Here is a 230,686-nt window from a genome sequence, read left to right as displayed (position 1 = left end):
CTCCGGCCGCCTCGCCTACGCGCTCGGCCTGGAGGGCCCGGCCCTGTCCGTGGACACCGCCTGCTCCTCCTCCCTGGTGTCGCTGCACCTGGCCGCCCAGGCGCTGCGCGCGGGGGAGTGCACCATGGCCCTGGCCGGCGGCGTCACCGTCATGACCACCGCCGCCAACTTCACCGGCTTCTCCCGGATGGGCGGCCTCGCCCAGGACGGCCGCTGCAAGGCGTTCTCCGACTCCGCCGACGGCACCGGCTGGTCCGAGGGCGCCGCCGTCCTGGTCCTGGAACGCCTCTCCGACGCCCGGCGCGCCGGCCACCGCGTACTGGCCGTGGTGCGCGGCTCGGCGGTCAACCAGGACGGTGCGTCCAACGGTCTGACGGCGCCCAACGGTCCCGCCCAGCAGCGCGTCATCCGGCAGGCCCTGGCCAACGCGGGCCTGACCCCCGTCGACGTGGACGCCGTCGAGGCGCACGGCACCGGCACCCCGCTCGGCGACCCCATCGAGGCCCAGGCCCTGATCGCCGCCTACGGCACCGACCGCGACCCCGAACACCCGCTGCTGCTCGGCTCGGTGAAGTCCAACATCGGCCACACCCAGTCCGCGGCCGGCGCGGCCGGGCTGGTCAAGATGGTCATGGCCATGCGCCACGGCATCCTGCCGCAGACCCTGCACCTCACCGAACCGTCCTCGCACGTGGACTGGTCGGCGGGCACGGTGCGGCTGCTCACCGAGCGGACCGCCTGGCCGCGGACGGATCGTCCGCGTCGGGCCGGGGTCTCCTCGTTCGGCATCAGCGGCACCAACGCCCACGTCATCCTGGAACAGCCGCCCGCCGAGCCCACCCCCGCCGCCGACCCGGGCCGGCCCGCACCCACCGTGGTGGCCTGGCCCGTCTCCGCGCAGACCCCGGCCGCCCTCGACGCCCAACTGGACCGGTTGCGCACCGCCGCCGCCCTGGCGCCGCTCGACACCGCCCACACCCTCGCCACCGGCCGCTCGCTCTTCGAACACCGCGCCGTCCTGCTCGCCACCGTCGGCGACCCGGCGACCGGCGCCCCCGACCTGCCCGAGGTCGCCAGGGGAGCGGCGACGCCGCACCGCACCGCGTTCCTCTTCTCGGGGCAGGGTGCTCAGCGGTCGGGGATGGGGCGTGAACTGCATGCTGCTTTCCCGGTGTTCGCGGCGGCGTTCGACGAGGTGGTGGCTGTGTTGGATGCGGAGCTGGGTTCTGATGCTGATGGGGGTGTGTCGCTGCGGGAGGTGATGTGGGGCGGGGGGTCGGAGTTGTTGGATCGAACGCGTTTCACGCAGCCGGCGTTGTTCGCGGTGGAGGTGGCGTTGTTCCGTTTGGTGGCCTCGTGGGGGGTGGGGCCTGAGTTCGTGGCGGGGCATTCGGTGGGTGAGATTGCGGCGGCGCATGTGGCCGGGGTGTTCTCGTTGGTGGATGCGTGTCGTTTGGTGGTGGCGCGGGCTTCGTTGATGGATGCGTTGCCGGTGGGTGGCGTGATGGTTGCGGTGGAGGCGGCCGAGGCGGAGGTGGTGCCGCTGTTGGTCGATGGGGTGGCGATCGCCGCGGTCAACGGGCCGGTCTCGGTGGTGGTCTCCGGTGTGGAGGCGGCCGTTGGGCAGGTCGTGGATCAGTTGGTGGAGCGGGGCCGGCGGGTCCGTCGGTTGGCGGTCAGTCATGCTTTCCACTCGCCGTTGATGGATCCGATGTTGGATGCCTTCCGGGCCGTCGCCGAGGGCCTGGAGTACCACCAGCCGCGCATCCCCGTGGTGTCCAACGTGACGGGCGAGGTGGCCGCGGCGGAGGAGCTGTGCGCGGCCGACTACTGGGTGCGGCACGTCCGGGCGACCGTGCGGTTCGCCGACGGCGTCCGCACCCTGGCCGAGCGCGGCGCCACCGCCTTCCTGGAGATCGGCCCCGACGGCGTACTGTCCGCGCTCGCCCGCGGCGTCCTGCCCGCCGAGGCGCTCGTGACGCCCACCCTCCGCAAGGACCGCGACGAGGAGAGCGCCCTGCTCGCCGGACTGGCCCGGCTGCACGTCGCCGGCGTGACCGTCGACTGGAGCGCCGCCCTGACCGGCACCGGCGCGCGCGGCACCGACCTGCCGACCTACGCCTTCCAACGCGAGCGGTACTGGCCGGAGTTGGCCGCCGAACCCGCGGGCGGCGGCGCGGATGCCGCGGACGCGGAGTTCTGGGCCGCGGTGGAGCGCGCGGACGCCACCGCGCTCGCCGCCCACCTGGACATCGACGGCGACCAGCTCGGCGCCGTGCTGCCCGCACTGTCCGCCTGGCGCACCCGGCGCCGCACCACATCGGCCACCAACGCCCTGCGGCACCGGGAGAGTTGGGAACCGCTGTCGCTCGCCGGCACGCCGCACACCGGCGGCGTCCTGGTGCTGGTGCCCGCCGCCGCGACCACCGACCCCTGGGTCGCCGACGTCGTCGCCGCCCTCGGCCCGGACGCCCGCCGGGTGGACGTCCCGGCCGACGGCACCGACCGGGCCGCGCTCGCCGCCCTGCTCACCGAAGCGGCCGACGACACCGCCCCGACCGCCGTGGTCTCCCTGCTCGCGCTCGACGAGACCAGCGGCGACGACGCGGTACCGGCCGGCACCACCGCCACCGCCGCGCTCGTCCAGGCCCTCGCCGACACCGGCGCCCCGGCCCCGCTGTGGGCCCTGACCCGGGGCGCGGTCGCCGCGCTCCCCGACGAGCAGCCGACCGCCCCCGCCCAGGCCGCCGTCTGGGGCCTCGGCCGGATCGCCGCCCTCGAACTCCCGCGCCACTGGGGCGGACTGGTCGACCTGCCCGCCGACCTCGACGAGCGCACCGCACGCCGACTGCCCGCCGCACTGGCCGACGCCGGCGACGAGGACCAGCTCGCGCTGCGGGCCACCGGCGCCTACGGCCGCCGGATCACCCCGGCGCCCGCCCCCGACGACGCCCCCGGCACCGGGTGGCAGCCGACCGGCACCGTCCTGATCACCGGCGGCACCGGCGCGCTCGGCCGGCACACCGCCCGCTGGCTCGCCGCCCACGGCGCCGAGCACCTGCTGCTGCTCAGCCGCAGCGGCCCCGACGCGCCCGGCGCGGCCGAACTCACCACCGAACTCACCGCCCTCGGCGCCCGCGTCACCCTCGTGGCCTGCGACGCCGCCGACCGGGAGCAGCTGACCAGGGTCCTCGCCGAGGTACCGCGGGACTGCCCGCTGACCGGCGTGGTGCACACCGCCGGAGTGCTCGACGACGGCGTGCTCACCGGCCTCACCCCGGACCGGTTCGCCACGGTCTTCCGCGCCAAGGTGGCCTCCGCCGTGCTCCTCGACGAGCTGACCCGGGACACCGACCTGGCCGTCTTCGCGCTGTTCTCGTCCGTCGCGGGCGCTGTCGGCAACCCCGGCCAGGCCGGCTACGCCGCCGCCAACGCGGTCCTCGACGCCCTCGCCGCCCGCCGCCGGGCCCAGGGCCTGGCCGGCACCTCGATCGCCTGGGGTGCCTGGGCCGGCGACGGCATGGCGGCCCGTCACACCCGCCCCGGCGCCGAACCCGTCGGCCTGCTCGACCCCGACCTCGCCGTACCGGCCCTGGCCCGCGCGGTGACGGAGCCCCAGCCCACCCTCGTCCTCGCCGACCTCCAGCAGCCGCGGCTGCTGGAATCCCTGCTGGCGCTGCGCCCCAGCCCGCTCCTGAGCCGGCTGCCCGCCGCCCGCACCGCGGCCCGCGCGGTCCAGGAAGCGGACCGCCGCCGAGCCGGCGCCGCGGCCGACCTGCGCGACCAACTCGCCGGCACCGCACCCGCCGACCGCCACGCCGTCCTCCTCCGCCTGGTGCGGACCACGGCCGCCGCGGTCCTCGGCCACACCGGTGCCGACGCCATCCGGGCCGACAAGCCCTTCCGCGACCTCGGCTTCGACTCGCTCACCGCGGTGGAACTGAGCAGCGCTCTCGCCGCCGCCACCGGCCTGGCCCTCCCGCCCAGCCTCGTCTTCGACCACCCCTCCCCGCGGGCGCTCGCCGACCACCTGCGCGCCGAACTCACCGGCGACCGGCCGGAATCCGCCCCCGCGGCCCCGCCGGCACCGGTCCCCGCCGCGGACGACGATCCGATCGTCGTCGTCGGCATGGCCTGCCGCTTCCCCGGCGGCGTCACCACCCCCGAGGAGTTCTGGCAGCTGCTCGCCGAGGGCCGGGACGGCATCGACGCGTTCCCCACCGACCGCGGCTGGGACCTCGACGTGCTCGCCGGCGACGGCCAGGGCCACAGCGCCACCGAGGTCGGCGGCTTCCTCTACGACGCGGCCGCCTTCGACCCCGGCTTCTTCGACATCTCCCCGCGCGAGGCGCTCGCCATGGACCCGCAGCAGCGGCTGCTGCTGGAGACCGCCTGGGAGGCCGTCGAACGCACCGGCACCGACCCGACCCGGCTGCGCGGCAGCCGCACCGGCGTGTTCGTCGGCACCAACGGCCAGGACTACGCCGGCCTCGTCCTGCGCGCCCAGGAGGACGTCGAGGGGCACGCCGGCACCGGACTGGCCGCCAGCGTGATCTCCGGCCGCCTCGCCTACGCCTTCGGCTTCGAGGGCCCCGCCGTCACCGTCGACACCGCCTGCTCCTCCTCGCTCGTCGCCCTGCACTGGGCCGTCCAGGCGCTGCGCGCGGGGGAGTGCTCCCTGGCCCTGGCCGGCGGCGTCACCGTCATGACGACCTCGACGAGCTTCGCCGGCTTCACCCGGCAGGGCGGCCTGGCGCCGGACGGGCACTGCAAGGCGTTCTCCGACTCCGCCGACGGCACCGGCTGGTCCGAGGGTGTGGGCGTCCTCGTCGTCGAACGCCGCTCCGACGCGCTCCGCAACGGCCATGAGATCCTGGCCGTGGTGCGCGGCTCGGCGGTCAACCAGGACGGTGCGTCCAACGGTCTGACGGCGCCCAACGGTCCCGCCCAGCAGCGCGTCATCCGGCAGGCCCTGGCCAACGCGGGCCTGGCCCCCGGCGACGTGGACGCGGTCGAGGCCCACGGCACCGGCACCGTCCTCGGCGACCCCATCGAGGCCCAGGCGCTGCTCGCCACCTACGGCCAGGACCGGCCCGCCGACCGGCCGTTGTGGCTCGGCTCGGTGAAGTCCAACATCGGCCACACCCAGGCCGCCGCCGGCGCCGCCGGCCTGATGAAGATGGTGCTGGCCCTCCAACACGGCACGCTGCCGCGCACCCTGCACGTCACCGAGCCCTCGACCCGGGTCGACTGGTCGGCCGGCGCGGTGCGGCTGCTCACCGAGCGGACCGTCTGGCCGCGGACGGATCGTCCGCGTCGGGCCGGGGTCTCCTCGTTCGGCATCAGCGGCACCAACGCCCACGTCATCCTGGAACAGCCGCCCGCCGAGCCCACCCCCACGGCCCCTGCCGACCGCCCCACCCGGACGCCCGCCGTCCTCCCATGGGTCGTCTCGGCCCGATCGGCCACCGCGCTCGACGCGCAGCTCGCGCGACTGCGGGCGTTCGCCGCCGAGCGCCCGGACCTGCCGCCCGCCGACGTCGCCCACTCGCTCGTCACCAGCCGCGCCACCTTCGAACACCGGGCGGTCCTGCTGGCCGCGCCCGACGGCATCACCGCGGCCGCCCGCGCCGAGGCCCGCGAACGCAGCACCGCGTTCCTCTTCTCGGGGCAGGGTGCTCAGCGGTCGGGGATGGGGCGTGAACTGCATGCTGCTTTCCCGGTGTTCGCGGCGGCGTTCGACGAGGTGGTGGCGGTGTTGGATGCGGAGTTGGCGACGGGTTCCGGTGGGGGTGTGTCGCTGCGGGAGGTGATGTGGGGCGGGGGGTCGGAGTTGTTGGATCGGACGCGTTTCACGCAGCCGGCGTTGTTCGCGGTGGAGGTGGCGTTGTTCCGTTTGGTGGCCTCGTGGGGGGTGGGGCCTGAGTTCGTGGCGGGGCATTCGGTGGGTGAGATTGCGGCGGCGTATGTGGCCGGGGTGTTCTCGTTGGTGGATGCGTGTCGTTTGGTGGTGGCGCGGGCTTCGTTGATGGATGCGTTGCCGGTGGGTGGCGTGATGGTTGCGGTGGAGGCGGCCGAGGCGGAGGTGGTGCCGCTGTTGGTCGATGGGGTGGCGATCGCCGCGGTCAACGGGCCGGTTTCGGTGGTGGTCTCCGGTGTGGAGGCGGCCGTTGGGCAGGTCGTGGATCAGTTGGTGGAGCGGGGCCGGCGGGTCCGTCGGTTGGCGGTCAGTCATGCTTTCCACTCGCCGTTGATGGATCCGATGTTGGATGCCTTCCGGGCCGTCGCCGAGGGCCTGGAGTACCACCAGCCGCGCATCCCCGTGGTGTCCAACGTGACGGGCGAGGTGGCCGCGGCGGAGGAGCTGTGCGCGGCCGACTACTGGGTGCGGCACGTCCGGGCGACCGTGCGGTTCGCCGACGGCGTCCGCACCCTGGCCGAGCGCGGCGCCACCGCCTTCCTGGAGATCGGCCCCGACGGCGTACTGTCCGCCCTGGCCGCGGCCTGCCTGTTCGACACGGACGCCGAAGTGGTGCCCGCGCTGCGCAAGGGGCGCCCCGAGGAGCACACCGCCCTCACCGCCGCCGCCCAACTCCACGTGGCCGGCGTGGACATCGACTGGACCGCGGTCCTGGCCGGCACCGGCGGGCGGCGGATCGCCCTGCCCACCTATGCCTTCCAGCGCGAGCGGTACTGGCCCTCGCTCGCCGCACAGGCCCCCGGCGACGCCGGCGGGCTCGGCCTGGAAGCCGGGCGGCACCCGCTGCTCGGGGCCGCGACCACCGTCGCCGGATCCGCGGAGATCCTGCTCACCGGCCGCCTGTCCACCACCGCCCAGCCGTGGCTCGCGGTCTACGAGGCGGACGGCCGCACCGTCCTGCCGGCCGCGGTCCTCGCCGAACTCGCCGTCCGCGCCGGCGACCAGGCCGACTGCCCGACCGTGGCGGAACTGACCGTCGCCGCACCGCTCGTCCTCACCGGCGCGGCGGCCCAGCGCCTCCAGGTCCGGGTGGCCGCCCCCGACGACACCGGCCGGCGCGCGCTGTCCGTGCACGCCCGACCCGACGACTCCCCCGACAGCCCCTGGACGCTGCACGCCACCGCGGTCCTCACCCACGACACCCCGCAGCCCCCGGCGCCGGACACCGGCTGGCCGCCGGAGCGCGCCGTGCCGCTCGACGCCCTGCCCACCGCCACCGGCCCGGCCCGGATCGCGGCGGCCTGGCAGTGGGGCGACGAACTCTGCGCCGAGATCGAACTCCCCGAACCCGGCCCGGCGGAGCGGGCATTCGCCCTGCACCCGGCGCTGCTGGACACCGCGGTCCGCGCCGGCGGCCTGCTGGACGGCGACGCCACCCTGGACGCCCTCGGCTGGCGGGGCCTCGCCCTGCACGCCGCGTCCGCCACCGCCCTGCGGGTCCGCCTCACCCCGGACGGCACGGACACCTGGGCTCTGGAGGCCACCGACCCGCAGGGCGCTCCGGTCGTCTCCGTCACCGGGCTCACCCTGGGCACGCCCACCGTCGACCGGTCGGGGGCCGGGGCGGCCGATGACGGCGCGACCCTGCTCGACCTGGAGTGGGTGCCCGCGCCGCAGGCCGCGCCCACCGGCGGCGACCACCTCCCGTACGCCGTGCTCGGCGATCAACTCGCGGAGCTGGACGGGCAGTTGAGGATCGCGGGCGACGGGCCCGGGCGCGTCGCATCGCTGGCCGCGCTGCTGGACGGCGGTGCGCCGCTGCCCCGGCTCGTCCTCGCGCCGGTGCTGGGCGTGCCGACCGGGGAAGGCGACCTGCCCGCCGCGGTGCGCGGCACCACCACGGCGGTGCTGGAGCTGCTGCAGCGCTGGACCGCCGACGCCCGCACCGCCGACAGCCACCTGGTGATCGTCACCCGCGGCGCCGTCGCCGCCGGGGCGGAGGACGTGCACGACCTGGCGGCGGCCCCGGTCTGGGGCCTGGTCCGCTCGGCACAGTCCGAACACCCCGGCAGCTTCCTGCTGCTCGACCTCGACCCCGCCGATCCCGCGGGAGCCTCCCGCGCCGCCGCGCCGGCCACCCTGGCGGCCCTGCTCGACGCGGGCGAGACCCAGGCCGCGGTGCGCGCCGACACGCTCACCGTCGCCCGGCTGACCCGGGCCGCCGACGGACCCGAGGCCACCGCCGGACACCCGGTGCGGGACTGGGACCGCGACGGCACCGTCCTGATCACCGGCGGCACCGGCGGCCTGGGCGGCCTCCTGGCCCGCCACCTGGTCACCGGACACGGCATCAAGCACCTGCTGCTCGCCGGGCGCCGCGGCCCGGACGCCCCCGGCGCGCGGGCCCTGCGCGACGAACTGGCCGCCCTCGGCGCCGAGGTGACCGTCGCCGCCTGCGACGTGGCCGACCGTGCCGCACTGGACCGACTCCTCGCGCAACTGCCGCCGGAGCACCCGCTGACCGCCGTCGTGCACACCGCCGGCGTCCTCGACGACGCCACCGTCGGCACCCTGACGCCCGAGCGGCTGGACACCGTCCTGCGCGCCAAGGCGGACGCCGCCTGGCACCTGCACGACGCCACCCGCGACCGCGACCTGGCAGGGTTCGTGCTGTACTCCTCGGTCGCCGGTGTCACCGGCGGCCCCGGCCAGGGCAACTACGCCGCCGGCAACACGTTCCTCGACGCGCTCGCCGCGCACCGCGCCGCCCAGGGCCTGCCCGGACTGTCGCTGGCCTGGGGACCGTGGGGGCAGGACGCCGGCATGACCGGCACCCTCGGCGCCGCCGACCTGGCCCGCCTGGAGCGCTCCGGCATGCCGCCGCTCACCCCGGAACAGGGCCTGGCCCTGTTCGACGCCGCCGGCGCCCGCGGCGACGGGTTCGCGGTGGCGGTGCGGCTCGCCCGTGGCGCCGCCGCACCGGGCGCCGACGAGGTCCCCGCGGTGCTGCGTGCCCTGGTGCGCGGCCGGCGCCGCACGGCGGCCGCGGCCGGGCACGCCGGTGTACTGGCCCGCCGGCTGGCCGCCCTGGACGCCGAGCAGCGGCATCAGGCGCTGCTCGACCTGGTCCGCACCGAGACGGCCGCGGTGCTCGGCCACTCCGGGGCGGACGCCGTCCCGGCCGAGCGGGACTTCAACCGGCTGGGCTTCGACTCGCTGATGGCGGTCGAACTGCGGACGCGGCTGGCCACCGCCACCGGAGCCCGGCTGCCGGCCACGCTCGTCTTCGACCACCCGACGCCGGACGCGGTCGCCCGGCACCTCGCGTCGACGCTGCCCGGTGGGACCGCGGCCGGTCCGGACCGTTCCCCGCTGGCCGAACTCGACCGGATCGCCGCCGAGTTGTCGCCGGAGGGCGCGGACGACGCCACCCGACAGGGCGTCGTCGGGCGGCTGCGGCACCTGCTGGCGCAGTGGGACGGCACCCGACAGGACGGCGGTGGGACGACCGTCGACGACCGCATCGAAGCGGCGAGCGCCGAAGAGGTCCTCGCCTTCATCGACCACGAGCTCGGCCGGCAGGCGGACTCCTGACCCGCCCCACTCCCGTCGCTCGCGCGCACCACATCTGAGGAAGGTTTCACGGACCATGCCGGACGAAAAGAAGCTCGTCGACTATCTGAAGTGGGTCACGAAGGACCTCCACCAGACCCGCCAGCGCCTTCAGGAGGTGGAGGCGGGGCGCCACGAACCCGTGGCGATCGTCGGCATGGCCTGCCGCTTCCCCGGCGGTGTGCGCTCCCCGGAGGACCTGTGGGAGCTGCTGTCCGCGGGCCGGGACGGCATCGGGCCGTTCCCCGCCGACCGCGGCTGGGACCTGGCGGCGCTGGCCGGCGACGGGCCCGGTCGCAGCGCCACCCAGGAAGGCGGGTTCCTGCCCGACGCGGCCGCCTTCGACCCGGGCTTCTTCGACATCTCCCCGCGCGAGGCGCTCGCCATGGACCCGCAGCAGCGGCTGCTGCTGGAGACCGCCTGGGAGGCCGTCGAACGCTCCGGCATCGACCCGGCCGGGCTGCGCGGCAGCCGCACCGGCGTTTTCGTCGGCACCAACGGCCAGGACTACGCGCACCTGGTCCTCGCCGCGCAGGACGACATGGGCGGCTACGCGGGCAACGGCCTGGCCGCCAGCGTGCTCTCCGGCCGACTGGCCTTCGCGCTCGGCCTGGAAGGCCCGGCCGTCACCCTCGACACCGCCTGCTCCTCGTCACTGGTGACCCTGCACCTGGCCGCACAGGCCGTGCGCGCCGGCGAATGCGGCCTCGCCCTGGCCGGTGGCGTCACGGTCATGACGACCTCGTCGAGCTTCGCCGGCTTCAGCCTCCAGGGCGGCCTGGCGCCGGACGGCCGCTGCAAGGCGTTCGCCGAGGCGGCCGACGGCACCGGCTGGTCCGAGGGCATCGGCCTGCTTCTCGTCGAGCGGCTCTCCGACGCGCAGCGCAACGGCCACCCGGTGCTCGCCGTGCTGCGCGGCTCCGCCGTCAACCAGGACGGCGCGTCCAACGGCCTCAGCGCGCCCAACGGTCCGTCCCAGCAGCGGGTCATCCGCCAGGCGCTGGCCGGCGCCGGACTCGTCCCCGGCGACGTGGACGCGGTCGAGGCGCACGGCACCGGCACCCGGCTCGGCGACCCCATCGAGGCCGGTGCGCTGCTCGCCACCTACGGCCAGGACCGGCCCGCCGACCGGCCGTTGTGGCTCGGCTCGGTGAAGTCCAACCTCGGCCACACCCAGGCCGCCGCGGGCGTCGCCGGCGTCATCAAGATGGTGCTGGCCCTGCGGCATGGCGTCCTCCCGCAGACCCTGCACGTGGACGCGCCCTCCTCGCACGTCGACTGGGAGAGCGGCGCGGTGCGGCTGCTCACCGCACCCGTCGCCTGGTCCGAGGGCGACGACCGGGTGCGCCGGGCCGGCGTCTCGTCGTTCGGCATCAGCGGCACCAACGCCCACGTCATCCTCGAACAAGCCCCCGATCAGCCGGAACCGACCGCGGAAGAGACGGCTGCCGCGGCGCCCGGCGGCACCGCCGAGGAGCGGGCCGCCGCTCCCGTCGCCCCGCGCGCCGTGCCGTGGCCGGTCGCGGCACGCACCGCCGGCGCCCTCGACGCCCAACTGGTCCGGGTCCGCGCGCTGACCACCGCGCCCGGCCGCACCGCCGCCGACGTCGGTCACGCGCTGGCCACCGCCCGTACCCCCTTCGAGCACCGGGCGCTGCTGGTCCACGAGGGCGGCGCCGTCACCGAGGTGGCGCGCGGCGCCGTCCCCACCGGTGACCGGGGCGGGCTGGCCGTGCTGTTCTCCGGACAGGGCTCCCAACGGCCGGGCATGGGGCGCGAACTCCACGCCCGCTACCCGGTCTTCGCCGCCGCCTTCGACGAGACCGTCGCCCTGCTCGACGCCCGGCTCGGCACGTCGCTGCGCGACATCGTCTGGGACCAGGACCGCACCCGGCTCGACGACACCCGCCACACCCAGCCCGCGCTGTTCGCCGTCGAGGTCGCGCTGTACCGCCTGCTGGCCTCCTGGGGCATCCGGCCCGACCACGTCACCGGACACTCCATCGGCGAGATCACCGCGGCGCACGTCGCCGGTGTGCTGACCCTCGCGGACGCCTGCACCCTGGTGGCCGCCCGCGCCACCGCCATGAGCGAACTGCCGCCCGGCGGCGCCATGGTGGCGCTGGAGGCCACCGAGGACGAGGTGCGTCCGCTGCTCACCGACGACCTCGCGATCGCCGCGGTCAACGCCCCCCGGTCCGTGGTCGTCGCCGGCGCCGAGGACGCCGCCCTCGCCGTCCGCCGGCACTTCGACGACCTGGGCCGCCGGACCACCCGGCTCCCGGTCAGCCACGCCTTCCACTCGCCGCTCATGGACCCGATGCTCGACGCCTTCCGGACGGCCCTCGCCCCGCTGACCTTCGCCGAGCCGGAGATCCCGGTCGTCTCCAACCTCACCGGCCTCCCGGCCACCGCCGAGGAACTCGCCACCCCGCACTACTGGGTGTGCCACGTCCGGCAGGCCGTCCGCTTCGGCGACGGCGTGCGCGCCCTCGCCGACCGCGGCGTGCGGACCTTCCTCGAACTCGGCCCGGACGGCGTGCTGTCCGCCCTGGTCCGGGAGAACCTCCCCGAGCCGGGCCTGGTCGCCGTGCCCGTGCTGCGCAAGGAGCGGCCCGAGGAGACCACCGTGCTGGCCGCCCTGGGAACCCTGTGGGCGCACGGCGCGGACGTGGACTGGGACGCGGTGTTCGCCGGCACCCGCACCCCGCAGGCCGACCCCGTCGAGCTGCCGACGTACGCCTTCCAACGCGCCCGCTACTGGCCCACCCTCGGCGCCCGCCACGGCGACCCGGCCGACCTCGGGCAGACCGCCGCCGCCCACCCGCTGCTGGGCGCCGCCGTCACCCTCGCCGACGCCGACGAGACCGTGCTCACCGGCCGCCTCGCGCTGCCCTCCCACCCCTGGCTCGGCGACCACCGCAGCGACGGCCGGATCACCGTCCCCGGCGTCGCCTTCGCCGAACTCGCCGTCCGCGCCGGCGACCTGAGCGGCACCCCGCACCTGGCGCGGCTCGACCTGCCGGCGCCGCTCACCCTCGGCGACGGCGACACCGTCACCCTCCAGGTCCGGGTCGGCGCCCCCGACCCCGCGGGCCACCGGCCGCTGACCGTCCACGCCCGCCTCGCAGCCACCGAGGACGCCCCCTGGACCACCTGCGCGACCGGTCTGCTCGCCCCGGACGCCCCCGAAGCGCCCGCGGATCCGATCGGCCCGGCCGACGCCGGGTGGCCGCCGCGGGACGCCCGCCCGGTGCCCGTCGCCGACCTCGACGCGGCCGCCACCGCCGCAGGCCGCCACTACGGCCCCCATTTCCAGGGCCTGACCGGGCTCTGGCGGCGCGACGGCGAGGTCTTCGCCGAGGTGGCCCTGCCCACCGCCACCGCCGCCGACCGCGCCTTCGGCATCCACCCCGCGCTGCTGGCCACCGCGCTCCGCGCCACCGCCGCACTGGACGACGACCACACCGCCGGCCACACCCCCGAACCGACCGGCATCACCGGACTCGCCCTGCACGCCACCGGGGCCACCGCACTGCGGGTCCGGCTCACCGCGACCGGGCCCGACACCGTGGCCCTCGCCGCCGCGGACGCCACGGGCGGCGCGGTCCTGACCGCCGACACCGTCACCCTCGGCTCCCCGCAGGACCGCCCGGCTCCCGCACCGGCCGGCCACACCGGGCAGGGCGGCCTGTTCCACCTCGACTGGGTGCCGGTCGACCCCGGCAGCCGAGCCACCGGCACCCGCTGGGCCGTCGTCGGCGACGACGAACTCGACCTCGGCTACGCCCTGCACCGCGCCGACGAGACGGTCAGTGCCTACGCGGCGTCGCTGGGCGGAGCCATCGGCGACAGCGGTCTGGCGCCCGACGTCTTCCTCGTCCCCGTCGTCGGCGGCCCGGACGCCGGGCCCGACGCGGTGCACGCCGTCACCGCCCGCGCCCTGGGGCTGCTCCAGGAGTGGCTGAACGAGCCGCGGTTGGCCGGCGCCCGCCTGGTCTTCGTCACCCGCGGCGCCGTCGCGGTGCCCGGCGAGACCGTCACCGACCCGGCCGGCGCCGCCGTCTGGGGCCTGCTGCGCTCCGCCCAGACCGAGAACCCGGGCAGTCTGCTGCTGGTCGACCTCGACGACGCGTTCCGGTCCGCCGGGATGCTGCCGCACGTCCTCACCCTCGACGAACAGCAGCTCGTCGTCCGCGACCACGCGGTCCGCGCCGCCCGCCTGGCCCGGCTGCCGGAGCCGGCCGCCGGCACCGCGCCGGCCCGCGCCTGGGACCCGGACGGCACCGTCCTGATCACCGGCGGCACCGGCGGCCTGGGCGCCGCGCTCGCCCGCCACCTGGTCACCGTCCGCGGCGCCCGCCACCTGCTGCTCGCCGGCCGCCGCGGCCCCGAGGCGCCGGGCGCCGGCGAACTGGTGGCGGAGCTGACCGCACAGGGCGCGGACGTGCGGGTGGCCGCCTGCGACGTCGGCGACCGCACCGCCCTCGACGCGCTCCTCGCCACGGTCCCCGCGGCGCACCCGCTGACCGCCGTCGTGCACACCGCCGGCGTCCTGGACGACGCCCTGATCGGCTCGCTCACCCCCGACCAACTGGCCACCGTGCTACGGCCCAAGGCCGACGCCGCCTGGCATCTGCACGACGCCACCCGCGGCCTCGACCTGGCCGGCTTCGTCCTGTACTCCTCGGTCTCCGGCGTCCTGGGCAGCCCCGGCCAGGGCAACTACGCCGCCGCCAACGCCTACCTCGACGCGCTCGCCCGGCACCGCGCCGACCAGGGCCTCCCGGCGCTCTCCCTCGCCTGGGGCCCCTGGGGTCGGGGCAGCGGCATGACCGCGTCGGTCAGCGACGCCGACCTGGAGCGGATGGCGCGCGGCGGCCTGCCGCCGCTGACCGTCGAGGACGGCCTGGCCCTGTTCGACGCCGCCGTCGGCCGCCCCGAGCCGGCCCTGGTGCCCAGCCGCATCAACGTCGCCGGCCTGCGGGACCAGCAGGCACTGCCGGCACTCTGGCGCGACCTGGTACCGCGGGCCCGCCGCACCGCGGCCACCGCCGACCGCTCCCCGGTCACGGTGCGCGAGCGCCTCCGCCACCTCGACGAGACCGGCCAGGAGCAGCTGCTCATCGACCTCGTCGTCGGCTACACCGCCGGCCTGCTCGGCCACCCCGACCCCACCGCCGTCGATCCCGAACGGGGCTTCCTGGAGCTGGGCTTCGACTCCCTGGTCTCGGTCGGCCTGCGCAACCAGCTCGCCGAGATCCTCGGCCTGCGCCTGCCCTCGTCCATCGTCTTCGACAGCAAGTCGCCGGTGAAGCTGGCGCGTTGGCTGCACCAGGAACTCGCCAACGGCCCCCAGCCGGGCGCCACCGGCCCCGCCGCCGCGGACGCCCGTCCCGCGGTGCGCTCCGACGACACCCTGGAGGGCCTGTTCTACAACGCGGTGCGCGGCGGCAAGCTCGTCGAGGCGATGCGGATGCTCAAGGCCGTCGCCAACACCCGGCCGATGTTCGACACCCCCGCCGAGCTGGAGGAGCTCTCCGAGCCGGTGACGCTCGCCGACGGCCCGGGCCGGCCCCGGCTGATCTTCGTCAGCGCCCCGGGCGCCACCGGCGGCGTCCACCAGTACGCGCGCATCGCCGCGCACTTCCGCGGCAGCCGCCATGTCTCCGCGCTGCCCCTGATGGGCTTCGCCCCCGGCGAGCTCCTCCCGGCCACCAGCGAGGCCGCGGCCCGTATCGTCGCCGAGAGCGTCCTGATGGCCAGCGAGGGCGAACCGTTCGTCATGGTCGGCCACTCCACCGGCGGCTCGCTGGCCTACCTCGCCGCCGGCGTCCTGGAGGACACCTGGGACGTCCGGCCCGAAGCGGTGGTCCTCCTCGACACCGCGTCCATCCGCTACAACCCCGGCGAGGGCAACGACCTGGACCGCACCACGAGGTTCTACCTGGCCGACATCGACTCGCCCTCGGTGACGCTCAACAGCGCCCGGATGTCCGCCATGGCCCACTGGTTCATGGCGATGACCGACATCCAGGCGCCCGCACCGACCGCCCCCACCCTCCTCGTGCGCGCCGCCCGGGCCCTCGACGGCTTCCGGCTCGACACCTCGTCCGTCCCCGCCGACGAGGTCCGGGACATCGACGCCGACCACCTCTCCCTCGCCAAGGAGCACTCGGCACTGACCGCGCAGGCCATCGAGGGATGGCTCGCGGAACTGCCGGACCCCGCGGCCTGATCTCCGGCCCGGCCGGCCCCCGACAGGCCGGGCCCATCCCCCCACCGGGGCGGCGCCACCCAGGTGCGCCCCGGCGCACCCGGCCCCGCGCAGGCAGCCGGAGCGCCCATCCCCCCGCATGGCACCACCCTCCAGAGGAGTCCTTCCATGAGCACACCGACCGCACCGCCCTCCCTGAAAGCGGAGGTGCCGCCCGTCCTGCGCCTGAGCCCGCTGCTGCGCGAACTCCAGTCCCGCGCCCCCGTCTGCAAGGTCCGCACCCCCGCCGGCGACGAGGGCTGGCTGGTGACCCGGCACACCGAACTCAAGCAGCTGCTGCACGACGACCGGCTGGCCCGCGCCCACGCCGACCCGGCCAACGCCCCGCGTTATGTGCACAACCCGTTCCTGGACCTGCTCGTCGTCGACGACTTCGACCTGGCCCGCACGCTGCACGCCGAGATGCGCTCCTTGTTCACCCCGCAGTTCTCGGCCCGCCGCGTCATGGACCTGACGCCGAGGGTGGAAGCCCTCGCCGAGGGGGTACTGGCCCACTTCGTCGCCCAGGGACCGCCCGCCGACCTGCACAACGACTTCTCGCTGCCGTTCTCCCTGTCGGTGCTGTGCGCGCTCATCGGCGTCCCGGCCGAGGAACAGGGGAAGCTGATCGCCGCCCTCACCAAACTGGGCGAACTCGACGACCCGGCACGCGTCCAGGAAGGCCAGGACGAGCTGTTCGGCCTGCTGTCCGGCCTGGCACGCCGCAAGCGCATCACACCCGAGGACGACGTCATCTCCCGGCTCTGCCTGAAGGTGCCCTCCGACGAGCGCATCGGCCCGATCGCCTCCGGTCTGCTCTTCGCCGGCCTGGACAGCGTCGCCAGCCACATCGACCTGGGCACGGTGCTGTTCATCCAGCACCCGGACCAGCTCGCCGCGGCCCTGGCCGACGAGAAGCTGATGCGCGGCGCCGTCGAGGAGATCCTGCGGTCCGCCAAGGCCGGCGGTTCGGTGCTCCCGCGGTACGCGACCGCCGATGTACCGATCGGCGACGTGACCATCAGGGCCGGCGACCTGGTGCTGCTGGACTTCACCCTGGTGAACTTCGACCGCACGGTCTTCGACGAGCCGGAGCTCTTCGACATCCGGCGCGCCCCCAACCCGCACCTGACGTTCGGCCACGGCATGTGGCACTGCATCGGCGCGCCGCTGGCCCGGGTCAATCTGCGCACCGCCTACACCCTGCTGTTCACCCGCCTGCCCGGCCTGCGGCTGGTGCGCCCGGTCGAGGAACTGCGGGTGCTGTCGGGGCAGTTGTCGGCCGGCCTGACGGAGCTGCCCGTCACCTGGTGACGTGATGTCGGACCCGCCCGGCCCGGTTCCGGGCAGGCGGAAGTGAGGGCCCCCGCCCCGCTCGGCCGGGGGCCCTCACGCACGGGGGAGCGGGCTCCTCAGTCCGCCGCGACGCTGATCGCCCCGGACGGGCAGAGCGCCGCCGCGTCGCGTACGTCGCCGGGATCCGCGGCGTCCGCCGCCCCGGCCAGGACGGTCACCAGACCGTCGTCGTCCTGGTCGAACAGGTCCGGTGCGGTCAGGACGCACTGGCCGGCCCCGACACAGCGGCCGGGGTCCACGGTGATGCGCACGATCGTTCCTCCGAGGGTCGGTTCGTCGCCGGGGTCGGGCCGCCGCCGGGCGGCCCGACCGGGCTCACTTCCAGGTGACGGGCAGTTCGTGCAGGCCGAACAGCACCCCGTCGTACTTCAACGGCAGTTCCTCCACCGGCACGGCGAGCGTGAGGGAGGGGATCCGGGCGAAGAGCGTGCGGTAGGCGATGTCCATCTCCTCCCGCACCAGGTTCTGGCCCAGGCACTGGTGGACACCGTAGCCGAACGCCACGTGCGAGCGCGCCGAGCGCTCGGGGTCGAACTCCGAGGGCGCCGCGAAGGCCGTGGCGTCGTGGTTGGCGGCGGCGATCAGCGGCACGATGCCCTCGCCGGCCCGGATCAGCTGACCGCCGATCTCCACGTCCTCGACGGCCACCCGGAATGCCACCAGATCGGCCACCGAGTAGTAGCGCAGCAGTTCCTCGACGATCCGGTCGTCGCCGATCCACCGCGGGTTGGTGAGCAACTGCACCACGCCCAGGCCGATGTTGTTCGCCGTCGTCTCGTGCCCGGCGATCAGCAGCAGCATCGCCACCCCGGACAGCTCCTGCCGGGACAGTGTGCCCGCGGCGATCAGCCGGCTGATCAGGTCGTCACCGGGTCGCCGCTGCTTGATCTGGATGAGTCGGCCCAGATAGCGCAGCAGCGCCTGGGTCGCCTTGTCGCGCTCCTCGTCGGTCGAACTGAGCCGGACCAGCACCCGGGTCCGGTCCTCGAAGAAGTCCCGGTCGACCTTGGGCACCCCGAGCAGACTGGAGATCACCAGGGACGGCACCGGCAGCGCGAAGGACTCGACGAGGTCCGCCGAGGTGCCCGCGGCCAGCATCGCGTCGATCCGCTCGTCCACGATCTGCTGGATCACCGGCCGCAGTTCCCGCACCTTGCGCACGGTGAACTCGGGGATCAAGGTCTTGCGGAACCGGCCGTGCTCCGGTGGGTCCATCGCCACGAACCACCCCGGCACCTCGTACTGCGACGGGGCCCCACCGGTCCGACCGGCCTTGGGGAAACCGGGTTTGGAGGGGTCGGCGCTGATCCGGGGGTCGGTCAGCACCGCCCGGACGTCCTCGTGCCGGGTCACCAACCAGACCGGGCCGCTGGGGAGTTCGGAGCGGACCAGGCCCGCCCCGCCGCGGTAGGTCGCGTACTCCGGCGGGGGGAAGGGCCGGCCCGGCCTGCGCAGCGGGAAGGCCACCGGGCACTGCGGCGCGGCGGTCCGCGCGTCGGCTTCGGTGCTCATGCCACTCCGTAGAACGCGCGGATCCGGCCGGTGATGAACTCCTGCTCCTGTGCGGTCAGTCCGGTGTGCGTCGGCAGATAGAAGCCGTCGGCGCTGAGCCGGGCCGCGTTCAACGCGGGCCAGTCGGCGGAGAAGTAACCGGGCTGACGGCTCATCGGCTTGAAGAAGACCCGGGTCTCGATGCCCTCGCCGGCGAGGTACGCGCACAGCTCGTCCCGCCGCTCGGCCCGCAGGTCGTACATCCACAGCACGTCGCGCGGCGGCATCAGCGTGATGCCGGGGATGTCGCGCAGCGCCTCGTCGTAGCGCTTCTCGATGTCGCGGCGCAGGGCGAGGATGGTGTCCAGCTGCTCGGTCTGCGCGAGCGCCACCGCGGCCTGCATGTTGGTCATCCGGAAGTTGTAGGCCAGCTTCTTGTGCAGGAAGCTGTGGTCCTTGGTGAACGCCATCGCCCGCAGATGGGCCATCTGCTCGGCCAGGTGCGGGTCGTGGGTCAGGCAGACGCCGCCCTCGCCGGCCGAGATGATCTTGTTGGCGAAGAGCGAGAAACAGGCGATGTCGCCCCGCGGCCGCACCCCGTGCGCCTCGGCGGAGTCCTCCACCACCCGCAGGTTGTACTCGTACGCCAGGTTCAGCACGGCGTCCATGTCGCACTGCCGGCCGTAGATGTGCACCGGCATGATCACTTTGGTGCGCGGGGTGATCTTCTCCTCGATGCGGGACACGTCGATGTTCAGGTCGTCGCCGCAGTCCACGAACACCGGCGTGGCACCGGTGTAGGTCACCGCCCAGGCGGACGCGATCATCGTGAACTCCGGGACGATCACCTCGTCACCGGGGCCGACGCCCAGCGCGCGCAGCGCCAGCGTCAGCGCCGTGGTGCCGGAGGAGCAGGCGACGCCGAACGGCACGTCGTTGTACGCGGCGAACGCCTCCTCGAACCGCCTGACGTACGGCCCCTGCGAAGAGATCCAGCCGCCGCCGACGGCCTCCGTCACATAGTCGAGCTCGCGGCCCTGGAGCCACGGCATGGACACCGGATACGTAAAGGACATGGGTTTTGAGTCTTCCTCGGTCAGTCGGTTGCCAGGGCGGGAAGGCCGAGCAGCAGGTCCGCCGCCGCGGCCCGGCCGCCGGCGTCCCGCAGCAGCCCGGCGAAGTGCTCCGCGCGCTCGGTGAAGGAGGGTTGGTCGAGCACGCGGGTGATCTTGTCCAGGACGTCCTCGGTGTCCACGGTCTCCGGCCGGTCCAGGGTCAGGCTCACCCCGAAGTCCTGGCCCCGGATCGCCTGGTCGTCGCAGTCCACCCACAACGGCCGGACCACCAGCGGCTTTCCGAAGTACAGGCCCTCGTGGTAGCCGTTGCCACCGGCATGGGTGAAGAACGCCTTCACGTTCGGATGGGCCAGCACGTCCAGCTGCGACGGCACCCAGCCCTCGATCCGCAGGTTGTCCGGCAGCTCGGCGGCCGGCGGCAGCAACTCCTGTTGGCCGCGCGGGAGTTTCCACAACACCTGGTGGCCCCGGCCGTCCAGTCGCCGGGCGACCTCCACCAGCGACGCCACCTGCTCACGGGTCAGCCGGGTGATCGTGCCGAAGCCCATGTACACCACGGACTTCTGCGCCGACAGCCAGTCCGACAGGCCGTCGTCGTCCGGTGCCTGGGGCAGCGGCGGCACCATCGTGCCCACCAGCCGCAGCTTCGGATGCATCGGGAACGGGTAGTCCAACTCCCTTACGGAGTAGCACAAGACCTGCTCCGCATGGTCGATCCGCGCCATCATCTGCCGCGCCTGGGGCGCGATGCCCAGCTCGGTGCGGACCCGGTTGTCCTCCTCGACGACCTTGCGGACGTCCGACGTCAGGAACATCCCGAGCGTCCGCAGCCGGAACAGCTGGTTCTCGATCCGCTGAGCCAGGGACATCGCGGCCGGCAGCCCCGAGTGCGGCACCGGGAAACCCGACGGGGTGTAGGACTTGGCGAACGGGACGTGCGAGGTGAGGACGTTGCTCGGCACGAACGGCACCCCGAGCACGAACGGAATGCCCTTGGTGATCGCCAGCTCGTACCCGAACTGGCACATGCTCTCGATCACCATCAGCGCCGGCTCGACCTCCTCGACGATCTCCTCCAGGCGGCGGTACTTCGCCATCCGCGACTCCGGCGCGAACGAATGCCGAATCACCGCCGCGTGCGCCTTGAACCGCGACCGCTGCGTCACCTCCGCATACGTCGCGTCGTCCCATGTGACCGCCGACATCTGCGAGACGGTGTCGCCGAGCGACGCGAACCGAACCGGGCTGCCGTCCACCACGGCCGCCACCTCGTCGCGCGCTTTCTCGTCGGTGGCGAACCACAGGTCCGCCACGTCGCGCCGGGACAATTCCCCGGCCAGCACGAGCAGCGGATTGAGCAGGCCGCTTTCGGCATAACTGACGAACAGGATCGGCCGCCGATTCGCGCCCATGGACAACACCCCTCGGAATGTGGCGGGCCGCCGGGCCCGCGCGCCACGCACCCGCCCGGCCCGGTCGCCGGGTGAGTGCATTCGCCGACGCCGCCACCCGAGGCGCGTGTTGCCGGAAGGAAGGGTCACCGGCCGGCACCCGGAACGCGCCGCGTGGAAAACGGGTCGGTTACTTGGTCTCATGCCACGGACCGGGGAATCACTAGTCTTCGGCGCGCGACGGCCCTTTCCGGGCCGTGTGGCCAATGCCCGTCCCCGGCGCCCGTCATTCCTTAGGGAAAAGTACAGCGTTTGCGAACGTACGATCCGGCACGCAGAGGTGACCTGAGGCCAACTTTTCCGCAGGGGTGAGCAAGGCATGACGATCGGAGCCGACGAGGACCCGGTGGTGGTCGTCGGAATGGCCTGCCGTTATCCGGGTGGGGTCGCCGGCCCGGAGGACCTGTGGGAACTGGTCCGCACCGGCCGCGACGCGACCACCGCCTTCCCGGACGACCGCGGCTGGGACCTGGCCGCACTGGCCGGCGACGGACCCGGCCGCAGCGCGACCCGCGAGGGCGGATTCCTCACCGGCGCCGCCGACTTCGACGCCGCCTTCTTCGGCATGTCGCCCCGCGAGGCCGTCTCCACCGACCCGCAACAGCGCCTCGTCCTGGAGACCGCCTGGGAAGCCCTGGAGCGCGCCGGCATCGACCCGCACTCCCTGCGCGGCAGCCGCACCGGGGTCTTCGTCGGCGCCAGCGGCCAGGACTACGCCGCCGTCACCCACGCCTCGCCCGACGACCTGGACGGACACGCCCTCACCGGCCTGGCCCCCGGCGTCGCCTCCGGTCGCCTGGCGTACGTCCTGGGCCTCGAAGGCCCCGCCGTCACCGTCGACACCACGTCCTCCTCGTCGCTGGTCGCGCTGCACTGGGCGGTCCGCGCCCTGCGCGCGGGGGAGTGCAGCACCGCCCTGGCCGGCGGCGTCACGGTGATGTCCACCCCGGCCGCCTTCGTCGGCCACACCCGACAGGGCGGCCTCGCGCCCGACGGCCGCTGCAAGCCGTTCTCCGACGACGCCGACGGCACCGCCTGGGCGGAGGGCGTCGGCATCGTCGTCCTGGAGCACCTGTCCACCGCCCGCGCCGCCGGCAACCCCGTCCTCGCCGTGCTGCGCGGCTCGGCCGTCAACCAGGACGGCGCCTCCGACGGCCTCACCGCACCCAGCGGTCCCGCCCAGGAACGCGTCATCCGCGCCGCCCTCGCCGACGCCCGACTCGCCCCCGCCGACATCGATCTCGTCGAGGCGCACGGCACCGGCACCCGGCTCGGCGACCCCGTCGAGGCCCGGGCGCTGCTCGCCGCCTACGGCCAGGACCGGGACCCGGACCGACCGCTGCGCCTCGGTTCCCTGAAGTCCACCCTCGGCCACGCACAGGCCGCCGCCGGCATCGGCGGAGTGATCAAGACCGTCCTGACCCTGCGGCACGGCCTGATGCCGCGCATCCGGCACCTGGCCACCCCCACCCGCCAAGTCGACTGGTCCCAGGGCGCCGTGGCCCCCCTCACCGACCACACGCCCTGGCCACCGGCCGACCGACCGCGCCGCGCCGGCGTCTCCTCCTTCGGCATCAGCGGCACCAACGCCCATGTGATCCTCGAAGAGGCGCCGCCCGCCGACGTCCCCGTCACCCGGCCCGGCACCCTCCGCCCCAGCACCGTCCCCTGGCCGGTCTCCGCCGCCACGCCCGAAGCCCTCGACGCCCAACTCGCCCGGCTCCGCGCCCACCTGCGCACCCACTCGGACCTGGACCCGCTGGACGTCGGCTACTCCCTGGCCACCGGCCGCGCCGCGCTCCGCCACCGGGCGGTCCTCCTGCCGCCCGCCGACGGCACCGCCGCGGACGCCGTCGAGCACGCCCGCGGTGCGGCCCACCAGCGCCGCACCGCCGTCCTCTTCTCCGGCCAGGGCAGCCAGCGCCCGGGCATGGGCCGCGAACTCGCCGCCCGCTTCCCGGTGTTCGCCGACGCACTGGACGACGCGCTGCGCGCCCTGGACCGGCACCTGGACGGCCCGGTGCGCGAGGTGATGTGGGGCACCGACGCCGCGCTCCTGGACCGGACCGGCTGGACCCAGCCCGCCCTGTTCGCCGTCGAGGTCGCCCTCCACCGCCTGGTCGCGTCCCTCGGCGTCACCCCCGACTTCGTCGGCGGCCACTCCGTCGGCGAGATCGCCGCCGCCCACGTCGCCGGCGTCCTGAGCCTGGAGGACGCCTGCCGCCTGGTGGCCGCCCGCGCCACGCTGATGCAGGCGCTCCCGGCCGGCGGCGCGATGGCCGCGCTGGAGGCCACCGAGGACGAAGTGGCCCCGCTGCTCGGCGCACACCTCGCGCTGGCCGCCGTCAACGGCCCCACCGCGGTCGTCGTCGCCGGAGCCGAGGACGCCGTGCGGCAACTGACCGCCCGCTTCGCCGACCGCGGCCGGCGCACCAGCCGGCTGGCCGTCTCGCACGCCTTCCACTCGCCGCTGATGGAGCCCATGCTCGACGCCTTCCGGGACGTCGTGAGCCGACTGACCTTCCACCAGCCGTCGATCCCGCTGGTCTCCAACCTCACCGGTGAACTCGCCGGCAGTGAGATCACCAGCGCCGAGTACTGGGTCCGGCACGTCCGCGACACCGTCCGCTTCGCCGACGGCATCACCGCACTGGCCAAGGCCGGCGCCGACGTCCTGATCGAACTCGGCCCCGGCGGCGTGCTGTCCGCGATGGCCCGCGACACCCTCGGCCCCGACAGCACCACCGACGTCGTCCCCGCCCTGAGCAAGGGACGGCCCGAGGAGACCGCCTTCGCCGGCGCCCTCGGCCGCCTGCACACCCTCGGCGTCCCCGTCGACTGGCCCGCCTTCTACGCCGGCACCGGCGCCCGCCGCGTCGAACTGCCCACCTACGCCTTCCAGCACGTGCGCCACTGGCCCACCCCGCCCCGCCCGAACGGCGCCGGGCCCGGCGCCCTCGGCCACCCCCTGCTCGGCTCCGCCGTCGAACTCGCCGACGGCGGCGGCACCGTCTGCTCCGGCGCCCTCTCCCTCCGCACCCACCCCTGGCTCGCCGACCACACCGTCGCCGGGCGGGTCGTGCTGCCGGCCACCGCGCTGCTGGAACTCGCCGTGCGCGCCGGCGACGAGGCGGGCTGCGACGTCCTGCACGAACTCCACCTCACCACCCCGCCGGCCCTGCCCGACGACGCCGCCCTGCACGTCCAGGTGCACGTCGGCCCCGCCGACACCACCGGGCGCCGCGCCGTCACCGTCCACACCCGCCCCGACCACCACCCGGCCGGCGACTGGACCCGATGCGCCACCGGCACCCTCGGCAGCACCCCGCCGTCCGCAGCCGAAGCCGCCACGGGCGGCACCCCGGCCGCCTGGCCGCCGGCCGACGCCGAACCCCTCGACCTCGCCGACCACTACGAACGGCTCGCCGACCGCGGCTTCGACTACGGCCCGACCTTCCGCGGCCTGCGGGCCGCCTGGCGACGCGGCGCGGAGATCTTCGCGGACGTGGAATGCCCGCCCGGCACCGCCGACGACGCCCCCGACCACGGACTGCACCCCGCCCTGCTCGACGCGGCCCGGCACGCCGCCATGGCGGTGGACGGCACCGTGCCCGTCGCCTGGCACGGCGTCCGGCTGCACGCCGTCGGCGCCACCGCGCTGCGGGTCCGCATCCGCCCCACCACGACCGGCACGCTGACCCTCACCGCGGTCGACGTGCACGGCGCGCCGGTCGTCACCGTCGAGGCCCTCACCGCCCGCCCGCTGACCGACGAGGAACGCGCCGCCCCGCGGACGCCGCGGCAGGCCCGCGGCGAGACGCCCGCCGACGCCCGCCCGGCCCGGCCCGCGGCGGCCCGCCCCGGCCCGGCCGGCGAACCCCTCCCGGACACCACCGGGTCCCACCCCACCGCCGGCCACCTCGCCGCGCTGCCGCCGGCCGCCCGGGAGCGCCAGCTGCTGGACCTGGTGCGCACCCAGGCCGCCGCCGTCCTGGGCCACCCCGGCCCCGAGGCCGTCGGCACCCGCAGCGTCTTCAAGGAGCTGGGCTTCGACTCGTTGGCCGGCGTCGAACTCGCCGACCGGCTCACCGCCCGCACCGGACTGCGCCTGCCGGCCACCCTCGTCTTCAACTTCCCCACCCCCGAACGTGCTGCCCACCGCCTCGGGGAACTCCTCGCCGCAACCGCCCCCCTCGACCCCGGGGCGTACGGAGAGGAACTCACCAGGTTCGAGGCGATCGTGACGAACCTGCCGCAGGACGGCCCCGAACGCCGGGCCGTCGCGGACCGGTTGGACGCCATCGTCTCCGCACTCCGCCAGAACTCGCCTGCAGAGGTGCCCTCCTCGGACGAGGACATCGACACGGTGTCGGTCGACAGACTGCTCGACATCATCGATGAAGAGTTCGAAACCACATAGAGAAATTGTTGCTTTCGTTCGCGACCCGATGACGAGGACGGACCGATGCAGGAACCCCAGCAAGGCCAGCCGGACCAGCAGGAGAAAATCGTCGACTATCTCCGGCGGGTCACTTCAGATCTTCGCCGTGCCCGCCGCCGCATTGGCGAACTGGAATCCAAGGACAACGAGCCCATCGCCATCGTCGGAATGGGCTGCCGACTTCCCGGCGGCGTCAATTCGCCGGAATCCCTGTGGGACCTGGTGCGTTCCGGCGGCGACGCCATTTCCGGATTCCCCGTCGACCGCGGCTGGGACCTGGAAACCCTCACCGGAAACGGCGACGGCAGCAGCGCCACCCACGAAGGCGGATTCCTCTACGACGCCGCGGAATTCGACGCCGCCTTCTTCGGCATCTCGCCGCGCGAGGCGACTGCTATGGACCCCCAGCAGCGCCTCCTCCTCGAAGTCGCCTGGGAGGCGCTGGAGCGCGCCGGCATCGCCCCCACAGCCCTGCGCGGCAGCCGGTCCGGCGTGTTCGTCGGCTCCTACCACTGGGGCGCGCCCTCGGCCGACGCCGCCACCGAACTGCACGGCCACGCCCTGACCGGCACCGCCGCCAGCGTGCTGTCCGGCCGCCTGGCCTACACCCTCGGCCTCGAAGGCCCGGCCGTCACCGTCGACACCGCCTGCTCCTCCTCCCTCGTCGCCCTGCACCTGGCGGCCCAGTCCCTGCGCGTCGGCGAATCCTCGCTCGCCGTGATCGGCGGCGTCACGATCCTCACCGAGCCGTCCGTCTTCGTCGAGTTCAGCGCCCAGGGCGGCCTGGCACCGGACGGCCGCTGCAAGGCGTTCTCCGACGCCGCCGACGGCACCGGTTGGGCCGAGGGCGTCGGTGTCCTCGTCGCCGAGCGGCTCTCCGACGCGCAGCGCAACGGCCATCCGGTCCTCGCCGTGCTGCGCGGCTCCGCCGTCAACCAGGACGGCGCCTCCAACGGCCTGACCGCCCCCAACGGCCCCTCCCAGGAACGGGTCATCCAGCAGGCCCTCGCCCGGACCGGCCTGACCCCCGCCGACATCGACGCCGTCGAGGCGCACGGCACCGGCACCCGGCTCGGCGACCCCATCGAGGCCCAGGCCCTGCTCGCCACCTACGGCCAGGGACACACCCCCGACCAGCCGCTGTGGCTCGGCTCCCTGAAGTCCAACATCGGGCACACCCAGGCGGCCGCCGGCGTCGCCGGTGTCATCAAGATGGTCATGGCGCTGCGCCACGGCCACCTGCCGCCGACCCTGCACGCCGACGCGCCCTCCTCGCACGTGGACTGGTCCGCCGGATCGGTACGCCTGCTGACCGAGGGCCAGCAGTGGCCGGAGACCGGACGTCCGCGCCGGGCCGCGGTGTCCTCGTTCGGCATCAGCGGCACCAACGCGCACGCCCTGCTGGAACAGGCACCCCACCCCGCGGACACCGCGGACGCCGGCGACGACGCCGCGCCCACCGAACCGGCCGGCGCGCCCGCCGCGCTGCCCTGGATCGTCTCCGGACACTCCCCGCAGGCGCTGCGCGACCAGGCCGCCGCCCTGGCCGCCAGGGTCGAGACCGACCCCGCGCTCCGCCCCCAGGACATCGGGCACACCCTGCACACCGCCCGCGCCCTGCTCGAACGACGCGCCGTCGTCGTCGCCCCCGACCGCGCCGAACTCCTCGCGGCTACCCACGAGTTGGCCGCCGGCCGGTCCGCGAACGCCGTCGTCGAGGGCCTCGCGGACGTCGAGGGTCGGACGGTGTTCGTGTTCCCCGGTCAGGGTTCGCAGTGGGTGGGGATGGGGGCCCAACTCCTCGATGAGTCGGCGGTGTTCGCGGAGCGGATTGCCGAGTGTGCGGCGGCACTCGCCGAGTTCACCGACTGGTCGCTGGTCGATGTGCTGCGGGGTGTGGTGGGTGCGCCGTCGTTGGAGCGGGTCGATGTGGTGCAGCCGGCGTCGTTCGCGGTGATGGTGTCGTTGGCTGCGTTGTGGGGTTCCCGTGGTGTGTTGCCGGATGCGGTGGTGGGGCATTCGCAGGGTGAGATCGCTGCCGCGGTGGTGTCGGGTGCGCTGTCGTTGCGGGACGGGGCGCGGGTGGTGGCGCTGCGGAGTCAGGCCATTGGTCGTGCGTTGGCGGGGCGGGGCGGGATGATGTCCGTCGCGCTGTCGGTGGACGTGCTCGAACCGCGGTTGGTCGAGTTCGAGGGGCGGGTGTCGGTGGCCGCCGTCAACGGCCCGCGCTCCGTCGTGGTCGCCGGCGAGCCCGAGGCGCTGGACGCGCTGCACGCCCGGCTGACCGCCGACGACATCCGGGCCCGCCGGATCGCGGTGGACTACGCCTCGCACTCGCACCAGGTCGAGGACCTGCACGAGGAACTGCTGGAGGTGCTGGCGGAGCTGGCGCCGCGCACGTCGGAGGTGCCGTTCTTCTCGACCGTGACCGGCGACTGGCTGGACACCGCGCGGATGGACGCCGGCTACTGGTTCCGCAACCTGCGCGGACGGGTGCGGTTCGCGGACGCGGTGGCGGACCTGCTGGCGGCGGAGTACCGCGCGTTCGTCGAGGTCAGCTCGCACCCGGTGCTGACGATGGCGGTCTTGGACCTGATCGAGGAGGCCGGGGTCACGGCCGTCGCGACCGGCACCCTGCGCCGTGACCAGGGTGGCGCGGGCCGCTTCCTGCTGTCGGCCGCCGAGGTCTTCGTGCGCGGTGTGGACGTGGACTGGGCGGGGGCGTTCGAGGGGACCGGTGCGGCCCGGGTCGACCTGCCCACCTACGCCTTCCAGCGCGAGCGGTACTGGAACACCCGCACCGCCGCCGACCGCACCCCGGCCGACGCCCCGATGGACGCCGAATTCTGGGCCGCCGTCGAACAGGCGGACGTCTCCGCGCTGACCGCCGCGCTCGGCACCGACGAGGACTCCGTCGCCGCCATCCTGCCCGGCCTCACCTCCTGGCGCCGGGCCCGCTCCCAGCGCACCACCCTCGACTCCTGGCGCTACCGCGTCACCTGGACGCCCCTCGCCCAGGTGCCCCGCGCCACCCTGACCGGCACCTGGCTGCTGGTCACCACCGACGGCATCGACGACACCGATGTGGCAGGGGCGTTGGAGAGCTACGGCGCCGAGGTGCGCCGGCTGGTCCTGGACGAGGAGTGCACCGACCGCGCCGTCCTGCGGGAGCGGCTGGCCGGCGCGGAGGACGTGACCGGCATCGTCTCCGTCCTCGCCGCCGCCGAGGACGACGCCGCACGCCACCCCGGCCTCACCCGGGGACTCGCGCTCACCGTCTCCCTCGTCCAGGCCCTGGGCGACGCCGAGGCGACCGCGCCGCTGTGGTTCCTGACCCGCGGCGCCTTCGCCACCGGCCCGTCCGACCCCGTCACCCGGCCCCTGCAGAGCCAGATCGCGGGCGTCGGCTGGACCACCGCGCTGGAGCACCCGCAGCGCTGGGGCGGCACCGTGGACCTGCCCGACACCCTCGACGCCCGGGCCGCCCAGCGGCTCGCCGCCGCGCTGTCCGGCGCCCTCGGCGCCGAGGACCAGCTCGCCGTCCGCGCCGCCGGGGTACTGGCCCGCCGCATCGTGCGTGCCGGACACCGCGCCGGACGACCGGCACGGACCTGGGCGCCGCGCGGCACCACCCTGATCACCGGCGGCTCCGGCACCCTCGCCCCGCAGCTCGCCCGCTGGCTGGCCGAACGCGGCGCCGAGCACGTGGTGCTGGTCAGCCGGCGCGGTGCCGACGCCCCCGGAGCGCCCGAACTCATCGCGGAGGCAGCCGAGTCGGGCACCGAGGTGACCGTCGCCGCCTGCGACATCACCGACCGCGACGCGGTCGCCGCGCTGCTGGCCGACCTCACGGCCGACGGCCGCACCCTGCGCACCGTCATCCACGCCGCCGCCGCCATCGAGCTGTCCGCGCTCGCCGACACCACCGTGGCGGAGTTCGCCGACGTCGTGCACGCCAAGGTCACCGGCGCACGGATCCTCGACGAACTGCTCGACGACGCGGAACTGGACGACTTCGTCCTGTACTCCTCCACCGCCGGCATGTGGGGCAGCGGCGTGCACGCCGCCTACGTCGCCGGCAACGCCTATCTGTCCGCGCTCGCCGAGCAGCGCCGCGCCCGCGGACTGCGCACCACCTCCATCCACTGGGGCAAGTGGCCCGACGACCGGGCACGCGAGCTGGCCGACCCGCACCGGATCCGCCGCAGCGGTCTGGAGTACCTCGACCCCGAGCTGGCGCTCACCGCGCTCCAGCACGTCCTGGACGACGACGAGACCGTCATCGGCCTCATGGACATCGACTGGGACACCTACCACGACGTGTTCACCGCGGGCCGGCCCGCGCACCTCTTCGACCAGATCCCCGAGGTGCGGCGCCGCCTCGACCAGGCATCCGTCCCGGACCCCGCGGGCCCGGCCGCCGACGGCCTGGCCGCCCGCCTGCACGGCCTCGCCGCCGCCGAACAGGACCGGCTGCTGCTCACCCTGGTCCGCACCGAGGCCGCCGCCGTCCTCGGCCACGCCTCGGCCGAGTCCTTCCCCGAGCGCCGCGCCTTCCGTGACCTCGGCTTCGACTCGGTCACCGCCGTGGACCTGCGCAACCGGCTCGTGGCCGGCACCGGACTGCGGCTGCCCTCGACGATGGTCTTCGACCACCCCAACTGCGCGGCGCTCGCCGCGTTCCTGAAGACGACGGCGCTCGGCGTCCCCGGCGCCGCACCGCAGCAGCACGCCGCTACCGGCACCCCGGCCGACGACGACCCGATCGCCGTGATCGGCATGAGCTGCCGCTACCCCGGCGGCGCCGCCACCCCCGAGGAACTGCTGCGGCTCGCCCTCGACGGCGCCGACGTCATCTCGGAGTTCCCCGCGGACCGCGGCTGGGACGCCCGGGGCCTGTACGACCCGGACCCCGACCGCCCCGGCCACACCTACTCCGTCCAGGGCGGCTTCCTCCACGAGGCCGCCGGCTTCGATCCCGGCTTCTTCGGGATCTCCCCGCGCGAGGCGGTCGCCATGGACCCGCAGCAGCGGCTCCTGCTGGAGACCTCCTGGGAGGCGTTCGAACGCGCCGGTATCGACCCCGCGTCACTGCGCGGCAGCGCCGCCGGCACCTTCTTCGGCGCCAGCTACCAGGACTACTCCTCCACCGTGCAGAACGGCACGGGGGAGTCCGAGGCGCACATGGTGACCGGCACCGCGGCCAGTGTCCTGTCCGGCCGGGTCTCCTACCTGCTCGGCCTGGAGGGCCCCGCGGTCACCGTGGACACCGCCTGCTCCTCCTCACTGGTCGCCCTGCACCTGGCCTGCCAGTCCCTGCGCGACGGCGAGAGCTCCCTCGCGCTGGCCGGCGGTGCGGCCGTGATGGCCACCCCGCACGCGTTCGTCGGCTTCAGCCGGCAGCGTGCCCTGGCCAAGGACGGCCGCTGCAAGCCGTTCTCCGACACCGCCGACGGCATGACGCTCGCCGAGGGCGTCGGCGTCGTCCTGCTGGAGCGCCTGTCCCACGCCCGCGCCAACGGGCACCGGGTACTGGCCGTGATCCGCGGTTCCGCCGTCAACCAGGACGGCGCCTCCAACGGCCTGACCGCGCCCAACGGCCCGTCCCAGCAGCGCGTCATCCGCCAGGCGCTCGCCAACGCCGGCCTGACCGGCGCCGACGTCGACGCGGTCGAGGCGCACGGCACCGGCACCAAGCTGGGCGACCCCATCGAGGCCCAGGCCCTGCTCGCCACCTACGGCCAGGACCGCGACGCCGAACGGCCGCTGCTGCTGGGCTCGGTGAAGTCCAACATCGGCCACACCCAGGCCGCGGCCGGCGTCGCCGGCGTCATCAAGATGGTGCTGGCCATGGACGCCGGCGAACTGCCCGGCACCCTGCACCTCGACGCGCCCTCCAGCCACGTCGACTGGACCGCCGGCGCCGTGGAACTGCTGCGCGGGCGCACCCCGTGGCCCGAGAGCGGGCGCCCCCGCCGGGCCGGTGTCTCCTCGTTCGGCATCAGCGGCACCAACGCCCACCTGATCCTCGAACAGGCCCCGGCCACCGAGCCGCCAGCCGACCCCGACCGCCTCCGGGACACCGCCACCGACACCGTCGTCCCCTGGCCGCTCGCCGCCAAGTCCCCGGCCGCCCTGCGCGCCCAGGCCGCCCGGCTCCTCGCCACCGTCGAGCACGACCCCGACCTCCCGCCCGCCCCCGTGGGCCACGCCCTGGCCACCACCCGCGCCGCCCTCGAACACCGCGCCGTCGTCGTCGGCGAGCGCCGCGAGGACTTCCTGCGCGGCCTGGCCGCCCTGTCCACCGGCGCCTCGACGGCCGGCCTGGTCAGCGGCATCGCCGGCCCCGACCCCGAGGGAGCGGTCTTCGTCTTCCCCGGCCAGGGATCCCAGTGGTGGGGAATGGGCCGCGAACTCCTCGCCACGTCCGAGGTGTTCCGCACCGCGATCGATGACTGCGCGACGGCCCTCGCCCCGTACGTCGACTGGTCGCTGCACGACGTCCTGGCCGGCGAGGGCGACCCCGCCCTGCTGGAGCGGGTGGACGTGGTCCAGCCCGCGCTGTTCGCCATGATGGTCGGGCTGTCCGCGCTCTGGCGCTCCCACGGCGTCGTCCCGGCGGCCGTGGTCGGCCACTCGCAGGGCGAGATCGCCGCGGCCTGCGTCGCCGGAGCCCTCAGCCTGGCCGACGCCGCCCGCGTGGTGGCGCTGCGCAGCCAGGCACTGCCGCAACTGTCCGGACGCGGCGGCATGATGTCGGTCTCCGCCCCCGTAGAGCGGGTCACCGCACTCCTCGCCCCGTGGCAGGAGGCGCTGTCCGTCGCCGCGGTCAACGGCCCCTCGTCCGTGGTCGTCTCCGGCGACACCGACGCGCTCGACGCCCTGCACACCGCCTGCCAGGAACAGGGCGTGCGGGCCCGCAAGGTGTCCGTGGACTACGCCTCGCACGGGCGGCACGTCGAGGCCGTCCGCGACGAACTCGCCCGCGTCCTCGCGCCGGTCGACCCGCGCGCCCCCGAGGTGCCGTTCTACTCGACGGTCACCGGCGACCGCGTGGACGACGCCGCCTTCGACGGCGCCTACTGGTACACCAACCTCCGCCAGACCGTCCGCATGGAGGAGGCCACCCGCGCCCTCCTCGCCGCCGGACACCGCGTCTTCATCGAGGTCAGCCCGCACCCGGTGCTCGCCGCCCCGATCCAGGAGACGCAGGAGGCCGTAGCGGAGGCCACCGGCGGGTCCGCGGTGGTCCTCGGCTCGCTCCGCCGCGACGAGGGCGGCCCGCGGCGCTTCCTGACGTCGCTCGCCGAGGCCCACACCCACGGCGCCCCGGTCGACTGGACCACCACCTTCGCCCGGTCCGCCTACCAGCCGGTGGACCTGCCGACCTACCCCTTCCAACGACAGGACTTCTGGCCCGAGGCCCGGCCCGCCACCCCGGCCGCCGGCGCCGACGCGTCCGACGCCGCGTTCTGGCAACTGGTCGAGAACCAGGACCTCGCCGCGCTCGCCGACGCGCTCGGCGTCCCCGCCGACGACGAGCACACCGCGCTCGGCACCGTGCTGCCGGCCCTGTCCGCCTGGCGCGCCAAGGCCCAGGCCCGCACCCGGATCGACGAACTCCGCTACCACGTCCAGTGGACCCGGGTCGCCGAGCCCGCGGCGGCCCCCACCACCGGCCGGCTGCTGGTCGCCGTCCCGCCGGACCACGCCGACGCCCCCTGGGTCGCCGCGGCGCTCGACGCCCTGGGCACCGACACCGTCCGCTTCGAGGCCAAGGGCACCGACCGCGCGGGATGGGCCGCACAGATCGCCCAACTCGTCGAGGACGGCGAGGAGTTCACCGGCGTGGTGTCGCTGCTGGCCGCCGCCGAGGATCTCCACCCGGACTTCGGCTCGGTACCGCTGGGGCTGGGGCAGACCCTCGTCCTCGTCCAGGCCCTCGGCGACGCCGGCCTGACCGCGCCCCTGTGGTGCCTGACCCGCGGCGCCGTCGCCACCGGCCGCGACGACGCCCTCGACAGCCCGACCCAGGGCGCCCTGTGGGGCCTCGGCCGGGTCGTGGCCCTGGAACACCCCGACCGCTGGGGCGGCCTGATCGACCTGCCCGCCACCCTCGACGCCCGCGCCGCGGCCCGCCTCACCGGCCTGCTCGCCGACCCCGCCGGTGAGGACCAACTCGCCGTCCGCGCCACCGGCGTGCTCGCCCGCCGCATGGTGCACGCCGCGCCGTCCGCGCCCCGCACCGGGCGCCGCTGGCGGGGCCGCGGCACCTGCCTGATCACCGGCGGCACCGGCGGCATCGGCGGCCGGGTCGCCCGCTGGATGGCCGAGCACGGCGCCGCCCACCTGGTCCTGACCAGCCGGCGCGGCCCGGACGCACCCGGCGCCGCCGCACTCCGGGCCGAACTGGAGGCCCTGGGCGCCCGCGTCACCCTCGCCGCCTGCGACGTCGCCGACCGCGACGCCCTGGCCGCCCTGCTGGCCGACCTCCCCGCCGACCAGCCGCTCACCTCCGTCTTCCACTCCGCCGGCGTGGCCGACGGGGACGCCCGGGCAGCCGACCTGACCCTAGATCAGCTCGACGCGCTGCTGCGCGCCAAACTGACCGCCGCCCACCACCTGCACGAGCTGACCGCCCCCCTCGACCTCGACGCGTTCGTGCTCTTCTCCTCCGGCGCCGCGGTCTGGGGCAGCGGCGGCCAGCCCGGCTACGCCGCCGCCAACGCCTACCTCGACGCCCTCGCCGCCCACCGCAGGTCCCTCGACCTGCCCGGCGCGTCCGTCGCCTGGGGCACCTGGGGCGAGGTCGGCATGGCCACCGTCCCCGAGGTCCACGAGCGACTGCACCGCCAAGGGGTCCGCGCCATGGAACCGGACCACGCGATCGGCGCGCTCCAGCAGATGCTGGAGGACGACGACACCACCCTCGCCGTGACCCTCATGGACTGGGAGGCGTTCGCACCGAGCTTCACCGCGACCCGACCCAGCGCCCTGTTCAGCACGGTGCCCGAAGCCGTCCGCGCGGTGACCGGCGACCCGGGCACCACGGCCGGCGACGACGTGGACTCCGCGACCCCGCCGCTCCGCCGCCACCTGGAGGAGCTGTCCGCCGCCGAGCGCGGCCGGGCCCTGGTCGAGGCGGTCCGCGCCGAGGCGTCCGCGACCCTCGGCCACGACACCCCCGACGCCATCCCCGCCGGCCGTGCCTTCCGCGACGTCGGCTTCGACTCGGTCACCGCCGTCGAACTGCGCAACCGGCTGCGCACCGCCCTCGGCCTGCCGCTGCCGGCCGCGCTCGTCTTCGACCACCCCACCCCCACGGCCCTCGCCGGCCACCTCGGCGCGCTGCTCTTCGGCACCGCCCCCGAGGACGCCGGCACCGGCCGCCCCGACGACCCCGACGCCCGCATCCGCGAGGCGCTCGCCACCGTCCCCATCGGACGGCTGCGCAAGGCGGGCCTCCTCGACATGGTGCTGAAACTCGCCGACGGAGACGCGACCGACGCCCCCGCCCCCGAGGCCGACGCCCCCTCGGAATCCCTCGACGACATGGACGCCGAAGCCCTGCTGCGGCTGGCCACCGAGAACTCGGCGAACTGAAAGAGAGCTGGAGCCCACCATGAGCACGAACCCCGACAAGTACGTCGAGGCACTCCGGTCGTCCCTGAAGGAGATCGAGCGGCTGCGCCGGCAGAACGAACAGCTGGTGGCGGCGGCGGTCGAGCCCGTCGCGGTCGTCGGCATCGGCTGCCGCTTCCCCGGCGGCGTCACCTCCCCCGAGGACCTGTGGGAGCTGGTCGCCGAGGGGCGCGACGTCATCGGGCCGTTCCCGCAGGACCGCGGCTGGGACCTGGAGAAGTTGGCCGGCGGCGGCGAGGGCGGCAGCCTCGCGCAGGTCGGCGGCTTCGTCGAGGACGCCGCCGGCTTCGACCCCGGCTTCTTCGGCATCTCCCCGCGCGAAGCGGTCGCCATGGACCCGCAGCAGCGCATCCTGCTGGAGATCACCTGGGAAGCCCTGGAACGCGCCGGCATCGACCCGTCCACCCTGCGCGGTACCCCCACCGGCGTCTTCGTCGGCACCACCGGCCAGGACTACGGCGAGGTCATCAAGGCGTCCGCCGAGGACGTCGAGGTCTACTCGACCACCGGCCACGCCGCCAGCGTCATCTCCGGCCGGCTCTCCTACACCCTCGGCGCCGAGGGCCCGGCCGTCACCGTCGACACCGGCTGCTCCTCGTCCCTGGTCGCCCTGCACTGGGCCGTCCAGGCGCTGCGCGGCGGCGAGTGCTCCATGGCCCTGGCCGGCGGCGCGTCCATCATGGCCACCCCGGGCCCGTTCGTCGCCTTCACCGCGCAGAGCGGCCTGGCCGCCGACGGCCGCTGCAAGCCCTTCTCCGACCGGGCCGACGGCACCGGCTGGGGCGAGGGCGCCGGCATGCTGGTCCTGATGCGGCTCTCCGACGCCCAGCGCGAGGGCCGCCCGGTCCTCGCCGTGCTGCGCGGCTCCGCCATCAACCAGGACGGCGCCTCCAACGGCCTGACCGCTCCCAACGGCCCCTCCCAGCAGCGCGTCATCCGCGCCGCGCTGGACAGCGCCCACCTCACCGCCGCCGACATCGACGCCGTCGAGGCCCACGGCACCGGCACCACCCTCGGCGACCCGATCGAGGCCCAGGCGCTCCTGGCGACCTACGGACAGGACCGGCCGCGGCCCCTGTGGCTCGGCTCGGTGAAGTCCAACATCGGCCACACCCAGGCCGCCTCCGGTGCCGCCGGCGTGATCAAAATGATCATGGCGTTGCAGCGCGGCGTGCTGCCGCGCAGCCTGCACGCCACCGAACCCACCACGGACGTCGACTGGACCGCCGGCTCCGTCGACCTCCTCGACGAGACGGTCGCCTGGCCCGAGACCGGACGCGCCCGCCGCGCCGGCGTCTCCTCCTTCGGCATCAGCGGCACCAACGCCCACGTCATCCTCGAACAGGCCCCCACCGCCCCCGAAGAGCCCACCACCGAACCCACCGTCCGCCCCGCCGTCGTCCCGTGGGCGCTCTCCGCCCGCACCGCCGCCGCCCTCGACGCCCAGCGCGCCCGCCTCACCGGCCACCTCGCCGACACCCCCGACGCCGACCCCCTCGACGTCGGCTACGCGCTCGCCGACGGACGCGCCACCTTCGAACACCGCGCCGTCCTGCTCCCCGACGGCACCGAACTCGCCCACGGAACCGCCGGCGAAGGCCCCTGCGCCGTCCTCTTCTCCGGCCAGGGCTCCCAGCGCCCGGGCATGGGACGCGAACTCCACGCCCGCTTCCCGGTGTTCGCCGCGGCCTTCGACGAGATCACAGCGCTCCTCGACACCCACCTCGACCGCCCGCTGCGCGAGGTCGTCTGGGGCACCGACGCCGACCTGCTGAACGACACCGGCTGGGCCCAACCCGCCCTGTTCGCCGTCGAGGTCGCCCTCTACCGCCTGGTCGCGTCCCTCGGCGTCACCCCCGACTTCGTCGGCGGCCACTCCATCGGCGAGCTCGCCGCCGCGCACGTCGCCGGGGTCCTCTCCCTCGAAGACGCCTGCACCCTCGTCGCCGCCCGCGCCCGCCTCATGCAGGCCCTGCCGCGCGGCGGCGCGATGCTCGCGATCCGCGCCACCGAGGACGAGGTCACCCCCCACCTCACCGACGACGTCTCGATCGCCGCCGTCAACGGGCCCACCTCCGTCGTCGTCGCCGGCACCGAGGAAGCCGTCGCCGCGATCGGGGCGCGCTTCACCGCCCAGGACCGCAAGACCACCCGGCTGCGGGTCAGCCACGCCTTCCACTCGCCGCTCATGGACCCGATGCTGGCGGAATTCCGCGCCGTCGCCGCGGGCCTGACCTACCACGAGCCGCGCATCCCGGTCCTCTCCAACCTCACCGGCACCGTCGCCGCCGTCGCCGACCTGTGCTCCGCCGACTACTGGGTCCGCCACGTCCGCGAGGCGGTCCGCTTCGCCGACGGCGTCACCGCCCTCACCGACCGCGGCGTGACCACGCTCGTCGAACTCGGCCCGGACGGCGTGCTGTCCGCCATGGCCCAGGAATCCCTGCCGGACGGCGCCGCCGCCGTGCCGCTGCTGCGCAAGGACCGCCCCGAGGAGCTCTCCGCCGTCACCGGCCTGGCCCGCGCCCACGTCCGCGGCGTCACGGTCCGCTGGGCCGGCCTCTTCGACGGCACCGGCGCGCGCCGCGCCGACCTGCCCACCTACCCCTTCCAGCACCAGCGGTTCTGGCCGACCGCGGCCCGCGCCGCCCAGGACGTCACCGCCGCGGGACTGGGCGCCGCCGACCACCCGCTGCTCGGCGCCACCGTCGAACTCGCCGACGGGGCCGGCTACTTGTTCACCAGCCGGCTCTCCGTCCGGACCCACCCCTGGCTCGCCGACCACGGGGTCCAGGGCCGGGCCCTGCTGCCCGGCACCGCCTTCGTCGAACTGGCCGTCCGCGCCGGCGACGAGGCCGGCTGCGACCGCGTCGAGGAACTGACCCTGGCCGCCCCCCTGGTGCTGCCCGAGCGCGGCGGCGTCCAACTCCAGGTCCGCGTCGGCGCCCCCGACGCCGCCGGCCGCCGCACCCTCGGCATCTTCTCCCGCGTCGAGGACGGCTTCGACCTGCCCTGGTCGCAACACGCCACCGGCGTCCTGACCGCCGGCGCCGGCGCCCCCGACCCCACCTTCGACGCCACCGTCTGGCCCCCCAGCGGCGCCGAACCCGTCGACCTCACCGGCGCGTACGAGCGCCTGGCCGCACTCGGCTTCCAGTACGGCCCCGCCTTCCAGGGCCTGCGCGCCGCCTGGCGCCGCGACACCGAGGTCTACGCCGAAGTGGCCCTGCCCGACGGCGCGGACACCGACCCCGCCGCCTTCGGACTGCACCCGGCCCTGCTGGACGCCGCACAACACGCCGCCGCCTACGCCGACCTCGGCGCCATCAGCCGCGGCGGCCTGCCGTTCGCCTGGGAAGGCGTCTCGCTCGCCGCCGCCGGCGCCACCACCGTCCGCGCCCGGATCGCCCCGGCCGGCGAGGACACCGTCACCATCGCCGTCTACGACGCCGCCGGCGGCACCGTGCTGTCCGTCGACTCCCTGGTCTCCCGCGAGGTCCCCGCCGACGCACCCGGCGCCGCCGGCACCGTCCACCGCGACTCCCTCTTCCACGTCGAGTGGACCCCGCTCCAGGGCCGCCCGGGCCCCGCACCGGCCACCGTCGCCGTCCTCGGCCCCGACCCGGACGCCCTCGCCGACACCCTCCGCGCCACCGGCATCCGGACCACCGCCCCCCGCGACCTGGCCGCCCTCGCCGACGCCGAAGGGCCCGTCCCCGACCTGGTCGTCACCACCCTCACCACCACCCCGGGCGCCCCCGTCCCCGACGCCGCGCACGCCACCACCGCCGCCGTCCTCGCCCTCGCCCAACAGTGGCTCGCCGACGACCGCTTCGCCGACGCCCGCCTGGTCCTCGTCACCCGCGGCGCCACCGACGGCACCGACCCCGCCGCCGCGGCCGCCGGCGGCCTGATCCGCACCGCCCGCACCGAGAACCCCGGCCGTTTCGCCCTCCTCGACCTCGCCCCCGACACCGGCCGGCCCGACCCCGAGACCCTGGCCACCGCCCTGGCCGCCAGCCACGACGAGCCCGACCTCGCCGTCCGCGGCACCGACGTGCACGCCGCCCGCCTGGCCCGTGTCCCGCTCGCCACCGAACCCACCACCTGGAACCCGGACGGCACCGTCCTGATCACCGGCGGCACCGGCGGCCTGGGCGCGGTCCTCGCCCGCCACCTGGTCGCCACCCACGGCGTCCGCCACCTGCTGCTCGCCAGCCGCCGCGGCCCGGCCGCCGACGGCGCCGACGACCTGACGGCCGAACTCACCGGGCTCGGCGCCACCGTCCACATCGCCGCCTGCGACGTCGCCGACCCGGCCGCCCTCGCCGACCTGCTCGGCACCGTCCCGGCCGGGCACCCGCTCACCGTCGTCGTCCACACCGCCGGCGTCGTCGACGACGGCGTCCTCGGCTCCCTCACCCCGCAGCGCCTGGACACCGTCCTGCGGCCCAAGGCCGACGCCGCCTGGCACCTGCACGAGGCGACCCGCCACCTCGACCTGGACGCCTTCGTCCTCTTCTCGTCCGTCGCCGCCACCCTCGGCAGCCCCGGACAGGCCAACTACGCCGCCGGCAACGCCTTCCTGGACGCCCTCGCCGCCCGGCGCGCCGCCACCGGCCTGCCCGCCACCTCCCTCGCCTGGGGCCCGTGGACCCAGAGCGTCGGCATGACAAGCAGCCTGTCCGACCTCGACGTCGAGCGCATCGCCCGCTCCGGCATGCCCCCGCTGACCCTGGAACAGGGCACCGCCCTCTTCGACGCGGCCCTGGCCGCCGGGCCCGCCGCCCTCGCCCCGGTCCGCCTCGACCTGCCCGTCCTGCGCACCCAGGGCGACATCGCCCCGCTGCTGCGCGGCCTGATCCGCACCCCCGTGCGGCGCACCGCCGCCCAGGTCTCGCAGACCGCCGACGGCCTCGCCCAGCGGCTCGCCGGCCTCGACGCCGCCGCCCGCCGGGAAGCCCTCCTGGAACTCGTCCGCACCCAGATCGCCCAGGTCCTCGGCCACGCGGACGCCACCGAGGTGGAGACCGGCCGCCAGTTCCAGGACCTCGGCTTCGACTCCCTCACCGCCGTCGAACTCCGCAACGCCCTGAACACCGCCACCGGCCTGCGGCTGCCCGCCACCATGGTGTTCGACTACCCGACACCACACGCCCTCGCCGACCACCTGCGCGACGAACTCCTGGGCACCGAGGCCGAGTCGACCACCGCCGTCCCCGTGCCGACCCGTACCGCCGGCACCGACGACCCGATCGTCATCGTCGGCATGGCCTGCCGCTACCCCGGCGGCATCGCCTCACCCGAGGACCTCTGGCGCCTGGTCAGCCAGGGCGCCGACGCCACTGGCCCGTTCCCCACCAACCGCGGCTGGGACCTGGACAACCTCTACGACCCCGACCCCGACCGCCCGGGCCGCACCCACGTCCGCGCCGGCGGCTTCCTGCACGACGCCGGCTCCTTCGACGCCGACTTCTTCGGGATGAGCCCGCGCGAGGCGATGGCCACCGACTCCCAGCAGCGCCTGCTGCTCGAACTCTCCTGGGAAGCCGTCGAACGCGCCGGCATCGACCCCGCCTCACTGCGCGACTCCGGCACCGGCGTCTTCGCCGGCGTCATGTACAACGACTACGGCACCACCCTGACCGGCGACGAGTACGAGGCGTTCCGCGGCAACGGCAGCGCCCCGAGCGTCGCCTCCGGCCGCGTCTCCTACACCCTCGGCCTGGAAGGCCCGGCCGTCACGGTGGACACCGCCTGCTCTTCCTCTCTGGTCGCCCTGCACTGGGCGGCGCAGGCGTTGCGGGCGGGGGAGTGCTCGTTGGCGTTGGCCGGTGGTGTGACGGTGATGTCGACGCCGAGCACGTTCGTGGAGTTCTCGCGGCAGCGGGGTCTGGCGCCTGATGGTCGTTCGAAGGCGTTCGCCGAGGCCGCGGACGGCGTGGCCTGGTCCGAGGGCGTCGGCATGCTGGTCCTGGAGCGGCAGTCGGACGCGGTGCGCAACGGTCACGAGATCCTGGCCGTGGTGCGCGGCTCGGCGGTCAACCAGGACGGTGCGTCCAACGGTCTGACCGCGCCCAACGGCCCGTCCCAGCAGCGGGTGATCCGTCAGGCGTTGGCCAGTGGCGGCCTGTCCACGGCCGACGTGGACGCCGTTGAGGCGCACGGCACGGGTACGACGCTCGGTGACCCGATCGAGGCCCAGGCGCTCCTGGCCACCTACGGTCGCGACCGCGACCCCGAGAACCCGCTGCTGCTCGGCTCGATCAAGTCCAACATCGGTCACACCCAGGCAGCGGCCGGTGTCGCCGGTGTCATCAAGATGGTCATGGCGATGCGGCACGGCGTGCTGCCGCAGACCCTGCATGTCGACGCGCCGTCCTCGCACGTCGATTGGAGCGTCGGCGCCGTCGAACTGCTCACCGAGCAGACCGCCTGGCCGGAGACCGGCCGGGCCCGTCGCGCCGGTGTCTCCTCCTTCGGCATCAGCGGCACCAACGCCCACGTCGTCATCGAGCAGTCCCCGACCGCCGTCCCCGCCACGCCCGCGTCCGCCGACCGGTCCGTCGAGGAACCGCCGGCCGTCCCCTGGGCCCTGTCCGGCAAGACCCCCGACGCCCTCCGCGACCAGGCCGCCCGCCTCCTCGCCCACGTCGAGGCCCACCCCGCACTGCGCCCCGTCGACATCAGCTACTCCCTGATCGCCACCCGCACCGCCTTCGACCACCGCGCCGTCGTCCTCGGCACCGACCGCGCCGAGGCCCTGCGCGCCCTCACCGCCCTCGCCGCCGGCGAGACCGACCCGGCCGCCCTCACCGGCACCGTCCGCACCGGCCGCACCGCCTTCCTCTTCTCCGGCCAGGGCTCCCAACGGCTCGGCATGGGCCGCGTCCTCTACGAGCGGTTCCCCGCCTTCGCCGAAGCCCTCGACACCGTCCTCACCGCCCTCGACGCGGAACTCGGCCACCCCCTCCGCGACATCATCTGGGGCGAGGACGCTCAACTCGTCGACCGGACCGGCTACACCCAACCCGCCCTGTTCGCCATCGAGGTGGCACTCTTCCGCCTCCTGGAAGCCTGGGGCATCACACCGGACTTCGTGGCCGGCCACTCCATCGGCGAGATCGCCGCCGCACACGTCGCCGGCGTGCTCTCCCTCGGCGACGCCTGCCGCCTCGTCGTGGCCCGCGCCGTGCTGATGCAGTCGCTGCCCGAAGGCGGCGCGATGATCGCCGTCCAGGCCACCGAGGACGAGGTCCTGCCCCTCCTCACCGACGACGTCTCGATCGCCGCCGTCAACGGCCCGACCTCCGTCGTCGTCTCCGGCTACGAGAACGCCACCCTCGCCGTCGCCCGGCACTTCGCCGACCAGGGCCGCCGCACCACGCGGCTGCGCGTCAGCCACGCCTTCCACTCGCCGCTGATGGCGCCGATGCTCGACGACTTCCGCGCCGTCGTCGAGAGCCTCACCTTCACCGCCCCCACGACCCCCGTCGTCTCCAACCTGACCGGCGAACTGGCCCCGGCCGAGGCGCTCTGCTCGGCCGACTACTGGGTCCGGCACGTCCGCGAGGCGGTCCGCTTCGCCGACGGCATCCGCACCCTCGCCGACCGCGGCGTCACCACCTTCGTCGAACTCGGCCCCGACAGCGTGCTGTCCGCCATGGCCCAGGAGTCCGCCCCCGAAGGCGCCGGCACCATCCCGCTCCTGCGCCGCGACCGGCCCGAGGAACAGGCCGTCCTGGCCGCCCTCTGCCACCTCCAGGTGCTCGGCGTCGAGGCCGACTGGTCCGCCACCTTCCGCGGCCTCGACCCCGTCCGCGTCGACCTGCCGACCTACGCCTTCCAGCACCGCTGGTTCTGGCCCGCCGCCCGACCCGCCCGCCCCGACGACGTCCGCGCCGCCGGCCTGGGCGCCGCCGAACACCCCCTCCTCGGCGCCGCCGTGCAACTCCCCGACGACGACGGCGCACTCTTCACCGGCCGCCTCTCCCTGCGCACCCACCCGTGGCTGGCCGACCACACCGTCCTGGGCACCGTCCTGCTCCCGGGCACCGCACTGGTGGAACTCGCCGTCCGCGCGGGCGACGAGACCGGCAGCGGCCACCTCGAAGAACTCACCCTCGCCGCGCCCCTGACCCTCCCCGAGGACGGCGCCACCCTCCTCCAGGTCCGCGTCGGATCCGCCGACGACACCGGCCGCCGCACCGTCACCGTCCACGCCCGCCCCGACGACACCGCCGACCGCACCTGGACGCTGCACGCCACCGGTGTGCTCGCCACCACGCCACCGGCCGCCGCGGCGTTCGACACCACGGTCTGGCCGCCCGCCGACGCCGAACCCCTCACCACCGACGACTGCTACGCACACTTCACCACCCACGGCTTCGCCTACGGCCCCGCCTTCCAGGGCCTGCGGGCCGCCTGGCGCGCCGGCGACGTGCTGTACGCCGAGGTCGCCCTGCCGGAGTCCGCCACCGACGAAGCGGCCGCCTTCGGCCTGCACCCGGCGCTCCTGGACGCCGGCCTGCACGCCGCGCTCCTCGCCGACGACCGCGACACCGGACTCCCGTTCTCCTGGGAAGGCGTCACTCTGCACGCCTCCGGCGCCACCGCGCTACGCGTCCGGCTCGCCCCGAACGGCCCCAACGGCCTGTCCGTCACCGCCGCCGACCCGGCCGGCAACCCCGTCGCCACCGTCACCCGCCTGCTCGCCCGCCCCCTGGACGCCGAGCAGTTGACCATCCACAGCGCCCTGACCCGCGACGCGCTCTTCCACCTGGACTGGACCCCGGTCCCGCTTCCCGACACCGCCAACTCCGCGCCGCCGGCCCTCCTCGGCCCGGACACCGCCGTGCTCGCCGACGCCCTCGGCGACCCGGCCGTCGCACGCCACGCAACCCTCGACGACCTCCTGGCCGGGGACACCACCCCGCCCGCCACGGTCCTCGTCCCCCTCGGCGCCCCACTCGACGGCGACACCGCGCAGCACGCGCACGCCCTCACCCGCAGCGCGCTGACCCTCGTCCAGCAGTGGCTCGCCACCGACCGCCTCGCCGACTCCCGCCTGGTCTTCGTCACCCACGGAGCCGTCGCCACCGACGACGCGCCCCCCACCGACCTGGCCGCCGCCGCGGTCTGGGGCCTGATCCGCTCCGCGCAGACCGAGAACCCCGGCACCTTCACCCTCCTCGACCTCGACACCGAGCCCGACTCGACCACCGCGCTCAGCCGCGCCCTGACCCTCGACGAACCACAGCTCCTCCTCCGCGCCGGCCGCGCCCGCGCCGCCCGCCTCACCCGCACCCCCGCCCCCACCACCACCACCCACACGCCGTGGTCCGCGGACGGAACGGTGTTGGTGACGGGTGGTACGGGTGGTCTGGGTGGGTTGGTGGCCCGGCATCTGGTGCGGTCGTGTGGGGTGCGGCATTTGTTGTTGACCAGTCGTTCTGGTGTGGGTGCTGCGGGTGCGGCCGGGTTGGTCGCGGAGTTGGAGTCGTTGGGCGCGCGGGTTGTGGTTGCGGCGTGTGATGTGGGTGATGGCTCGGCTGTTGCGGAGTTGGTTGCCGGTGTGTCGGAGTCGTATCCGTTGTCTGCGGTGGTGCATGCGGCTGGTGTGTTGGATGACGGTGTGGTGGGTTCGTTGACGCCGGAGCGGTTGGCTGCGGTGTTGCGTCCGAAGGTGGATGGTGCGTGGAACCTGCATGAGGCGACGCGTGGTCTGGATCTGGACGCGTTTGTTGTCTTCTCGTCTGTTGCGGGTGTGTTCGGGGGTGCGGGTCAGGCCAACTATGCGGCGGGTAATGCGTTTTTGGACGCGTTGATGGTTCATCGGGTGGCTGGTGGGTTGCCTGGTGTGTCGTTGGCGTGGGGTGCTTGGGATCAGGGTGTGGGGATGACGGCGGGGCTGACGGAGCGGGATGTCCGTCGTGCTGCTGAGTCGGGTATGCCGTTGTTGACGGTTGATCAGGGTGTGGCGTTGTTCGATGCGGCGTTGGCGACGGGGAGTGCCGCGTTGGTGCCGGTCCGTCTGGACCTGGCCGCACTGCGCACCCGGGGCGACATCGCACCGCTCCTCCGCGGCCTCGTCCGCGCACCGCTGCGCCGCACCGCGGCCACCGGCCTCGCCACCGGCGCGGACACCGGCCTCGTCCAACGGCTCGGCCGACTCGACCACGCCCAACGCCACGAGGCACTGCTCGACATGGTCCGCAGCAGCGCCGCGCTCGTCCTCGGCCACGCCGACGGCAACGCCATCGACGCCGAACGCGCCTTCCGCGACCTCGGCTTCGACTCGCTCACCGCGGTCGAACTCCGCAACCGTCTGCGCACCGCCACCGGCCTGCACCTGTCGGCCACCATGGTCTTCGACCACCCCACCCTGTCCGCCCTCGCGGAGCACCTGCGGGACGAGTTGTTCGGCGCGGTCGAGAGCGAGGTGCGGGTGCCGGTCCAGGCACTGCCGCCGACCGCCGACGATCCCATCGTGGTGGTGGGCATGGCCTGCCGTTTCCCCGGTGGTGTGACCTCGCCCGAGGACCTGTGGCGCCTGGTCGACGACGGCACCGACGCCATCACCACCTTCCCGACCAACCGCGGCTGGGACCTGGACAACCTCTACGACCCGGACCCCGAGCACTTCGGCACGTCGTACACCCGCTCCGGTGGCTTCCTGCACGAGGCGGGGGAGTTCGACCCGGCGTTCTTCGGAATGAGCCCGCGTGAGGCGCTGGCAACCGACTCCCAACAGCGTCTCCTGCTGGAATCCTCCTGGGAGGCGATCGAGCGGGCCGGCATCGACCCGCTGACCCTGCGCGGCAGCGCCACCGGCGTCTTCGCCGGCGTGATGTACAGCGACTACGGGAGCATCCTCGGCGGCAAGGAGTTCGAGGGCTTCCAAGGCCAGGGAAGTGCGGGCAGCGTGGCCTCGGGCCGCGTCTCCTACGCCCTCGGCTTCGAGGGCCCGGCCGTCACGGTGGACACGGCTTGCTCTTCCTCTCTGGTCGCCCTGCACTGGGCGGCGCAGGCGTTGCGGGCGGGGGAGTGCTCGTTGGCGTTGGCCGGTGGTGTGACGGTGATGTCGACGCCGAGCACGTTCGTGGAGTTCTCGCGGCAGCGGGGTCTGGCGCCTGATGGTCGTTCCAAGGCGTTCGCCGAGGCCGCGGACGGCGTCGGCTGGTCCGAGGGCGTCGGCATCCTCGTCCTGGAGCGCCAGTCGGACGCGGTGCGCAACGGCCACGAGATCCTCGCCGTGATCCGCGGCTCGGCGGTCAACCAGGACGGTGCGTCCAACGGCCTGACCGCGCCCAACGGCCCGTCCCAGCAGCGCGTCATCCGTCAGGCGTTGGCCAGTGGCGGCCTGTCCACGGCCGACGTGGACGCCGTCGAGGCGCACGGCACGGGTACGACGCTCGGTGACCCGATCGAGGCCCAGGCGCTCCTGGCCACCTACGGCCGTGACCGCGACCCCGAGAACCCCCTGTGGCTGGGCTCCCTGAAGTCCAACATCGGGCACACCCAGGCAGCGGCCGGTGTCGCCGGTGTCATCAAGATGGTCATGGCGATGCGGCACGGCGTGCTGCCGCAGACCCTGCATGTCGACGCGCCGTCCTCGCACGTCGATTGGAGCGTCGGCGCCGTCGAACTGCTCACCGAGCAGACCGCCTGGCCGGAGACCGGCCGGGTCCGTCGCGCCGGTGTCTCCTCCTTCGGCATCAGCGGCACCAACGCCCACGTCATCGTGGAACAGCCGGCGCTCGTCGAAAGCCCGGCCGCGGAGCCGAGCGGACGCGAACCCGGCGTCGTTCCGCTGCCGCTGTCCGGAAAGTCCCCCGAGGCCCTGCGCGACCAGGCCGCACGCCTGCTGGCCGGGTTGGCGGAGCGGCCCGCGCTGCGCCCGCTCGACCTCGGCTACTCGCTGGCGACGACCCGTTCGGCGTTCGACCACCGGGCGGTGGTGCTCGCCACCGACCGCGCCGATGCGGTCCGCGCGCTGACGGCGCTCGCCGCCGCCGACGCGGATCTCTCCGCCGTCGTCGGCGACACCCGCACGGGTCGTCACGCGGTGCTGTTCTCGGGTCAGGGCTCGCAACGCCTGGGCATGGGGCGTGAGTTGTACGAGCGTTTCCCGGTCTTCGCCGAGGCTCTCGATGTCGCGATCGACCACCTGGACGCCGCCTTGCCCGCCCAGGCCAGTCTGCGTGAGGTGATGTGGGGCGACGATGTCGAGCTGCTGGACGAGACGGGTTGGACGCAGCCGGCTCTGTTCGCCGTCGAGGTGGCCCTGTTCCGGCTGGTGGAGAGTTGGGGTGTCCGTCCGGACTTCGTGGCCGGTCATTCCATCGGTGAGATCGCGGCGGCGCATGTCGTCGGGGTGTTCTCGCTGGAGGACGCCTGCCGTCTGGTGGCCGCCCGTGCGACGCTGATGCAGGCGCTGCCGACCGGCGGCGCGATGATCGCGATCCAGGCCGCCGAGGACGAAGTCACCCAGCACCTGACTGACGACGTCTCGATCGCCGCCGTCAACGGCCCGACCTCCGTGGTCGTCTCCGGGGCCGAGAGCGCTGCCCGCACGGTGGCCGACCGGCTCGCGGAGAACGGCCGCAAGACGACCCGGCTGCGGGTCTCGCATGCGTTCCACTCGCCGTTGATGGATCCGATGCTGGCGGAGTTCCGTGCGGTGGCCGAGGGCCTGTCCTACGCCACCCCGACCCTCCCCGTCGTCTCGAACCTGACGGGCCGGCTGGCCACGGCCGATGACCTCTGCTCGGCCGAGTACTGGGCGCGCCACGTCCGCGAGGCGGTCCGCTTCGCCGACGGCGTCAGCACCCTGGAGAACGAGGGCGTCACCACGTTCCTGGAACTGGGACCGGACGGCGTGCTGTCCGCCATGGCCCAGCAGTCGCTCACCGGCGACGCCGCCACCGTCCCGGCCCTCCGCAAGGACCGCGACGAGGAGACGTCCGCGCTCACCGCCCTCGCCCACCTCCACACGGCAGGTCTCCGCGTCGACTGGGCGGCGTTCTTCGCCGGCAGCGGCGCCACCCGCGTGGACCTGCCGACCTACGCCTTCCAGCACGCCACCTACTGGCCCACCGGCACCCTGCCCACCGCGCACGCCGCGGCCGTCGGCCTCACCGCCGCCGAGCACCCGCTGCTGAACGGTTCGGTCGAACTCGCCGAAGGCGAAGGGGTGTTGTTCACCGGACGGCTGTCACTGCAGTCACATCCGTGGCTGGCCGACCACGCCGTCATGGGACAGGTCCTGCTGCCCGGCACCGCACTGCTGGAACTGGCGTTCCGGGCCGGCGACGAGGCCGGTTGCGACCGCGTCGAGGAACTGACGCTCGCCGCACCGCTCGTCCTGCCCGAGCGCGGTGCGGTACAGACCCAGGTCCGGGTCGGCGTCGCCGACGACACCGGCCGCCGTACCGTCACCGTCCACTCCCGGCCCGAGCACGCGACCGACGTGTCGTGGACCCAGCACGCGACCGGCACCCTGACCATGGGCTCCGCCCCGGCCGACACCGGTTTCGACGCCACTGCCTGGCCGCCCGCCGACGCCGAACCCCTCGCCACCGACGACTGCTACGCGCGCTTCACGACGCTCGGCTTCGCCTACGGGCCGGTCTTCCAGGGCCTGCGGGCCGCCTGGCGCGCCGGTGACGTGCTGTACGCCGAGGTGGCCCTGGCGGAGTCCACCGGCGACGAGGCGACCGCCTTCGGTCTGCACCCCGCACTGCTCGACGCCGCCCTGCACGCCTCCCTCGTCGCCCACGAGGGCGAGGAGAGCAACGGCGGACTGCCGTTCTCCTGGGAGGGCGCGACCCTCTACGCGACCGGCGCCACCGCGCTGCGCGTCCGGCTGACCCCGACGGGCACCGACGGCCGTTCGGTGGCCATCGCCGTGGCCGACACCGCCGGTCGTCCGGTCGCCGCCATCGACAACCTCGTCTCGCGCCGGGTCTCCGGCGACCAGTTGACCGGCGCCGCGGGACTGGCCCGCGACGCCCTGTTCACCCTGGACTGGAACCCCGTACCGGAGAACCTCGTACCGGAGAACCCTGTACCGGAGAACACCGGCGGGGGCCACGCCCAGGACCAGGACGGCCGGCCCGCCGCGGCCACCGTCGCGCTGGTCGGCGCGGACGGCACCGCGATCGCCGCCGACCTGACCGCCGCCGGCATCCACACCACCCTCCACCCCGACCTCACCACCCTCGCCACGACCGACGCCGACGTTCCGAAGACGGTCCTCATCCCCCTCACCGGAACCGGAACCGGAACCGGCACCGGGACTGAGTCGACGGACGGAATCGGGACGGGGGCCGCCGAGTCGGACGCGTCCGCCCCCTCCCCGGCCGAGGTCGCCCACACCCTGTCCACCGCCGCACTCGCCCTCGTCCAGGAGTGGACCGCACAGGAGCGCTTCGCCGGCTCCCGCCTGGCGTTCGTCACGACCGGGGCGACGGCCGCCGGCGGTACCGACGTCATGGACGTGGCCGCCGCCGCGGTCTGGGGCCTGGTCCGATCCGCCCAGTCCGAAGCCCCGGACACCTTCGTCCTGATCGACCGTGACCCCGGCCCGGCCGGCACGCACGACCGCACAGCCGCCGCCGAACGGGGCCAACTGCTCCTACGGGCACTGCACACCGACGAACCGCAGCTCGCCCTGCGTGACGGCGGCGTGCTCGCCGCCCGCCTGGCCCGCTTCGACACCGCGGCCGCGCTCACCCCGCCGGCCGACCGGGCCTGGCGGCTCGACAGCACGGCCAAGGGCAGCCTCAACGGCCTCGCCCTGACCCCGTATCCGGCGGCACTGGCGCCGCTCACCGGCCACGAGGTGCGGGTCGAGGTGCGTGCCGCGGGCCTGAACTTCCGTGACGTGCTCAACGCGTTGGGGATGTATCCGGGTGATGATGTCGGATCGTTCGGTTCGGAGGCGGCCGGTGTGGTCGTCGAGGTCGGACCGGAGGTGACCGGCCTGGCCCCCGGCGACCAGGTCATGGGCATGATCACCGGCAGCTTCGGCTCGCTCGCCGTGGACGACGCGCGGCGCCTCGCCCGCCTGCCCGAGGACTGGTCCTGGGAGACGGGTGCGTCGGTGCCGTTGGTGTTCCTCACCGCGTACTACGCCCTGAAGGAGTTGGGTGGTCTGCGGGCGGGGGAGAAGGTGCTGGTGCATGCCGGTGCCGGTGGTGTCGGTATGGCGGCGATCCAGATCGCCCGGCATGTCGGTGCCGAGGTGTTCGCCACGGCCAGTGAGGGCAAGTGGGACGTGTTGCGCTCGCTCGGCGTGGCCGACGACCACATCGCCTCCTCCCGCACCCTCGACTTCGAGGCGGCCTTCGCCGAAGTCGCCGGCGACCGCGGCCTGGACGTCGTCCTCAACTCCCTCGCCGGTGACTTCGTCGACGCCTCGATGCGGTTGCTCGGCGACGGCGGCCGGTTCCTGGAGATGGGCAAGACCGACATCCGCGCCGCGGACTCCGTTCCCGACGGCCTCTCCTACCAGTCCTTCGACCTCGCCTGGGTGGTGCCGGAAACCATCGGCACCATGCTGGCCGAGCTGATGGACCTCTTCCGCACCGGCGCACTGCGGCCACTCCCGGTCCGCACCTGGGACGTCCGGCACGCCAAGGACGCGTTCCGCTTCATGAGCATGGCCAAGCACATCGGCAAGATCGTGCTCACCCTGCCCCGCTCCTGGAAGCCCGAGGGAACGGTGTTGGTGACGGGTGGTACGGGTGGTCTGGGTGGGTTGGTGGCCCGGCATCTGGTGCGGTCGTGTGGGGTGCGGCATTTGTTGTTGACCAGTCGTTCTGGTGTGGGTGCTGCGGGTGCGGCCGGGTTGGTCGCGGAGTTGGAGTCGTTGGGCGCGCGGGTTGTGGTTGCGGCGTGTGATGTGGGTGATGGCTCGGCTGTTGCGGAGTTGGTTGCCGGTGTGTCGGAGTCGTATCCGTTGTCTGCGGTGGTGCATGCGGCTGGTGTGTTGGATGACGGTGTGGTGGGTTCGTTGACGCCGGAGCGGTTGGCTGCGGTGTTGCGTCCGAAGGTGGATGGTGCGTGGAACCTGCATGAGGCGACGCGTGGTCTGGATCTGGACGCGTTTGTTGTCTTCTCGTCTGTTGCGGGTGTGTTCGGGGGTGCGGGTCAGGCCAACTATGCGGCGGGTAATGCGTTTTTGGACGCGTTGATGGTTCATCGGGTGGCTGGTGGGTTGCCTGGTGTGTCGTTGGCGTGGGGTGCTTGGGATCAGGGTGTGGGGATGACGGCGGGGCTGACGGAGCGGGATGTCCGTCGTGCTGCTGAGTCGGGTATGCCGTTGTTGACGGTTGATCAGGGTGTGGCGTTGTTCGATGCGGCGTTGGCGACGGGGAGTGCCGCGTTGGTGCCGGTCCGTCTGGACCTGGCCGCACTGCGCACCCGGGGCGACATCGCACCGCTCCTCCGCGGCCTGGTCAAGGCGCCCATCCGCCGCGCAGCCGCCACCACACCCGGCGACACCGGACTCGCCGAGCAGCTCACCCGGCTCCAGCGCGCCGAGCGACGGGACACCCTCCTCGCGCTCGTCCGCGACCAGGCCGCGATGGTCCTCGGCCACACCTCGGGCGACGGCGTCGACCCGTCCCGCGCCTTCCGCGACCTCGGCTTCGACTCGCTCACCGCGGTCGAACTCCGCAACCGCATCGGCGCGGCCACCGGCCTGCGGCTACCGGCCACGGCCGTCTTCGACTACCCCACCGCCGATGCCCTCGCCGCACACCTGCTCACCGAACTGCTCGGCCCCGACGCCGAGTCGGACCCCGACGAGCCCGGCGACCCCACCGCGGGACCGACCGACGACCCCATCGTCATCATCGGCATGAGCTGCCGCTTCCCCGGCGACATCGGCTCGCCGGAGGACCTGTGGCGCCTGCTCGGCGACGGCGCCGACGTCGTCACCGACTTCCCGACCAACCGCGGCTGGGACCTGGACAACCTCTACGACCCCGACCCCGCGCACGCCGGCACCTCGTACGCCCGCACCGGCGGTTTCCTGCACGACGCCGCCGACTTCGACGCCGACTTCTTCGGCATGAGCCCCCGCGAGGCCATGGCCACGGACTCCCAGCAGCGCCTGCTGTTGGAGTCCTCGTGGGAGGCGATCGAGCGGGCCGGCATCGACCCGCTGACCCTGCGCGACAGCCGCACCGGCGTCTTCGCCGGCGTCATGTACAGCGGCTACGGCACCCGCCTCGACGGCGCCGAATTCGAAGGCTTCCAGGGGCAGGGCAGCGCACTGAGCGTGGCCTCCGGCCGGGTCTCCTACACCTTCGGCTTCGAAGGCCCGGCCATGACGGTCGACACCGCCTGCTCCTCCTCGCTGGTCGCCCTGCACCTCGCCGCACAGGCACTCCGCGGCGGTGAGTGCACCCTCGCCCTCGCCGGTGGTGTCACCGTGATGTCCATCCCGGACACCTTCATCGAGTTCTCCCGGCAGCGCGGACTGGCCCCCGACGGCCGCTCCAAGCCGTTCTCCGAGTCCGCCGACGGCGTCGGCTGGTCCGAGGGCGTCGGAATGCTGCTCCTGGAGCGCCAGTCGGACGCCGTGCGCAACGGCCACCAGATCCTGGCCGTGGTGCGCGGCTCGGCGGTCAACCAGGACGGTGCGTCCAACGGCCTGACCGCGCCCAACGGCCCGTCCCAGCAGCGGGTGATCCGTCAGGCGTTGGCCAGCGGCGGCCTGTCCACGGCCGACGTGGACGCCGTCGAGGCGCACGGCACGGGCACCACGCTCGGTGACCCGATCGAGGCCCAGGCCCTCCTGGCCACCTACGGCCGCGACCGCGACCCCGAGAACCCGCTGCTGCTCGGTTCGATCAAGTCCAACCTCGGCCACACCCAGGCAGCCGCCGGTGTCGCCGGCGTCATCAAGATGGTCATGGCGATGCGGCACGGCGTGCTGCCCCGCAGCCTGAACATCACCGAGCCGTCCTCGCACGTCGATTGGAGCGCCGGCGCCGTCGAACTGCTCACCGAGCAGACCGCCTGGCCGGAGACCGGCCGGGCCCGTCGCGCCGGTATCTCCTCCTTCGGCATCAGCGGCACCAACGCCCACGTCATCCTGGAGCAGCCGGAGGCCGCGCGGCACTCGGCGCCGGAAGAAGCCGACACGGCGGAGGCAGCCGCCAAGGCGCCGGCCACCGCGCACCTGCCCGTAATGCCGTGGGCACTGTCCGGCAAGACGCCGGAGGCCCTGCGTGCCCAGGCCGCACGCCTCCTCGCCCACCTCCAGCAGCGCCCCGAACTCGCACCCGCCGACATCGCCCTGTCCCTCGCCACCCAGCGCTCCCAGTTCACCCACCGGGCAGTCGTCCTGAGCACCGACCGTGACGAGGCGACCCGCGCGCTGTCCGCCCTCGCCACCACCGCCGCGTCCGACCCCTCGGCCCTCACCGGCACGGTCACCATGGGACGTTGCGCGGTGCTGTTCTCGGGTCAGGGCTCGCAACGTCTGGGCATGGGGCGTGAGTTGTACGAGCGTTTCCCGGTCTTCGCCGAGGCTCTCGATGTCGTGATCGATCACCTGGACGCCGCCTTGCCCGCCCAGGCCGGTTTGCGTGAGGTGATGTGGGGCGACGATGTCGAGTTGCTGAACGAGACGGGTTGGACCCAGCCCGCGCTCTTCGCCATCGAGGTGGCGCTGTTTCGGCTGGTGGAGAGTTGGGGTGTCCGTCCGGACTTCGTGGCCGGTCATTCCATCGGTGAGATCGCGGCGGCGCATGTCGTCGGGGTGTTCTCGTTGGAGGACGCGTGCCGTCTGGTGGCCGCGCGGGCGACGCTGATGCAGGCGTTGCCGGCCGGTGGCGCGATGATCGCGGTCCAGGCGACCGAGGACGAAGTCATCCCGCACCTGACCGACGAGGTGGCGATCGCGGCCGTCAACGGCCCGACCTCCGTGGTGATCTCGGGCGCAGAAGAGGCCACGCAGACCGTGGCACAACACTTCGCCGACCAGGGGCGCCGGACGACCGCGCTGCGGGTCTCGCATGCGTTCCACTCGCCGCTGATGGATCCGATGCTGGCGGAGTTCCGTGCGGTGGCCGAGGGCCTGTCCTACGCCACCCCGACCCTCCCCGTCGTCTCGAATCTGACGGGCCAGGTGGCCACGGCCGACGAACTCTGCTCGGCCGAGTACTGGGTGCGCCACGTCCGTGAGGCGGTCCGCTTCGCCGACGGTGTGACGGCCCTCGAAGCCGAGGGCGTGCGGACCTTCCTGGAACTCGGCCCGGACGGCGTCCTCGCCGCCATGGCCAGGGAAACCGTCGCCGACGACACGGTCACCGTCCCCGTCCTCCGCAGGAACATGCCCGAGGAACGGACCCTGCTCACCGCACTCGGCCGGCTCCACACCACCGGAACCCCGATCGACTGGGCCGCCCTCCTGGCCCCGACCGGCGCCCGCCCGGTGGACCTGCCGACATACGCGTTCCAACACCGTCCCTTCTGGCCCTCCGGCCCCCGCGACACCGCGGATGCCGCCGCCGTCGGCATCGCCGGCGCGAGCCACCCGCTCCTCAACGGCATCGTCGAACTCGCCGACGAAGAGGGCCTGTTGTTCACCGGACGGCTGTCACTGCAGTCGCATCCGTGGCTGGCCGACCACGCCGTCATGGGACAGGTCCTGCTGCCCGGCACCGCACTGCTGGAACTCGCCCTGCGCGCCGGCGACGAGGTCGGCTGTGACCACGTCGAGGAACTGACGCTCGCCGCACCGCTCGTCCTGCCCGAGCGCGGCGCGGTACAGACCCAGGTCCGGGTCGGCGTCGCCGACACCACCGGGCGCCGCACCGTCACGATCCACTCGCGTCCCGCACGCGCCACGACCACCGACAGTGACACCCACACCGGCACCGACACCCCGTGGACCCAACACGCCACCGGCGTCCTCGTCGCCGGCCTGCCGGCGACGGCAACCGTCCCGTTCGATGCCACCGTGTGGCCGCCGGCGCACGCCGAACCCGTTGACCTGGCGGACTTCTACGCGTCCCGGGCCGGCGAAGGATTCGGCTACGGGCCCGCTTTCCAGGGCCTGCGAGCGGCCTGGCGCCGCGACGGCGAGGTGTTCGCCGATGTCGCACTGCCGGAGGCCGGCCGTACCGAAGCCGAGGCGTACGGGCTGCATCCGGCACTGCTCGACGCCGGACTGCACGCAGCCTGGCTCGTCGCCCCGGACGGGGAGCCCACACGGACGGGCAGCGTGCCGTTCTCGTGGCGCGGCGTCTCCCTGGCCGCTTCCGGTGCCTCCTCGGTCCGCGTCCGACTCGGCCGCGACTCCGACGGAACGCTGAGCCTGGCCATCGCCGACACCACCGGTGCACCGGTCGCGTCCGTACAGGCCCTCTCCATGCGCACCGTCTCGGCGACGGCCCTGAGCGCCACCGCGGCCCTCGCCCGCGACGCGCTGTTCCGCCTGGACTGGGCCTCGGCCCCGGAGCCGGCGTCCCAGCCGGACGACACGGTGACCGTGATCCCGGCGGTCGCGGTCGTCGGTACGGAAACCTCCGAACTCACCTCCGAGCTCACCGCGGCCCTGCGTGCGGCGGGCGCCGACGTCGACGTCCGCACGACCCTGTCGACCGATGAACCCGCGCCCGCGCTGATCGCGCTGCCGCTCGTCGCCTCCGACCAGACCGGCACCGCAGAAGCGGCACCCGTCCCGGCGGCCGTGCACGACCTCACCCGCCGAGCCCTGGCCCTCGTACAGACCCGCCTGCAAGAGCAGCACTTCGCGGACACGAAGTTCGTCTTCGTGACCCGTGGTGCGACGGTCGGGCGTGATGTGGCTGCTGCTGCGGTGTGGGGTCTGGTGCGTTCGGCGCAGTCGGAGAATCCGGGTTGTTTTGCTCTGGTCGATCTGGATCCGGATGGTGCGGTGGGTGCGGCTGCGCTCGTCGCTGCGTTGGTCAGTGGTGAGCCGCAGCTTGCGGTGCGCGGTGATGTGTTGCGGGTCGCGCGTCTGGTGCGGCGGCCGCTCACCGAGGTCGGTGCGGGTGCTGATGGCACCGGGGATGGCGTCGGGGGTGGCTCTGGTGTGTCGTTCTCGGGTGAGGGTGCGGTCCTGGTCACTGGTGGTACGGGTGGTCTGGGTGCGGTGTTGGCGCGTCATCTGGTGGCCGAGTATGGGGTGCGGGATCTGCTGTTGGTCAGTCGCAGTGGTGAACGTGCCGTGGGTGCTGGGGAGTTGGTGGCGGAGCTTGCGGGTGTGGGTGCGCGGGTGCGGGTGGTTGCGTGTGATGTGACCGATCGTGCCGCGGTGGTGGAGTTGGTTGGCGGGCATGCGGTGTCCGCGGTGGTTCATGCGGCTGGTGTGCTGGATGACGGCATGGTGGGTGCGTTGACCGGGGAGCGGTTGTCCGCGGTGCTGCGGCCGAAGGTGGATGCTGTCTGGCATCTGCATGAGGCGACCCGCGGCCTGGATCTGGACGCGTTCGTCGTCTTCTCCTCTCTCGCCGGGGTCTTCGGCAGTCCCGGCCAGGCCAACTACGCGGCCGCGAACGCCTTCCTGGACGCGCTGATGACGCGGCGCCGGGCGGAGGGACTGCCCGGCCTGTCACTCGCATGGGGACCGTGGTCGCTGACCGATGGCACATCGGGCATGCTCGCGGACGCCGAGGCCGATCGCCTGACCCGTTCGGGAGTGCCACCGCTGACCGCGGAGCAAGGACTGGCACTGTTCGACGCGGCCCTGGCGACCGGTGACGCCACCTGCGTCCCGGTCCGCCTGGACCTGTCGGCACTGCGTGCCCAGGGTGAGGTGCCGCCCTTGCTGCGGTCCCTGATCCGAGGCCGCTCGCGCCGCGCCGCCGCCGCGGAATCGGCAACCGCCACCGGGCTGCGGGAACGGCTCGTCGGACTGAACCCGGTCGAGCGACAGGAAGTCCTCCTGGACCTCGTGCGCGGCCAGGTGGCCCTGGTCCTCGGCCACGCCGACGCCGACGACGTTCATCCGGCACGTGCCTTCAGGGAGTTGGGCTTCGACTCCCTCACCTCGGTGGAACTGCGCAACCGCCTCAACACCGTCACCGGTCTGCGGCTCCCCGCGACCATGGTGTTCGACTATCCGACCGTCGAAGTGCTGGTCTCCTACGTCCTGGACGAGTTGCTGGGCACGGATGCCGAGGTGGCGACCGTGCAGCCGGCCGCGGTTGCGGTGGCGGACGATCCGATCGTCATCGTGGGCATGGCCTGCCGCTACCCCGGCGGGGTCGCCTCTCCGGACGACCTGTGGAGGCTCGTCACGGACGGCGTCGACGCGGTGTCCCCCTTCCCGACCAACCGTGGTTGGGACGTCGAATCCCTCTATCACCCGGACCCCGACCATCTCGGTACCTCCTACACGCGCTCGGGTGGGTTCCTGCATGAGGCGGGGGAGTTCGATCCGGGGTTCTTCGGGATGAGTCCGCGGGAGGCGTTGGCGACCGATTCCCAGCAGCGGTTGTTGTTGGAGTCGTCGTGGGAGGCGATCGAGCGGGCCGGTATTGATCCGGTGAGTTTGCGGGGTAGTCGGACGGGTGTGTTCGCGGGGGTGATGTACAGCGATTACAGCGCGATGTTGGCGAGTCCGGAGTTCGAGGGTTTCCAGGGCAGTGGGAGTTCGCCGAGTTTGGCGTCGGGTCGGGTGGCCTACACGTTGGGGTTGGAAGGCCCGGCGGTGACGGTGGATACGGCGTGTTCGTCGTCGTTGGTGGCGATGCACTGGGCGATGCAGGCGTTGCGTAGTGGTGAGTGTGGGTTGGCGTTGGCCGGTGGTGTGACGGTGATGTCGACGCCTGCGGTGTTTGTGGACTTTGCTCGGCAGCGGGGTTTGTCGCCGGATGGTCGGTGCAAGGCGTTTGCGGATGCGGCCGATGGTGTGGGCTGGTCCGAGGGCGTCGGCGTGTTGGTCCTGGAGCGGCAGTCGGACGCGGTGCGCAATGGTCACGAGATTTTGGCTGTGGTGCGGGGTTCGGCGGTCAACCAGGATGGTGCGTCCAATGGTTTGACGGCGCCCAATGGTCCGTCGCAGCAGCGGGTGATCCGGCAGGCGTTGGCCAGTGGTGGTCTGACGGCCGGTGACGTGGATGTGGTGGAGGCGCATGGTACGGGTACGACGCTCGGTGATCCGATCGAGGCGCAGGCGTTGTTGGCGACGTATGGGCGGGATCGTGAGCCTGAGCGGCCGTTGTTGTTGGGTTCGGTGAAGTCGAATCTGGGGCATACGCAGGCTGCTGCGGGTGTGGCGGGCGTTATCAAGATGGTGTTGGCGATGCGGCATGGTGTGGTGCCGCGGACGTTGCATGTGGATGCGCCTTCTTCGCATGTGGACTGGTCCGAGGGTGCGGTGGAGCTGCTCAGTGAGCAGGCGGCTTGGCCGGAGACGGGTCGGGTGCGGCGGGCGGGTGTCTCCTCCTTCGGCATCAGCGGCACCAACGCGCACGTGATTCTGGAGCGTCCGGAGGCCGCGCGGCGTCCGGTGATGGAGACGAACACCGTGGAGCCGTCCACGGTGCCGTGGGTGCTTTCCGGCAAGACACCGGAGGCCCTGCGCGCCCAGGCGGCGAAACTGTTGTCGTCGATCGAGGAACGCCCGGAGCTTCGCCTCGTCGACGTGGGAATGTCCCTGGTCACCGGCCGCTCGACCTTTGAACACCGTGCGGTGGTACTCGCCGCCGACCGTGCCGACGCCGCCCGCGCATTGTCGGCGATTGCTGCCGACGAGGCCGATGCTGCCGCTGCCACCGGCCGCGTCGGCGCGGGTCGTCACGCGGTGCTGTTCTCGGGTCAGGGTGCTCAACGTCTGGGCATGGGGCGTGAGTTGTACGAGCGTTTCCCGGTCTTCGCCGAGGCTCTCGATGTCGTGGTCGACCACCTGGACGCCGCCTTGCCCGCCCAGGCCGGTTTGCGTGAGGTGATGTGGGGCGACGATGCGGAGTTGCTGAACGAGACGGGTTGGACGCAGCCGGCTCTGTTCGCCATCGAGGTGGCGCTGTTCCGGCTGGTGGAGAGTTGGGGTGTCCGTCCGGACTTCGTGGCCGGTCATTCCATCGGTGAGATCGCGGCGGCGCATGTCGCCGGGGTGTTCTCGCTGGAGGACGCCTGCCGCCTGGTGGCCGCCCGTGCGACGCTGATGCAGGCGTTGCCGGCCGGCGGTGCGATGATCGCGGTCCAGGCGACCGAGGACGAAGTCACCCCGCATCTGACCGACGACGTAGCGATCGCCGCCATCAACGGGCCGAACGCACTGGTCGTATCGGGTGTGGAGGATGCCGCCGTCGAGATCGGGGCGCGGTTCGCGGCCGAGGGGCGTCGCACGACCCGACTCCATGTGTCGCATGCGTTCCACTCGCCGTTGATGGATCCGATGCTGGCGGAGTTCCGTGTGGTGGCGGAGGGCCTGTCCTATGCTGCTCCGTCCCTCCCCGTCGTCTCGAATCTGACGGGCCAGGTGGCCACGGCCGACGAACTGTGCTCGGCCGAGTACTGGGTGCGCCACGTCCGCGAGGCGGTCCGCTTCGCCGACGGGGTGACGGCCCTCGAAGCCGAGGGCGTGCGGACCTTCCTGGAACTCGGCCCGGACGGCGTCCTCGCCGCCATGGCAGGAGCCTCGCTCACCGAATCCTCCCTCGCGGTACCGCTGCTCCGTAAGGACCGGCCGGAGGAACCGGCGGCACTCGCCGCCCTGGCCCAGTTGCACATCGCCGGCGCGCGCGTCGATTGGCCCGTGCTCTTCGCTGGTGTGGGTGCGGGGCGGGTGGAGTTGCCGACGTATGCGTTCCAGCGTGGGTGGTTCTGGCCGGTTGGTCGGGTTGGTGTTGGTGGTGATGTGGGTGCTGTGGGGCTTGGGTCTGCGGGGCATCCGTTGTTGGGTGCTGCGGTGGAGTTGGCTGCGGGTGCGGGGGTGGTGTTGACGGGTCGTCTGTCGTTGTCGTCGCATGGTTGGTTGGCTGATCATGCGGTGATGGGGCGGGTGTTTGTTCCTGGTACGGCGTTGCTGGAGATGGTGATGCGTGCTGGTGATGAGGTGGGGTGTGGTCGTGTTGAGGAGCTGACGTTGGCGGCGCCGTTGGTGTTGCCTGAGCGTGGTGGGGTGCGGGTTCAGGTTGCTGTGGATGCTCCTGATGCTGCGGGTCGTCGTGGTGTGGGGGTGTATTCGTGTCCTGATGGTGTGGGTCAGGCGGTGTGGTCGCAGCATGCTGTCGGTGTGTTGGCCTCTGGTGTGGCTGACCAGGTCGGTGGGTTCGGTGACGGTGGTGTGTGGCCGCCGCAGGGTGCGGTGTCGGTGGATGCTGAGGGCTGCTACGAGCTGTTTGCGGATGCTGGGTTCGGTTATGGCCCGGTGTTCCAGGGGTTGCGTGCGGTGTGGCGTCGCGGCGAGGAACTCTTCGCAGAGGTCGCCCTGTCGGACGAGGTTGCTGAGAGCGCTGATACGGCGACCGGTTTCGGGTTGCACCCGGCGTTGCTGGATGCCTCGCTCCATGCCTCGCTTCTCTCCTCCCTTGAAGGTCAATCCGCCGATGGTGGGCCTGCGTTGCCGTTCGCGTGGGAGGGTGTTTCCCTCTTCGCCTCGGGTGCGACGGCTTTGCGCGTGCGGTTGGCGCCGGCGGGTGAGCATGCGGTGTCGGTGACCGCGGTGGATCCGACCGGTGCGCCGGTGATTTCCATCGACGCGCTTCGTACCCGTCGCCTCACCCTCGATGAGGTCAACGCATCTCACACCCAGCTGAGCGATGCGCTCTTCGGCGTCCAATGGACCACGGTCCCGAGCACCCCGGCCGCCGACCACCCGTCGGTAGCCATCATCGGAACCGACCACCTGGGGCTCGCCGAAGCGCTCAGCAGTTCCTCTGCTGGCGCGACCACGACCACGACCGCGGCCGCGTACGAGAGCCTTGACGCGCTGATCGCGGCGGGGCCCGAAGTGTCCGTCCCTGACGTCACACTCATCGGTCTCACCACCGAGGACGCCATCGCTCAGTACGTGAACGACCACGACGCCACGGTGGCCGGCCAAGGCACCATCGGAGCCGGCGCGGCGGCCGTAGACGCGGCTCGCCGCCTCACCGCCGAGGCCCTGCGCACGATCCAGGCATGGTTGGCCGACGAGCGTCTGGCGGCAAGGCGCCTGGTCTTCGTGACCCGCGGCGCGGCCGACGGGCAGGATGTCGCCGCGGCGGCCGTCCAGGGCCTGGTGCGCTCCGCCCAGACCGAGAACCCGGGCACCTTCGGCCTCCTCGACCTCGACGGGACCGAGGCGTCGACCGCGGTCCTCGGCGAGGCTCTCACCTCCGACGAACCGCAACTGCTTCTGCGCGACGGACACCTGCACGCCGCCAGGCTGACCCGCCTGGCGTCGCCCGCCGACACGGCCGTGCCCACGGAGTGGAACGCGGACGGCACGGTGCTGATCACCGGTGGTACCGGCGGGCTCGGCGCGCAGTTCGCACGGCACCTCGTCGACAGGTACGGCGTCCGCAATCTCCTGCTCGTCAGCCGGCGCGGCCCCGATGCCCCGGGAACCACGGAGTTGGTCGCCGAGCTGACGGCGCACGGTGCCGAGGTGGCCGTGCAGGCATGTGACGTGGCCGATGGCGATGCGGTGGCGGCGTTGGTCGCCGGCGTGCCGGATGAGCACCCGCTGAGGGCGGTCGTCCACACGGCCGGTGTGTTGGACGACGGAGTGATCGGCTCGCTCACCGAGGAGCGGCTCGCCACCGTCCTGCGGCCCAAGGCGGATGCCGCCTGGCATCTGCACGAAGCGACCCGCGGCCTGGACCTGGACGCGTTCGTCGTCTTCTCCTCCGTCGCAGGGGTCTTCGGCGGCGCCGGCCAGGCCAACTACGCCGCGGCCAACGCCTTCCTGGATGCGCTGATGGCCCAGCGCCGGGCAGCGGGCCTGCCCGGACTCTCGTTGGCCTGGGGGCCGTGGGACCAGACCGGCGGAATGACGGGCATGCTGTCGGACGCCGAGGCCGACCGCCTCGCCCGCTCCGGCATCCCGCCGCTCTCCGCGGAGCAGGGCCTCGCCCTCTTCGACGCGGCACTCGCTCTTGCCGGAACCAGCACGCCAGACAGGGCAGCCGGCAGCGCCGCCGCCAGCACGTCGGGAACCGGCGACACGATCGCCATCCCGGCCGCGGCCCTCGTCGCACCGGTCCGGCTCGACCTGGCGGCGCTGGCCGCGCAGGGTGAGGTCCCCGCGATTCTGCGCGGACTGGTGCGGACCCGCACCCGCCGTACGGCGGCCGGCGGTTCCGTCACCGTGGCCGGACTCGTCAACCGCCTGTCCGGGCTCACCGCCGACGAGCGGCGCCAGGAACTTCTCGAACTGGTCCGCACTCAGGCAGCCCTCGTCCTCGGGCACGCCGATCCGGCGTCCGTGGACTCCACCGCACAGTTCCGTGACCTCGGCTTCGACTCGCTGACCGCCGTCGAGCTGCGCAACCGGCTGAGCACGGCCACCGGCCTGCGCCTGACCGCAACCCTGGTCTTCGACTACCCGAACACCGATGCCCTCGCGGAGCACCTGCGGGACGAGTTGTTCGGCGCGGTCGAGAGCGAGGTGCGGGTGCCGGTCCAGGCACTGCCGCCGACCGCCGACGATCCCATCGTGGTGGTGGGCATGGCCTGCCGTTTCCCCGGTGGTGTGACCTCGCCCGAGGACCTGTGGCGCCTGGTCGACGCCGGCACCGACGCCATCACCACCTTCCCGACCAACCGCGGCTGGGACCTCGAATCGCTCTACGACCCGGACCCCGCACACCTCGGCACCTCCTACACCCGCTCCGGTGGCTTCCTGCACGAGGCGGGGGAGTTCGACCCGGCGTTCTTCGGAATGAGCCCGCGTGAGGCGCTGGCAACCGACTCCCAACAGCGTCTCCTGCTGGAATCCTCCTGGGAGGCGATCGAGCGGGCCGGCATCGACCCGCTGACCCTGCGCGGCAGCGCCACCGGCGTCTTCGCCGGCGTGATGTACAGCGACTACGGGAGCATCCTCGGCGGCAAGGAGTTCGAGGGCTTCCAAGGCCAGGGAAGTGCGGGCAGCGTGGCCTCGGGCCGCGTCTCCTACACCCTCGGCTTCGAAGGTCCCGCCGTCACCGTGGATACCGCCTGCTCCTCCTCCCTGGTCGCCCTGCACCTGGCAGCCCAGGCCCTTCGGGCGGGTGAGTGCACGCTCGCGCTCGCCGGTGGTGTGACGGTGATGTCCACGCCAGGCACGTTCGTGGAGTTCTCGCGGCAGCGGGGTCTGGCGCCTGATGGTCGTTCCAAGGCGTTCGCCGAGGCCGCGGACGGCGTCGGCTGGTCCGAGGGCGTCGGCATCCTCGTCCTGGAGCGCCAGTCGGACGCCGTGCGCAACGGCCACGAGATCCTCGCCGTGATCCGCGGCTCGGCGGTCAACCAGGACGGTGCGTCCAACGGCCTGACCGCGCCCAACGGCCCGTCCCAGCAGCGCGTCATCCGTCAGGCGTTGGCCAGTGGCGGCCTGTCCACGGCCGACGTGGACGCCGTCGAGGCGCACGGCACGGGTACGACGCTCGGTGACCCGATCGAGGCCCAGGCGCTCCTGGCCACCTACGGCCGCGACCGCGACCCCGAGAACCCGCTGCTGCTCGGTTCGATCAAGTCCAACCTCGGCCACACCCAGGCAGCGGCCGGTGTCGCCGGTGTCATCAAGATGGTCATGGCGATGCGGCACGGCGTGCTGCCGCAGACCCTGCATGTCGACGCGCCGTCCTCGCACGTCGATTGGAGCGTCGGCGCCGTCGAACTGCTCACCGAGCAGACCGTCTGGCCGGAGACCGGCCGGGTCCGTCGCGCCGGTGTCTCCTCCTTCGGCATCAGCGGCACCAACGCCCACGTCATCCTGGAACAGCCGGAGGCCGTGCAGCGCCTGGCACCGGGAGCAGCAGAGACCGTGGAGCCGGTCGCCATCAAGCCGTCGGCGGAACCGTCCCTGGTGCCGTGGGCGCTGTCCGGCAAGTCACCCGAGGCCCTGCGCGCCCAGGCCGCACGCCTCCGTGACTTCCTGGCGGAACGGCCCGAACCGCGCTCGATCGACATCGGCCACTCACTGGCCGTCACACGCTCGCAGTTCGACCACCGCGCGATCGTGCTGGTCGACGATGCGAAGGCCCCGGCGGACAGCCTGGCCGCCCTCGCGGCCCTGGCCTCCGGTGTGGCCGATCCCGCCGTCGTCTCCGACGCGGTATCGACCGGCGGTTCGGCAGTGCTGTTCACAGGTCAGGGTGCTCAACGTCTGGGCATGGGGCGTGAGTTGTACGGCCGTTTCCCGGTCTTCGCCGAGGCTCTCGATGTCGTGGTCGACCACCTGGACGCCGCCTTGCCCGCCCAGGCCGGTTTGCGTGAGGTGATGTGGGGCGACGATGTCGAGTTGCTGAACGAGACGGGTTGGACCCAGCCCGCGCTCTTCGCCGTCGAGGTGGCGCTGTTCCGGCTGGTGGAGCGTTGGGGTGTCCGTCCGGACTTCGTGGCCGGTCATTCCATCGGTGAGATCGCGGCGGCGCATGTCGCCGGGGTGTTCTCGCTGGAGGACGCCTGCCGTCTGGTGGCCGCCCGTGCGACGCTGATGCAGGCGCTGCCGACCGGCGGCGCGATGATCGCGGTCCAGGCCACCGAGGACGAAGTGACCCCGCACCTGACCGACGAGGTGGCGATCGCGGCCGTCAACGGCCCGACCTCCGTGGTGATCTCGGGCGCAGAAGAGGCCACGCAGACCGTGGCACAACACTTCGCCGACCAGGGGCGCCGGACGACCGCGCTGCGGGTCTCGCATGCGTTCCACTCGCCGCTGATGGATCCGATGCTGGCGGAGTTCCGTGCGGTGGCGGAAGGACTGTCCTACGCCACCCCGTCCCTCCCCGTCGTCTCGAATCTGACGGGCTGGCTGGCCACGGCCGACGAACTGTGCTCGGCCGAGTACTGGGTGCGCCACGTCCGCGAGGCGGTCCGCTTCGCCGACGGCATCACCACCCTCGAAGCCGAGGGCGTGCGGACCTTCCTGGAACTCGGCCCGGACGGCATCCTGTCCGCGCTGGCTCAGCAGTCCCTCGCCGGCGAAGCCGTCACCGTGCCCGTCCTGCGCAAGGACCGCGGTGAGGAGTCCACGGCCCTGACGGCCCGAGCGCATCTCCACACCCGCGGACTGATCGAAGACTGGCAGGACTTCTTCGCTGGTGTGGGTGCGGGGCGGGTGGAGTTGCCGACGTATGCGTTCCAGCGTGGGTGGTTCTGGCCGGTTGGTCGGGTTGGTGTTGGTGGTGATGTGGGTGCTGTGGGGCTTGGGTCTGCGGGGCATCCGTTGTTGGGTGCTGCGGTGGAGTTGGCTGCGGGTGCGGGGGTGGTGTTGACGGGTCGTCTGTCGTTGTCGTCGCATGGTTGGTTGGCTGATCATGCGGTGATGGGGCGGGTGTTTGCTCCTGGTACGGCGTTGCTGGAGATGGTGATGCGTGCTGGTGATGAGGTGGGGTGTGGTCGTGTTGAGGAACTGACGTTGGCGGCGCCGTTGGTGTTGCCTGAGCGTGGTGGGGTGCGGGTTCAGGTTGCTGTGGATGCTCCTGATGCTGCGGGTCGTCGTGGTGTGGGGGTGTATTCGTGTCCTGATGGTGTGGGTCAGGCGGTGTGGTCGCAGCATGCTGTCGGTGTGTTGGCCTCTGGTGCGGCTGACCAGGTCGGTGGGTTCGGTGACGGTGGTGTGTGGCCGCCGCAGGGTGCGGTGTCGGTGGATGCTGAGGGCTGCTACGAGCTGTTTGCGGATGCTGGGTTCGGTTATGGCCCGGTGTTCCAGGGGTTGCGTGCGGTGTGGCGTCGCGGCGAGGAACTCTTCGCAGAGGTCGCCCTGTCGGACGAGGTTGCTGAGAGCGCTGATACGGCGACCGGTTTCGGGTTGCACCCGGCGTTGCTGGATGCCTCGCTCCATGCCTCGCTTCTCTCCTCCCTTGAAGGTCAATCCGCCGATGGTGGGCCTGCGTTGCCGTTCGCGTGGGAGGGTGTTTCCCTCTTCGCCTCGGGTGCGACGGCTTTGCGCGTGCGGTTGGCGCCGGCGGGTGAGCATGCGGTGTCGGTGACCGCGGTGGATCCGACCGGTGCGCCGGTGATTTCCATCGACGCGCTTCGTACCCGTCGCCTCACCCTCGATGAGGTCAACGCATCCCACACCCAGCTGAGCGATGCGCTCTTCGGCGTCCAATGGACCACGGTCCCGAGCACCCCGGCCGCCGACCACCCGTCGGTAGCCATCATCGGAACCGACCCCTTCGGCCTCGCAGACGGCCTTTCGGACGCCTTGCCCCTGGTCGAGGAGCGCGGTGACCTCGCGGCGCTCGCAGCGTCGGAGCACCCGGTACCGGACCTCGTCCTCGTCCCGGTAGCGGGCACCCGGCGCACAGGCGTACCTGCGGACGCCGAAGGACACACCGACGCCGGGACATCCGACATGCTCCGATCCGTGCGTGAGGCCACCGCACAGGTACTGGAGCAGATCCAGCAGTGGTTGGCGGACGACCGGTTCGAGGCGGCGCGGCTGGTGTTCGTGACGCGCGGGGCGGTTTCCGTGGGTGAGGGCGGCATCGCCGACCTGGCGGCCTCGGCCGTCTGGGGTCTGGTGCGGTCGGCGCAGTCGGAGAATCCGGGCTGCTTCGGTCTTCTCGACCTCGACCTCGACCTCGCCCTTGACTCCGACCTTGCCCCCGAGGTCGACATCGAGCGCGACCGTGACCGCGATCCGGTCGGTGGGACCGTGCAGCCCGCGCTCGCCGCGGCCCTGCACGCGACCGCCGACGAGCCGCAGTTGGCACTGCGCGGCGGGACCGTGCAGGCCGCCCGACTGACCCGAATCCCCGCGCCGCAGACCGACCGTGCCGAGACCGACCCTGCCGAGACCGACCGTCCGGAGATCGACACCCGGCGGCCCGGCACGGTGCTCATCACCGGTGGTACCGGTGGCCTCGGTGGGTTGCTCGCCCGGCACCTCGTCGCCGAGCGGGGGGTACGGAGCCTGGTGCTCGCCAGCCGGAGCGGTCTCGCGGCCGAGGGAGCGGAGAAGCTGGTCGCCGACCTCGAAGCGCTCGGTGCCGTGGTGGCCGTGCAGACGTGTGATGTGGCCGATGGCGATGCGGTGGCGGCGTTGGTCGCCGGCGTGTCGGACGAGTACCCGCTGACGGCGGTCGTCCACACGGCCGGTGTGTTGGACGACGGAGTGATCGGCTCGCTCACCGAGGAGCGGCTCGCCACCGTCCTGCGGCCCAAGGCGGATGCCGCCTGGCATCTGCACGAGGCGACCCGCGATCTGGACCTGGACGCGTTCGTCGTCTTCTCCTCCCTCGCCGGCGTCCTCGGTGGCGCCGGTCAGGCCAACTACGCGGCGGCGAACACGTTCCTGGACGCCTTGATGGCGCAGCGTCGCGCCGCCGGGTTGCCGGGTGTGTCGCTGGCGTGGGGTCCGTGGGACCGGGCCGGCGGCATGACGGGGACCCTGTCGGACGCCGAGGCCGACCGCCTCGCCCGCTCCGGTGTTCCGCCGATCTCGGCGGAGCAGGGCCTTGCGCTGTACGACGCGGCGACCGCCGGTGAGCGGCCGCTGGTGGTGCCGGTGCGGCTGGACCTCGCCGCGCTCCGCGGGCTCGGTGATGTCCCGGCGCTGCTGCGCGGACTGGTCCGGACGCCCGCGCGGCGGACCGCGGCGGCCGGTGCGGCGCCGTCGGCCGATGTGCTCACCCGGCAGTTGGCCGGGCTCGGCGGGGCGGAGCAGGAGGAGGTCCTGCTGAGGCTGGTGCGCGGTCAGGCCGCGGTGGTGCTCGGGCACGCCGACGGCTCGGCGATCGGTGCGGGGCGACAGTTCCAGGAGTTGGGCTTCGACTCGCTGACCGCGGTGGAGTTCCGCAACCGACTCAACGCGGCCACCGGACTGCGGCTGCCGGCCACCCTGCTGTTCGACTACCCGACGCCGGCCGACGTCGTCGGGCACCTGCGCGGCCGGCTCGGCACCGGGGAGGTGTCGGGTGCGGGCTCGGTGCTGGCGGCGCTGGACAACCTTGAGGCGGTGATCGCCGGGCTGTCCCTCGACGACGCGGGGGAGCACCAGTTGGTGGCCGGCCGGCTGGAGGTCCTCAGGGCGAAGTGGGCGGACATGCGAAGCGCGGAGGGAGCTGTGGACGGCGGTGCGGACGTCGACATCGAGGAGGCGTCGGACGACGACATGTTCGCGCTGCTGGACGACGAGCTGGGGCTGAACTGAGCCGCTCCGCATGAGCAGTTCCGCACCAGAAGTTCCACAGTGGCCTGGTCCACAGTGACCTGGTCCACAGTGAGCTGTTCCACAGCGACCTGTTCCGCGGCGGTTCCGTAGTGAGCCGTTCCGCTTAGGCGGGAAACCGGGGCCCCGGTGGTCGGACGCTTGATTCCGGCCACCGGGAGCGTCAAACCGGCCTCTTCTAAAGAAAGGGAAAGAACTAGGGAAACACCCACAGCCCGATCATGTGCAATGAATTCCGTGGCTCGGAAAACCATTCGCGGGCCATGGAGTTACGGTGTGATCACGTGTCCGTACGGCAGTGACGGCGTGCACGGGTTGCCACGGCAGGTCCCCGGCCGAGGCGTCTCCCCGCTGCTGCCCGGCGGTGCGTGCCGCTTGGTTCGTCCCTAGGAGGTCCCCCCATGACCACGTCCACCGAGGAGAGCCTGTGGGCCCGGTGCTTCCATCCAGCACCGGCCGCCCCCGTCCGGCTCTTCTGTTTCCCACATGCGGGCGGCTCGGCCTCCTTCTACTTCCCGGTGTCGGCCCAACTGTCCTCGGTTGCCGAGGTGTTCGCCATCCAGTACCCGGGGCGCCAGGACCGGCGCAAGGAAGCCGGTGTCAGTGACCTCGCGACCTTGGCCGACCAGGTCTACGACGCGCTGCGCCCCCTGCTGAAGGAGCGGCCGAGCACGTTCTTCGGGCACAGCATGGGCGCGACGCTGGCCTTCGAGGTGGCCCGGCGCTTCGAGGCCGACGACGGTGACCTGGTCCGGCTGTTCGCCTCCGGGCGCCGGGCCCCCTCCCGCGTGCGTGAAGAGGCCGTGCACCGGCGGTCCGACGACGGCATCGTCGAGGAGCTGAAGCTGCTCGCCGGCACCAACACCGCGCTGCTCGGCGACGAGGAGATCCTGCGGATGATCCTGCCCGCGATCCGCAGCGACTACCAGGCCATCGAGACCTACCGCTGCCCGCCCGACGTCACCGTCCGGGCGCCGCTGACCGTCCTCACCGGCGACCGCGACCCGAAGACCTCCCTGGACGAGGCCGAGGCGTGGCGCGGCCACACCACCGGGGACTTCGACCTCAAGGTGCTTCCCGGTGGGCACTTCTTCGTCAGCTCCGAGGCCCCGGCGATCATCGATCTGCTCCGGGCGCACCTCGCCGGCAACGGCTAGCGGGCGCACTGCGGCAGGCCGGCGGTGCCGGTCTGCCGCACGGCCCCCGCGCCGCCTGAGACGGCACCATGCCACCCGGCGACGCGCGTTGCGTGCGCCTGTGGAGCACCGTCCCGCGTGCGTACGCGGGCGCGCGGAGGACGTGCTCGGCCGGCCGGATGTCCTGGAGGAGACCATTCGGAAAACGTCAAATGTCTGACAGCTGCTGCTCATTTACTCCAGCCCGCACTATATGATCTTGTGGTGGGGCATGTACGGAGCGTGCCACTCGTTCGCTCCTGGTGCATCCATCCCGACCGTCCGGATTTGTGTGCACCGGACGGCCGTGGTCCTGGTACGCGTCGGCGCGAGGTCGGCTCCTGTTCTCACCCCACGTGGAGGAACGCGTGATGCGGAAGCAGTCGGGTTCTTCCGGCTTACTGACCACGCTGGTGGGACGCGACGACGAACTGCGCACCCTCGCCCGGCACGCCGCGGCCGCCCGCGACGGGCGGGCCGGCCTGGTCCTGCTCCACGGGCCCGCCGGCATGGGCAAGACCAGTCTGCTGCGGTCCTTCACGGCGAGCGATGTCTGCCGCGGCATGACGGTGCTGTACGGCACCTGCGGCGAGACCGTCGCCGGCGCCGGGTACGGCGGTGTGCGCGAACTCCTCGGCGGGCTCGGCCTGAGCGGCGGCGACGCCCGGCGCTCGCCCCTCCTGGAGGGCCTGGCGGCCCGCGCGCTGCCCGCACTCACCGCAGACCCCGCCGGTCCCGACGCCGCCACGGGTGCCTACCCGGTGCTGCACGGCCTGTACTGGCTCGCCGCCCGCCTCATGGCCCAACGGCCGCTGGTCCTCGTCCTCGACGACGTCCACTGGTGCGACGAACGCTCCCTGGCCTGGATCGACTTCCTGCTGCGACGCGCCGAGGACCTGCCGCTGCTGGTCGTCCTGGCCTGGCGCAGCGAGGCCGAACCGGTCGCGCCCGCGGTGCTCGCCGACATCGCCGCCCAGCGCCGCCCCACCGTGCTCGGCCTGCACCCGCTCGGCCCCGACGACATAGGCGAAATGGTGCGTCGCGTCTTCCGGACCACGGCCGCACCGTCGTTCGTCAGCCGGGTCGCCGCCGTGTCCGGCGGCAATCCGCTGGCCCTCGCCCGCCTCCTCGACGAACTCCGCGCCGAGGGCGTCCGGCCGGACGCCGCCGGGGAGCGCCGGGCCGCCGAGGTCGGCAGTCACGTCCTCGCCCGCTCGGTGCGCTGCCTGTTGGAGCGCCGGCCGCCCTGGGTGCGCGGCGTGGCCCGTGCCATCGCCGTACTCGGCCCGGAGTGCACCGAGTTGCTGGCGGCGCTCGCCGGCGTCCCGGCCGCGACCGTCGACGAGGCCCTGTTGGTGCTGCGCAGGGCCGGCATCCTGGCCGCCGACCGCGTGGACTTCGTCCATGACGTCGTCCGCTCCGCGGTGCTCGACGACGTCGCCCCGCCCACCCTGGCCGAACTGCGCACCAACGCCGCGCTGTTGCTGAGCGACGCCGGCCGCCCCTCCGAGGAGCTCGCCGGCCAGCTCATGCTGCTGCCGGTGCTCGACCAGCCGTGGATGGCCGCGGTGCTGCGCGACGCCGCCGCCCAGGCGGAGAGCCGCGGCGCCCCGGAGGCCGGTGTGCGCTGCCTCTACCGGGTGTTGGAGGTGGAGCCGGACAACGTTGCCGTCCGCATCCAGATGGCCCGCGCGCTCGCCGAGATCAACCCGCCCGAGGCGATGCGCCTCCTCAAGGAAGCGCTCTCCCTCGCCGGGGACGTCCGCACCCGCGCCCAGGTCGCCGTCCAGTACGGCTTCACCTGCCTCGCCGTGCAGGAATCCCCGTCCGGGGTGCGGATGCTGGAGGACGCGCTCGCCGAGCTGACCGCCGAACTGGGCCCCGAACCAGGGCCCGTGGACCGGGAGTTGCGGACCCTCGTGGAGTCCGTGCTGCTCATCGTCGGGGCCGACGAGAAGGTGACGATCGGTGCGGTCCGCGACCGGGCGGCCCGGCTCACCATGCCGCCCGGCGACACACCGGCCCAGCGGCAGATGCTGGCCATGACCACCGTGCTGACCGCGATGGACGGCCGGGACGCCCGGTCGGCCGTCGACCAGGCCCGCCGCGCCCTGCGCGCACCCGGCGTCGAGCTGGAACCCTGGTCGCTGCTGTCCGCCTCCTTCGCCCTCTCCCTGGCCGACGAGGTCGCCGACGCGCAGTACGCACTGGACCTCATGCTCCAGTACGGCCAGGACAACGCGGCGGTGTGGACGTACGTCCTGGCGCTCTCCACGCGCGCCCTGCTCCACCACGGGGTGGGCGCCTTCCCCGAGGCCCTGGCCGACGCCCAGACCGCCGTCGAGATCCTCGGCGAGGAGCGCTGGGCGGACGGCGCCGTGCTGCCCCGTGTCGCGCTGGCCACCGCCCTCGTCGACCGCGGCGAGCCCGAGCGCGCCGAACACGTCCTCGACGGCATCACCCGCCCCCGCCTCGAACGCTTCGTCATCGAATACCACTGGTACCTCCAGGCCCGCGCCTACGCCCGCTGGGTCCGCGGGGATTTCCAAGGAGCCCTGGACCTCCTTCTCGCCTGCGGTCGGTCCCTGGAGGAGTCGCGCTTCAGCAACCCGGCGTTCGTGCCGTGGTGGGCCGATGGCGCGGTGCTCCTGGCGACCCTGGACCGCCACGACCAGGCGCGCGAACTCGCCGCATACGGAAGCGAGTTGGCCGAGCGTTGGGGGACGGCGCGCGGCCTCGGACTGGCCTTCATGGCCCAGGGCGTCGCCGCACCCGGCCGCGCCGGCATCGATCACCTCACCGAGGCGGTCTCGCTGCTCGCGGACTCCCCGGCCCGGGCCATGGAGGCCCGGGCCGAACTTCTTCTCGGACACGCCCACCTGAAGCGCGACGACCTGCGGGCCGCCCGGGAACACCTGCGCGCCGCCGCCGACCTCGCCCAGCGCTGCGGCGCCGTGAAGCTCGGCGTCGACGCCAGAAAACTGCTGGTCACCGCGGGTGGTCGGGTACGCAGGATGACCGCCTCCCCACTCGACATGCTGACCGGGATGGAACGCACGGTGGCGGACCTCGCGGTGACCGGCGCGAGCAACCGGGCCATCGCGGAAGCCCTCTTCGTGACTGTAAGGACCATCGAAACCCATCTCACGAGCGTCTACCGGAAGCTCGGGGTCGGCGGGCGTGCGGAGCTGTCCGCCGTCCTGGAGACCAGGACCGCCACCTCCGGTCGGCAGCCGCCGGCCTGGGTCTCCCAGGCACGCGGACGCGCTTGAGACGAACAGGACGAGAGGTAGCGGTGCCCCGGAGCAAGGCGCGGAACCAACCGACCACCTGCACGCCGCAGTGCGCACCCGACGCCCACGGCGACCCCACCATGCTCCTCGAATGCGGCCGGGAACAGCGGCTCATCGGCGACCTCCTGCACCGCCTCGGCCAGGGGCGGCCATCGGTGCTCAGCCTGACCGGCCGGCCCGGGCACGCCCAGAACGCCCTGGTCCGCTGGGGCGCGTGCCGGGCCAGGCACGACGGGCTGCGCGTCCTGCGAGCCCAGGCGACGCCCGCGGAACGGGAACTCCGCTACGGCGCCGTTCTCCAACTGCTGGCCGTCCTCGACGGCCCGCACGGCAGCACCCTGGACGCCGCGATCCGCCACGACGGTCCCCCGCCACTGCCCGTGCCCGGCATCGAGGAGGTGCTGCGGCGCACCGGCACGGCACCCACCCTGGTCGTGGTCGAAGACGTCCAGTGGTTGGACCCGGCCTCGCTGACGTGGTTGCAGATCCTGCTGCGCCACCTCGGGCCGGACACCCCGCTCGCCGTCCTGGCCAGCAGCTGCGGTGACACCACGGCCTTCGACACCGACCCGAAGGCCCCCGCCGTCCCGGGGCCGCCGGACACCGTGCCCGTCGCGCGCTTCGTGGTGCCCGCGCTCACCGACCGCGGGGTCGCCGCCACCGTCCGCGCCGTCTGCGGCACCCCCGGCGACGAGGAGTTCATCGCCGCGCTCACCTCCGCCACCGCCGGCAACCCCGCCATCCTGCGGGACGCCCTGCGCGCCTTCGTCGACCACGGCCTCCCCGCCGACGCCGACCACCTCCCGGAGCTGCACGCCCTCACCGCTGGCGTCGTCGGCGACCACACCGTGCGCGCCCTGGACGGCCTGCCCGCCGAAGTCAACGCCGTCCTGCGGGCCCTGGCCGTCTGCGGCGACCTGCTCGACTTCCACCGAGTCCGGGCCCTCGCCGGCGCGCACTCGCTGTCCGAGGACCGGATCCGCACCCTGCTGGCGAGCGTCGGCCTGACCGTGTCCGTCGGCGACAAGGTGCACATCCGCTTCCCCGCCTCCAAGGCACGCGTCATCGAGGACATGCCCGCCGCGGAGCGCGCCGATCTGTACGTCCGCGCGGCCGAACTCACCCACAGTTGCGGCGTCAACGACGAGGACGTCGCCCATCTGCTGCTGCGCTCGTCGCCGCTCGGCGCACCCTGGGTCGTGCCCCTGCTCCGCCGCGGATTCGCCGCCGCGCTGCGCCGGGAGGACCACCACCGGGCCTGTGCCTGCCTCTCCCGCGCCCTGCAGGAACCCCTCGACCCCCGGGAACGCAGCCTGCTGACGTTGGAACTGGCCGCGGCCGAAGCCGTCGCCCGGCCGGAGGCGGGGGATCGACGCCTGGGGGAACTCGTCCGCAGCACCGTCGCGGACACCGACCCCACGTCGTCCGGTGAGGGGGTGGGGGTCCGCGCCATCGACCTGGGGTTCGCCCGGGGCAACAGCGAATGGGTCCGCCGCACCGCGGGCGAGGCCCTGCCGTACGCCGGGCCGGCCGACCGGGAGGAACTGGTCGCGCTGTTCTGGTTGGCCGCCGTGCGGGACGACGACGCGCCGATGATCCCCGTGGTGCCCCGGTTGCCCGACCGGCCGGTGCCGCCGGCCCAGGCCGGCGCCCGTGCCTGGCAGCTGGCCACGGCGGGGGAGGACGCGGACAAGGCCAGGAAGCTCGCCCGGATCGCCCTCACCGGCGGGGTGAACGAGAGCCTGATGATGCCGAAACTGGCGGCCTGCGCCGCGCTGTTCGCCACCGACGACAACGACGAGGCGGTGCACGGCCTGGACACCATGCTCACCGCCGCCCGCAGTGCCCACCTGCGCAGCATGGCCGCCCGCATTTTCAACCTACGGGCCCGGATACACCTGTGCGCGGCCCGGCTGGAGGCCGCCGAACGCGATCTGGACAGCGCCGAGCGCGCCCTGCCGCCGACGAGTTGGCACCCCCGTGCGCTGCCCAACCTGATCGCCACCCGCATCCTCGTCAGCATGGAGACGGGCCGCCCGGACCGGGCCCGCCGACTCGCCGAGGCCCCGGTCCCCGCCGGCGGCGAGGAGGGTGTGTGGTGGCCCGCCCTGCTGCTCGCCCGCGCCCGTGTGGCCGCCGACGACGGTGACTGGGAGGAGGCCCTGCGGCTGTCGCGGGAGTGCGGGCGCTGGCTTTTTCGCCGGCACTGGGCCAACCCGGCCATGCTCAGTTGGCGCCCGCTGGCCGCCGAGGCGTGTCTGAAGCTCGGCGACGTGACGGAGGCGCGCCGGCTGCGGGACGAGGAGCTGTTCTTCGCCGACCGCTGGGGCACCGCGAGCGCCCGCGGGATCGCCCGCCTGACGACGCGGCGACTCTTCGACGACGACGGCGACCGGGCCGTCCGGCGGATCCGCGAGGCCGCCGCCCTGCTCCGCGACTCGCCCGCCCGCCTGGCCTACCTGTGGAGCCGGCTGAGCCAGGCCGGTGCCGAGACGGCCCACGGCGACACCGCCGCGGCCGCACGCTCCTGGCAGGCGGTCGCCCGGATGACCGCCGCCCACCCCGCCAGCCGCCTCGCCACCGCCGCCCGCACCCTGACCGTCCCGTCCGTTCCGGTCGCCACCGCGCCGCCCACCGCCGTCGTCCCACCCGGATGGCGCGACCTGTCCGAGGCGGAGAAGGACACCGTGCTGCTCGCCGCCCGCGGCCACGGCAACCGCCAGATCGCCGAACAACTCGCCGTCAGCAGGCGCACCGTGGAGCTCCGGCTGAGCAACGCCTACCGCAAGCTGAGGATCGGCGGACGCAAGGAGCTGTACCTGCTCCTGGAGGCGCTGGAAGGACCGGTCGCGGATGCTTCTTGAGCGGGAGAACGAACTGGCCCGGATCCGGGCCGCCCTGGACGCCGCGGAAGCGGGCGACTCCTCGCTCCTCCTGATCAACGGTCCCCTCGGCAGCGGGCGTTCGGCGCTGCTGCGCCGGATACCGGAGCTGGCCGGCGACGGCACCCGCGTCCTGCGGGCCAGCGCCGCCTGGCGGGAACGCGACTTCCCCTTCGGGATCGCCCGCCAACTCTTCGACCACCTGCTGTCCGGGGCGGGCGGCGCAGGGCCGGCCGAACGCACCGCCGGGGCAGAGCACTTCAGCCGACTGATGGACACCGGCGACCGCCCTACCGGGACCGGCCCCGCCCTGGAGGTCTCCCAGGCAGTGCTCCAGGGCGCCCAGGCGCTGCTCGCCGACGCGTCCGCGGAGCGGCGCCTGCTGATCCTGGTCGACGACCTCCAGTGGGCCGACGGCCCGTCCCTGCGCTGGCTGGCCCACCTCACCCGGCGGCTGCACGGCCTGCGGGCGCTGCTGGTGTGCACGCTGGCCGACGGCGACCACCGGGGCAGGTACCCCCTGGTCCGGGAGGTCGCCGGCGCCGCGCACACCGTCCTGCGCCTGGCGCCGCTGTCCCGGGACGCCACCCGCGTCCTGCTCGCCGGGCCCCAGGGCCGGCCGCCGCAGGACGCACTGGTGCGCGCCGTGTACGAGGCGTCCAGGGGCAACCCGCTGTTCCTGACCGCCTTCCGGAGCGCTCTGCGCGCCACCGGAAGGCCGCCCGGCGGCGACCACTTCGGCGCCGTCCGGGAGCTGAGCCCGACGGTGCTGCGCGATCGGCTCGCGGGCCATCTGCGGATCCAGCCGCAGCCGGTGCGCGAGGTCGCGGTGGCGGTGGCCGCGCTGGGCGACCACAGCGATCCGGTGCTGCTCGCCCAGCTCGCCGGGGTCGATGAAATCGGTTTCGCCGGTGCCCGCCGCGCGCTGGTGGACGCCGGCCTGTTGGCCCGGGGACGGGACGTCCGCTTCGTCCACGGCGTCGTCCGCGATGCGGTGGACTCCCTGCTCACCCTCGACGAGCGGGAACGCTCGCACGACGACGCCGCCGATCTGCTGTACCGCTGCGGGCGGCCGGCCGAGCAGGTCGCCGGCCATCTGCTGGCCGTGGTCCACCCGGGCCGGCCCTGGTCGGAGGCGGTCCTGCGCTCCGCGGCCCACAACGCGCTGCGCGCCGGCCGGCCCGCCGACGCGGCCCGGTACCTGCGCCGCGCCCTGCTGCACCACCGCACCCAGGACGGCTGCCGCGCCCGCATCCTGGTCGATCTGGCCACCGCCGAGCGCGCCCTCGACCCCGATGCCTGTGTACGCCACGTCAGCCAGGCGGTCGCGCTGCTGGACACCTCGCGGGATCGGGCCGCCGCCGTGTTGCGCATCCCGCCGTCCCTGCTCGCCGCCCCCAGCCCGTCCGCCGTCGAGTTGGTGCGGCAGGCCGCCGCCGGGCTCGACGAACCGGGGCAGCGGGACGAGGAGGGAGCCGACGAACTCGCCCTGCGCCTGGAGGCGTGGCTGCGGCACTCCGGCCACGAGAACCCCGTCGAGCTGGCGTCCTCGGTGGCGCGGCTGCGGCGCATGGGGGCACGGCCGCCGGTGGACAGCGTCGCCGAACGCGAGTTGGTCGCCGTGCTGTTGAGTGCGGGCGCGCTCAGCGGCCGGCTCAGCGCCGCGGAGATCGCCGACACCGGCAACCGCATCCTCGAACGTGAGCCGGCCACCGCCGCCCATGCCCACACCCCGCTGCCGCTGGTGATGCTCTCGCTGTTCGTCGCCGAGTCCGTGCAGGGCGTGGCCTCCTGGCTGGCCAGCGAACAGCACACCCGGCGCCGGTACGCGACCGGCGCGGACGATGTGCTGCTGACCGCCGAGCGGGCCTTCGTCCTGGTGACGCAGGGCCGCCCGGCCGCCGCGCGGGAGCACGTCGAACGCGCCCTGGTCATGGACGCCGGCGACTGGTCGGAACCCGCCGTCATGATGTTCGCCGCGGTCGCCTTCGAACTGCGCGACCCGGCCTTGAGCGAACGCATCCTGGAACGGATCCGCGACCGCCGGCCGGCCGGACTGGCGCTCACCGCCACCGGTCAGATGCTCCAGGCCGCCGTCGACGTGCACTTCGGCCGGGGGCGGGACGCCCTGGACACGCTGCTGGCCTGTGGCCGACGCCTGGAGACCGTGGGATGGCGCAATTCCGCACTGCTGCCCTGGCGTCCGTATGCAATCGGGCTGCACCAGCGGCTCGGCGAGACCGATGCCGCGCTGCAACTCGCCGAGGACGAGCTGAGGTGGGCCCGGGAGTGGGGTGCGACGACGAACCTGGGCCGGGCCCTGCGCCTGAAGGGCTGGCTGTTGCAGGACGAGGGACTGGATCTGCTGCGTGAGAGCGTCGAGATCCTCCGCGCTTCGTCCTACGCGACGGAACTGGCGCGCACCCTCGTCGTCCTCGGGCGTCGGCTGCCGGGTGGGCCGGAGGCCGAGGCGGTGTTGCGGGAGGCCGCGGGGATCGCCGCCGCCTGTGGTGTTCCCTGGCTCGCCGAACGGGCCGAACTCGGTCTGGGCAGTGCCATCGTGCCGCCGGTCGCCACCCTGACCCCCAGCGAGCGGCGAGTGGCGTCGCTGGTGAGCCGGGGCCTGACCAACCAGGCCATCGCGACCGAACTCGGTGTGAGCTCCCGGGCGGTGGAGAAGCACCTCACCAGCGCCTATCGCAAGCTCGGCGTCTCCGGCCGCCGCGAGTTGGTGAATGCGCTCCCGGGTCGTTGACGCCCGCGGCCGTCCCGTTCCGGACGATCACAATCCTCTGTGCCTGTCAGCCCTGTGGGTGCGGCGTCGTTGTCGTACGCCCGTCCGGTCATGACAGCAATCCTCAACAAAAGCTCAAACGGAAGCGGGGGCAGGTGCATCCACCCCATCACCAATGTCTCGTATGTTACTTTTGGCCCACCGTAGTTGGGACTCTGCGGACCGTACCTCGTCAAGTACGGACCACGGATTTAGGGGTGCGTAGATGTGTCGCGTTGACGTGCCGAGTTGTGGCTAACTACGCTCCGTTTCACGGAAATCGAAACTCTTCGGCGTGAATCGCGGCGAACTTCGATCGAATTCTGGATTCCGTTTCTCAGAAGGCTAAAAGACGACGGGGGTTATCCGAAAGGATGGCGGTCTCGTGACTATCACTCACCTCACTGACTCGAATCACCGTACGACCGGCGGGGTGATATCCGCTCAGACCGCACCGGCCGGGGAGTCCGTCGGCCCCGGGCTGATGGCGTCCCTCGACCGTGACCTCACCATCAAGCACGCCAACCAGGAGTTCCGCCGCCGCTTCGACGATTCCGCCGGTGACGTCTGCGGTCGCAGCTTCCGGGACCTGATGCACCCGAGCGTGCAGCAGCCGCTGATGCGCCAGTTCTCCCGGCTGATCGAGGGCAAGCGGCACCGCTTCGCCTCGCACGTGGTCGCCGTGGGCGCCCAGGACGCGGCCTTCGCGGGCACCCTCACCGCCTCCGCGGTCACCGGCAAGACCCCGGACATCGCCGGGATCCTGGTGCTCATGGACTCGTCCGGCGCCGCCGACGCCGCCGATGCCGGCGTCGTGACCAGCCAGAAGAAGTTCCTGACCGAGATCGATGCGCGCATCCTCGAAGGCATCGCGGCCGGGCTGTCGACCATTCCGCTCGCCTCGCGGCTCTACCTCAGCCGCCAGGGCGTGGAGTACCACGTCACCGGGCTGCTGCGGAAGTTGCGGGTGCCCAACCGCGCCGCGCTCGTCTCGCGCGCCTACTCCATGGGCATCCTGAACGTCGGCACCTGGCCCCCGAAGGTCGTGGACGACTTCATCAAGTGACGCCCGGCCGGCCTGTCCCGCACCGGCCGGCCACCGTCGGACCGCTGTCCCGCACGCCCGTGTCGCCGACGCCCGCCTCTCACGGGGCGATGCCCGGCGGCACGGGCGTTTCGTGCCCTGGTCGATGTTTATCCATTCTCACGTTACGAACCCGCAATGCTCATGCGCGCGATTCCGGCCACTTTTCGTTCCGTCGTAACCAAACTGCCCGTCATATCGTTTCCACTGACCGTTTCTGTGGTCCGCGGTGTGCCACCTGGGCCCCACTCCGACGCGCCCGCGACGGGTCGCGAGCGGCCTCCGAATACTCACGGTAACCCCCGTTCCTCCTGGTGGAGTTCCCCGCGCGTCACATTCCTCCGTGCCTCGTGCGGCGTGGCTCGCCCGCTTTCCCCGCCGCCGCGACAGCCATTGTTACAACGGCACGACAGAGCGGGGGTGGTCGACCCGTCCGCGGTGCGGCGCAGTCAAGCGGAACCTCTGCTCGATGTTCGTGCCACCCCGAACTCTGTGTTCTTGGTGACCGTTTTCACCAATGCCCCGCCCGTTCGGTGGCGAATCCGCCGCCCGTTCCTGGCCACAACGGATCGCTTCGGCCGCCCACCACGGCCGGCGCAGCCGAGGCTTGTTGGAATCACCCCCACCCAGTCGGGGCGCCGTTGTGGCCCGGACACGCAGGAGGAACACCGTGGATGCTGAGGGCCGCCGCAGGGACATGCTGGAGCTGATCCGGCGCAGCGGATCCGCCGATGTCGTGCGTCTCGCCGAGGAGTTCGCCGTCAGCAAGGAAACGGTCCGCCGGGACCTGAACGTCCTGGAGGGCCATGGGCTGATACGGCGGCGGCACGGTGGCGCCTATCCCATGGTGCGGCCGGGCTCCGAGGCCGTCTTCGTCTCCCGGACCGCACAGCCGATCCCGGAGGAGTCCCGGATCGCCACCGCGGCCGCCGAACTCCTCAGCGAGGCCGAGACGGTCTTCATCGACGAGGGCTTCACCCCGCAACTCATCGCCGACGCCCTGCCGCGCGACCGGCCGCTGACCATCGTCACCGCCTCGCTCCCGGTGGTCAGCGCCTTCGCGACGAGCCCACAGGCCAACGTGCTGCTCCTGGGCGGCCGGGTCCGCCGGGGCACGACGGCCACCGTCGACCACTGGGCCGTCCACATGCTGTCCGGCTTCGTCATCGACCTGGCCTTCCTCGGCGCGGAGGGGATCTCGCGCAGGTACGGCCTGACCACCCCCGACCCGGCGGTCGCCGAGGTCAAGGCCCAGGCCATCCGCGTCGCGCGCCGCCCGGTCCTCGCCGGGGTGCACACCAAGTTCGGCACGGCGAGCTTCTGCCGGTTCGGAGAGGTGGGCGACCTGGAGACGATCGTCACCGGCGCCGGCCTGCCCGTCGCCGAGGCCCACCGCTACCACCTCATGGGCCCCAAGGTTTTACGGGTGTGACGCCGCCGGGGCGTCCCGCCGCCCGCCCACGGCCTGGCGCGCGCCGGTGCGGGTCAGCCGCGTCGCGCGTCCGTCGGTTCCCGCCAGAGTGCGAGCGGTGTCACCCCCACCCGGTAGCCCTCCTCGTCGAGGAGATGGCCGCCGTGCTTCATGTGCCAGAGGGCGACCGCGCGTTCGGTGACGGTCAGGTCCGCGGCCCGTTCGGCGAGTCGGACCTCGAAGCGCTGGGCGTCGTCGAGGGAGCGCACCCAGGCCACCAGGTGCAGGTTGTGCCGGCTGATGACGCTCGCGCACAGGCGGACCTCGCGCATCCCGGTGACCCGGCGGGTCACCTCGCGCAGCCTCGCGGCCGGGACCTGCCCCCAGAAGCTCACCGTGACCGGCCACTCGGACAGCGGGCGGGCGACCTCGCACCGGGCGTGCAACATGTCCGCGGCGAAGAGCCGTTGGACGCGACGGCGCACGGTGTCGGGGCCGGCGCCGCACTGCTCGGCCAGCGCGCGGTAGGTGGCCCGGCCGTCCACGGACAGCGCGGTGACCAGCTGTTGGTCGAGCTCGTCGAGGACGAAGGCGGGGGTGTCCGTGCGGTGTCTGGACGCGTCGGCGGCGAGCCGGGCGACCTGGTGCCGGCCGAGGGCCCGCAGGCGCCACCGGCTGCCCTCGGTGTGCACCGGGCCGGCCAGGTGCGTCCGGGCGGCCCGGACGCCGTCCAACGCGGCGAGGTCGTGGGTCACCCAACGGGAGAGCATGGCCGGATCGCGGGCCATGACGTTGAGTTGGAGGTCACGGTCCCCGGTGACGTGGGAGAGCGCCACCACGTGCGGCGCGGCGGCCAACGCCCGCGCGACGTCGAGCAGTCGGCCGGGAGCGCAGTCGATCTCGACGAACGCCAGGCACCCCTGGCCCGACGCGGCCAGCACCGGGGCCGGATGGCAGCTGATCCAGGCGGCGCCGGTCTCGACCAGCCGGTTCCAGCGCCTGGCCACCGTCACGGCGTCCAGTCCGAGGACGGAGCCGATCCGGGTCCAGCTGGCCCGCGGCGTGATCTGCAGCGCGTGCACCAGGGCCTGATCCACATGGTCCAGGGACCGGGGGGTCTGCCCGGAATCCTGCGCCACGGGCCACCTCCTTGCGTGTTTCCGGCGGATTCGGGCCGCCGGTCGGCTCAACCTTCAGCCTGGACTCGGGTACGGCCGGACCGTACCAGGCAACCCCCGGAGCAACAGGAGTGGGATTCGGCATGTCGGCAGTGGAACGCGCCAAGGAAATGCAACCCGAGTTGGAGCGGCTGCGCCGGTCGCTGCACCGGGAGCCGGAGTTGGGCCTTGCGCTGCCGCGCACCCAGGAGAAGGTGCTCGCGGCGCTCGACGGGCTGCCGTTGGAGATCACCCCGGGCACCGGCCTCACCTCGGTGACCGCCGTCCTGCGCGGCGGCCGCCCCGGCGGCGCAGTGCTGCTGCGCGGCGACATGGACGCGCTGCCGGTCACCGAGGAGAGCGGTGTGCCGTACGCCTCGGAGATCCCCGGCCGGATGCACGCCTGCGGACACGACCTGCACACCGCCGGACTCGTCGGCGCGGCCAGGCTGTTGGCCGAACGCCGGGAACGCCTGCACGGCGACGTGGTGTTCATGTTCCAGCCCGGCGAGGAGGGCCACAACGGGGCCGGCGCGATGATCGAGGAGGGCGTGCTGGACGCGGCGGGCAAGCCGCTCGACGCGGCGTACGCCCTGCACGTGGCGTCCAACCAGGTGCCCGGCGGCGTGGTCATCACCCGCTCCGGCACCATCACCTCGGCCTCCGACCTGCTGACGGTGACGGTGCGGGGCGAGGGCGGCCACGGCTCGACGCCCGCCACGGCCAAGGACCCGGTCCCGGCGGCCTGCGAGATGGTCACCGCGGTGCAGAACTGGGTGACCCGCGCCTTCGACATCTTCGACCCGGTCGTGGTCACCGTCGGCACCTTCCACGCCGGGACGAAGGCGAGTGTCATCCCCGACACCGCCGAGTTCCAGGCCACGGTGCGCAGTTATTCCGAATCCGCCCGGGACCGGCTCGCCGAGGGACTGCCCCGTCTGGTGCGGGCCATCGCGGCCGCCCACGGCCTGGAAGCGGAGGTCGACTACCTCCGGCACTATCCGGTCACCGTCAACGACACGGACGAGACCGCCTTCGCGGTGGCCACCGCCCGCGACCTGTTCGCGCCCGGCGAGGTGTGGGAGTCGCCGATACCCACCAACGGCTCCGAGGACTTCGCGTACGTCCTCCGGCGCGTCCCCGGCGCGATGCTGCTGGTGGGCGCCGCCCCCGAGGGGAGCGACTGGCAGCACGCGCCGATGAACCACTCGCCGCGCGCCGTCTTCGACGACCGGGTGCTGTACCGGCAGGCGGCGCTGCTGACCGAACTCGCCGCGCGCCGGCTCGCGGCCACCGCGCCGGCCGAGCCCGCCGTGGCGGGATGACACCGCCGCCGCACGCGTGGGGCCCGCACGCGTGCGGCGTACGGGCCCTGGCCGGTCTCCTTCCCGGCTACTTGCGCGCGGGGCACTCCTTCCACGCGAAGTGGTAGAGGGTGTTGATGCTGCCGTCGGTGGAGTCCATGGCCATGTAGCTGGTGGCCTTGGGGTCAGCCCCGCTGCCGTCCAACCTCAGTTCGGTGTTGATGTTGAAATAGCGCTCCTCGCCGCAGGGCGCGTAGACCAGCTGGTCCACGTCGGTCTCGTCCGAGGTCTGCCAGTTGGTGTCGTAGGGGCCGGCGAAGCTGTGGCTCTTGCGGGCCGTCTCCGGCTGGCCCTGGAAGTAGTAGTTCGCCTGTTCCAGGCCCTTGGCGCCCGGCGCCAGCGAGGCGTAACCGCGGTAGTCGGCCCGCGCGATGGCGTAGGTGAAGCCCTGGGGGACATGCACGTTCAGGGCGATCTGGCAGTTCTTGCGGGCGTCGGTCGGTTTGCTGCTGCCGCCCGCTTGGGCGAGGTATTCGCTGTAGGTGACGGTGAAGGCGGTGTTGTCGGGGGCGACGGCCACGGCGGCGCTGCCGGGTCTGCAACCCGAACCGTTGACCGTGGCGACGGTTATGGTGATCTGCCCGGTCGGCGGATCGTCGCCGAACCGTGCCGGTGTGGTGGGGGATGCCGATCCGAGGAGCAAGGATGCCACTGCGGCACCAGCACTGAGCGTGCTGAGCATGGGCTCGTCCTTCCGGTCGTCCTGGACCCGCGGTGCGGGGACACCAGGGGTGGGGGTGGCGAGTGCATGCCAGCACGGGGATCTCGGCTTGAACAGCTCTGCACCCGAGGATTGGGGCGAACCTACGCCTTGATTCGGACGCCCGGGGCACGGGCCGAACGCCTCCCGGGCCCGCCCCTCAGACGAAGTCCGCGGCGTGCTCGGCCACCCACTGCCGGTACGTACGCGCCGGCGCGCCCGTCACGGCCTCGACGGTGCCGGTGACCGTGGGGCGCGGCGCCGTCATCATCTGCGCGTAGCCGTCGAGCAGCGGGTCCACGAACGTGTCGGGAAAGCCGTCGTCGGCGAGAAGTCGTCGGCGTGCGGCGTCCCGGGACAACTCCTCCCAGCGGAGCGGGCGGCCCAGCACCTCGCCGATGATGCGCACCTGCTGGGCCTGGGTCAGCACCTCCGGCCCGGTCAGGGCGTACGCGGCCCCGGTGTGGCCGCCCTCGGTCAGTGCCCGCACCGCGACGGCCGCGATGTCGGCCTCGTGCAGCAGGAGCGTCGGCAGTGCGCCGTAGGCTCCCCGCACCGCGTCGCCGGCCCGGACCTGCCCGGCCCACCACCGGGTGTTGGCGGCGAAGGCGCTGGGCCGCAGGTGGGTCCATGCCGGTACGGACTCCTCGATCCGCTGCTCGACGGCCCGGTGCCACCGGCCCACCGGAGTCGACTGCGCATCGGGCTCGACGCCGTCCCGCACGGAACCGGACGAGAGGAAGACCACCCGCTCCGCGTGCCGGCCGATCGCCGCCACGACCGCGTCGGCCGACTCGGCACTGTGGAACGGCCACATCAGGAAGACCGCGTCGACCCCCTCCGACGCCGCCGCCAGACCGGCAGCGTCGGACAGATCGCCCCGCCTCACCTCCACCACCGGTGGCAGCCCCGCCGTCTCCGGGCACCGGGTCAGCGCCCGGACCTCATACGCACCCGCCGCCACGAGCTCCGCAGTCACCCGGCGCCCCACGTTCCCCGTCGCCCCCGTGACCAGAATCCTGCGCACCGTACTCATCGACATCCCCGCTTCCCGCGCCCCGACACCACCGGTCCCTCCGGCGGGTCGGGCACGCACACACCCTCGCGCCGCGGCCCGGGGCACAACAGCCGGACCCGCATCGGTGACGAATACCGTCAAAGGGGCGATGGATCCCGACGAGAACCGGCGCGGTGGGGCGGGGCGCCCACGCCGCGTGGTCCGGTCATCCGCTCAGGAGTGCGGCCTTGCGGGCGCGTTGGGCGAGGACGGCCTCGTGGCGGTCGTCCATCTGCCGCAGCGCGTCTCTGCGGTCCCGCTTGCCGAGCCGGTCGAGATAGGTGTGGCCGAAGAGGTGGTCGGTCTCGTGTTGCAGACATCGGGCGAAGTAGCCGGTGCCCTCGATCACCAGGGGCCTGCCGTCCTTGTCGAAGCCCCGGGCGACGGCCCGGTCGGTGCGGGGGACCGCCATGGTCGCGCCGGGGACGGACAGGCACCCCTCGACATCGTCGATCAGCCGGCGACGTCCCGGATCGGGCAGTTCGAGAACGGGGTTGACGAGATGGCCGACGTGCCGGACGCCATGGTCGTCCGGGCAGTCGTAGACGAACAGTCGCAGATCCACCCCGACTTGGTTCGCGGCGAGGCCGGCGCCGTCGGCGATGTGCATGGTCAGGAACATGTCGTCGATCAGCGCGGAGAGTTCGGGGGTGCCGAACTCGGTCACCTCGCGGCACGGACGACCGAGGACCTCCTCGCCCACCACGGTGATCCGGCGCTCCGACCCCCGTTCGGCCTCCGGCGGCAGAGCGGGGTGGGAGTCGACCGGTTCGCCCTGGACCCGGACGCGCCGGTCGTCGGGACCAGGCCGATCGGTGTGACGTGACATCGTGCTTCCCCCTCGTCCCGGGCCTTCCGCCGGCCGTGTCGGGCGGTGCGGTGCTCCCGGGTCATCGGACTTGCATGGAGCTTTGCAAAGTAGCAGACTTTGCAAAGTGACTGAAGACGACCTCACCACCGCGCCCGGCCGGACCGCGCGGGACCATGGGGAACTGCCCGCGCACGAGGTCCGCACCGCCCTGCTCGACCTGCTCGCCGAAGTCGGCACCGTCACGGCCACCGAGGCCGCCGCGCGACTGGGCCACAGCTCTGGGCTCTGCTCGTTCCACCTGCGGCAGCTCGCACGCCACGGCCATATCGAAGAGGCCCCGCACAGCGGTGGCCGCGCGCGGCCCTGGCGCCTGCGACGGTCGACCCCCGTGGCCGGCCCGTCCGCGGAGGACTTCGGCGATCTCGCCCGTGGCCTGGAGGACGAGAGTTGGCAGCGCTGGCTGGAGCAGCGCGGCCAGGTGCCGGCCGCCTGGCGTCGCGACGAAGCCTTCAGCGCCGTTGCCTATCTGACGCCGGAGGAGATGAGCCGGGTCGCCGCCGCGATCCGCAAGGCACTCGCCCCCTACGGCGACCGCGAGCAACGCCCGCTGGCGCGGCCCGAAGGCGCCCGGCCGGTGGCGCTCATCACCCGGTTGTTCCCGCTGCTGACCGACGCGCAGCCGGACCCGGCCGCCGACGCGACGGACGGCGGCACCGCGGGGCGGGGCTGAGGCGGGCGCGCGGGCGCCGGGCGGTGGCGCGATCCCGCGCTTTTTCGTGCCGGCGTCGGATCCGGCCAACGGGGCACTGGTGCACGGGAGTACGACGCGCTTCACTCCTGTCCCATGAGACGTGTGTTTCTCACTCTGTGCGCCGCCGTCACCGGCCTGGTGCTGGGAGTGGCCCCGGCCACCGCCGCGGAGCCGCCCACCGAGTTCGGCACCCACTGGCACGACCCGGTCACCGCGGGTCCACCGGTCTCCGTCCCGGACACCCCGTCCTGCCAAGTGACGGTCGCCGACACCGAATTCCGCGACTACACGCCCTACAAGGGCACCTACACCCCGCCCGCCAAGTGCGGACACCGCTGGAACAAGGTCGTCCTGCGGCTCGAAGGGTCCGTCGCCGGGCGGCAGTTCGACCGCCTGGGCTATCTGCACATCGGCGGAGTGGAGGTCCTGCGCACCTCGACGCCCGAACCCTCTCCCGCGGGCATCACCTGGAAGGTGGAGAAGGACGTCACGCGGTACGCCCCCACGCTGCGCGTCGGCCAGCCCGTCGAGATGCTCATCGGCAACACCGTGGACGGCACCTACACCGGCGTCATCAAGGTCAAGGTGACGCTGACCTTCTACACCGCGCGGGGCCCGGTGAAGGAGGCCGCCACCCCCGACAAGGTCCTCACCCTGCAGGGCGCCCACACCACCGAGGGCGCGGTGTACGAGGGCCGACTGACCACGCCGCGCAACAGCGAACGCATCGTCGCGGAGGTGTACGCCACCGGATCGGGCGGCGGCTGCGAGGAGTTCTGGTACCTGACGGTGCCGGTCCCGGCGTCGTACTCCTGCAAGGCCAAGGACGGCCCGTACCGCGAGGTGCAGGTGACGGTGGACGGCGAACTCGCCGGCATCGCGACGCCCTACCCGACCGTGTGGACGGGCGGTTGGTCCAACCCGTTCCTGTGGTACGTGATACCCAGCCCGCGTGCCTTCGACGTCCACCCGGTGGAGTACGACCTCACGCCCTTCGCCGCCCGGTTGAACGACGGACGTCCGCACCGGATCGCCGTCTCGGTCGTCGGATTGCCCGCCGGGCAGGCCGGCTGGAGCACCCCCACCAACATCCTGGTCTGGCAGGACGCCAAGGCGGCGCGGGTCACCGGCGGGCTCCTCACCCGCCGGGCGAGCGACCCCGTCAACAGGACGGCGTACGAGCCGGGCGACGAGCGCCGGCTCACCGTCGAAGGGCGACACTCCCTCACGGTCGCCGGGTACCTCGACACCTCGCACGGCCGGGTCACCACGACCGTCAGTCGCAGCCTCGCCGCCGACTTCGTGCACCGCTGGAACGCCGACGAATCCACCGACGCGCTCCGGGCACGCTGGCACGACGACGAGACGGTCACCGTGCGCGGCTCCGGCCCCGCGACCACCACCGCGACCCGGCGCGCCTACGCCATGGACGGCGCGACGACCGTCGGCACCGGCGACCGCCTGCGCACCACCATGACCATGGGCGACCGCGCGGACCACGCCACCCTGCGGGGCGGCCGGATGACCGACTGGGCACGGTCGGACGACACCTACACCGGCGATGCCGCGTACCACCAGAACGTGCCCCGCGAGCAGCGGCACGCCACCGGCGTCTCCCGCGAGCGCTACCGGCTGCACGGTCCGGGTGCCTGCTACGACCGGACACTGGCCACGGCCCAGGGGGAGTTGACGGAGGACCGCTCCGGCTGCTGAACCGGTCGGTCGCCGGGCGCGCCGCGCCGTGCCCGGCGACCACCGCCGGCACTGCCCCGTCAGCGCACGCGCAGGTACGCGTCGAGCAGCGCGGACGCGCCGAGCATGGCCAGGCCCCGCGCGGTCAGCTTCCGCTGCCAGTCGTCCAGGGCATCGGCCAGTGTGTCGGTGCCGCCGGCGGTGCGGATCCGCTGGACCACGGTGGAGATGTGGTCCAGCGGATAGCCCCCGCGCCGGAGAAGATGGGCGAGCTCCGCGTCGCGGATGTCGCCCGCGCGAAAGAGGCGGTATCCGGTCACGCGGTCCCGTGCCGGGACGAGGATGCCGGCGCTCTCCCACTTGCGCAGGGTCGCGGGCGTGACACCGAGCCGGTGCGCGAGTTCGCCGATGGTCCGGGCCTCGGCGGGTGCCGCGAGGGCTCCGGCGGGTGCTTTCGCGGCGTCGGACGCCGCGGTCAGGTGATCCACCGCCTTGCGCACCGCGTCCAGCGTCTCCCGGTCCCGGAGCAATTGGTGATGACCCCGATCGATGAGCGTCAGGGCGTCGTCGAGCGCGTCCCGGTGCAGTGCGTGCATGATCTGGCCGCCGGTCGCATGCCCGTAGGCCGGGACGAGCGCGAGGAAGGCGCGGAGCGCTGCCGCGTGCACCGCGGTGTAGATCCGGTAGCCGCTGCGGGTGCGCTCGGCGGGTGGCAGGAACCCGTCCCGCTCGTAGTTGCGGACCGCCTGGGCGGAGATGCCGTGCTCGCGTGCGAGGTCAGTGGGTCGCAAGGTGATCACCGTGCGGAGACTTTACCGCAGGGCGGTTGCGGTGCGGCCGCGAGCAAGTTCACCAGCCACGGCCCGGCCACCGCGGCGTACCCCGCGTCCAGTCCGCGGTGACGGCCGTTCCCGGAACCGTCCCACCTGCCCCCGTCTCAGTTCTGGGCCGTGGGACGGACGACGATGTCTCCGACGTCGACGCCGTCCGGCTGCTCGACGGCGAAGGCGATGGCGCGGGCCACCGCGTCGGGCGAGAGGCCGGCCTGGTCCAACCTGTCGAGGATCTGGGCCTTCACCTGCGGTTCGAGGTGATCCGCGAAGTCCGTGCGGACGAGGCCCGGTGAGACGACGGTGACCCGCAGGCTGTCGCCGGCTTCCTGGCGCAGGCCCTCGGAGACGGTGCGGACGGCGTTCTTCGTGGCTGCGTACACGGACTGGAGCGGCACGATGCGCAGCCCTGCGGTGGACACGGTGTTGACGAAGTGCCCGAAGCCCTGTTCCCGGAAGACGGGCAGGGCGGCGGCGATTCCGTACAGCACGCCTTTGAAGTTGACGTCGATCATCTGCTCCCAGTCCTCGACGCGCAGGTGGTCCAGGGCGGAGATCGGGCCGACCCCGGCGTTGCTGACGAGGACGTCGAGCCGGCCGTAGCGGTCCCGGGCCAGCTCGACGAGTTGGGTCAGGTCCGCACGGCGCGTCACGTCCGTGCAGGTCCAGGCGGCTTCGCCGCCGGATGCCCCGATGCGGGCGGTCAGTGCCGCGAGGCGCTCCGAACGACGCGCCCCGAGGACGACCCGTGCGCCGCGCTCGGCGAGCAGGAGCGCCGTCGCCTCGCCGATGCCGCTGCTGGCGCCGGTGATCGCCACGACCTTGCCTTGGATTCCCGACATGATGAACAGCCCTTTCGCAGGAGGAGTGTGGGCAGGGCGGACCGTTCCCATGGCCTAGAGTGAAAGTGGAGGCTCCGCCACTTCGCCCGAACGCTAAGTGGGGATGCCTCCATTTGGCAACCGTCGAAGAGAAGGAGCGACCGATGGCACGAGCCGCGGAACGCCCGCTGCGGGCCGATGCCCAGCGCAACCGGGAGAAGATCCTGGCCGCGGCGGTGCGGGTGTTCACCGAGGACGGACTGGACGCGCACCTCGAACGCATCGCCAGGGAAGCGGGCGTGGGAAGCGGCACGCTGTACCGGAACTTCCCGACCCGGGAGGCCCTGATCGAAGCGGCCTACCGCAACGAGGTCGCCCGACTGTGCGACGCCGTCCCCGGCCTGCTGGCGACCATGCCGCCCGATCAGGCACTGCGCGCCTGGACGCGACGCTTCATCGACTACGCCACCGCCAAGCTCGGCATGGCCGACGCCCTGCGCGCCGTCATCGCCGCCGGGGCCAATCCCTACGCCGACAGCCGCGAGATGATCCAGGGCGCCCTGTGCTCCCTCATGGACGCCGGAACGGCAGCCGGCGTGATCCGCACGGACATCCGCCCGACCGACATGTTCGCCGCCCTCGCCGGCATCGCCCTCACCTCGGCGCAGCCCGACCAACGGGGCCAGGCCGAACGCCTCCTCGACCTCACCCTGGACGGGCTGAGGCCCGTCGCGGGGCGGGACGCCGGAGGCAGTTGACGACGACGGCGGGGCCGAACCGTCCGGCGAGCGGAGACCGTCGCACGCCTGCCCGCGTCGCCGGTCAGGTCGTGAGACCGGCGTCGCGGGCCAGCAGGGCGGCCTGCACGCGGTTGGTGACCTCCAACGCGGCCAGGACGCGGCTGACATGGGCCTTGACGGTGCTTTCGCGCATGCCCAGACGGGCGGCGATGTCGGCGTTGGTACCGCCCTCGGCGAGCAGCGCCAGCACGTCGTGTTCGCGCGGGGTCAACCGGCCGACGCGGGCCCGGGCGGCGGTCGCCTGCGGCCGACCGGTGGCGTGGAAGCGGTCGATCACCCGACGGGCCGCGGCGGGATGGAGCATGGCGGAGCCGCCGGCCACGAGGTGCACGGCGCGCAGGATCTCGGCCGGTTCGGTGTCCTTGAGGAGGAAGCCGTCGGCGCCGGCGGCGAGGGCGTTGTAGACGTAGTCGTCGAGATCGAAGGTGGTCAGGGTGATCACCTTCGGCGGGTGGGGGAGGGCGCGCAGCCGGGCGGTGGCGGCGATGCCGTCCATGCGCGGCATGCGCACGTCGACCAGGGCGACGTCGACGCGGTGGGCGGTGGCCTGCTCGACGGCGTGCAGGCCGTCGGACGCCTGGGCGACCACCTCGATGCCGGCATCGCCGTCGAGGAGGTCGGCCAGACCCAGGCGGACCAGGGCATCGTCGTCGACGATCATGGCGCGGATCATGTGCGGGTGCCGTTCTGCTCGTTGCCGGACGGATGGGGAATGCGGGCGGCCAGCCGCCAGGCACCGCTGTCGCCGGGCCCGGCGTGCAGTTCGCCGCCGAGTGCCGTCACGCGCTCGCGCAGGCCGACGAGCCCGAACCCGGAGGCGACGGCATCCGGGCTCCGGGGGCCCGGGGCGTTGACGACCTCCACGGTGGTGGCGGGTGGTCGGTAGGCGATGCGGAGGGTCACCGGGGCGCCGTCGGCGTGCTTGCGGACGTTGGTCAGCGCTTCCTGGACCAGGCGGTGGACGGCCAGTCGGTGGGTGGCGGGCGCCTGTTCGGGGCGGCCGTCGACGTGCACCGCGACCTGCTGCCCGGCGGCGCGGGCCTGTTCGACCAGCGCGTCCACCCCGCGCAGGACGGGCGCCGGGGCGGTGGCGGCCCGGGCGGAATCCGGGTCGCGGAGCACGCCGAGCACATCGCGCAGGTCCGCCAGCGCCTCGGTGGAGGCGGTCCGCAGCAGCGCGAGCCGCTGGCCGACCTGGGCGGGCAACGCGTCGGTCCTGGTGGTCAGGACGCCGGAGTGCAGGGCGATCAGGCTCAGGCGGTGGGCCAGCACGTCGTGCATCTCCGCGGCGATCCGGGAACGTTCGGCCGCACGCGCTGCCTCCTCGCGCAACTCCCGCTCGATCCGCAGGTGTTCGACCTGCGTGTTGAGTGCCCGCACCAGGCGGCGCCGGTGGCCCGCCCACAACCCGCCGACCACGGCCAGCAGCAGGAACAGCGTGCCGCCGTACTGCTGCGGATTCCACAGCGAGAACTCCGGGGTCCGGACGAAGTTGACACCGAGCGCGGCGACGGAGCAGCCCACCGCCACCCAGGCGCGGCGCTGCGCGGCCAGGTCGAACAGGGCGACGAGCAGCAGCGGCAGGATCGGCGCGCCCCACCAGGCCACCGCCGCGGTGGTCACCAGGGGCGCGGTCGGCCAGGGCAACCCCCGTACCAGCACGACCAGTCCGCACAGCACCCCGGCGGCCGGGCACAGGGCCAGATACCGCCCGCCGGCGGCCAGGGCACCGTGGTGCACCGAGTCGAACGTCAGCAGCACCACGAGAGCGGACCGCCCATAGGCGATCCACCGTGGGGCCCCGCTCCCTCCCGACCCCGGGCGCTCTCTCCGGCTCATTCCGAAATCCTAAGTGGCCGGCGGAGCACGCCACTTGCGACGATCCGCCGTCGCGACCCCCTACTTTCGTCGATGCCGCCGTCGCACAACGGCGGGTCCGTCGGCCGCGGGGGCTCCCTAGCGTCGCCGTCATGGAATCCCGGATCTCCTCCTCCGCCCGTGTCCCTTCGCCCGGCGGCTCGCCGGACCGCTCGCCCGACCGGCTTCCGGCCCGACGCTTCGCCGAGAGCGGGGTGTTCCTGCTCGAAGCCGTCCGCGACATGCGCACCACCGGCGCCGTGGCCCCCAGCGGCAGGGCCCTGGCCCGCGCGCTGACCGCCCCGGTGCGCGCCCGGGCGCCGCAACCACTGACCGTCCTGGAGGCGGGGGCCGGTACCGGAGCGGTCACCCGCGCCGTGATCGCCCGTCTGCCGGCGGGCAGTCGCCTGGACGTCGTCGAGGCCAACCCCCGCTTCGCCGCCCGCCTGAGGCACCTCGTCGCCACCGCTCCCCAACCCGCCGACGCACCCGCACGGGTCCACGTCCACCACACCGGCGTCGAGCGCCTGGACGTCACCCGGCGCTACGACGTCATCGTCTCCGGCCTGCCCCTGACCAACTTCGCTCCCGATCAGGTGGAGACGATCATGAACCGGTATCTGGAGCTGCTCCGCCCCGGCGGCACCCTCACCTACTTCGCCTACCGCGGCACCCGCAAGGCCCGCGCCCTCCTGGCCGCATCGTCCCAGGCCCGTCGGCACCGAGCCGTCGACGAGGTCATGGACGCCTACCAGCGCCGCTACGCCACGGACTGCCGCACGATCTGGGTCAACCTGCCCCCGGCGAGGGTCTGGCAACTCCGACGCCCCCTCCCCGCCCTCCCGGTGCCGCGGCCCGCCGCGACCGGAGCCCGCCGATGACCCCGTCGCTCGACGCGGTGGGCCACCTGCCCAGCGCGACCGCCGCCTATGCCGTGCTGGCCGCCGCCGTGCTGACCGAATCGGTGCTGCTCATCGGCGCGTTCGTGCCCACCCTCACGCTGCTGCTCAGCGCCGGCGCGCTGGCCCGCACCGGGTATCTGCACCTGCCCCTCGTCATCGCGACCGCCGCCTGCGCCGTGCTGGCGGGCGACTTCCTCGCCCATCGCACCGGGCGCCTGCTGACCGACCGGCTACGCGTCGGACGCGTCGGACGCCGCGTGCCCGCCGCCGCGTGGCGGCGCGCCCGGGCGCTGATGGACCGCCGCGGCGGGCAGGCCGTCTTCCTGGGCCGCTTCGTTCCCGTGCTCCGCACCCTGATGCCGCACCTGGCCGGCGCGACCCGCCTGCCCTATCGCCGCATCGCCCCGTACAGCGCCCTGGCCGCCCCGCTGTGGGCCGGCGCCGAGGCCGGCACCGGGTACGCGGCCGCGCCGATGCTGCGGCGCGCGGTGACCTACGGCGGCCCGGTGCTCGCCGTGACCGCGCTCGCCTGCGCGGGGGCGGGAGCGGCATGGCTGGCGGTGCGTCGTCGCGGCGGGACGCGGAGCGGAACGAGTCGGGTCGGCAGGGGTGCGGTGGGCGCCGCAGCCGCGACGAGCCTGCCGGGAACGGGTCCCCGGCAGGCTCGTCGACGTCGTCCTAGAGCACCCGGTCGGCCCGCGGTAGCCGGCGGACCAGATAGGCCACGGCCCAGCACAGCGGGAGCGCGACCACGGCGACGATGGCGAACTTGGCGACGGCCGGCGCGTGCAGCCAGCTGAAGGCATGCCCCAGTCCGACCAGCACCAGCGCATGGAGGACGTAGACCCCGAAGGCGTGGCGGGAGAGGAACGCGGCCTTCCGCCCCTGGCGGTTGAGGCGTTCGCGGAAGAGCACGGTCAGGCCCAGGACCATGCCGATCGCGAACGTCGACTCCCAGGCGGCCGCGGCCAGCGACTGCCATGTGCCGTGTCCGTCGGTCGCCCCGGTCTTCGCCGTGACGATGACCGGGAGGTAGGCGAGGGTGGCGACGGTCGCGACGGCGAAGCCCACCCGTCCCGCACGGCGGGAGAGGCTCTGCGGCCAGCCGCGGCGGTGCGCGAGGACGCCCACCACGAAGAAGCTCGCGTACTGCATGAGATAGCTGGGGGTGGGCAGCCCGAGGACCGGGACGTAGACACCGGCCGGTACGAGGATGCGCCATCCGTAGGTGGCCAGGGCGAGGGCCACGGTGAAGAGCACGATGGCGCGCGGTCGCAGCGGCCTCGGCGCCGGCCGGCCGGGCGCCGCCGCGTCGGCCGTGACCTGGGCGCGGCGCGCGGCCCGACGCCGGACGAGGGCGTAGAGCACGGCGAACACCAGCAGTACTTCCGCGAACCACAGCGGGCCCGGGTCCCAACTCACCAGGTAGTAGAACCAGTAGGGGAGGGACGCACCGTGCTCGGCGAGGGACGTCTTGAGCTGGAAGTACCCGTCGAGGCCCGTCAGGGGACGTATCAGGAGCAGGAAGGCGAGCAGCGGGATGCCGAGGCGCTTGAGGCGGTCCCGGAGGAAGGGGCCCGCGCCCTTGCGGTCGAAGGACGCCGGTGTGAAGTACCCGGCGATCATGAAGAAGAAGCCCATGAAGAACGCCTGGTTGAGCACGACGAAGGCGTCCAGGATCAGCCCGGTCCCGTCCTTGGCGGGCTCGGTGTAGTACCAGACCGGGATGTTGCCGTAGGTGACGGCGATGTGGTGCAGCACCACCAGGGCCGTCAGGGCGATGCGTAGATTGTCGATGTAGTACAGGCGCGGGCGCGCGGGGCCCGCGGTGTCGGCGGGCGCCACCGTGCGCCCGAGGTCATGTGCCATGGAACTCTCCCCCGTTCGGTGTGGTTCAGGAATCGGCCCGACCCTCGGCCCTGGTGGCGTGCCAGAACAGGTCGGTGAGTTCGCGGGCGTGCGCCGCGAGGTCGTGGTCGGGGTGGACGCTCCAGTACGCGAACATGTCGTCGATCGCGGCCTGGAGGCTGACGGCCATCACCCGGGCGTCGAACGCGCGCAGTTCCCCGCGCTGTTGGCCCGCCCGGAAGACCTCTTCCAGGTGGGCGAAGAGCGACTCGCTGGAGGCGATGCCGTAGCGGAGCTCACCGTTCTCGGTGCGGAACTGCGTGAAGATCTCGCCGAGGGCGATGAGTTGGGTCCGGTGGTCGGCCATGTGCTCCGCGAGCGACCCGATGTAGATGCGCAGCCACGCGGCGGTGCGGGTCTCGCCCTCTCCGGCGAGGCGGGACGCGACGAAGGCGCCGAGACCGTCGTAGATCTGCTCGACGGTCCGCTCGATCAACTCGTTCTTGCCGGCGAAGTGATACGAGATCACGCCCTTGCTGACGCCGGCCCGCTCGGCGATCTGTGCCATCGACGCCTTCGCGAACCCCCGTACCGCGATGACGTCGATGGCCGCCTCGATGATCTGGGCCCGTCGCACCTTCTCGATGAGCGAGCGTTCCGGCTCCGTCGGTGTGCTTTCCCCGTTGCCGGGCTGGCCACTTGGATCAATTTCTGACCGCATGGCCAAAAATTTAGCCGACCGGCCAGACGCTGTCCAGTGGGGCCTGTCGCCGACGACGTCCGACGCCGGAGCGGAGCCGCTGCCGGGCAACAGGCGTCGTGCCGAGCGACGTTGTGGCACGATGCCGCGATGACCTCCAGCACACCCGCACCGACCGGCCCGCCGGCCACCTCGCCGGGCGCCATACCGGCGGTCGTCCCCGCAGGGCGGATGGCCGCGACCGCTCAGCCGGTGCTCGATCTGCCGAACGGTTGGCAGCTGCGTCCCTGGCACCGTTCGGACGCCGACGCCCTGGCGGCCGCCGGCCGGGATCCGGCGATCCGGCAGTGGAACCGCCTGCTGGTGGACACGCAGGAAGAGGCCCGCCAACGGATCGAGCGCATGCACGACCGCTGGCGGGCCGAGCAGAGCGCCATCTGGGCCCTCGCCCGACCGGGCGGCGAGGTCATGGGGCTGATCGGCTGGGGCGACATCGACCTGACGGGCGGCAGCGCCGAGATCCTCTACTGGATCCTGCCCGCGGCCCGCGGCGGCGGTGTCATGGTGGAGGCCACCCGACGCGTGAGCCGGTGGGCACTGGAAGACCTGGGGCTGCACCGGCTGCGCCTGTGCCACTCGGTGGCCAACCAGGCGTCCTGCCGGGTCGCGACCAAGGCCGGGTACTCCCTCGAAGGCACCATGCGCAGCGCCCTGTTGCACGCGGACGGATGGCACGACGAGCATCTGCACGCGCTCGTGCAGGGCGACATCTGACCCGGACCGGAACGGCCGTCCGCCGGCCACCGCGCCCGAGGGGACGCCGTGGCCGGCGGAGGGGGGACGGGACCTACCTGCGGCGGATCGAGTTCACCAGCCCGGCCACCAGGTGCGCCCGCTCGGCCATGGCGTCGACGACCAGGTACTCGTGGTCGGCGTGGGCACCGCCCCCGACCGCCCCCAGGCCGTCGAGGGTGGGCACGCCCAGGGCGGCCGTGAAGTTGCCGTCGCTCCCGCCGCCGACCGCGGTGCCTTCGAGGCCGGGAAGCAACTGCTGGGCCACAGCGAGGAGTTCGGCCGATGCCGACTCGGGCATCGGGGGGCGGCCGACGGCTCCGCGAACCGCGATCTCCGCCCCGTCGAGGTGCGGGGTCAGCGCCGCGAAGGCGGATTCGACCCGCTCCTTCTCGTCGGCCGACTCGACCCGGACGTCGACGACGACGGTCGCCTCGGCGGGGACGACGTTGTCCAGGGTGCCCGCGGAGGCGACGGTCGGGGTGACCGTCGTACCGATCTCGGGACGGCCCAGTGCCGCGATCCGCAGGACCTGGTGGGCCGCTTCGACCAGGGCGTTGACCCCCGCCTCGGGCTCCAGCCCGGCGTGCGAGGCCCGGCCCCTGATGGCGACCTGGAACGTGCCGCATCCCTTGCGGCCGGTCTTCACGGCCCCGCCCTCGGCCGCGCCCTCGAAGACCAGCACGGCTCCGCACGCCCGGGCGCGTTCTTCGATGAGGGCCCGTGAGGAGTGGGAGCCGACCTCCTCGTCGGCGGTCACCAGGATCTCGACGCCGGACAGGTCGTCGAGCGAGGCCAGGCCGTGCAGGGCCTGCACCAGACCGCCCAACATGTCGAAGACCCCGGGGCCGGTCGCCCGGCCGCCGTCGACCCTGAACGGGCGTCGCGCCAGCGTGCCGAGCGGAAAGACCGTGTCGTGGTGGCCGAGGATCAACACCCGGGGATCGCCGCCGCCCGACCAGCGCACATGCGGCCCGGCCGCGCTCTCGACGAGGTCGGCCCGCCCGCCCAGGCGGCTCTCGATCACGCCGGCGACGGCCTTGGCCGATGCCGTTAAGGCGTCGACATCGCGCGAGGGGGACTCGACCTCGACGAGCGTCCTGAGGTCGTCGAGCATCGCGTCGATGCTCACGCGGGCGGTCCTGTGCGTCGTCATGCCGCGAGGGTAGTCGGCGCGGCCCGGGACGCACCGTCCGGGCGCCGCCGGAGCCGTGGCCGACCTCACCTCGGTGACGAAGGACGGTCGGCTGCAGCTCCAACTCCCGGCGGACGAGGCCAAGGCCGCCCTGGCGGCGTACCCGAGCGGTGCCCGCCTGATCCGGCGGGGTGCGCCGCCCGGCACACCGAGCCCGAACTCCTGGCGCTGCACGGGGTCGGTCCGAAGGCGGTGCGCATTCTGACCGAGGCGCTGCACGCGCGCGGACTCGCCCTGCGGGATTGAGCGCCTTTCGGCCTTTCCCGCGGATTGCGGCGGAGACGGCACTGTCGGCATCCGCACCGCTGAACGCCCGCCGCGATCCGCCGGCTACCACCGGCACAACCCGAGAATTACCAGAAGGACTTGGTGATCGGGATGCGTTCCGCATCGAAATGGCGGGTGGTGAGCTACGTCACCAGAAGCAAAGGAACCGGTTCGGTGTGCGGGGCGTCCAGGGCGATTGTGATTGGCAAAAAATCCGTTTGCGAGAGCTTCGATTGTCAGCCGTTGCAGCGCTCATGACATAGCATCATCGGTCGAAGCGCTCAGTGCAGAGAGTTTTCGCAGGGACAGCCCTGATCGGGTTACCCCGAAGCCTCTGCCGCTGCCCCCTGCCCGGAACTGGTGCCGCACACCCCGCGGTACCGGTTCTTCTGAATGCGAAAAACAGGAAAGCAATGCCCGTTCAACAATTAACGGATCTCATACGCTTCGTGCGTCGCAACTCGCCCTTCTACCGGGATCTCTACGCGGATCTTCCGGACCACGTGGACGAGCTGACCGCCATACCGGTGGTCCCGCACGACGCATTCTGGCAAGCCAACACCCCACGCCGGAACCGCCTTTTGACCGGACCGATCGACGAGGCGGTGGTTTTCAAGAGCGGCGGCACGACCGGCGCCCCGAAGTTCTCCGTCTATACCCGTGAAGAATGGCGGGAATTCACCTCCGCGTTCGGCAGTGGACTGGTCGAGGCCGGACTCCGCCCTGGTCACAGGGTCGCCGACCTCTTCTACGCCGGCGAGCTCTACGCCAGCTTCACCTTCATCCTGGATTCCCTCCACCGGGCCCCCGTCGCCAACGTCCGGCTGCCGATCGGCGGCGGCGCGCCACTGGCGTCCACCGTGCACACGCTGGAGGAATTCGACGTCGACGTCGTCGCCGGCACCACGACCACGCTCTGCGGCCTCGCGGACCATCTCGTGCGCGAAGGGCGACAACTCCCCGCCGTACGGATCCTGTTCTTCGGCGGCGAGGGACTGTACGAGGACCAACTTCCGCTGCTGCGCAAGGCGTTCCCGCAGGCACAGGCCCGCTCCATCGGCTACGCCGGCGTCGACTCCGGGCTCCTCGGACAGGCCGTACCGGGGGCCGACCCCCGCGTCCACCGGGCGTTCACGCCGTACACCGTCGTCGAGATCCTCGACGAGAACACCGGTGAGCCCCTGACCCGCGAAGGCGTCGCCGGCCGCATCGTCGTCACGGACCTGCGCCGGCGGCTGATGCCGATCATCCGGTACCCCGTCGGCGACCGGGCGGAGTGGACCGACGTCGCCGCCGGGCACTTCCGCATCCTCGGCCGGGCCGAAGAAGGCGTGCGCATCGGCGCGGTTTCCCTCTACACCCAGGACGTGCACGAGCTGGTGCGTGCCGCCGACCCCACCGGTCGGGTGATCGGCATGCAGCTCGTGGTGCGCCGCTGGGACGGTCGGGACGGGCTGGTCCTGCGGCTGGCCGTGGACGGAGAACCGGTCCCCGGCTGCCATGTGCCCACCGAGGTGAGCCCCGTCGGCGAAGCGGACCCGACCGGGCTCCGACACCTCGCCGCCGCCATCGCCAAGGAGATCCTCGCGGCGCGGCCGATGTACGCAGCGGAAGCCGACGCCGGACGCATCCACCCGATCGCCGTCGAGTGGGTCCGCCACGGCGAGCTGTCCGTCAACGCCCGTACCGGCAAGCTGCTGCGGGTCATCGACGAACGGCCGCACTCATGACCCCGACCTCGACCCCGGCCGCGCGCCGACTCCCCGTCGTCCTGCGCAACCGGGCCTTCGGCGCCGTCTGGGCCGCCCAGGTCCTCACCCAGGCCGCCGGCCGGATGTTCCAGGTGGGTGTGGTGTGGTGGCTGGTCGGCCACGCCATCGCGGCCGACGGCGACCGCGGCCTCGCCTCGGGCGCGTTCCTCGCGGTGAGCACCCTGCCCGCGGTGGCGCTCGCCCCGCTGGTGGCCACCGTCATCGCCCGCTGTCCGCACCGCACGGTGCTGGGAGCCAGCTCCGCGCTGGCGGGCCTGGTCGCCGCCGCCACCGCCGGATGGACGTACCTCGCCCCGCCGCCCACCGTCGTGGCCTACGGAGCCGCCCTGTTGCTGGCGGGCTGCCAGGCACTCTTCGACCCCTGCCTGACCACCTCCGTCCCCGAACTCGTCGACGACGCGGACATCGAGGCCGCGACCGGGTTCGAACTCGCCACGCAGTCCCTGGCCGGCCTGGCCGGCGGACTCCTCGGACCGCTCGTCGTGGACGCCTGGGACCTGACCGGCATCGTCTCCGGCTGCGCCGGCGCGTACCTCGTCGCCGCCGCGCTGGTGTTCCTCACCCGCTTCCCCCGGAGCGCCGCGGCACCGGAGCCCGCCACCACGTCGGCGGACCCGGCACCCCGGCGGACGCTGCGTCGGATCCTCAAGGACCACCCCTTCATCCGGCGGGTGCTGCTCTGCTTCGCCGCGGTGAACCTCTTCACCACCGCCCTCTACGTCGTCATGCCCCTGTACACACGGGCGGTGCTGCACGCCCAGGGCTCGACGGTGGCCGCCCTGGAAGCGGCACTGGGCATCGGCACCCTGCTCGGGTCGTTCACCGGCGCCCGGCTGCCGGGATCGCCCACGGCCGTGGGCGGGGCCTGCCTGGGACTGATGGCCGCGGCCCTCGCGACGCCGGGCCTGCTCGCCGACCGGGCCGCGATCGTCGGGGCACTGATCGTCGCCGGCTGGTGCGTCGGAGCCATCGGGGTGCGGTTCGTCGCGTTGTTCCAACGACTGGTCCCGGCAGCGGACAAGCCCGGCTTCTTCGCCATGATGCAGGCACTGCTCGGCGCGACCTTCCCGCTGTCCTCGCTGCTCTTCGGCGCGCTCGGCGACCATCTGTCGCCGCGCACCCTGTGCGTCCTCCAGGCCGTCGGCCTGGTCCCGCTCGCCGTGGCGCTGTGGTGGACCGGACGACGCGCCGACGCGCCCCGGGACCCGGCCGGCGGCACCGCCCCGGTCGCCTCCGGCGCCGACGCCCCCGCCGCCTCGCCCGCCGGCACCCTGCCACTGGAAGAGGCCCGATGACCGCCCTCATCCGCCCGGCCACCCCCCAGGACATCGCCGAACTACGGCAGTTGTACTTCGAGGTGTACGGCCACGGCTATCCGGTCGCCCTGGGCAGCGACCCGACCGAGATGCGCCGGTTGATCACCGATCCGCACAGCCACTGGCTCACCGCACGCCGCACCGACACCGGTGAACTCGCCGGTTCCGTCGTCGTGCAGACCGACCCGGGCAACCGCGTCGGCAAGCTCGTCGGCCTCGCGGTCCACCCGCACCACCGACAAGGCGGGCTGGCCGGCCGGCTGACCGGCGCGGTCACCGCCGACGCCTTCGCCACCGGCGCCCTGGACTCCATCCACACCACCGTCCGGATGGTCACCCAGGCACCCCAACGCGTCGTCGCCCGCAACGGATACCGACCGCTGGGCCTGCTGCCCAACGCCGCCGACGTGTCCGGCTGCGAGACCCTGGCCCTGTTCGCCTGCTACGCCGAGGGCGTCCTCGAACGCCGCGAGCCGGTGACCGACGTCCCCCAGGCGCTGATGCCCCTCCTGGGCGCCGCCGAGGAGGCCACCGGCATCCGCTACCCGGGGGCCCTCGCCCTGCCCTTCCCGGACCAGGAGCCGCTGCTGCCGCCACCGGGCGGGAGCGGCGCCGTCACGGCGACCGCGACGCCCCCCGGCACGCTGCTGACGGCCCCCGCGACCGCCCCGGTCACCACCCGCACCCCCATCGAGGTGATCACCGCCCCCGGCTTCGTCCGCCGGCGCTTCCGCGACCTCTTCCCCGACCCTGCGGGCGCATACTCCCCGCTGCGCACCCCGAACACGCTGCTGACGTCGCCGGACGGGGAGTTCGAGATCTACGCGGCCCTCGACCCGGCGGCCGCCAGCTGCGCCCTGGTCGCGGTGCACCCGTACCCGTCGGCCGCCAACCGGGCCCTCGACTCGCTCATGGCCGCGCTCACCCGGGCCGGCGCCGACTACGTCGAGACACTGGTGCCGCTCTCCGACACCGCGGCGCTGCACGCCTTCCTCTCCTCCGGCTTCGTCCCCAGCGCCGGCTACCCGGCCATGCGCCGGGTCGGCGACCGCTTCCACGACTACGTCGTCCTCTCCCGCACCAACCGTCAGATCGACTTCCGGACCACGGCCGTCAGCCCGCTGGTCCAGCCCTACCTGAGCGCGTACCTGACCGCCTGGGCGTCGATCTACCTGCCCCCGCACGAGGTTGTCCGATGAACCCGCATCTCGCCCCCGTCGAGGTCCCCGACCCGGCGGCCCTCACCCACGTCCAACGCCTCTGCGACATCCCGTCGCCCTACACCTCCGGACCCGAGGCCGACGCCCTGTTCGAGGCCGCGATGGCCGAGTCCAACGCCTGGCACGCGCAGCGCTCCCCGCTCTTCCGCGCCCTCCTCGACGACGCCCCGGAGACCCCGGCCCCCACCGTCGGCGCGCACACCCGCACCCCGCTTCTGCACGCCAACTTCTTCAAACGGCACGAGGTCCTCTCCATCCCCCGCGACGAGGTCTTCCTGCACCTGACCTCCTCCGGCACCACCGGGCAGAAGTCGCAGATGTTCTACGACCGGTGGACCATCCGCTCCGCGCAGCGCATGGTCGCCCGCATCTTCGACCACTACGGATGGATCACCCCCGACCAGCCCGTCAACTACCTGCTCTACAGCTACGAGCCCGCCCCGCAACTCCGCCTGGGCACCTCCTTCACCGACAACTACCTGTGCGACTTCGCGCCCGCACACCACACCACCCACGCCCTGCGGCACACCGGAAGCGGCCACGCCTTCGACGTGCACGGCTGCATCGACGCCCTGCGCCGCTACGCCGAGGACGACCGCCCGGTCCGCATCCTGGGCTTCCCCGCCTTCCTGCACTTCACCCTGGAACGCATGCGCGCCGCCGGCATCCCGCCGCTCGAACTCCCGCCGGGCTCCCTGGTGGTCCTCGGCGGCGGATGGAAGGGCCACGCCGACCGGCAGATCGCCAAGGCGGACTTCTACGACGAGGTGACCCGGCAACTCGGCATCCCCCCGGAGCGCATCCGGGACACCTACGGCTCCGTCGAGCACTGCGTGCCGTACGTCGAGTGCACCCACCACCGGCTGCACGTCCCGGTCTGGTCCCGTGCCGCCATACGTGACACCCGCACCCTGCAACCGCTGCCGTACGGCCACCCCGGCTACCTCCACCTGGTCTCCCCGTACATCACCTCGGTCCCGGCGCACAGCGTCGTCATGGGCGACCTGGCCTCGCTGCACGCCGGGGAGGACTGCCCCTGCGACCTGAGCACACCGTGGTTCACCATCCACGGCCGCGCCGGGGTGAGCCGCAACCGCAGCTGCGCGGTGGCCGCCGCGGAACTCCTGAAGGGAATGTCATGACCCAGCAACTCCACTTCTGGCAGGGTGAGTTCATCGGCGACGCCGAGGTGGCCGACCGGCTGGCGGAACTGCCGGCCCGCGTCGAACGCGCCCTGGCGGAGCCGCTCTCCACCGAAACGGTCCTGGTCGCCTGCGACACCCTCAGCCGCGCCCTGCGCCAGCCGCACGGCGACGTCCACGCCCGCCTGATGGAGCAGCTGACCGGCGCCGCGGACGGGCCCGCGGACGCCCGCCCGGCCACCGACCGCGAGGAGGCCGCCGCCCTCCTCGCCGAGTTCGCCGACGCCCTCGCCCGCCCGGCCCTGGAACGCAAGCTCCGGCGCGAACTCGGCGGACCGCGCCCGGAACGCCTCACCCGGCCCGACGCGCGCGAGACGACCTACGAGGCATGGGCCCCGGTGGGCCTGCTCGTCCACATCGCCCCCGGCAACGCCGCGGCGGTCGCCCCCCTGAGCGTCGTCGAGGGACTCCTCGCGGGCAACGTCAACGTGCTCAAGACCAGCAGCAGCGACACCGCGCTCGCCCAGCACCTGCTCGCCGAACTCGCCGCCGCCGACCCCACCGGGGCGGTCGGCCGCCGGATCGTCGCGCTGTGCTTCCCCTCCAGCCGCCAGGACCTGATGCGGTCGATGTGCGCGCCGGCCGACGCCGTGGCCGTATGGGGCGGTGAGGACGCCGTGCAGGGTGTCGCCGCCCTGATCCCGCCGGGGTGCCGGCTGGTCGAATGGGGCCACAAGATCTCGTTCGCCTATCTGACCCGAGAGGCCCGGACGGACCGGGACGCCCTCGTCGCGCTCGCCACCGACGTCTGCCGCATGGAGCAGCAGGCGTGCTCCAGCCCCCAGGTCGTCTACCTCGACCTCGCCACCGACACCGACACGGACACCGGCACCTGTATCGGCACCGGTACCGGCACGGGCGCCGCGACCGACGCCGAAGGCGGCACTCCGACCCTCGCCGCCCGCGACGAACTCTTCGCCTTCGCCGAGCAGTTCGCCGCCGTGCTGGCCGAGGTGTCCGCGAAGTTCCCCGTCCCGAGGCGCGGCGCGGCCGACCTGGCGGACGCCGCGGAGCAGGCCGAGATCACCACCACCGAGCTGGTCACCCGGGCCGAGCAGCACCTCGGCCTGACCAAGGTCGTCGCGGCGGACGACGGAAGCTGGCGGGTGTTCGCCGACACCCGTCCGGCCCTCACCGCGTCCCCCCTCCACCGCACCGTCTGGATCAAACCCCTGCCCCGACGCGAGATCGTCGCGACCCTGCGACCGATGCGCCGCTACCTCCAGACCGCCTCGGTGGCCGGCAGCCGCGCCGACCTCGCCGAGCTCTCCCGCAGCCTTCTCACCGCGGGCGTCCTGCGGATCACCCCGGTCGGCGCCATGCTCGACAGCTACGCCGGCGAGCCGCACGACGGCGTCTACGCCCTCCAGCGCTACAGCCGCCGGGTCAGCGTGCAGGCCCCCGAAGCCGCCTTCGCCACCGTCCCGTGCCTGGACGACCTGATCGCCCCCGCCGCGTCGCCCGTCCCGCCCACCGGACCGCTGATGGACAAGGCGGCCGCCCAGGACCAGCTGCGCTCCCTCGCGCCCCACAACGCCCAGCTGTACTTCCGCAGCGGAGGAACCACCGGCACCCCGGCCCTGTCCGTCTTCACCTGCGACGACTACGACACCCAGATGCGCGCCGCGGCACACGGCCTGCTCGCCGCGGGCTTCGACCCGGCCCACGACCGCGCCGCCAACCTCTTCTACAGCGGAGAGATGTACGGCAGCTTCATCAGCTTCTTCTCCATCCTCGAACGCCTGGGCGCCACCCAGATCCCCATGGCCGCCGGCCCCGACCACGAGGCGATAGCGAAGGCCCTGGTCGCCTACCGCGTGGACACCCTCTTCGGGATGCCGTCCTTCCTGTGGCAGCTGCTCCACAGCCAAGCCGATCGCCTGCGCTCCTACGGCGGCATCCGCAAGGTGTTCTACGGCGGCGAGCACTTCACCACCGAGCAACGCCGCATCCTCACCGAGAACTTCGGCGTGGAGGTGATCCGCTCCGCCGCCTACGGAAGCACCGACCTGGGCCCGCTGGGCTACCAGTGCGCCCACGCCCACGGCACGGTGCACCACGTCCTCACCGACCTGCACACCCTGGAGATCCTCGACCCGAAGGAGGACCGCCCGGTTCCCGCGGGGCAACCGGGGAGGCTGGTCTTCACCACCCGCACCAGGGCCGGACAGCACCTGGAGCGCTACGAGATCGGGGACCTGGGCCGGGCCGTCGACGGGGTGTGTCCCTGCGGCAGCCACACGCCGCGCATCGAGCTCCTCGGACGGTACGGCGATGTGTTCCGCATGGGCACCTACCACTTCAACTACCGCCGCTTCACTCGGATCGCCGAGGAACACCTCGACTACCGCGGCGAGTTGCAACTCCTCCTGACCAGCACGGCCGACCGGGAGCACCTCACCGTCCGCCTCGACAGCGCCTACGCACCGGACCCGGACACCGCTCGCGCGGCGTTCCTCGCCCACCTTCCCGAGCTCGGTTCGGCGGTCGGCCCGGAGGCCCTGCTGACCTGCACCGCCGAGATCGTCGCGGGGCACGCCTTCGAGCGCACCGCCACCAGCGGCAAACTCCGCACCGTCATCGACCGGCGCACGACGTCGGTCTGACGCAACGTCCTCCCGCGGACCGTCGACGGGGGCTGCGGCTCGATGCCGCAGCCCCCACCGCGTGTTTCCGGTCCTCGTTACGTCAGCGCGCCCAGGAGCGCGGGAACGTCGGCGAAACCGGCGTCGGCCGGCTGCCCGCACACCTTGCCCGCGGTCTCACCGGCGAAGCTGAACACACCGGCCAACTCCGGGCCGCGTCGCCCCCAGATGACCAGGGGGCTGCCACTGTCGCCGAAGCACATGGTGGTCCGGCCGCTGGGCACGTCGCGGGCGCAGAACACCGAGGCGTCGTCCACGACGGCGGGCGTCTGGGCCGCACACTGCGCATGGGCGCGGACGGTGAGGTCGCCGCGGCGCAGCACATCGCCGCGGACATCGCGATCCGGGTGGGCCGGGTCCGGTGCGGCCGTCGTGCCGTGGCTGAACAGCGACACGGGGGTGCCGGGGGCCGGCCGGTGCCGGGCGACGGGAAGCGGCCGGACACCGGGCACGGGGGAGCTGAGGCGGATCTCGGCGAGGTCGTAGGCGGCCGAGGACAGCTCGGGTGCCTGGGGGTCGGCGGGGGAGGGCAGCAGCTTGTACTTCGGGTGCAGGGTGACCGCACGGATGTCCCGCACGATGCCCGGGTCCTTCGAGAGCACCGAGGACCCGATGTGCATCTCCGCCTTGCGGAAGTCCGCGCCGTCGAGGCAGTGGGCGGCCGTGAGCACCCGGTCCGGGGCGATGAGTGCCCCGCCGCACGAGGCGCGCTGCAGCAACGGGCCGTCGCCCTTGACCACCAAGGTGGCCAGCCACGGCGCCGCCCCCTTCTGCGGCAGCTGTGTGCCACCTGACATGGCCTGTGCCGGGCCGGCTGTGCCCAGTGCCGCGGTCACACCCACCACGGCCGCGCCGAACGCCACCCCCGCACGTGTACGACGGTCGTGCTTGGCCTTCCGCCGCCGTCCCGCGGTGCCTGCCGCACGCGCCACTCTGTTGGTCATACCGCTCCTGTATCTCTCGTGTGAGGGATCGATCTCTTCTTAACGACCCAACGTAGTGGCGGGAGTTGGCGTTGATCGTCAGACCGTGGTCGCGTCCGCCGTCATCCTGTGGGCTCATCCGCCCCGGCCCACTACGTCAGATTGCTGACGCCGCCCCGGCACCGCCAGGACGGGGCGGGAAGGAGGGCGCCCTGCCTTGATGTACTCCCACACTTGCCTAAAGGTATTAGGCATGTGCATAATCTCTTCAGGCAAGTGAAGGGGCAAGCGAAAGGAAGGGCCGGACATGGCAGCGCGGGTAGGGCTGACCGCCGAGCGCCTGACCCGGGCGGGCGCGGAGCTGGCCGACGAGGTCGGCTTCGAGCAGGTGACCGTCTCGGCGTTGGCCAGGCAGTTCGACGTCAAGGTCGCGAGTCTGTACTCGCACCTGAAGAACTCCCAGGACCTCAAGACCCGGATCGCGCTGCTGGCCCTGGAGGAACTCGCCGACCGGGCCGCCGAAGCCCTGGCCGGTCGCGCCGGCAAGGACGCCCTGGCCGCCTTCGCCAACGTCTACCGCGACTACGCCCGGGAGCACCCCGGCCGGTACACCGCGGCCCGGTTCCGGCTCGACCCGGAGACGGCGGCCGCCAGCGCCGGCGTCCGGCACGCCCAGATGACGCGGGCGATCCTGCGCGGTTACGACCTTGCGGAGCCCGACCAGACCCATGCGGTGCGGCTGCTGGGCAGCGTCTTCCACGGCTACGTCAGCCTGGAGATGGGGGGAGGGTTCAGCCACAGCGCCCCCGACTCACAGGAGTCCTGGTCACGCATCGTGGACGCCCTCGACGCGCTCCTGCGGAACTGGCCCACGCCCTGAACTCCACGGTCCCGGCCCGGCCGGCCGCGCAGCATCGCGCCGCCGCCACCCCGACCACCCCGAAACCGCGACCTCGATCGACCCACTGAGGCGAGGAACACCATGCACGACTGGATCACCACACCCATCACCGCCGACATCCTGCGCGGCGCCCTCGACCTGGAGCGCACCGAGCACGGGCTGCTGCCGCACCGACTGCCGGCCCGGGCCCGCGCCCAGTGCGCCGACGGGCAACTCGCCATGGCGGAGTCCCAACCCTCCGGCGTGCGACTGGTGTTCCGTACCCGGGCAACCGCCGTCGAGCTGGACACACTGCCCACCAAGCGGGTCTACGTCGGCGTACCGCCCCGCCCGGACGGCCGCTACGACCTGCTCGTCGACGGCCGCCTGACCAACCAGGCCAGCGTGACCGGCGGCAACACCCTGACCATCGACATGGCCACCGGGACCGCCCAACACGGGCCCGGGTCGCCAGGCACCCTCCGCTTCACCGACCTGCCCGACGGCGCCAAGACCGTCGAGATCTGGCTGCCGCACAACGAGACCACCGAACTCATCGCCCTGCGCACCGACGCCCCTGTCGAGCCCGCGCCGGACCAGGGCCGCAAGGTGTGGCTGCACCACGGCAGTTCGATCAGCCACGGCTCCGACGCGGCCGGCCCCAGCACCACCTGGCCCGCACTCGCCGCCTCGCTCGGCGGCGTGGAACTGACCAACCTGGGCCTGGGCGGCAGTGCCCTGCTCGACCCGTTCACCGCTCGCGCCCTGCGCGACACCCGGGCCGATCTCATCAGCATCAAGATCGGCATCAATCTGGTCAACGCCGACCTGATGCGGCTGCGTGCCTTCACCCCCGCCGTCCACGGCTTCCTGGACACCATCCGCGAGGGCCACCCCACCACACCGCTGCTGGTCGTCTCGCCCATCCTGTGCCCCATCCACGAAGACACCCCCGGCCCCAGCGCTCCGGATCTCACCGCCCTCGGCGCCGGACAGCTGAGGTTCCGTGCCGCGGGCGATCCGGCGGAGCGCGCGAGCGGGAAGCTGACCCTCGGCGTCATCCGGGACGAACTGCGGCGCATCGTCGAACAGCGAGCAGCCGACGATCCCCACCTGCACTACCTCGACGGACGCGACCTCTACGGCCAGGCCGACTCCGCCGAACTGCCCCTGCCCGACGAACTCCACCCCGACGCCGCGACCCACCGCCGGATCGGCGAACGCTTCGCCGCGTTCGCCTTCACCGCCGACGGCCCTTTCGGCACGTAGCCGGGGCGGTCGCCGGTGGGGGCGTGGCGGCCACCGGCGACCGTCACCGGGTGTGGCGCGGGTGAGTCTCAGCTCTCGGCCAGCACTTCGCGGATCACGTGCCTGGCGTTGTGCGCCATCGCCGGGTTCGTGTCGCGGTAGTAGGGCAGCGCGATCAGGGCCTGGGAGAGCGTCCGGGCCCGGCCGCGCCGCCAGGTCGCGTCGTCCACGGCGAGCCTCGCGCGGAAGACCTCACGGGCGTGGGCGGGCAGCAGATTCCAGGCCGGGAACAGGTCGCAGGCCGGATCGCCCACCCCCAGGCACCCGAAGTCGATCACCGAGGTCAGCCTGCCACCGTCCACCAGCAGATTGCCCGGCATCAGATCGGCATGCAGCCACACCGGTGGCCCCGCCCACTCCGGGGCTCGCAGCGCGTCCTCCCACACGGCGGCCACGGCATCGCAGTCGATCGCCTCCTGCGGGAGCCCGCGCAGCGCGTCGATCGCCTTCCGGGTCGCCGCGTCCAGAGAGGCGATCGCCCCTCCGCGGTGCGCGGCCGGAGCCCCGGGCAGGGTGAGGCTCCGCATCGCCGCCACGAACCCGGCCAGATCCTCGGCCAACCCCACGGGCTCGCTCAACGCCCCGGCCCGGGGATTCTCCCCCGCCAACCACCGCAACACCGACCACCGCCACGGATACCCCTCGGCGGGCCGCCCGGCCCCGAGCACCTCGGGGACGGCCCAGGGCAGCCCGGCCGCGAGCCGCGGCAGCCACTCCTGCTCCAGGGCGACGTCCTTCGCCCCGCCCTCCACGAACGGCAGCCGCACGACCATGTCGTCGCCTAGCCGGTACATGGCATTGACCGTGCCGCCGGACCGGATCCGCACCACCGACAGCCCCGCCCACCGCGGGAACTGACGGTCAATCAGCCGCCGCACGAGGTCTTCGTCGACGGGGTGCATGCCCGCATGCATGGCGGGTTGCCTGTCCGGATGCCCGTCCGGACGTGTCTCCGCCCGCTCGCCCGGACGTCTCTGCCCTGTACTCATGGTGCGCCATCCGATCGCCGGACGCCGACCGGCGTCAATCGCTTTTCCCGACCGCCGGCTCCGGCTCCGTCCCGGAACCGCCCGACGATTGCCCAGTCCGGTCAGCTGACGGTTCAGGTGGCCGTTCGGCCGAAGCAGCGCTCCAACTCCTGCACGTCGTAGAAGAAGCTGTCCTTGGCGATGGGCCGGCAGCCCGCCTTGAAGGAGGTCTCCTTCTCGTTGTAGAGCATGCGCACGAGGTAGGTGCCGCCCTTGCGGAACACGTCCCACTGGATGTTCGTGGCCATGGGAGCCACGGACGCGCCGCGCCAGGGGTTGTCGGCGTAGGTGTAGGGCTCCCGGGGCGCGGCAGGCACGGTGCTGCCGGGAAGGCCCATCAGCGCGGCGAGCGGGATGATTTCCTCGGCATGGGTGAAGCGCAGTTCGGCGCCCAGTTTGCCGGTGCCGTCCCGCTTGGCCTCGACCTGCTTGAAGAAGTCGTCGAGTAGGACATCGGCCATCTTGTAGGTGATGTCGCTGTCGGCGAAGCTGGGGCCCTTCTCGTAGAACTCCTCGGCGTCGTTCAGGTACCCGAACCACTCGGCGTCGCGTGGCGCGAGGTACCGGTCCAGGTGCCAGCCGCGGCCGTTCGGGCTCTCCGCGCGCATCGCCGGGGCGATGCCGTAGAGGTTGTAGACGGCCTTCGCGGCGGTGACGTCGTCGCCGACGGAGGGGAACTCCCCGTCCACGACGCGCTGCACGAAGGCCGGCTTGAAGATCTTCTCCAGTACGCGGCGGGCGGCGGCGCGGGTGGCGGGCCGGTCGGTGAGGTCCTTGAGGGTGCTCGCCAGGCGCTGGTCGTCGGCGAGCCACTTCCGGTAGGCGGCGCCGCCGGCCGACTTGTGGAAGTAGAGCAGGTCCTTGTCCGTACGGGCGGGCCCGACCAGCGGCTTCAGTGCCGGATCGGCCTGGGTGAGCGCGTCGGTGAAGACGCTTCCGCTGTCGACGGCGCGTCCTTGCCCGGAGCTGACGACATCGATCGACTCGCCGTTCTTGACGATCGTGTCGAGCAGTTGCGGCAGCCGTTGCGCCATCCGCACGGCCGTGTCGTGGAGTTCCTGCTTGCCGCGGCCGCTGAGATTGCCGTATCCCACCTTGCCCATGGCGGCGAGCAGGGCGCGCACGTCCGGCCCGAAGTCCTTGCCGAGGCGCGTGAGCTGGCCCTCCTCGCGAGCGCGGTCCCACAACGTGAGGAGGAGGTCGCCGTCGTCGCTGTCGCCGGCGGCCCGGGAACCGTGCCGGGAGACGTTCTCGGTGAACACGGGCACGAAGCCCCTGGGCGCGCGCTGATAGGTCCGCGGATTCTGCCCGGGCTCGTACGACACCTTGGTGCTGTAGCTGTAGCTGTAGCTGCGGCCGGGGTTGTTGTCGTGGGGGAGACGGGTGTGTGCGTCAGCGGTGGGCGCGGCATGGGCCGGCACGGAGCCGACGAGCAACGTCCAGGACGCGACGAGGACTGCGGGGGCGATACGTCTCATGAACCCATGATTTTGCCCTGAGGTGAATGCGGGGTGGCCGTGGGGTGGCTCTGCGGCACTCGGCGCCGCCGTGACCAACCATGCGGCGGAGCCGGGGAGTTCCGCCCGGACGCCCGTCGCACAATGCCGAACGCACCGCCCGGTTCGCCGTACGGCGACGCCGTGACCGGCGATCTGGACGGTGCGTTCGGCGCTGGTGCACCGCCTCGCGACGATGCCCTACCGCGGGTTGAAGACGACGCTGGAGAAGTGCGTGCCGGACGGCGCGGACTTGCCCGGGGCGAGGCGCGTCACCCGCCCGTCGCAGTGCTTGCCGCTGTAGACGGCGACGGTCTGCTTCGTCGAGTTGTGCGGGGCGCGTGCCTCCTGGCTCATGGTGAGGCACTTGCTGTTCGGCGGGTTCTGGATGAAGTACGGCCGGCCCTTGGGCCCCACCCATCCGAACTTCCCGGTAGCGGCGAGCGCCGTACCGGCGGGGAGGGCCAGGGCCAGGACAATGCTGCCAAGACCGATGGTAATCGGGTGGAACAGGCGCATCATGTGCCTTTCATGAGCAGAGGTAACGAATGGCACCCGGACCAACGGCTGAGCCGGAGGGAAGGAAACGGCCTGCGCGGACCGGACGACCTGACGAGGCGTCAGGCGACCGCCCTGCCGTCCACGGTCACCCGGAACGTCCGTCGGTAGGCCAGCGGGGCGACGCCGAGGGCGGCATGGAAGTGCTGGCGAAGGGAGGTTCCCGTCGCGAAGCCCACCCGGCCCGCGATGTGGTCGACGGACAGATCGCTCGACTCCAACAGGTGCCTGGCGCGCGCCACCCGCTGGGCGATGAGCCAGCGGCCGGGGCTCATGCCCACCTCGTTGCTGAACTTGCGGGCGAAGGTGCGCCGACTCATCCTGGCGTGCTCGGCGAGCTCGGCCAACGTCAGGGGCAGATGCAGATTCTCCAGTGCCCACTGCCGGGTCGGGGCCGTGCCCGTCGTGGCGGCGTCGGGCACGGGCTGTTCGATGTACTGCGCCTGACCGCCATCGCGCCAAGGCGGTACCACGCAGCTCCGGGCCACCCGGTTGGCCACCTCGCTGCCGTGGTCCGCCCGCACGACGTGCAGGCACACATCCACTCCGGAGGCCGCCCCGGCCGAGGTCAGGATGTCCCCGTCGTCGACGAACAGTACTTCCGGATCGAGCGCCACCCGGGGGAACCGCTCGCGGAAGATCTCGGCCAACTGCCAATGGGTGGTCGCCGGGCGGCCGTCCAGCAGACCGGCCGCGGCGAGCACGAACGCGCCGGTGCAGATCGACACGATCCGGGTGCCCGGCCGGATCAGCGCCAGTGCGTCGGCGACCTGCGGGGGGAGTGGCGTGGTGCTCAGTGCGAGGTCGCAGGGCGGGATCACCACGGTGTCCGCGGTGCGCAACGCCTGTGGGCCGTGCTCGACCGTGATCGTGAAATCGGCGCAGGTCCGCACCGGACCGCCGTCCGCCGAGCAGGTCAGCACCTCGTAGCGGTCCCCGGCATTGCCGAAGATCCGCTTGGGGATGCCGAGTTCGAACGGGTAGACGCCGTCCAGGGCCAGGACCACCACACGATGCATGGCACGATCCTATCGGATATTGGCTATCAGGCCATTTCGTTCGCGGGCGGGCGACGGCAGCCTGGGATCATGAACTCAGCACCCACCATGCGCGCGATCAGCCAGGACGTCCTGGGCGGACCGGAAGTCCTGCGGGAGGTCGAGCTGCCCCGCCCGGAACCGGGCCCGAGCCAGCTCCTCATCCGCGTCCACGCGGCCGGCATCAACCCGACCGACTGGCTCCACCGCTCCCATCGGCATCTGTTCCTCCCCGAGCCCCCGTTCGTCCTGGGCTGGGACGTCTCCGGAGTGGTCGAGGCGACCGGACCCGGAGTCACCCTGTTCAAGCCCGGTGACGAGGTGTTCGGCATGCTGCCCTACCCGCACGGCCACGGCTCCTTCGCCACCTACGTCGTCGGGCCGACGCGAGCCTTCGCCCGCAAGCCGGCCGGCATCGACCACGTCCAGGCGGGCGCCCTCCCGCTGGCCGCGCTCACCGCGTGGCAGGCGCTCGTGGACACCGCGAACGTCCAGCCCGGCCAACGGGTCCTGATCCATGCCGCCGCGGGCGGGGTCGGCCACCTGGCCGTGCAGATCGCGAAGTCCCGGGGCGCCCACGTCATCGGCACCGCGAGCGAGGGCAAGCACGCGTTCCTGCGCGGTCTCGGTGCCGACGAACTGATCGACTACCGCACGGTGGACTTCGCCGAAGCCGTCCGCGACGTCGACGTCGTACTGGACGCCATGGGCGGCGAATACGGCAACCGGTCCCTGGCCACCCTGCGCCTCGGCGGCCTGTTGGTCACCATCAAGTTCAGGGGGCAGGAGCTGCATGCCGAGGCGGCCCGGCGCGGGGTACGGGTCGAGGCGCTCCTGGTCGAGGCCGACCATGCGGGCATGACCGCGATCGCCGATCTCGCCGCCACGGGCAAGCTGGTGGCGCACATCGCCGGGACGTTCCCGCTCGCCGAGGCGGCCGCCGCGCACGCACTCGGGGAAACCGGCCGCACCACCGGCAAACTGGTGATCACGACGACCTGATCACCCGCGCGTACGGCGCTGCGCGACCGCGGCACGGCCGCGGTCGACCTGCCCCGAGGTCGAGGGTGATCGCGGACAACGACCACGCGGAGGGCGGCGCCGTATGACATACACCGCGCAGGAATGGCAGCTGAGCAGCCGACCGGAGGGGCGCCCGGAGCCTGCGGACTTCCGGCTCGTCGAGCGGGAGTTGCCGGCTCCGGACGAGGGCGAGGTGCTGGTCCGCAACAGCTTTCTCTCCGTCGACCCCTACATGCGGTACTGATGGGCACCGCGCAACCCGGCGTGCCCGTCTACCCGTTGAACCGGCCGATGACGGGCGGAGCGGTCGGCGTGGTCGTCGCCTCGCGGGCGCCCGGCCTGGCCCCCGGCGACCTGGTGCTCAGCGACCTCGGCTGGCGCACCGCCGCGGTCGCCCCGGCCCGACGCCTCACCCGCCTGGAACGCGTGCGCGGCGTGCCCGACTCCGCGTTCCTCGGCGTCTTGGGGATGACCGGGCTCAGTGCCTACGTCGGACTCACCAGGATTGCCCAACTGGAGCCTGGTGACCGGGTGTTCATCTCCGGTGCGGCCGGCGCGGTGGGCAGTCTGGCCGGTCAGATGGCCCGGCTGCTCGGGGCGAAGGAGGTCATCGGCAGCGCCGGATCCGAGGAGAAGGTGGCGTACCTGACCACCGAACTGGGCTTCAGCACCGCCTTCGACTACAAGGCCGGCGACGTGCGCACCCAACTCGCACAGGCCGCCCCGGAGGGCATCGAGGTGTACTTCGACAACGTGGGAGGCGACCACCTGGAGGCCGCCATCGACGCCCTCAACTTGGACGGTCGGGCTGCCCTGTGCGGCGCCATCTCCGGATACCACCTCAGCGAGCCACCTCCGGGGCCGCGCAACATGATCGAACTGGTGAAGAAACGGCTCACCCTCCGCGGCTTCGAGGTCGGCGACCACAGGGACCTCCACCCGCGCTTCGCCCGGCAGATGGCCTCCTGGCTGGCCGAAGGGCAGATCACCTTCCGCGAGACCGTCGAACACGGCATCACGGGCGCGGTCGACGCCTTCCTCGGCCTGCTGGACGGCCGCAACACCGGAAAGGCCGTGGTACAGCTCTGAGCGCGGGCCGCGCTGCGGCCACGCCGTCACCAAGAGACGGGGCCGCTGCCGTCGGCGCACCCTCCGCTCAGCGCCCTATCGGGCGGTCACCGTCGCGCGTACCGCGGCCCCCGGCCGTGCCGTCGGCAGCAGCAGTCCGGCCCGGCCGGGGCCGCCGGCGCCCACCACCACCGCCGGGCCACCGCCCGTGACGGACACCCGGGCACCGCGGGGAAAGGCCGTCGCGGGGAGCGACAGCACCGTCCAGGCATGCCGAGTGGTGCGGTCCGCGGTCATGGTGAGCGTGTAGGTCCGGGTGGTGGGGGCGTAGCTCTCGGAGTCCGGGATGCCGGCCACCGCAGGGGCGTACGGGGCGAAGGCCGGCTCCTTGCCGGGGGCGGGGCCGCCGCTGCGGTCGTAGGCGCAGTAGCCGCCGCCGTTGTCGGCGCGGCAGTCATACCACAGGGCCCAGCCCGCGGCGAAGCGGTCCATGGACGCCACTTGACGCTGCATCAGCTGTGCGTTGCCGGGGGTGGTGGCCTGCGGCGGACCCCATTCGCCGACCAGCACCGGCAGCCGGTTGGTGCTGGGGTAGTCGGCTACGGCGGCTTCGTAGCGCTCGATGAAGCGGGAGGACGGGTCCCAGTCGGCGCCCGATTCGACGGCGGTGTCGTAGTAGTGCGGGGCATAGCCGAGCCGGTCCGCCCCGGGCCGTGGGTCGTCGAAGGCGGGCAGGCTGGTGGGAACGCCCTGGCCGATCAGGACGGTGGGTTCGAGGAAGAGCCAGGCATCGCGGTCGCTGGAGCGGACGGCGTGGATAAGCCGCCGGTACATGTCCGCCAAGCGGCCTCGCTCCAGGGCGGCGGAGGCGTCGATCTGGTCCTGGGGGTCGGCCGGGTCGCCGGGCACCGGCCCGAACGGTTCGTTGAACAGGTCGTAGCCCAGCAGGGAACGGTGTCCGCGCAGCACCTCGGCGACCTTGGCGTAGGCGGCCCCCTGCGCGGCGCGCAGGTCGGCGTCGTCGTACAGATGGCTGAAGGCGGCCTGAACGGCGGGCTGGAAGTAGTCCGCGAACCAGTCGTCGGGGTTGGGCTCGAAGGGCAGGCCGTCCGTGCGGGTGGCCCAGCCGGGGATGCCGTTGTGGCCGAACGCCGGGCCGTAGACGTCCTGATGCCAGTCGATCAGGACCAGCACCCGGTAGCGGTCGGCCCAGTCCAGGATGTGGTCGAGGTAGCGCAGATAGCCGGTGTCGTAGCGCCCTCGGTGCGGTTCGACCTTCTCCCACTGGATGTTGAGCCGCACCAGGTCGAAACCGTCGCGTGCCAGATGGGCGATGTGCTCCTCGGTCACCGTGTCGGTCTTGCCGAGGTTGAGCCCGCGCAGTCGCAGGACCCGGCCCTGCCGGTCGGCGAAGAGCGTACGGCCGTCGGGCGCGGTGACGGTGCCGGTGGGCACGGGCCAGGCGGCTGCCGCACCGGGCCGGGAGCCCGACGGTTGCCCAGTCCGGAGGGCGGCAGCCGAGCCGAGCCCGGCGGTCGCCCCTGCCGCCGGCCCCGCCGCTCCCGCCACTTCCCGCCCGACGGCGGGACTGGGAGCAGGGGCGACACACACCAGGGCCACGCCGAGGACGACGGTCGTGGCGACGCGGCGTAGACGCATGGCGGCCTCCAATGGCTGCGACCGTGCCCTGTGGGTGTGGCCGTGGCTGTCTGGGACTCGGCGATCGGGCGGTCGATGGCGGTGGGTCGGCAGGTCGCTGGGATTCTGCGCCAGGGAAGGCACAGACGGAAGACCTATGACGGAGGTGTGCCGCGCGGCCCGGTGGAAGGACGGCGCCGCCCCGGTACGGCCGGATGCCCGTGCACCCCCGCCGACGCCGGGTGCACCAGCGGGGCGCGTGAGAATCCGCCGTCCCCGCTGCTCGGACACGCCGATGCGCCGGCTGCCCGGGTGAAAGAGGACGTTCACGGCTCGCGGCGGCCACCGCGGGAACGAGCAGTGATCAAGATGGCGACGTGTTCCACGGCCGGCAGCCCTGGGACGAAGGGCGTCCGCAACCGGTCCGAGCACGGCTTCGCCCCCGAGATCGAAACGGAAGGTTCGCCATGAAGATCGCAGTTCTCGGCACCGGCGGCGGTGGCCGCGCGCACGCCGCCAAACTCGCCGAACTCGGCCACGACGTGTTCGTCGGCACCCGCGACCCGGAGGCCACCCTGGCCCGCAGCGAGCCGGACATGATGGGCAACCCGCCCTACAAGCAGTTCCTCGCCGACCACCCCGGCCTCACCCTGCTGCCTTTCGGCGCGGCCGCGGCCGCGGCCGAACTGGTCATCAACGGCATCGACGGACACAACGCCGTCGCCACGCTCACCGCCAGCGCCGACCAACTGACCCGCAAGACCCTGATCGACTACGCCGTGCCCTTCGTCTACCAGCACCGGAGCGAGCATCCCTGGCCCACCCCATGGGGCGTCATGCCGAAGCTCGACCCGTGCGACACCGACAGCCTCGGCGAGCAGATCCAACGCGCCCTGCCGCAGACCAAGGTCGTCAAGTCATTCGTCACCCAGGAGCAGTCCACCGTGGTCGACCCGCAGGCGATCGGCGGGGGCGACCACACCATGTTCGTCGCCGGCGAGCACGCCGATGCCAAGCAGCAGACCATCGACCTGCTGAAGTCCTACGGGTGGAACGACATCCTCGACCTCGGCCCCCTGGTCTGCGCCCGCGGCATGGAGATGTACGCCCACATGCACTCCGCCATCGGTTTCGGACTCGGCCAGAAGTTCGGCGGCCACTTCGGCATCAAGGTCGTCCGCTGAGGGGGCGCCGACGTTTCCGGGGCTCGGACAGCTCGCGGGCCGGCCATAGGCGCGGCCGGCGCACGCGGGGGGAGCGGGAGCTCGGGCCAAGGCTGCGCGTGCGGGGGAATTTAAGTGATTTCCCGGTCAGCGTACCGGGGTGGGCTGCAGGATGTGGCTGGCGCCGAGGGGCGGCCAGAAAGGTCGAGGATCATGGCGGAACACGACACTGCTCCAGAGGACCATGCCGCCGGCGGTGCGGCGGGGAGTGAAGAGGTGAGCACCACGCCGTTCCACGCGGCTCGGGCCGCTCGTCTCACGACCGCGGTGGCGGCCGCTCACCTCGCCCCGCCCGCCAAGCGGTCTCCCAACAGAGCCGCCAGCGCGAACCCTTGGATCCGGTAAGCGGCGTTCCGTCCCTCCCCAGGTACGCGCGCGAGCAGGTCAACAGGCCGAGCAGCGGAGGGCCTTGAGGGGCCCCGGCGTCGGGCCGGGACCCGGTCGGCGGCGGTCAGTGGCCGAGGCCGGACAACAGGGCATCCAGGGCGAGGTCGAAGCGCGCCTGGTGGTCTGCGGGGGTGCCCAGTCCGGCTTCGACGGCGGCGGCGAGGGTGGGGAAGGTCGCGAGATCGAGCGCGTCGTCCGTGACCTGCTCGGGGTGCCCCGGTGTGGTGGCGGCCTCGGCGAGGCAGTGGCCGATCACGAAGGTGGCCACGGAGTTGACGATCCTCAGTGCCCGGAGCGGTGCGATTCCGGCGCGTCCGAGTGCGGCGGCGGTGTCCTCGACCGCCTTGAGTGCGGCGGGGGACCGGGCGGGGCGGGTGGCGATCAGCACGATCACGCCGGGGTGCCGCAGCAGCTCGTCCCGGAAGGCGGCCGCGAAGGCCCGCAGGTGCTGCGGCCACTCGCCCGCCGGCCCGTCGAATGACGGTCGAACGGTCGCGACCACTCGCTCCACGAGGCCGTCCAGCAGGGCCGGCGGACGTGGTGGACCACAACAAGGTCATCCATGGCGAGCCGGACGAACCCGGCGCCGCCTTCGCCGCGATCGCCACCCAACTCGCGGCACTCGCGCCCTACCGGGCCCGGATCGACGAGCTGATCGCCGAGGGCGACAGGGTCGTCGCCCGCATCACCCAGAGCGGTGTCAGCTCCGGTGCGTACCCCCGCATGCCCGTACCGACCGGCCGCAGCTTCGAGAACGAGGCGATATTCGTCTTCACCGTCGCCGACGGCCGCATCAGTGAGATCCGCGGCGTGTCCGACCGACTGGGGCTGTTCCTCCAACTCGGTTGGGACTGGCCGACCGTCGACTGAACGCCCGTCATGGAGGTGCCCGGTGGGGCGACCGTCCAGGACGCCGTGGACGTGGCACTCGCCGATCTGCGCGATCTCGAAGCGCGGATGCACCGAGCCGAGGCCGAGCTCCAGTGCCTGGCCGGAGCCCGGCTGACGGCCGCACTGGACGCCTCACGCTGTCCGGCGGTGAGCGATCGCGCCTCGCGCCGGCCGCCACGCTGTTGCTGGACGAGCCCACCAACCATCTCTCCCCGGCCCTGGTCGAGGAACTGGAGGGAGCGCTGGCCGCATACCGAGGCGCGGTGGTCGTCGTCACCCAAGACCGCCGTCTGCGCACCCGCTTCTCCGGCACCCGTCTGGAACTGAACACCGGTCGACTCACACAGTGTCAGGAGGCCACAATGTTCTGATCTCCACGGCCAATCCCCGTGCTCCGTAGGGGAAATGCGCCGCGGACGACTTCTGAGTGTCGGAATCCGCCGCGACCGGGCCGGCGAGTGCGGCGCCGGCCACCGGCCGCGGCACAGTCACGGCACGGCCACGGCACCCATCACCAACAAGGAGCCATCTTGACTCACCGTACGTCACATCGACCCGCTGCCCGGCGTCAGGGCAAGTACGGCGTGGACGCCCCCTATGTACCGACGCTGTACGGGGCCGTGGGCATCGGGCTGTTGGCCTGGGGCGTCGTCACCTTTGCCGTGGCCGGTCTGACCCCCGCACCCTGGGCGCTCTTCGCCGGCTGCGCCGCGCTCGTCTGCGCGGGGGTGTACCTGTACACGACCCGCCGCGGCAAGTTCGTGGTCTGGGAGAAGCTCCTGGACCAACTGGCGTTACGCGGGGACGAGCGCGTCCTCGATCTGGGCTGCGGGCGGGGCGCGGTGCTCCTGGCGGCCGCCCGCCGCCTCCCCGACGGCCGGGCGTACGGCGTCGACCTGTGGCGCAGCCAGGACCAGACTGGCAACGACCCGGCCGCCACCGAGCGCAACGCGCGGGCCGAGGGCGTGGCCGACCGGATCGAGCTGCACACCGCCGACATGACGCAACTCCCTTTCGAATGCGATCAGTTCGACGTCGTGGTCAGCAGCCTGGCGCTGCACAACATCTCCGATCGGGCCGGCCGTACCTCGGCGATCGAGGAGGCGGTCCGCGTGCTCCGGCCGGGCGGCCGCCTCGTCCTCGCCGATATCCGCAACACCCGCCAGTACGGCGCTGATCTGCAGCGGCTGGGGATGCGCAGCCTCACCCGTCGTGCCGCGGGAGCCCGGATGTGGTGGAGCGGCCCCTGGATACCGACCGCGGTGGTGTCCGGCACCAAGCCGAGCTGATCGCCCGGGCGGGGCCGGCGGTGCGTACCTGCCGCCGGCCCCGTCGCGGGTCGTCAGCTCTTGACCGGATTGATGGACATCAGTCCGCTGAAGTAGGTGACCGGCACGGTGTCGGTCTTGTTGGTGGTCGTCCCTGTGCTGGTGGACGACGTCTCCGACGAGCTGAGCCCGGCACCGAACGAGATCACCTTGTCGAAGCTGGCGTTGATCTGCCCCGACACCACCTGCTCCAGTCCCTGCTGGCGGATCTGCTGCTCGCTCAGCGTCACCGAGGTGAACTTGACGTCCCGTTGGATCGAGAAGACGTAGCTGCGCTGTCCGGGATCGAGACTGGCGAGCGTCAGCTTGCCGACGAGATGCGTGGTGATCAGGATGCCGGGCGCCGTCCCGACGGTGGCCGGGTTGCCCGCCATGGCGGACGAGTAGATCGAGGGGTAGGCCACCCAGTGGGTGGAGGAGCCGTCGACCACGATGTCCAGCGGTTTGTCCAGGGCGACCTTGCCGTTGAGGATGATGCTGGGCGCCGCCGGCACCACATTGTCCTGGCCGAGGACCGGCTTGCCGTCCTGGAAGATCGCGACGGCGAACCTGCCGCGCTCCCAGTCCGCCTCGCTGGGGCCGAAGCTGACCGGGGCGAAGCTGAAGACGAACGACCGGTTGCCGGAGCCGATCGGCACGGGTGGCCGGGGCGTGGGGTGCGGCGCGGGAGCGGGCGGCTTCGGAGCGCCGGGGCCGCCGTCACCCGTGCCGGGTTGCGTACCGGGACCCGGGGCACCCGGGGTGCCGCCCGTACCGGGGGGCGTTCCGCCGGTGCCCGGGGACGTGGTGCCTCCGGTTCCGGTGCCACCGCCGGGCGTACCGCCGCCCGGGGTACCCGCGCCGCCGGACGGAGCGCCGGGGCCGGTACCCGTTCCGGTGCCGGGAGCGCCCGTACCCGCCCCGCCGCCTGGCGTCGAGCCGGTGCCGGGCGTGCCGGAAGTACCGGGCGTGCCGGGGTTCTTGCCCGCCAGGCCGGCCGCGTTGCTCGCGAGCGAGGTCAGCAGCGCGGCGACCTCCTTCTGCATCGACTCGTCGCGGAAGATGTCGCCCTTGCCGAGGAGTTGCAGAGCCGCCGCCATCCCCACCGGGTCCGGGGCCTGCGGCGGCTGGACGATGGTCACCGCCGAGGCGGGCAGCCCCGAGGGCGTGGTGGAGACGACCACCTCGCGGCTCGCCGTGGACACCGGGGCGATCTGTGGGGCGCTGTCCGGATCCGGCGACTTCTGCCAGTCCCAGAACCGGGTGTTGTCGATGACCTCGGCGGAGTTGCAGTGGCCGAGCTTGGCCTCGGCGAAGATCCCACGGGTGGGCAGGCTGATCAGTTGTTCACTGCGGGCGGGATCCACCTTCGGAAGGCGTACCCGTCCCTCGCCCGAGCCGTCGAACAGGGCGGGATCGAGCGGGAAGGCCGTGGCGTCCCCGAGTACCTCCACGGCGCGGTTCTCGACGGCCTGGAACAGCGGGCGTGTGGTGCCGCCGACGGTGAGACTGCTGCCCGCCAGCTCCGTCCACCGGGCGTTGGGGTCCTCGCCGAGCCGGATCAGCCGGTAGTAGTGCTCGCGGTTCTGCACCAGATGCCGGCGCAGCCGGATCCGGAGCAGGTTCTCCTCGTCGCCGAGCCGTTGGAACGGGGTCGGCGCCGGCGCCGGCTCCGGTGCCTGGCGGACCGCCAGGGCCCAGGTCGTGGACGGCTTCTGGAACAGTTTGCCGCTGGGCTCGTCCACCAGGAGGTGGGTGTTGCCCGCGGTGTCCACGGCCGTGACGACCAGGTGCTCCACGGCGACGTCGTCGTTGCGGCCCTCGGTGTAGGGCGGCGTGAGGGTCACCGAAATCGTCCGCAGATCACGCCAGTTGACGCGCTCGTCGGAGCGGGGCACCCCGGCGAGATCGACCATGGCGTGGGTGTGCTGGAAGTCGCCGGGGTTCTGCAGGTGGGTCGGGTCGGGGTCCCAGTCACTGTGCTGCGGACGGACCAGGTACGTGACCCTCTGACCGCCGTCCGGCGCCCGCTGGGTCAGGGCGACCGTCGTGGGCACCCGGTCCTGGAAATTGGACAGATCACCGATGGTGAAGCGGAACTGGAAGAGGATGAACTCGACGCTGCCCGGGTCGGGCGGAACCGGCACCTCGGGCTGCAGCTCCTGCCAGGCGGCGTACTTCTCCACCGCGTCGAATCCGCCGGCCAGCTGCGGGTCGAGCAGCCCGGCCTGAAGGAGGCGGCGGTAGCGGACGATGACCAGTTCGTCGTCGAGGTTCGGGGACGCGGCGGGCAGCAGGACGGCCGGACGGACCGTGCCGCGCTCGACGAGCACCCGGAAGTGCCGCAGCACCTCGTAATAGAGCAGCGTCATCGCATGCGCGTGATTGTGGTTGCGCACGGTCCTGGTCTGGGCGGTGGAGTGCTCCGCCTGGCGGGACTGCACGACGACCGTGCTGCGCATGTCGCGCACGGAGGTGGAGTGCTGGCGGATCTGGTCGTGCAGGTTCTGCACGGTGTCCGCCGACACGCTGCGGTCGCCGGTCGTGGTGGCGTAGCCGCCGCCGATCGCGGCGGACCCGCCGAACATGCCCATCGACGCCGCCCCGGCCACGCCGGCCATCACCGACCCACCGCGCTGCCACTCGTTGACGGCGCCCTTGACCACCTCGTCGACCGTCCGGTCGCGGGTGAGCGCGTGCTCCAGGTCATCGGTGAGCGCGATGTCCTCCAGCCGACTGTCCGTCGAGGTGCGCGACCAGTCCACCACCGCGAGCTGCACCTGTTCGCCCGGCGCCAGCGGAAGGCTGTAGGTCACCTGGCCGAGCCCGTGCCCCACCGGAATCCAGGTGACGTCGTAGCTGATCACCAGGGCGATCGGCACCGGAACACCGGTCGAGTCGGTGCCGACGCGGTCCCCGGCCGCGGACGCGTACTGCGCGCCGTAGTCCAGGTTGGCCAGGAGATGCGGGACGGTCACGATCTGGTGCACCTGGTACTGCTGGGTGGCCACATTGGAGGGCAGCAGGGTCTCGCAGCCGCCCTGACCGATGAGTTCGGCCGGTACGTAGGCGAAGGAGCCCGGCGAGAGGTACCAGTCCAGGAGAGAGGGTGACTGCATGGCGGGGAAGCCGGTGGCGGAGCCGGTGAAGACTCCGCCCCGGTCCACGCCGAGCCGCAGGACCAGTGCCTGCGCCCGTTCGTCGGCCTCGGCCAGGACGTCCACCGCGCTCTGCAGCGGACCGCCCAGGTACAGCCACACATGGGCGAGCCGGACCTCGGCGGTGGAGCCGTCGGGCCGCTCGGCCAGTTGCAGGGCCTGCCGCCACAGTGGCGCCAGGTCCCACGAGAGGTACCCGGCGTGGTCACTGCCGAGCAGTCCCAACGGGATACGGACCGGATTCCCGGTACCGGCAGCGATCCCCACGTCGCTGCCCGAACCCCCGTCGGTGACGGTCAGTTGGGCTTCGAGGAAGGCCAACGCCCCGGATACGGGGCCGCCGGTCCTGTTGTCGGAGAGAAACACACAGCAGCGCGCAGGGCTGCCGGTGTCGTCGGTCGGAAGTGCGATGTCCATGGTTCCCCCCATCGACGTCGCGCCTGAGCAAGAGGGCCGTAGCGGCGTCGGTCAGGCGACGAGAGGAAGGTAACGCAAGGAGGCTCGATCAACTCTCGAACTTCTTGTGGAGCATTTGGAGAGGGCGTGCAGTCCGTGACCGGGTTGCGTAGAAACAACAGGCATCGCCGGCCCCGGCCTCGATCAACGAGGCCACTTCTCCGGGGTGCTGCTGGTCGTGACGTCGCAGACGGCGGGGCGGCCGGGGGCGGGGGACTTGCCCTGGGCGACGACGCGGACATCGTCGAGGAGGATCCGGCACGTCGCGACCGTGTCCCCTTCCGGCTCCACCTCCACCCTGGCCACCTCCCCGGTGTTGACCAGCGCGTGCACACTCCACGGGAGGTGCGTGCGGCCGAGCTGTTCGATACGGTGAGCCGGCTTGAAGCTGTCCGGATTGAACCGATAGCGGATGGTGAGGGCGCTGCCCTGGCCGCCGACGGCGTCCCCCTGGTAGGTCAGGGACCAGGCATTCCCGCCCCTCAGGCGCTTGAACCACATGGTGTGGTCCTGCGCCCACAGTACGGCGCCGAATCCAAGGCAGGCGAGGACGAGCCCGCACAGCGCGAGGTAGAGGGTGCCACGGGAACGGCGACGAGCCTGCGAGGACATGTACGGCCGGGCCTTCTGTCGTGCGGACTACGGACTACGGAGTACGGACTTCGGAGTATGGGGTACGGAGTATGCAGTACGGGCTGCGGAATACTGCTGCCAGTAAGACGCATCTGATGGCCGTCAGGTTGAGGCGACACGCCGCACACGCTGCCGGACCGACGGAAGTCAACACTCTGTCGCGCACCACCAACTCTCCGCGCACGCACCGCAGCCGCCACCGACGCGTCTGCGGTGCGTGGCCGGCGCCGCCGGCTGCGCACCTCGGTACCGACATCGGTGGGATCGACTCCCTCTGGGACCTGCTCCGCACGGGTCGCCTGAATCGCAAGGGAATGTGGCACACGCTCGTCCCCGAAGACAGGCATGCCTGGCTGTCCGTCGCGTTGTGGTCGCGGGTGTATCGGCATCGGGGCGAGCCGGACGCGCCCGCCGGCCGGACATTCACCCTGGAAGGCCGCCAGGTCGTCGACGAGGACAGCTTCTGCTGCGCGCTCGGTGAGGCCGTCAACGGGCCTGGTGGGTACTTCGGTTGGAACCTGTCTGCCCTCGACGACTGCCTGCGGGGCGGCTGGGGCGCCGCACCCCCGTTCACGGTGGACTGGCAGCACGCGGCCGAGGCCAGGGCACGACTGGCGGAGCCCGTCCCCACCGGCGAGGGCGAGACAACGACCCTGTTCGACCTGCTCCTGGAAATCCTCGAAGAGCACGGAGTCCAAGTCATCCTCCGATGACCTGCCATGGCCTGCGATGGCCTGCGGCGACCTGCGGCGACCGAGTGTCGCAATTCGATGGAAACCCCGTGAAACATTTTCCCCTCCCGCCGCATCGAAGTAGTGAGGACAGCAGGACACACGCACGTATACCGGGACACCGGGGCAAGGGGAGCAGATGAGGCAGGGCCGCGCGGAGGCGTGCGCGGAGTTCGCGGTGGCGCGGGCCGGACACCTGTACCGGGCCGCATGTCTGCTCACGGCGGGCGACACGCATCTTGCGGAGGACCTGGTGCAGGAGACGCTGGGTCGGGTGTACGTCCACTGGGGGCGGGTCAGTCGGGCCGAGAATCCCGCCGCGTACGCACAGACCGTGCTGACCCGGGCGTTTCTCGCCCACCATCGGCGGCGCAGCAGCACCGAGCGAACCATGGACGTGTTGCCCGACCGGGCCGACGCGGCGGGCGGGGACGCAGTCCTGCGGCTCACGCTGCTGGACGCGCTCGGCCGGTTGCCCGCGAAGGACCGGGCGGTGGTCGTCCTGCGCTACTGGGAGGACCGGTCCATTGCGGAGACCGCCGATGTGCTCAACGCCAGTCAGGCCGCCGTACGCACGCGGTGCGTACGCGCCCTCGGACGGCTACGGGACCTGCTGGGCGAGGACATCGGGGCGTATGCCCACCCCTGACGGCACACCCGGCGCCCGCCCCACGCGCGCAGTCACAGTCACCTCAACCTCCGCTTCCACCTCCACAGTCACCTTCATCCCCACTCCGACTCCCACTCCGACTCCCACCTTCTCTTTCCTTGCCCTTCCCTCTCATCCCTTGCTCTTCCACTCTCTCGACCTCGCGGAAACGGTGGTGCGTCATGCCCGTTGAACAGCACAGCGATCCCTCCGAGGAGCATCTCTTCGAGGAGCGGCTCTCCACCGCCCTGCACCAGGTCGGCGGGACCTTCCACGGCGACCGCGCCGCGCTCGGCGCCGCCGGGGCGGCCCACGGACGGCGACTGCGGATGCGGCGCCGGGCCGCCTTCGTCTCGGGCGCGGCCGGCGTCGCGCTCGCCGGTGTGGGCGGTGTACTGGTGGTGCCCTGGGACGGCTCGTCGGCCGCGCGGCCCTCGTCCGTGGCCGCCGCCCGGCACGCGGCCCCCTCCTCCCCGTCGACCCCCGCGGTCGGCGAGAAGGAGGTGATCCGCACGCTGGAGCAGCTGCTTCCCAAGGGCACGTTCAGCAACGAGGAGGGTCGGGGTGCGGGGCAGGACCCGGATGCGCGGCCGTACGCGTCGGTCGTCTACGACGACGGCAAGGGGCCCGCGGTCCTCTCCGTCTCCGTGGACCGGGCCGAGCCCGGCGGCCGGCAGGCCCGGGAGCTGACCCAGTGCCCGGACAGGACGCTCGTCCCGTACGACGCCTGCGCCACCGACCGACTGCCCGACGGGTCGGTGTTCATGGTTCTCCAAGGCTACGAGTACCCAGACCGACGGGAGGACACCAAGCTGTGGACCGCGAACCTGGTCACACCGGGCGGGCGGAGCGTCTCCGTGCGGGAGTGGAACGCCGCCGCCGAGAAGGGCGCCCCGGTCAGTCGTGCCGAACCTCCGCTGTCCCCCGCGCAGTTGAAGCACCTGACGACGGCGCAGGAGTGGCGCAGGATCGCCGCTGCCATCCCCGAAAGCCCCCGGAAGCGCGCGGAGCAGCCGTCCGCTCCCACCGGGGGCGCGGCTGCCGACACCCTGTCCGATCTGCTCCCCAAGGGCGTAGAGGTCGTCAAGAAGAGCGGCGGCGGCGACCCCGAATACGCCTATGTCGTCGTCGACGACGGTCGGGGGCGCAGCCTGGTCCAGGTCAACGTCCAGCCGGACATGCGGGACGTCGCCGGAGACCTCTTCCACCCCGGGGACGAGTCCCTCGCCGACGGCACCCGCATCGCCGTCCAGCAGGGCCCCGGCGAGAAGGGCGTCGACGGCGTGGTGATGTGGACCGTGGACACCATGCGGGCCGACGGCAAGCGCGTGGTCATCACCGCCTTCAACTCCGATACCCAGCACAGCGCGGCGACCCGCTCGACGCCCGCCCTGACGATGCGGCAGATGCGGGAGATGGCCCTCAGTCCGAAGTGGTGGCAGGGCGCCTGACGGCCGGCGTCCGGCATGACGTGCGGTGGCGATGGTCATATGTCATAGGTGTGTGCCAGCTCGGAGCGTCGTCACCGTGCAGTGGGCCGTCGACTGCCTGCCGCAGACTGCGGGTGACGAACCGCCCACAGGTCGAAACACACGGGCCCAGGACCTCGATGAGGAACTCCGTGAAGCAGGCCAGGGGGCGCCTTGAGCCGGAGTCGCCCGGGTAGCACCGGCGCACCGCGGGAGTGAGATGACCGCCATCTGGAGGAGGTTCGGGTGGCGGGGGAAGGGGCGGCGAATGATCCTGCCGAAAAGTCGCCTTGATCAGCGGAGGTCCCTCATGAAGCACCTGACCGTTCTCGCGACAGCAGTAGCGGCCTCAGCACTGATCGTCCTTGGGGCTGGCACCGCCAACGCCGACGACGACTACGAGCGCAATGTCGGAGTCGCTCCTCAGGTCGGAACCAACCAGATCACCGGCGGCCTCGAAAGAGTCGGCTCCTGGCTTCTGGGCGGCACAGTCCTCCCAGCGGACCGGTCAGCCCGATGACTTGGGGATCGTCGGCTGTCTCACGGCTTGGCTGAGGCGTTCTGTCCTACCGTCTCGGGTCACTTCCCCCGCCGGGGGCCTGCCCGGCTGCCTACACCTGTCGGGATGGTTTCTCGGGAACGCCGACGCTGCGCGCGTACGGCGCCCGGCTGTCGCTCGCCTGCCGGAGCAGTGCGAGGGCCTCCTCGGATGAGGAGCCGGCGGGGGTTGTGCACACGTTGAGCGCCTGCTCCGGTGAACGGGCGATCGACAGTGTCTGCTGTGTCACCGTCACCGTGCCGACGAGGGGAGGTGCAGCTCGTAGTCCGCGGCATCGCACGGCGCCACACGGTGGTCGCCCCACAGTGCGACGAACTGCGGGCTCTTCATCGTCAGTTCGCCGATCAGCTCCGCGAGCAGCGGGTCCTCCGGGTGCCTGCCGACGGCGATACGCAGGTTGCCCACCACCGCGCGCGCCTTGCGCTTCCAGTCCGCGTACAGCTCCTGACAGTGCGGGTCAAGGAACAGCATCCGGCTCATGTTCGGGCGTCGCGCCGGGTCATCCGGGTCCCGGAAGTCCAGGTGCCCGGCCAGCAGCGCATGCCCGAGGGTATTCCAGGCCAGCACGTCCGTACGGCGGCCGAGCACTGTCGCCGGGACGCCGTCGACGGCGCGGAGGAGGTCGTGTGTCGCGTCGGCGGGCTTCTCGGGCCGCGGGCGGCGCAGCAGGGGCGCGCGGCGGGCGCCACCGGCGAACCGGTCGAGGTGCTCGCGCTCGTGGTCGTCGAGCAGGAGAGCGCGGGCGATCGCGTCGAGGACCTCGTACGTCTACTCCTTCGGGTACCGCTCGACGGCCCTGGACGGGCGCCTCGGCGCCGCCCACACCGTCGAACTGCCCTTCGTGTTCGACATCGCCGACGAACCCTGGCTGCACGGGGACACCTGCCTCCTCGGCCCCGACCCCGCCCCACCAGGACTCGCAGCCCGGATACACGGCGCCTGGGTCGCGTTCGCCCACACCGGCAACCCTGGCCGGGCTCCCTACGCCCCGCTGGCGTTTCCTCTGCCGAACACCTCCTGCCGTGTTCCCCCGGGGCCGGGTGCCGTGGGTGTCCGGGGGCCGTCGGCGGCCGTCTACGACGAGGTCGTCGGCCTCCGCGAAGACGTGCGCTGCGTCGTCCAGAACTCCGACAGCGTCCGCGGCACCTTCACCGACCACGCAGACCGGCCCCGCGCGCTGGAGCGCTGGAAGTGCGCCCTACCCCTGGCCCGGCTCACCGCGCTCGGCACAGCAGTCGCCGAAGCCCTGCGCGCCCTTCCCTCACCCCGTTCACGGAGCCGACACTTATGGAGTCGACATTCATGGAGCCGACGTGCGCGATTTCCTCCGCAACAACCCGGTGATGGTTCGCTCCATCATCGTCGCCGTGCTGTCCCTCCTGGGGACCGCCGTACCAGCCCTGGCCGACATGGCCGTCAACGAAACCGTGATCGGCGCCGGAGTCGCCCTCGCAGCCTTATGGCTCGGCGTTGACGCTCACCAGCGCGTGACGCCGACACACAAGATCCCCGACCCCGACGACGACACTCAGGTCTGAGCGCTTCAGGCCATCGGTGCATGAGCCCTCTACCGGCATCCGCCGGCAGGGGGCTTACGACTTTGGTCCTGGGATTGCCGTCGGAAAGGGTTGCCGCGTGGCTGGATCGTGTCGCCACCAGGGCGTTTGTCAGTCCTGTATGCCGTGGTCACCACCGCGGGCCGCAATGATCGTCGGCGGCGTGCCAAGGCAAGAGGTACGAGACCTGAGGTCGGGGGGAGGCATGACCTTCGACGGCTTTGAGGTGGACACCGACCAATCTGTGCTTCCTGATTCCGCATGAGGATCCGGCCCGGCCTGTCCCGGCCCCGCCCCAGCGGACGATCTCAGGCCCCGTCGTCGCGATGACTGTCGAACAGGTCACGTCGTTCACGGACGTACTGTTCGACGGTGCGCGGTGGTCGGCCGGTGATCCGTTCCACGTCGGTGGTGGAGCGGTTGTAGCGGTCCTCCCGGTGCAGTCTGGCCATGGTCGCGATGTGCTGCTGCACGTGCGGCGTCAGCGGGGAGCCGGCCAGTTGATCGGCCCACTGGTCGTAGGGCAGGCGCTCCGCGGTGATCGGCCGGCCCAGGGCGCGCGCGTACTGGTCGGCGAGTCCGTCGAGGTCCAGGGTCGTGGGGCCGGTCAGTTCGTACACGGAACCGACGTGGTCGTGCGGTGCGAGCAGCACGGCCATGACCACCTCGGCGACATCGCTCGACGCGATGGGCGACGTACGGCCCGAACCGAACGGCAGCGCCAGCACCCCGCGGTCGCGGATCGGCCCGGCGGCGAGCAGGGTGAACAGCGGGTTGTCCAGGAACACGGTGGGCCTGATGTGCACGCGCGGCACCGCGGACCAGTCGATGACGTGCTCGGCCAGCCAGTGCAGGCGCTGCTGCCGCGACTCCTCCGTGCTGGTCGCGGTCATCTGCGACACGGTCATCTGCGACATGTTGACCAGCACCTCCAGACCCGGCCGCTCCCGGGCCGCCGCGCACACCACGGCGGTGGCCTCCAGGTAGTCCGGCGAGACGCTCATGCTGAAGAACATGCGGCTGACACCGTCCAGTGCGGCGGTGACGTGCACGGGGTCGGTGAGGTCGCCGACGAGTACCTCGGCGCCGAGCGCGCGCAACGCCTCGGCGCGCTCGTCGTCGCGGTGCACCGTGGCCCGCACGCGCTGTCCGCGTGCCAGCAGCCCCTCGGCGACGAGTCTGCTGACCCCGCCCACCCCGCCGCCGGCCCCGGTGGTCAGAAACATCGGCGTGTCACTCATCGGGCACCTTTCAGCTGTCGTGGTACGTCGCCGCCGAGCAGTGCGATCAACTCGGCTACCAGGGCGTCGAGTTCGAGCCCGACATCGGCGATCTGCGGGTTGTGGTAGCTGGCGAACAGCAGACTGGGCTGGTCGATGGCGAATCGGGTGTCGCCGTCGGGGTCGGTGTAGAGGAGGGTCCTCAGCGGCGCGTGCAACATGACCGCCGGGTCGTGGCGGAACATGCGCTCGGCGATGGTGTGATTGCCCATCAGATACTGCGTGGCCTGCCAGAAGGACGGCGATCCGGCCATGACGGCGGTGAGGTCGCTGCGGTAGTAACGCATGAAGCCGTGCGGGGCGTTGATCTCGGCCAGCTCCAGTGTGGCCGTCCAGGACGCCATCTGGTGGAAGCGGGCGAGATCGACCTCGGGGACGAGGGTTTCGTAGTGCTCGCGGGCCGCGTCGTACGGTGCGGGGAGCGACACGACGAGCCGTCGGGCGGGGTGGTCGAGGGCGCTGCTGGGTGTGGTCATGCCTGGTCCCGTGCGGGTGTCGGGTCGCCGTCGGCGTGGATCAGCGCGACGTCGTGGATGTCGAGGGTGATCGACGGCAGATTGAGATTGACGGTGTCGTCGGGGTTGCGGCGGAAGACGCGGCGGCGTGTGGCCACCAGCAGACCGCCGAAACGTCGATGGCGGCTGGTGTAGTGGCCGACCAGGGTGCTGCCGTTGACCTCGGCGACGTAGTCCATCCGGCGTTGCCTGCCGAGGGCGTCGAAGTAGAAGACCTGGTCGGGACTGTGGGTGGCGATCCCGGGTGGGAACCGCACCTTCAGGCGCCGCCAGGTCTGGCCGGCCTCGTGCCACGGTTCGAGCTCGTGCGCGCGGACACCGGGGTAGGCGAACAGGAACGGGGTGGTGAAGTAGTTCCAGCACGCGTAGCCCAGGAAATAGCCGAGGTGCAGCGCGTCCCAGGGGCTGTTGCGCAGCATGCCCCGGAAGCCGGCGCGTGCGGGGGCGAGGGTTTCCACCGGCTCACCGTCGAGGGTCTCCATGGTGACGCTGTCGGTGGCGGCGTCGAAGACCATCCGCCGGTCGGTACGGGTGAACGGGCTGAACGCGATGTGCTCGCGTGCCGTGTCCAGGCTGAGGGTCTGGTCGAAAGTCCGCTCCGGCGGCCAGCCCTTCAACGCCCAGATGGGGCCGCCGATGGAGAGGTCCACCTTCAGGCCGCGCAGGGAATTCCACAGCCGGTGGCCGCCGGCCTCGGCGATCGCCAGGTCGAGGAGTCCGTCACCCATGGGCCTGTCCTCCAGCAACGTCGGGACGGATGCGCTGAGCCCCGTGCCAAGTATGGCGCCCGGGCCGGTGAGCGGGGGGCAGTGTCTGTTCCCCGCCCGCCCTGGCGTGTCGGCCCCAGGCGGGCGCGGGAGTCCGTCCGGCCGGGTGTCACTGGCCGTGCTGGGCGATTGCCTGGTTCTCGGCGGCGGTGGGCAGGGTGGCGGGCAGTGCGGGGTTGGGGGTGAGGACGCGGGTGAGGATGGCCTCGACCTCGTCCCGGCCGGGGGGCTGGGACGAGGCCAGGCCGCGCAGGGTCAGGCCGTTCATGGCGGCGGTGGCGGCGTGGGCGGTGGCCGGGTCGACGTAGCGCAGCAGCAGGCCGGTGGTGGTCTCGGTGTACTGGTCGGCGATGGTGCGCAGCGCGGGGCGGCGCACCGCGGCGACGTAGAGCTCCAGCTCCACGACCTCGTAGTCGCGGTTCGGGCCGAAGCAGCCCATGAGGGCGTCGGTGAGCAGTACGGAGAGTTGGTTGGTGGTGAGCGTGGGGCGCTGGGCGGCCCACTCTTCCAAGGTGGCGGCGTAGCGCTCGTGGGTGCGACGCAGGGCGGCCTCGATGAGGTCGTCCTTGGTGGCGAAGTGGTACGTGGTCGCGCCCAGCGGTACGCCCGCCTCTTCGGCGACGGCGCGATGGGTGAGTCCTTCGATGCCGCGGGCGGCGATCACCCGCTCCGTCGCCTCGACGATCTCGGCGATCCGTCGCTGCGGGTCCCGGCGGCGCCGGGCGGGCTGGTTGGCCGCCATGCTGTCTGACTCCCAGGTGTGCCGAGCTGCTGATGTGGTACGGACGTACCGTACCCGGGTGACCTCCCGTCGTCCGAATCGCCCCCGCAGCGAATCTGCGGCGCCTGCGTATTCCGTCCGCGTTCCTCCGCGCTCCCTGGGTGCTCCCTGGGTGCTCCCTGGGTGCTCCCTCCGAGCCGCCGACGCTAACCGGCGAGGCGGCGTTCCAGCGGGGTGCGGTAGCACGGCGTGACGCGGGTGGTACCGAGGAACGCGGTCAGGCGGGCGATCTCGGCCTCGACGGCGGCGCGTGCGGTGCGGTCGGGGCGGGCGGCGAGCGGCTCCCAGGCCAGGCAGCCGTCGCGACGCTGGGCCCACGCGCCGATGATGCGGCCTTCCCACCACACCGTGGGACCGATGTTGCCGTTGCGGTCGAAAAGCGCCTTCTTGTGCGCGGGGTCCAGGTGCCAGTCGCGGTGGCGCCAGCCCATGGCAGTGGGGTCCAGGCCGGGCAGCAGCGCCGCGGCCGGCTCGACGTCGGTCGCGGAGCCCCGGTCGTCGACGTCCTCGGGCAGGAGGTAGCCGGTCCCTTCGTCGAGGGCGACCTGTTCGGCGCCGGTGGCGGCCAGTGCCCTGCGGGTGTCGGTCAGGTTCCAGCCGGTCCACCACTTGAGGTCCTCGACGGTGACGGGGCCGAAGGTGGCCACGTAGCGGCGGGCCAGCTCGGTCTTGGCGTCCCCGGCGGGCAGGTGCGGCAGCGGGTCGGCCGGGGCCCAGCGGAACTGGGCGGAGGTCCATGAGCCCAGCGGCCGGGCCCGGCGGATCCGCCCCTCGGCGGCCAGTACGCCCAGCACCGGAGCGGAGAGCCGCTGACGCGATTCGTAGGGCTTTCCAGGGAAGGTGACGATCTGCTCGCGCAACTCCGGTACTTCGGCGGCGAGTTCGGCGGCGCCGGCCGCGCCGCGCCGCGCCAGGGCCGCGAGGGTGGCGGCCTCCACGGCGGCGTAGCGGCGCTCGTCCCAGCCGCACGCCGCATGCAGCTGGTGGGCGGTCTGGGTGCGTTGCTTGGCGGCCAGTGGGCGGGCGGTTGCGGCGTATGCGACGGGGGCCAGGCCGTGGGGGAGGACGAAGACCGTGCGGCGCATGCATCGAATCCGGGCCAGGGTCCGTTCCTGGTACAACGCCCGCTCCAGTGCGGCGACTTCGGGCTCGGCGCAGCGGGCGGCGAAGGAGAGGTAGACCGTGGCCGGGTCGGTGGCGTGCAGGGCGACGAGGGCGTCGGCGACCTCCTCGGGCGTCTTGGCGCGGAGAGAGGGGGCGAGCAGATGGCGCCGGACCAGTCGGGCGCGGCGCTCGGCGGGGGTGATGCGGCGGCGGGCGGTGCTCAAGCTTCTCCTCCGGGATGAGGTGGGGTGGGGTGGGGTGGGGACGGGATGGGGGCGAGAGGTGACGCGATGCATCGAACAGTACGTTCGTACTGTACAGGCCCCTGAGGTGCGGTGGGGTGTGATGGTTGCCGCACGCTAGGTGCCCTATGTCCGCATTGCGCACTTGCGGCGAGTGGGTTACGGTACTGATGTACTACTTGAAAGGTGGAAGGTGCCATCCGCGGTGACGCGGATCCGGGCGCACTGTCCCGCACCCCGCCCGTCTGAGCCGGACGGGCTGCCCTTCCACCTCGACCTGGCCTTCGACGACGTCGAGGCGGCGGAGCGGCGCCTCATCGAGCTGGGCGCCACCAAGCCGGACCACCAGCCCGGCGGCGCGTACTGGACCGTGCTGCTCGACCCCTCCGGTCAGCCGTTCTGCTTCAGCGCCCGCAGCTGAGCACCGAACGCCGAACACCCCGACGCATTCAGCGAACACCCCTCAGCGCAAAAGGAGTTACCCCATGAAGATCGCAGTTCTCGGCACCGGCGGCGGCGCCCGCTGCCACATCGCCAAGCTCGCCGAACTCGGTCATGACGTCATCGTCGGCACCCGCGACCCCGAGGCCACCCTCGCCCGCACCGGGCCCGACATGATGCAGAACCCGCCCTACGGTCAGTGGCTGGCCGACCGCCCGGGCATCCCGTTGGCCACCTTCGGCGACGCCGCGGCCGGGGCCGAGCTGGTGATCAACGGCATCGACGGGCACAACGCCGTCCGGGCCCTGACCGCCGTCGCGGGCGACCTGGCGGGCAAGACCCTCGTCGACTACGCCGTGCCCTACCTCTACAACCCCGACATCGAGCGGCCCTGGCCCACCCCGTGGGGCGTCAACCCGATCCTCGGTGTGTGCGACAGCGACAGCCTCGGCGAGCAGATCCAGCGGGCCCTGCCCGACACCAAGGTCGTCAAGGCGTTCGTGACCCAGGAGCAGGCCACGGTCGTCGACCCCAGGTCCATCGGCGGCGGCGATCACACCATGTTCGTCGCCGGCCAGGACGCCGACGCCAAGCAGACCGTCACCGACCTGCTGACGTCCTACGGCTGGACGGACATCCTCGACCTGGGCGACATCGTCGCCGCCCGCGGCATGGAGATGTACGCCCACATGCACGGCGCCATCGGCTTCGCGCTGGGTTTCGGCACGCACTTCGGCGTCAAGGTCGTCCGCTGACCGAGCCGTCCGGCCCGGCTCGCCGCACGACGGCGGTGAGCCGGGCCCGGTCCGGGCGAGGGCCGCGGGCCGTGGTCATCTCGCCGTGCGGTGACGGCGGTTGCCCGGAACGGCCAGTTCGACGAAGGAACGGACCAAGGGGTTGGGGTCGCCGGTGCGCCAGGCGACGATCAGGCGGCTCGGTGGCATGTCGGCCAGCGGGACCACGGTGAGGCCGTCGGGGGACTCCTGGCCGTGCGGTGCCCACACATGGCCGAGCGGCACCAGTCCGACCGTGCCGTTCCACTGCACGGCACGGATGCATTCGTGGACGGTACGCACCACCGGACCCTCGCGCAGCGGCGCGCCGGGTCCGGTGCCGTTCCAATAGGCGCGCCAGACGGTGTCGGTGCCGTCCGGAAAGCGGAACCACGTCCGGTCGTCGAGGTCGGCCAGGCGCAGCAACTCGCGCGCGGCGAGCGGGTCGTCGGTGCGGAGCACCACCCCGACGGGGTCGGAGCGGATCACCCGGGAGCTGAACCCGGTGTCGTCGAACGGCGCCCGGGTCACGGCGACATCGACCAGGCCGGAGCGCAGTCCCGTGGTCGGATCGGTGAAATCGGCCTCGTGGAGACGGACGTTGACACCGGGATGGCGCTGACGGAAGGCGGCCGCGAGCGGTGTGCCGGCGCCGGCGCGTTCCACGCTGTCGCCGAGGGTGCCGATGGTCAGGCTCACGACGCCGGCCGCGGCGGCGACGCGGGCCCGGGCACGATCGGCCTGCGCCAGCAGGGTGCGGGCTTCGTCGTACAGGGCGTTCCCGGCGGCGGTCAACGTCACGCCGGCGGCCGAGCGGTGCAGCAGGGCGGTACCCAGGTCCGCTTCCAACCGCTTGATGGCACGGGTCAGCGGGGGCTGGGTCATGTGCAACCGGGCGGCGGCCCGGCCGAAGTGGCGCTCCTCGGAGACGGCCATGAAGTAGCGCAGGAGGCGGAGGTCCATCACCAGGCACGATACCCGAGCGGTATCGGGTGGGCTCGACAAGTATTGGACGCCGGGCCGGGCCCGGAGGTGCAGTGAGGGGTAAGTGAGAGCAGGCGCGGATCGGTTCGGCATTCCCACCGGTCCGGCAAGGCAAGGAGTGTGTGTCATGACCGACCATCAGTTGCCCGACCCCGTGGTGCGGACCTCCGGTGCCCAGGAGATCGCGTCTGACGTGGTGGTCGTGCCCAACCGGCACACGGAGTTGGTCCCGAACATCGGCGTCATCGGCGGGAAGCACGCGGTCCTGGTGGTCGACACCGGCCTGGGGCCGGAGAACGCCGAGAGCGTGCTGGCCTTCGCCCGCGACTACGCCAAGGGGCGCAAGCTGTACCTGACCACCACGCACTTCCACCCCGAGCACGCCTTCGGGGCGCAGGTCTTCGCCGGCGAGGCGACGTTCCTGGTGAACCGGGCGCAGGCCGAGGACCTGGCCGACAAGGGGGACGGATACCTCGCGATGTTCCGGGGGCTCGGCCCGACCGTCGCCCGGCGTCTGGAAGGCGTACGGGTGCCCACGCCGGACGTCGTCTACGAGGAGTCCCACGACCTCGACCTGGGCGGGCGGGTGGTGCGTCTACGGGCCGTCGGCCGCGCGCACAGCAGGGGCGACCAGGTGATCACGGTGCCCGACGCCGAGGTGCTGTTCACCGGTGACCTCGTCGAGACCGGGCGGTTCGCGGTCTTCCCGTGGTTCCCGCCGCACGACACCGACGTGAGCGGACTGCGCTGGATCGAGGTCCTGGCCCGGCTGGTGGCGGCCGCACCGCGGATCGTGGTTCCGGGCCACGGCGACGTCGGCGGAACGCAGAGGGTCGAGGGTGTACTCGACTACCTGCGGGAACTGCGCGACGAGACCTGGGCCCGCCGGGACTCGGCGGTGGGCCGGGAGACGATGGTCGAGGAGGTGCGCGCGGCGTTGATCGAGCGGCACCCCGAGTGGGTCGGCCAGGAGTGGATCGACACCGGCGTCGCGTGCCTGTGCGCCGAGCACGGGGGGTGAGGGCAAACGAGGGCAGCGGGAGGACCTGCCGGGCGGATCCTCCCGGAGCGGGCCACCGGCGTCGGCGAGGTGGGTCCGATGACCCGCTCAGGCGTCGTCGATCACCACCCGGACGCCGAAGCGGACCAGTTCGGCCAGGGCCGGGTCGTCGTCCAGCACCTGGAGCACCGCGCACAGGCCGGCGGCGCGCAGCTGCTCCAGCGTCGTGGCCAGCTGGTCGGCTCCGTCGGTCGCGGCCAATCGGGGCTGCACCGACGGTACGGCTTCGGGGGTCGTGCCCCCGGTGGGGTCCGGGTCGCCGGACTCCCGCCGGTGGCGGGCCAATTGCCAGGCGAGCAAGGTGTCGAGCAGACCGGCGGACAGCGCGGTCGCGGCGTCGGGGTGGACCTGGACGGCGACCGTCGCACCGTCGAGCAGGAACGCGAACGCCGGCAGTGCCGCGGCGGGCGAGGCGACCCGGTGGACCGACCAGTGCGCATCGGCGGTCGTCAGCAGCTCCACACACTGGCGGTCCGCGGCGGTCAGTTCGGCCGGCGGCACGGGGGCAGCGTCCCCGGCGGCCTGCACGGGCACGAGCCGGGCCAGCGCGGCCAGTGTGCAGGCCAGCGCCGAACGGTCCAGGTCGGCCTCGGCGGCCACCCCGTGCGCGTAGCGGCCGTTCCCGGGGGCCGGTACCGGGCGTGCCCGCTCGGCGGCGAGGTCCCAGCCCGGTTCCGGCGCGGGCCGCGGGGCCGCCTGCCGGGCCAGCTCCAGGGCGGTGGCGGCGGCGCGCCGCAGCGCGTCCGCACGGGCATCGTGGGCGGTGTGCGCCGCGCCCAGGACGGCCCGCGGCTCGGTGCGCAGGCCCGGGTCGGCGACCTTGGCCTCGGTGACGAACAGTGGCGACTGGGGGTGGTCGCGCTCCCGCACGTCCGGGATCGGGCCCACGTGGCGGTCGCAGGCCACCGCGAGTCGCTCCAGGAACAGCGGGTCCGGTACGGGATCGGCGGCACGGAGGAGGCGGACCCGGCGGGCGGGGTCCTGCTCGGCTCCGGGCTTCCGCGGTCCGGCGTCGGAAGAGGCGGGTGCCGGACCGAGGACGGGGTGGTGGTCGACCTCCAGCGTCGTGGTGTCCAGCCGGGCCATCGCGGCCAGTTCCGGCGTGGTCACCCCGGTCAGATGGCAGTACGCCCGGAACGTGAGCTGGATCGCGGCCAACTCCGCCACCGGGCCGCGGTGGAGCCCGTCGGAGCAGGGGCCGGCGCGCAGTGTCCGGCGCTCGGCCGCCGTGCGGGTGGCCAGCAGTCGCCGCCACGGCGCGTCCCCGTCCCCGTCGCCGTCGGGGGCGGCGGGCGTGCGGACCGGCCAGATCCACACCGCGTCCGCGGTCGCCAGGCCCTGGACCAGCGGCCTGCCGAGTCGGGCGCAGAGCCGGGCCACGGCCTCACGGCTGCCGGCCCCGGGTCGGTCGGCGAGGTGCAGCACGGCGTCGGCCGTGCGCAGCAGCGTCTCCCAGTCCGTCGCGTCCGCCCCGTCGGTGGTGCTGGGCGCCGGCACGAACGCCAGCTCGGCCGGCACCTCCGGCAGCGTGGCGGCGAATCGATGGACCGTCAGCATGCTGTCGGGGTCGGGGAGGACGAGGGTCAGGCGGGTGGCGCCGCAGTCGGTCAGCGCGCTCAGGAAGCCGCGGGCCGCATCGGGGCCACAGACGCAGACCAGGCGGGCGGCGCGGAAGTCCTGGAAGCGGCGCGCGGCCGAGTCGGTGAAGGAGTCGATGAACTGGACCGGCCCGGCGTACCGTTCCGCCGCGTCGTCATCGAGGGAGTGCGGCAGGTCGGAGCCGGTGTCGCGGACGAATCCGCGCTCCAGCAGCGTGCCGACCAGCTTCCGTACCGAGGGGCGCTGGGGCGTGGGCACGGCGGCCAGCAGCTCCGTCAGCGTCGCGGCGCCGGTCAGGGCCGGGGCGAGCGCGGTCAGCAGCCGGTGGACCGAGGCGCCCTTGAGGAACACGCTGCCCCGGGTGCTGCGGACGAAGGCGCCGTCGGGCATCGCGGTGAAGTACACGTCGCCGCGCAGCCGCGGGCGCACCGCGTTGGTGGTCTGGACAGTCATGGCTCGTCGTGTTCGACGTTTTTCTTCCATGGCCTCGACGTCGTTTCGGGAAAGTGGGTCGATTCGTCCGTGCCCGTCGGTGGTGACCGTGCCCCGCCGCTCGGCGCGGGCGCCCCACCACCTCGGTCGCCTGTCGGGTGCGGCGACCGGGGCATCGGTATCAGCGGTAGTTGCCGGGCCCGTTGTCGTCCCTGCGCACCCGGAGTCGGCCGTCGGTGCCGCCGGGCAGGGGTCCGATGGCGGGCATCAAGGCCGAGGAGTACTCGTTGGCCTCGACGACCTCGAAGTCCGCGGCCTCGACCCCTTCGAGGTCCAGGCTGAGGACAGCAGCGGGGGACATCGGTCTTCGCCTCCTTGAAAGGACTTTCTGGTGGGCTCTGACTCCTCCGGTCCCGTCAGGACCGGGAGCCTGTGGGGATGCGGCACCGTTCGGTCAGCCGGCGGCGGCCTGGAAGGGGACCCCGGCGCGGGAGGCCGCGGCCTTCTCCCCGCAGGGGCACCACCGCGTCGCGGAACAGCTCGATCGAGCGGTGCGCCTGCGCCGGCGGCATCGCGCCGATGTCGACCTGCCACAGGATCTGGTCCACTCCGCCGAAGTCGCGCACCAGACGGAGGATGCGCGTGGCGACGGTGGCGGGGGAGCCGACGATCGCTGCGTTGCCGTCCCGGATGTGCTCGGGTCCGATTCCCGCCAGTTTTCGGCCGAAGTCGGGGTACTCGTCGGACTCGTGCTCGTTCCAGGACTCCACGGCCTCCCGCCACACCTCCAGATGGCGCGCGATGTGCCGGTCGGCCAGGTGCTCCGCCTCCGTGTCGGTGTCGGCGACGGCCAGCGGCAGGGTGATGGCGATCCGCGGCGTGTGCCCCGCGGCGGTCGCGGCGTCGCGGTAGCGGTCCACCAACGGCCGCATGCGCGCCGGCGGTTCGAGCGAGGGGGCGTCGGCAGTCCGCAGCCGTTGCCGCCCAGCCACGGGAAACCGTCCGGCGCCCGACTGGTGGCGCCGCCCCCCACCGGCGGGTGCGGACGCTGCACGGGGGACGGGCGTCCGGTGGCCTGTCGGTGGGAGAAAAATGGCGTCTTCTCGTCGATCCGCCGCTCGGTCCACAGACGCAGCACCGCCCGGATGGTGTCCTGATAGCGCGCGGTGGACTCGTCCAGGGACGACCCGAACGTCTCGAACTCCTGGGGCAGGTAGGCTCGGGCGAAACCCACCTCCAGCCGGCCGCCGCTGATCGCGTCCACCGTGGCGATCTCGGCGGCACGTCGCACGGGGTGGTGGAAGGCGGGCAGGAGAGCGTCGGTGATCAGCCGCATCCGTGTGGTGCGGGCCGCGACCGCGCTGAGGAAGGACAGGGGGCTCGGGCAGTAGCCGCCGTAGTCGGTCGGGCAGTGCTCGGTCATCTTGACCGAGACGAATCCGGCCGACTCCGCGAGTGTGCAGAGCGCCAACGCGTCGGAGAAGTACTCCGCCGCCGACTTCCACTCTTCGCGGCAGTCAGGGAGGAAGGACACTCCGAACTGCATGACTGCTCCTCGCTATGGAGGCACTCGGTGACGCCCCCTTCTGGTGCGGTGGTTACATGCCGTCATTCTGTTCGGCTCGCCGTTCCGCCGGCATCTGTCGAACGACCTGCCCGCCGACTGGGCCGCGCCCCACCCCGACCCCCGAAAACCGGCCGTGACCAGCGGCTAGTCACCTTCGGCCAGACGCAACCCACCGCTATACACACCCGTCATGCGACGGGGGACCCCAGGGAGAAAGGACACTGTTGGATGCTGGTCGGGAGAGAGCTGGAGCGGGACGAACTGGGCAGGCTCCTCGACGACGCGCGCAAGGGGAACAGCGGCACGCTGGTGCTGCGCGGACCCGCGGGGATCGGCAAGAGCGCGCTCCTGGCGGACGTGGTGCAACGGGCCGAGCCGGACGTGCGGGTGCTCCGCGCGGTGGGCGTGGAAGGTGAGGTGGAGCTGCCGTTCGCCGCACTGCACCAACTGCTGTTACCCCTGATGCCGTACGTGACACGGCTGCCCGAGCCGCAAGCCGCCGCGCTGCACGGCGCGCTCGGATTGGCCACCGCCTTCGCCGATCCGTTCCTGGTGGCCCTGGCCGTGTTGACCCTGCTCTCCGACGCCTCCGAGGACGTGCCGCTGCTGCTCGTCGTGGACGACGCCCACTGGCTGGACGCGGCGACCGCGGACGCGTTGACCTTCGTCGCCCGGCGGATGGAGCGGGAGAGCGCGGCCCTGGTCTTCGCGGTCCGGGACGGCTCCCGCCCCTTCCCCGCACCCGGCCTCCGCACCCTGCGGGTGGCACCGCTGACCCAGCGGGAGGCGTCGGACCTGCTGGCCCGGCACCTGCCGCAGGCCGCCCCCACCGTCCGCGAACGACTGCTGCGCGAGGCCGACGGCAACCCGCTGGCCCTCATGGAACTGCCCACCACGCTGCGCCCCGAGCATGTCGACGGCAGCGCCCCGCTGCCCGAACACCTGCCGCTCAGCGAGCGGTTGCACCAGATCTTCCGGCACCGCGCGCTGAGCCTGCCGGCCGACCACCACCGGGTGCTGCTGCTCGCCGCGGCGGAGAGCGCGGGCGACCTCGGCACCGTCCTCGGCGCCGCCGGCGACACCGAGGCGGCCATGGAGGTGCTGAGCGCCGCCGCCTCCCAGGGGCTGGTCCACCTGGACCAGCAGCAGGTGCGGTTCCGGCACCCCCTGGTCCGCTCCGCGCTCTACCAGGGCGCCCCGCTCAACGACCGGCGCGCCGCCCACCTGGCGCTGGCCGACGCCGTCGGGCGTCAGGACGACCGGTACGTCTGGCACGCGGCGGCGGCCGCGGTAGGTACCGACGACACCGTCGCCGAGCTGCTGGCCGCACTCGCCGAACGCACCCGGCGCACCGGCGGGGTGGCCACCGCGACCCAGATGCTGTGCCGTGCCGCCGCGCTGGCCTCCGACCGTCGCCGCCGGGCCCGGTGGTTGGTGGACGCGGCCGAGTGCGCGTGGACGGCGGCACGGACATCCGAGGCCGAGGCGCTGCTGGACCGCGCCGAGACGCTGACGGACGACCCGGCGCTGCGGGCGCGCGCCGCCCGGATGCGCGGCGCCATCACCCACGCCAGCAGCGATCCGGCCGTGGCCTGCCGGATGTTGTTGGACGGCGCCCGACTGGTGGGGGAGTCGGACCCGGAGTTGGCGGGGGAGCTGCTGGTGATGGCGGCCCGCTCGGCCTGGGTGGCGGGTGCCCCGGCGCGGCTGACGGAGATCGGCGACCTGATCGGCCGCCTGCACCCCGGGGCGGCCGATTCCGGTGACGGTGCCACGGCCGGCGACGCGGACGGGCCGGCCCCCGCGAACGACGACCGGGCCGCCACCGCCCACCGGTTCTCCCGCCACTTCCACTACCTGGGCAGCCTCGCCCCCGGCAGCAGCGCAACGGCCCACCCGTGCCCCCCGGACGTTCCGGCCACCCGGATGTCCTGGCTGTCCCCCGTACACCCCAGGCCCTGGATCTGGCCGCCGGTGTTCCTCCCCTACCTGACCGGGACCACCGAGGAGATGCTGGACGCCCACCAGCGCACGGTCGACGAGCTGCGCAAGGTCGGCGCCGTCGGTGCGCTGCCGATGTCGCTCGCCCCGCTGGTGGCGCTGCAACTGGTCACCGGCCAGTGGCCCGCGGCGGTGTCCCACGCCGGCGAGGCACTCACCCTCGCCGACGACACCGGCCAACTCGGCGCCGCCAGCCATCTGCGGGCGATGCTGGCCTGGGCCGCCGCGGCCCGCGGGGACGGTGACCGCTGCCGCGCCCTGGCCGAGGAGTCCCTGACGCTGTCGGTCCCGCGCCGCATCACCTCCGCCATCGCACTGGCCCGATGGGCGCTGGGACTCCAGGCCCTCGCCGAGGGCCAACCGGACCGAGCCGCCCGGCTGCTGGGCGAGGTGGCCGCCCCGGGCGCACCCGCCGAGCACTTCATGGTGGGCTGGCTGGTGCTGCCGGACCTGGTCGAGGCGGCGGTGCGGGCCGGGGAGCCGGCGCAGGCCCGGGCGGCGCTGCACCGCTTCGAGGAACGGGCCGCGCCCGCCCACCTCCCGCACCTGCACGCCATGTGGCTCCGGTGCCGGGCGCTGCTCGCATCGAGCGAGGACGCCGACGACCTGTTCACCGAAGCCCTGGAGGCCCCCCATCCCTCGACGTTCGACACCGGCCGGACGCACCTTCTCTACGGCGAGTGGCTGCGCCGCAACCGCCGCATCAAGTCGGCCCGGGACCACCTGCACCAGGCCGAGACGTATCTGCGCATGCTCGGCGCCCGTCCCTGGGTGGAGTTGGCCCGTCAGGAGCTGCGCGCCGCCGGCGACCGTGCCCCGGACCAGCCGGCCCCCGAGCCGTCTGCCGAAGCCGGTCGGCTCACTTCACGGGAGCTTGAGATAGCCCGGCTGGCCGCCCAGGGCATGAGCAACCGGGACATCGCCGCCCGACTCTTCCTCAGCCCCCGCACCGTCGGTTACCACCTGTACAAACTCTTCCCCAAGCTCGGCATCACCTCCCGCATCCAGCTGCACGGCAAGAGCTTCGGCTGACAGCGGACCGGTCCCCGGTACGGCGTCCCGGTGGTGCGGACGGCACAAGATGACCACCGGTCAGGCAAACCTGCCACAATGGCTCATATCTGCGAGGGTGATCGCCGCTTCAGGCTGGCACATGCCGAAGCGGCGTCACAGTGAACGAAGCTGAGGTGCGTCGTCGTGGGGACCGAACCGCTCCCCCCAGGGCAGCGAAGGGTCAAGGGCTGGCCCGTCTCGCACTACGGTCCGGTCCCCGGGTTTCGTCAGGACACCTGGAGACTCCAGGTCTTCGGGGCCACCGCGAGCGGCACCACATACGCCTGGACGTTGGACGAGATCGCCGCCCTCCCCACGACGACGATGCCGATCCGTGGGCCGGCCTGCGGTGCTCCTACCGGGAGGACGAGTGTCGGTCGGTCACGCCCCTCGACGCGCTCTCGACGCGTCCTCGACGCGCTCTCGGCGCGTTCCACGCCCTCGACGGTACGCACGGCGCCAGCGGGGTAGGTCGAAGGACAACACCTCATACCTGGAGCCGGTGGTGAAGGTCTTCGTCTCGTCCGACATGGAGGGCACCGCGGGGGTCGTCGACTGGTCGCAGTGCCGGCCCACGGAGCCCGAGTACGCCTACTACCGGGGCCTGCTGCAAGAGGAGGTCAACGCCGCCATCGAGGGGGCGATGGCGGGCGGCGCGACCGAGTTCCTGGTCAACGACTCGCACTCGAAGATGGCGAACCTGCGCCCCGACGCCCTTGCGGGCCGGGCGCGTTACCTGTCCGGACGGCACAAGCCCCTGTACATGATGCAGGGCCTGGACGCCTCGTTCGACGGCGTCTTCTTCGTCTCGTACCACGGCTCCATGGCGGGCGCGCCGGCGGCCCTCTCGCACACCTACAATCCCCAGGCCATCAGCGAGGTGCTGCTCAACGGCGTCACCGCGGGGGAGAGCGGGATCAATGCGCTGGTGGCGCTGGGGCATGGCGTGCCGGTCGTGCTGATCACCGGGGACGACACGACGGCCGCCGAGATCGAGCCGTTCTGCCCGGGCATCCGCAGCGCCGTGGTCAAGTCGTCGGTGAGCCGCTTCGCCGCGGACAGCCTGCACCCCACCACCGCTCGCGAACTGATCCACCAGGCCGCGGAAGCAGCGGTGCGTGACCTGCCGCGGGCCACACCGCCGCGTATCGCCCTGCCGGCCACGCTCAGCGTGCGCTTCCGCAACCCCGATCTCGCCGAGATGGCGACGTGGATCAACGGCATCGAACGCGCCGACGCCGTGACCGTCCGCACGACGGACGAGGACCCGATCCGGCTCTACCGCAGGTTCGTCACCGCCGTCCTGCTCACCCGGGGCATCGCGGAGTGACACCGTGGAGTGACGCCGCGGCGAAGTGAACCGGCCAGGCACTGGCGGGGAATTGCCGTAGTTCCTCCCTGATGTGATCCAGATCATCACCATGTGGCCCGCTATTCGGCGCTGCGTGCCGGTAGCGCATGGCACGATCATGCCGATCATTACCCATGGGTAATCGTCCGGCCGGAGATGTGCTTCCGCCCTACGGCCGCCCCCACATCACGCCCCCTGAGGAACCAACTGTGCGTCATCCCCTGAGGTATGCCGTTCTGCCGGCGCTGACCGCCGCGTCCCTGCTCGTCGTCACCGGGTGCGCGGCGGGGCCCTCGTCCGGCACCTCCGCCGCCGGGAAGAGCGGCGCCGACGAATCGATGTCCAATGTCAAGGACACGGACGCGGACGCGCCACTGGCCGTCGCCCCGGCGCCCACCGGGGCGGGCACCCCCAGCGCCGTCGCGACGCCGTCCGCGGGCCACCGCCCCGCGGCGAAGTCGGCACTGCGGATCGTCGAGTTCGACGGGCGCAGCGGCCGGGCCGTCCTCGCCGGGCCGACCGTCGGCACCCCGTCGAAGGACAAGTCCGGCAAGGGTGACCACGCGCGCAAGGAGGGCCGGCCCGACAAGGGCGGTCACGGCGACAGCGGCGACAAGGGCGGCAACGGAGGCCAGGGGCACGAAGGGGGCAAGGACTCAACGGGCAAGCGCCCGGCCGCCGTTGCCGTCGGGGACGTCTTCGCCAGCGCACCCGCTCCGGGCGCGCCGCACGGAACCTTGGCCAAGGTCACCGAAGTCGTCGGTACGACCCCGCGGGGCACCGAGGTGAAGACCGCGCCGGCGACGCTGGGCGCGCTGCTGGGCGGTTCCACGGCCAACGGGCGGGTGCCCGTCGACCCCGCCACGGTGAAGGTCGAGCCGCTCGCCCCCAAGGTGGCGGTCTCCTGGGCGAAGACCGGCAGCTTGCACTTCGGGCCCGAGGGGGCGCAACTGCCGCTGGGCAGCCTGCGGGTGGACGTCAACGCCGCGCTGCCCACCCTCAAGACGCGGGCCGGTTCCGTCGACGCCTCGGCCTCGGGCTTCGTCCAGCTCGCACCCCAGGTCGAGTTCTCCTACGACGGCAAGGGCAACACCACCGGCACACCGGGGACCGCGTCGGTGAGCCTGGCGGGCGACTGGTCCTCGCAGTGGGAGCTCAAGGGCCAGGCGGCGGCGTCCACTTCGGACGGCGCGCCGCTGCGGGTGCCGTTCGCCAAGTTGCACGCCGACCCCGTCATCCAGGTCGGTGTGGTGCCGGTCGTGGTCAACCTCGACCTCACCTGCTACCTCCAGGTCGATGCGGACGGAAAGGTCAGCGTCGACGTCAAGCAGGACGTGAAGGGCGACTTCCGGGTCGGCGGCTCGTACAGCCGGGCCAAGGGCTGGACGCCCATAGCCCGCGCCGACCTGCGCGGCACCCCGGTGACCGCCACCGCGACGGCCGCCGGACGCGTGAAGGCCACGCTCGGCGCGGAGGCCAGCGTCGGCCTCTACGGCAGCGTCGGCATCACCGGCACCCTTGCCCCGTACCTGCGCGCCGAGGTCGACGGCACGGCCACCGGCGCCTCGAACGGCACGGGCGCACTCGTCGGCAAGTGGGCCGCGTACGGCGGAGTGGACCTGTCCGGCGCGCTCCGGGCGCACCTCGACATCTTCGGCACGCCCGTCTTCGAGCGGAGCATTCCGCTCGGTCCGCTCAACCACGAGTGGCGGCTCGCCGGCGGAGAGGGCGCGGTGCGCACGCCCGCGAAGCGTCCCTGAGTGACCGCCGTCCCGGGCCTCGACCGACCGCGGGACGGCACGGGCACCACGAAGTCCCTCGCGTCGCGGGACCGACTTGTCCAGCAGGGCCGCGCCTGTGCCGCCCTGCTGGACAAGCGCACCGCATCCGGTCCCCGTGCCCCGCGTCAGCCCGTGTGGACCGTCAGCGCCGCCCGGACGGCGGACTCCAACGCGCCCTCGATCCAGGCGGGTTTGATGGACGTGTGGTCCCCCGCGAAGTGCAGCGGCCCTTCGGACGTGGGGACGTCGGGGAAGAGCTCGGTGTGCTGGCCGGGCAGGAGCACCGAAGCCTCACCGTAGGCGTAGTGGTCGCGCATCCACGACTGGGTCTTGCACTTGTTGGTGAAGAACACCTCGCACCGGCGGCCGAAGACGGCCTGCACCCCGGCCAGCGCACGCAGATACCGCTCGTCGTCGGCGAAGGAATCCCACTTGAGGGCGTCGTCGGACCAGCTGTAGGAGGCGAGCACGATCCCGCCGTCGCAGCCCTCCATGGGGTGCGCGTGCTCGAAGTACATGAAGCGGTTGGCGTTGTCGCTGACGTTGCCGCCGCCACGGACATGCGCGGCGTCCGGGTCGCCACCCGCGACGGGCCGGAAGGCGGCGAAGGACTTCTTGAGTTCGTCGGGGAGCGTCACCCCCAGCTTCTTCACGGACTCGTGCGCACCGAGGTACGCGCCGTCGTCGACCGCGCCCGCCCGGTACTTGTCGTACAGCTTGTCCTCGATGGAGTTCAACGCCTCCTTCCACTGCGCCTCGGTGAACTCCCACCAGCGCTGGGAGAACTCCAACAGCACCTTGGTCGCGGCGTCGTAGTGCAGTTCCGTGATCGCCCGGCGCTTTCCGTAGGAGAGCGGAGGCTCGAAGGTCACGTGGCGCAGCCCGGAGAACGGGACGGTGATGATCGCCTCGTCGCCCTCGAACACCTCGGTGACGCCGCCCTTGCCGGTCTGGGAGTCCTCGGAAACGGTGTGCACCCTGACCTTGCCGGCGCGGCGTTCGATGCGTACGGCACGCCGGTCGAGCCGCACCTTCCCCTTCACCGGCTTGTACAGTGCGTCGGCGAGCAGCGCCGTGCCGCCCTTGATCTCCCAGAACGTGGTCTTGGGGTCGATCAGCGCGCTGGACAGGAAGCTGTGCGTGAAGGACAGATGCAGCCGTGAGGTCAGGTTCTGGATGGTGCCGATGAGGTCGATGGTCCTGGTGTCGAGCCTGGCGACCTCCGTCAGATACCGGTACATGGACCAGTGGCCGTACTTCTTGAGGACCTTGGCCCACCCCTTGACCAGGGCCGTCCCCTCCTTGCCCCGGATGAGGCGGTGCGCGGGTTCCAGGGCCTGCGCGAGGATGGCGGCCGCGGTCCTGGTGCGGTTGGGGCCGGTGACACCGAACGTGTCGTTGATCTTCGCGGGGTTCTTCTCGTAGTCGGCGCGGCGCATGTGGACGCCATTGACGTGGATCCAGGCGCGGTTGGCCTGCTTCTTCGGGTCGTCGACCGCCACGTCCACCAGGTAGAACTCCTGGAGCTCAAGGCCGAGCTTCTTGATCAGCGCCATCAGCAGCGGGTGGCTCCCGGGCAGCCGCATGGCCCCGGCCTCGGCGTACTGTCCGGGGTCGGCGAACGGCTGCTCGCCCTCCTCGTGGCCGCCCTTGCGGAACGTCTTGATGCGGCCGCCGACGCGGTTGCCGTTGGCCTCGATCACGACGACGTCATGGCCCGCCCGGTTGAGCAGGTCGGCGGCGAGCAGACCGGCCGGCCCGGCCCCGACGACCAACACCCGCTTCGTCGCCCTGCCCCTGCGGGCGGGCAGGCCGTTCTCGACGGCCTTCAGATAGGTCGGCACGAGCGGTCTGTCGTGCTCGTCGTAGACGGCGATGGCACGGGCGACCGTGGTGTACGCCGTGGGATCGGTGCCGGGCGGCGCCGCGGCGGGCGCCGTCAAGGGTGCGACGGCAGGGCTCAGCGCGGTCGCGGGCGCGACGGAGGCGCCGGTGAGGCCGGCGGCGAGCGCGGAGGCGCCGGTCGCCGTGACCACGGTGCGGCGCGAGAGGTGCGCGCCGGGCGGCCGAGGCGAGGGGGGCGAGGCGGGCGAAGCGTCCGATGCGAGTTGTTCCCCGCTCGATACGCCGGTGTTCTTCGTGCTCGGATTGGTCACGCTCGGAGTGCTCCTATCGTGTGAATTGATCGCTCATCACACTTGGCTCAGGAGAGCCGTGGGGCCACTGCGTTCACACGAACGGGGACGCCAAACCACCCACACGGCTACATCGTGCGCTCGTCCGGTCAACGACCTTACGGACAAGGGGCGTTCGCGCCGCGGACCGTCGGGGCCCCGCCTCGGCGCCTCTCCCCGACTGGACCGACAGGGTGGTGGACGCGCTGCCCGAAGCCGTGTACCGCGGGAACCGTGATGCCTGCTGCTAACTTCGCGAACTGTTCGAGGGCCGGCGGGAACTGCGGCCTTGGCGGCCGAGGCCGGGCCACGGTGGTGAGCGGAGGCAGGATGACTGACGCACTGCAAGGGCCGGACGCGCCGACCGGCAGCCGCTTCGGACGCCGGACCTTCCTGGCCTCGGCCGCCGCCGCGGCCGCCACGCCCGTCTCCGTCGCGGGGACCGCACAGGCAACCGAACCGCCGGCGGACGGCAGGACGCCCACGCCCGGCCGCGGCTCCGTGGGACGCCTGCTCGCCGTTCCGGAACCGGACCGCGGGGTGTCCTGGATCAGGTCGGCCCTCCAGGTGGCCGTGACACTCGAACTCGCCACCATTCCGGCCTACTTGTGCGGTTGGTGGTCCGTCAAGGACCGCGACAGCGAGGCCGCCCGGCTGATCCGACGCATCGTCGGCGACGAGATGTACCACCTGGGAGCGGTGTCCAACCTGCTCGTCGCGGTGGGCGGAAGGCCGAGAATCAGCGACGCGGCACCCGTCTACCCCGGCCCGCTGCCCGGCGGGGTGCGCACCGGCGTGACCGTCTACCTGTCAGGGCTCACCAAGTCGTTCGTGCACGACGTGATGATGGCGATCGAGGCCCCCGAAGTGCCGCTCGCCCAGGGCCTGGACAACTCCCTCAGCATCGGTCTCTTCTACGGCGAACTGCAGCGGGCGTTCCGGACCGCGGCACCCGAACTGTCCACGCGGGGGCAACTGTTCCAGCACATCGGCTCGGACGTCTTGAGGCCGGTCGAGAACCTCGACGACGTCGACCGCGTGATGGAGATCATCAAGGAGCAGGGCGAGGGCACCGCCGGTTCCCCATCCGATACGTTCGAGGACGACCATCCGGCCCACTACTACGCCTTCAGCGAGATCTACCACGGTCGGCGGCTGCGCAGGACGGGGGACAGATGGGAGTACACCGGCGAGCCCGTGCCCTTCCCGGAGGCGCGCCCCATGGCCCCGGTACCGGCCGGTGGCTGGCCGAACCCCCCGGAGCCCGTGCTGGGACTTCTGCAACGCTTCGACGACATCTACTCCACCACGCTCGACTTCCTCGACCGTGCCTGGGAGACGGGCGACGACCGTGCCTTGGGAGCGGCCATCCACGCCATGCGGGGCCTGGAGGCTCCCGCCGTGGAACTGATGGAGACCGAGATCCCCGGCGGCGGAGGGACCTACGGCCCCGCCTTCCGCCCCCTTCCCGCCCGCCGAGCCACCTGACGCCCGTACCTGCCGCGAGCATTCCGCGCGTGGGGTGGGGCGCAGGGTTCATGGCCCTCGGGGCGGTGGGAGGCGCGTCCTCAGGCGGGGCGTCGGCGGTGCTGTCAATCCGATGCACGCGAAGACTGGCGCAATCCCCGTACTTTTCGACCGTCCTTCCAAGCGGCGTCGCGACTTCTTCCGCGCGGAGCGCAATAGTTGCGCGCTCCACAACAGGGTGCTCGGCCTATGTGGGTGCGGGAAAATGCCGTCTTCCTCCGGGGATTACCGTGCGCGGTTGCCGTGCGAAATCCCTGATGTTCGCGTGCCGGTGATCCTCCCGTGCCGCGGCGGTGCGCTTTTCCGGGCATTTTTCCGGTCGGGAATCATTGATCTCGGAAATTGGCCGAGTTCTTTCCCGGGGGAGTGGACGAGTCGGGCGTTTGACCCCAGGGGCGGGGGCGGGGGAGGAGTGCCGGGTTGCGCCTGGCCTCGCCATTCGTCAACCTGGCGCGTCGCGCATACCACCACGGCCCGCCGGTTCGCATCCCCGACGGCCTCTTGATGCCTTCCAGTCGGCGGCAGTTGGCGAGCTCGCCGGCCACGCTCGACCGCCGCAATGCGCTCCGACTTCGATGTCGAAGCCGACCTTGACGCGCATGTCCTCGCGTCGTCGCAGGTCAACTCCCTTCCCTTCGCCGGCGCGGCAGCGGCTTGGGTGATCTCCGATTGCATCGAATCCCCGAGTCAAACGCACATTCTAAATTTCGTACACGAGTGCAGTTGTGTGTTATACGCACTCGGGCCGCAGAAACACCTCGACCCCGCTATGCTCGCTGTCGCGCAGCGAGTTGTGGCGATTACCGCACGTCGTCGCTTGCTGTTGTGGTGCCGCCGAATCGCACAAGGGCTCGGGCGTCCTGGGACCCGGCCTCAGACGTGCGGAACGCCGCCTTGGAATGCGCTGCCACCAAGCAATTGGTGAGCGTGCTCCGACGGTCGTCGACCTTGTGCAGGTGGCCTTCTCATGGCGCCCATGAACGCCATGTACATCGCCCTGTCCATTCCCTTTAGTGCTCTGAGGATGTCGATGGTTCGTGCTGGTTCACCCCCCGGAAGTTCGGGGCCCTCTTCCGCCCCGATATGGCTGTTGCCGTCCGTACTGCTGGCCGTGTGCACGGCCGTGGCCGTGGCGCTGACGCCGTCAATGGCTCGTGCCCCGGTCGTCGTGATCGGCGTCGTGGCGACGCTGGTTGTGGCTGTCGCAGGCGGGGAGGCGGCACGCCGAGGACGTGTGCTCGACGAACTGCGCAAGCAGTACGCCAAGCGAGAGTCCGTCCTGCTCGGCCACCTCGCCCAGCAGGAAGCCGAAACCGTGCGGATGGCAAAGGAGACCCTGCCCACGGCCATGGCCCAGCTCCAGCAGGGCTCCCGTGCCGAGGACGTGCTCCGCAACGTCGTCCATGTCTCCCGCGTCAGCCCCGAGTTCGAGGCCGCCTACCGGGCAGTGCTGCGCTACGTCCTGGAGGCCGTCGAGGCCGAGGAAGACCTGCGCGACTCCGCCCAGCGGGCCTTCGTCAACATCGCTCGGCGCGTCCAGGCCATCGTCCACCAACAGGCCCAGGAACTGCGGGAGATGGAGGACAAGCACGGCCAGGACCCCGAAGTCTTCGGTGACTTGCTGCGCCTCGACCACCGCACCGCGCTGGTCGGTCGGCTCGCGGACAGCATCGCCGTACTCGGTGGGGCCCGGCCCGGCCGTCAGTGGCAGCAGACCATCCCGCTGTTCAACGTGCTCCGCGGCGCGATGTCCCGGATCATCGACTACCAGCGCGTCGATCTGCACTCCGTGGCCGAGGTCGGCATTCTCGGACGCGGTGTCGAACCGCTGATCCACGCCCTGTCCGAACTGCTGGACAACGCCACCCGTTATTCACCGCCCCAGACCCGGGTCCATCTGACCGCGACCGAGATCCAGACCGGTGTGGCCATCGAGATGGAGGACGCCGGGATCGGCCTGACCGATGAGGCCCGACTGCGCGCCGAGCGGGCCCTGGCGCAGGACTCGCCCACCGGACTCGACCTGGACGACCTGGGCGAGTCACCGCGACTCGGCCTGGCCGTGGTCGGCCGGCTGGCCCGCACCAACAACTTCAAGGTCTCCTTCCGGAGTTCCGCGTACGGCGGGGTGCGCGTGGTCCTGATCGTTCCGCCGGAGATGATCACCGCGACTCCGGTGCCCGGCGGGGCCATGGCCAAGGCCGCCGTGCTGCCGCCGCCCCGGCGCCCCGGTGGTCCGATGCGCCGCGTGGAGGGGCTCGCCGAGGAGCCCGTGCCCGCCGTCTCTCCGCGCAACGCCAACGGGCTGCCGCAGCGCAGGCGCCGTACCCGTGCCGTGATTCCGCCCCTGCGGCAGAAGCCCGTGGCCTCGACCTCCACGGAATCCGACACCTCGGTGTCAGCCGCTCCACCCCCGCAGGCCGGGTTGTGGCTGGCCGCCTTCCAGGAGGGCATCTCCGGCGAGCCCCGAGCTGAGTCCCCCGCACCTCGTCCCGACGGCCTGAGCGATAAAGAGTCCGAGCGTAACTGAGTCATTAGGTAAGGATGAGTAAGTAAGTGGTGACACAGCAGCGACTCAATATGAACTGGATGCTCGAGGGCCTGGCGTCCAGTGTTCCGCACACCCGTGACGTCGTGGTGCTGTCCTCGGACGGTTTGTGTATGGCTCAGTACGGTACGGACGAGGACACCGCGGATCGCCTCGCCGCTGCCTGTGCCGGCCTGCAGAGCCTGTCGGCGGCCATCGCCGCCGAATTCCCGCACGGCGACGGGCAGATGAAGCTGGTCGTCATCGAGGTCAACGGCGGCTTCTTCTATCTGATGGCGGCCGGTGCCGGGGCGTACCTGGCGGTACTGGCCGATGACGACGTGGACGCCGGCCTCATGGGACAGGGGATGCGGGACCTGGTCGCCCGGATCGGTCAACATCTCACAAGCCCGCCGCGGGCCGACCGGCAGGTCCCGTGAGCGACTCGAAACCGGAAAAGCACCGGAATTGGGAAGAAGGCGGTCCCGAGCGGCTCTATGTCCTAACGTCCGGCCGGAGCGCGCCATCCGAAGCAGCGCCTCTGGACATGGTCACGCTGATCGTGACCCGGCATCGGCCCACTGCGAGCATGCAGCCGGAGCAGGCCGCCATCCTCCGGATATGCGACTACCCGCTGTCGATCGCCGAGATCTCCGCATACGTCCATCTGCCGGTCAGTGTGGTCACGGTATTACTCGCGGATCTGCTGGAGAGCGGCCACGCCGAAGCCCGGGCGCCGATCCCGACGGCCTCGTTGCCCGATGTCGAACTATTGGAGGCGGTGATGCATGGACTGCAAAATCTCTGAGCCCGTCGTCGGCCCCCGGAGCGAGGACACCCTACCGGCCTCGGTCTCCACGGCGGTCAAGGTAGTGATCGTCGGTGGCTTCGGAGTGGGGAAGACCACTCTGGTCGGCTCGGTGAGCGAAATTCGCCCGCTGACCACCGAGGAGACCATGACGCAGGCCGGTGTCGGAGTGGACGACATCGTCGGAGTCGAGCGCAAGACCGAGACCACGGTGGCGATGGACTTCGGCCGGATCAGCCTCAGTACCGAACTGGTGCTGTATCTCTTCGGCACTCCGGGCCAGCAGCGCTTCTGGTTCCTGTGGAACGGCCTCTTCGAGGGCGCGCTGGGAGCCGTGGTCCTGATCGACACCCGACGCCTGGACGACAGCTTCGACGTGATCGGCCGGCTGGAGGAACGCGGCCTGCCTTTCGTCGTCGCCATCAACGCCTTCCCGGACGCCCCTGCCTACCCGATGTCGGAGCTCCGCGCGGCCATGGATCTCCCCGACGACGTTCCCATGGTCGATTGCGACGCCCGTGACCGCGCCTCCAGCCGCGATGCCCTGCTGACCCTCATGCGCTATCTGTACGCCCTCACCACCACAGCCTCGGAGCCCCGTTGACCGCCTCTGACACGAACCAGCCCAGCACGACATCCGCATCCGTACCGCCCCCGGAATGTCCCGCTCACGCCCGAGTCTGGGACACCGACGGACTGGCGCGGCTCTTCGGGCCCGAGGCGGTGAACGACGCGACGGGCTTCTACGAGCGACTGCGCGCCAAGCACGGGGCCGTGGCGCCCGTTCTGGTGGACGGCGACCTGCCGGCCTGGCTGGTCCTCGGTTATCGGGAGAACCTCGAAGTACTGCGCACGCCCACCCGCTTCAGCCACGACTCCCGTATCTGGCACTGTTTCAAGGAGAACAAGGTCGCGGCGGACTCACCGCTGATGCCGGCGCTCGCCTGGCAGCCCGTCTGCCTCTTCATGGACGGCTCGGAGCACGAGCGGCTTCGTGTCGCGCTCACCGACAGCATGACGCGATTCGACCGCCGCGGAATCCGCCGCTGCGTCACCCGATCCGCCAATCAACTGATCGACGAATTCATCGGCAGCGGACAAGCCGATCTCGTGAGCCAGTTCGCGGAGCAACTGCCGCTGCGCGTGGTGTCGCAGCTCCTCGGCATGCCCGACGAGACCGGTCCGCGACTGGTCGAGGCCACCCGGGACCTCCTCAGGGGCTCGGAGACGGCCTTCAAGAGCAACGAATACCTCGTGGCGACGCTGGACGAGCTGGTGGCTCGCAAACGCGCGGCGCCCGGTCCCGACATCACCTCGTGGTTGATCGGCCACTCGGCCGACCTCACGGACGAGGAGGTCGCACAGCATCTCCGACTCGTCGCCATCGCCGCGAACGAGAACACCACCAATCTGATCGCGAACACCCTGCGCATGGTGCTCACCGATCCCCGCTTCCGGGCCTCGCTCACGGGCGGCAGCATGACCCTGCCCGACGCCTTGGAACAAATGCTGTGGGACGAACCGCCGACCTCGGTCGCGCCGGCCCGGTGGGCCACCGGGGACACCGAACTCGCCGGCCAGTCCATCAAGGCCGGGGACATGCTCCTCCTCGGTCTGGCCGCCGGTAACGCCGATCCCGTCATCCGCCCCGATCTCTCGGTGCCCATGCACGGCAACCGTTCCCACCTCGCCTTCACCGGTGGTCCGCACGAGTGCCCCGGCCAGGAGATCGGTCGGGCCGTCGTCGACACGGGAATCGACATCCTGCTGATGCGGTTGCCCGACATCGAGCTGGCCGTTCCCGAGAGCGAGCTGAGGTGGGTGTCCCATTGGATCGCCCGCCATCTGACCTCGCTCCCGGTGAAGTTCACCCCGAGCCGGCCGGAGAGTCTCGCCACGGCGACCGGTGCATCGGCGGTCGAGGTGGACGACGCACCCGCCTCCCAGGGGACCGCCGACGGCAGCGGGGAGGCTGCACGGGATTCGCTCGCGTCGATCTCGGCCGACGAGCCCAGGGCGCACACGCCCTGGTGGAGCCGGCTGAAGGGGTGGCTGTCGGGGAAGTAGCGCGGTTACGGGAGCGCACATCGTGCGCCTCTCGAAACCCCCAGAGGCGCACGCCGGGGCACCGATGCAGGTATCAGTGTCCCGGCGTGCGCCTCTTGGTGCGTGTGCGAGGCGGCGTCCCATCAGTGGTGGGAACGGGTGCGGGACTCGGTCAGAGCCGGCTCGGCATGCGCTACGAGCAGGCGCGGTAGCGGGACGATTCGAGTGACCAGTCGTAGTTGGCGCGTATCCAGTCCTGTAGATGCCCCGCCTGGTGAACTGCCGCCGAGCGTTCACGTTCCGACAAGCTCTGGGTGCTCAGCCACTCCTCGAAGCTCTCCTTTCGATGGGTGAACCGTCGAACGCAGTCATCCAGGAGGCTGGCGACGGTGAACTGTGCCGTGCGGCGATCGCAGTGCGCTTCGTCCTGTATGACCGAGATGGCGTTGAACGGCTCCCCGACCGACTCTTCCTTGCTCGCCGACCACAGGTCGTTGACGAAGATGATCGCGTCTGCGGTGTCCGCCTCCATGCCTTGGAAGTAGGGATTCTGCGCCACCTTCTCGGGAATCTCGAAGACGCACGCGCACTCGTTGAGGTCGGCCGAAGGCGCGGCGGCGATCGTGTAGCGACGCAGACCGATCAGCTCCTTCAGCGAGATGGGGGCTCCGGCGGTCCGGATCACGATTTCCTTGAGGTTGCCCTGGAAGTATCCGCGCCAGTGTTCGGCCGATCGCGCGATCCATTCCGCCGACATGCCTTGCACACTTCGTCTGCGGATGTCCCGGAACGCGCTGATGACTGGCGCTTCGTCGCTCTCCGGTGCGGCGTCGGGATCCTCCGCGATGCCGGCGACGATCGCGATCAGTTGCGATGCGTGGGTGATGTCACAGGCGAGTGGTCCGCCGTCGAAGAGGTCGTCGAACCGGAAGAACCATCCCATCGCGTCGGCGGCGATGCGAAGGCCGCGAGCGGTTGCCTCCGGGTAGGCCCGGGCGGCCAGCTCGACCATCTTCCATTCCTTGAAGCTCTCGGCGTCGGCGTCATCCGAGATGAGGTGGTGCCGCCGAAGCCATTCTTCGTGTCCGGCGCGGATCTCTTCCAGGTGTGGATTGATGCGCGAAGGAAAGGGGATGGCGCTGCCGAAATCTTCGAGTTGCATGTGTGTCGTTGCCTTCCTTTCGCGTAGGCGCGGCCGCCGCGGTCTCGCTGGATCGCCGTCGTCCGGAGGAGTGCGCCTCAGCTGATCAGTGCAGTCGGTGTCAGCGTGAAACCGGGGACGCCAAAGGGGAATCGAGGCCCGCGTCGCCCTCGCACGCATTCCGCGGTGCGGGCGGGAGAGGCGATCGCGAGGCCGACCTCAGGGCCACTGGCGGCGGGTGGAGGGAGCGCCAGCGTGACCATCGCCACGGGTCGTCCACGGACGAGGGCGGGTGGGGCCGATCACGAGGCGGCGCGTCCAGCACTTGCGGTAAATGCGCGGTCTGCGGCACGGCAATGCTCCTCAGGGGCCTGGTAGAGCATCGGGTGAACTTGGCTGCGTGTGTCAGCTGTGGGTTCCGGCCACTTCGTCGGTCGGAACAAGAATTGCGCAACGTTGCATGGGTGTACAGGGGGCCTCCTGAATCACTGCCCGTCAGCAGTACGCGCCCACGGCGGGCGCCTGTGTATGACGGCGCCGGGTGGGGCGGGCGTGGTCCCTTGCGGCTCAGCGGGCCTTTGCCCGATTCCTGGCACCTGCCTGATGTCTCCCCAGGCTCCGACTCCGGTCACGATGGGTCATGTGGCCGGAAACCTCCACCAGAAGAGCCAAAAGGGGGCGTCCTGCCTGTCGGTGGCGCGGCGGCGTGCTCCTCAAGAGTCGTCGTGCGCTGTCCCCGAAGGGGCCGGGACGGCTGCCGCCAGGCGGTCGCGGAACCAACGATGGCCCGGATCGGCGGAGTTGCGCGGGTGCCAGGCCATTCCGAGGTCGAGGGGTGCCACGTCGAGGGGGAGGGGGAAGGTACGCAGTCCCAGTGCGGCGATGGCGTCCGGGAGCCAGTCGGCCAGGGTGAGGGCGACGAGGTCGGTGTCCCGGGCGAGGATCATCGCGCTGGTGTGACTGGGGACGACGACCGCGATCCGGCGCCGCAGCCCGAGTTCCGCGAGTGCCAGGTCGATCGGCCCGCGGCGTTTGCCGAGCCGGGAGATGCCGATGTGGCCGGCTTCGGCGAAACGGCGGGCGTCGATCGGCCGGTCGAAGAGGGGATGATCGCTGCGGGCCACGCCGAGCAGCGCGATCTTGGTGAGCGGTCGGGTTTGGATCTCCGGGTCGAGGTGCCCGAGGACGCCCAGTTCGACATCCACCCAGCCCTGCCGCAGGGCGGGGCCGCCCTCCACCGCCTCCGGCAGGAAGACCACGTCCACGTGTGGGGCTTCGGTGTGGATCCGGTCGGTCAGGGTGCCGGCCAGCCCCGCCAGGAGCAGGTCGGTGGCCTGCACGGTGAAGGTCCGTTGGAGCTGCGCGGGATCGAAGCCGGCCCCGGGGCGCAGGACGTTGTCGCAGTTGCGCAGCAACGCGCCGACCTCCTCCCGGAGTTCCAGGGCTCGCGGGGTGGGGGCCATCTGCTGGCCCGCACGGACCAACAGGGGGTCGCCGACGGCACGGCGGAGACGTGCCAGCGTCCGACTGGCCGCCGCGGGGGAGGTGCCCAGTCGCTCCGCGGCACGGGTGACGCTGTTCTCCTGGAGCAGGGCGTCCAGGGCGCGTAGCAGATTGAGGTCCATCGATGCTCCTGAGCTGCGCTTTTACGCCTGAGGCAATGATGTGATGCCGATCTTTGCATTGCCGCGGAATCTTGGGGCGCGGAGAGTGGAGATGTCCGCGGATCCGCGTGACATGACATCACCTTCGCCACGTCCTAGGAGTACGTTGTGCAACAGTCCCCCCGCGCCGGTCGGGAAGGCGATGTGCTGGCCGTGGTCAGCCAGAGCGGGCCGACGGTGTCGTTCTTCGACGCCGCCTCGGACCGACACCTCGACACATTGGAAGTCCCCGCCGAGCCGCACGAGCTGTGTTTCGACCCGACGCAGCGACTGCTGTGGTGCACCACGACCTACCACTCGGGCTACTACCACGACAACAGCGGCCGACGCACCGAGGTGGTCGTCATCGATCCCGACACGCGGAGCGTCGTCGAGGTCGTCGACCTCGCCCCCGAACACGGCCCGCACGGACTGGCGTTGGACACCGAACGCCACCGCCTCTACGTCAGCGTGGAGGGCTCCGCGGACCGCCCCGGCGGCGTCGTGGTGATCGACACGCGGACACGTCGTCCCACGGGCAGGATCGACACCGACGCGCCCGGCCCGCACTGGTTCGCCGTCGACCCGACGGGAAGGACGGGTTACGCCACCAACAAGGAGGCGCCGTTCGTCTCGGTCGTCAACCTCGAACGGGGAGTCCTCGCCGCGAAGGTCGAGGTGCCGGGGAGCGAGGGACTGGCCCTGTCCGTCGACGGTGCCCACGTCTTCGTGGCCTCGCCCTACGCCGGTCGCTTCTTCAGCGCTGCCGAGGAGCGGACGGCCACGGGAATCCGGGTCATCGACGCCCGCACGGCCTCCGTCGTCGACACGCTGCCCATGGGGAACGTCGTCCTGCCGCTGCACATGACGTCGACGGGCAAGCTGCTCGCCGGCGAGGCACACATGGAACCCGACCCGGACTCCGGACTCGGGCGCCAGGCACCGGGTCGCCTCAAGGTGTTCTCCGCCGACACCCGCAAGGAACTGGGCGAGGTCGAGGTGGGGCTCCTGCCGCTGACGATCACGTCGTCGCCCGATGGCCGGCTCGCCTATGTGGCGGGCGTCGTCTCCTCCACCGTCGACATCGTCGACCTGGAAACGCTGGAGTGCCTGGCCCGGCTGGACATCGCCAAGCTCGGCGCCCCCGGCGCGCACGGCCTGGCGTACATCCCGCGTCCGGCCTGATCCTGGTGCTGGGCGCCGCCCCTGCCGGCCACCGGCTCGGCGACGACTATTCTCCGGCTGTGCTGCGGGCCCGCAGCTCCTCGATGCGGGCGTCGACCTGCCCCCGGTCGTAACCCCGCCGCACCAGGTCGAACGCCGGCGGCCCGGCCGGCGGCGCGGCCTGGGACAGCCGCTCGATGTACGCGTCGACCTGTCCGCGGTCGTAGCCCCGCCGCACCAGAGCGAATCCGAAACCGCCGTCCGACTCCCTCGCCTTGCGTGAGAACACCATGTGCAACCCCCGTGCTTCTGTCATCTCCGCAACCGACGGAAAGAAAAGTACTCCTGCGCACTGACACTCGGGCACGGCGGTCGGCGCTCACCGATCCGCGCCACAGTCCGGCGCCTCGAAAGGCCGCCGGACTGTGGCTGTCGGTGGGATGGCAGTCGGCTACGCGAGGGCCTGCCGCGTCACTGGTCGCCCACGATGTCCCGCGCCGACTCGTGCCACCTCACTTGGTGAAGGCCGCGGTGCCGTTCGGGGTGCCGAGGCCGGTCGGGCCGTCGTAGCCGTCGCCGGCGGTGCAGAGGTACGACGGGGAGCAGGAGCCGTTGGCGCCGTTGGTGACGTCGTTCAGCGCGGAGGTGTGGGTGTACGGGTAGGAGGCGGGGGTGTCGCTCGCGCCCGGGGTGCCCGCGAGGGCGTAGACGCCGGCGATGAAGGGGGCCGAGGCGCTGGTGCCGCCGTAGACGTTCCAGCCGCTGGCCTGGTAGGTGTCGTAGACCGCGAGGCCGGTGGCCGGGTCGGCGACCGAGGCGACGTCCGCGACGGTGCGGTTGGCGCACCCGGAGTCCTGCTGCCAGGCAGGTTTGTTGTCGTACTGGGAACAGCCGGAGCCGGCGCCCTCGCCACCCGCACTGGTGCCCCAGACCGACTCGCTCCAGCCGCGGGCACTGCTGTCCTGCTGGAGTGAGGTGCCGCCGACCGCGGTGACGTACTGCGAGGCCGCCGGGTACTCGACGCCGTAGCCGCTGTCACCGGAGCTGACGGTGATGGCGACGCCCGGGTGGTTGAAGTACTGCTCGTCGGAGGTGGGGTCGGTGGAGTCCTCGGGACCGCCGTAGCTGTTGGAGACGAACTTGGCGCCCATGGCGACGGCGCGGTTCACCGCCGTCCCCAGGTCGTCCATGCTGGCGCTGTTCGCCTCGACCAGCAGGATGTGGCACTGCGGGCAGGCGGCGCTGACCATGTCGACGTCGAGGGATATCTCACCGGCCCAACCCGAGTCCGGCGCCGGGTAGTTGCTGCCGCCGTTCTGGTCCACCTTCTGGAAGCACCCGTTGGCGGTGGTGCATTCGGGCAGGCCGTACTGGGAGCGGTACGTCGCCAGGTCCTGCTCGGCATTGGGGTCGTCGTTGGCGTCGATGATCGCCACCGTCTGGCCTGAGCCGCCCGACTGGGGCAGATTGTACGCGCTCTGCAGGTCGCTGGGGCCGTAGCCGGAGGGGGCGGCGTGCGGCCGGAGGGACAGCTGCTGTTTGACGTCCGTGCGGGCCACCGCGTTGCAGGCCATGTAGCCGGGCTCCGACGGGTGCGCACACAGCCGGTGGGTGTGGACGTGCGCGCGGGCCGCGGATGCGGTGAGGGACGCGTGGGTCGTGGGCGCCGCCGGTGCGGCGCTGGACGGGCTGGCGGCGATCACGCCGCCGATGACGAGGGTTGCCGCCGACAGCAGGGCCGGGACGCCGCGGCGCGCCAGCCCTCTCGTGCGATCGGATCTGCCCTTTCGTAGCGAACGCAAGGGATCGACCTCCGTGGGGGAAGGATCCGGTGAACGGCTCTCCCGGGGTGGCATGCACGTCATGTGCCGCGCACACGTGTGTCCTGTCAAGAGCATGACATTTCACTGGCTGTGCGCGGACGTGATGTCCCGTCAGGGGCCTTCTGCCGGTGATGAGTTGCGCACGTGCACTCAGTCGTGCCACCCCGTTGAGTGGTGGCTCCATTGAAAAGTAGTGAACCCTGCGTCAAGGAGACACCGGGCTACGGCAAAGGCTTTCCCTGGGTCCGCGGTACGACCTTGCCGAGACGGCCGTCGCCGGCCGCACCTCCCCCCTGCTTGTGCACGGCGCAGGGCGGCGCTCCCCTCCCCGGAGGCGCCGCCTCAAGTCCGCCGTCCTGTCGTCCGGTCGGAGCTCAGCTCAGGGCGGAGACACAGGTGGTGGGGATGGCGTGTGCCGGGTCGAGCGCGTTGGCGGTCTCGTGGAAGGCGATCCGGTCGATCAGACCGATGCTCGCGTGCATGGAGACGTCGACCGGGCACAGGTGCTGGATCAGAATGTTGTGGACACGGGGGCCGTGCAGGAACTCCGAGCCGAGGGGCGTGACGACCTCGTCGTACTTGGTGGCGATGACGGTGTAGTGGATACCGGGAAGGGTGTCGCCGCCGGCGTTCAGGCGACGCAGCAGCGGGGAGCCGGCCTTCTGCTGGATCAGCCCCGGGGTGAGCGTGTGCAGGGTCTGCTTGATCGGGGCGATGTCCACCAGTGTGGCCAGGCCGTGCAGGTCGGTGCCGTGGTTGTCGGGGGCCAGTCCGACCAGTGTGTGCACCTTGTGGCGCCCGCCGTGGAACTTCATGTACACCCGCGGCATCATGCCGCCCTGCGACTGGCCGACGATGTCGACCTTCCGCGAGTCCGTTGCGGCCCGCACCCGGTCGACGAATGCGGCGAGCTGCCTGGCCGAGTCGTCGATCGGTCCGAGCCCGCCGACGAGGGGGAGGCCGGGCAACTGGCCGTACGTCAGGGAGAAGACGCAGTAGCCGCGGGCCACCAAGTAGGGCGCCAGGCCCAGCCAGTTGTCGACGGCGTTGGCGAGGGTGCCGTGGACGAGGACGACCGGGCGGGGGTGCCGGGCGGAGGGCCGGCAGGAGAAGTCGTTCCAGCCACTGCTGGCGGGGGCCGCCCACGGCGCGTGGCGCGGGGTGCCTGTGGCGGATGACTTGAGGAGGGGCAGCCCCAACGGCCCGCGGGGGGCGGAGGAGAAGGACGCCGGGAGGGGCAACCCGAGTGGTTTGCCGGGAAGCGCGGTGGCCGGCGGGTGGGCGGCGACGGGCGAGGTGCTGAGACCGGCGGCCAGGGCGACCGCAGGCAGGGTGGTGAGCAGTCGCGACCAACGCAGCTTCATACGGTGCTCCTTGCGGGGTGAGCGGACTCCGAAGTGATCCGTGAGCCGTTCGCCTGGGATTCGGATCGCAAGGGCCAACGTGGTGACTGAGAGATAGGTTACGGCCGGTAATCATTCTGTACCAATGCGGTTACGGCGAACGGAGCCGCTCCCAGGCAGGGCCCGGCGGATGGGGCAGGGACCCGCGGCGTCGGATCAGGCTTTCAGGCCGTAGAAGTGGATCGGCGAGTTCGGTGTGAACCCGATGCGCGGGTACACGGGGGCCCCGGCGGCGGTCGCGTGCAAGGTGGCGCGGGTCAGTCCGGTGGCCCGGGCGCCCTCGTACAGTGCCTTGCGCGTGACCGCCTCGCCGTAGCCCCGGCGCTGCCACTCCGGGTCCGTCGCGACCAGCGCGACGAACAGGCGGCCTGCTGCTTCGACCGCTCCCGCGCAGGTCACCGGAACGTCGCCGCGCATGCCCAGGTAGGCGTACGCCTCGTTCTTCCACAGCGCGGATCCGGCGAGACCGTCGCGGCCCGTGGCCAAGGGGAACCCGTAGCCGCGCGAGTTGAGGTCCGCGTAGACCTGCACATGCTCATCGGTGGTCACCCGCACGAACGTCAGCTCGGGGTGGACCGGCTCGGGGAGGGGGAGCAGGTCCCCGGCCATGCCCCAACCGGGGAAGGCGTGCCGAAGCCCCGCCTGCTCCGCCGCGGTCTCCAGCGCGCGGCGAGCCCCGTCGTCGAGCAGGTCCTCGAAGAGCCAGAGGAAGCCGGGGCGCTTCTTCGTGCGCATGATGTCCGCTGCCTGGCCCAGGCGTTGTCCGAGGAGCGCCGCGTCCGCGCCCACATCCGTGAGGGTGAGGCAGTTCCAGAAGGGGAACCGACAGTCGGCCCAGCGCACGGCGATGCCCGGAAGGTCCCGCACGTCCGCGGCTTCGTCGCGGTCGAGCACCAGGGCGCGCCAGGCCACGGTGAGCTGTTCCATCGATTCGACGGACTCCACAAGATCGGTCAACGTAACCCCACAGGTCATCGAGCTTGGAGAAACCTTCACCCACTACTACACGAATCCGGCGCCACGGGGCGGTGTGTCCGGTCGTCGCGGGCCTCTCGTCGTTGACGTGCGGTCGCATCGAGGGCTGGCATGAACTCGCGGTACGCGTAGCGTCCGTTGGGTCGCCCCGGGCGGGCCGGGGCCGGCGCCCTATCGTTCGCCGTGTGTGTGCCGTCGTGGCCCGTGGTCCGACGAAGGTGGTGTGCGGGTGATGGCGAGCAGCGCCATGTCGTCGGTGATGCGGCCTGCGGAGTGGCGGTTCACCTCGCTGAGGAGGGCGTCGAGCAGCGCGTCCGGCCCGGGGAACTCGACCCCGGTCAGCCCGGCCGTGGGGTCGAAGAAGTCTCCGGCGCGGTTGCGCGCCTCGTTCAGGCCGTCGGTGTACAGCAGGAGCGTGGCCCCTGAGGGGAAGGGCACGGTGTCGGTCCGGTCCTGGCCGGCGCCCAGTTCCGCCAGTCCCAGGGGAAGGGCCGGTACGGACGGTTCCGCGGTGTGCACCCGGCCGGCGTGCAGCACCAGCGGGGCCGGGTGGCCGCGGTTGAGCAGCCGCAGTTGGTCGTGGCGGTGCGGGATCTCGACGAGGACGGCGGTGACGAAACCCTCGATGTGCTCGGGTCCCGTCCGCTGGCGCCTTTCCCGGAGCAGGGCCCGCTCCAGTCTGGCCGCGACCCCGACGAGCGTGGGTTCCTCCTCGGCGGCCTCCCGGAACGCGCCCATGGCCACGGCCACCACCTTGACCGCGTCCAGGCCCTTGCCCCGTACATCGCCCACCAGACACCGCACGCCGTACGGAGTGTCCTGGGCGCCGTAGAGGTCGCCGCCGATCTGGGCGTCCTTCACGGCCGCCTGGTAGCGCACCGCGATCCGCAGCGGCCCGATCGAGGCCGGCGGCTGCGGCAGCACCGCGCGCTGAGCGGCAAGGGCGATCCGGCGTGCGGACTGCATGCGCGCGTAGCTGTAGTGCATGAGGCGGTTGACGACGATGGCGAGGGCCGAGACGGTCACGACCGCCGCCAGCTCGCTCCAGCCACCGGAATCCCCGATCAGGCCGAAGTGGGTGAGCAGCGCGACATCGGCGGCACAGGCGCCGATGCCCGCCAGGATGGTCGCGCGGAGCGACAGCAGCGCGGCAGCCGTCATCGGCGCTGCTGTGTAGAAGGCTTCCGCACTCACGTGCGGGGAGGTGGCGTAGTCGAAGAGGGCACCTCCGACGAGCAGGAGGACGGGAAGGAAGTGAAGGTGGCGCAGACACCAGCGCCCGAGCGTGGCGCGCCCCGCGCTCGACGTCCTCACGTCCCCGCTCCCGCTCTGTCGTGCCGTACCACACCTCAAGCATCCTCGGGCCGGATGACGGCTGCCAGTCGTGGAACGGCCGTATGGGTGTGCGGCGTGGCGACAGGGCGACCGGCGGTCCCGGCCGGGTGCCTGGCGTCGCCGAAGAGGCGGTCGCGCCTGGACTTGCGGCTGCCTGCATACCTCCTCATGCCTGTGCGCGTGCATGCGATCACCTGGAGTGGTGTGACGGCGCGTCCGACCGGGGTGAGAAGTTCTCGTCCGTCTCGACGTCTTCCCGCGCCCGCTTCATCGCCGTGTCATCGGCATTTCAACGCCTTCCGCGAGGATGGGGAGGTCGTCTGGCGAACGACCGGTCGTGCGGCGGCGCGGAATCTCCACCGGCGAAGTCGCGTGTCGCCGGTGGTTCGGGCTCGCTGTTGGTCTCAAGGAAAGGTGTGTTCATGGCCAGGCTGATGGTCCTGTTCATCGGCATAGCGGTGGTCTTCTCGGTGATCGCCTTCAAGGGCGGCAATGTGCCGGTGGGCCTCCTGTTCGTCGTGGTGGCGGCCGCTCCGGTCCTCTTCCTCGGATATGCCGTGGTGAACAGGCGCAGGGCCGGCGGGGCCGCCGCCCAGGGGCAGCGGCCGCAACAGCGTGGTCAGCGGACGCTGATCCTGCGGGGGATCGCGCTCGTCATGGTCGTGGCGGTGGGCTACGGCGTGTACTGGGTGATGTTCGAGCCGAAGGCCAACGACAAGGCGCTGACCCGGGTCTCCGACTTCGAGACCGGCTGCGGCGCCGGCCTGGCGCGCAAGTACTTCCCGACGGCGGCCGACCACACCGGCGCGGGACCGCACCCGATCGCGATGTTCACCATCAGCGAGTCCGGCTCTCCCAACCCCGCCTACCCGGCTTCCGGCACGGCGGACTACTGGAGCGGAAACCGCCTCGACCCGCACCAGGTCCAGCTGATCGCCTGCCTGGACTCGCCCGACGAGGGCGAGTTCCTGACCGACTGCAAGTTCACGACGGACAGCATCAAGCTGTACCGCGGTGTGTACGACGTGACCGTGTACGAGGCGAAGACGGGCAAGAAGGTCGGCAGCGAGCAACTGAGCGGCTCCCGAAAGCCGAACTGCCCGGGGATGGTCTACCTCAAGCGGGGCACCGACACGCTCCACACCGAGCCGGAGTTCGCCGACTACCAGGCCGTGCTGCGGAAGTACGTCGACAACTGACGAGGCCGGCCACCTCGCAGGACCCGCCCCTGTCAGGTGGTTCGTCCGGGGTCGGCGGAGGTGGTGCCGGAGTGCGTTCGGAGGTCAGCCCAGGCCGGTCGCCCATGCGCCCAGCACGGCGAAATCCTCCGCGGTCAGTCCGACGCGGGGGTCTATCCGGCGCAGGAGAGCGGGGCCGCGGTGATGCTCCGCAACCCAGGCCCGGTCTGCGTCGGTGATCTTGTCGTCGACCCAGGCGAAGGCGCACCCCCTGGCCCACGCGACGATCTCCGGTGTCTTCCAGAACACGCCTCCCGCAGGCTCGGGCCGCGGCGAGCGCCAGGGGACGAAGGGCAGCGTGGGCAGCCCCAGAGCAGGGGCGATGAAGTCGTTGGCCTCCTGCTCCCAGGTGGTCGCCCAGACCAGGTCGAAGGGGAGCGCCAGCAGCCCCGGCCCGTGGTGCGGGTTGAGCCAGACACGAAGCGGCTTGATGCGCCCGTCGGTCAGCCCCCAGTCGGTCAGCCGGCGTCGTTGGGCGGCCTCCCAGCGGGGCGTCAGCAGCCGATGCGTCTGATAGCCGTCGGGGCGTCGCTGCGGCTTTGCGGCATAGGGGTTCAGCGGTCCGTCCACGTCCACCAGCAGCACTGGGCGCATCAGTTCGCTCCGATCCTCGCGTCCTGCTGCGCAACGTACCGCTCGGGCACGTGGTCGCCCAGCGCATTGTTGAGGGGCCGGGCCACCCTGGGGCGGCGCCCACGCAGCGGTCGCGCGCCCTCTTGTGACGCCTCAGGCGGGGGCGTTGGCGGACCCGCGACCTAGGGCCTGTCCGATGGGTCAGGCCCTAGACTCGCTGTGCGAGGGCTTGTTCCGGGGAACGGAGTGGGTGTTCATGAGCGGGGAGTGGACGGCAGGGGGGCTGCCTCCGGTGGCGGCGGCGCGTACGGCCGAGGCACGGCGGCGGGGCACGTGGTCCTCGGCGCTGTCGACGGGGGAGTTCACCGCGATCCGGTCCGTCGGCTTCGAGCCGGTCGGGCAGGTGCTGGGCACGGCCGTCTACCACGTGGCAGGTGGCGGGAGTTCCTGGCGCTACTACGACTGCGGCTACGGGAACGCCAGTTGGTCCGGGCGCGGCTCGACGCCCGCGCCGGTCGCCGTATCGGGTCAGGGAGCCGCCTCCAAGGCGTTGGTCGATGTGCTGCTGGCCGCTCGGCATGCGGCGCTCGCGCGGATGACGGCGGAATGCACGGCACTGGGCGGCGACGGCGTGGTGGCCGCCGACCTCACCATGGCGCCGTTCCCCTCCGCTCCGCACTGCTTCGAGTTCCAGGTGATAGGCACCGCCGTGCGGGCACAGGGTGCGGTGCGGCCCAATCGCCCCTTCACCACGCATCTGGACGGCCAGGGCTTCGCCAAGCTGATCGCCGCGGGCTGGGTGCCGGTCGAACTCCTGGTGGGGCTGGCCATCGGTACCCGCCACGACGACTGGACGACCCGGCGGCAGAACTGGTTCGGGGCCGGCAATCAGGAGGTCACCGGCTGGAGCCAACTGGTCTCGGCGACCCGCCATGACGCGCGGGCGCGGATCGGCGAGCAGGCGTGGCACACCGGAGCGGACGGCGTGGTGCTGGGCGACAGCCGCCTGCGGATCTGGCGCGAGGAGTGCGTCCGGGCGCGCCGCCGCAACAGCGACTCCGACCAGAAGGACCACGTCGCCGAGGCCACCTTGGTCGGCACCGCGGTGGCCGGATTCACCGTGCGCCAGGAGCCGCCGCGCACGCTGACCATGATGTCGCTGGATCCGAACCGCCGCCGCGCGCGTGTCACGTGACGTACCGCCGAACACCACCCGTCGGCTCCGCCCCGTCGGCGTCCGCCGATCCTCGCCCGTCCATCACCACCAGGCACTTTCACGAGGGGAACCGCTCATGACCGCCACCGACCCGACCGCCCAGGGCGTCCCGGCCGATGCGATGCGGCGGCTGGCCGAGCTCCAGCCGGGCAAGCCGGGGTCGATCTTCACCAGCGACCTGTCGGTCAACGAGTTCCTGCTCGTGCGCGAGGCCGGGTTCCGGCCGCTCGGCCTGGTGCTCGGCAGCTCCATCTACCACGTGGGCATCCAGCTGGGTCGCTGGGGGAAGAACCAGGAGCTCACCACCCTGAGCCAGGCCATGTACCACGCCCGGGAGTTGGCCATGACACGGATGGAGGCCGAGGCGGCGCAGCTGGGCGCCGACGGCATCGTGGGCGTGCGGCTCTCGGTCGAGGCGCGGGATTTTGGGAGTGACATCGCCGAGTTCATCGCCATCGGCACCGCGGTGAAGGCCGACGCGCCCGCGCCCGGCGGCAACGGCAGTTGGCGCAACGCCAAGGGCCAGCCGTTCACTTCGGATCTCAGCGGACAGGACTTCTGGACGCTGGTCCGCGCCGGGTACGCCCCGCTGGGCATGGTCATGGGCACCTGCGTCTACCACATCGCCCACCAGAAGATCGGCTCGATGTTCTCCAACATCGGCAGGAACGTGGAGATCGAGCCGTTCACGCAGGCCCTCTACGACGCGCGGGAGTTGGCGATGGAACGGATGCAGCGCGAGGCCGAGGAACTCCACGCGGAAGGCATCGTCGGCGTACAGCTCAACTCGCACAACCACCGCTGGGGCGGCCACACCACGGAGTTCTTCGCCATCGGCACCGCCGTGCGGCCGCTGCGCGAGGACCATGTCATCGAGCGTCCGACGATGGTTCTCAGCCTCGACGGCTGAGCACGCCCCGTCGCCCCGACCGCAGACCGAAACGAAAGGCCGCCGCGCTGATGTCCTCCCACGACCCCGTCCCGTCCGAGTCCGGTGGCGGCGCTGCCACCGTCGACATGCTCGCCGCCGCGCTGCGCCGGGACGCCGCCGACCTGGAGGTGTACGCCCAGGTGCTGACCGGGGCGCTGGCGGACGCGCTGCCACCCGGTGCGGTGACGGTCGAGCGCAAGCGCGGCATGGCCGACCGGCTGGCCGGCAGGGAGGGAAAGGTGGCCCGGCTGGAGGTCGCGCTCGGCGAGCAGCGCCTGGTGCTCGACCTCTCCGGCAGCCGCCCCGGCGGCGAGGTCTGCAAGGAGGTGCGGGGCGTGGTGCTCTCCCGCCGCCCGGTCGAGCTGGACGAGTGGGTGCGGGAACTGGCCGAGGCCGTCGCCGCCCGCGCCACGTCCGACGCCCGGGCCCGGGCGGCGTTGGAGAGGCTGCTCCTGGGCGGTTGACCCCGGAGCCGATCGGCCCGCGACGCCGGGATCGGCACCGCCGAGGGGCCGACAATCCAGGCGGCCCGGACCGCCGACCGCCCCGACCACCGTGCCGGTTCTCACCGCCCCGACCGTCCGGTCACCCCAGCGGCTTGTCCAGCACCGCCTTGGTGTGGCTGAAGGTCTCCAACGAGTACTCGCCGTGGTAGCGCCCCATGCCGCTCTCGCCCACCCCGCCGAACGGCAGGCCGGGCGCGGTGAGATGGGCGACCGGCAGGCCGAAGGCCAGGCCGCCGGAGGAGGTCTCGGTCAGCAGTCGGTGCTTGGTCTCGTCGGAGTCGGTGAACGCGTACAGCGCGAGCGGCTTGTCGCGTTCGTTGATGAACGTGATCGCCGCGTCCAGATCGGGCACCGCCACGATCGGCAGGATAGGGCCGAAGATCTCCTCCTGCATCACGGGGGCGTCGGGGGAGACGTCGGCGAGGACGGTGGGTGCCAGATAGCGGTCGGCGCGGTGGTGGGTGCCGCCGATGACCGTACGGCCGCCGTCGAGGAGCGCGGTGAGCCGGTCGAAGTGGCGCTCGTTGACGATCCGTCCGTACTCGGGGACGGCTGCCGGATCCGCTCCGTAGACCTCGCGTACGGCCTCGGCGAGGTGTTGTTCGAGGTCCTTGGCGGTGTGGCCGACGGCCAGCACGTAGTCGGGGGCGACGCAGGTCTGGCCGGCGTTGAGGAACTTGCCGGCCACCAGGCGCCGGGCGGTGGTGGCCAGGTCCACGCCCGGGTCGACGACGACGGGGCTCTTGCCGCCCAGTTCCAGCGTGACCGGCGTCAGATGGCGGGCGGCGGCGGCCATCACGATCCGGCCGACGGCGCCGTTGCCGGTGTAGAAGATGTGGTCGAAGCGCTGGGCCAGCAGTGCGGTGGTCTCCGGGACGGCGCCCTCGACGACGGCCACCGCCTCGGCGTCCAGGTAGCGGGGGAGCAGCCGGGCGAGTGCGGCCGAGGTCGCCGGGGCGAGCTCGCTGGGCTTGACGACGGCGCAGTTGCCGGCGGCCAGCGCGCCGACGAGCGGGCTGAGCGCGAGCTGGAGCGGATAGTTCCAGGGCGCGATCACCAGGACGACGCCGAGGGGCTCGCGGACGGTGTGCGCGGTCGCCGGGAGCAGCCGCTCGGGGAGCTCCGCGGGCCGGGGCGCCAGCCACGCGTCGAGGTGGTCGAGGGTGTGGTCGATCTCGTTGAGGGTGAAGCCGATCTCGGTGCGGTAGCCCTCCTCGGGGCCCTTGCCGAGGTCGGCGGCGAGCGCGGCGAGGAGCTCGTCGCGGTGGTCGGTGAGCAGGGTGCGCAGGGCCGTGAGCTGGCCGCGGCGCCAGTCGGTGGCGGCGGTGCGGCGGGTGGCGAAGGTGGTGCGCAGCCGGTCGACGACGGTGGCCGCGTCCAGGTCGGGGGTGGAGGCGAGGGTGGTCATGTCGCCGAGGCTACATGAAACGAAAATTTTTCGTTTCGTAATGCGGGTCGATAGACTCCCGGTGTGGGCGAACGTACCGAGAGCAATCAGACCGCCGCGGCCGGCCGGCGGCCCGCCCGTGGCCGCCCGCGGGACGCCGAACGCGACCGGGCCCTCCTGGAGGCCACCGTCCAGGTCCTCCAGGAGAACGGCTACGGCGGGCTGACCACGGCCGCGGTCGCCAAACGGGCCAGAGTCTCCACCGCGACCCTCTACCGCCGCTGGCGCTCCAAGGAGGACCTCGTCGTCGGCACCGCCGTGCGCTGGGCGAGCGACCTCGGCCCGCAGCCGGACACCGGCAGCCTCGAAGGCGATCTGGCCGCGCTGCTGCGCGACAAGGCCGACACGCTGGAGGGCCCCGGCGGACGGCTGTTGCACGTCCTGATCGGTGAGTCCGCACACAACGAAGCGCTGGCCCGCGTGCTGGACACCGCGATCATCGAGCCGGTCCGGGACCGGTCCGCCACTGTGGTGCGCCGCGCCGTCGACCGCGGCGACATCCCGCCGCTGGAGAATCCGCAGGTGCTGGCCGACCTCGTCGTGGGCTCGATGGTCAGCCGCCTGTTTCTGACCCCCGACGCGGCGCACCGGAGCGCCACGGACGGCCCCTCGTCCGGCGAGGCGGCGATCCGGGAACTGCTCCCGTTCCTGTTGCGCGCCCTGGGGGCGCAGCGGGGCTGAACGATCCCCGGCCGGCGCCCCAGGCCCTATTCGCCGGGCGACAGCCGCAGTCCGTGCAGGGCCACGGCGAGGTCGGCCACCGCCCGGGGATCGCGCAGTGAGCGCCCCGTCAGCTCCTCCAGTCGGCGCAGCCGGTAGCGGACGGTGTTGCGGTGGCAGTACAGCAGCTCCGCCGCGGCGACCGTCGAACCGGCCGCCGCGAACCAGCACTCCAGGGTCTCCAGCAGGCGGTCCCGCTCGTCGGCCGGTAGCCGCAGTACGCCGTCCAGGGCGGCTCGGGCGATCCGTCCGGCCTCGTCCGGGGCCGCCGCCACCAGTAGGGCGGCCGGGCTGTTGTCGAAGCGCGCGATGCCGGTGGTGGGTCGACCGCGTGCGCCGGTGAGCGCCAGGCGGGCGAGCCGGAGCGCCTTGGGGGTCTCCCGAAGGTCGCGGTAGGCGGGGCTGATGCCCACATGGGCGGCGAGCGACCGCTCCAGGACGCGCAGCACCGCGCCATCGGCCTCCGGATGCGGAACGGCGACCACGCCGACCTGTAGGTCCGGCAACAGGCGCCAGGCCGACCGCAGTTGTTCGGCGCGCAGGCGGGCCTCGATCCCGGGCAGCGCCTCCCGGCCGGGGCCGGGCACCTCGGCGGCGACCACGACATACGGCCCACCGGTCGGCAGGCCGAGCACATCGGCGGCGTCCCACAGGGGCGTACGGTCGGCGAGCAGGCCGGTGAACAGCGCCTCGACCATCGCCGAGCGCTCCCGCTCGCGTTGCAGCACCAGCTCGGAGACCTCCTCGCGATACGCGTCGCTGGCCGACGCGGCGAGACCGCCGTTCACCCACCACGCGGCCAGGGCCATGATGGTTTCGGTGGTGAGGCCCTGGGCGGAGCGGGCCTCGGCGGCGATCGCGGACCACAGGATCTCGGAACCGACGCGATAGGCGTGCAGCACCTCGGCCAACGGGGTTCCCTGGCGGGCCCGTTCGCGGCCGGTCTCGCGCGCCGGCGCCATGTCCCCGTCGCGGCCGTCGACCAGCTGCTGGAGCACCAGCTCGCAGTTGCGCCGACACGATGCGGCCAACTCCGTGAGGGGGATGTGTTCGTCGCCCCGGTAGTACGGCACCCGGGCGCGGATGTGACGGGCCATCCGTGCGCCCAGTTCTTCGGTGCGGGTCAGCAACGAAGCCGCTATCGGGGCGATTTCGGCGGGTGCGCCGGGCTTGCGACTCATACCCGCAGGTTACAAAGGGTCGCACGCGGAACGGGTGTGATTGTGCTCTGGGACAACAGAGGCGGGTGTGGTGCTGTGCGTCCGCACATGGCCCCTGTGGTGTCGGGCCGTCACGATACGAGGACGTTACCGGCCGGTATCGGATCGATTTCCGTCGCGCTGCCTTCTCAGGGGGAACCGTGCCCAGAGCCGCAACACCGCGCACCACACGCACCTTTGCCACCGCCGACGCCGCGCGCAGCGCCGGCGTCAGGAAGTGCGCGTCCGTACTGACCGGCGCCGCGCTCCTCGCCTCCGCCCTCACCGTGACCACGACCCCGGCCGCCGCGCACGCCGCGGCCCCGGCCGGGACGGGGAAATACGTCGCCCTCGGCGACTCCTACGCCGCCGGGGCCGGCGTCCCCGCGCAGTCCGCGGGCCTGTGCCTGCGCTCCGACCGCAACTACGGCCATCTCGTCGCCGCTGCCCTCTCCCCGTCCTCCTACGTGGACAAGACCTGCGCCGGCGCCAAAGTCGGCGCGCTCACCACCGCCCAGACCGACCTCGGGATCGTCGTCAACGGCCCCCAGCTCGATGCCGTCACCCCCGACACGTCCCTGATCACCCTCACCCTCGGCGGCAACAACCTCGGCACCTCCGACGTCGGCTTCGTCGACGTCGTGGTCGCCTGCTCCGCCCTGTCCCTGACCAACCCGTTCGGGGCGCCCTGCCGGAACTTCTACGGCGACACGCTCAGCAGGCGGCTCGACTCGGCGGCGGCGCAGCTGACCGACGGTCTCCGCAAGCTGTCGGCCAAGGCCCCCAAGGCCAAGGTGGTGGTCGTCGGTTACCCGGCGGTGCTCCCCGACGACCCGACGACATGCGTCGGCCAGATGCCCGTCACGACCGGCGACCTCCGCTTCCTGCGCTCCGTCATGGGCGAGCTCAACGAGAAGGTCGAGAGGACCGCCACCGCCGCGGGCGCCACGTACGTCGACACCCTCGGTCCGACCAAGGGCCACGACAGCTGCTCCGCGTCCCGCTGGATCGAGGGGCTGCTGCCGACCTCCCCCGCCGCACCGCTGCACCCCAATGCCAGGGGCGAACGGGCCATGGCCGACGCGGTGTTGAGGGCATTGGGTCACTGAACCGCACGATCGCCCGAGATGCCGTCCGCCGCCGCCCGGGGTCGCACCGGCCCTCGGCAGCGCACTTCGCCCCGCCGGATCCCCTCCGGCGGGGCGGAGCGCCCGCCTCCACTCCGTTGTCGCCGCCATGGGCGGGGCGAGCGCCGACGGATTCCCGCGACGAGGTTCCGCGTCTCTGCCTTTCGGTAGAGCCGCGGATCCCCCGCGAGGTTCACACCGGGCCCGGGTCCGGGCGTCGATACTGGTCAGCGTGTCACGCACCAGCCCCTTCCGCCGTCTCGCCGGTCGTCGCCCGTCGGCCGGAATGTTCTCGTCCCGCTTTGCGCGCACGGTGGCGGAGACCGCCGGCGTGACCCTCGCGGGCCTGGGCGTCTATGTGACGGTCGGACGCCCTGAGCCGTTGCCCCACCCGGGGCTCCAGCTGCTGGCGCTCGCCGCCGGTGCCGGGCTCTTCCCGCTGCGCCGCCGGTACCCCGCGGCCGTGCTGCTGGCGCTCGCCGTGTTGGCCGGCCTGTCGCCCGGTGTCGGGCCGATCACCGCGGCGACCGCGTACACGGTGGCGCGCCGGACCGTCCGCGCACGGTGGCGCACCAGACTGCTCGCCACGGCGGGTGCCCTCGTCGTGGTGTCCGCGGCGGCGACCGCGCCGTGGCTGGGCCCCGGATCCGTGGCGTACGGGGTGGCGCTCGGCCTGGTCCTGGCGCCGACCGCCGTGGTCGTCCCCGGCCTGGCCGGCACGGCCAACGGGCAGCAGGGGCGCCTGTTGCGGGCACTGCGCGAGCGCGGCGACGCGGCGGAGCGCGCCCACCGGCTCGCCGACAGCGAGGCGCGCATCCACGAGCGGTCCCGCATCGCAGCCGAGATGCACGACCTGGTGGGGCACCGGCTCAGCCTGATCTCGCTGCACGCCGGCGGTCTGGAGCTGGCCCTGGACCGGGCGGCACCCGAACTGCGCGAGGAGGCCGTCCTGGTGCGGCGGACCACCGGGGACGCGATGCGCGAGCTGCGGCAGGCGCTCGGGGTGCTCGGGCCGCTGGGCCGGGACACCGGGCCCGACGCGCTCACCGATGCGACCGGCACCCGCGCCGACGTCGAGGCGCTGCTGGCGGAGTCCCGCGACGGGGGGATCGCGGTACGGCTGGACTGGACGGGGCCGGATCTCGACGCCCGCCCGGCGCGGGTACGCCGGGCGGTGCACCGGGTGGTACGGGAGGCCCTGACCAACGTGCACCGGTACGCGACCGCGGCACACGTCACCGTGACGGTCGTGCACGACGACGAGACGGTGCGGGTCACCGTCCGCAACGGTGCACCGCCGGGTCCGCCGGCCGCCGCCGGTGACCTGGGCACCGGGCGCGGCCTGACCGGCCTCCGGGAGCGGGTGGAACTGCTCGGGGGCACGTTCGACGCCGCCGCGCTGCCGTCCGGCGGGTTCCAGGTGGACGCGACCGTGCCCGCCGACCCCGATGACACCCTGGCCCCCGAGCGGCCCGCGGGCGGGCCGGACGTCCCCGGCCCCGGTGGCCCGGTGGACGACCCGTCCGGCGCCGCCCACCGGGCCACCGGCGGGGAGCCCGTTCCGCCCGCCCGCCGGATCACCGAGGGACTGACCCTCGCCTTCGGGCTGGCGGGGCTGTGTGTGCTGATGGTCATCGCGGTGCTCTTCGTGTACGCCACCCGACCCCGGCACCACGGGCCGCCCCCGCTGCCCCACGTCGGCATGACCTATCAGGAGGTGGCGGGGACGGGCGTACTGGACAACGCGGCGGTCCGGGCCGCGGCCACCGGCCACGAGCCGCCGCGCCCCGCCGGTACGGCCGGCTGCATCTACCCCTTCAACGGCGCCACCGAGAGCCGCCCCGGCAGCCTGGTCGTCGCCCGCTACTGCTTCGACGCCTCGCAGCGTCTCATCGCCATCGACCGCTTCGCCGTCCCGTCGGTCCGGGACGCCGTGCCCTGGGAGACCCCGTGACCGAGCCCACCCGGCCCATCCGTGTCCTGCTCGCCGACGACGAGACGATGATCCGGCACGGCGTCCGGCTGATCCTGCGGCACGCCGACGGCATCGACGTCGTCGCCGAGGCCCAGGACGGGCGGCAGGCCGTCGAGCTGGCCGCCGTCCACCGCCCCGACGTGGCGCTGGTGGACGTCCGGATGCCGGTGTGCGACGGCCTGGCTGCGATCGCGCCGCTGCTTGCCCTCGATCCCGCGCCGCGCGTGGTGATGCTGACGACCTTCGGCGACGAGGCCAACGTCATCCGGGCCCTGCGGGAGGGTGCCACCGGCTTCCTCCTGAAGGACGAGGGTCCGCAGGAGCTGATCAGTGCGATCCGGGCGGCCGCCGCCGGCGACGCCGTGCTCTCCCCGGGCGTCACCGGGGCGGTGATCGCCCGGATGCTGCGCGGCGGCGATCCGGAAGCCGCCGAAGCGGCACGCGCGGACGACCGGATCGCCCGACTGACCGCCCGGGAGCGGGAGGTCCTCGCGATGCTGGGCGAGGGACTGTCGAACCAGGAGATCGCCGGGCGCCTGGGCATCGGGGTCGGCACGGTCAAGACGCACGTCGGCGCGATCCTGGAGAAGACCGGTTCGGCGAGCCGGGTGCAGGCGGCCCTGCTGGCCCATCGGACGGGCCTGACCTCCTGACGGCCGTCGAGTTCGGGCGTCCCGCCGAAGGGCCTCCGGGCTGCCCGCACCTCTCCCCAAAGGCAGAGCCCCGCCGGCCCGGCCTGGGCCCGAAGGCAGGGACGGCCCGCCCGACCCCCGCTTTCGGCAGAGCTCAACTCCGTCCTGCGGAACGACGTTTGTGCAGGTCAGGCCGGTGAGGATGGAGGGGTTCCCCCGGTCCGCGGCGCCCTGGCCGCGGACTGTCGCACCCCAGGCGGAGTACACATGTCGCAGCAGTTTCCTTCCCCCGGCGCTCAGGTCAACGAACCGGCCGCCCGCGCCACCGGCCTCACCAAGGTGTACGGGAAGGGGGAGACCCAGGTCACCGCGCTGAACGCGGTGTCCGTCGAGTTCGCCCGCGGCCGGTTCACCGCCGTCATGGGCCCCTCCGGATCCGGCAAGTCCACCCTGATGCACTGCCTGGCCGGGTTGGACAAGGTGACCTCCGGTTCGGCCCGCATCGGCGACACCGAACTCGCAAGTCTGACGGAACGTCAACTCACCGCGCTGCGGCGGGACAAGGTCGGCTTCGTCTTCCAGGGATTCAACCTGCTGCCCACCCTCACCGCACTGGAGAACATCACGCTGCCGCTGCGGATCGCCGGACGGCAGCCCGACCCGGCCTGGCTGGAGACCGTCATCGCCACCGTCGGCCTGGCCGACCGGCTGGGCCACCGGCCCGCCGAACTCTCCGGCGGCCAGCAGCAGCGGGTCGCGGTGGCACGCGCGCTGGTCTCCCGGCCCGAGATCGTCTTCGCCGACGAACCGACCGGGAACCTCGACTCCCGGTCCGGCGCCGAGCTGCTCGGCTTCCTCCGCGACTCGGTACGGGAGTTGGGGCAGACGGTGGTGATGGTCACCCACGACCCGGTGGCCGCCGCGCACGCGGACCGGGTGGCCTTCCTCGCCGACGGCCGGGTCGTCGACGAACTGCCCGCGCCCACCTCCGGCGCCGTACTGGACCGGATGCTCCAGTTCGAGGTCCAGGACAGCCGCCCCCGCTGACACCGGCCGTCCCGGGCACCGCCCGGCACACTCCGTCCTCCGCCCGGGGCCCGGTGCGCCCGCGCCGCACCGCTCCGGCACCTCCTCGCTCCCGAAAGCTCCCCATGCTGCGAACCACCCTGCGCAACGTCCTCGCGCACAAGGCCCGTCTGGTCATGACCGCCCTGGCGGTCTGTCTCGGTGTCGCTTTCGTCTCCGGCACCCTCGTCTTCGCCGACTCCTCCGCGGCCGCCTACCGCGCCGCCGCATCGAAGAACTTCGCGGACGTCGCGGTCACCGTCACCCCCAAGGACCCCGCGCCCGGATCCGCCGCGTCCGGGCACGCCGATGCCCTCGACGACGCCCTCGCGAGGAAGCTCGCCGCCGTGCCCGGGGCCGCCGCGGTGCGACCGTCGGTCGACGGCTCGGCCACCCTGAACGCCGCCGACGGCACGCCGCTCAGGGCCGGCAAGTCCTGGGCGAATCTGGCCGGCGCCTACGTACCGGGCAAGGACGGCAGGGACAGTCGGTACCCGCTGGTCGAGGGCCACGCCCCCCGCAACGCCGACGAACTCGCCGTGGACAGCGGCACCGCCGAGGCCGGGCACTTCACCCTCGGTGACCCGATCACCCTGGCCACCGACGGCCCGGTGATGACGAAGCGCCTGGTGGGCATCGTCACCACCCAGGACACCCGGGTGACCGCGGGCGGCACCCTCGCCCTGTTCGACAAGGCCACCGCCCAGCGGCTGTTCGCCTCCCCGGGCCACTACACCGGGATCGACCTGTCCGCCGCGCCCGGCACCGACCAGTTCCAGCTCGCCGAGCGGGTCGGCACCGTCCTCCCGCCCGACCGGGCCGAGGCCACCAGCGGCGCCGCCCAGGCCACCCAACAGGCCACCTACGTCGACACGGTGACCCGCGGCTACGCCAAACTGCCGCTGATCTTCGCCGGGGTCGCGCTGTTCATCGGCTCGTTCCTCATCGTCAACACCTTCACGATGCTCGTCACCCGGCGCACCCGTGAGATCGCGCTGCTGCGGGCCATCGGCGCCTCGCGCCGCCAGGTCGTCCGCTCCGTCCTCGCCGAGGCGGCCCTGCTCGGCCTCGTCGCCTCGGCCGCCGGATTCCTGCTCGGCCTCGGCATCGCCGCCATACTGCCCGACGTCCTGAGCACCGCACAGGACACGCTGCCCGACGGGCCTCTGGTGATCGGCCCGCGCCCGGTCCTGGCCGCGCTCGGCGTCGGCGTGGGCGTCACGGTGCTCGCCGCGTGGCTGCCCTCCCGCAGGGCGGCGGCCATCGCGCCCGTCGAGGCGATGCGCGCCACCGAGCAGCCGCCGTCCCCCGCCCGGTCCCGGATCCGCGGTGCGGTGGGCCTGGCCCTCCTCGTCCTCGGCGGCGGGCTGCTGATCTCGCTCACCGGGGCGAAGGACGCCTCGGTCGAGAACCTCCAGAGCGCGCTGCTCGGCTGCGGCATCCTGGCCGTCGCCATGATCGTGCTGGCGCCGCTGCTCGCCGGCCCGGTGATCCGGCTCACCGGCCGACTGACCGGCCGCCTCGGCGTGACCGGCCGGCTCGCGCGGGAGAACGCGCTGCGCGACCCCCGGCGCACCGCGGCCACCGCCTCCGCCCTGATGATCAGCACCGCGCTGGTCGCCGGTCTCGCGGTCATCGGCAACTCCACCGGTCAGGCCCTCGACCGGCAGGCCGCCGACGGCCTCGCCGCCGACTACGTGATCAGCACCCGCACCCCCACCACCAGCATCGATCCGAACGCCGCGCACCGAGTGGCCGGCACGACCGGTGTGCGCACCGCCGCAGCCGTGGCGGACTCCACGCTCTTCATCGGCGGCGACGTCCGGCAGATCTCCGGCATCGACCCCACCACCGCGGACACCGTCCTCAAGCTCCACTTCCTCAGCGGTTCCGCCAAGGACCTCGGCCCCGGCCGGATCGCCCTCTCCGAGGCCATCGCCCGTGAGCACGGCCTGCACACCGGCGACCACATCCAGGGGCACATGGGACGCAACCAGCAGCCCACGCAGTACACCGTGGTCGGTGTCTACCAGGACAACCCGGTCGCCCACGACGCGCTGGGGGCCCGTACCGAGGTGCAGAAGAACAGCTTCACGCCCGGCTCCGTGCAGCGGATCCTCATCCGGACCGACGACGGCACCGCCACCCGCGCCCTGGAGGACCGGCTGCGCACCGCGGTGGGCAACAACCCGCTGCTGACGGTCCAGGACCGGGCTGCACTCGTCCACGAGGCCGCCGGCACTGTCGGCAACCTGCTGACCCTGACCTACGGGCTGCTCGCCCTCGGCCTGGTGATCACCGCACTGGGCATCGTGAACACGTTGGCCATGTCGGTGGCGGAGCGCACCCGGGAGATCGGCGTACTGCGGGCCATCGGGATGGACCGCGCAGGCATCCAGCGCATGATCCAACTGGAGTCGCTGACCATCGCTGCGTTCGGCACGCTCCTGGGTCTGCTGGGCGGGGTGTTCGGCGCCTGGGCGGTCGGCGCACTCGCCAACGGCGCGGTGGCGCAGTACACGCTCGCGCTCCCCTGGGGAACGCTGCTGCTGGTGTGCCTGCTGTCGCTCGCGATCGGCGTGGCGGCGGCGGTCGTCCCCGCCCGCCGCGCGGCCGCCCTGAGCCCCCTGGAGGCCGTGGCGACCACATAGCCGCACGCCGCCGTCAGCAGCACGCCCACCCCGGGGAGGACCTGGGGTGGGCGTCGACGCGCCGGTGTCCGGCGGGGAACGAGTGGGGGAGCGGTGGGGGCGCGGGCCGGATCAGACGCACTGGGGGCACAGGCCCCGATAGGTCATCTCGACACCCGAGACCGTGAAGCCGAACCGCTCGGAGGCGGGGAGGTCGGCCAGTGGGTCGCCCTCGGGGTGGACGTCGCGAATCGCGCCGCAGCGCGAGCACACCAAGTGGTGGTGCGGGCGGTGCGCGTTGGGGTCGTAGCGCTTGGCGCGGCCGTCGGTGGTCACCTCGGTCACCTCGCCGAGCGAGACGAGCTCGCCGAGGGTGTTGTAGACGGTCGCGCGGGAGATCTCCGGCAGCCGGTCGGTGGCGCGCGCGAGCACCTCGTCCGCGGTGAGGTGGATGTGCTCGCCGTCGAGAACCTCGGCGACGACCCGGCGTTGGGCGGTCATCCGCCAGCCGCGTCCCCGAAGTCGTTCCAGCAGGTCACTCATGGTCACCAGCCTAATCGTGCAGCGTCCGGCGAATGAATTCGTACGGATCTGGTCGCCATATTGACTTGGATCTCGTCCATCGTAGGATCGGTTCTGGCGATAGCCAAGGGACGAGACACCGCAGGGAAAGCACGTGACGGTTCACCACATGGGTCCGCTCACCCCCGAATCCTGTCGCGGACAGCCGCAGCGCAGGCGAGCGTCGGCCGCCCGAGGGCTGCGCCCCTGCGTGTGGCGCCGGCGCACGGACGGTGACGACCTCGGCGTCGCGGCGATCGCCGCCGGTGCATGCCGTCAGGCAGCCCATGTCCCCCCTCGCGTCGCGTACGGGCCGGCCGCGCACCCAGTGCGATCGGCCCCGTGTGCCGTAGCGAACCGGCCGACGGCGTCGATGGCTCTGTCGGTCAGGCCCCCTGTCCGACCGCGACCGACGACAACGGCTTCCCGGTCGAAGAGGCCGAGATCGCCCACTCGGGGCCTGTGCCCCGATATGTTCCATTGCCGGCGGTTGTCGATCCACTGCTGGCGGTTGCTGAGTCTGTGATCCGCCTTATCCGGAAGGATTCCCATGTCTGAGAACCATGACGCACAGGCCGTAGAGGGCGCGGGCGGCTGCCCGGTGGTGCACGGGCGGGCCCCGCATCCGACCCAGGGGGGCGGAAACCGGCAGTGGTGGCCGGAGCGACTCAACCTGAAGATCCTCGCCAAGAACCCGGCCGTGGCGAACCCCCTCGGTGAGGAGTTCGACTACGCCGCCGCGTTCAAGGCCCTGGACCTCCCGGCCGTGAAGCGGGACATCGCCGAGGTGCTGACCACCTCGCAGGACTGGTGGCCCGCCGACTTCGGCACCTACGGCCCGCTCATGATCCGGATGGCCTGGCACAGCGCCGGCACCTACCGGATCAGCGACGGCCGCGGCGGCGCCGGCGCCGGTCAGCAGCGCTTCGCGCCGCTCAACAGCTGGCCGGACAACGCCAGCCTCGACAAGGCCCGCCGCCTGCTGTGGCCGGTCAAGAAGAAGTACGGCCGGAACATCTCCTGGGCCGACCTCATGATCCTCACCGGCAACGTCGCGCTGGAGTCGATGGGCTTCAAGACCTTCGGCTACGCCGGCGGCCGCGAGGACGTGTGGGAGCCGGAGGAGGACGTCTACTGGGGCCCCGAGACCGAGTGGCTCGGCGACGCGCGCTACACCGGCGACCGTCAGCTGGAGAACCCGCTCGGCGCGGTCCAGATGGGCCTGATCTACGTCAACCCCGAGGGTCCCAACGGCAACCCGGACCCGATCGCCGCGGCCCGCGACATCCGCGAGACGTTCCGCCGCATGGCGATGAACGACGAGGAGACCGTCGCGCTGATCGCCGGTGGCCACACCTTCGGCAAGACCCACGGCGCCGGCCCGGCGGACAAGGTCGGCCCGGACCCCGAGGCCGCCCCGATGGAGCAGATGGGCCTCGGCTGGAAGAGCGCGCACGGCACCGGCGCGGGCCCCGACGCGATCACCAGCGGCCTGGAGGTCACCTGGACCACCACGCCCACCCAGTGGAGCAACGGGTTCTTCAAGAACCTCTTCGAGTACGAGTACGAGCTGACCAAGAGCCCGGCCGGCGCCAACCAGTGGGTGGCGAAGGACGCCGAGGCGATCGTCCCCGACGCGCACGACCCGTCGAAGAAGCGTCTCCCGACGATGCTCACCACCGACCTCTCGCTGCGCTTCGACCCGATCTACGAGCCGATCGCGCGGCGCTTCTACGAGAACCCGGAGGAGTTCGCGGACGCCTTCGCCCGCGCCTGGTACAAGTTGACGCACCGTGACATGGGCCCGGTCGCACGCTACTTGGGCCCGGAGGTCCCCTCCGAGGTGCTGCTGTGGCAGGACCCGCTGCCGGAGCGCACCGGTCAGCTGATCGACGCCGCGGACACCGCCGCCCTCAAGGAGCAGGTCCTCGGCTCCGGGCTCACCGTCGCCCAGCTGGTCTCGACCGCCTGGGCCTCGGCCTCCTCGTTCCGCGGCAGCGACAAGCGCGGTGGGGCCAACGGCGCCCGCATCCGCCTGGAGCCGCAGCGCAACTGGGAGGTCAACGACCCGGACGAGCTGGCGCAGGTGCTGCGCACCCTGGAGGGCATCCAGGAGTCCTTCAACTCCAAGGGCGGCAAGCAGGTCTCGCTGGCCGACCTGATCGTCCTCGCGGGCGGCGCGGCCGTCGAGAAGGCGGCCAAGGACGGCGGCTACGACATCGAGGTGCCCTTCACCCCGGGCCGCGTGGACGCCACCCAGGACCAGACGGACGTCGAGTCCTTCGACGCGCTCGAACCGGCCGCCGACGGCTTCCGCAACTACGTCGGCAAGGGCAACCGCCTGCCGGCCGAGTACCTGCTGCTCGACAAGGCCAACCTGCTGACGCTGAGCGCGCCCGAGGCGACCGTCCTCGTCGGCGGCCTGCGGGTCCTGGGTGCCAACCACGGGCAGTCCAAGCACGGCGTCCTCACCGACAGGCCGGGCACGCTGACCAACGACTACTTCGTCAACCTGCTCGACCTGGGCACGACGTGGAAGTCGACGTCCTCGGCGCAGGACGAGTTCGAGGGCCGCGACGCGAGCGGCGCGGTCAAGTGGACCGGCACCCGTGCCGACCTGGTCTTCGGCTCGAACTCCGAGCTGCGTGCCGTCGCCGAGGTCTACGCGGGCGACGACGCCAAGGAGAAGTTCGTGCACGACTTCGTCGCAGCGTGGGACAAGGTCATGAACCTGGACCGGTTCGACCTCGCCTGATAGATCTGTGACGTCCGGGTCGGCCGGTGCGGGCCGACCCGGACGTCACCCGTTCCGCCCCTACTGATCAGGGGGCTTCCGGCGCCCGGCCGAAGAGCCGGCCGGCGAGGTCGACGCCCACGACGGCGCCGGCCTCGTCGCGCGTGAAGAACCCGCGCTGCCCCTTCAGGCCGCCCTCGGAGACGAGGTACTCGTCGCCGTCGCCGGGCAGGAAGGCCATGCCGGCCGCCGGGTAGTCCGGGGGCATGTCCGCCTCCGAGGCGGCGCGGATCTCCGGCTTGATCCCGACCGCGAGGGTGAGCCGGGAGCCGTCGGTGGCGATGTCGAGGTCCATGGCGTCGATCTCGTAGCGGCCGACGACCTCGCCCGCCCGCGCCGCGTCGTAGGGGAGAGGCTCGGGGTCGCGTTCCACCACCCCGAGGTAGTGCTCGAGCGCCCAGCGCACGACGGATTGGTTGAACTGGTACCCGTCCGGCCCCGAGTTGGCCAGGGACACCACCGCGAAGTTCCGCTCGGGCACGATGAGCAGTTCGGCGAACTGACCGTTGCCCGAGCCGCCGTGGCCGATCGTGTGCACTCCGTCCACCTCGCGCAGGAACCAGCAGATGCCGAAGGCGTCGCCGAGCGTGCTGGCGCGCAGCGGGACCGTCGGCTCCTGCATGCGGCGCAGCTCCTCGGCGGGCAGCACGCCGTCGCCGGTTCCGAGGTGGAAGCGGGCCCAGCGCAGCAGGTCACTCACCGAGGAGACGGCACCTCCGCCGGGGTTGTTGCCGCGGGTGCCGGCCCGGAACGCCTTCCAGGGCTGCGCGGCCCGCAACGCCCCGTCCTCCCCGCGGTTGTAGCCCACCGCGAACCGCCGGACCATCACGTCGTCCGGGTCGAAGAAGGTGTTCGCCAGCCCCACCGGCTCCAGGACGAGCGAGGCCAGCGCCTTCTCGAAGGACAGGCCGGTGACGTTCTCGATGACCCGGCCGGCCAGGTTGTACCCGGCCTGGCTGTACGACGCCCGGGTGCCGGGCGGCGCGATCACCCGCAGCTCGGCGAGCTTCGCCACGAACGCGGCCAGGGAACCGTCGCCCTCGTCGCCGTCGATCAGATGCCAGTCGAGCCCCGCGGTGTGGTTGAGCAGGTTCAGCACGGTCATCCGTGCCGCGGCCGCTTCGTCGGCGAGCCGGAGCTCGGGGACGTAGCGACGCACCGGTGCGGTCAGCTCCAGCTTTCCCTCGGCGGCCAACCGCATCAGGGCCGTCGCCGTGAAGGTCTTGGTAACCGAGGCGATCGGGAAGAGCGTCCGCTCGTGGACCGGCAGCGGATCGTCGATGCTCGTCACGCCGTGCGACGCGAAGCGTTCCTGACCGTCCCTCAACACCCCCACCGAGACTCCGGGAACGTCGAATTCCTCGGCGGCCTTCCTGATGAACGCGGACAGCGACTGGTCCTGTGGCATGGCTTCCCCCTCCGGGCACTTGAACTAAGTACGAGTAGACCTTAGGGCCGTTCTTGAACTTTGTGCAAGGGGGTGCGTGAACTAAGTTCAAGTAAGCTGGCGGACATGCCAAGAGACACCCTGACCGCAGACCAGATCGTCCGTGCCACCATCGCGTTGCTCGACGAGGAGGGTCTGGACGGCCTCAACATGCGCAGCCTGGGAGCCCGCCTCGGCTCGGCCGCCACGGCGATCTACTGGCACATCAAGACCAAGGACGAACTGGTCCGACTGGCCGGCGACGCGATCTGGGCGGAGGTGGAACTGCCCGATCTCGACACCACCGACTGGCGGACCGCCGCCACCGCCATGGCCATCGGGACGCACGCCATGCTCACCCGACACCCCTGGCTCGGGCAGGCATTCGGCAGCCACCTGCTCTACGGACCCGGCAAGGCCCGCTTCGACGAGCACAGCCTCGCCCTCTACGAGAAGGCCGGATTCGCCCCCGCCGACGCGGACCGGGCCGCCGCCACCGTGCTCCTCTTCGTGCTCGGCAGCGCCCTCGGCCCCGCCGCGCAGGTGTCCCTCACCCGGCGGCTGAGCAAGAACGGCAAGGACGCCGAGCAGCAGTTGGCCGACACCATGGCCCGCGCCGCCGAGATCGCCAAGCCGTACCCCCGGCTCCGTGCACGCCTCGACACCCCGGCCGCCGCCGACTACTCCGCGGCACCCGACAACACCTTCGCGTTCGGCCTCCAGGCCATCCTCGACGGCATCCGGGCCCGCCTCGCCGACGGCCCCCACGGCGACCGCACCTGACCCGCACCCACCGCCTCCCGGGGATGCCCCGAAGTCCGCGAAGTACAACAGTCGGCCGTCGGTCAGGACATTGTCGAAGTGGGCGTCGAAGTGGACGAGCCCGTGTGCGCTCATGAAGGCCGCACCCCGCACCAGGGCATCGGCCACCCACGGGTACGGCGCGCCCGCTTCGCCCTCCGGCGCGGTGGTCCGGTGGTCGTGCAGCCAGTCGCCGCGCGTCCGCGGAACGTGCTACAAGAAGAGCACCAAGCTGGACGACGACCGGCCGATGGCCTCCAGCCGCTCGCGCACGGCAGCGGAGCCCTCCCAGTGCGCGACCGCCGCGTCGATGCCCCCCAAGGCGTCGGCGAACCCTTCGGGAGGGGAGTCGGGCAGAACGCGCCAGTGGTACATCAGCGGAAAGCCCTCGTATGCGTTCCCCAGGACCCAGTTGGTCGTCATGACGTGCACGGCCAGCTCCCGCCAGGCCCCGAACCCGGCGGAACCCGCCCCGTACTGGTAGAACGTCGGCAGCCCGAAGACATTCGCCGTCGACCGCACGTGCTCCGGACGCAACTCGGTGTCCGTCAAGGGGACCCGCTTGACGAACACCCGCTTCCCGTCGAGGTCCAGCTCGGCCGACCTGCCGCCGACGCCGGAGCCGAGCGGCGCCGCGTCGGCCACCATCGCGCCGATCCGACGGTCGCTCAGCAGGGACAGACGCGTGGCCACGGTTCCGTAGGCGGCCAGCCTCGCCGCGTACCGCGGATCCGGCTGCTGCGTCGACGACTCCTCGGCGCCCCGCGCCAGGGCCTCGGCGATCTCGTGGACGGGGCCGAGCCTATCCACCGGCGGGGCGTCGTGGCGGCGCTGCCCACGGCCCGCGCGGGCTTACGCCGTCTGCGCCGAGCGGAACGCCTCTGCCGCGTACTGCCGGGCTCCGATCAGGTGATTCGGTGTCCCGTCCCGACAACCGCAGGTGCAGGCGGACAGGCATGCACTGTCATGGCCGACGACGAAAGGACTGATCCATGTTCAACCCGTCCCGTATCGCTGCAGCTGTGCTGCTGGCCGCACTTCCCGTTGTGGGGGTCGCCGCAACCGCTGCCCCGGCCCAGGCCGCCGCACCCGTCCCCCAGCAGCACCAGCCCAAGGACGGCCCGGACGACGGCCCGCTCGGGGACTCGGGGGACGGTCTCTTCGGAAGTCGCGGCGACGAGGGCGGTGGCCTGGCCGGCCTCGGCTGACCTGCGCGCCGGCTGCTGAGCCAGCCTGCCGGGGATTTCGCACAAGGGCCGTTCCTCGTACGAGGAACGGCCCGCTTTGTCGGCCCGGGCGCCCGCGCAGGCCGCGCCGGCCTGCGCCCGGCCCGGCTTCACGTCCCAACTGCCTGGTCGGGCAGACGACTTGCCCGGAATGGTTGCGTTCTGAACGCTGCGGCTGGCCAGCAGCCCAGACAAAATGGATCATGCGGGGATGACCGAAGAACTGATTCCCGCCTCACCGACCGCGACGCGCCTCGCGCGGTACACGCCGACCGACCAGATCGAAATCCTCGGCGACGGCGCCGACCCCTTCGGCGTCGCGGGCGCCGGCTTGACGTGGCTGCCCAAGGAAGACCATTTCGGCATCAGGCTGGAAGGCCGCCTGGTGGCCCACGCCGGCCTGCTGAGGCTGCCCCTGTCGATCGGGGGACTGGACATGGAGGTGGTGGGCGTCGGCGGGGTGGCCGTCGCGTCCGACCTGCGGGGGCGCGGACTCGCACGACTCGTGGTGGCGGCGGCCGTGGACCATGCACGGACCATGGGTCCCCGGCACGGGCTTCTGTTCTGCCGACCGGCCCTCGTCCCCCTCTACCAGCGGCTCGGCTGGCAGCCGGTGCCGCAGGACGTCCAGGTCGAGCAACCCGAGGGACCCGTGGTGATGCCGCTGCGGACCATGTGGACACCCCTCCGGCCCGGAGTGAACTGGCCGGCCGGAGAGGTGCGTCTGCGGTCGTTTCCGATGTGAGGCCCGGCTGGATTCGCCGACCCCACAGCGCCATCGCCGGCACGGCGACCAGGAACACCGATCCCCACCAGAAGTGCTGGAGCAGGAACCCGGCGAGTACCGGTCCGAGCGCGCCGCCGGTGAACTGGCAGGTCGCCCCAGTTCTCTCGACGTGTCGCTCTGGTGGGTCGGAGCGGTCGAGCGCTTCTTGACATCGGTGTGCGCGAAAATCCGGGGCGTCTGCCACGGCACGGACGGGCCGCACCACGGCAGCGAGGGCCATCCGCTCCCGCACGGTGCGTGCCCGTCGGTCGTTGCTCCCTCGGCCGAGGCACCGGCCGGGGCGGGCACCGTCACGCCCGGGTGGCCGGGCCCGGCACCGGGAGCGGGTTGGCCGCGCAGGTCGTGTCGGTGGGCGGGAGGGTTCCGTCGGCGAGGTAGCCCTCGACCAGGTTGTCGACGCAGGCGTTGTGGTTCTGGAACTGTCCGTGGTCGCCGCCGCCGGTGACCGTCACCAGGCGCGAGGTCGGCAGGGCCCGGTGATCGCGCAGCGCGCCCTCGTAGTAAGTGGCCGGGTCGTGTACGGAGTTCAGCATGAGGATGGGGGGCAGGCCGCGCCCGGTGACGTGGATGCGCGGCGCGGTGGACTGCGGCCAGGCGGCGCAGACCGCGGAGTAGGTCAACGAGCGGGCACCCGCCAGCGGGTAGTCGCGCGTGGCGCGGTCGCTCTGTGCGATCAGGTAGGCCGAACTGCGGTTCCAGGGCGTGTCGTTGCAGACGACGGAGAAGAAGTCCGCGGCGAAGCCCGCGTCCGTGGGATGCGCCAGCGCCTTGGCGAGGGACTGCTCGGCGGCAGGTGGTGCGGTATCGGGGTGTGCCAGGACGGTCAGGGCGGTGGCGAGGTTCTCGAAGCCCGGATCGGCCCGGTAGATGGCGCTCCCGGTGAGGGCGTCCAGGTGGTCGGGGGTGATGGTCGTCCCGTCGAGGACGAGGGGGTGTGCGTGCAGCCTGGCGCGCAGGTGCTCGAAGGATGCCTTGGCCTCTGCGGGGGTGCGCCCTTGGTGGTACACGCCGTCGTTCTTCGCCAGCCACGGGAGAAAGTCCTCCTCGAACCGGCGTTGGAAGCTGAGCGGCTGGGCCTCCATGAACGACTGCCAGGTGCCGGTGTAGTCGACGTTGCTGTCGAGGACCATGCGCGCCACACGGTGGGGGAACTCGGTCGCGTAGGCGGCACCGAGGACGGTGGCGTAGGACGGGCCGTAGTAGGAGATCGTGTCGGCCCCGAGGAGGGAGCGGTAGAGGTCCATGTCGTGGACGGCCTGCTCGGTGGTGATGTACGGCAGCAGGTCGTTCGAGTGGCGTCGGCAGTCGCGGACGAAGGCGCGCGCTCGGGCGAACGTCTCGCGGACGGCTTCGGCGGAGCGGTCGCGCTTGTCCCCGGAGAAGTAGCCGTCGACGGCCGACTGGTCGGCACAGGTGACCTTGCTGCTGCTGCCGACGCCGCGCTGGTCGAAGCCGACGATGTCGTACGCGGCGGCGAGACCGGGCGCGTAGTTCGCCAGACCCGCGGGCCGGGTGAGGCCGGAGGCTCCAGGGCCGCCGGCGGCCATCATCAGCACACCGCGCCGCCCGGCGGCATCGGTCGCCCGGTGCCGGGAGACCGCCACGGTCAGGCCGGGGCCCTGTTCCGGATGGTGCCAGTCTCGCGGCACGGCCATGTCCGCGCACTCCAACGCACCGGAGGCACAGGGCCGCCAGTCGAGGTGCTGGTTCAGATAGCGCGCCGGAGTGCGCACGGCGGCTGGCCCGGCGGCGTTCGCGGCCAGGGCACTTGGCGCCCCCACGATCGGAAGGGCTCCTGCCGTGAGGAGCACGGACGCGGCGACGGCCGCCCAGCGCGTGGACTTCCCGGATATGGGCATCGGTTCCCCCTTGAGGAATAACGGTGCCTTGATACTGGGTCGCGCGGAGCCGGCGAACAATGAAGCCACCTTCCGTACCTGGGGTGGTACCAGTGCCACCCTGCGGCTGAGCCCATCCGAGCCATCGGGTTCGGGGGCGGGGTCGCGCTCACCGGTCGGTCTTCGCGGAGCCCGGTACGACTACCCCCGTTCCGCCTGGCCACACCTCCCGCCCGCGGTGACATCGATCATGGTCAACTCCCGCCCGGCCCCGTACGATTGCCCGCCGCTCCGGACGGGGCGCTGGGCAGTCCTCAGAGGAACGGAAACCATGGCAGTACGAGCAAGGCGCAAGCTGGCGATCTTCGGTACCGCGGGGGCGTTGGCCGCCGCGGTGTTCGCGGGCAGTGCGCTGTGGCCGGGCGGCAGCGAGGCCGAGGCCGTCGGGTCGTCGTCGCGAGTGGCATCGGAGGAGCTGAAGCACTGGCCCGCACCGGTGGCCAAGAAGCTCGGCGAGGTCATCACGGACCACGAACACAAGGGCGCGTACGCGGTCTTCGATGCGGACAACACCACGTACCGCAACGACCTGGAAGAGGCCCTGCTGCCCTTCTTGGAGATGAAGGGCGTCCTGACCCGCCAGACCATGGCCCCTTCCTTGAAGGTCATCCCCTTCAAGGACACGGCGACTCACAAGGAGAGCCTCTACAGCTACTACAACCGTCTGTGCGAGGTCGACGACCAGGTCTGCTACCCCTGGGCGGCGCAGATCTTCTCGGGCTTCACCCTGAAGCAGCTCAAGGGGTACGTGGACGAGCTCTTGGCGTACCACCGGCCGATCCCCGCCGAGTACTACGTGGACGGGAAGCTCACCGGGACCGAGGTGCAGGCCCCCCGCTTCTACCGGGGCATGCAGGAGCTCTACCAGGCACTGCGCAGGCACGGGGTGGAGGTGTACGTGGTCAGTGCGGCCTCCGAGGACCTGGTGCGCATGGTCCTGAGCGACCCCAAGTACGGGTACGACGTGAAGCCCGAGAACGTCATCGGCGTCTCGATGCTCCTCAAGGACCGTACGACGGGCGACGTCACCAGTGCCCGCAAGGAGATCGCGTCCGGCCACTTCGACCCGAAGAAGCTCGCCGACCGGGAGTTGACGCCGACCCTGTGGGCCCCGTTGACCTGGTACGAGGGCAAGCCGGCGGCGATCAACACCTACATCGACGCGTGGCAGCAGCCCATCCTCGCGGCGGGCGACACCCCCAAGAGCGACGGCCCGATGCTCTTCCATTCCGCGGACGTGCAGCACGGTGGCGTCCGGGTGTGGGTGAACCGCAAGGAGAGTTCCATGAAGGAGCTCGACGCGATGAAGCGCGCCAACGCCAAACGCCAGAAGGAGCTGGGGCAGAAGGTCACCGCGGACAAGCAGTGGTTGACGGTGACGCCGCAGCAGATCGACTGAGTGCTGACTACACGTCAACTCCCTTATGAGCACTGCTTCTTGCTCCGGTTCGTCCCGGAAGCGGCGGTCGGCCAGGCACCCGCACGCGGAGGGCCCGCCGGCCGTCGCGCGGCCGCCCCCTATGCTGGAGACCGCCCGGCCGAAAGTGACCGGGTCGACGACGCGGGAGGGGTTTGTGGCAGCGCTGGATCCGGGCGACCCGCGGTCCATCGGCGGATACCGGTTGTTGGGACGGCTGGGCGCCGGCGGCATGGGCGGGTCTTCCTCGGGCGCTCGCCCGGAGGCCGACAGGTTGCGGTCAAGGTGGTGCACGCCGCACTGGTCGATCAGCCGGACTTCCGTTCCCGGTTCCGCAGGGAAGTGCAGGCCGTGCGGGCGGTGAGCGGGGCCTTCACCGCGCCGGTGATCGACGCCGACCCGGACGCGCCCGAACCCTGGCTGGTGACCAGTTACATCTCCGGTCCGTCACTGGAGCACGCGGTCGCCGACTGGGGACCGATGCCCACGCCGCGCGTGTTCGCCCTGGCCGCCGGGCTCGCCGAGGCGCTGGTGTCGATCCACGGCGCACAGCTCGTCCATCGCGGCCTCAAGCCCTCCAACGTGCTGCTCGCCACGGACGGGCCGCGGGTCATCGACTTGGTGGCCGTCGCGGCGGGGGTTCCCATGGCCCTCACCGGCGGCCACGACAGCGCTCCGGGGAATGAACCCGCCCCGTCCACCGCCCCGTCCACCACCCCGCCCACCGGTCCGTAGCCGGTCGGGGTCTGGCGACTGGACGAGCGCGCGGGCACGTCGGCGGCGGACGCGGTCGGCACCCATGGCGGCACCGCGGCCGATGTCCGCCGGGGTGTGGGCAACAGTGGTGCCGCGCTCTCCAACGGCGTCAGCAGCCAGATCACCATGCGCGGCCCGGTGCTCGACACCGGCCCGGGGCACAGCTTCACGGTCTCCGCCTGGGGCTACCTCACCAGCGCGAGCGGCTTCGCCACCATCGTCAGCCAAGGCGCCGACAGCAGCTCGTTCTTCCTCCAGTACTCCGGCGACGACCGCCGGTGGGCGTTCTCCCGGCCGGGCGTCCGGGCGCTCGCCGGGGGTCCGCCCGCGCTGAACACCTGGACCCACCTGGTCGGAGTGTGCGACGCCGCGGCCCGGCGGCTCCACCTCTATGTCAACGGCACACAGCAGGGCACGGCCACCGACACCCGTCCCGTCACCAAGCCCGGCTCCTTCATGATCGGCCGCGCCAGTCTGGGCGGCCGGCCCGTCGACTTCTTCTCCGGCAGCATCAAGAACGTCCAGGTCTTCGACCAGGCCCTGTCCGCGGAGCGGGTCGCCGTGCTGGCGCAGGGGGGCGTGCAGTGAACCGCGGCGACCGGCAACGCGGTGCTGTCCGGCCTGGCCTGGCTCGTCCTGACGTGACCTGACCTGACTGGAATCGGTGTCCGGTCGGCAGGTGGGCGCCGAGCGGAGTTCCGTCCGCCTCCGCGAGATACGGGGAGTTATCGGTCGTGTACTGCATGTCGAGAACGGCCGGTGGAGCGGTGGCCCAGTGGGGCTGATGGGGCCGGTGGGTAACGTCCGGCCCGGTCCTCGTTGGTGTCTGGGGATTCCGTCATTAGCGAGGCGTTATCGGCGCGCTAGTGATCCACGGCAGAGTCGTGTGCGTCCAAGGGCGCTGATGGCGGGCTGCTGGGGCCGTACGCTCCGTCCGCCCGTCGAACGGGGAGCACGTATGCACGAGGTTGAGAATTCCACGGGAAGGGCGGGACCTGCCGCAGCAGCGGCCCTCCGCCATGGCGCGCTCGCTCACGGCGTGGGCGGCTGACCGACCCTCTCGCAGCGGTACGCGACGGCTGCGTTCTCGGGATGTGCGGCGCCCTCGATGGAGGGGCTGGGGGAGTCGACTGATCCGCGCCGGGGAGGCGCGGAGGAGCCGGCGACGCAGAGGTCTTACGGGGCCGCCGCCTGTGGATCCGAGGCCCACTCGTCCGCCGTGCCTCGCTTGGTCTTCCGCTGTTCCACCGGTGCCGCACCGTTGACCTTCCGCTGCCACATTCCCGTTCGCGGGGCCGGAGCGGCGAGCTCGGCATCCACCTCCCCGCCTTTCCGGGCGTCCCAGTCCCACTTCGCTGGGTGCCCCACAAACCAGAACTCCGAACGATTGCAATGGGGATTGTCATGCGTGCACTGAGCCGCCGGGGCGTGTTGGGACTCGGGATGGGAGCGGCGGCCGCGCTCACCGTGGCCGGCTGCTCGCCCTTCGGATCGGCCTCTGACACGGTCGCGGCCAACCCGGAAGGCACGGTTCCGGCCAAGCCGATCGGCGACGGCTCGACCGCGTACACCGGAAAGCAGCCCAACCAGCCGCCCACCCCGCAGAAGTTGGAGCCGGGCCAGAAGCCGCCGCAGTTCGTCGTCTTCTCCTGGGACGGGGCGGGCGAGGTGGGCAACGGCCTCTTCCCGCGGTTCCGCAAGCTGGCCAAGGACCACAACGCCTCGATGACCTTCTTCCTCTCCGGGCTGTATCTGTTGCCCGAGCAGAAGAAGCGCATGTACCGCCCGCCGAACAACCGCGTCGGCGCTTCCGACATCGGCTACCTCACCGACGACCACATCAAGGCGACGTTGAAGAACGTGCGCGCGGCGTGGTTGGAGGGCCACGAGGTCGGTACCCACTTCAACGGGCACTTCTGCGGTACCGGCTCGGGCTCCGTGGCGCACTGGACCCCCGCCCAGTGGAACGACGAGATCGAGCAGGCGATGTCCTTCGTCACCAACTGGCGGACCAACACCGGCTTCACCGACCTCGACCCGCTGCCCTTCGACTACACCAAGGAGCTGGTCGGCGGCCGTACGCCGTGTCTGCTCGGCCAGGACAACCTGCTGCCCACGGCCCGCAAGCGCGGCTGGCGGTACGACGCCAGCTCTCCGGGCGGCCGCCAGGTCTGGCCGGTCAAGAAGCAGGGCGTCTGGGACTTCCCGCTCCAGCAGATACCTTTCCCCGGGCACTCCTTCGAGGTGCTCTCGATGGACTACAACATCCTGGCCAACCAGTCCAAGAACTCCACCAAGGCACCGCCGGCCAACTACCCGGGCTGGCGCAAGCAGGCCACCGAGGCGTACATCGCCGGTTTCCAGCGGGCCTACGAGACCAACCGGGCGCCGTTCTTCATCGGCAACCACTTCGAGAAGTGGAACGGCGGCATCTACATGGACGCCGTCGAAGAGGCGCTCAAGCACATCGCCGACGACGCGCGCAAGGACGTCCGCCTGGTCTCCTTCCGGCAGCTCTGCGACTGGCTGGACGCCCAGGATCCGCAGGTCCTCGCCGACCTGCGCCGCCTCGGGGTGGGGCAGCAGTTCACCGGACGCGGGTGACGGCCCCGGGAAGGGGCTCCCAGGGATGGGCGCGCGCACGCGTGCCCGGGGCTGCCCATAAGGGGGACAGGATGCGACCTCCAGGGTCTGCGGCACGCCCGTGCATCCGTCGGCTGGAAATACGGACGAAATTTTCGGCGGCGGATGTCAAGACGACGGCGGCGGCTCCGACCATGGAGACGAAGGGCCCACCCGGGGCCCGCGCACCACGCGGAGGACGACATGAAGTTCCTGATCAGCATGCACATCAACCCGGCCGTGCTGGACGCGCTGACCGACGAGGAGAAGGCGGCGATCGGCGAGGGGCACGGCGCGTTCATCGAGGCGCTGAAGAAGTCCGGCGAGCTGATCACCACGCAGGCACTGGTCGACCCGTCGCAGGCAGTCGTGGTGTCCGTACGCAACGGCCAGCCGGTGGTGACCGACGGACCCTTCCTGGAGTCCAAGGAGTACCTGGGGGGCTTCTACCTGATCGACTGCGAGAACAAGCAGCGGGCGATCGAGCTGGCGGCGCAGATCCCGGACACCGCGATCGCCGGCCTCGGGGTCGAGGTGCGGCAGGTGATGTTCGCCGAGGGACAATTGGAGGCATGACCGCACCCGTCATCGAGGACCTGCTGCGCGCGCTCACGCCGCAGGTCCTCGGCGCGTTGGTACGTCGGCACGGCCAGTTCGAAGGGTGTGAGGACGCCGTACAGGAGGCCGTCCTCGCGGCCACCGTGCAGTGGCCGGCCGAGGGCGTGCCCGACAACCCCCGCGGCTGGCTGGTGACCGTGGCCTCCCGGCGGTTCATCGACCAGCTGCGCAGCGAGCACGCGCGCCGCGAGCGGGAGTCGGCGGCCGCCGCCGAAGTGGTGCCCGAGGACGTACCGGATTCCGACGACACGCTGGTGCTGCTGTTCCTGTGCTGCCACCCGACGCTGACCGCGGCCTCCCAAACCGCGCTGACGCTCCGGGCGGTCGGTGGCCTGACCACCGCCGAGATCGCCCGCGCGTTCCTGGTGCCGGAGGCCACGATGGCGGCCAGGATCAGCCGGGCCAAGCAGCGGATCAAGGCCGCCGGCAGCTCGTTCCGCCTGCCGGCCGGCGCCGAGCGCGAGGAGCGGCTGCGGGTCGTGCTGCACGTGCTCTACCTGATCTTCAACGAGGGCTACACCGCCTCCTCGGGCAGCGAGCTGCACCGCCCCGACCTCGCCCGCGAGGCGATCCGACTGGCCAGGATGGTCCGCGCGCAGCTGCCCGAGGACGGCGAGGCGGCCGGGCTGCTCGCACTGATGCTGCTGACCCACGCCCGCCGGGAGGCCCGGACGACGGCGGGCGGTGACCTGGTGCCGCTGGACGAGCAGGACCGTACGCGGTGGGACCGCGCGCTGATCGACGAGGGCACCGAGCTGGTCAAGGCCGCGCTGGCCGGCCCGGAGCTGGGGCCCTACCAACTGCAGGCCGCCATCGCCGCCACCCACGCCGACGCCGCCACGGCCGAGGAGACCAACTGGCCGCAGGTGCACGCCCTCTACCTGATCCTCGAACGCATCGCGCCCAACCCGATGGTCACCCTCAACCGTGCGATCGCACTCGCCGAGACCAAGGGCCCGCAGGCCGGGCTGGCTTTGCTCGGCACACTGGACGATGACGCGCGGATGTCCGGCCATCACCGGCTGCTGTCCGTACGGGCGCACCTGCTGGAGAAGGCCGGCGACCCGGCTGCCGCGTACGAGCTGTACCGGCGCGCCGCGAAGGCCACCGCCAGCATCGCCGAGCAGCGCTACCTGGAATCCCGGGCCGGCCGGGTCAGGACATAGGTTCTGCCCCGGCCCCCGTGGCTCTTCCCCGGTGGCTCTCTTGTCTGCCGGCTTCAACCGGATCTGCCGCCGTCGCGATGAGCCCACCAGATCTCGAACCCGGTGACCGTGCCCACGGTGGGCCACCGCTTACCGGTCAGGACCGTGACGCTCGGTGTCGATGTGCGGCGCGGGGCGTGCGGTGAGTGGTGGGGGCTGGTGCGGCGGATCTGCACAACGGATGGTTGTGCCCCGCGATGGATCGGTTGTTTGCTCCGGGCGGCGCTTCTCGCTTTGATGCCGATGGCCGGTGTGCGGGCGTTCGGATCGACGAGAGTTGTGTGAGGCATGACAGGTGGGCGGGCCCTGGGCAGGCGGTTCGGGTGGCTGTGGGCGGCGTTCGCGGTCAGCTCCTACGGCACGGGGCTCGGGTTCGGTGCGTTCCCCCTGCTCGCGGTCCTGGTGCTGCATTCCGGTCCGACGGAGCTGGCGGCGCTGTCCGCCGCGGGGCGGGCGGTGGGAGCCGTGGTGGCCGTGCCGCTCGGTCCGTGGGTGGAGTTCCGGCGGAAGCGTCCGGTCATGATGGCGATGGATCTGTGCCGGTTCGCGGCATTGTTGACGGTCCCCGTCGCGTTCGCGCTCGGTTGGCTCGGCTTCGCCCAACTCCTGGTCGTCTCCATCGTCGTCGCCGCGGCCGACATCGCCTTCAAGGCGGCCAGCGGTGCGTATCTGAAAGCGCTCGTGCCGCCGGAGGACCTGCTGGTCGCCAACAGCCGGTTCGAGTCCACGATGTGGACCGCGACCTCGGTCGGACCACCGCTGGGCGGGGCCGCGGTCGGGATGTTCGGCCCGGTGACGACCGTGGTGGCCGATGCGGTCAGCTATCTGCTCTCGGCGCTCGGCCTCCGCGCCATCGGCGGGACCGAACCGCAGCCGGCGCGCACCGGTGGCCCGCGGCTGCGCGCGGCCGATCTGCTCGAAGGGTGGCGTCACATCCTCGGCCACCCCGTGCTGCGCCCGCTGTTCTTCAACGGGATCGTGGTCAACGGCCTGATCATGGCCTCCGAGCCGCTGATGGCCGTACTCCTGCTGGGCCGTCTCGGGTTCGCACCGTGGCAGTACGGCCTGGTCTTCGCGAGCCCGTGCGTCGGCGGTCTCGTCGGCTCACGGCTCTCGCGCCGCCTCGTGCCGCGGTTCGGGCAGCGCAGGGTGCTGCTCACCGCCGGCGCGCTGCGTGCCTGCTGGCCCGTCGGATTGGCGTTCGTCGGGCCCGGAGTCCCTGGGATGGTGCTCATCGTCGTCGTCCAACTCGGCCTGGTGACCTGCATCGGCGTGTTCAACCCGGTGCTGGCCACCTACCGGCTCGAACACACCGCCCCCGACCGGGTCGCCCGCACCCTGTCCGCATGGTCGATCAGCAGCAGCACCAGCATCGCCGTCGTGACCATGGTGTGGGGTCTGTTCGCCGCCGTCACCAGCCCCCGCATCGCGATCGCCGGCGCCGGAGTCGCCCTCCTGGCCACGCCACTGCTGCTCCCGCGCCGTGCGAAGTCGCCCCAGGGCGCCGCGGAACAGGCCACCGGTCTGACCTGACGGACCTGATGGGGCGCGGTGCGGCACGGTCCCCCGACGCTCGGGCCGGGCGCTGCCTGGGCGCACCGGGCGACCTGGCGGCGGCGGGCGCCTACGGGTGGTAGAGCGCGCGGGCGCGCGTCAGGTCGGCAGCCCCGTCCTGGTCGAGGTGGAAGAAGTAGTTCACCTGCCATGCCTGCGTGCTGCGGGCCTGCCGGTTGGTCGTGGTCACCCAGGGCGGATACACGCGGAATCCGCGCTTCCCACCGGAACCGTCGCGGGAGACGATGCCGCGCTCGCACAACACCTCGACCGGGAACACGAACTGCCCGAAGCCGTCGGCGTCGTGGCTGCTGATGACGAAGAGGTCCACGCCGTCGTCGGCGTCGAAGGGCCGGATCGGCCCCTCCGCAGACCGCTGCCACACGGTGACGAACTGGCCCACCTTCGTCGGGGTGGTCTTGCCCACGCGGAACCGGACCGAGCGGCCGTCGAGCGTGAAACCGCACGCCGCGTACTCGGTGCTCTCCGGTTCGGGCGCCGGCGGTGAGCAGGCGAAACCGCTCGCGTCGTACACCAACGCCTTCGCCGCCAGCAGATCAGCATGAAGCCCCGACCACGGCGGCTGATTCGTCACCATGCCCTCATCCTGCCATCGCGACCGCGCGACGCCTTGGCGGCTCCCGCCCCACGCCCCAGGCACCGTCCCGAGCCTGGGAACGCCACCTCTCCCGGTCGCCCGCTTCCCCTCAGTCGGGTCCCCAGTCACACGAGGTCGACAATCCACCGACGCGGGGCCCGGAGCGGGGATACGATCGCCGCCATGGACGCCCTGTACCCCCGGCTGCTGGTCGAGGACTTCGACACCGCAGCGGGTTTCTGGACCGAAGCGCTCCGCGATCTGTTGGGCATCGAGCCCGTCAAGGTGCTGCCCGCTGCCGGCTACGCCAACTGGGACCTGGGCGGCGAGGCCGTCCTCGTGCTGTACGCGCGCACGGCCATCGCCCAGGCGATCGGCACCGGCGATCTGCCGTCGGCCGCGCCCGCGCAGGATTCCGCGATGCTCGTCCTGCGCGTCGACGACGTGGACGCCGCCACGCGCTGCCTGAGCGAGCACGGCGCCGCGGTCCTCGCCGAGCCCCAGGACCGCCCCGACTGGGGCCCCGACCTCCGCACCGCACACATCAGGACGCCGGACGGCACGCTGGTGGAGCTGCAGTCCTACTAGCCCGTGTTTGAAATGAGGTCACAGGGACTGCCGTACGAAGGCGGGCTGGGACGCGCCTCGTAGCGGACGACGAGCTTGTCGTGAGGCGTTGCGACGCCTCGGGCCTGCCTGCGTCACGCGTGAGTCGGCGGCACGACGAGGCGATCGCCGGACAGCAGCGTGCCGGCTTGCTTGACGTGCCGTAGGACAGGTGAGACTTCCATGCTCTGCAGGCCGGGCAGAGCCCCGATGCGTTCCGACGTGAACTCGAAGAGTTCGTCGAGGTCTCGGCAGTGGGCGACGGCGTGGATGTTGTAGGGGCCGGAGATGGCCGCGGCGAAGGCGATCTCTGGTTCTCGTGCCAGTGAGCGTCCGACGTTCTTCACCTCGGACGGATGCACGCGCAGCCACAGGTTGGCCCGCGCGTGATAGCCCAAGGCCGCCGGGGCGATCTCGACGTCGATGTGGACGACGCGTTGTTGGAGCAGGACGCCGAGCCGGCGGGATACGCGGCCGGGTGTGGAATCCGCCGCTCTGGCCAGGTCGACGAGACTGGCCCGACCGTCGGCGGCGAGCGCGCCGAGAATCTTCTCTTCTTCGGCGCTGAGGTGTACAGGGTCATCAGCGACGACCGGAGACTCCGTGAATGGCGGGCCGTCGCTCCCGAGCATGGCTTCCTGCTCCGGGGACAGCACGCCGTGGAGTGCGGCCCAGTAGTGGCCGCGGCCTCCCATGAACTGGCGGAGCATGGCGAAGGCGTTGATGTCGAGCACCGCCGCGGTGCGCGGAAGCCGTTGGCCGAGCAACTCTTCTCGCTGCGCCTGATCCCGTGACTGAGTCGCGCACGTGACTTCGGAGCCGGCCGCGCCGAGGGCCACCCAGTTGACATCGTCCCGCTTGGCGAGCGCGCCCGCGATCGCCGCGACGCTGCCGGGCCGGCAGCGTAGTCGTACCAGCCATCTGCTTTGTCCCAACGCTCCCGGGTTGACCACGCCGGCGACGCGGATGACGCCGTCGGCGTGCAACCGCCGATATCGGCGGTTGACGGTGCCTTCGGTGAGGCCGAGCGCGGCTGCTATCGACGCGAAGGAGGCCCTCGGGGCGACCTGCAGTGCACGAATGATTCGCACATCATCGGGCTGAATCGCGAGGGATTGAGACATCGATGCACCTGTCATAGCGGGAATCCTACAAATTGAACTGCCTGGATCGCATCTGCGGCAGCACGGCGAGCAGACTCGCTCCGTGCCGATGAAGAGGCACGACAGTGCGTACCCCGGCGTCGCCCCGAGACGGTCCGGGGCAAGGACGCACGAAGTGAACTCGCAACGCAAAGGAATGGAGATGACGCGCTATGCCATCGACTGTCACAGGGCAGCGCACGCCGACCGCCCTCATCGTCGGGGCCTCACGCGGCCTCGGACACGCGATCGCGGCTGAACTCCTAGGCCGAGGCTGGAGCGTCATCGGCACGGTCCGCGATACCTCCGTGCCAACGCCCCTGCACGATCTCGCCGACCGCGCCGAGGGCCGCGTCACCATCGAGCATCTCGACGTCAACGCGCCCGACCACCTTGCGCCCCTGCACGAGCGTCTTGCGGAACGCCGGCTCGACCTGCTCTTCGTCAACGCCGGCACCACGAACAACGAGCGGACACCGATCGGCAAGGTGGCGACAGAGGATTTTGTCGAGGTGATGATCACCAACGCTCTGAGCCCCATGCGCGTCATCGAGGCGCTCGAAGACCTGGTGTCCCCCACCGGCCTCATCGGAGCGATGTCGTCCGGGCAGGGCAGCATCACGAACAACACGACCGCAGGCCGCGAGGTCTACCGGGGAAGCAAAGCGGCCTTGAACATGTTCATGCGCAGTTTCGCGGCCCGCCAGGCAGAGACGCGGCGCGGCTTCGTCCTCCTGGCACCGGGCTGGATCCGCACCGCGCTCGGGGGACCGGACGCGCCGTTCACCATCGAGGAGAGCGTCCCGCTGCTGGTGGACGTCCTGCTGGCCAAACTGGGCACGCCCGGTCTGGCGTATCTGGACCGCTCGGGCCAGACAGTGCCCTGGTAGGCCCCGCAGAGCGTCCCTTGCGGACGGTCTGACGACCAACAGGTCCCCGGGCCGCCTTATGTCGCCAGCGCCGATGATCTTCGCCGCGTAGGCTGATCCGTCGGATACCGGCCCAGCTCAGGAAGCGAAGAGTGAGCAGACAGATGCAACCGACGTTCGTACTCGTTCATGGAGCCTTCGCGAACTCCTTCTCCTTCGCGCCGCTCCAGGCCGAACTCGGCCTTCTCGGGCACCGGTCGGTCGCCGTCGACCTGCCCGGCCACGGTTTCGGGGCGACCTACTCGCACGCCTATCAGGCACCCCAGGATCTCGAAGGTCTCGCCGCGGCGCCCGGTTCGCTCCGGGGTGTCACGCTCGCCGACAACGCCAGGCACCTGATCGGGATCCTGGAACGGGCCAAGGAGAACGGGCCGGTGATCCTCGTCTCGCACAGTCGTGGTGGTATCACCGCGACCGCTGCGGCCAACGCACGGCCGGACCTGATCGACCGCATCGTCTACGTCTCCGCCTGGTGCCCGGTCGAACTGGATGCCAACGACTACTACGCCGAGCCGGAGATGGCTACCGTCGACGCGGCCTCGCTGGCCCTGGCCTTGGCCGGCAACCCGGCCGAACTCGGCCTGCTCCGCGTCAACTTCCGGACCGCGGATCGCGACGCCCTCGCGGGGTTCAAGGCGGCCTTCCTCGCCGACGGCACCGACGAGGAGCTCCTGACCTTCCTGAACACCTTCCAGCCCGACGAGAACCTGGACGTCGGCACCTCCGCCGACCGGGCGCAGGCCGCGACCTGGGGCCGCATCCCCAAGACCTTCGTGCGCCTGGCCGACGACGCGAGCCTGCCGCTCGCCCTTCAGGACCGGCTGATCCGCGAGGGCAACGCCCTGACGCCGGACAACCCCTATGACGTCCGCACCCTCGAAGGCAGCCACCTGAAGTGGCTGATCGACCCGGCGCCGGCGGCCCGCGTCCTCGGGGAACTCGCCGCGCTCACGGTCGAGTCGGTTCCCTCCTGAGCGGCGCCGGATGGGGTACACCAGCGGCGTCGTCGGCGTTGGCGGTGCGGTCACGGTGATGGGGCGGTGGCAGTGGCAGTGGCAGTGGCAGTGGCAGTGGCTGCGGCCGTGGCGGGGCGCGCGCACCGCGCCCGTCGTAACGGGTAGCCACCGCACCGTGGAAGGTGCTCAGAGTTCGCCGGCTCTCCACAGGGCTTCCTCGGCGGCCAGTTCGGTCGGGTCCGGTGTCCGGTGGCGGATCGCCTCCAGCCAGGCGAGGACGAGTTCGCCGAGGGCCGTGAGGTGTGTGGCGTCGAGATGGCGGACCGGTCCCAGCAGTGCGAGGAGACCGGCCGCGGCCGGATCGTCCGCGTCGCAGGTGGGACAGAGTGCGGTCTCCTTGAAGCCGGTGACGGCGGCTCCGGTCCGGTTCTGCCAGGAGTGCCGATAGCGGGCGCTCAGGAGCACTGCCGCTCCGCAGCGTTGGCAGGGCGGGAGTGCGGCGGTCCGCACGTCGACGAGGTGCACCTGGTCGGTGGTGGAGGTCATGCCAGGCCCGCCCAGGCTTCGGCGCCGAAGGTGCCCTTGATGTCGGAGGCGATGGTGGCGGCGTTCACGGTGGCTCGTAGGGCGTAGACGGTGGTCCTTCGGGTGGTGCGGACGCTGAGGTGGACCGGTGTGTCACCGGGGTGCGCGATGAGGATCCGGGTGAGTTCGGCGACGGACCGGGTGGTGATCCGGTGGGCGGGGAGGGCGAGACGGACCGGCGGCAGGCCGCCGTGTTCGGCCGCGGAGACATCGAGCACACCGAGTTCCTTGCCGTGGAGGTTCAGGGTGCCGTCGCGGTCCTCGATCCGGCCCTGGACGGTGATGACGTTGTCCTCGGCCAGCGCGTGCTGGACGAGTTGGTAGACGGCGGGGAAGAGGAGGACGTCGAGGCTGGCGTCGCGGTCGGCGAGGGTGATGATCGCCCAGGGGTTGCCCTTCTTGGTCACCTTGTGCTGGAGGTTGGCGATCAGGCCGCTCAGCCGCACCTCGCCGGTGGTGCGGCCGGAGGCGAGGAGGTCGGCGACGGAGCAGTCGCGGGCGGCGGCGAGGAGGTGTTCGGCGCCGTCCAGCGGGTGCGCGGAGACATAGAGGCCCAGCATCTCCCGTTCGGTGGCCAGCAGTTGCCGGCGTGACCACTCGGTGTCGTCGAGGGGGAGGTCGAGGCCGAAGGCGGGCGGGGCGTCGTCCGCGGTGGCGAGATCGGCGAACAGGTCGTGCTGGCCGAAGCCGGCGGCCTTCTTCACCGGGACGACCACGTCGATGGCGGCCTCGTGCGTGGCGGTGAGGCCCTTGCGGGTGTGGCCCAGGGAGTCGAAGGCGCCCGCCTTGATCAGGGATTCGACGGCCCGTTTGTTGAGGGCGGGCAGCTCGACCTTGTGCAGGAAGTCGGCGAACGACGTGAAGCGCCCCTTGTGGCGCCGGGCGTCGACGACGGCCTCGATGACGCTGTCGCCGACATTGCGCACGGAACGCAGTCCGAACCGGACGTCGTCGCCGACGGCGGTGAACTCGGCGGTTGAGGCGTTGACGTCGGGCGGCAGTACGCGGACGCGGTTGCGGCGGGCATCGGCAAGGTAGAGAGCGGCCTTGTCCTTGTCGTCGCCGACCGAGGTGAGCAGGGCGGCCATGAACTCGGCCGGGTAGTTGGCCTTGAGGTAGGCGGTCCAGTACGAGACCAGGCCGTAGCCGGCGGTGTGGGACTTGTTGAAGGCGTAGCCGGAGAACGGCAGCATCACGTCCCACAGGGCTTTGATCGCCTCGTCGGAGTAACCGTTGGCCTGCATACCGGTCTGGAACCTCTCCCACTCGGCGGCCAGGACCTCCGGTTTCTTCTTTCCCATCGCACGGCGCAGCATGTCGGCGCCGCCCAGGGTGTAGCCGGCCAACTGGCGGGCGATGGCCATGATCTGCTCCTGATAGACGAGCAGATGGTGGGTGGATCCGAGGATCGGGTCCAGCGCCTGCCGGAGTTCCGGGTGGATCGGCGTGGGGTCCTGTTTGCCGTTCTGGCGCAGGGCGTAGTTGGTGTGGGCGTTGGCGGCCATCGGGCCGGGCCGGTACAGGGCGTTGGCCGCGGCGATGTCCTCGAACCGGGTGGGCTCCATCAGCTTGAGCAGGGCGCGCATGCCGCCGCTGTCGAGTTGGAAGACGCCCAGGGTGTTGGCCTCGGCCAGCAGGCGATAGGTCCTGGCGTCGTCGAGCGGGATGACGACGTCGGAGGTGTCCGGCGTGTCGGGGGCCACGGTGGCCAGGCGGATGCCGCGGTTGGCGCGGATGTTCTCGATGGCGTGGTCGATCACGCCCAGGTTGCGCAGCCCGAGGAAGTCCATCTTGATCAGGCCCATCGCCTCGCACGACGGGTAGTCGAATCCGGTGATCCGCGCGCCGTCGGCGGCCCGCATGTGCAGGGGGATGCGGTCGGTAAGCCTGGTCTTGGACAGGATCACCGCGGCGGCGTGCACCCCGGTGCCGCGGGTGAGGCCCTCCACCCCGCGCGCGGTGTCGATCACCCGCCGCACGTCCGGCTCGCGCTCGTACATCTGCCGGATCTCGCCGGCCTCCGCATACCGGGGGTGGGACGGGTCGAAGATCGCGCCGAGCGGGGCGGACTTGCCGTTCTGGTCGGGCGGCAGCGCCTTGGTGATCCGCTCGCCGTGCGCGTACGGGTAGCCCAGGATGCGCGAGGAGTCCTTGATCGCGTTCTTGGCCTTGATCTTGCCGAAGGTGTTCACCAGGGCCGTGTACTCGTCGCCGTACTTCTCGATGACGTAGCGGACCATGCGGTCGCGCTGGCGGTCGTCGAAGTCGAGGTCGACGTCCGGGGGGTTGATGCGCTCGGGGTTGAGGAACCGTTCGAACAGCAGGCCGTGCTCCAACGGGCACAGCTCGGTGATGCGCGTGGCGTAGGCGACGAGGGAGCCGGTGGCCGAGCCGCGCCCCGGACCGAGGGGGATCCTGCTGTCGCGGGCGAAGCGGCAGATGTCCGCCACCACCAGGAAGTAGGAGCTGAAGCCCATCGGGCCGATGACCGTCATCTCGGTCTCGAAGCGGTCCAGGACGTGCTGCGGGACCGGGTCGCCGTAGCGGGCCGCCAGGCCCTTGAGCACCTCCTTGCGTAACCACGACTCCTGGGTCTCCCCGTCGGGCACGTCCGGGTACTGCGGCATCTCGTCGACGTGGTCGAAGACGTCGCCGTACGGCTCGATCCGCTCGGCGATCAACAGCGTGTTGTCACACGCCTGCGGCAGCTCGGCGAAGAGGGCGCGCATCTGCGCGGGCGACTTGAGGTAGTAGCCGGAGCCGTTGAAGCGGAAGCGGCCCGGGGCGTCCTTGTTCTTGCCGACGCCGATGCACAGCAGGTTGTCGTGGGCGTCGGCCTGGTCCTCGGTGACGTAGTGCGCGTCGTTGGTGGCCAGCAGCGGGATGTCCAACTCCCGGGCCAGGCGCAGCAGTCCGTCGCGGACGTCCCGCTCGATGGCCAGGCCGTGGTCCATCAGTTCCAGGAAGTAGTTCTCCCGGCCGAAGATGTCCTGGTAGGCCGCGGCGGCGGACCTGGCCTCGGCGTACTGCTCCAGCCGCAGCCGGGTCTGGATCTCCCCGGAGGGGCAGCCGGTCGTGGCGATGATGCCCTCCGGCCGCTCGGCGATCAGCTCACGGTCCATCCGCGGCTTGCCCGCCGGGAACTGCCCTTGATAACTGGCCTGCGTGCCGAGCCAGAACAGGTTCCGCAGGCCCCGCGCGGTCCGCGCCCACATGGTCATGTGCGTGAAACGTCCGCCGCCGGAGACGTCCTTGGAGCCCTCGCCGTCGTCGCCCACGGCGCGGCGTCCGCCCGGGCCCCAGAACTCCCGCTTGCGGGCGAACCGGGACGAGGGCGCCACATACGCCTCGATCCCGATGATCGGCCTGATGCCGTCGAAGTCCTTCGCGACCTGCGCGAACTCATAGGCCCCGAACATGTTCCCGTGGTCGCTCATGGCGATCGCGGGCATCCCCTGTCGCGCCACTTCACCGAACATCGGCCGCAGCTTCTGGGCGCCGTCCAGCATCGAGTACTCGGTGTGGTTGTGCAGGTGCACAAAGGAATCGGGCACGGGTGTGCCACCTCCAATGACGGAACTGACAGGGCGGAGGCCCCACCGGGACGGCGGTGCCGCAACGGTGGCCTCGCCGAGGGCCGCGGCCGACCCGGCGCGGACGCCGCGGGCCGGCACGGGCCTGCGTCCAAGGGGGCGAGCCGGGGTGCGGCCGGGCGCCGGCAAGCAGCTGCCGCACCCGCTCGCGCCTTGACAAGGACAACCGTTCGTTGACCCAGGTCATCTAAGTCAGCTCGGATCAGCGGATCAAACGACCGGAAAGCCGGCGAGCCCCAACCATTCCTTGTACCAGTAGGCTGCTTCGCGTGGACCTCAACGCTGTGCGTACCTTCGTCGCGGTCGCGGACACCGGCCAGTTCCAGAAGACCGCCGCCGACCTCTCACTCACCCAGCAGGCCGTCTCCAAGCGCATCGCCACGCTGGAGCAGGAACTCGGCGTGCGACTCTTCGACCGCACCGCGCGCGGTGTCGGCCTCACCATCGACGGCCAGGCGTTCCTTCCGCACGCCCGCGCCCTGCTGCGGGCCGAAGAGCGCGCGGCCGCCTCCGTGCGCCCGGGAAGCCGGGCCTTGCGCGTCGACGTCATCGGCCGCCGGGTCGGCCCGGCCGGACTGCTGCGGGAGTTCCATCGCGCGAACCCCGAACGGGAACTCGACGTGGTGACCCTTTTCGACGTCGATCGGGCCATCGCGGCCCTCCAGGCAGGCACCATCGACGTCACCTTCCGTGCCGTCACCATGCCGGGCAGACAGCTCCCCGAGGGCATCGAGAGCGTCCCGGTCTTCGACGAGGCCCTGCAGCTGTGCGTCGGCCCGGCACACCCCCTCGCCAACGCCAGTGCCGTCACCCCCGGCCAACTCGCCGGACAGCGCATCTGGATGCCGGGCAACGCCCCGGGCACCGAATGGGCCGCCTACTACGACGCGTTCGCCGACGCCTTCGGCGTCACCATCGACACCATCGGCCCCAACTTCGGCGTCGAGGCACTCCTTGAGGCCATCGCCGCCTCCGACTCGTTGGGCACTTTCTTCGGCGAACGGACCCCGCTTGTCTGGCCCGTCGGCCAGGACCTACGGCGCATTCCCATGCGCGAGCCCACCCCGGTCTATCCGCACTCCCTGCTCTGGCGCACCGACGATCCGCACCCCACACTCGCCGCCCTCCGCGACTACCTCGCCGCCGTACGCCCCCACAGCCCCGACGCACCGACCTGGGTACCGGCATGGGCGCAGCACGCCCGTCGCGGCGCTACGAGCGGACACGCGCCGTCCACCGACGATCGCCGGTGACGGTCATGCGCCGTTTTCCACTTCCCGAAGCGTGCGGGCCAGTCACGCCACGGTGTGCCGGTCCGCTGGCGGAGGAGGATGCCGTTGATGGCTGTGCGGTGATTCTTCCCTCGCCCGCCCAGGCCCACGTTCTTCGGAAGACGCGGCTCCATCCGAGCCCACGCGGTGTCAGGCAGATCGCCCCGTCCCGCAACTGACGGAACGATCTGCCGGCGAGTCCGTCACCCGCCCCATGGACACGCTCTAGTGGACCATGTTCCACATCTGGTACCGGTTGGTGTGGTTGTAGCAGGTGGTCTTGGCGACCGGGGCCCCCTGCGGGTGGCCCTGGTCCCACAGCAACTGGTTCCAGTGTCCGTTCTGCCCGCGATCGAGGCAGAGCACCTCGTTGAGATTGGAGTCCGCCTGGTAGTTGGCGAACTGCCAGCTGTTGCGAGGGTTGCCGGAGCTGTTGCCGACCCAGGTCATGTTCCACTGGTCGTGGTAGTCGCTCGCATTGCATCCGGCCGCGCGGGTTGCGAACCAGCCACTGGGCTGCGAGACGGAATGCGACCACTGGACTCGGAGGCAGTTGCCCTCCTTGCGGTGGACGATCTGCACCCGGTCGTAGTAGCCACCGACGTTGCTGTCGTAGGACGCGACGTTCCACCGCTGCCACGGATTACCGGGCTGGCACGGATTGATGTAGACGTCGCCGCCGTTGGAGTCCAGGCAGTAGCCGGTGGCGTAGTCCTGGAGCATCACGTTGTACTGGTAGGTGTTCGCTTGGGCGGTGCCCGCTGTTCCCGCCACCGTCGCAGCCGCCAGCGCGCCGGCCACCAGTGCCGATCTCACCCTTGAGTTCACCGAGAGTCCTCTCTCCTCGTACCTCGGTGGTGTGCACGAGAACCCTGGCAGGCGAGCGAACAGGCGAATAGGGGACGGGAGGTCAAGAAACGGTTCATTCCACTCCTGATGCCCGCGCGCTCGATCCGCCGGGAGCTCCGGGTCTTCACCGCGTGCGGTCAAGACCCGATGCAGGGCCCGCCCACCTCGTTCACGAGTCCGTCGGGATGCCGGGGAGGTCCTTGATGAACACGACCCCGTCGATTCCGGGCAGGTGGGACGGGTCGAGTGGGGCGTAGCCGAAGTAGGGGGACACGCGGGGGGCGGGCCGCGGGTCGCCGAGGGCGGCGGCCAGGCGGGGGGCGTCGACGACGTAGCGGTCCTCCGGGAGCGCGTACAGGCGCCCTTCGACGGTGTCCGGCGGCGGGGTGTCCACGCCCTGGTGCCGGATGGTGCCGAGGGCCGTGGCGATGAAGGCGTACCCGTCGCCGAGCCGGGCGCTCACCAACGCACCGGCGCTCCACCATTCCACCGGTCCCTGCCACATCTGCATCGAGCTCTTCTCCCGCTGGAGATGGGAGTTGTGGGCGTGGAGGAGTGCCGGGCCCCGAGCGGCGACGGCCAGGAGGTTGTGGGCCATCATCAGATCCCGCAGCGCGCAGAGCCGGGTCATGCGCATCGGTGAGGTGTCGGCCATCCGGAAGTGGTAGCGCAGCAGACCGGTCGCGGTGCGCCCGTAGAGGCACGCGCGGTCCCAGTCGTCCCGCGGGGCCGCCGCGATCAGATGCGGGGCCTGCTCGTCGAGCAGTGTCACCAGATCGTCGGCGAGCAGCCGCAACTCCCTGGCATCGGCCGACTGTCCCACCGACTGGGCCGGATCCATCATCGCGGCGGAATTGGTCCACCGGTCGTCGGAGCCTAGCAGGCGGTCGAGCGTCTGCGCGGTGCAGGGAAGCAGGTCAGCGTCCACCCGGGCCGCGAGGTAGCGGTGCAGTGCGGTGAGGGCCTGCCGGGGGCTCGCGGCGCCGGTGATCTCCAGCGGGCCGTCGAAACCGGCGAAGCGGAGCTGTTCGGACGCGGGCCGGCCGTCGTTGTACGCCCGCATCCACCGCACGAGCTCGCGGTTGGCGGCGGACGCGCCGAACCCGTGGCTGAAGCCGCGCTCCATGACGTCGTCGAGGGTGCCCGTGCCCGAGGTGACGTAGTCGTCCACGACCAGGCCCATCAGGCAGTCGCTCTCGATCGCGATCGTCCGGTAGCCCTCCTGCTCGACGAGCTGTCGGAAGAGTTCGTTGCGGATGTCGAGCAACGTGTCCTCGCCGTGGGTGGGCTCACCGAGGGCGAGCAGCCGCGGTCGGGTCGGGAGCAGCCGCATGACGGCGGCGGCATCGACGGCATGGGTGGTGTCTGTGATGTCGGTAGCCATGCCTTCGACGGTATCGTTGAAACTTCGGTTGAGACTTTTCCCCGAGAGCTGCGGTCAGATGGGGGAAAACCTTCAAAAGGGCTCGCTGATCAGGCGGGTGATCGCCGGACCCGGCGGTGGCCCGGTAGCCGCAGTCTGAGACCGGTGGGCCGGGCCCCGACGCCGGTACGGGGGCCCGGCCCGGCCGCCCCAACGCCTCCGCGCCGGCCGGCGCGGCGCTTCAGTCCTGCGGCACCAGCTTGCCCCGTTTGAGATGCAGGACCTCGTCGCAGGCGTTCGCGACCTCCTTGGAGTGGGTCACCACGACCACGCATTTCCCGTCGTCGTGGGCCAGTTTCCGGAAGATCTCGATGATTCCGGCGGCCGTCTCGTGATCCAGGCTGCCGGTCGGCTCGTCCGCGAAGAGGATGTCTACCTCGCACGCCAGCGCGCGGGCGATGGCGACCCGCTGCTGCTGGCCGCCGGAGAGCTGCAGGGTGCGCCGGGTGCGGTCGGCCGGTTCGATGCCGAGCAGATCGAGCAGTTCGTGGGCGCGTTCCCTCCTGCGCACCCCTCGCACGCCGGTGATCTCCATGGCGGAGGTGACGTTCTGGACGGCGTTCATGTAGGTGAGCAGGTTCAGGGACTGGAACACGGTGGCCGCGTGCCGGTTGCGGTAGGTGCAAAGGCCCAGCTCCGCGATGTCGCGGCCGTGGAAGCGGACACTGCCGGCGGTGGGCGAGTCCAGGCCGCTGGCCAGGGACAGCAGGGTCGTCTTGCCGGATCCCGAGGGGCCCACGATCGCGTACATGCGGCCGGGCTCGAAGGCGTACGAAACGGACTTGAGGACGGTGCGGCGACGGTTGCCGCCGCTGTAGGTGCGGGTCAGATCGGTGAGTTCGAGGAGGGGAGTGGTCACGTCAGTCGCCCTTCGTGAGGATGTCGCGCGGGTTCAGGCGCAGTACGCGGGCGCCCGGGACGCAGGTGGCCAGGGCCGCGATGCCCAGTCCGGTGATGCCGACCTTGGCGATGTCGGCGGAGCCGAGCCGGACGTCCATCGCGTCGATGGGCTTGGCGTCGGGCTGGTCCTTCTTGGCCATGCCGGTGGGGTCGCTGGGGTCGCGCCGGCCGGCCTCGTTCGCGGCTGCCTGGTTGGCGGTTGAGACCTCGCTCGCGAGGAGCCGGTCGCCGACGGCCTGGGAGAGGAACCGGCTGCACACGCCGGCGAGGCCGATCGCGAGTACCGCGCAGGCGACCACCTCGACCAGGTGTTGCCCGAGCAGCTTGGGCTTCTTCTCGCCGAGCGAGAGCAGGATGCCCAACTCGCCGCGGCGCTCCCGCAGGTTGGAGGCGACGATCAGGGCGAGGATGACGGTGCCGGCGACCGCGACCAGCCATACCGTGACGGTGGCGAAGTCGGCGGTCTTGGTGATGGGGCCGACGAGGGTCTGATACTGCTTGTCGTTGATCGACAGCGGGAAGATCTCCAGATCGGCGCCCGCGGCCTCGGCGTCCTTCTTGAGGCGGTCCAGGTCCTTGGGGTCGTCGAGGGTGAAGGTGGCCTGCTTGAGCACGCCGTCCGCCCCCGCGCCCTTGCCGAGGAGCGTGCTCGCGCCGTCCGGCGTGGCGTAGATCTGGTTGGCGGGGTCCATCATCGCGGGAACGTAGGTGCCGGTGTCCGCGGTGCCGCTCCGGTAGATGCCGACGACCTTGAACGCGTATTCCCGGTCATCGGCCTTCTGGCCGGGTGCCGGCAACTCGCCCACCTTGAGTTCGGCCGTGTCGCCGACCTTGAGGCCGTTCCGCTTGGCCAGGCGTTCCTCGATGACGATCTCGTCGCGTCTGCTGTTCGGGCCGATTCCGTGTCCGGCCACCAATGTGGCATCGCCGTTGCGGAAGGCCGCGACGGCGCTCAGGTCGCGTATGCCGTCCACCTTGAACAGATCCGTGCCGCGCGAGTCCTGGCCGCGCGGTGCCGGGACCGGTTGGTAGAGCTCGGTGGACCCGGTGGGGAATGCACCGCTGTCCGTCGTGTAGTTGCACTGGCGCACCACGGACGACGCACAGATCCTGTTGACCAGCGAGCGATGCAGATCACCGTGCGAACCGATGGTCCCGCCCCGTTGCCCCTCGGGATCGGTGCCGTTGTTCTTGCCCGAATTGATCAGGGCGTTCACATCGAGCTGCATGGTGGCCACGGCCCCCACGCTCTTTTTGGCGCCGTCGGCCGCGCGGGCCGCCGCCGACTGGATCAGAAATCCGGACAGCACCAGGGTGCAGATCACGAAGAACAAGCCGATCAGCATCAATGTCTTGCCCGGGTGGCCGGTCAGCCGCCACCACGCCCGTTTGAAGAGATTCATGGCCGGAAGGCTAGGGAGCGCCGGTTGTGAGCCGTGTTTGCGGAAATCCGCAGCGCGCGAGCCCTCATATACGATTCAAATGCGGCGTCTGATAGACGTGACGGAAACACCGGGAAAGGCAAGGAATCCCGCTCGATACCTACCGCCCTTCTCATGGAATTCTCAGAAACTGCGGAAAGGGTCGGCGCATATGCGGGTTTTGGTGGTCGAGGACGAGCAGTACCTGGCGCGCGTCCTGGAGCTCGGGCTGCGCCGCGAGTCCATCGCCGTCGACGTCGTGCACGACGGCGGCACCGCCCTGCAACGGGTCGCCGTCTACGACTACGACGCGGTGGTGCTCGACCGGGATCTGCCCGGCGTCCACGGCGACGAGGTGTGCCGCCGTATCGTCGCCATGGACCTGGACTGCCGCATCCTGATGCTCACGGCCGCGGGCAGACTGGGCGACAAGGTGGAGGGCCTCGGCCTGGGCGCGGACGACTATCTGGCCAAGCCCTTCGACTTTCCCGAACTGGTCGCCCGTCTGCGGGCGTTGTACCGTCGCAGCCCCCTGGCACACCCACCCGTCCTGACCTTCGCCGACCTCAGCTTCGACACCCATCGCCGTCGTGTGACGCGCGCCGGCGTCGAGATCCGCCTCACGCCCAAGGAACTGGCCGTCCTGGAGCTGCTGATGCGCGCCGACGGCGGGGTGCTCAGCGCCGACCACCTGTTGGACAAGGCGTGGGACGCCCACACCGACCCGGTCACCAACGCGGTGCGCCTCGTGGTGCACACCCTGCGCAAGAAGCTCGGCGAACCCCGGCTCGTGCACACCGCGATCAGCGCGGGCTACTACCTGGGGACCGCATGAGATTCCGCCGAGGCCGCGGCCGGACGCGCACGCTCAGCATCCACGCCAGGCTCTTCCTCGGCTTCGGCGGGGCGCTGGCGGTCTGCTCGGCACTGATGGTCGCCATCATCTACGTCGGCATCCGGTACCTGCCCACCTACGACCTCACCACGCCCGTCGAGGTGTCGTCCCCGTCTTCCACGGCACCCGGCGCGATCCGGCCGACCCCCGACTCCCAACCACCCAAGACCCTGCAGGAGGGCCGGCGGATCGACACGTCCGGGCTGATCCGCAACAAGGAGGACGTCTGGTCGACGGTCCTCCTGGTCTCCGTCAGCGGGGTGCTCGTCGTCCTGGTCGTCGGCCTCGGCGCGGGGTGGATCTTGTCGCGTCGGCTGCTCGCGCCCCTGCACACCATCAATCGGGCCGCGGCCAAGGCAGGCGAGGGGGATCTGTCGTACCGGATCAACGCCCAGGGCCCGGCAGACGAGTTGAAGCAGCTGGCCGACACCTTCGACACCACTCTGGCCCGCCTGGAGGAGTCCTTCGCCGCCCATCGACGGTTCGCCGCGAACGCCTCGCACGAGCTGCTCACCCCGCTGGCCACGACACGGGCGATCCTGCAGATGGCGGCGGCCGACCCGTCGAAGGAGGAGATCGCCGAGCTGGTGCCGATGCTGCGGGAGACCAATGAGCGCAACATCCGCGTGGTGCAGGAGCTGCTCCGGCTCGCCGCGGCGGACCAGGCGATCCACGACACCGAACCGGTCGACCTGGCCGATCTCGCCGCGCGGACCGTCGCCGCCGCGCGCGCCGACCGACCGGCGCAGGCAGCCGGCGTCTCGCTCGCCCTCGCCACCGACACCGCCGCGGCCTGCACCGTCCGTGGCAGCGCGACGCTGCTGCGCCAACTCGTGGTGAATCTCGTCGACAACGCCCGTACCCACAACGTGCCCGGTGGCACCGTGCGGGTGCGGGTCGCCGCGCACGACGACGAGGTCGTCCTGGAGGTCGCCAACACCGGGCCGCCGGTCGACCCGGACGTGGTGGACCGCCTGTTCGAGCCCTTCTACCGGGTGCGTCCCCGCGTGGCCAGCGACCGCAGCGGGCACGGCCTGGGCCTGGCGCTCGTCCGCTCCCTCGTGCACGGCCATCACGGCGCGGTGACGGCCCAAGCGCAGCCGACCGGTGGGCTCCTCGTCCGCGTCACGCTGCCCGCGTGGCCGGGCGGGCGGGAGTGAAGGGGCGAGCGCGGGCCTGTGAGCGGGGCACACCACCGGGTCCGACAGGCGGACGAAGGCGATGGTGGTGGCGATGGCCGGAGCCGGTGAGGGCGCTTCGACCGGCGTACCGGCCCGGAGCGTGCCTGTTACTTTCGGGTGGTGACGGACGACGAAGCTGCCCGGGAACGGGACAAGGGATATCTGCTCGACAACCGACAGGCCGAGGCGGGGGAGCGGTTCGCGGCGCTGTCACGGTTGTTCGACCCGGTGACGTTCCGACGGCTGGGCGCGCTGGGCGTCGCCGAGGGCTGGAGTTGCTGGGAGGTCGGGGCGGGCGGCCCGAGTGTGCCCGGGTGGTTGGCCGAGCGGGTCGGGGAGAAGGGCCGGGTACTGGCCACCGATCTCGATACGTCGTGGATGCCGCAGGCCGGGGCGCCGTACGAGGTGATGCGGCACGACGTGGGCGCCGACGAGGCGCCGGAGGGCTCGTTCGACCTGGTGCACGCGCGGCTCGTCCTGGTGCATGTGCCGCGGCGCGAGGCTGCGTTGCGGGCCATGGTGCGGGCGCTGCGGCCCGGCGGGTGGCTGCTGCTGGAGGACGCCGATCCGGCGCTGCAACCGCTGGCCTGCCCCGATGAGTACGGGCCCGAGCAGGAGCTGGCGAACCGGATCCGGCGCGGGTTTCGCTCGCTGCTCGCGGAGCGGGGCGCGCAGCTCGACTTCGGCCGTACGCTGCCCAGGCTGCTGCGTACGGCCGGGTTGGTCGACGTCGAGGCCGATGCGTACTTCCCGATCACGTCTCCGACCGGCAGTGCGCTGGAGGCCGCGACCGTGCGGCAGATCCGGGATCGGCTGATCGAGGGCGGGTTGGCCACGGCCGAGGAAGTCGAGGAGCATCTGGCGAACATCGCGTCCGGGAGCCTGGACACCACGACGGCACCGCTGATCTCCGCCTGGGGACGGAAGCCGCTGTCCCGGTCCCGTTCCCACACCGAGACGCGGTAGGGCACGCCGCCGCTCGTACACCTTCTCCGCGGGCGGCGGCCCCGGGGTCTGTCCGATGAGTCATGGCCGGGTCCGACCCTGACCCACCGGACAGACCCTAGAGCTCGACGCTCTCGCCGGGGCGGAGCCGCCGGACGTCGGCGCCTGCCCGCCCGGCTTCCCTGGCCAGGACGTCGTCCAGGACCTTCAGACCCCACTCGTTGAGCAGCCCGTCGTGGATGGCGTACGCGCGACGCGGCGCCATCCGGCGCAGGTACTCGATCATGGTGGGCACCGTCAGCCACGGTGCCTGGCCGGGCAACAGGAGCGTGGGCGCGTCGACCACCGTCAGGGCGTCGCCCGGGTGGAAGACCTCCCCGTCGACCAGGAATCCGACGTTGTCGACCGGCGGCGCGTCCGGGTGGCTGTGGTGATGCTTGTCGCCGGCGACCGACACCTCGAAGCCGGCGACGGAGAAGTGGTCGCCGCCGCGGACCACGTGTACGCGTTCGCCGAACTCGCCCAACTCGCTCAACTGCTCGGCGACTCCGGCGCAGGTGTAGACGGGTGCCCGGGATCCTCGCAGGCGTTCGGGGTCGAAGTGGTCGAAGTGCTGGTGCGTGATGAAGACGGCCTCGGCCCCTGCCGACGCATCGGGCTCAGGGGTCATCACGCCCGGGTCGATGACGACCGCACGGCCGTTCTTCTCCAGCCGTACGCAGGCGTGACCGAACTTGGTGATCTTCATGGCCGACACTCTGCCAACTGCCGGGCGGCGCGACACCGGTGTTCGCGATCGGCCGAACGCGCGGGACGTGCCGCGGCCGGGCGGGACACCGTGCCCCGGGCAGGTCGCTGTTCGGCGGATTGCGGAGCGCCGCCGGCTGAGTGTCGCCGCCGGCCGGGTGCCTGTGCCGGCGCCCAGGCAGTGCGTCACGGCCCGCTTCCTCTCCCCGAGCCCATCGGCGCGGTGTTCGGCGCCGCCGGACTCGTCCTCACCCTGGTCGTGCGGGACACCGCAGCCCACGTCGCCCTCGAACTCGCCCAGCACACCGGGCCGTTGCCCATGACCGCAAGCCCGACCGGGCCTTCGTCACCAAGGGCGGCGGCCCTGCGTGGAGTACATGACGCAGGACGCGGCCAGGAAGTCGCGATGCGTCATGACGCGCCGGCGGCCTCCACGTCCGCGTGGGTCAGGCCGGCGGCCAGGAAACGCTCCCGCGGATGCCTGTCGTGGACCTCGATCGTCAGACCGGGAGCGGGTGCGATGTGCTGTGCCTTGAGGTCGGTGGCCAGCGTTGCGGCCCGGGTGTCGGTGACGACCGGCGTGCGTGACGACGACATCCGGCCGAGCGGTCGCCGACCGGGCGCCGGCCCCGGCATCTCCACCAGCCGGGTCATCGTCGTGTCATCGCCATTTCATCGGCCGTGGCTAGTGTCGACATCGTTCGGTGCAGGCAGATTGCCGAGCGTCGTCGTCCCCCCACCAGGGACCGGCGCACGGGGGGACGCAAAGAAGGTGGCACATGGGAAGGTCCGGGCAGCTGCTTGCCGCGGGGGCCGCACCTGCCGGAGCCGGTCGCTCCGGCAGACCCACCACGCGTGACACGTGCCGGTGCTCCGTCCGCCCGGGAGCGAACGCCGGACGTGTCCGCGCGATGTCTGTGCGATGTCTGTGCGGACGTCCACCGGAAGCCTGTCCGTCCAACGGGCGCACCGCGGTGAACCCCGCCTCGCGCAACGCGTCTTGAGCGGCGGAGCCCCTCGCCGCGCGTCCCTCGCCGAAGACAGTGGTGGCACAAAGGCCAATGGCGCCGAGGGCACCTCTTTGCACACATGAGTCGGCTCGGAAAGGCATCGACACAATGACACGTCCATCGGACGAGCAGGACGCGATGGCCGGCGGGCACTCCCGCCGCAAGCTCCTCAAGATCGGTCTCGGCGCCGCCGTGGGGGCGGGGGTCATCGGTTCGGGCACCGGGATCGCGCGGGCCGGCGGGCCGAACGACCCGTCCAGCCCGACGATCGCGTACAAGGTGAAGAACCTGAGCGGCCCGGCCGAGACCGGTCCGTTCGCCTCGCCGTGGACCGACCTCGGCATCCCCGTGCTGTGCCCGAACGGCACCATGCTGTTCGTCGGCGGAGACACCTTCAACGGCGACCACGTACCGCAGCCGGGCGAGCCCGCCGACGACTGGCGCGCCCCGGTCGGCCTGCGCTCCGGCAGCGCGGACCTGAACAACCTGCGCATCGACGGCAGCGTCGGCGGCGGGCACGCCAACAGCCTGGTCGACGAGCCGCACAACCCGGTCGGCGACAAGGCCACGACGGCGATCCCCTCCGATGTGTTCGTCGTCGACGGCGTCATGTACATGCACCTCATGCGCGGTGTCATCTACGACACCCACCACACGGACTTCTGGCGCTCCACCGACAACGGGGAGACCTGGGAGTACCTGTGCCAGTGGCCGGGCGACCTGCACGGCGGCCAGTTCCAGCAGAAGACCTACGCCGTGGCCGGTGACGGCTACTGCTACGTCCTGTCCACGGTCTTCAACCGCGAGGTGGACTCGGGCATGCTGCTGCACCGGGTGCGCAAGGAAGACCTCGGCAACCCGGACGCCTACGAGCCGTGGGGCTACGCCGACGGTGACTGGCGGTGGGGTGCACCTCCGACGACGGTCTTCGGCGTCCGCAAGTGGGGCGAGATCTGCTTCCGCGCCATGGACGGCAAGTACGTCCTCACCTGGCTGAACATGAACCCGCTGTCGATCCGGGCGATGGTGTTCCCGCTCCCGACGTCGGACCTGACCAAGACGTTGGAGCAGACGATGATCCTGCCCGGCGCTCCGGGCCAGGAGGTGGGCAACCTCGTCGCCAGTCCGTACGGCGGATTCGTCGTGCCCGGTTCGACGTTCGGCAACTTCCACATCGTCGTCAGCCAGTGGTACGACTCCCGGAACTACCGGTTCATGCAGTACAAGGTCCACATGCTGTCCTGAACCGGCGCAGTCTGTCGGGCGCCGTCCTCGGCCGGCGCCCGCACAACCGTCCCGTCCCTGACCTTGCCCCAGGTCAGGGACGGGATCCGCGCTTCTTCACGAGAGCGCCGCGGACGGCAGGGAGATCCTGGAACGCTGTTGCACACGGACGGCTGGCCCGACATGCACCTCCATGCCAGGATCCAGGGCTTTGGCAGGTTCGGAGACACCTCGGGCATCGACACCTGGTCGAAGGATCCGGAGTTCCTCGACCGCTTCCGTTCCTTCGCGGTCGCCAACGCCTCCGGATCCCGCTATGCCCTGTGGCGCGTCGACGACCGCGCCGATCTGGCAACGCTGCCTGTGGTGGTGTTCGGAGACGAAGGCGGCATCGGCCTCGTCGCCCGCAATCTTCGGGAACTCTTCCAACAACTCGGTTGCGACAGGGCGCTCTACGTCGGCGACTACTCTGCCTGGTTCGACGACGAAGCCGACGGCGAAGCTGACGACGACAGTGACGACGATGGCCGCGACCGCGACCGCGAGGGTGACGGCGACCGCGATGGTGACGGCGACCGTGACGGTGACGGTGATGCCGGCTTCGAGATCCGGGACAACGGACAGTATCTCGCCTGGCTGAAGGAGCACTTCGGCCTCGCCGCGGCGCCCGACCCCAACGCCCTCGTGGCGGCCGCGGACGAGGAGTTCGCCGAGCGATTCGCCAACTGGTTCGGGCGTTTCGTCGATAACGAGGACTTCGTGGACGACTTCATGGACGAGATGGCCGCGCGCGAACGGACCGCCGCCGAAGCATTCGATCCGGTGACATCCGGACGGCGCGGGGTGGTCGGGGGCACTCGCACCCCGGATTCAAGTAGGTTAGGTTAGGCAAACCTAAGTTCCCTCTTGCTTGGTCTGGAGAAGCCGGATGCGCTCATCCCGTGCCCGTGTCATCGCACCGACCGCTGCCGAGCGCGTCCGCTCGATCCTGACCGTCGCCCACTCCATGACCGTGGTGAGCGACGGGTTGCGCAGTGAAGTCCACCGTCTCGACGGGGTCGGGGCGACGGGTCTCTTCCACCTGCACGCCCCATGCGAACGCGTCGATGCTCCCTCGGCCGGGCGTGTCCCGGTCCGTTTGGAACTCACCGACATCGCCCCCACCCCCGTCCGCGACCGGCTTCGCGCCCGGGTCACGGTGGCCGGACTCCTGACCGCCCCGTACAACTCCGCTTCCGTGAGCAGTGCTTGCCTGGAGTTCGGCCAGGCGGTCCTGGAAGACGTGGCAGGGCGTGCCTATGTCACGCTCCAGGAGCTGGAGGCGGCCGAGCTCGACCCGTTGGCGAAGGGCGAGGCCGAGATGCTGACCCACCTCGTCGACGCACACGGCGAATACGTTCCGCTCCTGCTCCGCCTCGTCCGTCCCGTCCCCGAAGCCGGCGTGCTGCGTGCCCTTCCGGTGGCCATGGACCGCTACGGCATCACCCTCCGCCTCGAATACCCCCGTTCCCACCGCGACGTCCGCCTGCCGTTCACCACTCCCGTGACCCGCATCGAGCAGGCCGGCCCCCAGGTCCAGTCCCTCCTGGCCACGGCCCGCCGTCTCTCCCATACCAGTCACCTCCTCGCGTGAACGCGGGGCGCCGCGGGTCGCCGACGGCAGCAGTGCCACGGCCTCCGGAGGGGGCGTGGTCGTCGGTGTGCGCCTGATCGATCCTGCGCCCCGATCGGCGCCATCGAAGACGCCAACAATGTGCGTAATGCGCCGAGTTATGGCGCCCTGACCCCATCTCCCGTGCGTGGGTGGCCGATTGCGGGCTTACTGGAGTGGGCATTAGATTGAACTACTGAGTTCAATCTCGCTCGTCCTTCCCTCAGTGCGACCGGAGAGGCACATGACGCAAGCGCGTGGCGATCGTCTGGATCCAGGGCTGTTACGGCTGATCGGTGTGCTGCTGCTGGGCGGGCTCATGGGCCTGCTCGACGGCACGGTCGTGAACGTCGGCATCGGCACGATGGCCCATCACTTCGGCACCACCCTCAACACCGTCGGATGGGTGGCCACCGGCTATCTCCTGGCCGTCGGTATCGCCATCCCGTTCACCGCATGGGCGGTGGAACGGTTCGGCAGCAAGAAGATGTGGTTGATCGGGCTCTCGCTCTTCGTCCTGGGGTCGCTGGCCTCCGGCGTCTCCTGGGACATCGGGAGTCTGATCGCCTTCCGCGTCATCCAGGGCTTCGGCGGCGGGATGCTCGACCCGATCATGCTCACCGTGCTCGCCAAGGTCGCCGGACCGAGCCGAGTCGGCCGGGTGATGGGCCTGATGGGCATCGTCATCCCCCTCGGGCCCGTCCTGGGGCCGATCCTCGGCGGCGTCATCATCCAGGGCCTGGACTGGCGTTGGATGTTCCTGATCAACCTGCCGATCGGGCTGGTGGCAATCCTGCTGTCCCTGCGGGTGATACCGGCCGACCCGTCCTCACGGGAACGCTCCGCTGCGCCCCGACTCGACATCATCGGGCTGGCGCTGCTGGGCCCGGCCTTCGCCATCCTCGCCTTCGCGTTGTCGCAGGCCGCCGGCGACGCCGGATTCGGCGCCGCGCCCGTGATCGTCGCCCTCGTTCTGGGGGCGGTGCTGCTGGCCGCCTACTGTGCCCACGCGGCCAGGGTCGGGGTGAAGGCCATCATCCGACTGAACCTGTTCCGCAGTCGCGGCTTCGCCGCCAGCGTCACCGTCATGGGCCTGACCGGCATCATGCTCTTCTCGATGCTTTTCCTGGTGCCGCTCTACCAACAGCGAGTCCGTGGGCACGAAGTCCTCGCGGCAGGACTCCTTCTCGCCCCGCTCGGCATCGGCTCCTTCCTGGCGATGCCCATCGCCGGTCGCCTCGGCGACACGGTCGGCGCCCGACGACTGGCCCCCCTCGGCGGCCTGATCGTCGCCCTCGGCGCGCTCGTCCACACCCAGGCGGACGACCACACCAGTGAAATCCTCCTGGGCCTGTGCGCCTTCGGTGCCGGCGTCGGACTGGGCTTCATCGGCGCACCCACCATGGGCTCGCTCTATCGGACGCTGCCCCAGGACGCCATCGCCCAAGGCACTTCGGCGCTCTACATCATCAACCAGCTCGGCGCGTCGCTCGGTACCGCCGTCGTCGCGCTCCTGCTCCAGAGCCAGACAGACGCCGGCAGTGCGCAGGTGCAGTCCTTCCGGGGCGCCTCGTGGTGGGTGTTCGCGGCAGCCGTCGCCGTCCTGGTCTCGGGCTGGTTCCTGCCGGGCAGAGCGGCCACCTCGGTAGTCGCCGAGGAGTCGGCGGCCGCGGAGGCGTCCGCCCGGTCATGAGCCGGTGGGGGAGCGAGGGGTGCCGGTACGAGACGTTCCGGCCGGGCGAGAGCGGTGAGCGGAGAACGGTGACTGGAGACTGGCTGGACAGTAGACACTGTCTACGCGTACTGGTAGACAGTGTCTATGGATAGTGAGAGCTCGCTTCGGGAGCGGTTGGTCGATGTGGGGGTGGACCTCGTTCTGAGCGAGGGATCCGCGTCCTTGGGACTTCGTGAGATCGCCCGTCGGGCGGGGGTGTCCCATGGGGCGCCGCGGCGGTACTTCCCCACGCACCACGCCCTGCTCTCCGCGATCGCCCGGCGCGGCTTCGCGGACCTCGGCGCCCGGTTCGCGACCGCCCTCGCCGACGCCACGACGGCGAGGGATCAACTGCGGGCGGTCGCCCGGGTGTACGTCGGATTCGCGCTGGAGCGCCGAGGCATGTTCGAGCTGATGTTCCGTCATGATCTGCTCGACAGTGAACAGAGTGAACAGAGTGAACAGCGCGGGGCGGACCAGCCGCGGCTGCGGGAGTCGACCCTGCCGCTTTTCGAGCACATCGTCGCCCTTGTCGCCCGATGCCGGGCGGAGCAGGGGACCGCGCACCAACCCGGCGGCCCGGACGGGACGGCGACAGGGGCGGCGGTCACGGCCGCCGCCCTGTGGTCGAATCTGCACGGCATCGCCCAGTTGTGGGCGTGGGGCAGTCTTCCGCTGGTGCTCGATGCTCAACTCCCCGACGGTGCACCGCGCGTCGCCCGACTCGATGACCAACTCGGCGATCGACTCGACGACCGACTGGATCAGTTCGTCGCGGCGGTGCTGGATACTCACCTGGGCCCGGTGAGCTCGTGACCGCGCCCCCGCGGCGACACGTCGCGCTCCTGGTCAGCATGGCCGGCGCGATGCTCGTCGCGCTGGACGGCACGGTGCTGCTGGTGGCGCAGCCCGGCCTGCAGCGTGATCTCGGCGCGAGCATGGCGCAGGTCCAGTGGACGAGCACCGGCTATCTGCTCGCGGTTGCCTCGCTTCTCGTCATCGCCGGGCGCCTGGGGGACCGGTACGGCCACGGGCGGCTGCTGTTCGCCGGCGTACTCGGATTCGGGGCCGTCTCGGCCGGTATCGCGCTCGCGCCGTCGATCGGCTGGGTGATCGGACTGCGCGCCGCGCAAGGGGTGTTCGGCGCGCTGCTCCAGCCGGCGACGCTCGCGCTGTTGCGACTGACCTATCCGGCGGACCGGCTCGGCACGCCGGTTGCCCTCCGCACCAGCGCCATCGCGGTGGCCTCGGGAGCCGGTCCGGTCCTCGGGGGCGTCCTCGTCGCGCATCTGGGCTGGCGTGCCGTGTTCTGGATCAACGCCCCCATCGCGGTCCTGATCGCCGCACTCACCCTCGTCGTCCGACCGCCGGTACCGCGGCCGGCATCTTCTCAGCGGCTCGACGTCGCCGGCGCGGCCCTTCTGGCGACCGTGCTGGTCGCCCTGGTCCACACCCTGGCGGGTGTGCCGGCGCACGGATGGACCGGGGCGCCGACGCTGCTCGGACTCCTCGTCGTCGTGGGTCTCGCGGCGCTGCTCGCCTGGCACGAACGCCGCACCGCGCATCCCGTCGTGCCTCATGCCGTGGCGCGGTCCGTGCCGGTGACGGCGTCGATGGCGCTCTTGCTGGTCACCTCTGCCGGCCTGTTCGGCGCGCTGTTCACCGCCACGTTCCACCTCCAGGACGTACTTCGCCTCGATCCGCTCGCCAGCGGCCTGCGCGTCCTTCCGCTGACCGTACTGATGGTCCTCGGCGCACCCGTCGCCAGCAGGGCACTGCGTCGGTACGGCCCGCGCCGCGTCGCGATCGTCGGAACGGCTCTCTGCGCCCTCGGCATCGCCGGGCTGTCCCGGTTCGACGACCCGACGGGCATGTGGGTGGCCATGGGCGCGACCTTCGCCGTGGTCGGTGCGGGGTTCGCCACCGTGATGGTCACCGCCACCGGGACCGTCGTCGGTGACGCGCCGGCCGGATACGCCGGGGTCGTCGGCGGCCTCAAGCAGACCGCCATGAACATCGGCCCGACCCTCGGCATCGCCGTCGCCGCCAGTGTGACCGGTGTGTCCACCGGGGGGCCCGCTGTCACCGACGCAACTCCCGCCCCGGGGACGGGCCTTGCCCTGCTGGTCCTGGCCGGCTGCGCGGCACTCGGACTCCTTCCTGCCGCACTGCTGCCCGGTGCCCACGCCGCCGGACAAGCCCGGACGCGACCGCCCCAACCCACCCCAACTCACCGCGAGAGGCAGACGAACCCCATTCACCGCGAGAGGCAGACGGCCCCCAATCACCGAGAGAGGAGGACGAATTGAACTCCGTCCCCACAGACGACAGCGGTGATGAGGACCTCGCCGCAACCACGGCATACGACACCTCGGAGATCATGCGGCAGGTGTTCCTGCGTGCGCTGTCCGTCCCACCTCCCGCCTGCCGACGCGACGTTGACCCACCCGCGGACCCGAGTGGCACATGACGGCGATCGCCAACGCGGGTTCCGGGCCCGGCGTCGACACGGTTCACGCCAGGACAGCACCCGATCCCGCTGGTGGTCTCTCCGGGCAGCCCCGCCGGGCGGTCCCTGCGGACGAGGACGAGGAGGAGGACGAGGAGGAGGACGACGGCGAGGACGACGGCGAGGACGTCGGCGTCGGGCGATCTGGTGTTCGGGGCACGTCACCCGGATGGCCGTCACCTTTGTCGATGTCGGCCGTTGGAGTCTCTGTTGATCTCAGAAGCTCCATGAAAGGACAGGTCACGTCCCATGACCGTCGCCGCAGTCGCGGACCGGGTCGCCTCCGGCACGTGGTCCGACTTCGGGTGCGAGGTGAATGCGTTCCCACCGGCCGAACTCTTCGACCGCTACGAGCGCTCCCGCTTTCTCTACCCGGCCAAACGGGCCCGGCTCGCCCCCTACTGGCCGCTCATCCTGGACAACTGGCAGCGCGCCCGCCGGGCCGGTGAGCTGCTCCACTGGGTCGCGAGCCGCGACGAGCCCGGCGGCGGCTGGGCCTCGCTCACCTCCTGGCGTTCCACACACGCGGGCTGGCAGACCCAGCACCTGGTCAGTTCGGGCACCCTCGCCGGCGGGCGGGCGGTGATGCTGGCCGCGCAGGCGGTCCGGATGGTCGAGCGGCAGGACGTCGCCGCGCAGAACTGGTTCAGCCCCGCCAACCGCTTCGCCGCCCTCGCGTTCGGCACCATCGAGCGAAGCCTCGGTCCCGAGCACTCCCTCGTCGCTCCCGGCGACTACGTGATGGTCCCGCTGGCGCTGGCCCGTGCGCTCCGCCCGGACGGTTCGGCCGGCTCCGTCGCCGAACTGGACGGCGGTGCCTGCCCCGAGCTGGCGGAGCTGGCCCGCCGCTGCCGGGGCGCGGTCTACGCACGGGCCGAGGGGCTGGACCGCGACGACCTGCGCCTCGCCGACGTGGACCGGCTCTACCGCCTCGTCGGGCTGCGCCGCCACCGACGGATCTGGGTCCTGTACGACGCCTCCGGAGCGGTACGGGCGGCGGCGCTCGCCTATCGGGGGCCGCTGGGCTTCAACTTCTCCTTCCTGGAGAATCGTTGCGACGTGCTCATCAGGCCCGGCCTCGACGCGACCGAGACCCGGCGGGCGACGGACACCCTGCTGACGGCGGCCTGCCACGCCTACACGGACTTCGAGCCCGCCGCCGTCCCGCTCACCACCGCCACCCCGGTCGACCACCTGATCCTGGCCGGGGCCGAACCCGTGCGTCCGTACACGCGGGCCCTGTGGCTCGCGGAGGCGTACCCCGATCTCTACCGGCACATCGACGATCTGTACGCCCAGCGGCTGCGCGGCCGGGGCGTCTACCCGAGGAGCACGGCATGACCGTCCCGTACCTGATGGAGGACCGGCGCGAGGCCGGCCGACTGGTGGCCAAGGTCGACGCCGACGCGTGGGTGCGCACCTATCTGGACCCGGTGCTGCCAAGTACCCCCGGGGCCCGCGTGCTCGACGTGGGCGCCGGTCCCGGTCACATCGCCGAGGCCGTGCTCCGGGCCCGACCGGCTGCGGAGGTGGTCGCCTTCGACGGCAACCCCGAACGGCTCGCGGCGGGCGGGCCGGCCGGCACCGGTCTGCAGCGGCGCTCCGGCGACGCCCGCGCGCTGCCCCTGGCGGACGGGTCCTTCGACGTCGTGTACTCGCGGTTGATGCTCCAGTACGTCGCCGAACGGGAGGCGGCCGTCGCCGAGATGGCCCGCGTCACCCGGCCGGGCGGCACGGTCGTGCTCTTCGACCTCGACGGCCAGCTCGTCTGGCACGACCCCGTCGGCCCCGAGCTGAGCGCCCTGCTCGACCCGGTCACGAACGCGCTCGCGGCGGCCGGCTTCGATCCGCACACCGGCCGCCGTCTGTACGGGCTCGCCCGCCGGGCCGGGCTGACCGACCTGGACGTGCGGGTCGATCCGTACCACCTGATCGCCGGGCGGATCGACCCGGTACAGCGCGGCCAGTGGGAGCTCAAGCTCGACATCGCCCGGCCCCTCATCGCGCGCGCCCTCGGCTCGCCCGCGGCGGGGGAGGAGGCGGTCGCCGCGTTCCTGGCGCACCTGGACAGCGAGGAGACGTTGACGTACTCGGTGGCCTTCACGGTCACCGGCCGCCGCCGCTAGTGCTCCAGTCCGATTTCGTGAGCTATGGAGCTGAGGGCGTGGTGAGCCGTCGTCGGTAGCGGCGGCGTTGTGCTGCAGCCTGGTGCGCTCCGGAGTCAGTCCGCTTGCAGCACGAAGAACAGGAAGCACAGGAAGCGTGGCGTGGCCGCGATGGCTTCGGGGAACAGCTTGCCGGCTGCTGCGTCCGGCTCCGGCTCGCTGATGACCGTGATCCGGAAGCCTGCCTCGGTAAAGGCGTCGGTCATCGCATGCAGCGGCCTGTGCCAGCGGCTCATCAGGGCCGTCTGACCGCCCATGGTCCACTCGTCGGTCCAGTTGGTGGTGTCGAAGTAGTTGTACTCGGCCTCGCGGCCGGCCTGACGGTGCATGAGGTTGATCGCAAAGGGGTGCTCGACGGACGCGATCAGCCGACCGCCGGGCTTGAGCACGCGGCGCAGCTCGGTCAGCGCCGGCCCCCAGTCCTCCAGATAGTGCAGCACCAGGGACGCGACGACGTCGTCGAACGTGTCGTCGGCGTAGGGAAGGGGGCTGCCCAGGTCGGTCACTCGGAGATCCGCATCGTCGCCGAGCCGTCGTCGGGCCAGCTCCACCATCCCGGCACTTGCGTCGAAGCCGTTCACGAAGGCGCCACGGTCACGCAGTGCCGCAGCCAGGGGCCCGGCACCGCAGCCGGCGTCGAGGATCCGCCGCCCGGCCACATCTCCGGCGAGGGCCAGCATCGTAGGACGCTCATAGTGGGCGTTGAGGAGATTGTTCTCATTCTCGGCCGTGTATGCCTCGGCGAAGCTGTTGTAGTCGTTGACCTTCGACGGATACACAGCCACAGCGGATGTCGAGGTGGGCCCGGTGGAGGTCGCGTGCCCTTGTCGCTCGTCAGAAGTCATGGTGCGAGAGACGGGTGCCGCATCGGTTCGGTTCCTGCCTGTCGCAACGCTGCCGCTACCGACGACGGCTCACCGCGCCCTCGGCTCCATGGCTCACGAAGGGGAACGGTGCGGTCGTGGGAGGTGTCGGCAGGGCTCAGGTCGACCGGGTGTGGTGCTCTTCGTCCTCCCCGGTTGTCCGTTCGCGGTCCGCGACGGCCGCGGTGAAGGCCGACCAGTCCGCCCCGGCGAGCGGGGCGAGGACGGCTCGCCAGCCCGCGGCGGCGGTCGGGCCGGCCTGCTGCAGCGCGGAGTGGAAGAGGGCGCGCTGCCTGGCGTGCAGGGTGCGTTCGAGGGTGGCACCGCGGTCGGTGAGGTGGAGTTCCTTGCGGCGGCGGTCCTTGGCGCCGGGGGCGACGTGGACCAGGTCCTCGTCGATCAGCCGGCGCAGCGGGGCGTTGATGGCCTGCTTGGTGAGGTCGAGGGTGTCGCAGAGCTCTCCGACGCTCATGCCGGGGGAGTAGGCGAGGAACGTGAGGATGCGGTGGTGGGCGCGGCCCATGCCGTGTTCGGCGAGGGCGTCGTCGGCGGCGCCGGTGAAGGCGCGGTAGGCGAAGTAGAAGAGCGTGAAGTCGCGGTCGAAGGCGTCCGGGCGAGAAGGGTCAAGCATGTTGACATATTACCCCGGGCCCACGTACGCTCGGCATTAAGGTCAAGAGCCTTGACCTATTTCGGCGCGCTGCCGCCGGTGCCGATCGGCACTCCGGCGCAGTGCTGAACGTGCAACGCAAGAAAGGCCGGTGACCGCGATGTCGGAGATCACCGTCGGCGCATACCTCCTCCGCCGCCTGCGCGAGATGGACATCGAGCACGTCTTCGGCGTGCCGGGCGACTACAACCTCGGCTTCCTCGACCAGGTCGTCGCCTGCCCCGGACTGGAGTGGGTCGGCACCTGCAACGAACTCGACGCCGGATACGCGGCCGACGGCTACGGCCGGCTGCGCGGCGCCGCCGCGGTGGTGACCACCTTCGGAGTCGGCGAACTCTCCGCCGTCAACGCGATAGCGGGCTCCTACGCCGAGTCCGTCCCCGTCCTCGCGATCACGGGGATGCCCGCGACGGCGGTGGCGACGGCCGGCGCGCCCGTGCACCACACCCTCATGGACGGCGAGTACGACCACTTCGGCCGGATGTTCGCGGAAGTCACCGTGGCCCGGGCCACCCTGACCGCCCAGAACGCACCGGCCGAGATCGACCGGGTGCTCAACGCCCTGCGCCGGCACCGCAAGCCGGTCCACCTCAACCTCCCCACCGACGTCGTACCGGCCCGGGTCCCCGAACCCGCCGCGCCACTGGCCGCCGCCGACGCCCCGACCGATCCCGCACTGCTGCGCGCCTTCCGCGACGCCGCCGCGCGCATGCTGGCCGGGGCCCGGACCGTGACGGTGCTCGCGGGCCACGAGGCGGACCGACACGGACTGCGCGCCCCACT

General features: G+C 72.0%; 145 protein-coding genes and 7 pseudogenes (2 of these 152 cut by a window edge). 88 read left to right on the top strand and 64 right to left on the bottom strand.

What is annotated here, in order from left to right; genetic code table 11:
• The 3 genes from SNOUR_RS03450 to SNOUR_RS03440 form a co-directional block, all read left to right on the top strand.
• Window positions 1–9,514, top strand: partial view of a type I polyketide synthase gene (locus tag SNOUR_RS03450; protein ID WP_067343751.1) — the 3' portion only. The gene continues 6,791 nt to the left of window position 1, outside the view; the window shows 9,514 of its 16,305 coding nt (coding positions 6,792–16,305); its start codon lies beyond the left edge, outside the window; the stop codon is at window positions 9,512–9,514.
• A 55-nt stretch (window positions 9,515–9,569) separates the two neighbouring features.
• Window positions 9,570–15,770: a type I polyketide synthase gene (locus SNOUR_RS03445; RefSeq protein ID WP_067343749.1), complete on the top strand. Its 6,201-nt coding sequence runs from the start codon at window positions 9,570–9,572 to the stop codon at window positions 15,768–15,770.
• A gap of 147 nt (window positions 15,771–15,917) precedes the next feature.
• Window positions 15,918–17,102, top strand: a complete 1,185-nt coding sequence (locus SNOUR_RS03440) for a cytochrome P450 (RefSeq protein WP_067343747.1) — start codon at window positions 15,918–15,920, stop codon at window positions 17,100–17,102.
• Window positions 17,103–17,200: 98 nt separating this feature from the next.
• Here the strand turns inward: SNOUR_RS03440 and SNOUR_RS03435 are convergent, their stop codons facing one another.
• The 4 genes from SNOUR_RS03435 to SNOUR_RS03420 all read right to left on the bottom strand — a co-directional run bounded on the left by SNOUR_RS03435 (window position 17,201) and on the right by SNOUR_RS03420 (window position 21,123).
• Entirely contained in the window at window positions 17,201–17,395 is a 195-nt protein-coding gene (locus SNOUR_RS03435) for a ferredoxin (RefSeq protein ID WP_067343745.1), read from the bottom strand.
• A gap of 64 nt (window positions 17,396–17,459) precedes the next feature.
• Window positions 17,460–18,656, bottom strand: a complete 1,197-nt coding sequence (locus tag SNOUR_RS03430) for a cytochrome P450 (protein ID WP_067343743.1) — start codon at window positions 18,654–18,656, stop codon at window positions 17,460–17,462.
• Window positions 18,653–19,711, bottom strand: coding sequence for a DegT/DnrJ/EryC1/StrS family aminotransferase (locus SNOUR_RS03425; RefSeq protein WP_067343741.1), 1,059 nt, complete (start codon window positions 19,709–19,711; stop codon window positions 18,653–18,655). Before SNOUR_RS03425 ends, SNOUR_RS03430 begins: the two co-directional genes overlap by 4 nt.
• Window positions 19,712–19,731: 20 nt before the next feature.
• On the bottom strand, window positions 19,732–21,123 hold the full coding sequence (locus SNOUR_RS03420; protein WP_067343735.1) for a glycosyltransferase: 1,392 nt from the start codon (window positions 21,121–21,123) through the stop codon (window positions 19,732–19,734).
• A gap of 373 nt (window positions 21,124–21,496) precedes the next feature.
• On the opposite strand from SNOUR_RS03420, the pseudogene SNOUR_RS03415 reads away from it, so the two are divergent.
• The 9 genes and pseudogenes from SNOUR_RS03415 to SNOUR_RS03375 form a co-directional block, all read left to right on the top strand.
• Window positions 21,497–25,582, top strand: a pseudogene (locus tag SNOUR_RS03415) (type I polyketide synthase); the annotation flags it as partial.
• Window positions 25,583–25,669: 87 nt separating this feature from the next.
• Complete coding sequence (locus tag SNOUR_RS03410; protein ID WP_446677947.1) at window positions 25,670–35,206, top strand: type I polyketide synthase; 9,537 nt, start codon at window positions 25,670–25,672, stop codon at window positions 35,204–35,206.
• Between the two features lie 19 nt (window positions 35,207–35,225).
• The gene (locus SNOUR_RS47930; protein ID WP_067343729.1) at window positions 35,226–68,522 is read left to right on the top strand and encodes a type I polyketide synthase; all 33,297 of its coding nucleotides are present in this window, start codon (window positions 35,226–35,228) and stop codon (window positions 68,520–68,522) included.
• 419 nt (window positions 68,523–68,941) lie between these two features.
• Window positions 68,942–69,697 carry a thioesterase II family protein gene (locus tag SNOUR_RS03400; RefSeq protein WP_067343727.1) on the top strand — a complete coding sequence of 252 codons (756 nt, stop codon included), beginning with the start codon at window positions 68,942–68,944 and terminating at the stop codon, window positions 69,695–69,697.
• Between the two features lie 389 nt (window positions 69,698–70,086).
• Complete coding sequence (locus tag SNOUR_RS03395) at window positions 70,087–72,987, top strand: helix-turn-helix transcriptional regulator (protein ID WP_067343724.1); 2,901 nt, start codon at window positions 70,087–70,089, stop codon at window positions 72,985–72,987.
• 23 nt (window positions 72,988–73,010) lie between these two features.
• Window positions 73,011–75,872 carry a helix-turn-helix transcriptional regulator gene (locus SNOUR_RS03390; RefSeq protein WP_099055646.1) on the top strand — a complete coding sequence of 954 codons (2,862 nt, stop codon included), beginning with the start codon at window positions 73,011–73,013 and terminating at the stop codon, window positions 75,870–75,872.
• Complete coding sequence (locus SNOUR_RS03385) at window positions 75,862–78,645, top strand: ATP-binding protein (protein WP_067343722.1); 2,784 nt, start codon at window positions 75,862–75,864, stop codon at window positions 78,643–78,645. Before SNOUR_RS03390 ends, SNOUR_RS03385 begins: the two co-directional genes overlap by 11 nt.
• Window positions 78,646–79,147: 502 nt before the next feature.
• Entirely contained in the window at window positions 79,148–79,729 is a 582-nt protein-coding gene (locus SNOUR_RS03380; RefSeq protein ID WP_067357630.1) for a LuxR C-terminal-related transcriptional regulator, read from the top strand.
• A 688-nt stretch (window positions 79,730–80,417) separates the two neighbouring features.
• Complete coding sequence (locus tag SNOUR_RS03375; protein WP_312631770.1) at window positions 80,418–81,179, top strand: DeoR/GlpR family DNA-binding transcription regulator; 762 nt, start codon at window positions 80,418–80,420, stop codon at window positions 81,177–81,179.
• A gap of 53 nt (window positions 81,180–81,232) precedes the next feature.
• Here SNOUR_RS03375 and SNOUR_RS03370 read toward each other — a convergent pair whose 3' ends face one another.
• Complete coding sequence (locus SNOUR_RS03370) at window positions 81,233–82,297, bottom strand: Lrp/AsnC family transcriptional regulator (protein ID WP_067343715.1); 1,065 nt, start codon at window positions 82,295–82,297, stop codon at window positions 81,233–81,235.
• Window positions 82,298–82,419: 122 nt separating this feature from the next.
• On the opposite strand from SNOUR_RS03370, the gene SNOUR_RS03365 reads away from it, so the two are divergent.
• Window positions 82,420–83,640, top strand: a complete 1,221-nt coding sequence (locus SNOUR_RS03365; RefSeq protein ID WP_067343712.1) for a M20 metallopeptidase family protein — start codon at window positions 82,420–82,422, stop codon at window positions 83,638–83,640.
• Window positions 83,641–83,707: 67 nt separating this feature from the next.
• Here the strand turns inward: SNOUR_RS03365 and SNOUR_RS03360 are convergent, their stop codons facing one another.
• The 3 genes from SNOUR_RS03360 to def form a co-directional block, all read right to left on the bottom strand.
• Window positions 83,708–84,361 (bottom strand): DUF4360 domain-containing protein, encoded by a 654-nt coding sequence (locus SNOUR_RS03360; protein ID WP_039629346.1) that lies wholly within the window; start codon window positions 84,359–84,361, stop codon window positions 83,708–83,710.
• 178 nt (window positions 84,362–84,539) lie between these two features.
• Window positions 84,540–85,415, bottom strand: a complete 876-nt coding sequence (locus SNOUR_RS03355; protein ID WP_067357628.1) for an NAD(P)H-binding protein — start codon at window positions 85,413–85,415, stop codon at window positions 84,540–84,542.
• A gap of 187 nt (window positions 85,416–85,602) precedes the next feature.
• Window positions 85,603–86,265, bottom strand: coding sequence for a peptide deformylase (gene def, locus SNOUR_RS03350; protein ID WP_067343710.1), 663 nt, complete (start codon window positions 86,263–86,265; stop codon window positions 85,603–85,605).
• 106 nt (window positions 86,266–86,371) lie between these two features.
• On the opposite strand from def, the gene SNOUR_RS03345 reads away from it, so the two are divergent.
• On the top strand, window positions 86,372–86,977 hold the full coding sequence (locus SNOUR_RS03345) for a winged helix-turn-helix domain-containing protein (protein ID WP_067343708.1): 606 nt from the start codon (window positions 86,372–86,374) through the stop codon (window positions 86,975–86,977).
• A gap of 114 nt (window positions 86,978–87,091) precedes the next feature.
• Complete coding sequence (locus SNOUR_RS03340) at window positions 87,092–88,711, top strand: peptide-N4-asparagine amidase (protein WP_067343706.1); 1,620 nt, start codon at window positions 87,092–87,094, stop codon at window positions 88,709–88,711.
• A gap of 59 nt (window positions 88,712–88,770) precedes the next feature.
• On the opposite strand, the gene SNOUR_RS03335 is transcribed toward SNOUR_RS03340, so the two are convergent.
• Together SNOUR_RS03335 and SNOUR_RS03330 are read right to left on the bottom strand one after the other, a co-directional pair.
• On the bottom strand, window positions 88,771–89,490 hold the full coding sequence (locus tag SNOUR_RS03335; RefSeq protein WP_067343704.1) for a TioE family transcriptional regulator: 720 nt from the start codon (window positions 89,488–89,490) through the stop codon (window positions 88,771–88,773).
• Between the two features lie 137 nt (window positions 89,491–89,627).
• The gene (locus SNOUR_RS03330; RefSeq protein ID WP_067343702.1) at window positions 89,628–90,362 is read right to left on the bottom strand and encodes an SDR family oxidoreductase; all 735 of its coding nucleotides are present in this window, start codon (window positions 90,360–90,362) and stop codon (window positions 89,628–89,630) included.
• 143 nt (window positions 90,363–90,505) lie between these two features.
• Here SNOUR_RS03330 and SNOUR_RS03325 point away from each other — a divergent pair, with 143 nt between their 5' ends.
• Window positions 90,506–91,099: a TetR/AcrR family transcriptional regulator gene (locus SNOUR_RS03325; protein WP_067343700.1), complete on the top strand. Its 594-nt coding sequence runs from the start codon at window positions 90,506–90,508 to the stop codon at window positions 91,097–91,099.
• Window positions 91,100–91,163: 64 nt separating this feature from the next.
• On the opposite strand, the gene SNOUR_RS03320 is transcribed toward SNOUR_RS03325, so the two are convergent.
• Both SNOUR_RS03320 and SNOUR_RS03315 read right to left on the bottom strand, forming a co-directional pair.
• The gene (locus tag SNOUR_RS03320; protein ID WP_067343699.1) at window positions 91,164–91,814 is read right to left on the bottom strand and encodes a response regulator; all 651 of its coding nucleotides are present in this window, start codon (window positions 91,812–91,814) and stop codon (window positions 91,164–91,166) included.
• Window positions 91,811–92,980 (bottom strand): sensor histidine kinase, encoded by a 1,170-nt coding sequence (locus SNOUR_RS03315; protein ID WP_067343697.1) that lies wholly within the window; start codon window positions 92,978–92,980, stop codon window positions 91,811–91,813. Before SNOUR_RS03315 ends, SNOUR_RS03320 begins: the two co-directional genes overlap by 4 nt.
• A gap of 131 nt (window positions 92,981–93,111) precedes the next feature.
• Here SNOUR_RS03315 and SNOUR_RS03310 point away from each other — a divergent pair, with 131 nt between their 5' ends.
• Together SNOUR_RS03310 and SNOUR_RS47925 are read left to right on the top strand one after the other, a co-directional pair.
• Window positions 93,112–93,879 carry a class I SAM-dependent methyltransferase gene (locus tag SNOUR_RS03310; RefSeq protein WP_067343695.1) on the top strand — a complete coding sequence of 256 codons (768 nt, stop codon included), beginning with the start codon at window positions 93,112–93,114 and terminating at the stop codon, window positions 93,877–93,879.
• A pseudogene (locus SNOUR_RS47925) lies at window positions 93,876–94,349 on the top strand (DedA family protein); the annotation flags it as partial. The gene SNOUR_RS03310 and the pseudogene SNOUR_RS47925, both read left to right, overlap by 4 nt.
• Window positions 94,350–94,578: 229 nt before the next feature.
• Here the strand turns inward: SNOUR_RS47925 and SNOUR_RS03305 are convergent.
• Both SNOUR_RS03305 and SNOUR_RS03300 read right to left on the bottom strand, forming a co-directional pair.
• Complete coding sequence (locus SNOUR_RS03305; RefSeq protein WP_067343694.1) at window positions 94,579–95,769, bottom strand: acyltransferase family protein; 1,191 nt, start codon at window positions 95,767–95,769, stop codon at window positions 94,579–94,581.
• A 25-nt stretch (window positions 95,770–95,794) separates the two neighbouring features.
• Complete coding sequence (locus SNOUR_RS03300) at window positions 95,795–96,469, bottom strand: TetR/AcrR family transcriptional regulator (RefSeq protein WP_067343692.1); 675 nt, start codon at window positions 96,467–96,469, stop codon at window positions 95,795–95,797.
• Between the two features lie 129 nt (window positions 96,470–96,598).
• Here SNOUR_RS03300 and SNOUR_RS03295 point away from each other — a divergent pair, with 129 nt between their 5' ends.
• Window positions 96,599–97,222 (top strand): GNAT family N-acetyltransferase, encoded by a 624-nt coding sequence (locus SNOUR_RS03295; RefSeq protein ID WP_067343690.1) that lies wholly within the window; start codon window positions 96,599–96,601, stop codon window positions 97,220–97,222.
• A gap of 73 nt (window positions 97,223–97,295) precedes the next feature.
• Here SNOUR_RS03295 and SNOUR_RS03290 read toward each other — a convergent pair whose 3' ends face one another.
• Window positions 97,296–98,396 (bottom strand): M20 family metallopeptidase, encoded by a 1,101-nt coding sequence (locus tag SNOUR_RS03290; protein WP_067343689.1) that lies wholly within the window; start codon window positions 98,394–98,396, stop codon window positions 97,296–97,298.
• Window positions 98,397–98,451: 55 nt separating this feature from the next.
• Here SNOUR_RS03290 and SNOUR_RS45980 point away from each other — a divergent pair, with 55 nt between their 5' ends.
• The 6 genes from SNOUR_RS45980 (at window position 98,452) to SNOUR_RS03260 (ending at window position 106,818) form a co-directional block, all read left to right on the top strand.
• The gene (locus SNOUR_RS45980) at window positions 98,452–98,640 is read left to right on the top strand and encodes a hypothetical protein (RefSeq protein ID WP_067343687.1); all 189 of its coding nucleotides are present in this window, start codon (window positions 98,452–98,454) and stop codon (window positions 98,638–98,640) included.
• Between the two features lie 475 nt (window positions 98,641–99,115).
• Window positions 99,116–100,432 carry a phenylacetate--CoA ligase family protein gene (locus tag SNOUR_RS03280; RefSeq protein WP_067343686.1) on the top strand — a complete coding sequence of 439 codons (1,317 nt, stop codon included), beginning with the start codon at window positions 99,116–99,118 and terminating at the stop codon, window positions 100,430–100,432.
• A complete protein-coding gene (locus SNOUR_RS03275; RefSeq protein WP_067343684.1) occupies window positions 100,429–101,769 on the top strand; it encodes an MFS transporter in 1,341 nt (446 codons plus the stop codon). The genes SNOUR_RS03280 and SNOUR_RS03275 overlap by 4 nt, the downstream gene beginning before the upstream one ends.
• The gene (locus SNOUR_RS03270) at window positions 101,766–102,989 is read left to right on the top strand and encodes a GNAT family N-acetyltransferase (protein ID WP_067343682.1); all 1,224 of its coding nucleotides are present in this window, start codon (window positions 101,766–101,768) and stop codon (window positions 102,987–102,989) included. The genes SNOUR_RS03275 and SNOUR_RS03270 overlap by 4 nt, the downstream gene beginning before the upstream one ends.
• On the top strand, window positions 102,986–104,152 hold the full coding sequence (locus SNOUR_RS03265) for a LuxE/PaaK family acyltransferase (RefSeq protein WP_067343680.1): 1,167 nt from the start codon (window positions 102,986–102,988) through the stop codon (window positions 104,150–104,152). Before SNOUR_RS03270 ends, SNOUR_RS03265 begins: the two co-directional genes overlap by 4 nt.
• Window positions 104,149–106,818 (top strand): acyl-CoA reductase, encoded by a 2,670-nt coding sequence (locus SNOUR_RS03260; protein WP_067343679.1) that lies wholly within the window; start codon window positions 104,149–104,151, stop codon window positions 106,816–106,818. Before SNOUR_RS03265 ends, SNOUR_RS03260 begins: the two co-directional genes overlap by 4 nt.
• A 77-nt stretch (window positions 106,819–106,895) precedes the next feature.
• On the opposite strand, the gene SNOUR_RS03255 is transcribed toward SNOUR_RS03260, so the two are convergent.
• Window positions 106,896–107,801, bottom strand: a complete 906-nt coding sequence (locus SNOUR_RS03255) for a S1 family peptidase (protein ID WP_167739034.1) — start codon at window positions 107,799–107,801, stop codon at window positions 106,896–106,898.
• Between the two features lie 286 nt (window positions 107,802–108,087).
• On the opposite strand from SNOUR_RS03255, the gene SNOUR_RS03250 reads away from it, so the two are divergent.
• Both SNOUR_RS03250 and SNOUR_RS03245 read left to right on the top strand, forming a co-directional pair.
• Window positions 108,088–108,660 carry a TetR/AcrR family transcriptional regulator gene (locus SNOUR_RS03250; protein WP_067343675.1) on the top strand — a complete coding sequence of 191 codons (573 nt, stop codon included), beginning with the start codon at window positions 108,088–108,090 and terminating at the stop codon, window positions 108,658–108,660.
• 102 nt (window positions 108,661–108,762) lie between these two features.
• A complete protein-coding gene (locus SNOUR_RS03245) occupies window positions 108,763–109,929 on the top strand; it encodes a GDSL-type esterase/lipase family protein (RefSeq protein ID WP_067343673.1) in 1,167 nt (388 codons plus the stop codon).
• A gap of 68 nt (window positions 109,930–109,997) precedes the next feature.
• On the opposite strand, the gene SNOUR_RS03240 is transcribed toward SNOUR_RS03245, so the two are convergent.
• The 4 genes from SNOUR_RS03240 to SNOUR_RS03225 all read right to left on the bottom strand — a co-directional run bounded on the left by SNOUR_RS03240 (window position 109,998) and on the right by SNOUR_RS03225 (window position 114,069).
• Window positions 109,998–110,882 carry an aminoglycoside phosphotransferase family protein gene (locus SNOUR_RS03240; protein ID WP_067343672.1) on the bottom strand — a complete coding sequence of 295 codons (885 nt, stop codon included), beginning with the start codon at window positions 110,880–110,882 and terminating at the stop codon, window positions 109,998–110,000.
• Window positions 110,883–111,070: 188 nt separating this feature from the next.
• Window positions 111,071–112,474 carry a histidine-type phosphatase gene (locus SNOUR_RS03235; protein WP_067343671.1) on the bottom strand — a complete coding sequence of 468 codons (1,404 nt, stop codon included), beginning with the start codon at window positions 112,472–112,474 and terminating at the stop codon, window positions 111,071–111,073.
• Between the two features lie 219 nt (window positions 112,475–112,693).
• On the bottom strand, window positions 112,694–113,014 hold the full coding sequence (locus tag SNOUR_RS03230; protein WP_067343669.1) for a hypothetical protein: 321 nt from the start codon (window positions 113,012–113,014) through the stop codon (window positions 112,694–112,696).
• A gap of 98 nt (window positions 113,015–113,112) precedes the next feature.
• On the bottom strand, window positions 113,113–114,069 hold the full coding sequence (locus SNOUR_RS03225) for a GlxA family transcriptional regulator (RefSeq protein ID WP_067343667.1): 957 nt from the start codon (window positions 114,067–114,069) through the stop codon (window positions 113,113–113,115).
• Window positions 114,070–114,138: 69 nt separating this feature from the next.
• Here SNOUR_RS03225 and SNOUR_RS03220 point away from each other — a divergent pair, with 69 nt between their 5' ends.
• Both SNOUR_RS03220 and SNOUR_RS03215 read left to right on the top strand, forming a co-directional pair.
• A complete protein-coding gene (locus SNOUR_RS03220; RefSeq protein WP_067343665.1) occupies window positions 114,139–115,089 on the top strand; it encodes an NADP-dependent oxidoreductase in 951 nt (316 codons plus the stop codon).
• Window positions 115,090–115,192: 103 nt separating this feature from the next.
• Window positions 115,193–116,199 (top strand): annotated as a pseudogene (locus SNOUR_RS03215) (NADP-dependent oxidoreductase).
• Window positions 116,200–116,274: 75 nt separating this feature from the next.
• On the opposite strand, the gene SNOUR_RS03210 reads toward SNOUR_RS03215, so the two are convergent.
• Window positions 116,275–117,837: a cellulase family glycosylhydrolase gene (locus tag SNOUR_RS03210; protein ID WP_067343662.1), complete on the bottom strand. Its 1,563-nt coding sequence runs from the start codon at window positions 117,835–117,837 to the stop codon at window positions 116,275–116,277.
• Between the two features lie 446 nt (window positions 117,838–118,283).
• On the opposite strand from SNOUR_RS03210, the gene SNOUR_RS03205 reads away from it, so the two are divergent.
• Window positions 118,284–119,000, top strand: a complete 717-nt coding sequence (locus SNOUR_RS03205) for an NADPH-dependent F420 reductase (RefSeq protein WP_067343661.1) — start codon at window positions 118,284–118,286, stop codon at window positions 118,998–119,000.
• 490 nt (window positions 119,001–119,490) lie between these two features.
• Here the strand turns inward: SNOUR_RS03205 and SNOUR_RS03200 are convergent, their stop codons facing one another.
• The gene (locus SNOUR_RS03200) at window positions 119,491–119,937 is read right to left on the bottom strand and encodes a TetR/AcrR family transcriptional regulator C-terminal domain-containing protein (RefSeq protein ID WP_312631764.1); all 447 of its coding nucleotides are present in this window, start codon (window positions 119,935–119,937) and stop codon (window positions 119,491–119,493) included.
• A gap of 26 nt (window positions 119,938–119,963) precedes the next feature.
• Here SNOUR_RS03200 and SNOUR_RS03195 point away from each other — a divergent pair, with 26 nt between their 5' ends.
• From SNOUR_RS03195 to SNOUR_RS03185, 3 genes and pseudogenes are all read left to right on the top strand, one after another.
• Window positions 119,964–120,296, top strand: coding sequence for an ester cyclase (locus tag SNOUR_RS03195; protein WP_312631763.1), 333 nt, complete (start codon window positions 119,964–119,966; stop codon window positions 120,294–120,296).
• A 125-nt stretch (window positions 120,297–120,421) separates the two neighbouring features.
• Window positions 120,422–120,688 (top strand): annotated as a pseudogene (locus tag SNOUR_RS03190) (tylosin resistance protein TlrC); the annotation flags it as partial.
• A gap of 159 nt (window positions 120,689–120,847) precedes the next feature.
• Window positions 120,848–121,606, top strand: coding sequence for a class I SAM-dependent methyltransferase (locus SNOUR_RS03185; RefSeq protein WP_067343656.1), 759 nt, complete (start codon window positions 120,848–120,850; stop codon window positions 121,604–121,606).
• Window positions 121,607–121,659: 53 nt separating this feature from the next.
• Here SNOUR_RS03185 and SNOUR_RS03180 read toward each other — a convergent pair whose 3' ends face one another.
• Both SNOUR_RS03180 and SNOUR_RS03175 read right to left on the bottom strand, forming a co-directional pair.
• Complete coding sequence (locus SNOUR_RS03180; protein WP_067343655.1) at window positions 121,660–125,199, bottom strand: hypothetical protein; 3,540 nt, start codon at window positions 125,197–125,199, stop codon at window positions 121,660–121,662.
• Between the two features lie 183 nt (window positions 125,200–125,382).
• The gene (locus SNOUR_RS03175; protein ID WP_067343652.1) at window positions 125,383–125,850 is read right to left on the bottom strand and encodes a hypothetical protein; all 468 of its coding nucleotides are present in this window, start codon (window positions 125,848–125,850) and stop codon (window positions 125,383–125,385) included.
• Between the two features lie 335 nt (window positions 125,851–126,185).
• On the opposite strand from SNOUR_RS03175, the gene SNOUR_RS47920 reads away from it, so the two are divergent.
• The 4 genes from SNOUR_RS47920 (at window position 126,186) to SNOUR_RS45975 (ending at window position 129,240) form a co-directional block, all read left to right on the top strand.
• On the top strand, window positions 126,186–126,584 hold the full coding sequence (locus tag SNOUR_RS47920; RefSeq protein ID WP_067343650.1) for a barstar family protein: 399 nt from the start codon (window positions 126,186–126,188) through the stop codon (window positions 126,582–126,584).
• 157 nt (window positions 126,585–126,741) lie between these two features.
• Window positions 126,742–127,251, top strand: coding sequence for a SigE family RNA polymerase sigma factor (locus SNOUR_RS03165; RefSeq protein WP_067343649.1), 510 nt, complete (start codon window positions 126,742–126,744; stop codon window positions 127,249–127,251).
• A 182-nt stretch (window positions 127,252–127,433) separates the two neighbouring features.
• Window positions 127,434–128,702: a hypothetical protein gene (locus tag SNOUR_RS03160; RefSeq protein WP_067343647.1), complete on the top strand. Its 1,269-nt coding sequence runs from the start codon at window positions 127,434–127,436 to the stop codon at window positions 128,700–128,702.
• 328 nt (window positions 128,703–129,030) lie between these two features.
• A complete protein-coding gene (locus SNOUR_RS45975) occupies window positions 129,031–129,240 on the top strand; it encodes a hypothetical protein (protein ID WP_159425786.1) in 210 nt (69 codons plus the stop codon).
• Window positions 129,241–129,510: 270 nt separating this feature from the next.
• Here the strand turns inward: SNOUR_RS45975 and SNOUR_RS47915 are convergent, their stop codons facing one another.
• The gene (locus SNOUR_RS47915; protein ID WP_312631761.1) at window positions 129,511–129,867 is read right to left on the bottom strand and encodes an MmyB family transcriptional regulator; all 357 of its coding nucleotides are present in this window, start codon (window positions 129,865–129,867) and stop codon (window positions 129,511–129,513) included.
• Window positions 129,868–130,592: 725 nt separating this feature from the next.
• On the opposite strand from SNOUR_RS47915, the gene SNOUR_RS46945 reads away from it, so the two are divergent.
• Window positions 130,593–130,817 carry a hypothetical protein gene (locus SNOUR_RS46945; protein WP_067343645.1) on the top strand — a complete coding sequence of 75 codons (225 nt, stop codon included), beginning with the start codon at window positions 130,593–130,595 and terminating at the stop codon, window positions 130,815–130,817.
• A 326-nt stretch (window positions 130,818–131,143) separates the two neighbouring features.
• On the opposite strand, the gene SNOUR_RS03145 is transcribed toward SNOUR_RS46945, so the two are convergent.
• From SNOUR_RS03145 to SNOUR_RS03125, 5 genes are all read right to left on the bottom strand, one after another.
• A complete protein-coding gene (locus SNOUR_RS03145) occupies window positions 131,144–132,076 on the bottom strand; it encodes an NAD(P)H-binding protein (protein WP_067343644.1) in 933 nt (310 codons plus the stop codon).
• Window positions 132,073–132,591, bottom strand: coding sequence for a DUF302 domain-containing protein (locus SNOUR_RS03140; RefSeq protein ID WP_067343642.1), 519 nt, complete (start codon window positions 132,589–132,591; stop codon window positions 132,073–132,075). The genes SNOUR_RS03145 and SNOUR_RS03140 overlap by 4 nt, the downstream gene beginning before the upstream one ends.
• Window positions 132,588–133,358 (bottom strand): hypothetical protein, encoded by a 771-nt coding sequence (locus tag SNOUR_RS03135; protein WP_067343641.1) that lies wholly within the window; start codon window positions 133,356–133,358, stop codon window positions 132,588–132,590. The genes SNOUR_RS03140 and SNOUR_RS03135 overlap by 4 nt, the downstream gene beginning before the upstream one ends.
• Window positions 133,359–133,506: 148 nt before the next feature.
• A complete protein-coding gene (locus SNOUR_RS03130; protein ID WP_067343639.1) occupies window positions 133,507–134,139 on the bottom strand; it encodes a TetR/AcrR family transcriptional regulator in 633 nt (210 codons plus the stop codon).
• Between the two features lie 185 nt (window positions 134,140–134,324).
• Window positions 134,325–135,506, bottom strand: a complete 1,182-nt coding sequence (locus SNOUR_RS03125; RefSeq protein WP_067343637.1) for a winged helix DNA-binding domain-containing protein — start codon at window positions 135,504–135,506, stop codon at window positions 134,325–134,327.
• A 223-nt stretch (window positions 135,507–135,729) separates the two neighbouring features.
• Here SNOUR_RS03125 and SNOUR_RS03120 point away from each other — a divergent pair, with 223 nt between their 5' ends.
• Together SNOUR_RS03120 and SNOUR_RS03115 are read left to right on the top strand one after the other, a co-directional pair.
• Window positions 135,730–135,945: a VOC family protein gene (locus SNOUR_RS03120; RefSeq protein ID WP_067343636.1), complete on the top strand. Its 216-nt coding sequence runs from the start codon at window positions 135,730–135,732 to the stop codon at window positions 135,943–135,945.
• 64 nt (window positions 135,946–136,009) lie between these two features.
• Window positions 136,010–136,720: an NADPH-dependent F420 reductase gene (locus SNOUR_RS03115; RefSeq protein WP_067343634.1), complete on the top strand. Its 711-nt coding sequence runs from the start codon at window positions 136,010–136,012 to the stop codon at window positions 136,718–136,720.
• Window positions 136,721–136,795: 75 nt separating this feature from the next.
• Here SNOUR_RS03115 and SNOUR_RS03110 read toward each other — a convergent pair whose 3' ends face one another.
• A complete protein-coding gene (locus tag SNOUR_RS03110; RefSeq protein ID WP_067343632.1) occupies window positions 136,796–137,701 on the bottom strand; it encodes a LysR family transcriptional regulator in 906 nt (301 codons plus the stop codon).
• Window positions 137,702–137,849: 148 nt separating this feature from the next.
• Here SNOUR_RS03110 and SNOUR_RS03105 point away from each other — a divergent pair, with 148 nt between their 5' ends.
• Window positions 137,850–138,743, top strand: a complete 894-nt coding sequence (locus tag SNOUR_RS03105; protein WP_067343631.1) for an MBL fold metallo-hydrolase — start codon at window positions 137,850–137,852, stop codon at window positions 138,741–138,743.
• An 87-nt stretch (window positions 138,744–138,830) separates the two neighbouring features.
• On the opposite strand, the gene SNOUR_RS03100 is transcribed toward SNOUR_RS03105, so the two are convergent.
• The 4 genes and pseudogenes from SNOUR_RS03100 to SNOUR_RS49145 all read right to left on the bottom strand — a co-directional run.
• Entirely contained in the window at window positions 138,831–140,834 is a 2,004-nt protein-coding gene (locus SNOUR_RS03100) for a hypothetical protein (protein ID WP_067343629.1), read from the bottom strand.
• A gap of 160 nt (window positions 140,835–140,994) precedes the next feature.
• Complete coding sequence (locus SNOUR_RS03095; RefSeq protein WP_067343627.1) at window positions 140,995–141,174, bottom strand: hypothetical protein; 180 nt, start codon at window positions 141,172–141,174, stop codon at window positions 140,995–140,997.
• A gap of 55 nt (window positions 141,175–141,229) precedes the next feature.
• A complete protein-coding gene (locus SNOUR_RS03090) occupies window positions 141,230–141,805 on the bottom strand; it encodes an LLM class flavin-dependent oxidoreductase (RefSeq protein WP_159425785.1) in 576 nt (191 codons plus the stop codon).
• A gap of 32 nt (window positions 141,806–141,837) precedes the next feature.
• A pseudogene (locus tag SNOUR_RS49145) lies at window positions 141,838–142,359 on the bottom strand (LLM class flavin-dependent oxidoreductase); the annotation flags it as partial.
• A 249-nt stretch (window positions 142,360–142,608) separates the two neighbouring features.
• Here SNOUR_RS49145 and SNOUR_RS03085 point away from each other — a divergent pair.
• Window positions 142,609–145,413: a helix-turn-helix transcriptional regulator gene (locus SNOUR_RS03085; protein WP_067343620.1), complete on the top strand. Its 2,805-nt coding sequence runs from the start codon at window positions 142,609–142,611 to the stop codon at window positions 145,411–145,413.
• A 248-nt stretch (window positions 145,414–145,661) separates the two neighbouring features.
• Here the strand turns inward: SNOUR_RS03085 and SNOUR_RS49140 are convergent, their stop codons facing one another.
• On the bottom strand, window positions 145,662–145,871 hold the full coding sequence (locus SNOUR_RS49140) for a hypothetical protein (protein ID WP_159425784.1): 210 nt from the start codon (window positions 145,869–145,871) through the stop codon (window positions 145,662–145,664).
• Window positions 145,872–145,939: 68 nt separating this feature from the next.
• On the opposite strand from SNOUR_RS49140, the gene SNOUR_RS03080 reads away from it, so the two are divergent.
• Entirely contained in the window at window positions 145,940–146,764 is an 825-nt protein-coding gene (locus tag SNOUR_RS03080; RefSeq protein WP_067357625.1) for a M55 family metallopeptidase, read from the top strand.
• A gap of 359 nt (window positions 146,765–147,123) precedes the next feature.
• Complete coding sequence (locus SNOUR_RS03075; RefSeq protein ID WP_312635804.1) at window positions 147,124–148,545, top strand: hypothetical protein; 1,422 nt, start codon at window positions 147,124–147,126, stop codon at window positions 148,543–148,545.
• Window positions 148,546–148,691: 146 nt separating this feature from the next.
• On the opposite strand, the gene SNOUR_RS03070 is transcribed toward SNOUR_RS03075, so the two are convergent.
• Window positions 148,692–150,722 (bottom strand): flavin monoamine oxidase family protein, encoded by a 2,031-nt coding sequence (locus SNOUR_RS03070; protein ID WP_067343616.1) that lies wholly within the window; start codon window positions 150,720–150,722, stop codon window positions 148,692–148,694.
• A gap of 348 nt (window positions 150,723–151,070) precedes the next feature.
• On the opposite strand from SNOUR_RS03070, the gene SNOUR_RS03065 reads away from it, so the two are divergent.
• From SNOUR_RS03065 to SNOUR_RS03040, 6 genes are all read left to right on the top strand, one after another.
• On the top strand, window positions 151,071–152,228 hold the full coding sequence (locus SNOUR_RS03065) for a ferritin-like domain-containing protein (RefSeq protein WP_067343615.1): 1,158 nt from the start codon (window positions 151,071–151,073) through the stop codon (window positions 152,226–152,228).
• 1,186 nt (window positions 152,229–153,414) lie between these two features.
• Window positions 153,415–154,797, top strand: a complete 1,383-nt coding sequence (locus tag SNOUR_RS03060; protein WP_067357624.1) for a sensor histidine kinase — start codon at window positions 153,415–153,417, stop codon at window positions 154,795–154,797.
• A 50-nt stretch (window positions 154,798–154,847) separates the two neighbouring features.
• Window positions 154,848–155,234 carry a roadblock/LC7 domain-containing protein gene (locus SNOUR_RS03055; RefSeq protein ID WP_039629233.1) on the top strand — a complete coding sequence of 129 codons (387 nt, stop codon included), beginning with the start codon at window positions 154,848–154,850 and terminating at the stop codon, window positions 155,232–155,234.
• Complete coding sequence (locus tag SNOUR_RS03050) at window positions 155,231–155,602, top strand: DUF742 domain-containing protein (RefSeq protein WP_067343613.1); 372 nt, start codon at window positions 155,231–155,233, stop codon at window positions 155,600–155,602. The genes SNOUR_RS03055 and SNOUR_RS03050 overlap by 4 nt, the downstream gene beginning before the upstream one ends.
• The gene (locus SNOUR_RS03045) at window positions 155,583–156,206 is read left to right on the top strand and encodes a GTP-binding protein (protein WP_067343611.1); all 624 of its coding nucleotides are present in this window, start codon (window positions 155,583–155,585) and stop codon (window positions 156,204–156,206) included. Before SNOUR_RS03050 ends, SNOUR_RS03045 begins: the two co-directional genes overlap by 20 nt.
• A complete protein-coding gene (locus SNOUR_RS03040; RefSeq protein ID WP_067343610.1) occupies window positions 156,203–157,669 on the top strand; it encodes a cytochrome P450 in 1,467 nt (488 codons plus the stop codon). The genes SNOUR_RS03045 and SNOUR_RS03040 overlap by 4 nt, the downstream gene beginning before the upstream one ends.
• A gap of 172 nt (window positions 157,670–157,841) precedes the next feature.
• Here SNOUR_RS03040 and SNOUR_RS03035 read toward each other — a convergent pair whose 3' ends face one another.
• Window positions 157,842–158,810 (bottom strand): terpene synthase family protein, encoded by a 969-nt coding sequence (locus SNOUR_RS03035; RefSeq protein WP_067343608.1) that lies wholly within the window; start codon window positions 158,808–158,810, stop codon window positions 157,842–157,844.
• 692 nt (window positions 158,811–159,502) lie between these two features.
• The gene (locus SNOUR_RS03030; RefSeq protein ID WP_067343606.1) at window positions 159,503–160,414 is read right to left on the bottom strand and encodes a LysR family transcriptional regulator; all 912 of its coding nucleotides are present in this window, start codon (window positions 160,412–160,414) and stop codon (window positions 159,503–159,505) included.
• Window positions 160,415–160,561: 147 nt separating this feature from the next.
• On the opposite strand from SNOUR_RS03030, the gene SNOUR_RS03025 reads away from it, so the two are divergent.
• Window positions 160,562–161,617, top strand: coding sequence for a YncE family protein (locus SNOUR_RS03025; RefSeq protein WP_067343605.1), 1,056 nt, complete (start codon window positions 160,562–160,564; stop codon window positions 161,615–161,617).
• A gap of 46 nt (window positions 161,618–161,663) precedes the next feature.
• Here SNOUR_RS03025 and SNOUR_RS03020 read toward each other — a convergent pair whose 3' ends face one another.
• The 5 genes from SNOUR_RS03020 to SNOUR_RS03000 all read right to left on the bottom strand — a co-directional run bounded on the left by SNOUR_RS03020 (window position 161,664) and on the right by SNOUR_RS03000 (window position 167,111).
• Window positions 161,664–161,888, bottom strand: coding sequence for a DivIVA domain-containing protein (locus tag SNOUR_RS03020; RefSeq protein WP_067343603.1), 225 nt, complete (start codon window positions 161,886–161,888; stop codon window positions 161,664–161,666).
• 220 nt (window positions 161,889–162,108) lie between these two features.
• Window positions 162,109–163,170 carry a S53 family peptidase gene (locus SNOUR_RS03015; RefSeq protein ID WP_376738578.1) on the bottom strand — a complete coding sequence of 354 codons (1,062 nt, stop codon included), beginning with the start codon at window positions 163,168–163,170 and terminating at the stop codon, window positions 162,109–162,111.
• 623 nt (window positions 163,171–163,793) lie between these two features.
• Window positions 163,794–164,783 carry an esterase/lipase family protein gene (locus SNOUR_RS03010; protein WP_099055645.1) on the bottom strand — a complete coding sequence of 330 codons (990 nt, stop codon included), beginning with the start codon at window positions 164,781–164,783 and terminating at the stop codon, window positions 163,794–163,796.
• Window positions 164,784–164,978: 195 nt separating this feature from the next.
• Window positions 164,979–165,779 (bottom strand): GNAT family N-acetyltransferase, encoded by an 801-nt coding sequence (locus tag SNOUR_RS03005; protein WP_174717834.1) that lies wholly within the window; start codon window positions 165,777–165,779, stop codon window positions 164,979–164,981.
• A 189-nt stretch (window positions 165,780–165,968) separates the two neighbouring features.
• Window positions 165,969–167,111, bottom strand: coding sequence for a PP2C family protein-serine/threonine phosphatase (locus tag SNOUR_RS03000; RefSeq protein ID WP_067343600.1), 1,143 nt, complete (start codon window positions 167,109–167,111; stop codon window positions 165,969–165,971).
• 443 nt (window positions 167,112–167,554) lie between these two features.
• On the opposite strand from SNOUR_RS03000, the gene SNOUR_RS02995 reads away from it, so the two are divergent.
• Complete coding sequence (locus tag SNOUR_RS02995) at window positions 167,555–168,331, top strand: hypothetical protein (protein ID WP_067343598.1); 777 nt, start codon at window positions 167,555–167,557, stop codon at window positions 168,329–168,331.
• 84 nt (window positions 168,332–168,415) lie between these two features.
• On the opposite strand, the gene SNOUR_RS02990 is transcribed toward SNOUR_RS02995, so the two are convergent.
• Entirely contained in the window at window positions 168,416–168,964 is a 549-nt protein-coding gene (locus SNOUR_RS02990) for a hypothetical protein (RefSeq protein WP_067343597.1), read from the bottom strand.
• Between the two features lie 235 nt (window positions 168,965–169,199).
• Here SNOUR_RS02990 and SNOUR_RS02985 point away from each other — a divergent pair, with 235 nt between their 5' ends.
• From SNOUR_RS02985 to SNOUR_RS02975, 3 genes are all read left to right on the top strand, one after another.
• Window positions 169,200–170,138: a heavy metal-binding domain-containing protein gene (locus SNOUR_RS02985; protein ID WP_067343595.1), complete on the top strand. Its 939-nt coding sequence runs from the start codon at window positions 169,200–169,202 to the stop codon at window positions 170,136–170,138.
• 97 nt (window positions 170,139–170,235) lie between these two features.
• Window positions 170,236–171,069, top strand: coding sequence for a heavy metal-binding domain-containing protein (locus SNOUR_RS02980; RefSeq protein WP_099055644.1), 834 nt, complete (start codon window positions 170,236–170,238; stop codon window positions 171,067–171,069).
• Between the two features lie 50 nt (window positions 171,070–171,119).
• Window positions 171,120–171,554 (top strand): hypothetical protein, encoded by a 435-nt coding sequence (locus SNOUR_RS02975; protein WP_067343593.1) that lies wholly within the window; start codon window positions 171,120–171,122, stop codon window positions 171,552–171,554.
• Window positions 171,555–171,675: 121 nt separating this feature from the next.
• On the opposite strand, the gene SNOUR_RS02970 is transcribed toward SNOUR_RS02975, so the two are convergent.
• Window positions 171,676–173,004 (bottom strand): aldehyde dehydrogenase family protein, encoded by a 1,329-nt coding sequence (locus SNOUR_RS02970; RefSeq protein WP_067343591.1) that lies wholly within the window; start codon window positions 173,002–173,004, stop codon window positions 171,676–171,678.
• Between the two features lie 63 nt (window positions 173,005–173,067).
• Here SNOUR_RS02970 and SNOUR_RS02965 point away from each other — a divergent pair, with 63 nt between their 5' ends.
• Window positions 173,068–173,724 (top strand): TetR/AcrR family transcriptional regulator, encoded by a 657-nt coding sequence (locus tag SNOUR_RS02965; RefSeq protein ID WP_067343589.1) that lies wholly within the window; start codon window positions 173,068–173,070, stop codon window positions 173,722–173,724.
• Between the two features lie 26 nt (window positions 173,725–173,750).
• On the opposite strand, the gene SNOUR_RS02960 is transcribed toward SNOUR_RS02965, so the two are convergent.
• Window positions 173,751–174,944 carry a PucR family transcriptional regulator gene (locus SNOUR_RS02960; protein ID WP_174717833.1) on the bottom strand — a complete coding sequence of 398 codons (1,194 nt, stop codon included), beginning with the start codon at window positions 174,942–174,944 and terminating at the stop codon, window positions 173,751–173,753.
• Between the two features lie 179 nt (window positions 174,945–175,123).
• Between SNOUR_RS02960 and SNOUR_RS02955 the strand changes: the two genes are divergently transcribed.
• From SNOUR_RS02955 to SNOUR_RS02935, 5 genes are all read left to right on the top strand, one after another.
• Window positions 175,124–176,071, top strand: coding sequence for an SGNH/GDSL hydrolase family protein (locus SNOUR_RS02955; RefSeq protein WP_067343587.1), 948 nt, complete (start codon window positions 175,124–175,126; stop codon window positions 176,069–176,071).
• Between the two features lie 250 nt (window positions 176,072–176,321).
• Window positions 176,322–178,043: a sensor histidine kinase gene (locus SNOUR_RS02950; RefSeq protein ID WP_312631759.1), complete on the top strand. Its 1,722-nt coding sequence runs from the start codon at window positions 176,322–176,324 to the stop codon at window positions 178,041–178,043.
• On the top strand, window positions 178,040–178,717 hold the full coding sequence (locus SNOUR_RS02945) for a response regulator (RefSeq protein ID WP_067343584.1): 678 nt from the start codon (window positions 178,040–178,042) through the stop codon (window positions 178,715–178,717). The genes SNOUR_RS02950 and SNOUR_RS02945 overlap by 4 nt, the downstream gene beginning before the upstream one ends.
• Window positions 178,718–178,963: 246 nt before the next feature.
• The gene (locus SNOUR_RS02940; RefSeq protein WP_067343582.1) at window positions 178,964–179,743 is read left to right on the top strand and encodes an ABC transporter ATP-binding protein; all 780 of its coding nucleotides are present in this window, start codon (window positions 178,964–178,966) and stop codon (window positions 179,741–179,743) included.
• A 104-nt stretch (window positions 179,744–179,847) separates the two neighbouring features.
• Complete coding sequence (locus SNOUR_RS02935; RefSeq protein ID WP_067343580.1) at window positions 179,848–182,412, top strand: ABC transporter permease; 2,565 nt, start codon at window positions 179,848–179,850, stop codon at window positions 182,410–182,412.
• 111 nt (window positions 182,413–182,523) lie between these two features.
• On the opposite strand, the gene SNOUR_RS02930 is transcribed toward SNOUR_RS02935, so the two are convergent.
• The gene (locus tag SNOUR_RS02930; protein ID WP_079143327.1) at window positions 182,524–182,934 is read right to left on the bottom strand and encodes a Fur family transcriptional regulator; all 411 of its coding nucleotides are present in this window, start codon (window positions 182,932–182,934) and stop codon (window positions 182,524–182,526) included.
• Between the two features lie 568 nt (window positions 182,935–183,502).
• On the opposite strand from SNOUR_RS02930, the gene katG reads away from it, so the two are divergent.
• Window positions 183,503–185,707, top strand: a complete 2,205-nt coding sequence (katG, locus tag SNOUR_RS02925) for a catalase/peroxidase HPI (RefSeq protein ID WP_067343577.1) — start codon at window positions 183,503–183,505, stop codon at window positions 185,705–185,707.
• A 67-nt stretch (window positions 185,708–185,774) separates the two neighbouring features.
• Here the strand turns inward: katG and SNOUR_RS02920 are convergent, their stop codons facing one another.
• Window positions 185,775–187,154 (bottom strand): serine hydrolase domain-containing protein, encoded by a 1,380-nt coding sequence (locus SNOUR_RS02920; RefSeq protein WP_067343575.1) that lies wholly within the window; start codon window positions 187,152–187,154, stop codon window positions 185,775–185,777.
• A 105-nt stretch (window positions 187,155–187,259) separates the two neighbouring features.
• Between SNOUR_RS02920 and SNOUR_RS02915 the strand changes: the two genes are divergently transcribed.
• Window positions 187,260–187,955 carry a TetR/AcrR family transcriptional regulator gene (locus SNOUR_RS02915; RefSeq protein ID WP_067343573.1) on the top strand — a complete coding sequence of 232 codons (696 nt, stop codon included), beginning with the start codon at window positions 187,260–187,262 and terminating at the stop codon, window positions 187,953–187,955.
• A 27-nt stretch (window positions 187,956–187,982) separates the two neighbouring features.
• Here the strand turns inward: SNOUR_RS02915 and SNOUR_RS02910 are convergent.
• A pseudogene (locus tag SNOUR_RS02910) lies at window positions 187,983–188,621 on the bottom strand (protein kinase family protein); the annotation flags it as partial.
• 344 nt (window positions 188,622–188,965) lie between these two features.
• On the opposite strand from SNOUR_RS02910, the gene SNOUR_RS02905 reads away from it, so the two are divergent.
• On the top strand, window positions 188,966–189,181 hold the full coding sequence (locus tag SNOUR_RS02905; protein WP_067343572.1) for a hypothetical protein: 216 nt from the start codon (window positions 188,966–188,968) through the stop codon (window positions 189,179–189,181).
• Window positions 189,182–189,410: 229 nt separating this feature from the next.
• The gene (locus SNOUR_RS02900) at window positions 189,411–189,944 is read left to right on the top strand and encodes a GNAT family N-acetyltransferase (RefSeq protein ID WP_067343570.1); all 534 of its coding nucleotides are present in this window, start codon (window positions 189,411–189,413) and stop codon (window positions 189,942–189,944) included.
• 332 nt (window positions 189,945–190,276) lie between these two features.
• On the opposite strand, the gene SNOUR_RS02895 is transcribed toward SNOUR_RS02900, so the two are convergent.
• Entirely contained in the window at window positions 190,277–191,845 is a 1,569-nt protein-coding gene (locus SNOUR_RS02895) for an alpha/beta hydrolase (protein WP_312631758.1), read from the bottom strand.
• Window positions 191,846–192,155: 310 nt separating this feature from the next.
• Between SNOUR_RS02895 and SNOUR_RS02890 the strand changes: the two genes are divergently transcribed.
• The 7 genes from SNOUR_RS02890 (at window position 192,156) to SNOUR_RS02865 (ending at window position 200,035) form a co-directional block, all read left to right on the top strand.
• On the top strand, window positions 192,156–193,283 hold the full coding sequence (locus tag SNOUR_RS02890) for an HAD family hydrolase (RefSeq protein WP_099055643.1): 1,128 nt from the start codon (window positions 192,156–192,158) through the stop codon (window positions 193,281–193,283).
• On the top strand, window positions 193,284–194,036 hold the full coding sequence (locus tag SNOUR_RS49135; RefSeq protein ID WP_376738495.1) for a protein kinase domain-containing protein: 753 nt from the start codon (window positions 193,284–193,286) through the stop codon (window positions 194,034–194,036). It abuts the gene before it with no gap.
• Between the two features lie 96 nt (window positions 194,037–194,132).
• Window positions 194,133–194,645: a LamG domain-containing protein gene (locus SNOUR_RS47895; protein WP_312631757.1), complete on the top strand. Its 513-nt coding sequence runs from the start codon at window positions 194,133–194,135 to the stop codon at window positions 194,643–194,645.
• 816 nt (window positions 194,646–195,461) lie between these two features.
• Window positions 195,462–196,661, top strand: coding sequence for a polysaccharide deacetylase family protein (locus tag SNOUR_RS02880; RefSeq protein ID WP_067343569.1), 1,200 nt, complete (start codon window positions 195,462–195,464; stop codon window positions 196,659–196,661).
• 222 nt (window positions 196,662–196,883) lie between these two features.
• The gene (locus SNOUR_RS02875; RefSeq protein WP_067343567.1) at window positions 196,884–197,255 is read left to right on the top strand and encodes a YciI family protein; all 372 of its coding nucleotides are present in this window, start codon (window positions 196,884–196,886) and stop codon (window positions 197,253–197,255) included.
• A complete protein-coding gene (locus SNOUR_RS02870; protein ID WP_067343565.1) occupies window positions 197,252–198,463 on the top strand; it encodes an RNA polymerase sigma factor in 1,212 nt (403 codons plus the stop codon). Before SNOUR_RS02875 ends, SNOUR_RS02870 begins: the two co-directional genes overlap by 4 nt.
• A gap of 327 nt (window positions 198,464–198,790) precedes the next feature.
• Window positions 198,791–200,035: an MFS transporter gene (locus tag SNOUR_RS02865; RefSeq protein ID WP_067343564.1), complete on the top strand. Its 1,245-nt coding sequence runs from the start codon at window positions 198,791–198,793 to the stop codon at window positions 200,033–200,035.
• 91 nt (window positions 200,036–200,126) lie between these two features.
• On the opposite strand, the gene SNOUR_RS02860 is transcribed toward SNOUR_RS02865, so the two are convergent.
• Window positions 200,127–200,654, bottom strand: coding sequence for a MepB family protein (locus SNOUR_RS02860; protein WP_067343562.1), 528 nt, complete (start codon window positions 200,652–200,654; stop codon window positions 200,127–200,129).
• A gap of 183 nt (window positions 200,655–200,837) precedes the next feature.
• Between SNOUR_RS02860 and SNOUR_RS02855 the strand changes: the two genes are divergently transcribed.
• Window positions 200,838–201,242: a VOC family protein gene (locus SNOUR_RS02855; protein WP_067343561.1), complete on the top strand. Its 405-nt coding sequence runs from the start codon at window positions 200,838–200,840 to the stop codon at window positions 201,240–201,242.
• 113 nt (window positions 201,243–201,355) lie between these two features.
• On the opposite strand, the gene SNOUR_RS02850 is transcribed toward SNOUR_RS02855, so the two are convergent.
• Window positions 201,356–202,399 (bottom strand): Lrp/AsnC family transcriptional regulator, encoded by a 1,044-nt coding sequence (locus tag SNOUR_RS02850; RefSeq protein ID WP_067343559.1) that lies wholly within the window; start codon window positions 202,397–202,399, stop codon window positions 201,356–201,358.
• A 176-nt stretch (window positions 202,400–202,575) separates the two neighbouring features.
• Here SNOUR_RS02850 and SNOUR_RS02845 point away from each other — a divergent pair, with 176 nt between their 5' ends.
• Together SNOUR_RS02845 and SNOUR_RS02840 are read left to right on the top strand one after the other, a co-directional pair.
• The gene (locus SNOUR_RS02845; RefSeq protein ID WP_067343557.1) at window positions 202,576–203,292 is read left to right on the top strand and encodes an SDR family NAD(P)-dependent oxidoreductase; all 717 of its coding nucleotides are present in this window, start codon (window positions 202,576–202,578) and stop codon (window positions 203,290–203,292) included.
• 143 nt (window positions 203,293–203,435) lie between these two features.
• Window positions 203,436–204,305: an alpha/beta hydrolase gene (locus SNOUR_RS02840; protein ID WP_174717943.1), complete on the top strand. Its 870-nt coding sequence runs from the start codon at window positions 203,436–203,438 to the stop codon at window positions 204,303–204,305.
• Window positions 204,306–204,473: 168 nt separating this feature from the next.
• Here the strand turns inward: SNOUR_RS02840 and SNOUR_RS02835 are convergent, their stop codons facing one another.
• A complete protein-coding gene (locus SNOUR_RS02835) occupies window positions 204,474–204,833 on the bottom strand; it encodes a DUF6300 family protein (protein WP_067343554.1) in 360 nt (119 codons plus the stop codon).
• Window positions 204,830–208,426 carry a DNA polymerase III subunit alpha gene (gene dnaE / locus SNOUR_RS02830; RefSeq protein WP_067343552.1) on the bottom strand — a complete coding sequence of 1,199 codons (3,597 nt, stop codon included), beginning with the start codon at window positions 208,424–208,426 and terminating at the stop codon, window positions 204,830–204,832. The genes SNOUR_RS02835 and dnaE overlap by 4 nt, the downstream gene beginning before the upstream one ends.
• A 308-nt stretch (window positions 208,427–208,734) precedes the next feature.
• On the opposite strand from dnaE, the gene SNOUR_RS02825 reads away from it, so the two are divergent.
• On the top strand, window positions 208,735–209,718 hold the full coding sequence (locus tag SNOUR_RS02825) for a LysR family transcriptional regulator (RefSeq protein ID WP_067343550.1): 984 nt from the start codon (window positions 208,735–208,737) through the stop codon (window positions 209,716–209,718).
• Here SNOUR_RS02825 and SNOUR_RS44465 read toward each other — a convergent pair.
• From SNOUR_RS44465 to SNOUR_RS02805, 5 genes and pseudogenes are all read right to left on the bottom strand, one after another.
• Window positions 209,694–209,870, bottom strand: a pseudogene (locus SNOUR_RS44465) (transposase); the annotation flags it as partial. The gene SNOUR_RS02825 and the pseudogene SNOUR_RS44465 overlap by 25 nt on opposite strands.
• A 91-nt stretch (window positions 209,871–209,961) precedes the next feature.
• Window positions 209,962–210,564 carry a ricin-type beta-trefoil lectin domain protein gene (locus tag SNOUR_RS02820; RefSeq protein ID WP_159425783.1) on the bottom strand — a complete coding sequence of 201 codons (603 nt, stop codon included), beginning with the start codon at window positions 210,562–210,564 and terminating at the stop codon, window positions 209,962–209,964.
• A gap of 190 nt (window positions 210,565–210,754) precedes the next feature.
• The gene (locus SNOUR_RS02815; protein ID WP_067343547.1) at window positions 210,755–211,969 is read right to left on the bottom strand and encodes an erythromycin esterase family protein; all 1,215 of its coding nucleotides are present in this window, start codon (window positions 211,967–211,969) and stop codon (window positions 210,755–210,757) included.
• A gap of 220 nt (window positions 211,970–212,189) precedes the next feature.
• Entirely contained in the window at window positions 212,190–212,867 is a 678-nt protein-coding gene (locus SNOUR_RS02810; protein WP_067343545.1) for an ABC transporter ATP-binding protein, read from the bottom strand.
• 1 nt (window position 212,868) lies between these two features.
• On the bottom strand, window positions 212,869–214,311 hold the full coding sequence (locus SNOUR_RS02805) for an ABC transporter permease (RefSeq protein ID WP_067343540.1): 1,443 nt from the start codon (window positions 214,309–214,311) through the stop codon (window positions 212,869–212,871).
• Between the two features lie 190 nt (window positions 214,312–214,501).
• Between SNOUR_RS02805 and SNOUR_RS02800 the strand changes: the two genes are divergently transcribed.
• The 3 genes from SNOUR_RS02800 (at window position 214,502) to SNOUR_RS02790 (ending at window position 217,371) form a co-directional block, all read left to right on the top strand.
• Window positions 214,502–215,164 (top strand): response regulator transcription factor, encoded by a 663-nt coding sequence (locus SNOUR_RS02800; protein WP_067343538.1) that lies wholly within the window; start codon window positions 214,502–214,504, stop codon window positions 215,162–215,164.
• Entirely contained in the window at window positions 215,161–216,384 is a 1,224-nt protein-coding gene (locus SNOUR_RS02795) for a sensor histidine kinase (protein WP_067343537.1), read from the top strand. The genes SNOUR_RS02800 and SNOUR_RS02795 overlap by 4 nt, the downstream gene beginning before the upstream one ends.
• Before the next feature lie 141 nt (window positions 216,385–216,525).
• A complete protein-coding gene (locus SNOUR_RS02790; protein ID WP_067357609.1) occupies window positions 216,526–217,371 on the top strand; it encodes a methyltransferase domain-containing protein in 846 nt (281 codons plus the stop codon).
• A 97-nt stretch (window positions 217,372–217,468) separates the two neighbouring features.
• On the opposite strand, the gene SNOUR_RS02785 is transcribed toward SNOUR_RS02790, so the two are convergent.
• Together SNOUR_RS02785 and SNOUR_RS45965 are read right to left on the bottom strand one after the other, a co-directional pair.
• On the bottom strand, window positions 217,469–218,098 hold the full coding sequence (locus tag SNOUR_RS02785; protein ID WP_067343535.1) for an MBL fold metallo-hydrolase: 630 nt from the start codon (window positions 218,096–218,098) through the stop codon (window positions 217,469–217,471).
• A 410-nt stretch (window positions 218,099–218,508) separates the two neighbouring features.
• The gene (locus SNOUR_RS45965) at window positions 218,509–218,751 is read right to left on the bottom strand and encodes a hypothetical protein (protein WP_067343533.1); all 243 of its coding nucleotides are present in this window, start codon (window positions 218,749–218,751) and stop codon (window positions 218,509–218,511) included.
• Window positions 218,752–219,215: 464 nt separating this feature from the next.
• Between SNOUR_RS45965 and SNOUR_RS02775 the strand changes: the two genes are divergently transcribed.
• From SNOUR_RS02775 to SNOUR_RS02740, 8 genes are all read left to right on the top strand, one after another.
• The gene (locus SNOUR_RS02775) at window positions 219,216–220,352 is read left to right on the top strand and encodes a DUF4185 domain-containing protein (RefSeq protein WP_067343531.1); all 1,137 of its coding nucleotides are present in this window, start codon (window positions 219,216–219,218) and stop codon (window positions 220,350–220,352) included.
• Window positions 220,353–220,490: 138 nt separating this feature from the next.
• On the top strand, window positions 220,491–221,219 hold the full coding sequence (locus SNOUR_RS45960; protein ID WP_067343529.1) for a hypothetical protein: 729 nt from the start codon (window positions 220,491–220,493) through the stop codon (window positions 221,217–221,219).
• Window positions 221,220–221,259: 40 nt separating this feature from the next.
• Window positions 221,260–221,964, top strand: a complete 705-nt coding sequence (locus SNOUR_RS02765; protein ID WP_067343528.1) for a DUF2470 domain-containing protein — start codon at window positions 221,260–221,262, stop codon at window positions 221,962–221,964.
• Window positions 221,965–222,226: 262 nt separating this feature from the next.
• Window positions 222,227–223,675 (top strand): DHA2 family efflux MFS transporter permease subunit, encoded by a 1,449-nt coding sequence (locus SNOUR_RS02760; RefSeq protein WP_067343526.1) that lies wholly within the window; start codon window positions 222,227–222,229, stop codon window positions 223,673–223,675.
• A gap of 126 nt (window positions 223,676–223,801) precedes the next feature.
• A complete protein-coding gene (locus tag SNOUR_RS02755; protein ID WP_067343524.1) occupies window positions 223,802–224,512 on the top strand; it encodes a TetR/AcrR family transcriptional regulator in 711 nt (236 codons plus the stop codon).
• Window positions 224,509–226,005, top strand: coding sequence for an MFS transporter (locus SNOUR_RS02750; protein WP_376738494.1), 1,497 nt, complete (start codon window positions 224,509–224,511; stop codon window positions 226,003–226,005). Before SNOUR_RS02755 ends, SNOUR_RS02750 begins: the two co-directional genes overlap by 4 nt.
• Window positions 226,006–226,454: 449 nt before the next feature.
• A complete protein-coding gene (locus SNOUR_RS02745; RefSeq protein ID WP_067343522.1) occupies window positions 226,455–227,546 on the top strand; it encodes a hypothetical protein in 1,092 nt (363 codons plus the stop codon).
• Window positions 227,543–228,331, top strand: a complete 789-nt coding sequence (locus tag SNOUR_RS02740) for a methyltransferase domain-containing protein (RefSeq protein ID WP_067343520.1) — start codon at window positions 227,543–227,545, stop codon at window positions 228,329–228,331. The genes SNOUR_RS02745 and SNOUR_RS02740 overlap by 4 nt, the downstream gene beginning before the upstream one ends.
• 95 nt (window positions 228,332–228,426) lie before the next feature.
• On the opposite strand, the gene SNOUR_RS02735 is transcribed toward SNOUR_RS02740, so the two are convergent.
• Together SNOUR_RS02735 and SNOUR_RS02730 are read right to left on the bottom strand one after the other, a co-directional pair.
• On the bottom strand, window positions 228,427–229,215 hold the full coding sequence (locus tag SNOUR_RS02735; RefSeq protein ID WP_067343518.1) for a class I SAM-dependent methyltransferase: 789 nt from the start codon (window positions 229,213–229,215) through the stop codon (window positions 228,427–228,429).
• Window positions 229,216–229,351: 136 nt separating this feature from the next.
• Entirely contained in the window at window positions 229,352–229,864 is a 513-nt protein-coding gene (locus SNOUR_RS02730) for a MarR family winged helix-turn-helix transcriptional regulator (RefSeq protein ID WP_067343516.1), read from the bottom strand.
• 139 nt (window positions 229,865–230,003) lie between these two features.
• Here SNOUR_RS02730 and SNOUR_RS02725 point away from each other — a divergent pair, with 139 nt between their 5' ends.
• Window positions 230,004–230,686 carry the start of an alpha-keto acid decarboxylase family protein gene (locus SNOUR_RS02725; protein WP_067357606.1) on the top strand. 1,009 nt of this gene lie beyond the right edge of the window, so the window shows 683 of its 1,692 coding nt (coding positions 1–683); it begins with the start codon at window positions 230,004–230,006; its stop codon lies beyond the right edge, outside the window.

This window comes from Streptomyces noursei ATCC 11455 (assembly GCF_001704275.1).
Taxonomy (GTDB): domain Bacteria; phylum Actinomycetota; class Actinomycetes; order Streptomycetales; family Streptomycetaceae; genus Streptomyces; species Streptomyces noursei.
This window is presented reverse-complemented; position numbering and strand designations above follow the sequence as displayed.

Bases quoted from the DNA above. Each gene is read 5' to 3' on its own strand.
- SNOUR_RS03445 (WP_067343749.1), top strand. From the start codon at position 9,570: ATGCCGGACGAAAAGAAGCTCGTCGACTATCTGAAGTGGGTCACGAAG.
- SNOUR_RS03440 (WP_067343747.1), top strand. From the start codon at position 15,918: ATGAGCACACCGACCGCACCGCCCTCCCTGAAAGCGGAGGTGCCGCCC.
- SNOUR_RS03430 (WP_067343743.1), bottom strand. From the start codon at position 18,656: ATGAGCACCGAAGCCGACGCGCGGACCGCCGCGCCGCAGTGCCCGGTG.
- SNOUR_RS03425 (WP_067343741.1), bottom strand. From the start codon at position 19,711: ATGTCCTTTACGTATCCGGTGTCCATGCCGTGGCTCCAGGGCCGCGAG.
- SNOUR_RS03420 (WP_067343735.1), bottom strand. From the start codon at position 21,123: ATGGGCGCGAATCGGCGGCCGATCCTGTTCGTCAGTTATGCCGAAAGC.
- SNOUR_RS47930 (WP_067343729.1), top strand. From the start codon at position 35,226: ATGAGCACGAACCCCGACAAGTACGTCGAGGCACTCCGGTCGTCCCTG.
- SNOUR_RS03400 (WP_067343727.1), top strand. From the start codon at position 68,942: ATGACCACGTCCACCGAGGAGAGCCTGTGGGCCCGGTGCTTCCATCCA.
- SNOUR_RS03395 (WP_067343724.1), top strand. From the start codon at position 70,087: ATGCGGAAGCAGTCGGGTTCTTCCGGCTTACTGACCACGCTGGTGGGA.
- SNOUR_RS03385 (WP_067343722.1), top strand. From the start codon at position 75,862: ATGCTTCTTGAGCGGGAGAACGAACTGGCCCGGATCCGGGCCGCCCTG.
- SNOUR_RS03380 (WP_067357630.1), top strand. From the start codon at position 79,148: ATGGCGTCCCTCGACCGTGACCTCACCATCAAGCACGCCAACCAGGAG.
- SNOUR_RS03365 (WP_067343712.1), top strand. From the start codon at position 82,420: ATGTCGGCAGTGGAACGCGCCAAGGAAATGCAACCCGAGTTGGAGCGG.
- SNOUR_RS03360 (WP_039629346.1), bottom strand. From the start codon at position 84,361: ATGCTCAGCACGCTCAGTGCTGGTGCCGCAGTGGCATCCTTGCTCCTC.
- SNOUR_RS03355 (WP_067357628.1), bottom strand. From the start codon at position 85,415: ATGAGTACGGTGCGCAGGATTCTGGTCACGGGGGCGACGGGGAACGTG.
- def (WP_067343710.1), bottom strand. From the start codon at position 86,265: ATGTCACGTCACACCGATCGGCCTGGTCCCGACGACCGGCGCGTCCGG.
- SNOUR_RS03340 (WP_067343706.1), top strand. From the start codon at position 87,092: ATGAGACGTGTGTTTCTCACTCTGTGCGCCGCCGTCACCGGCCTGGTG.
- SNOUR_RS03330 (WP_067343702.1), bottom strand. From the start codon at position 90,362: ATGTCGGGAATCCAAGGCAAGGTCGTGGCGATCACCGGCGCCAGCAGC.
- SNOUR_RS03325 (WP_067343700.1), top strand. From the start codon at position 90,506: ATGGCACGAGCCGCGGAACGCCCGCTGCGGGCCGATGCCCAGCGCAAC.
- SNOUR_RS03320 (WP_067343699.1), bottom strand. From the start codon at position 91,814: ATGATCCGCGCCATGATCGTCGACGACGATGCCCTGGTCCGCCTGGGT.
- SNOUR_RS03315 (WP_067343697.1), bottom strand. From the start codon at position 92,980: ATGAGCCGGAGAGAGCGCCCGGGGTCGGGAGGGAGCGGGGCCCCACGG.
- SNOUR_RS03310 (WP_067343695.1), top strand. From the start codon at position 93,112: ATGGAATCCCGGATCTCCTCCTCCGCCCGTGTCCCTTCGCCCGGCGGC.
- SNOUR_RS03305 (WP_067343694.1), bottom strand. From the start codon at position 95,769: ATGGCACATGACCTCGGGCGCACGGTGGCGCCCGCCGACACCGCGGGC.
- SNOUR_RS03300 (WP_067343692.1), bottom strand. From the start codon at position 96,469: ATGCGGTCAGAAATTGATCCAAGTGGCCAGCCCGGCAACGGGGAAAGC.
- SNOUR_RS03295 (WP_067343690.1), top strand. From the start codon at position 96,599: ATGACCTCCAGCACACCCGCACCGACCGGCCCGCCGGCCACCTCGCCG.
- SNOUR_RS03290 (WP_067343689.1), bottom strand. From the start codon at position 98,396: ATGACGACGCACAGGACCGCCCGCGTGAGCATCGACGCGATGCTCGAC.
- SNOUR_RS03280 (WP_067343686.1), top strand. From the start codon at position 99,116: ATGCCCGTTCAACAATTAACGGATCTCATACGCTTCGTGCGTCGCAAC.
- SNOUR_RS03275 (WP_067343684.1), top strand. From the start codon at position 100,429: ATGACCCCGACCTCGACCCCGGCCGCGCGCCGACTCCCCGTCGTCCTG.
- SNOUR_RS03270 (WP_067343682.1), top strand. From the start codon at position 101,766: ATGACCGCCCTCATCCGCCCGGCCACCCCCCAGGACATCGCCGAACTA.
- SNOUR_RS03265 (WP_067343680.1), top strand. From the start codon at position 102,986: ATGAACCCGCATCTCGCCCCCGTCGAGGTCCCCGACCCGGCGGCCCTC.
- SNOUR_RS03260 (WP_067343679.1), top strand. From the start codon at position 104,149: ATGACCCAGCAACTCCACTTCTGGCAGGGTGAGTTCATCGGCGACGCC.
- SNOUR_RS03255 (WP_167739034.1), bottom strand. From the start codon at position 107,801: ATGACCAACAGAGTGGCGCGTGCGGCAGGCACCGCGGGACGGCGGCGG.
- SNOUR_RS03250 (WP_067343675.1), top strand. From the start codon at position 108,088: ATGGCAGCGCGGGTAGGGCTGACCGCCGAGCGCCTGACCCGGGCGGGC.
- SNOUR_RS03245 (WP_067343673.1), top strand. From the start codon at position 108,763: ATGCACGACTGGATCACCACACCCATCACCGCCGACATCCTGCGCGGC.
- SNOUR_RS03240 (WP_067343672.1), bottom strand. From the start codon at position 110,882: ATGCATGCGGGCATGCACCCCGTCGACGAAGACCTCGTGCGGCGGCTG.
- SNOUR_RS03235 (WP_067343671.1), bottom strand. From the start codon at position 112,474: ATGAGACGTATCGCCCCCGCAGTCCTCGTCGCGTCCTGGACGTTGCTC.
- SNOUR_RS03230 (WP_067343669.1), bottom strand. From the start codon at position 113,014: ATGATGCGCCTGTTCCACCCGATTACCATCGGTCTTGGCAGCATTGTC.
- SNOUR_RS03225 (WP_067343667.1), bottom strand. From the start codon at position 114,069: ATGCATCGTGTGGTGGTCCTGGCCCTGGACGGCGTCTACCCGTTCGAA.
- SNOUR_RS03220 (WP_067343665.1), top strand. From the start codon at position 114,139: ATGAACTCAGCACCCACCATGCGCGCGATCAGCCAGGACGTCCTGGGC.
- SNOUR_RS03210 (WP_067343662.1), bottom strand. From the start codon at position 117,837: ATGCGTCTACGCCGCGTCGCCACGACCGTCGTCCTCGGCGTGGCCCTG.
- SNOUR_RS03205 (WP_067343661.1), top strand. From the start codon at position 118,284: ATGAAGATCGCAGTTCTCGGCACCGGCGGCGGTGGCCGCGCGCACGCC.
- SNOUR_RS03180 (WP_067343655.1), bottom strand. From the start codon at position 125,199: ATGGACATCGCACTTCCGACCGACGACACCGGCAGCCCTGCGCGCTGC.
- SNOUR_RS03175 (WP_067343652.1), bottom strand. From the start codon at position 125,850: ATGTCCTCGCAGGCTCGTCGCCGTTCCCGTGGCACCCTCTACCTCGCG.
- SNOUR_RS47920 (WP_067343650.1), top strand. From the start codon at position 126,186: ATGTGGCACACGCTCGTCCCCGAAGACAGGCATGCCTGGCTGTCCGTC.
- SNOUR_RS03165 (WP_067343649.1), top strand. From the start codon at position 126,742: ATGAGGCAGGGCCGCGCGGAGGCGTGCGCGGAGTTCGCGGTGGCGCGG.
- SNOUR_RS03160 (WP_067343647.1), top strand. From the start codon at position 127,434: ATGCCCGTTGAACAGCACAGCGATCCCTCCGAGGAGCATCTCTTCGAG.
- SNOUR_RS45975 (WP_159425786.1), top strand. From the start codon at position 129,031: ATGAAGCACCTGACCGTTCTCGCGACAGCAGTAGCGGCCTCAGCACTG.
- SNOUR_RS03145 (WP_067343644.1), bottom strand. From the start codon at position 132,076: ATGAGTGACACGCCGATGTTTCTGACCACCGGGGCCGGCGGCGGGGTG.
- SNOUR_RS03140 (WP_067343642.1), bottom strand. From the start codon at position 132,591: ATGACCACACCCAGCAGCGCCCTCGACCACCCCGCCCGACGGCTCGTC.
- SNOUR_RS03135 (WP_067343641.1), bottom strand. From the start codon at position 133,358: ATGGGTGACGGACTCCTCGACCTGGCGATCGCCGAGGCCGGCGGCCAC.
- SNOUR_RS03130 (WP_067343639.1), bottom strand. From the start codon at position 134,139: ATGGCGGCCAACCAGCCCGCCCGGCGCCGCCGGGACCCGCAGCGACGG.
- SNOUR_RS03115 (WP_067343634.1), top strand. From the start codon at position 136,010: ATGAAGATCGCAGTTCTCGGCACCGGCGGCGGCGCCCGCTGCCACATC.
- SNOUR_RS03110 (WP_067343632.1), bottom strand. From the start codon at position 137,701: ATGGACCTCCGCCTCCTGCGCTACTTCATGGCCGTCTCCGAGGAGCGC.
- SNOUR_RS03105 (WP_067343631.1), top strand. From the start codon at position 137,850: ATGACCGACCATCAGTTGCCCGACCCCGTGGTGCGGACCTCCGGTGCC.
- SNOUR_RS03100 (WP_067343629.1), bottom strand. From the start codon at position 140,834: ATGACTGTCCAGACCACCAACGCGGTGCGCCCGCGGCTGCGCGGCGAC.
- SNOUR_RS03095 (WP_067343627.1), bottom strand. From the start codon at position 141,174: ATGTCCCCCGCTGCTGTCCTCAGCCTGGACCTCGAAGGGGTCGAGGCC.
- SNOUR_RS03085 (WP_067343620.1), top strand. From the start codon at position 142,609: ATGCTGGTCGGGAGAGAGCTGGAGCGGGACGAACTGGGCAGGCTCCTC.
- SNOUR_RS03075 (WP_312635804.1), top strand. From the start codon at position 147,124: ATGTCCAATGTCAAGGACACGGACGCGGACGCGCCACTGGCCGTCGCC.
- SNOUR_RS03065 (WP_067343615.1), top strand. From the start codon at position 151,071: ATGACTGACGCACTGCAAGGGCCGGACGCGCCGACCGGCAGCCGCTTC.
- SNOUR_RS03060 (WP_067357624.1), top strand. From the start codon at position 153,415: ATGGCTCGTGCCCCGGTCGTCGTGATCGGCGTCGTGGCGACGCTGGTT.
- SNOUR_RS03055 (WP_039629233.1), top strand. From the start codon at position 154,848: ATGAACTGGATGCTCGAGGGCCTGGCGTCCAGTGTTCCGCACACCCGT.
- SNOUR_RS03045 (WP_067343611.1), top strand. From the start codon at position 155,583: ATGGACTGCAAAATCTCTGAGCCCGTCGTCGGCCCCCGGAGCGAGGAC.
- SNOUR_RS03035 (WP_067343608.1), bottom strand. From the start codon at position 158,810: ATGCAACTCGAAGATTTCGGCAGCGCCATCCCCTTTCCTTCGCGCATC.
- SNOUR_RS03030 (WP_067343606.1), bottom strand. From the start codon at position 160,414: ATGGACCTCAATCTGCTACGCGCCCTGGACGCCCTGCTCCAGGAGAAC.
- SNOUR_RS03020 (WP_067343603.1), bottom strand. From the start codon at position 161,888: ATGGTGTTCTCACGCAAGGCGAGGGAGTCGGACGGCGGTTTCGGATTC.
- SNOUR_RS03015 (WP_376738578.1), bottom strand. From the start codon at position 163,170: ATGGCCTGCAACGCGGTGGCCCGCACGGACGTCAAACAGCAGCTGTCC.
- SNOUR_RS03010 (WP_099055645.1), bottom strand. From the start codon at position 164,783: ATGAAGCTGCGTTGGTCGCGACTGCTCACCACCCTGCCTGCGGTCGCC.
- SNOUR_RS02995 (WP_067343598.1), top strand. From the start codon at position 167,555: ATGGCCAGGCTGATGGTCCTGTTCATCGGCATAGCGGTGGTCTTCTCG.
- SNOUR_RS02990 (WP_067343597.1), bottom strand. From the start codon at position 168,964: ATGCGCCCAGTGCTGCTGGTGGACGTGGACGGACCGCTGAACCCCTAT.
- SNOUR_RS02985 (WP_067343595.1), top strand. From the start codon at position 169,200: ATGAGCGGGGAGTGGACGGCAGGGGGGCTGCCTCCGGTGGCGGCGGCG.
- SNOUR_RS02980 (WP_099055644.1), top strand. From the start codon at position 170,236: ATGACCGCCACCGACCCGACCGCCCAGGGCGTCCCGGCCGATGCGATG.
- SNOUR_RS02975 (WP_067343593.1), top strand. From the start codon at position 171,120: ATGTCCTCCCACGACCCCGTCCCGTCCGAGTCCGGTGGCGGCGCTGCC.
- SNOUR_RS02970 (WP_067343591.1), bottom strand. From the start codon at position 173,004: ATGACCACCCTCGCCTCCACCCCCGACCTGGACGCGGCCACCGTCGTC.
- SNOUR_RS02960 (WP_174717833.1), bottom strand. From the start codon at position 174,944: ATGAGTCGCAAGCCCGGCGCACCCGCCGAAATCGCCCCGATAGCGGCT.
- SNOUR_RS02940 (WP_067343582.1), top strand. From the start codon at position 178,964: ATGTCGCAGCAGTTTCCTTCCCCCGGCGCTCAGGTCAACGAACCGGCC.
- SNOUR_RS02935 (WP_067343580.1), top strand. From the start codon at position 179,848: ATGCTGCGAACCACCCTGCGCAACGTCCTCGCGCACAAGGCCCGTCTG.
- SNOUR_RS02930 (WP_079143327.1), bottom strand. From the start codon at position 182,934: ATGAGTGACCTGCTGGAACGACTTCGGGGACGCGGCTGGCGGATGACC.
- katG (WP_067343577.1), top strand. From the start codon at position 183,503: ATGTCTGAGAACCATGACGCACAGGCCGTAGAGGGCGCGGGCGGCTGC.
- SNOUR_RS02920 (WP_067343575.1), bottom strand. From the start codon at position 187,154: ATGCCACAGGACCAGTCGCTGTCCGCGTTCATCAGGAAGGCCGCCGAG.
- SNOUR_RS02915 (WP_067343573.1), top strand. From the start codon at position 187,260: ATGCCAAGAGACACCCTGACCGCAGACCAGATCGTCCGTGCCACCATC.
- SNOUR_RS02905 (WP_067343572.1), top strand. From the start codon at position 188,966: ATGTTCAACCCGTCCCGTATCGCTGCAGCTGTGCTGCTGGCCGCACTT.
- SNOUR_RS02900 (WP_067343570.1), top strand. From the start codon at position 189,411: ATGACCGAAGAACTGATTCCCGCCTCACCGACCGCGACGCGCCTCGCG.
- SNOUR_RS02895 (WP_312631758.1), bottom strand. From the start codon at position 191,845: ATGCCCATATCCGGGAAGTCCACGCGCTGGGCGGCCGTCGCCGCGTCC.
- SNOUR_RS02890 (WP_099055643.1), top strand. From the start codon at position 192,156: ATGGCAGTACGAGCAAGGCGCAAGCTGGCGATCTTCGGTACCGCGGGG.
- SNOUR_RS02880 (WP_067343569.1), top strand. From the start codon at position 195,462: ATGCGTGCACTGAGCCGCCGGGGCGTGTTGGGACTCGGGATGGGAGCG.
- SNOUR_RS02875 (WP_067343567.1), top strand. From the start codon at position 196,884: ATGAAGTTCCTGATCAGCATGCACATCAACCCGGCCGTGCTGGACGCG.
- SNOUR_RS02870 (WP_067343565.1), top strand. From the start codon at position 197,252: ATGACCGCACCCGTCATCGAGGACCTGCTGCGCGCGCTCACGCCGCAG.
- SNOUR_RS02865 (WP_067343564.1), top strand. From the start codon at position 198,791: ATGACAGGTGGGCGGGCCCTGGGCAGGCGGTTCGGGTGGCTGTGGGCG.
- SNOUR_RS02860 (WP_067343562.1), bottom strand. From the start codon at position 200,654: ATGGTGACGAATCAGCCGCCGTGGTCGGGGCTTCATGCTGATCTGCTG.
- SNOUR_RS02855 (WP_067343561.1), top strand. From the start codon at position 200,838: ATGGACGCCCTGTACCCCCGGCTGCTGGTCGAGGACTTCGACACCGCA.
- SNOUR_RS02850 (WP_067343559.1), bottom strand. From the start codon at position 202,399: ATGACAGGTGCATCGATGTCTCAATCCCTCGCGATTCAGCCCGATGAT.
- SNOUR_RS02845 (WP_067343557.1), top strand. From the start codon at position 202,576: ATGCCATCGACTGTCACAGGGCAGCGCACGCCGACCGCCCTCATCGTC.
- SNOUR_RS02840 (WP_174717943.1), top strand. From the start codon at position 203,436: ATGCAACCGACGTTCGTACTCGTTCATGGAGCCTTCGCGAACTCCTTC.
- SNOUR_RS02835 (WP_067343554.1), bottom strand. From the start codon at position 204,833: ATGACCTCCACCACCGACCAGGTGCACCTCGTCGACGTGCGGACCGCC.
- SNOUR_RS02815 (WP_067343547.1), bottom strand. From the start codon at position 211,969: ATGGCTACCGACATCACAGACACCACCCATGCCGTCGATGCCGCCGCC.
- SNOUR_RS02805 (WP_067343540.1), bottom strand. From the start codon at position 214,311: ATGAATCTCTTCAAACGGGCGTGGTGGCGGCTGACCGGCCACCCGGGC.
- SNOUR_RS02800 (WP_067343538.1), top strand. From the start codon at position 214,502: ATGCGGGTTTTGGTGGTCGAGGACGAGCAGTACCTGGCGCGCGTCCTG.
- SNOUR_RS02795 (WP_067343537.1), top strand. From the start codon at position 215,161: ATGAGATTCCGCCGAGGCCGCGGCCGGACGCGCACGCTCAGCATCCAC.
- SNOUR_RS02785 (WP_067343535.1), bottom strand. From the start codon at position 218,098: ATGAAGATCACCAAGTTCGGTCACGCCTGCGTACGGCTGGAGAAGAAC.
- SNOUR_RS45965 (WP_067343533.1), bottom strand. From the start codon at position 218,751: ATGACCCGGCTGGTGGAGATGCCGGGGCCGGCGCCCGGTCGGCGACCG.
- SNOUR_RS02775 (WP_067343531.1), top strand. From the start codon at position 219,216: ATGACACGTCCATCGGACGAGCAGGACGCGATGGCCGGCGGGCACTCC.
- SNOUR_RS02765 (WP_067343528.1), top strand. From the start codon at position 221,260: ATGCGCTCATCCCGTGCCCGTGTCATCGCACCGACCGCTGCCGAGCGC.
- SNOUR_RS02760 (WP_067343526.1), top strand. From the start codon at position 222,227: ATGACGCAAGCGCGTGGCGATCGTCTGGATCCAGGGCTGTTACGGCTG.
- SNOUR_RS02755 (WP_067343524.1), top strand. From the start codon at position 223,802: ATGGATAGTGAGAGCTCGCTTCGGGAGCGGTTGGTCGATGTGGGGGTG.
- SNOUR_RS02745 (WP_067343522.1), top strand. From the start codon at position 226,455: ATGACCGTCGCCGCAGTCGCGGACCGGGTCGCCTCCGGCACGTGGTCC.
- SNOUR_RS02740 (WP_067343520.1), top strand. From the start codon at position 227,543: ATGACCGTCCCGTACCTGATGGAGGACCGGCGCGAGGCCGGCCGACTG.
- SNOUR_RS02735 (WP_067343518.1), bottom strand. From the start codon at position 229,215: ATGACTTCTGACGAGCGACAAGGGCACGCGACCTCCACCGGGCCCACC.
- SNOUR_RS02730 (WP_067343516.1), bottom strand. From the start codon at position 229,864: ATGCTTGACCCTTCTCGCCCGGACGCCTTCGACCGCGACTTCACGCTC.